General features: G+C 60.6%; 219 protein-coding genes, 1 tRNA gene, 1 pseudogene and 3 riboswitches (1 of these 224 cut by a window edge). Of the genes and pseudogenes, 108 read left to right on the top strand and 113 right to left on the bottom strand.

Annotated elements, in window-relative coordinates:
* The 3 genes in view from sdhA to sdhC are tightly spaced (at most 13 nt apart) and all read right to left on the bottom strand, a layout consistent with a single transcriptional unit that may run on beyond the window.
* Positions 1 to 148 carry the start of a succinate dehydrogenase flavoprotein subunit gene (gene sdhA, locus E8M77_RS04390; protein ID WP_137129397.1) on the bottom strand. It extends 1,694 nt beyond the left edge of the window, so the window shows 148 of its 1,842 coding nt (coding positions 1-148); its start codon is at positions 146 to 148; its stop codon lies off the left edge, out of view.
* Between the two features lie 13 nt (positions 149 to 161).
* Entirely contained in the window at positions 162 to 536 is a 375-nt protein-coding gene (sdhD, locus tag E8M77_RS04385) for a succinate dehydrogenase, hydrophobic membrane anchor protein (protein WP_137129396.1), read from the bottom strand.
* Positions 537 to 548: 12 nt separating this feature from the next.
* Positions 549 to 941, bottom strand: a complete 393-nt coding sequence (sdhC, locus tag E8M77_RS04380; protein WP_137129395.1) for a succinate dehydrogenase, cytochrome b556 subunit — start codon at positions 939 to 941, stop codon at positions 549 to 551.
* Between the two features lie 300 nt (positions 942 to 1,241).
* Here sdhC and E8M77_RS04375 point away from each other — a divergent pair, with 300 nt between their 5' ends.
* Positions 1,242 to 1,727 (top strand): hypothetical protein, encoded by a 486-nt coding sequence (locus tag E8M77_RS04375; RefSeq protein ID WP_137129394.1) that lies wholly within the window; start codon positions 1,242 to 1,244, stop codon positions 1,725 to 1,727.
* A 4-nt stretch (positions 1,728 to 1,731) separates the two neighbouring features.
* On the opposite strand, the gene E8M77_RS04370 is transcribed toward E8M77_RS04375, so the two are convergent.
* The 5 genes from E8M77_RS04370 to tsaD are packed head-to-tail and all read right to left on the bottom strand — an operon-like array spanning position 1,732 to position 5,237.
* On the bottom strand, positions 1,732 to 2,376 hold the full coding sequence (locus E8M77_RS04370; RefSeq protein WP_137129393.1) for a methyltransferase: 645 nt from the start codon (positions 2,374 to 2,376) through the stop codon (positions 1,732 to 1,734).
* 9 nt (positions 2,377 to 2,385) lie between these two features.
* Positions 2,386 to 2,829, bottom strand: coding sequence for an EVE domain-containing protein (locus tag E8M77_RS04365; RefSeq protein ID WP_137129392.1), 444 nt, complete (start codon positions 2,827 to 2,829; stop codon positions 2,386 to 2,388).
* Between the two features lie 7 nt (positions 2,830 to 2,836).
* On the bottom strand, positions 2,837 to 3,133 hold the full coding sequence (locus E8M77_RS04360; RefSeq protein WP_137129391.1) for a YciI-like protein: 297 nt from the start codon (positions 3,131 to 3,133) through the stop codon (positions 2,837 to 2,839).
* Between the two features lie 23 nt (positions 3,134 to 3,156).
* Positions 3,157 to 4,146, bottom strand: a complete 990-nt coding sequence (locus E8M77_RS04355; protein WP_137129390.1) for an NAD(P)H-dependent glycerol-3-phosphate dehydrogenase — start codon at positions 4,144 to 4,146, stop codon at positions 3,157 to 3,159.
* Positions 4,143 to 5,237, bottom strand: coding sequence for a tRNA (adenosine(37)-N6)-threonylcarbamoyltransferase complex transferase subunit TsaD (tsaD, locus tag E8M77_RS04350; RefSeq protein WP_137129501.1), 1,095 nt, complete (start codon positions 5,235 to 5,237; stop codon positions 4,143 to 4,145). Before tsaD ends, E8M77_RS04355 begins: the two co-directional genes overlap by 4 nt.
* Positions 5,238 to 5,310: 73 nt before the next feature.
* Between tsaD and hemC the strand changes: the two genes are divergently transcribed.
* From hemC to E8M77_RS04320, 6 genes are all read left to right on the top strand, one after another.
* Positions 5,311 to 6,240 (top strand): hydroxymethylbilane synthase, encoded by a 930-nt coding sequence (gene hemC, locus E8M77_RS04345; RefSeq protein WP_137129389.1) that lies wholly within the window; start codon positions 5,311 to 5,313, stop codon positions 6,238 to 6,240.
* A gap of 17 nt (positions 6,241 to 6,257) precedes the next feature.
* Positions 6,258 to 6,968, top strand: coding sequence for a uroporphyrinogen-III synthase (locus E8M77_RS04340; RefSeq protein WP_170975740.1), 711 nt, complete (start codon positions 6,258 to 6,260; stop codon positions 6,966 to 6,968).
* A 110-nt stretch (positions 6,969 to 7,078) separates the two neighbouring features.
* Positions 7,079 to 8,299 carry a mitofilin family membrane protein gene (locus tag E8M77_RS04335; protein WP_246659118.1) on the top strand — a complete coding sequence of 407 codons (1,221 nt, stop codon included), beginning with the start codon at positions 7,079 to 7,081 and terminating at the stop codon, positions 8,297 to 8,299.
* 10 nt (positions 8,300 to 8,309) lie between these two features.
* Positions 8,310 to 9,935, top strand: a complete 1,626-nt coding sequence (locus E8M77_RS04330) for a heme biosynthesis protein HemY (protein WP_137129386.1) — start codon at positions 8,310 to 8,312, stop codon at positions 9,933 to 9,935.
* Positions 9,936 to 9,943: 8 nt separating this feature from the next.
* The gene (locus E8M77_RS04325; protein ID WP_137129385.1) at positions 9,944 to 10,420 is read left to right on the top strand and encodes a TerB family tellurite resistance protein; all 477 of its coding nucleotides are present in this window, start codon (positions 9,944 to 9,946) and stop codon (positions 10,418 to 10,420) included.
* Between the two features lie 10 nt (positions 10,421 to 10,430).
* Positions 10,431 to 11,195: a glutamine amidotransferase gene (locus tag E8M77_RS04320; protein ID WP_137129384.1), complete on the top strand. Its 765-nt coding sequence runs from the start codon at positions 10,431 to 10,433 to the stop codon at positions 11,193 to 11,195.
* A gap of 6 nt (positions 11,196 to 11,201) precedes the next feature.
* On the opposite strand, the gene E8M77_RS04315 is transcribed toward E8M77_RS04320, so the two are convergent.
* Positions 11,202 to 12,443 (bottom strand): MFS transporter, encoded by a 1,242-nt coding sequence (locus tag E8M77_RS04315; RefSeq protein WP_170975739.1) that lies wholly within the window; start codon positions 12,441 to 12,443, stop codon positions 11,202 to 11,204.
* 135 nt (positions 12,444 to 12,578) lie between these two features.
* Here E8M77_RS04315 and E8M77_RS04310 point away from each other — a divergent pair, with 135 nt between their 5' ends.
* Both E8M77_RS04310 and E8M77_RS04305 read left to right on the top strand, forming a co-directional pair.
* Complete coding sequence (locus tag E8M77_RS04310) at positions 12,579 to 12,869, top strand: YggT family protein (protein ID WP_137129382.1); 291 nt, start codon at positions 12,579 to 12,581, stop codon at positions 12,867 to 12,869.
* Between the two features lie 18 nt (positions 12,870 to 12,887).
* Positions 12,888 to 13,181, top strand: a pseudogene (locus E8M77_RS04305) (DUF167 domain-containing protein); the annotation flags it as partial.
* On the opposite strand, the gene ppa reads toward E8M77_RS04305, so the two are convergent.
* The 7 genes from ppa to E8M77_RS04270 all read right to left on the bottom strand — a co-directional run bounded on the left by ppa (position 13,182) and on the right by E8M77_RS04270 (position 21,324).
* Entirely contained in the window at positions 13,182 to 13,715 is a 534-nt protein-coding gene (ppa, locus tag E8M77_RS04300; protein WP_137129380.1) for an inorganic diphosphatase, read from the bottom strand.
* A gap of 125 nt (positions 13,716 to 13,840) precedes the next feature.
* Positions 13,841 to 14,347 carry a GNAT family N-acetyltransferase gene (locus tag E8M77_RS04295; RefSeq protein WP_137129379.1) on the bottom strand — a complete coding sequence of 169 codons (507 nt, stop codon included), beginning with the start codon at positions 14,345 to 14,347 and terminating at the stop codon, positions 13,841 to 13,843.
* A 197-nt stretch (positions 14,348 to 14,544) separates the two neighbouring features.
* Positions 14,545 to 16,368 (bottom strand): translational GTPase TypA, encoded by a 1,824-nt coding sequence (typA, locus tag E8M77_RS04290; protein WP_137129378.1) that lies wholly within the window; start codon positions 16,366 to 16,368, stop codon positions 14,545 to 14,547.
* Between the two features lie 133 nt (positions 16,369 to 16,501).
* Positions 16,502 to 17,302 carry an ABC-2 family transporter protein gene (locus E8M77_RS04285; protein WP_137129377.1) on the bottom strand — a complete coding sequence of 267 codons (801 nt, stop codon included), beginning with the start codon at positions 17,300 to 17,302 and terminating at the stop codon, positions 16,502 to 16,504.
* Positions 17,303 to 17,305: 3 nt separating this feature from the next.
* The gene (locus tag E8M77_RS04280) at positions 17,306 to 18,100 is read right to left on the bottom strand and encodes an ABC-2 family transporter protein (protein ID WP_137129376.1); all 795 of its coding nucleotides are present in this window, start codon (positions 18,098 to 18,100) and stop codon (positions 17,306 to 17,308) included.
* Complete coding sequence (locus E8M77_RS04275) at positions 18,097 to 19,086, bottom strand: ATP-binding cassette domain-containing protein (RefSeq protein ID WP_137129375.1); 990 nt, start codon at positions 19,084 to 19,086, stop codon at positions 18,097 to 18,099. Before E8M77_RS04275 ends, E8M77_RS04280 begins: the two co-directional genes overlap by 4 nt.
* A 141-nt stretch (positions 19,087 to 19,227) precedes the next feature.
* Positions 19,228 to 21,324 (bottom strand): M3 family metallopeptidase, encoded by a 2,097-nt coding sequence (locus tag E8M77_RS04270; protein ID WP_137129374.1) that lies wholly within the window; start codon positions 21,322 to 21,324, stop codon positions 19,228 to 19,230.
* A gap of 171 nt (positions 21,325 to 21,495) precedes the next feature.
* On the opposite strand from E8M77_RS04270, the gene E8M77_RS04265 reads away from it, so the two are divergent.
* The 3 genes from E8M77_RS04265 (at position 21,496) to E8M77_RS04255 (ending at position 23,717) form a co-directional block, all read left to right on the top strand.
* Positions 21,496 to 21,918, top strand: coding sequence for a hypothetical protein (locus E8M77_RS04265; RefSeq protein WP_137129373.1), 423 nt, complete (start codon positions 21,496 to 21,498; stop codon positions 21,916 to 21,918).
* A gap of 120 nt (positions 21,919 to 22,038) precedes the next feature.
* Positions 22,039 to 22,512 carry a MarR family winged helix-turn-helix transcriptional regulator gene (locus E8M77_RS04260; RefSeq protein ID WP_137129372.1) on the top strand — a complete coding sequence of 158 codons (474 nt, stop codon included), beginning with the start codon at positions 22,039 to 22,041 and terminating at the stop codon, positions 22,510 to 22,512.
* Between the two features lie 29 nt (positions 22,513 to 22,541).
* A complete protein-coding gene (locus E8M77_RS04255; RefSeq protein WP_137129500.1) occupies positions 22,542 to 23,717 on the top strand; it encodes a multidrug effflux MFS transporter in 1,176 nt (391 codons plus the stop codon).
* Between the two features lie 53 nt (positions 23,718 to 23,770).
* Here E8M77_RS04255 and E8M77_RS04250 read toward each other — a convergent pair whose 3' ends face one another.
* Positions 23,771 to 24,994: an argininosuccinate synthase gene (locus E8M77_RS04250; RefSeq protein WP_137129371.1), complete on the bottom strand. Its 1,224-nt coding sequence runs from the start codon at positions 24,992 to 24,994 to the stop codon at positions 23,771 to 23,773.
* Here E8M77_RS04250 and E8M77_RS04245 point away from each other — a divergent pair.
* The gene (locus E8M77_RS04245; RefSeq protein ID WP_137129370.1) at positions 24,993 to 25,214 is read left to right on the top strand and encodes a hypothetical protein; all 222 of its coding nucleotides are present in this window, start codon (positions 24,993 to 24,995) and stop codon (positions 25,212 to 25,214) included. The genes E8M77_RS04250 and E8M77_RS04245 overlap by 2 nt on opposite strands.
* On the opposite strand, the gene E8M77_RS04240 is transcribed toward E8M77_RS04245, so the two are convergent.
* Positions 25,177 to 25,512 (bottom strand): type II toxin-antitoxin system ParD family antitoxin, encoded by a 336-nt coding sequence (locus tag E8M77_RS04240; RefSeq protein ID WP_246659117.1) that lies wholly within the window; start codon positions 25,510 to 25,512, stop codon positions 25,177 to 25,179. The genes E8M77_RS04245 and E8M77_RS04240 overlap by 38 nt on opposite strands.
* Positions 25,513 to 25,523: 11 nt before the next feature.
* On the opposite strand from E8M77_RS04240, the gene E8M77_RS04235 reads away from it, so the two are divergent.
* From E8M77_RS04235 to E8M77_RS04225, 3 genes are all read left to right on the top strand, one after another.
* Positions 25,524 to 26,378: an SDR family NAD(P)-dependent oxidoreductase gene (locus tag E8M77_RS04235; RefSeq protein WP_137129369.1), complete on the top strand. Its 855-nt coding sequence runs from the start codon at positions 25,524 to 25,526 to the stop codon at positions 26,376 to 26,378.
* 58 nt (positions 26,379 to 26,436) lie between these two features.
* Positions 26,437 to 27,234, top strand: coding sequence for a hypothetical protein (locus E8M77_RS04230; protein WP_137129368.1), 798 nt, complete (start codon positions 26,437 to 26,439; stop codon positions 27,232 to 27,234).
* A gap of 84 nt (positions 27,235 to 27,318) precedes the next feature.
* Positions 27,319 to 27,960: a LysE family translocator gene (locus E8M77_RS04225; RefSeq protein WP_137129367.1), complete on the top strand. Its 642-nt coding sequence runs from the start codon at positions 27,319 to 27,321 to the stop codon at positions 27,958 to 27,960.
* 2 nt (positions 27,961 to 27,962) lie between these two features.
* Here E8M77_RS04225 and tenA read toward each other — a convergent pair whose 3' ends face one another.
* The 7 genes from tenA to E8M77_RS04190 form a co-directional block, all read right to left on the bottom strand.
* Positions 27,963 to 28,625 (bottom strand): thiaminase II, encoded by a 663-nt coding sequence (gene tenA, locus E8M77_RS04220; RefSeq protein WP_137129366.1) that lies wholly within the window; start codon positions 28,623 to 28,625, stop codon positions 27,963 to 27,965.
* 5 nt (positions 28,626 to 28,630) lie between these two features.
* Positions 28,631 to 29,878, bottom strand: coding sequence for a 23S rRNA (adenine(2503)-C(2))-methyltransferase RlmN (gene rlmN, locus E8M77_RS04215; RefSeq protein ID WP_137129365.1), 1,248 nt, complete (start codon positions 29,876 to 29,878; stop codon positions 28,631 to 28,633).
* A gap of 213 nt (positions 29,879 to 30,091) precedes the next feature.
* Positions 30,092 to 30,601, bottom strand: coding sequence for an invasion associated locus B family protein (locus tag E8M77_RS04210; protein WP_137129364.1), 510 nt, complete (start codon positions 30,599 to 30,601; stop codon positions 30,092 to 30,094).
* 255 nt (positions 30,602 to 30,856) lie between these two features.
* A complete protein-coding gene (locus E8M77_RS04205; protein WP_137129363.1) occupies positions 30,857 to 31,249 on the bottom strand; it encodes a YkvA family protein in 393 nt (130 codons plus the stop codon).
* An 80-nt stretch (positions 31,250 to 31,329) separates the two neighbouring features.
* On the bottom strand, positions 31,330 to 31,632 hold the full coding sequence (locus E8M77_RS04200) for a 4a-hydroxytetrahydrobiopterin dehydratase (RefSeq protein WP_137129362.1): 303 nt from the start codon (positions 31,630 to 31,632) through the stop codon (positions 31,330 to 31,332).
* A 29-nt stretch (positions 31,633 to 31,661) separates the two neighbouring features.
* Positions 31,662 to 32,249 carry an RNA 2',3'-cyclic phosphodiesterase gene (gene thpR / locus E8M77_RS04195; RefSeq protein WP_137129361.1) on the bottom strand — a complete coding sequence of 196 codons (588 nt, stop codon included), beginning with the start codon at positions 32,247 to 32,249 and terminating at the stop codon, positions 31,662 to 31,664.
* A gap of 88 nt (positions 32,250 to 32,337) precedes the next feature.
* Complete coding sequence (locus E8M77_RS04190; RefSeq protein WP_137129360.1) at positions 32,338 to 32,982, bottom strand: arylesterase; 645 nt, start codon at positions 32,980 to 32,982, stop codon at positions 32,338 to 32,340.
* 107 nt (positions 32,983 to 33,089) lie between these two features.
* Here E8M77_RS04190 and E8M77_RS04185 point away from each other — a divergent pair, with 107 nt between their 5' ends.
* The 4 genes from E8M77_RS04185 to E8M77_RS04170 all read left to right on the top strand — a co-directional run bounded on the left by E8M77_RS04185 (position 33,090) and on the right by E8M77_RS04170 (position 37,981).
* On the top strand, positions 33,090 to 33,803 hold the full coding sequence (locus E8M77_RS04185) for an ABC transporter ATP-binding protein (protein WP_137129359.1): 714 nt from the start codon (positions 33,090 to 33,092) through the stop codon (positions 33,801 to 33,803).
* Complete coding sequence (locus tag E8M77_RS04180) at positions 33,800 to 36,346, top strand: ABC transporter permease (RefSeq protein WP_137129358.1); 2,547 nt, start codon at positions 33,800 to 33,802, stop codon at positions 36,344 to 36,346. Before E8M77_RS04185 ends, E8M77_RS04180 begins: the two co-directional genes overlap by 4 nt.
* A gap of 205 nt (positions 36,347 to 36,551) precedes the next feature.
* Entirely contained in the window at positions 36,552 to 37,298 is a 747-nt protein-coding gene (locus E8M77_RS04175) for a Bax inhibitor-1/YccA family protein (RefSeq protein ID WP_137129357.1), read from the top strand.
* A gap of 128 nt (positions 37,299 to 37,426) precedes the next feature.
* Positions 37,427 to 37,981, top strand: coding sequence for a GNAT family N-acetyltransferase (locus tag E8M77_RS04170; protein WP_137129356.1), 555 nt, complete (start codon positions 37,427 to 37,429; stop codon positions 37,979 to 37,981).
* Positions 37,982 to 37,992: 11 nt separating this feature from the next.
* Here E8M77_RS04170 and E8M77_RS04165 read toward each other — a convergent pair whose 3' ends face one another.
* The 3 genes from E8M77_RS04165 to acnA form a co-directional block, all read right to left on the bottom strand.
* Positions 37,993 to 38,379, bottom strand: a complete 387-nt coding sequence (locus E8M77_RS04165; protein WP_137129355.1) for a DUF2794 domain-containing protein — start codon at positions 38,377 to 38,379, stop codon at positions 37,993 to 37,995.
* 272 nt (positions 38,380 to 38,651) lie between these two features.
* Positions 38,652 to 39,407 carry a thioredoxin family protein gene (locus tag E8M77_RS04160; RefSeq protein WP_246659127.1) on the bottom strand — a complete coding sequence of 252 codons (756 nt, stop codon included), beginning with the start codon at positions 39,405 to 39,407 and terminating at the stop codon, positions 38,652 to 38,654.
* A 193-nt stretch (positions 39,408 to 39,600) separates the two neighbouring features.
* Complete coding sequence (gene acnA, locus E8M77_RS04155; RefSeq protein ID WP_137129353.1) at positions 39,601 to 42,294, bottom strand: aconitate hydratase AcnA; 2,694 nt, start codon at positions 42,292 to 42,294, stop codon at positions 39,601 to 39,603.
* Between the two features lie 265 nt (positions 42,295 to 42,559).
* Here acnA and ccmA point away from each other — a divergent pair, with 265 nt between their 5' ends.
* The 7 genes from ccmA (at position 42,560) to E8M77_RS04115 (ending at position 46,375) form a co-directional block, all read left to right on the top strand.
* Positions 42,560 to 43,207: a heme ABC exporter ATP-binding protein CcmA gene (gene ccmA / locus E8M77_RS04150; protein ID WP_137129352.1), complete on the top strand. Its 648-nt coding sequence runs from the start codon at positions 42,560 to 42,562 to the stop codon at positions 43,205 to 43,207.
* Between the two features lie 247 nt (positions 43,208 to 43,454).
* The gene (ccmB, locus tag E8M77_RS04140) at positions 43,455 to 44,114 is read left to right on the top strand and encodes a heme exporter protein CcmB (RefSeq protein WP_137129351.1); all 660 of its coding nucleotides are present in this window, start codon (positions 43,455 to 43,457) and stop codon (positions 44,112 to 44,114) included.
* A gap of 44 nt (positions 44,115 to 44,158) precedes the next feature.
* Entirely contained in the window at positions 44,159 to 44,917 is a 759-nt protein-coding gene (locus E8M77_RS04135; protein WP_137129350.1) for a heme ABC transporter permease, read from the top strand.
* 4 nt (positions 44,918 to 44,921) lie between these two features.
* Complete coding sequence (gene ccmD, locus E8M77_RS04130) at positions 44,922 to 45,098, top strand: heme exporter protein CcmD (RefSeq protein ID WP_137129349.1); 177 nt, start codon at positions 44,922 to 44,924, stop codon at positions 45,096 to 45,098.
* Positions 45,095 to 45,694 carry a DsbE family thiol:disulfide interchange protein gene (locus E8M77_RS04125; protein WP_137129348.1) on the top strand — a complete coding sequence of 200 codons (600 nt, stop codon included), beginning with the start codon at positions 45,095 to 45,097 and terminating at the stop codon, positions 45,692 to 45,694. The genes ccmD and E8M77_RS04125 overlap by 4 nt, the downstream gene beginning before the upstream one ends.
* Positions 45,695 to 45,769: 75 nt before the next feature.
* Positions 45,770 to 46,051 carry a type II toxin-antitoxin system RelE/ParE family toxin gene (locus E8M77_RS04120; RefSeq protein ID WP_137129347.1) on the top strand — a complete coding sequence of 94 codons (282 nt, stop codon included), beginning with the start codon at positions 45,770 to 45,772 and terminating at the stop codon, positions 46,049 to 46,051.
* Positions 46,052 to 46,072: 21 nt separating this feature from the next.
* Positions 46,073 to 46,375, top strand: coding sequence for a HigA family addiction module antitoxin (locus E8M77_RS04115; RefSeq protein ID WP_137129346.1), 303 nt, complete (start codon positions 46,073 to 46,075; stop codon positions 46,373 to 46,375).
* A 7-nt stretch (positions 46,376 to 46,382) separates the two neighbouring features.
* Here the strand turns inward: E8M77_RS04115 and E8M77_RS04110 are convergent, their stop codons facing one another.
* The 7 genes from E8M77_RS04110 to E8M77_RS04080 form a co-directional block, all read right to left on the bottom strand.
* Entirely contained in the window at positions 46,383 to 46,970 is a 588-nt protein-coding gene (locus E8M77_RS04110; protein WP_137129345.1) for a DUF2585 domain-containing protein, read from the bottom strand.
* The gene (locus tag E8M77_RS04105) at positions 46,967 to 47,614 is read right to left on the bottom strand and encodes a septation protein A (RefSeq protein ID WP_137129497.1); all 648 of its coding nucleotides are present in this window, start codon (positions 47,612 to 47,614) and stop codon (positions 46,967 to 46,969) included. Before E8M77_RS04105 ends, E8M77_RS04110 begins: the two co-directional genes overlap by 4 nt.
* 56 nt (positions 47,615 to 47,670) lie before the next feature.
* Entirely contained in the window at positions 47,671 to 49,074 is a 1,404-nt protein-coding gene (gene ftsY, locus E8M77_RS04100; protein ID WP_137129344.1) for a signal recognition particle-docking protein FtsY, read from the bottom strand.
* A 15-nt stretch (positions 49,075 to 49,089) separates the two neighbouring features.
* The gene (mtaB, locus tag E8M77_RS04095; RefSeq protein WP_137129343.1) at positions 49,090 to 50,364 is read right to left on the bottom strand and encodes a tRNA (N(6)-L-threonylcarbamoyladenosine(37)-C(2))-methylthiotransferase MtaB; all 1,275 of its coding nucleotides are present in this window, start codon (positions 50,362 to 50,364) and stop codon (positions 49,090 to 49,092) included.
* Positions 50,361 to 51,263, bottom strand: coding sequence for a diaminopimelate epimerase (gene dapF / locus E8M77_RS04090; protein ID WP_137129342.1), 903 nt, complete (start codon positions 51,261 to 51,263; stop codon positions 50,361 to 50,363). The genes mtaB and dapF overlap by 4 nt, the downstream gene beginning before the upstream one ends.
* An 89-nt stretch (positions 51,264 to 51,352) precedes the next feature.
* Positions 51,353 to 52,315, bottom strand: coding sequence for an agmatinase (gene speB / locus E8M77_RS04085; RefSeq protein ID WP_137129341.1), 963 nt, complete (start codon positions 52,313 to 52,315; stop codon positions 51,353 to 51,355).
* A gap of 114 nt (positions 52,316 to 52,429) precedes the next feature.
* Entirely contained in the window at positions 52,430 to 53,506 is a 1,077-nt protein-coding gene (locus tag E8M77_RS04080; protein WP_137129340.1) for an MBL fold metallo-hydrolase, read from the bottom strand.
* Positions 53,507 to 53,875: 369 nt separating this feature from the next.
* Between E8M77_RS04080 and ffh the strand changes: the two genes are divergently transcribed.
* The 5 genes from ffh to trmD all read left to right on the top strand — a co-directional run bounded on the left by ffh (position 53,876) and on the right by trmD (position 57,586).
* Complete coding sequence (gene ffh, locus E8M77_RS04075) at positions 53,876 to 55,453, top strand: signal recognition particle protein (protein WP_137129339.1); 1,578 nt, start codon at positions 53,876 to 53,878, stop codon at positions 55,451 to 55,453.
* A gap of 11 nt (positions 55,454 to 55,464) precedes the next feature.
* Positions 55,465 to 55,782: a chorismate mutase gene (locus E8M77_RS04070; protein ID WP_137129338.1), complete on the top strand. Its 318-nt coding sequence runs from the start codon at positions 55,465 to 55,467 to the stop codon at positions 55,780 to 55,782.
* Positions 55,783 to 55,818: 36 nt separating this feature from the next.
* Complete coding sequence (gene rpsP, locus E8M77_RS04065) at positions 55,819 to 56,181, top strand: 30S ribosomal protein S16 (RefSeq protein WP_137129337.1); 363 nt, start codon at positions 55,819 to 55,821, stop codon at positions 56,179 to 56,181.
* 116 nt (positions 56,182 to 56,297) lie between these two features.
* Complete coding sequence (rimM, locus tag E8M77_RS04060) at positions 56,298 to 56,882, top strand: ribosome maturation factor RimM (protein ID WP_137129336.1); 585 nt, start codon at positions 56,298 to 56,300, stop codon at positions 56,880 to 56,882.
* Between the two features lie 5 nt (positions 56,883 to 56,887).
* The gene (gene trmD / locus E8M77_RS04055; RefSeq protein ID WP_137129335.1) at positions 56,888 to 57,586 is read left to right on the top strand and encodes a tRNA (guanosine(37)-N1)-methyltransferase TrmD; all 699 of its coding nucleotides are present in this window, start codon (positions 56,888 to 56,890) and stop codon (positions 57,584 to 57,586) included.
* On the opposite strand, the gene E8M77_RS04050 is transcribed toward trmD, so the two are convergent.
* A complete protein-coding gene (locus E8M77_RS04050; RefSeq protein ID WP_137129334.1) occupies positions 57,568 to 58,314 on the bottom strand; it encodes a sulfite exporter TauE/SafE family protein in 747 nt (248 codons plus the stop codon). The two genes, trmD and E8M77_RS04050, sit on opposite strands and share 19 nt — an antisense overlap.
* A gap of 280 nt (positions 58,315 to 58,594) precedes the next feature.
* On the opposite strand from E8M77_RS04050, the gene rplS reads away from it, so the two are divergent.
* Positions 58,595 to 59,152 carry a 50S ribosomal protein L19 gene (gene rplS, locus E8M77_RS04045; RefSeq protein WP_137129333.1) on the top strand — a complete coding sequence of 186 codons (558 nt, stop codon included), beginning with the start codon at positions 58,595 to 58,597 and terminating at the stop codon, positions 59,150 to 59,152.
* Positions 59,153 to 59,245: 93 nt separating this feature from the next.
* Here the strand turns inward: rplS and blaOXA are convergent, their stop codons facing one another.
* From blaOXA to ppk2, 3 genes are all read right to left on the bottom strand, one after another.
* Positions 59,246 to 59,965 (bottom strand): class D beta-lactamase, encoded by a 720-nt coding sequence (gene blaOXA, locus E8M77_RS04040; RefSeq protein ID WP_246659116.1) that lies wholly within the window; start codon positions 59,963 to 59,965, stop codon positions 59,246 to 59,248.
* A 154-nt stretch (positions 59,966 to 60,119) separates the two neighbouring features.
* Positions 60,120 to 60,629, bottom strand: coding sequence for a nuclear transport factor 2 family protein (locus E8M77_RS04035; protein WP_137129332.1), 510 nt, complete (start codon positions 60,627 to 60,629; stop codon positions 60,120 to 60,122).
* A 249-nt stretch (positions 60,630 to 60,878) separates the two neighbouring features.
* Positions 60,879 to 61,793 carry a polyphosphate kinase 2 gene (gene ppk2, locus E8M77_RS04030; protein ID WP_137129331.1) on the bottom strand — a complete coding sequence of 305 codons (915 nt, stop codon included), beginning with the start codon at positions 61,791 to 61,793 and terminating at the stop codon, positions 60,879 to 60,881.
* A gap of 225 nt (positions 61,794 to 62,018) precedes the next feature.
* Here ppk2 and E8M77_RS04025 point away from each other — a divergent pair, with 225 nt between their 5' ends.
* A complete protein-coding gene (locus E8M77_RS04025; RefSeq protein ID WP_137129330.1) occupies positions 62,019 to 62,825 on the top strand; it encodes a transporter substrate-binding domain-containing protein in 807 nt (268 codons plus the stop codon).
* Between the two features lie 6 nt (positions 62,826 to 62,831).
* Positions 62,832 to 63,644 carry an amino acid ABC transporter permease gene (locus E8M77_RS04020; protein ID WP_137129329.1) on the top strand — a complete coding sequence of 271 codons (813 nt, stop codon included), beginning with the start codon at positions 62,832 to 62,834 and terminating at the stop codon, positions 63,642 to 63,644.
* Between the two features lie 59 nt (positions 63,645 to 63,703).
* On the opposite strand, the gene E8M77_RS24015 is transcribed toward E8M77_RS04020, so the two are convergent.
* A complete protein-coding gene (locus E8M77_RS24015; RefSeq protein WP_205910455.1) occupies positions 63,704 to 63,895 on the bottom strand; it encodes a hypothetical protein in 192 nt (63 codons plus the stop codon).
* Between E8M77_RS24015 and leuC the strand changes: the two genes are divergently transcribed.
* The gene (leuC, locus tag E8M77_RS04010; RefSeq protein WP_137129327.1) at positions 63,894 to 65,303 is read left to right on the top strand and encodes a 3-isopropylmalate dehydratase large subunit; all 1,410 of its coding nucleotides are present in this window, start codon (positions 63,894 to 63,896) and stop codon (positions 65,301 to 65,303) included. The genes E8M77_RS24015 and leuC overlap by 2 nt on opposite strands.
* A gap of 213 nt (positions 65,304 to 65,516) precedes the next feature.
* Positions 65,517 to 66,347, top strand: a complete 831-nt coding sequence (locus E8M77_RS04005; protein ID WP_137129326.1) for a DMT family transporter — start codon at positions 65,517 to 65,519, stop codon at positions 66,345 to 66,347.
* Between the two features lie 5 nt (positions 66,348 to 66,352).
* Here the strand turns inward: E8M77_RS04005 and E8M77_RS04000 are convergent, their stop codons facing one another.
* Positions 66,353 to 66,895 carry a L,D-transpeptidase family protein gene (locus E8M77_RS04000; protein WP_170975738.1) on the bottom strand — a complete coding sequence of 181 codons (543 nt, stop codon included), beginning with the start codon at positions 66,893 to 66,895 and terminating at the stop codon, positions 66,353 to 66,355.
* A 116-nt stretch (positions 66,896 to 67,011) separates the two neighbouring features.
* Here E8M77_RS04000 and E8M77_RS03995 point away from each other — a divergent pair, with 116 nt between their 5' ends.
* Positions 67,012 to 67,695: a response regulator transcription factor gene (locus E8M77_RS03995; RefSeq protein ID WP_137129324.1), complete on the top strand. Its 684-nt coding sequence runs from the start codon at positions 67,012 to 67,014 to the stop codon at positions 67,693 to 67,695.
* Positions 67,696 to 67,766: 71 nt separating this feature from the next.
* Positions 67,767 to 68,222, top strand: a complete 456-nt coding sequence (locus E8M77_RS03990; protein WP_137129323.1) for a cyclic nucleotide-binding domain-containing protein — start codon at positions 67,767 to 67,769, stop codon at positions 68,220 to 68,222.
* A 46-nt stretch (positions 68,223 to 68,268) separates the two neighbouring features.
* Here E8M77_RS03990 and E8M77_RS03985 read toward each other — a convergent pair whose 3' ends face one another.
* The 6 genes from E8M77_RS03985 to tesB form a co-directional block, all read right to left on the bottom strand.
* Positions 68,269 to 69,069 carry an exodeoxyribonuclease III gene (locus tag E8M77_RS03985; RefSeq protein ID WP_137129322.1) on the bottom strand — a complete coding sequence of 267 codons (801 nt, stop codon included), beginning with the start codon at positions 69,067 to 69,069 and terminating at the stop codon, positions 68,269 to 68,271.
* A 266-nt stretch (positions 69,070 to 69,335) separates the two neighbouring features.
* Positions 69,336 to 69,932 (bottom strand): outer membrane lipoprotein carrier protein LolA, encoded by a 597-nt coding sequence (locus E8M77_RS03980; protein WP_246659126.1) that lies wholly within the window; start codon positions 69,930 to 69,932, stop codon positions 69,336 to 69,338.
* Positions 69,933 to 70,062: 130 nt separating this feature from the next.
* Positions 70,063 to 72,711, bottom strand: a complete 2,649-nt coding sequence (locus E8M77_RS03975) for a DNA translocase FtsK (protein WP_137129320.1) — start codon at positions 72,709 to 72,711, stop codon at positions 70,063 to 70,065.
* A 250-nt stretch (positions 72,712 to 72,961) separates the two neighbouring features.
* Positions 72,962 to 74,374, bottom strand: a complete 1,413-nt coding sequence (locus E8M77_RS03970) for an ammonium transporter (RefSeq protein ID WP_137129319.1) — start codon at positions 74,372 to 74,374, stop codon at positions 72,962 to 72,964.
* Positions 74,375 to 74,402: 28 nt separating this feature from the next.
* The gene (locus tag E8M77_RS03965) at positions 74,403 to 74,753 is read right to left on the bottom strand and encodes a P-II family nitrogen regulator (RefSeq protein WP_170975737.1); all 351 of its coding nucleotides are present in this window, start codon (positions 74,751 to 74,753) and stop codon (positions 74,403 to 74,405) included.
* 210 nt (positions 74,754 to 74,963) lie between these two features.
* On the bottom strand, positions 74,964 to 75,848 hold the full coding sequence (gene tesB, locus E8M77_RS03960) for an acyl-CoA thioesterase II (protein ID WP_246659115.1): 885 nt from the start codon (positions 75,846 to 75,848) through the stop codon (positions 74,964 to 74,966).
* An 86-nt stretch (positions 75,849 to 75,934) separates the two neighbouring features.
* Between tesB and E8M77_RS03955 the strand changes: the two genes are divergently transcribed.
* A complete protein-coding gene (locus tag E8M77_RS03955) occupies positions 75,935 to 77,149 on the top strand; it encodes a ubiquinone biosynthesis hydroxylase (RefSeq protein ID WP_137129317.1) in 1,215 nt (404 codons plus the stop codon).
* Between the two features lie 39 nt (positions 77,150 to 77,188).
* Here E8M77_RS03955 and E8M77_RS03950 read toward each other — a convergent pair whose 3' ends face one another.
* From E8M77_RS03950 to E8M77_RS03935, 4 genes are all read right to left on the bottom strand, one after another.
* Entirely contained in the window at positions 77,189 to 77,377 is a 189-nt protein-coding gene (locus E8M77_RS03950) for a Trm112 family protein (RefSeq protein ID WP_137129316.1), read from the bottom strand.
* A gap of 9 nt (positions 77,378 to 77,386) precedes the next feature.
* The gene (locus tag E8M77_RS03945) at positions 77,387 to 78,052 is read right to left on the bottom strand and encodes an LON peptidase substrate-binding domain-containing protein (protein WP_137129315.1); all 666 of its coding nucleotides are present in this window, start codon (positions 78,050 to 78,052) and stop codon (positions 77,387 to 77,389) included.
* 106 nt (positions 78,053 to 78,158) lie between these two features.
* The gene (trxA, locus tag E8M77_RS03940; RefSeq protein ID WP_137129314.1) at positions 78,159 to 79,151 is read right to left on the bottom strand and encodes a thioredoxin; all 993 of its coding nucleotides are present in this window, start codon (positions 79,149 to 79,151) and stop codon (positions 78,159 to 78,161) included.
* A 59-nt stretch (positions 79,152 to 79,210) separates the two neighbouring features.
* Positions 79,211 to 79,729 (bottom strand): prolyl-tRNA synthetase associated domain-containing protein, encoded by a 519-nt coding sequence (locus tag E8M77_RS03935; RefSeq protein WP_137129313.1) that lies wholly within the window; start codon positions 79,727 to 79,729, stop codon positions 79,211 to 79,213.
* Positions 79,730 to 80,098: 369 nt separating this feature from the next.
* Between E8M77_RS03935 and E8M77_RS03930 the strand changes: the two genes are divergently transcribed.
* Positions 80,099 to 80,173 (top strand) — tRNA-Gly (locus E8M77_RS03930).
* A 130-nt stretch (positions 80,174 to 80,303) separates the two neighbouring features.
* On the opposite strand, the gene E8M77_RS03925 is transcribed toward E8M77_RS03930, so the two are convergent.
* Positions 80,304 to 81,440, bottom strand: coding sequence for a citrate synthase/methylcitrate synthase (locus tag E8M77_RS03925; protein WP_137129312.1), 1,137 nt, complete (start codon positions 81,438 to 81,440; stop codon positions 80,304 to 80,306).
* 95 nt (positions 81,441 to 81,535) lie between these two features.
* On the opposite strand from E8M77_RS03925, the gene E8M77_RS03920 reads away from it, so the two are divergent.
* From E8M77_RS03920 to E8M77_RS03895, 6 genes are all read left to right on the top strand, one after another.
* Positions 81,536 to 82,726, top strand: a complete 1,191-nt coding sequence (locus E8M77_RS03920; protein ID WP_170975736.1) for a citrate/2-methylcitrate synthase — start codon at positions 81,536 to 81,538, stop codon at positions 82,724 to 82,726.
* Positions 82,727 to 82,794: 68 nt separating this feature from the next.
* Positions 82,795 to 83,352 carry a sigma-70 family RNA polymerase sigma factor gene (locus E8M77_RS03915; RefSeq protein ID WP_137129311.1) on the top strand — a complete coding sequence of 186 codons (558 nt, stop codon included), beginning with the start codon at positions 82,795 to 82,797 and terminating at the stop codon, positions 83,350 to 83,352.
* Positions 83,339 to 84,112 carry an anti-sigma factor gene (locus E8M77_RS03910; RefSeq protein WP_137129310.1) on the top strand — a complete coding sequence of 258 codons (774 nt, stop codon included), beginning with the start codon at positions 83,339 to 83,341 and terminating at the stop codon, positions 84,110 to 84,112. The genes E8M77_RS03915 and E8M77_RS03910 overlap by 14 nt, the downstream gene beginning before the upstream one ends.
* Positions 84,113 to 84,132: 20 nt before the next feature.
* Entirely contained in the window at positions 84,133 to 84,843 is a 711-nt protein-coding gene (locus tag E8M77_RS03905) for a Bax inhibitor-1/YccA family protein (RefSeq protein WP_137129309.1), read from the top strand.
* 31 nt (positions 84,844 to 84,874) lie between these two features.
* Positions 84,875 to 85,471, top strand: a complete 597-nt coding sequence (locus tag E8M77_RS03900; protein WP_137129308.1) for a DUF2076 domain-containing protein — start codon at positions 84,875 to 84,877, stop codon at positions 85,469 to 85,471.
* Between the two features lie 93 nt (positions 85,472 to 85,564).
* Positions 85,565 to 86,242 carry an exopolysaccharide biosynthesis protein gene (locus tag E8M77_RS03895; RefSeq protein WP_137129307.1) on the top strand — a complete coding sequence of 226 codons (678 nt, stop codon included), beginning with the start codon at positions 85,565 to 85,567 and terminating at the stop codon, positions 86,240 to 86,242.
* A gap of 21 nt (positions 86,243 to 86,263) precedes the next feature.
* On the opposite strand, the gene E8M77_RS03890 is transcribed toward E8M77_RS03895, so the two are convergent.
* On the bottom strand, positions 86,264 to 87,445 hold the full coding sequence (locus E8M77_RS03890; RefSeq protein WP_137129306.1) for an aminotransferase: 1,182 nt from the start codon (positions 87,443 to 87,445) through the stop codon (positions 86,264 to 86,266).
* A 167-nt stretch (positions 87,446 to 87,612) separates the two neighbouring features.
* Here E8M77_RS03890 and speB (E8M77_RS03885) point away from each other — a divergent pair, with 167 nt between their 5' ends.
* Positions 87,613 to 88,668, top strand: a complete 1,056-nt coding sequence (gene speB / locus E8M77_RS03885; RefSeq protein ID WP_137129305.1) for an agmatinase — start codon at positions 87,613 to 87,615, stop codon at positions 88,666 to 88,668.
* Between the two features lie 9 nt (positions 88,669 to 88,677).
* On the opposite strand, the gene E8M77_RS03880 is transcribed toward speB (E8M77_RS03885), so the two are convergent.
* Entirely contained in the window at positions 88,678 to 89,697 is a 1,020-nt protein-coding gene (locus tag E8M77_RS03880; RefSeq protein WP_137129304.1) for an aldose epimerase family protein, read from the bottom strand.
* 223 nt (positions 89,698 to 89,920) lie between these two features.
* Here E8M77_RS03880 and E8M77_RS03875 point away from each other — a divergent pair, with 223 nt between their 5' ends.
* Entirely contained in the window at positions 89,921 to 90,163 is a 243-nt protein-coding gene (locus E8M77_RS03875) for a hypothetical protein (RefSeq protein ID WP_137129303.1), read from the top strand.
* A gap of 33 nt (positions 90,164 to 90,196) precedes the next feature.
* On the opposite strand, the gene metA is transcribed toward E8M77_RS03875, so the two are convergent.
* The gene (gene metA, locus E8M77_RS03870) at positions 90,197 to 91,117 is read right to left on the bottom strand and encodes a homoserine O-succinyltransferase (protein WP_137129302.1); all 921 of its coding nucleotides are present in this window, start codon (positions 91,115 to 91,117) and stop codon (positions 90,197 to 90,199) included.
* A gap of 64 nt (positions 91,118 to 91,181) precedes the next feature.
* Positions 91,182 to 91,259, bottom strand: a riboswitch (SAM riboswitch).
* Positions 91,260 to 91,497: 238 nt separating this feature from the next.
* Between metA and E8M77_RS23815 the strand changes: the two genes are divergently transcribed.
* The 8 genes from E8M77_RS23815 (at position 91,498) to E8M77_RS03835 (ending at position 100,139) form a co-directional block, all read left to right on the top strand.
* Positions 91,498 to 91,635: a hypothetical protein gene (locus tag E8M77_RS23815; RefSeq protein WP_170975735.1), complete on the top strand. Its 138-nt coding sequence runs from the start codon at positions 91,498 to 91,500 to the stop codon at positions 91,633 to 91,635.
* Between the two features lie 122 nt (positions 91,636 to 91,757).
* On the top strand, positions 91,758 to 92,411 hold the full coding sequence (locus E8M77_RS03865) for a thiamine diphosphokinase (RefSeq protein WP_137129301.1): 654 nt from the start codon (positions 91,758 to 91,760) through the stop codon (positions 92,409 to 92,411).
* Between the two features lie 7 nt (positions 92,412 to 92,418).
* Positions 92,419 to 94,242 (top strand): ABC-F family ATP-binding cassette domain-containing protein, encoded by a 1,824-nt coding sequence (locus tag E8M77_RS03860; protein ID WP_137129300.1) that lies wholly within the window; start codon positions 92,419 to 92,421, stop codon positions 94,240 to 94,242.
* Between the two features lie 150 nt (positions 94,243 to 94,392).
* Entirely contained in the window at positions 94,393 to 94,845 is a 453-nt protein-coding gene (locus E8M77_RS03855; RefSeq protein ID WP_137129299.1) for a response regulator, read from the top strand.
* A gap of 54 nt (positions 94,846 to 94,899) precedes the next feature.
* Positions 94,900 to 95,002: riboswitch (TPP riboswitch) on the top strand.
* Positions 95,003 to 95,043: 41 nt separating this feature from the next.
* Entirely contained in the window at positions 95,044 to 96,057 is a 1,014-nt protein-coding gene (thiB, locus tag E8M77_RS03850) for a thiamine ABC transporter substrate binding subunit (RefSeq protein WP_137129298.1), read from the top strand.
* A gap of 6 nt (positions 96,058 to 96,063) precedes the next feature.
* Positions 96,064 to 97,680 carry a thiamine/thiamine pyrophosphate ABC transporter permease gene (gene thiP / locus E8M77_RS03845; RefSeq protein WP_137129297.1) on the top strand — a complete coding sequence of 539 codons (1,617 nt, stop codon included), beginning with the start codon at positions 96,064 to 96,066 and terminating at the stop codon, positions 97,678 to 97,680.
* Complete coding sequence (locus tag E8M77_RS03840; RefSeq protein ID WP_137129296.1) at positions 97,677 to 98,366, top strand: ATP-binding cassette domain-containing protein; 690 nt, start codon at positions 97,677 to 97,679, stop codon at positions 98,364 to 98,366. The genes thiP and E8M77_RS03840 overlap by 4 nt, the downstream gene beginning before the upstream one ends.
* A 324-nt stretch (positions 98,367 to 98,690) precedes the next feature.
* A complete protein-coding gene (locus E8M77_RS03835; RefSeq protein ID WP_246659125.1) occupies positions 98,691 to 100,139 on the top strand; it encodes a M48 family metalloprotease in 1,449 nt (482 codons plus the stop codon).
* Between the two features lie 24 nt (positions 100,140 to 100,163).
* Here the strand turns inward: E8M77_RS03835 and E8M77_RS03830 are convergent, their stop codons facing one another.
* From E8M77_RS03830 to E8M77_RS03810, 5 genes are all read right to left on the bottom strand, one after another.
* Positions 100,164 to 101,027 carry an RNA polymerase factor sigma-32 gene (locus tag E8M77_RS03830; protein WP_137129295.1) on the bottom strand — a complete coding sequence of 288 codons (864 nt, stop codon included), beginning with the start codon at positions 101,025 to 101,027 and terminating at the stop codon, positions 100,164 to 100,166.
* Between the two features lie 271 nt (positions 101,028 to 101,298).
* Entirely contained in the window at positions 101,299 to 101,868 is a 570-nt protein-coding gene (locus E8M77_RS03825; protein WP_137129294.1) for a CarD family transcriptional regulator, read from the bottom strand.
* 365 nt (positions 101,869 to 102,233) lie between these two features.
* A complete protein-coding gene (fdxA, locus tag E8M77_RS03820) occupies positions 102,234 to 102,572 on the bottom strand; it encodes a ferredoxin FdxA (RefSeq protein WP_137129293.1) in 339 nt (112 codons plus the stop codon).
* Positions 102,573 to 102,783: 211 nt separating this feature from the next.
* On the bottom strand, positions 102,784 to 103,122 hold the full coding sequence (locus E8M77_RS03815; RefSeq protein WP_137129292.1) for an RNA-binding S4 domain-containing protein: 339 nt from the start codon (positions 103,120 to 103,122) through the stop codon (positions 102,784 to 102,786).
* A 2-nt stretch (positions 103,123 to 103,124) separates the two neighbouring features.
* On the bottom strand, positions 103,125 to 106,226 hold the full coding sequence (locus E8M77_RS03810; protein WP_137129493.1) for a helicase-related protein: 3,102 nt from the start codon (positions 106,224 to 106,226) through the stop codon (positions 103,125 to 103,127).
* A 354-nt stretch (positions 106,227 to 106,580) separates the two neighbouring features.
* On the opposite strand from E8M77_RS03810, the gene E8M77_RS03805 reads away from it, so the two are divergent.
* Together E8M77_RS03805 and E8M77_RS03800 are read left to right on the top strand one after the other, a co-directional pair.
* The gene (locus E8M77_RS03805; RefSeq protein ID WP_137129291.1) at positions 106,581 to 106,733 is read left to right on the top strand and encodes a DUF3309 family protein; all 153 of its coding nucleotides are present in this window, start codon (positions 106,581 to 106,583) and stop codon (positions 106,731 to 106,733) included.
* Positions 106,734 to 106,767: 34 nt separating this feature from the next.
* A complete protein-coding gene (locus E8M77_RS03800) occupies positions 106,768 to 107,022 on the top strand; it encodes a YMGG-like glycine zipper-containing protein (protein WP_137129290.1) in 255 nt (84 codons plus the stop codon).
* Between the two features lie 98 nt (positions 107,023 to 107,120).
* Here the strand turns inward: E8M77_RS03800 and E8M77_RS03795 are convergent, their stop codons facing one another.
* Both E8M77_RS03795 and E8M77_RS03790 read right to left on the bottom strand, forming a co-directional pair.
* Entirely contained in the window at positions 107,121 to 107,846 is a 726-nt protein-coding gene (locus tag E8M77_RS03795) for a beta-ketoacyl-ACP reductase (protein ID WP_137129289.1), read from the bottom strand.
* A gap of 92 nt (positions 107,847 to 107,938) precedes the next feature.
* Positions 107,939 to 109,120: an acetyl-CoA C-acetyltransferase gene (locus E8M77_RS03790; RefSeq protein WP_137129288.1), complete on the bottom strand. Its 1,182-nt coding sequence runs from the start codon at positions 109,118 to 109,120 to the stop codon at positions 107,939 to 107,941.
* Positions 109,121 to 109,357: 237 nt separating this feature from the next.
* Here E8M77_RS03790 and phaR point away from each other — a divergent pair, with 237 nt between their 5' ends.
* A complete protein-coding gene (phaR, locus tag E8M77_RS03785) occupies positions 109,358 to 109,954 on the top strand; it encodes a polyhydroxyalkanoate synthesis repressor PhaR (RefSeq protein WP_137129287.1) in 597 nt (198 codons plus the stop codon).
* Between the two features lie 153 nt (positions 109,955 to 110,107).
* Here phaR and rpmF read toward each other — a convergent pair whose 3' ends face one another.
* The 3 genes from rpmF to mtgA all read right to left on the bottom strand — a co-directional run bounded on the left by rpmF (position 110,108) and on the right by mtgA (position 111,886).
* Positions 110,108 to 110,293: a 50S ribosomal protein L32 gene (gene rpmF / locus E8M77_RS03780; RefSeq protein ID WP_137129286.1), complete on the bottom strand. Its 186-nt coding sequence runs from the start codon at positions 110,291 to 110,293 to the stop codon at positions 110,108 to 110,110.
* Between the two features lie 152 nt (positions 110,294 to 110,445).
* Positions 110,446 to 111,093: a glutathione S-transferase family protein gene (locus tag E8M77_RS03775; protein ID WP_137129285.1), complete on the bottom strand. Its 648-nt coding sequence runs from the start codon at positions 111,091 to 111,093 to the stop codon at positions 110,446 to 110,448.
* An 82-nt stretch (positions 111,094 to 111,175) separates the two neighbouring features.
* Positions 111,176 to 111,886 (bottom strand): monofunctional biosynthetic peptidoglycan transglycosylase, encoded by a 711-nt coding sequence (gene mtgA / locus E8M77_RS03770; protein ID WP_246659124.1) that lies wholly within the window; start codon positions 111,884 to 111,886, stop codon positions 111,176 to 111,178.
* 212 nt (positions 111,887 to 112,098) lie between these two features.
* Here mtgA and E8M77_RS03765 point away from each other — a divergent pair, with 212 nt between their 5' ends.
* Positions 112,099 to 113,007 carry a polyprenyl synthetase family protein gene (locus E8M77_RS03765; RefSeq protein ID WP_137129492.1) on the top strand — a complete coding sequence of 303 codons (909 nt, stop codon included), beginning with the start codon at positions 112,099 to 112,101 and terminating at the stop codon, positions 113,005 to 113,007.
* A gap of 110 nt (positions 113,008 to 113,117) precedes the next feature.
* Positions 113,118 to 113,759, top strand: a complete 642-nt coding sequence (locus E8M77_RS03760; RefSeq protein ID WP_137129283.1) for a LysE family translocator — start codon at positions 113,118 to 113,120, stop codon at positions 113,757 to 113,759.
* Between the two features lie 60 nt (positions 113,760 to 113,819).
* On the opposite strand, the gene E8M77_RS03755 is transcribed toward E8M77_RS03760, so the two are convergent.
* The 6 genes from E8M77_RS03755 to E8M77_RS03730 form a co-directional block, all read right to left on the bottom strand.
* Positions 113,820 to 114,485, bottom strand: a complete 666-nt coding sequence (locus E8M77_RS03755; protein WP_137129282.1) for an OmpA family protein — start codon at positions 114,483 to 114,485, stop codon at positions 113,820 to 113,822.
* A gap of 84 nt (positions 114,486 to 114,569) precedes the next feature.
* Positions 114,570 to 115,814 carry a flavodoxin-dependent (E)-4-hydroxy-3-methylbut-2-enyl-diphosphate synthase gene (ispG, locus tag E8M77_RS03750; RefSeq protein WP_137129281.1) on the bottom strand — a complete coding sequence of 415 codons (1,245 nt, stop codon included), beginning with the start codon at positions 115,812 to 115,814 and terminating at the stop codon, positions 114,570 to 114,572.
* Positions 115,815 to 115,895: 81 nt separating this feature from the next.
* Positions 115,896 to 117,089 carry an MFS transporter gene (locus E8M77_RS03745; RefSeq protein ID WP_246659114.1) on the bottom strand — a complete coding sequence of 398 codons (1,194 nt, stop codon included), beginning with the start codon at positions 117,087 to 117,089 and terminating at the stop codon, positions 115,896 to 115,898.
* Positions 117,082 to 117,891, bottom strand: coding sequence for a DeoR/GlpR family DNA-binding transcription regulator (locus E8M77_RS03740; protein WP_246659113.1), 810 nt, complete (start codon positions 117,889 to 117,891; stop codon positions 117,082 to 117,084). The genes E8M77_RS03745 and E8M77_RS03740 overlap by 8 nt, the downstream gene beginning before the upstream one ends.
* 266 nt (positions 117,892 to 118,157) lie before the next feature.
* Positions 118,158 to 121,619 (bottom strand): pyruvate carboxylase, encoded by a 3,462-nt coding sequence (pyc, locus tag E8M77_RS03735; RefSeq protein ID WP_137129279.1) that lies wholly within the window; start codon positions 121,617 to 121,619, stop codon positions 118,158 to 118,160.
* Positions 121,620 to 121,736: 117 nt separating this feature from the next.
* Positions 121,737 to 122,477: a LuxR family transcriptional regulator gene (locus tag E8M77_RS03730; protein ID WP_137129278.1), complete on the bottom strand. Its 741-nt coding sequence runs from the start codon at positions 122,475 to 122,477 to the stop codon at positions 121,737 to 121,739.
* Positions 122,478 to 122,889: 412 nt separating this feature from the next.
* Here E8M77_RS03730 and E8M77_RS03725 point away from each other — a divergent pair, with 412 nt between their 5' ends.
* Positions 122,890 to 124,656: a glucan ABC transporter ATP-binding protein/ permease gene (locus E8M77_RS03725; protein ID WP_137129277.1), complete on the top strand. Its 1,767-nt coding sequence runs from the start codon at positions 122,890 to 122,892 to the stop codon at positions 124,654 to 124,656.
* Positions 124,657 to 124,714: 58 nt separating this feature from the next.
* Here the strand turns inward: E8M77_RS03725 and E8M77_RS03720 are convergent, their stop codons facing one another.
* Both E8M77_RS03720 and E8M77_RS03715 read right to left on the bottom strand, forming a co-directional pair.
* Complete coding sequence (locus tag E8M77_RS03720; protein ID WP_137129276.1) at positions 124,715 to 125,560, bottom strand: sterol desaturase family protein; 846 nt, start codon at positions 125,558 to 125,560, stop codon at positions 124,715 to 124,717.
* A 153-nt stretch (positions 125,561 to 125,713) separates the two neighbouring features.
* Positions 125,714 to 134,197 carry a glucoamylase family protein gene (locus E8M77_RS03715; protein WP_137129275.1) on the bottom strand — a complete coding sequence of 2,828 codons (8,484 nt, stop codon included), beginning with the start codon at positions 134,195 to 134,197 and terminating at the stop codon, positions 125,714 to 125,716.
* A gap of 503 nt (positions 134,198 to 134,700) precedes the next feature.
* Between E8M77_RS03715 and E8M77_RS03710 the strand changes: the two genes are divergently transcribed.
* A complete protein-coding gene (locus E8M77_RS03710) occupies positions 134,701 to 135,864 on the top strand; it encodes a M20 aminoacylase family protein (protein WP_246659112.1) in 1,164 nt (387 codons plus the stop codon).
* 11 nt (positions 135,865 to 135,875) lie between these two features.
* Here the strand turns inward: E8M77_RS03710 and E8M77_RS23810 are convergent, their stop codons facing one another.
* Positions 135,876 to 136,031 (bottom strand): hypothetical protein, encoded by a 156-nt coding sequence (locus tag E8M77_RS23810; RefSeq protein WP_170975734.1) that lies wholly within the window; start codon positions 136,029 to 136,031, stop codon positions 135,876 to 135,878.
* A 188-nt stretch (positions 136,032 to 136,219) separates the two neighbouring features.
* On the opposite strand from E8M77_RS23810, the gene E8M77_RS03705 reads away from it, so the two are divergent.
* Positions 136,220 to 137,329 (top strand): NAD(P)/FAD-dependent oxidoreductase, encoded by a 1,110-nt coding sequence (locus E8M77_RS03705; RefSeq protein WP_137129274.1) that lies wholly within the window; start codon positions 136,220 to 136,222, stop codon positions 137,327 to 137,329.
* Positions 137,330 to 137,331: 2 nt separating this feature from the next.
* Here the strand turns inward: E8M77_RS03705 and E8M77_RS03700 are convergent, their stop codons facing one another.
* The 5 genes from E8M77_RS03700 to cobD form a co-directional block, all read right to left on the bottom strand.
* Complete coding sequence (locus tag E8M77_RS03700) at positions 137,332 to 138,141, bottom strand: endonuclease/exonuclease/phosphatase family protein (RefSeq protein ID WP_137129273.1); 810 nt, start codon at positions 138,139 to 138,141, stop codon at positions 137,332 to 137,334.
* Positions 138,142 to 138,211: 70 nt separating this feature from the next.
* Positions 138,212 to 139,672: a phospholipase D-like domain-containing protein gene (locus E8M77_RS03695; RefSeq protein ID WP_137129272.1), complete on the bottom strand. Its 1,461-nt coding sequence runs from the start codon at positions 139,670 to 139,672 to the stop codon at positions 138,212 to 138,214.
* A gap of 63 nt (positions 139,673 to 139,735) precedes the next feature.
* A complete protein-coding gene (locus E8M77_RS03690) occupies positions 139,736 to 141,094 on the bottom strand; it encodes an aspartate aminotransferase family protein (RefSeq protein ID WP_137129271.1) in 1,359 nt (452 codons plus the stop codon).
* Between the two features lie 37 nt (positions 141,095 to 141,131).
* Positions 141,132 to 142,556 (bottom strand): M20 family metallopeptidase, encoded by a 1,425-nt coding sequence (locus E8M77_RS03685; RefSeq protein ID WP_170975733.1) that lies wholly within the window; start codon positions 142,554 to 142,556, stop codon positions 141,132 to 141,134.
* Between the two features lie 86 nt (positions 142,557 to 142,642).
* Positions 142,643 to 143,698, bottom strand: a complete 1,056-nt coding sequence (gene cobD, locus E8M77_RS03680; RefSeq protein ID WP_137129269.1) for a threonine-phosphate decarboxylase CobD — start codon at positions 143,696 to 143,698, stop codon at positions 142,643 to 142,645.
* Here cobD and cbiB point away from each other — a divergent pair.
* Positions 143,697 to 144,668, top strand: a complete 972-nt coding sequence (cbiB, locus tag E8M77_RS03675) for an adenosylcobinamide-phosphate synthase CbiB (protein WP_137129268.1) — start codon at positions 143,697 to 143,699, stop codon at positions 144,666 to 144,668. The two genes, cobD and cbiB, sit on opposite strands and share 2 nt — an antisense overlap.
* On the opposite strand, the gene E8M77_RS03670 is transcribed toward cbiB, so the two are convergent.
* Together E8M77_RS03670 and cobO are read right to left on the bottom strand one after the other, a co-directional pair.
* On the bottom strand, positions 144,652 to 146,124 hold the full coding sequence (locus E8M77_RS03670; RefSeq protein WP_137129267.1) for a cobyric acid synthase: 1,473 nt from the start codon (positions 146,122 to 146,124) through the stop codon (positions 144,652 to 144,654). The genes cbiB and E8M77_RS03670 overlap by 17 nt on opposite strands.
* Entirely contained in the window at positions 146,124 to 146,738 is a 615-nt protein-coding gene (gene cobO / locus E8M77_RS03665) for a cob(I)yrinic acid a,c-diamide adenosyltransferase (RefSeq protein ID WP_137129266.1), read from the bottom strand. The genes E8M77_RS03670 and cobO overlap by 1 nt, the downstream gene beginning before the upstream one ends.
* A gap of 108 nt (positions 146,739 to 146,846) precedes the next feature.
* Positions 146,847 to 147,068: riboswitch (cobalamin riboswitch) on the top strand.
* A gap of 138 nt (positions 147,069 to 147,206) precedes the next feature.
* Here cobO and E8M77_RS03660 point away from each other — a divergent pair.
* The 7 genes from E8M77_RS03660 to E8M77_RS03630 are packed head-to-tail and all read left to right on the top strand — an operon-like array spanning position 147,207 to position 155,489.
* Positions 147,207 to 147,596: a DUF1636 family protein gene (locus E8M77_RS03660; protein WP_137129265.1), complete on the top strand. Its 390-nt coding sequence runs from the start codon at positions 147,207 to 147,209 to the stop codon at positions 147,594 to 147,596.
* 16 nt (positions 147,597 to 147,612) lie between these two features.
* Positions 147,613 to 148,650, top strand: a complete 1,038-nt coding sequence (cobW, locus tag E8M77_RS03655) for a cobalamin biosynthesis protein CobW (RefSeq protein ID WP_137129264.1) — start codon at positions 147,613 to 147,615, stop codon at positions 148,648 to 148,650.
* On the top strand, positions 148,650 to 152,009 hold the full coding sequence (gene cobN, locus E8M77_RS03650; RefSeq protein ID WP_137129263.1) for a cobaltochelatase subunit CobN: 3,360 nt from the start codon (positions 148,650 to 148,652) through the stop codon (positions 152,007 to 152,009). The genes cobW and cobN overlap by 1 nt, the downstream gene beginning before the upstream one ends.
* On the top strand, positions 152,006 to 153,352 hold the full coding sequence (cobG, locus tag E8M77_RS03645; RefSeq protein ID WP_170975732.1) for a precorrin-3B synthase: 1,347 nt from the start codon (positions 152,006 to 152,008) through the stop codon (positions 153,350 to 153,352). Before cobN ends, cobG begins: the two co-directional genes overlap by 4 nt.
* 9 nt (positions 153,353 to 153,361) lie before the next feature.
* On the top strand, positions 153,362 to 153,994 hold the full coding sequence (locus E8M77_RS03640) for a precorrin-8X methylmutase (protein ID WP_137129261.1): 633 nt from the start codon (positions 153,362 to 153,364) through the stop codon (positions 153,992 to 153,994).
* Positions 153,991 to 154,728 (top strand): precorrin-2 C(20)-methyltransferase, encoded by a 738-nt coding sequence (locus tag E8M77_RS03635; RefSeq protein ID WP_137129260.1) that lies wholly within the window; start codon positions 153,991 to 153,993, stop codon positions 154,726 to 154,728. The genes E8M77_RS03640 and E8M77_RS03635 overlap by 4 nt, the downstream gene beginning before the upstream one ends.
* A complete protein-coding gene (locus tag E8M77_RS03630) occupies positions 154,725 to 155,489 on the top strand; it encodes a precorrin-3B C(17)-methyltransferase (protein WP_137129259.1) in 765 nt (254 codons plus the stop codon). Before E8M77_RS03635 ends, E8M77_RS03630 begins: the two co-directional genes overlap by 4 nt.
* On the opposite strand, the gene E8M77_RS03625 is transcribed toward E8M77_RS03630, so the two are convergent.
* The gene (locus E8M77_RS03625) at positions 155,453 to 156,220 is read right to left on the bottom strand and encodes a cobalt-precorrin-6A reductase (protein WP_137129258.1); all 768 of its coding nucleotides are present in this window, start codon (positions 156,218 to 156,220) and stop codon (positions 155,453 to 155,455) included. The genes E8M77_RS03630 and E8M77_RS03625 overlap by 37 nt on opposite strands.
* Before the next feature lies 1 nt (position 156,221).
* Here E8M77_RS03625 and cbiE point away from each other — a divergent pair, with 1 nt between their 5' ends.
* Genes cbiE through cobM form a run of 3 tightly spaced genes read left to right on the top strand, consistent with a single transcriptional unit; the run spans position 156,222 to position 158,640 of the window.
* A complete protein-coding gene (gene cbiE, locus E8M77_RS03620; protein WP_170975731.1) occupies positions 156,222 to 157,466 on the top strand; it encodes a precorrin-6y C5,15-methyltransferase (decarboxylating) subunit CbiE in 1,245 nt (414 codons plus the stop codon).
* A 5-nt stretch (positions 157,467 to 157,471) separates the two neighbouring features.
* Positions 157,472 to 157,858 (top strand): cobalamin biosynthesis protein, encoded by a 387-nt coding sequence (locus E8M77_RS03615; protein ID WP_137129256.1) that lies wholly within the window; start codon positions 157,472 to 157,474, stop codon positions 157,856 to 157,858.
* Complete coding sequence (gene cobM / locus E8M77_RS03610) at positions 157,855 to 158,640, top strand: precorrin-4 C(11)-methyltransferase (protein ID WP_137129255.1); 786 nt, start codon at positions 157,855 to 157,857, stop codon at positions 158,638 to 158,640. The genes E8M77_RS03615 and cobM overlap by 4 nt, the downstream gene beginning before the upstream one ends.
* Here cobM and E8M77_RS03605 read toward each other — a convergent pair.
* Complete coding sequence (locus E8M77_RS03605; RefSeq protein ID WP_137129254.1) at positions 158,583 to 159,740, bottom strand: cobalt-precorrin-5B (C(1))-methyltransferase; 1,158 nt, start codon at positions 159,738 to 159,740, stop codon at positions 158,583 to 158,585. The genes cobM and E8M77_RS03605 overlap by 58 nt on opposite strands.
* A 53-nt stretch (positions 159,741 to 159,793) precedes the next feature.
* On the opposite strand from E8M77_RS03605, the gene cobA reads away from it, so the two are divergent.
* Both cobA and E8M77_RS03595 read left to right on the top strand, forming a co-directional pair.
* The gene (cobA, locus tag E8M77_RS03600) at positions 159,794 to 160,591 is read left to right on the top strand and encodes a uroporphyrinogen-III C-methyltransferase (protein WP_137129253.1); all 798 of its coding nucleotides are present in this window, start codon (positions 159,794 to 159,796) and stop codon (positions 160,589 to 160,591) included.
* Positions 160,588 to 161,904 carry a cobyrinate a,c-diamide synthase gene (locus E8M77_RS03595; protein ID WP_137129252.1) on the top strand — a complete coding sequence of 439 codons (1,317 nt, stop codon included), beginning with the start codon at positions 160,588 to 160,590 and terminating at the stop codon, positions 161,902 to 161,904. The genes cobA and E8M77_RS03595 overlap by 4 nt, the downstream gene beginning before the upstream one ends.
* A gap of 3 nt (positions 161,905 to 161,907) precedes the next feature.
* On the opposite strand, the gene pbpC is transcribed toward E8M77_RS03595, so the two are convergent.
* Together pbpC and E8M77_RS03585 are read right to left on the bottom strand one after the other, a co-directional pair.
* Positions 161,908 to 163,995 carry a penicillin-binding protein 1C gene (gene pbpC, locus E8M77_RS03590; RefSeq protein ID WP_137129251.1) on the bottom strand — a complete coding sequence of 696 codons (2,088 nt, stop codon included), beginning with the start codon at positions 163,993 to 163,995 and terminating at the stop codon, positions 161,908 to 161,910.
* 5 nt (positions 163,996 to 164,000) lie between these two features.
* Positions 164,001 to 169,454: an alpha-2-macroglobulin family protein gene (locus E8M77_RS03585; protein WP_137129250.1), complete on the bottom strand. Its 5,454-nt coding sequence runs from the start codon at positions 169,452 to 169,454 to the stop codon at positions 164,001 to 164,003.
* A 158-nt stretch (positions 169,455 to 169,612) separates the two neighbouring features.
* Between E8M77_RS03585 and E8M77_RS03580 the strand changes: the two genes are divergently transcribed.
* Positions 169,613 to 170,002: a winged helix-turn-helix domain-containing protein gene (locus E8M77_RS03580; RefSeq protein ID WP_137129249.1), complete on the top strand. Its 390-nt coding sequence runs from the start codon at positions 169,613 to 169,615 to the stop codon at positions 170,000 to 170,002.
* Between the two features lie 18 nt (positions 170,003 to 170,020).
* On the opposite strand, the gene E8M77_RS03575 is transcribed toward E8M77_RS03580, so the two are convergent.
* From E8M77_RS03575 to modA, 4 genes are all read right to left on the bottom strand, one after another.
* Positions 170,021 to 170,503 (bottom strand): DUF1003 domain-containing protein, encoded by a 483-nt coding sequence (locus tag E8M77_RS03575; protein ID WP_137129248.1) that lies wholly within the window; start codon positions 170,501 to 170,503, stop codon positions 170,021 to 170,023.
* A 258-nt stretch (positions 170,504 to 170,761) separates the two neighbouring features.
* Positions 170,762 to 171,832 (bottom strand): molybdenum ABC transporter ATP-binding protein, encoded by a 1,071-nt coding sequence (modC, locus tag E8M77_RS03570; RefSeq protein ID WP_137129247.1) that lies wholly within the window; start codon positions 171,830 to 171,832, stop codon positions 170,762 to 170,764.
* Positions 171,829 to 172,530: a molybdate ABC transporter permease subunit gene (gene modB, locus E8M77_RS03565; RefSeq protein ID WP_137129246.1), complete on the bottom strand. Its 702-nt coding sequence runs from the start codon at positions 172,528 to 172,530 to the stop codon at positions 171,829 to 171,831. The genes modC and modB overlap by 4 nt, the downstream gene beginning before the upstream one ends.
* A gap of 57 nt (positions 172,531 to 172,587) precedes the next feature.
* Positions 172,588 to 173,379, bottom strand: coding sequence for a molybdate ABC transporter substrate-binding protein (gene modA, locus E8M77_RS03560; protein WP_137129245.1), 792 nt, complete (start codon positions 173,377 to 173,379; stop codon positions 172,588 to 172,590).
* Positions 173,380 to 173,581: 202 nt separating this feature from the next.
* Here modA and E8M77_RS03555 point away from each other — a divergent pair, with 202 nt between their 5' ends.
* Complete coding sequence (locus tag E8M77_RS03555; protein WP_137129244.1) at positions 173,582 to 174,247, top strand: sulfite oxidase-like oxidoreductase; 666 nt, start codon at positions 173,582 to 173,584, stop codon at positions 174,245 to 174,247.
* A 61-nt stretch (positions 174,248 to 174,308) separates the two neighbouring features.
* Here E8M77_RS03555 and E8M77_RS03550 read toward each other — a convergent pair whose 3' ends face one another.
* Positions 174,309 to 175,106, bottom strand: a complete 798-nt coding sequence (locus tag E8M77_RS03550; RefSeq protein ID WP_137129243.1) for an NAD(P)-dependent oxidoreductase — start codon at positions 175,104 to 175,106, stop codon at positions 174,309 to 174,311.
* A 170-nt stretch (positions 175,107 to 175,276) separates the two neighbouring features.
* Here E8M77_RS03550 and E8M77_RS03545 point away from each other — a divergent pair, with 170 nt between their 5' ends.
* The 7 genes from E8M77_RS03545 to E8M77_RS03515 all read left to right on the top strand — a co-directional run bounded on the left by E8M77_RS03545 (position 175,277) and on the right by E8M77_RS03515 (position 181,963).
* Complete coding sequence (locus E8M77_RS03545) at positions 175,277 to 176,023, top strand: FadR/GntR family transcriptional regulator (RefSeq protein ID WP_137129490.1); 747 nt, start codon at positions 175,277 to 175,279, stop codon at positions 176,021 to 176,023.
* A gap of 72 nt (positions 176,024 to 176,095) precedes the next feature.
* Complete coding sequence (gene kdgD / locus E8M77_RS03540; protein ID WP_137129242.1) at positions 176,096 to 177,001, top strand: 5-dehydro-4-deoxyglucarate dehydratase; 906 nt, start codon at positions 176,096 to 176,098, stop codon at positions 176,999 to 177,001.
* A 14-nt stretch (positions 177,002 to 177,015) separates the two neighbouring features.
* Positions 177,016 to 178,152 (top strand): mandelate racemase/muconate lactonizing enzyme family protein, encoded by a 1,137-nt coding sequence (locus E8M77_RS03535; protein WP_137129241.1) that lies wholly within the window; start codon positions 177,016 to 177,018, stop codon positions 178,150 to 178,152.
* Positions 178,152 to 179,033 (top strand): amidohydrolase family protein, encoded by an 882-nt coding sequence (locus E8M77_RS03530; RefSeq protein ID WP_137129240.1) that lies wholly within the window; start codon positions 178,152 to 178,154, stop codon positions 179,031 to 179,033. Before E8M77_RS03535 ends, E8M77_RS03530 begins: the two co-directional genes overlap by 1 nt.
* A gap of 52 nt (positions 179,034 to 179,085) precedes the next feature.
* Positions 179,086 to 180,063 carry a TRAP transporter substrate-binding protein gene (locus E8M77_RS03525; protein WP_137129239.1) on the top strand — a complete coding sequence of 326 codons (978 nt, stop codon included), beginning with the start codon at positions 179,086 to 179,088 and terminating at the stop codon, positions 180,061 to 180,063.
* 98 nt (positions 180,064 to 180,161) lie between these two features.
* Positions 180,162 to 180,683, top strand: a complete 522-nt coding sequence (locus E8M77_RS03520; RefSeq protein WP_137129238.1) for a TRAP transporter small permease — start codon at positions 180,162 to 180,164, stop codon at positions 180,681 to 180,683.
* Positions 180,683 to 181,963 (top strand): TRAP transporter large permease, encoded by a 1,281-nt coding sequence (locus E8M77_RS03515; protein ID WP_137129237.1) that lies wholly within the window; start codon positions 180,683 to 180,685, stop codon positions 181,961 to 181,963. The genes E8M77_RS03520 and E8M77_RS03515 overlap by 1 nt, the downstream gene beginning before the upstream one ends.
* A gap of 120 nt (positions 181,964 to 182,083) precedes the next feature.
* Here the strand turns inward: E8M77_RS03515 and E8M77_RS03510 are convergent, their stop codons facing one another.
* Together E8M77_RS03510 and E8M77_RS03505 are read right to left on the bottom strand one after the other, a co-directional pair.
* The gene (locus E8M77_RS03510; RefSeq protein WP_137129236.1) at positions 182,084 to 182,512 is read right to left on the bottom strand and encodes an RbsD/FucU domain-containing protein; all 429 of its coding nucleotides are present in this window, start codon (positions 182,510 to 182,512) and stop codon (positions 182,084 to 182,086) included.
* Entirely contained in the window at positions 182,513 to 183,742 is a 1,230-nt protein-coding gene (locus E8M77_RS03505) for an ROK family transcriptional regulator (RefSeq protein WP_137129235.1), read from the bottom strand.
* Positions 183,743 to 183,947: 205 nt separating this feature from the next.
* On the opposite strand from E8M77_RS03505, the gene E8M77_RS03500 reads away from it, so the two are divergent.
* The 9 genes from E8M77_RS03500 (at position 183,948) to E8M77_RS03460 (ending at position 193,376) form a co-directional block, all read left to right on the top strand.
* On the top strand, positions 183,948 to 184,973 hold the full coding sequence (locus E8M77_RS03500) for a sugar ABC transporter substrate-binding protein (RefSeq protein ID WP_137129234.1): 1,026 nt from the start codon (positions 183,948 to 183,950) through the stop codon (positions 184,971 to 184,973).
* Between the two features lie 194 nt (positions 184,974 to 185,167).
* Positions 185,168 to 186,250, top strand: coding sequence for an ABC transporter permease (locus tag E8M77_RS03495; protein WP_137129233.1), 1,083 nt, complete (start codon positions 185,168 to 185,170; stop codon positions 186,248 to 186,250).
* Positions 186,250 to 187,026 carry an ATP-binding cassette domain-containing protein gene (locus E8M77_RS03490; protein ID WP_137129232.1) on the top strand — a complete coding sequence of 259 codons (777 nt, stop codon included), beginning with the start codon at positions 186,250 to 186,252 and terminating at the stop codon, positions 187,024 to 187,026. The genes E8M77_RS03495 and E8M77_RS03490 overlap by 1 nt, the downstream gene beginning before the upstream one ends.
* A gap of 260 nt (positions 187,027 to 187,286) precedes the next feature.
* Positions 187,287 to 189,140: an ABC transporter ATP-binding protein gene (locus E8M77_RS03485; RefSeq protein ID WP_137129231.1), complete on the top strand. Its 1,854-nt coding sequence runs from the start codon at positions 187,287 to 187,289 to the stop codon at positions 189,138 to 189,140.
* Positions 189,141 to 189,158: 18 nt separating this feature from the next.
* Positions 189,159 to 191,054, top strand: coding sequence for an ABC transporter ATP-binding protein (locus E8M77_RS03480; RefSeq protein WP_137129230.1), 1,896 nt, complete (start codon positions 189,159 to 189,161; stop codon positions 191,052 to 191,054).
* A 70-nt stretch (positions 191,055 to 191,124) separates the two neighbouring features.
* Positions 191,125 to 191,409, top strand: a complete 285-nt coding sequence (locus tag E8M77_RS03475; RefSeq protein WP_137129229.1) for a hypothetical protein — start codon at positions 191,125 to 191,127, stop codon at positions 191,407 to 191,409.
* Between the two features lie 86 nt (positions 191,410 to 191,495).
* Positions 191,496 to 191,888 (top strand): group II truncated hemoglobin, encoded by a 393-nt coding sequence (locus E8M77_RS03470; protein ID WP_137129228.1) that lies wholly within the window; start codon positions 191,496 to 191,498, stop codon positions 191,886 to 191,888.
* 37 nt (positions 191,889 to 191,925) lie between these two features.
* Positions 191,926 to 192,261 carry a DUF423 domain-containing protein gene (locus E8M77_RS03465; RefSeq protein WP_137129489.1) on the top strand — a complete coding sequence of 112 codons (336 nt, stop codon included), beginning with the start codon at positions 191,926 to 191,928 and terminating at the stop codon, positions 192,259 to 192,261.
* A gap of 119 nt (positions 192,262 to 192,380) precedes the next feature.
* Positions 192,381 to 193,376 (top strand): sensor histidine kinase, encoded by a 996-nt coding sequence (locus tag E8M77_RS03460; protein ID WP_137129227.1) that lies wholly within the window; start codon positions 192,381 to 192,383, stop codon positions 193,374 to 193,376.
* Positions 193,377 to 193,383: 7 nt separating this feature from the next.
* On the opposite strand, the gene E8M77_RS03455 is transcribed toward E8M77_RS03460, so the two are convergent.
* Together E8M77_RS03455 and E8M77_RS03450 are read right to left on the bottom strand one after the other, a co-directional pair.
* Positions 193,384 to 194,025: a TetR/AcrR family transcriptional regulator gene (locus E8M77_RS03455; protein ID WP_137129488.1), complete on the bottom strand. Its 642-nt coding sequence runs from the start codon at positions 194,023 to 194,025 to the stop codon at positions 193,384 to 193,386.
* A 223-nt stretch (positions 194,026 to 194,248) separates the two neighbouring features.
* A complete protein-coding gene (locus E8M77_RS03450; RefSeq protein WP_137129226.1) occupies positions 194,249 to 194,476 on the bottom strand; it encodes a YdcH family protein in 228 nt (75 codons plus the stop codon).
* A 95-nt stretch (positions 194,477 to 194,571) separates the two neighbouring features.
* On the opposite strand from E8M77_RS03450, the gene E8M77_RS03445 reads away from it, so the two are divergent.
* From E8M77_RS03445 to kduD, 5 genes are all read left to right on the top strand, one after another.
* Entirely contained in the window at positions 194,572 to 195,501 is a 930-nt protein-coding gene (locus E8M77_RS03445; protein WP_137129225.1) for a hydrogen peroxide-inducible genes activator, read from the top strand.
* A gap of 105 nt (positions 195,502 to 195,606) precedes the next feature.
* Positions 195,607 to 196,572, top strand: a complete 966-nt coding sequence (locus E8M77_RS03440; RefSeq protein ID WP_137129224.1) for an alpha/beta fold hydrolase — start codon at positions 195,607 to 195,609, stop codon at positions 196,570 to 196,572.
* 102 nt (positions 196,573 to 196,674) lie between these two features.
* On the top strand, positions 196,675 to 197,346 hold the full coding sequence (locus tag E8M77_RS03435) for a GntR family transcriptional regulator (RefSeq protein WP_137129223.1): 672 nt from the start codon (positions 196,675 to 196,677) through the stop codon (positions 197,344 to 197,346).
* Between the two features lie 26 nt (positions 197,347 to 197,372).
* Positions 197,373 to 198,221 carry a 5-dehydro-4-deoxy-D-glucuronate isomerase gene (kduI, locus tag E8M77_RS03430; RefSeq protein ID WP_137129222.1) on the top strand — a complete coding sequence of 283 codons (849 nt, stop codon included), beginning with the start codon at positions 197,373 to 197,375 and terminating at the stop codon, positions 198,219 to 198,221.
* Positions 198,222 to 198,232: 11 nt separating this feature from the next.
* A complete protein-coding gene (kduD, locus tag E8M77_RS03425; protein ID WP_170975730.1) occupies positions 198,233 to 198,985 on the top strand; it encodes a 2-dehydro-3-deoxy-D-gluconate 5-dehydrogenase KduD in 753 nt (250 codons plus the stop codon).
* A 60-nt stretch (positions 198,986 to 199,045) separates the two neighbouring features.
* Here kduD and E8M77_RS03420 read toward each other — a convergent pair whose 3' ends face one another.
* The 15 genes from E8M77_RS03420 to E8M77_RS03350 form a co-directional block, all read right to left on the bottom strand.
* Entirely contained in the window at positions 199,046 to 200,143 is a 1,098-nt protein-coding gene (locus E8M77_RS03420; RefSeq protein WP_137129221.1) for an ABC transporter ATP-binding protein, read from the bottom strand.
* Positions 200,140 to 200,940, bottom strand: a complete 801-nt coding sequence (locus E8M77_RS03415; RefSeq protein ID WP_137129220.1) for an ABC transporter permease — start codon at positions 200,938 to 200,940, stop codon at positions 200,140 to 200,142. Before E8M77_RS03415 ends, E8M77_RS03420 begins: the two co-directional genes overlap by 4 nt.
* Before the next feature lies 1 nt (position 200,941).
* Positions 200,942 to 201,817, bottom strand: coding sequence for an ABC transporter permease (locus E8M77_RS03410; RefSeq protein ID WP_137129486.1), 876 nt, complete (start codon positions 201,815 to 201,817; stop codon positions 200,942 to 200,944).
* 120 nt (positions 201,818 to 201,937) lie between these two features.
* Positions 201,938 to 202,948, bottom strand: coding sequence for an ABC transporter substrate-binding protein (locus tag E8M77_RS03405; RefSeq protein WP_137129219.1), 1,011 nt, complete (start codon positions 202,946 to 202,948; stop codon positions 201,938 to 201,940).
* Between the two features lie 111 nt (positions 202,949 to 203,059).
* Positions 203,060 to 203,380: an NIPSNAP family protein gene (locus tag E8M77_RS03400; RefSeq protein ID WP_137129218.1), complete on the bottom strand. Its 321-nt coding sequence runs from the start codon at positions 203,378 to 203,380 to the stop codon at positions 203,060 to 203,062.
* Between the two features lie 4 nt (positions 203,381 to 203,384).
* Positions 203,385 to 204,848: an aldehyde dehydrogenase gene (locus E8M77_RS03395; RefSeq protein ID WP_137129217.1), complete on the bottom strand. Its 1,464-nt coding sequence runs from the start codon at positions 204,846 to 204,848 to the stop codon at positions 203,385 to 203,387.
* 4 nt (positions 204,849 to 204,852) lie between these two features.
* Complete coding sequence (locus tag E8M77_RS03390) at positions 204,853 to 205,890, bottom strand: LLM class flavin-dependent oxidoreductase (RefSeq protein ID WP_137129216.1); 1,038 nt, start codon at positions 205,888 to 205,890, stop codon at positions 204,853 to 204,855.
* Positions 205,891 to 205,892: 2 nt separating this feature from the next.
* Positions 205,893 to 206,819, bottom strand: a complete 927-nt coding sequence (locus tag E8M77_RS03385; protein ID WP_205910454.1) for a flavin reductase — start codon at positions 206,817 to 206,819, stop codon at positions 205,893 to 205,895.
* Positions 206,816 to 207,649: an alpha/beta fold hydrolase gene (locus E8M77_RS03380; RefSeq protein WP_246659111.1), complete on the bottom strand. Its 834-nt coding sequence runs from the start codon at positions 207,647 to 207,649 to the stop codon at positions 206,816 to 206,818. The genes E8M77_RS03385 and E8M77_RS03380 overlap by 4 nt, the downstream gene beginning before the upstream one ends.
* A gap of 11 nt (positions 207,650 to 207,660) precedes the next feature.
* Entirely contained in the window at positions 207,661 to 208,263 is a 603-nt protein-coding gene (locus E8M77_RS03375) for an amino acid synthesis family protein (RefSeq protein WP_137129214.1), read from the bottom strand.
* A 189-nt stretch (positions 208,264 to 208,452) separates the two neighbouring features.
* Positions 208,453 to 209,151: a GntR family transcriptional regulator gene (locus E8M77_RS03370; protein WP_137129485.1), complete on the bottom strand. Its 699-nt coding sequence runs from the start codon at positions 209,149 to 209,151 to the stop codon at positions 208,453 to 208,455.
* 106 nt (positions 209,152 to 209,257) lie between these two features.
* On the bottom strand, positions 209,258 to 209,824 hold the full coding sequence (locus E8M77_RS03365; protein WP_170975729.1) for a sarcosine oxidase subunit gamma family protein: 567 nt from the start codon (positions 209,822 to 209,824) through the stop codon (positions 209,258 to 209,260).
* Positions 209,817 to 212,780, bottom strand: a complete 2,964-nt coding sequence (locus tag E8M77_RS03360; RefSeq protein ID WP_137129212.1) for a sarcosine oxidase subunit alpha — start codon at positions 212,778 to 212,780, stop codon at positions 209,817 to 209,819. The genes E8M77_RS03365 and E8M77_RS03360 overlap by 8 nt, the downstream gene beginning before the upstream one ends.
* Complete coding sequence (locus tag E8M77_RS03355; protein WP_137129211.1) at positions 212,777 to 213,049, bottom strand: sarcosine oxidase subunit delta; 273 nt, start codon at positions 213,047 to 213,049, stop codon at positions 212,777 to 212,779. The genes E8M77_RS03360 and E8M77_RS03355 overlap by 4 nt, the downstream gene beginning before the upstream one ends.
* Positions 213,050 to 213,068: 19 nt before the next feature.
* Entirely contained in the window at positions 213,069 to 214,319 is a 1,251-nt protein-coding gene (locus tag E8M77_RS03350) for a sarcosine oxidase subunit beta family protein (protein WP_137129210.1), read from the bottom strand.
* 95 nt (positions 214,320 to 214,414) lie between these two features.
* On the opposite strand from E8M77_RS03350, the gene E8M77_RS03345 reads away from it, so the two are divergent.
* From E8M77_RS03345 to purU, 7 genes are all read left to right on the top strand, one after another.
* Complete coding sequence (locus tag E8M77_RS03345) at positions 214,415 to 215,389, top strand: GlxA family transcriptional regulator (protein WP_137129209.1); 975 nt, start codon at positions 214,415 to 214,417, stop codon at positions 215,387 to 215,389.
* Positions 215,390 to 215,423: 34 nt separating this feature from the next.
* Complete coding sequence (locus tag E8M77_RS03340; protein WP_137129208.1) at positions 215,424 to 216,083, top strand: XRE family transcriptional regulator; 660 nt, start codon at positions 215,424 to 215,426, stop codon at positions 216,081 to 216,083.
* 90 nt (positions 216,084 to 216,173) lie between these two features.
* Positions 216,174 to 217,079 carry a glutamine amidotransferase family protein gene (locus E8M77_RS03335; protein ID WP_137129207.1) on the top strand — a complete coding sequence of 302 codons (906 nt, stop codon included), beginning with the start codon at positions 216,174 to 216,176 and terminating at the stop codon, positions 217,077 to 217,079.
* 55 nt (positions 217,080 to 217,134) lie between these two features.
* On the top strand, positions 217,135 to 217,821 hold the full coding sequence (locus tag E8M77_RS03330) for a GXGXG domain-containing protein (RefSeq protein ID WP_137129206.1): 687 nt from the start codon (positions 217,135 to 217,137) through the stop codon (positions 217,819 to 217,821).
* Between the two features lie 14 nt (positions 217,822 to 217,835).
* Positions 217,836 to 219,164, top strand: coding sequence for an FMN-binding glutamate synthase family protein (locus E8M77_RS03325; protein WP_137129205.1), 1,329 nt, complete (start codon positions 217,836 to 217,838; stop codon positions 219,162 to 219,164).
* Positions 219,165 to 219,250: 86 nt separating this feature from the next.
* Positions 219,251 to 220,558, top strand: a complete 1,308-nt coding sequence (gene glnT / locus E8M77_RS03320) for a type III glutamate--ammonia ligase (protein ID WP_137129204.1) — start codon at positions 219,251 to 219,253, stop codon at positions 220,556 to 220,558.
* 91 nt (positions 220,559 to 220,649) lie between these two features.
* The gene (purU, locus tag E8M77_RS03315; RefSeq protein WP_137129203.1) at positions 220,650 to 221,531 is read left to right on the top strand and encodes a formyltetrahydrofolate deformylase; all 882 of its coding nucleotides are present in this window, start codon (positions 220,650 to 220,652) and stop codon (positions 221,529 to 221,531) included.
* A 79-nt stretch (positions 221,532 to 221,610) separates the two neighbouring features.
* Here the strand turns inward: purU and E8M77_RS03310 are convergent, their stop codons facing one another.
* The 4 genes from E8M77_RS03310 to E8M77_RS03295 form a co-directional block, all read right to left on the bottom strand.
* Positions 221,611 to 222,570, bottom strand: coding sequence for a DUF808 domain-containing protein (locus E8M77_RS03310; protein WP_137129202.1), 960 nt, complete (start codon positions 222,568 to 222,570; stop codon positions 221,611 to 221,613).
* An 88-nt stretch (positions 222,571 to 222,658) separates the two neighbouring features.
* Entirely contained in the window at positions 222,659 to 223,816 is a 1,158-nt protein-coding gene (locus E8M77_RS03305; protein WP_137129484.1) for a glutathionylspermidine synthase family protein, read from the bottom strand.
* Position 223,817: 1 nt separating this feature from the next.
* Positions 223,818 to 224,402 carry a DUF1190 domain-containing protein gene (locus E8M77_RS03300; protein ID WP_137129201.1) on the bottom strand — a complete coding sequence of 195 codons (585 nt, stop codon included), beginning with the start codon at positions 224,400 to 224,402 and terminating at the stop codon, positions 223,818 to 223,820.
* A 9-nt stretch (positions 224,403 to 224,411) separates the two neighbouring features.
* A complete protein-coding gene (locus tag E8M77_RS03295; protein WP_137129200.1) occupies positions 224,412 to 224,813 on the bottom strand; it encodes a DUF350 domain-containing protein in 402 nt (133 codons plus the stop codon).
* Positions 224,814 to 225,214 lie beyond the last annotated feature (401 nt).

The raw sequence follows: 225,214 nt of genomic DNA, 5'->3' as shown, positions 1-225,214 counted from the left end.
TGATGCAGGCCGTCTTGAAGCCCTGCTCGGCCATGCCAAGCGTCGCGCGAAGGCCAGCGCCGCCAGCGCCCACGACAATCACGTCATAGGAATGGTCGACATAGGTATAGGCCTTGCCGGTCTGCGAAAGGGGAGTGATCGATGCCATGACGAGATGAACCTCAGAATGCGATCTTCAAGGCGGCGAAAAGACAGAGACCGCCGACCAGAAGCGAGAAGAACGAGTTGAGCACCAGGAGTGCAAGCTTCATCACTTCCGAATGAATGTAATCCTGGATGATCTCTTCCATGCCCAGCTTCATGTGCACGATGCTGGCAATAATCGTCAGCGCATTGATGGTCGCGACGAAGGGATTGGAAAGAGCAGAGACGACATCAGCATAGGGCTTGCCTGCATACATGATCAGGAAAACCACATAGAACAGCATGAGCGGAACAAGCGCCACCGAAGTGGTGCGTATCTTCCAGAAGTGATCGGTGCCGCTCTTTGCTGAGCCAAGGCCCCGAACCTTCCCGAGGGGAGTGCGCATATCCATAAAGTCAGCTCCTCAGCGAACGATCAGCACAACCGCCCAGACAAGGACGGTCAGAGCAATGGAGGCCACCAGATTGGCCTTGGCGAGCAGCGTCGCGAAATCCTTGTCAAAGCCGTAGCCAAGGTCCCACATCAGGTGACGCAGACCACCGATCAGGTGGTGCAGCATTGCCCAGGTGTAACCGAACAGAATAAGCTGACCTACGATGGAACCGAAGAACCAGTTCACATAGGCGAAGTATTCTTCGCCCGATGCGGCGGCAATCAACCAGGCCGCGACCAGAACCGTGCCAAAATACAGTGCGCCGCCGGTAATGCGGTGCATGATCGACATGGCCATGGTGGGTACAAAACGATAAATTTGCAAATGCGGCGACAGCGGCCGGTTTTTTGTCATATTCGCCATCATATCCTCGCGGCGTTCGGTGCGCATTCACGCGGGAGCGCGTCCGGCAATGCACCATGCCGAAGATATGTGCATTGCATCATCGGGTGATTTATCCATCGAACTGGCAGATCACAAGCCAAATTCAGAAGGATTTTAAATTTAATCGATTGGGGTCTCCAGCACCCCGCAGACTTCAGTCTTATCACGGCGGCCATTAACTGATGACGCAGAAAATCTTTCACTTTTTCACCAAGTTAGGATCCATTGAATACGGTTTGTGTTAACGTTGCGTTAACCACACGAACCGGAGCTCGCACCATGCTGGCGAAGTCTTTGAAAGTCGGCCTGTTTGTCGCCCTCGTTGTTCTGGCTGCGACCAGTTTCTCCAAGGCCGGCGAACGTGTTTCCGCTCGCCATGAATACACGGGCAGCAGAAGCGATAGCACTTCTCGGTCGGATATGCATCGACAGACAGCGGACAACCGCGACAGATTCGCGCAGGATCGGCAAAGAACCCGCCATGACGGCCAGAACCGTCAACGCGACGTGGTGGGAGGCGATGGCCTGCCTTCGGTGGTTGGCGGGCTCGGCACGTTTTCGGGCGGCATTTCCGCTGTGCGGCTGAAGGGCAATGGCATCTATATAGCCAGCGACGTCGATATCACCCGCGATCCGCGCCTGCCCTTTGGGGCGCCCAGCGTGAAGATCATCACCGTGGCCGAGGATTTTGCCGACACGCAGTTTGACGCCTCGAATGCCTGCGCCTATGAGAACGGCATCTGCATTATCCGCGGCAGCAACTGACCGGTCAGGTGAACCGCCAGACGGTGGTCTTCTTGACTTCGCTGTCTTCCAAGGCTCGCGTGACGGGCACCTGATAGGTGGCGAGCGGCTCCAGCCGCTCCTTCGGCAGATAGGCACGACCGGGATCACCGACGATCACCTGCCCTCCCCGATCCGCAATCCCGGTAAACCAGGGCAGAAGCTCTGCGGCAAAAGCACGGTCATAGAAGACATCGCCGGCCAGCACGACATCCTGCTCTATCGGCAGGCCGATGAGGTTGTGTGAGGTGAAATCGACGGAAACGCCATTCGCCTGGCTGTTCAGCGCAACAGCAGCCTGCGCCCATGGGTCGATATCGGCGGCCAGCACGTGGGCGGCACCGGCCATGCGGGCGCAGATCCCCACAAGACCAGAGCCTGCGGCGAAATCCAGAACCGACCTGCCAAGCACGATATGCGGATGATCGAGCACGTAACGCGCCAACCCCTGACCACCCGCCCAGGCAAAGGCCCAGAAGGGCGGCGGAAGACCGATCTGTTCCAGATCCTCTTCCGTTTTCAGCCAGAGATCATGCGCCTCGTCAGCCAGATGCAGCCGGATCTCCGGCACATGCGGCGGAGATCCGAGGCTGGTATTGGCCAGAATGAAGGCGCGCGGCTCGGTCTTCAGGCCGACCTCCTATTCGGCAGGAGATAGAGGCGGGTTGTCGAGCCCGCCCATGCGGCAGACCTCGAAATACTCCTCTTCCGTCACCGGCTGAACCGAAAGCCGCATGGAGGTGACCAGCGCCATCTTTTCAAGGCGCGGATTGGCCTTCACATCCTTGAGCGACACGGGCCTCGGCATATCGCAGACCGCACGGATATCCACGCAGTCCCAGCGCAGATCGCCTTCCGCCGTGGAATCGGGATGCGAGAGCGCGCAGACCTCGACCACGCCAACGACCTCCAACCCCTCATTGGAGTGGTAGAAGAAGCCCTTGTCGCCAATCTTCATGCTGCGCATGTTGTTGCGCGCCAGATAGTTGCGTACGCCTGTCCATTCCTCGCCAACCGCGCCCTTGGCCTTCTGCATTTCCCAGGACCATTTGAAGGGTTCGGACTTGTAGAGCCAGTATGCCATGCGCGCTTCAAGCCTCCGGCTTGTTGAAGACCCAGTTGAAGGCCCTGACCTCGACGGACTGGAAAAGACCGGCCTTCGTATAGGGATCGGCATCAGCGATGGAACGCGCCTCTTCGATGGTCTCGGCCTCGACGATCACCAGGCTGCCATTCGGCTTGCCGTCGCTATCGAGAAAGGGGCCGGCCATTTTCAGCACGCCGGATGCGTTCAGCGCGTTCAGATGCTCGACATGCGCGGGGCGGGTATCCATGCGGACGTTGAGGTGGCCGGGCTTGTCGGCGCATACGAAGGCGAAGAGGGCCATGGGTTCGTTCTCCTGTCTCTCGGTTATTCCGTGGTGATCGGTCGTGACATCAGCTGGTCCATCGCTTCTCGAACGCCAAGCTGGCCCTCGATGATGGCCGCCACCGCATCGGTAATCGGCAATTCCACCTGATGCCGTTCGGCAAGGCGCGCGGCAATGGCCGCCGTATAGGCACCTTCGATCAGCGCGCCGCCGGACATATCTGCCGGCTGCCCTTGCCCAAGCCCAATGCCGAAGCGCAGATTGCGCGACTGGTGGCTGGTGGCCGTCAGAACCAGATCGCCAAGACCGGAAAGGCCGCGCACGGTTTCCGCCTGTCCACCCATGGCGGTCACGAGGCGCGACATTTCGGCAAGCCCGCGGGCAATCAGTGCTGCACGGGCTGAATCGCCCAGACCCGCGCCCTCCACGACACCGCAGGCAATAGCCAGGACATTTTTCAAGGCGCCACCCAGCTGCACGCCGGCGCGATCCGTCGAGGCATAGAGCCTAAAGGTACGACCAGACAGACTATGCGCCAGACGCTCGGCGGTTGCCGTATCTTCGGCAGCCACTGCCATCGCCGTCGGCAGGCCACGGGCAATATCGGCGGCAAAGCCGGGACCGGAAAGAACCGCGATCGGGTGATGCGGCAGGTCCTGTTCCAGCACTTGCGTCAACAGGCGCCCGCTTGATCGCTCAATGCCCTTGGCACAGCTGACGATGACGGCATCAGCCGCCAAATAGGGGCCGTAATGGCGTGCGGCATCGCCATGCGCCTGGGATGGCATGGCAAACAGCACGATGCCAGCTGCCTGCAGGGCCTCCGGCTCGGCTGAGAATTGCAACATATCCGGCAAGGTGACGCCCGGAAGGGCTGCGTGATGCGCCCGATCATTACGCAGATCCGCCATCAGCGAGGCATCGCGGCCAATCAGCGTCACATCCGCTTTGCCTTCCAGCGCAATGACGGTGGCCAGCGCCGTGCCGAAGGCGCCGGCCCCGATAACAGCAATCGTGTCACGTCCGCTCATGCCTTGGCTCCACGTTTTCCAAATCCGATCAGGGTCTTGGCATCCTGGTCCAGCGGCCAGCGCGACCGGGGCGCAACAGAAATCTCATCGGCAGGAAGGCCCGCCGCCATGCGCTCAAGCCCCGCCCAGGCAATCATCGCCGCATTATCGGTGCAAAGGCTGATGGGCGGCGCGACGAAGCGGAAATGCTGCGTGTCGCACAGGTCCTGCAGCGTGGTGCGGATCACCTGATTTGCGGCAACCCCACCGGCCACCACCAATGCGGGCTGCGGCATCTGGGGAAAGCGCTCGCGAAAACGGGCAAGACCGCGACCGATACGGTCCTTCAGGGTGCGCGATATCGCATGCTGGAAGGAGGCACAGATATCGGCAATATCCTGTTCGGTCAGCGGCTGGATGGCGGTTGCTGCCTGGCGCACGGCCGTCTTCAGGCCGGAAAAGGAAAAATCAAGCCGGGCTTCGCCGACCAGCGGCCGCGGCAGGGAAAAGCGCAAGGGATCACCGGCACGAGCGGCCTTTTCCACCGCGGGACCACCCGGATAGGGCAGGCCCAGAAGCTTTGCCGTCTTGTCGAAGGCCTCGCCCAGCGCATCATCGATCGTGGTGCCCCATCGCTCGTATTCGCCGACGCCCTTCACCAGCACAAGCTGGGTATGGCCGCCCGACACCAGCAGCATCAGATAGGGAAAATCAATGCCATCGGTCAGCCGCGCCGTCAGCGCATGGCCTTCCAGATGATTGATGGCATAGAGCGGCTTGTCAGCGGCGCGGGCAATCGCCTTGCCGGTCATCAGCCCGACCAGCAAACCGCCGATGAGACCGGGGCCGGCAGTTGCCGCCACCGCGTCGATATCGGCAAGCGTCACGCCAGCGCGGGCAAGCGCCTCTTCGACCAGCCCGTCCAGCGCTTCCACATGGGCGCGCGCGGCAATTTCCGGCACCACCCCGCCAAAGGCGCTATGCTCTTCGAGCTGCGACAAAACGACGTCGGAGACGATTTCGCCCTCGCCGTTTGCGTGGCGAACCACGACGGATGCTGCGGTTTCGTCGCAGCTGGTTTCGATGCCGAGGATGCGCAGGAAGCGGGTCATGAAGCGTTCGGATGAATTGCGATGCCAGCCAAAGCCGGTTACGAAGCTATCGCGTAACAACGGATGACTTCAGATGCAAACAAAACCTTTCCGGATCGGCACGCGCGGCAGCCCGCTGGCGCTTGCCCAGGCCTCAGAAACCCGTGCCCGGCTGATGACGGCGCATGGCCTGCCGGAAGAGATGTTCGAGATCATCGTTCTGTCCACCAAGGGTGACCGCATCACCGACCGGCCGCTTTCGGAAGTCGGCGGCAAGGGCCTATTTACCGAGGAGCTGGAAGCCCAGCTTCTGACGGGAGAGCTGGATTTTGCCGTGCATTCGTCCAAGGACATGCCGACCATGCTGCCGGCGGGACTTGAACTTTCCGCCTATCTGCCGCGCGAGGATTTCCGCGACGCCTTTATCGGGCGCAGCGCACCGACGCTGATGGCGCTGCCGGATGGCGCCGTCATCGGCTCCTCCTCGCTGCGCCGCCAGGCGCTGATCCGCAGGCGCCGGCCGGATATTTCCGTGATCACCTTCCGGGGGCTGGTGGAAACGCGGCTGCGCAAGCTGGAGGAAGGCCAGGTGGATGCCACGCTTCTGGCGCTGGCCGGCCTCAACCGCCTGTCGCTGTCAGATGTCGCGACACAGCTGATGGACCCGCAGGATTTTCCGCCGGCACCGGCGCAAGGGGCGATCTGCATCGAAAGCCGGATCGGCGACCGCCGCGTTCTGGAACTGCTGGAGGCGATCAATGACCGCGATACCTGGGATGCCGTCTCCTGCGAGCGGGCATTTCTCGCCGCCCTCGATGGCTCCTGCCGCACACCGATTGCCGGCTATGCGATCTGCGAGGGCGCGCACCTGAAATTTTCCGGTCTGATCCTGACACCGGACGGCGCGCAGGAACATGGCGTCGAGCTGGACGGCCTGCGCGACGAGGCCGGCAAGATCGGCGCCAAGGCCGGCACAATGGTGCGCGCGGCCGCCGGCTCAGGCTTCTTCAGCGATTGGACCTGACGGCCATGCGGGTGATCGTGACCCGTCCTTTAGACAGCGGGCGCCGCACGGCCGAAAAGCTGCGGCAGCTCGGTCACGAACCTGTTCTGCTGCCGCTCACCCAACCGCGCCACCACCGCGAGGCAGTGGCAGAGGCTTTGGCGACAAAGCCAGCTGCGATTGCCTTTACCAGCGCCGAAGCCATCCGTGCCGTGTCGCCGGCCGATATCGAGGCGCACGCAAAAACACCGGTCTTCACCGTGGGCGAGGCCAGCGCAGAGGCCGCCCGCAAAGCAGGCTTTCTGTCCGTCACCGCCGGCCCCGGCACCGGGGAACTGCTGGCGCAGCAACTGGCCGAAAGAGGTATCGGCGCGCTGCTTTACCTGGCCGGCTCTCCCCGTTCACCGGCATTTGAAGAGGGGCTGGTGAAGGCCGGCATACGCTTTCAAACGGTCACAGCCTATGACATGCAGGAGACGGAATGGTCTTCGGCCGAGCTTGAAAGCCTTTCCCCCCGCCCCGATGCCGTGCTGTTTTATTCAAGGCACGCCGCAAGGCTATTCTTGAGCCACAAGGACGTCAGCCAGAGGTTGGGGCATCTGTCCGGTATCCGTGCACTGTGCCTCAGCGCGCAGGTGGCCGAAGCCATTCCGGCAGGGACTGGCCTTGATGTGGCGGTTGCCGCAAACCCCACCGAAGACGACCTTCTGCTTCTTCTTTCGTCGCGTCTGGAACCAAAATCCCTCTAGCCTCTTTCCATCCACCGTCTGGCTGACTAGGTTTACAGCAGACAGTCCAGAATGAGGTTGCCATGGTTTCCGATAAGCCGCCCCGCCGTTCCCGATCGGAGAAGACACCGGTGACGATCGATCTGGCAGCCGATCAGGCAAAGCCGATCGCAGGTCCGATCAGCAGCAATGGCACAGATCCGGTGGAAACACCGCCGGTCGAGAGCGTGACTGATACACCGGCAGCAGACCGGGTTGCCGATGAGCAGACGCCGGAGCCGGCCTTTGTATCGCCCTTCGCCACTGCCAGTGCTGCAAACGAAAGTGCCAAGGAAGACACGCCGGAGACCATAGCATCGACAGCGTCTGAACCGCCCTCGCCGCCGATGGATGAGCCAATGCGCGAAATGGCGACACCGGCGCCCCAGCCGCAGCCCAAGGGCACATCGGCCTCAGCACTGGCCGCCAGCGGCATTCTGGGCGGTCTGGTTGCCCTGCTGCTGGCCGGCAGCATGCAATATGCCGGATACCTGCCCGGCCTCAACAATCAAGCGCCTGCCACCAGTTCCGCCGCGCTGGACGAATTGCGCCAGGAGGTGGCGCAATTGCGCAATGCGCCCAAGACCGCTGCAAACCCGGATCTCACCGCCCGCATCGAAGCGCTGGAAGCCAAGGCCGGCAATGGCGTGTCAAGCGATCTGGAACAACGGCTGGTCGCACTCCAGGCAGAACTTGCCAGCCTCAAATCATCGACGGAGGGGACAGCCGCCGGCACGTCTCAACTGACCGAGCGTCTCGGCGCGCTGGAAACCGAGGTCAACCAGCCGGGTGCCGAACAGGCCGTGGCCCGCGCACTGGCCGCAGCCGCCCTGAAGGCTGCAACAGAACGCGGCGGCTCCTTTGCCGCCGAACTCCAGACATTCGCACAGGTCGCGCCGGATGATCCGGCCGTTGAAGCGCTGAAGGCCTATGCCGATCAGGGCGTGCCGACCCGCGCGGACCTTGCTCGCCGGCTTCCTGCCGCCACCAATGCGATTTTCGATACGCTGAACAGACCGGACCCCAACCAGGGTATTGCCGCACGGCTAATGGCGAGTGCGCTCAGCGTCGTGAAGGTAAGGCCCGTCGGCGACGTGGCCGGCGACACACCGGAAGCCGTGGTGGCCCGCTTCGAGGAGCGGGTGAAGAATGGCGACCTGAAGGCTGCGATTGGCGAATGGAATGCGCTGCCCGAGGCCGCAAGACAGGCTTCCGCCGATTTCCGTCAGGCGCTGGATGCGCGCATCGAGGTGGAAGACCTGATGAACGGCACCCTGACGCGGGCCATGACCAGTGCCGGTTCGAACGGCTGAGGAGACCTGAATGATCCGTCTGTTTATCTTCGCGATCGTGACACTGGCGCTTGGCTGGAGCTTTTCCTGGCTGGCCGACAGGCCAGGCCTCATTTCGATCACCTGGCAGAACCAGTTGATCGAGACGAGCCTGATGGTGGCCGCCACCGTCATCGTCGCGCTGATCTTTGCCGTGATGTTCGTCTGGTGGGTGATACAGACCATCTGGACCTCGCCGCATTCCATGCGCCGCTTCTTTCGTGCGCGAAAACGTGACCGTGGCTACCAGGCCCTGTCGACGGGTCTGATCGCCGCCGGTTCCGGCAATGCGCTGCTGGCGCGCAAGATGACAGCCCGCGCCCGTGGACTGCTGCGCGCCGACCAGGAGCCATTGATCCATCTTCTGGAAGCGCAGACGGCCCTCATCGAAGGGCGCTACGAGGAAGCACGCGAAAAATTCGAAAAGATGGCCGATGATCCGGAAACCCGCGAGCTTGGCCTTCGCGGTCTCTACATGGAGGCCCGGCGCCTGGGCGCCAATGATGCCGCCCGGCAATATGCCGAGGCTGCGGTGGAAACCGCGCCCTACCTGCCCTGGGCTGCGCAAGCCACGCTCGAATATCGCTGTCAGGCCGGCCGCTGGGAGGATGCCATCCGCCTTCTCGACCAGCAGAAAATCGCCAATGTCATTGACAGGAAGCAGGGCGATCGCTGGAAGGCCGTGCTTTTGACGGCGCGTGCCACCGAGCGTCTGGAAGGCGACCCGAAAGGTGCCCGCGACGATGCCCATGCAGCACTGAAGCTGGCTAAGGATCTGGTGCCTGCCGGCATCATTGCCGCAAAAGCCTACCTTCGCGAAGATAATCTGCGCAAGGCAGCCTCGGTGCTCGAAGGCCTCTGGAAGATCAAGCCGCATCCGGATGTGGCCGCCGCCTATGTGCGGGCGCGCAGCGGCGACAGTGCCGCAGACCGTCTGAAGCGTGCCGAGAAGCTCGAAGCACTGAAGCCGAACAACCCGGAATCCCTGCTGGCAGTTGCCTCAGCGGCGCTCGACACGAAGGATTTCACCAAAGCGCGGGAAAAGGCGCAAGCCTCCCTGCGCATGGATGCGCGTGAAGCGACCTATCTTCTGCTGGCCGATATCGAGGAAAACGAAACGGGCGATCAGGGCCGCGTACGCCACTGGCTGAACCAGGCGCTTCGCGCGCCGCGCGATCCGTCCTGGGTGGCCGATGGCGTCGTCTCCGAACACTGGCTGCCGCTCTCTCCGGTAACCGGTCGTCTCGATGCCTTCGAATGGAAGCGTCCGTTCGGCCAGCTGGAAGGCCCGATCGAGGAAGGCACGCTGGCGGCGGATACCGCCATTGCCAGCCTGCCGCCAGTCAAGGAGGCCCCCATTGATCCGGTTCTGGAGCCAGTCATTTCGGCCGAGCCCGCGCCTTCGCGCAGCCAGCCCTTAACCGTCGTAGCAGGCCGGGAGGAACCAAAGGCAAAGGATGTGAAGCCTGTTGCGGCTGCCGTGGCCGTCGCAACGCCAGTCGCAAAGCCGCTACCGATCAATGGTGCCGATCCCTTCAATGGCCGTCCGCCGGATGATCCGGGTGTCAAGGACACGACAGCCATCACCGAGGCGCCAACCCGGCTCAAACTGTTTTAAGGCTGCCGATGTTCGATCGTATTCTCGATTTCTTCCAGGATCTGGCCGCAGATCGGCCGCATGACACATTTGCGCCCGATGATCCGCGTGTCGCCTTTGCCGGGCTCTGCTTCCAAGTGATGGAAGCGGATGGCCGCGTCTCGGACACGGAACGGCAGCGTCTGGAGGCGCTTTTGCGCGAGCGCTACCAGCTGGACAAGAACCAGCTTCAAGCACTGATCGAGGCGGGGCAGGAAGCAGGCTCCGAGGCAGTTGACTATTATCGGTTTACCTCCGATCTTAAACGGCATCTTGGTCCGGATGAATGCGTCGCGCTGGTGGGAGCCCTCTGGGATCTGGTCTATGCCGATGGCGAACGCAGCGAGATGGAAGATCATGTGATTTGGAGGATCGCGGATCTTCTGGGCGTGTCATCCCGTGACCGGGTCGTGGAAAGACAGAAGGTTGCTGAAAGGACCGTGGGAGGCGATACGGGAGGCGACTGAGGATAGACGAATGCTGATGACCCCTCCCCGCCGGACGGACAAGGCTCCGATCCTGATCGTTCTTCACCAGGAACGTTCCTCACCCGGAAGGGTGGGACAGATGCTGGTGGACAAGGGCTATCCGCTCGATATTCGCCGCCCGGTGCTGGGTGATCCGCTGCCCGCCACACTGGCCGACCATGCAGGCGCCGTGATCTTCGGCGGTCCGATGAGCGCCAATGATCCCGAACCCTATGTCAAAACCGAGATCGACTGGATCTCCGTGCCCCTCCGCGAAAACAAGCCCTATCTCGGCATCTGTCTCGGCGCCCAGATGCTGGTGCGCAATCTGGGCGGCAAGGTCGGTCCTGACCACGAAGGCATGACCGAGATTGGCTGGTATCCGCTACGCCCCACCGAGCATGGCAGGCTTCTGATGCACTGGCCGAAAATGGTCTATCATTTCCACCGCGAAGGCTTTGATGTGCCGCGCGGCGTGAAGCTGCTGGCCGAAGGCGATACCTATCCGCACCAGGCCATCCGCTATGGCGAGAATGCCTGGGGCGTGCAGTTCCATGCAGAGCTGACCCGCGCCATGATGCATAGCTGGGTGGTGCGCGGCGCTTCCCGCTTCGTGCTTCCCAATGCCCAGCAGGGCCGCGAACACCTGGAAGGCCGGATGTTCTTTGATGCGCCGCTGAAGGCCTGGCTTTCGGAGTTTCTCGACCTTGTCTTTCGTCGTAAAGAAGCAGAGGCCGAACGACCGGCCCTGTCGAAGCTGAGCGCGGCGGAATAAACCCGATCAGGGATTGGACGGCGCGTCGAGATTGTCAATCTTGCGCAGCTTGGGAAAGCCCAGAGCCCAGATGACGGCCACGGCCAGGGTGCCGAAACCGCCGATGACGACCGCAGGCACGGCCCCCACGACATGTGCCATCGTGCCGGCGCGAAATTCACCGAGTTCATTGGATGCGCCGACAAACACCATGTTGACCGCATTGACGCGGCCCCGAACCTCGTCCGGCGTCCACAGCATGATCAGGCTTTCGCGCACATAGACGGAAATCATGTCGGAGGCACCCATCAGCATCAGTGCCGCGATGGACAGCCACACCGTCTGCGACAATCCGAAGATGACCGTTGCAATGCCGAAGAGGGCAACGCCGCCAAACATCGCAAGGCCTGCATGCTTGCGGATCGGATAGGCTGCCAGCAGCACGGCGACAACGATGGCACCAATACCGGGAGCGGCCCGCAGGAGGCCAAGGCCCCAGGGGCCAAGGTCCAGAACATCACGGGCAAAGATCGGCATCAGCGCCACCGCACCGCCAAGCAGCACGGCAAACAAATCAAGCGAGATAGCGCCGAGCACCACTTTTTCAGAGGAGATGAAACGGAAGCCGGCAAGGATCGTCGTCCAGCTGACGGCCTTGGAGGCGGCGGTGCGCTGAGCGGGCTTTGGAATGCTGATGATCAGCACCATGGCGCCCAGCATGAACACCAGAGCCGTGGAATAGGCCGCAACCGCACTTGCACCATAAAGCAGGCCACCTGCCACCGGGCCAAGGATCGAGGCCGTCTGCCAAGAGGACGAATTCCACGCGATGGCATTCGGCAGATCCTTTTCCGGCACCAGATTGGGTGCGAGCGACTGCACCGCCGGCCCCATGAAGGCACGCTCGACGCCGAAGACGACGAGGATGGCAAAGACCGGCCAAGGCGAGAAACTGTGGGTTACCGTCAGGAAGAGAAGGGCTGCCGTGCACAGGGCTGCGAGCAGCAGGCAGGTTGCCACGATCGCACGGCGATTGTACCTGTCTGCGACAGAGCCGGTAACAAGGATCAGCAGCAGTGAGGGCAGGAACTGGAAGAGCCCGATCAGCCCGAGATAAAGCGCATTGCCAGTGACATCATACATCTGCCATCCGACCGAAACGCTGACGATCTGGGTCGCGAAGGCCGCCAAGAACCGGCAGAAGAAGAAGCGGGTGTAGGAGCTGGAACGGAACGCGGCGAAGCGATCATCGGCGGCGGTCATCGACATAGTTTCGCTTTCGGCGTCGCACGATTTGAGGAGGCGGCGCCTGTTAAACATGATTCGCCATAGGCCACGCCTCGGCTCTTGCCGCTTAAGTCACCAATGTCTACATGTCTGTCAACTAGAGATATGGAGATATGAATGCTCGCGCTGTTTCAGACTATCGACCTGGCCCTGAACCTTTACACCTGGGTCCTTATTGCCAGCGCGATCTTTTCCTGGCTCTACGCCTTCAACGTGATCAATTCCAGCAACCAGTTCGTCGGTTCGATCGGCACCATGCTGTACAATCTGACGGAACCGGCTCTGCGTCCAATCCGCCGCTTCATGCCCAATCTGGGCGGTATCGACATCTCGCCGATCATCCTTCTGCTGCTGATCTTCTTCATCCGCTCGCTGATGTGGACGACGATCGTGCCGGCGGTGATGTGACGTCCCGCCTATAGCCGCCTTGCAGACCATGTGCGCCTGACAGTACGCCTGACACCCAATGCTTCCCGCGACGCGGTGGAAGGCGTGGAACCGTCGGGCGATGGCGATATGTGGCTAAAGGCACGCGTCACGTCTGTGCCGGAGGACGGCAAGGCCAACAAGGCGCTGATCCAGCTGCTTTCCAAGTGGCTAAAAGTTCCGAAATCCTCGATTTCCATCCTGTCCGGCGAAACAGCGCGCAAAAAAATCCTCCGGATCGATGGCGACCCGGAGGATGTGATCAACAGACTGGATAGACTGACGGCGCGCTGATTACTTCTGTGCGTTGTAGCGGTCGATCGCCTCGACGATCAGGCGCTTGGCAACAGTCACATCCTGCCAGCCGCCGATCTTCACCCATTTGCCGGGTTCCAGATCCTTATAGTGCTCAAAGAAGTGCTCGATCTGCTTCAGCGTGATGTCCGGCAGGTCGGTGTAATTGTTGATCTTGTCATAGCGCTGGGTCAGCTTCGGAGCCGGAACAGCCAGGATCTTCTCGTCCTTGCCGCCATCGTCTTCCATGATCATGACGCCGATCGGGCGAACATTGATGACGCAGCCCGGCACAAGCGGACGGGTATTGCAGATGAGAACGTCCACCGGATCGCCATCTTCCGACAGGGTATGCGGAACGAAGCCGTAATTGCCCGGATAGGTCATCGGCGTGTAGAGGAAGCGGTCGACGATCAGTGCGCCGGCATCCTTGTCCATCTCATACTTGATCGGATGGCCACCGACCGGCACTTCAACGATGACGTTTACGTCGTCCGGCGGGTTCTTGCCGATCTTGATCGCATCAATACGCATGTTTCTCCCCGAGAGCGTTTCATGGTGCAGCCTCGATACTGGGAAAACTGATGCATTGCAACACAGGCTTTAACAGCTGTAGCGAAGCTTAGCCGGCGACAGCCCGAGGCTGGAGAGGGAAACGGTCAGGGCCAGATGAAACCAATCTTGCGCAAGTGCACGCCGGCGAAATCCTCCATGCCCTCGGCAAGATCAAGACCGCCATGCCGGCGGAAGAACCGCGTTGCATGTTCGCTGTCTTCCAGGCACCAGACGACAAGCCCGTTGCAGCCGAGCGACTTCAACAGGCGCCGTGTCTCACCAAATAGCCGCCGCCCAAGGCCGATACCCTGGAATTCCGGACGCAGATAGATCTCGTAGATCTCGCCATCCTGCGGCAGCGCACGGGCGCGGTTGAGACCGATCGTGGCATAGCCGGCAATCGTGCCTGCCACATCCAGCACCAGCAGCGTGGAAGGGCCACGGGCGGCACGGCGCCACCAGGCCTCGTCCCGCCGCTCCAGCATTTCGGTGAGCGGCTTGTGGGGAATAATCCCGGCATATGCCTGATTCCAGGCCAACCGGTGAACCTCGGATACATCCCGAGCATCCTGCGGCTCTGCGCGCCGCACGTCGATGGATAATGTCTTCATGACAATACTCTGGTCTCGCCGCTGCCGGTGCGTTGCGGCCAGACCCGGAACAACCATCATGGTCGGCAGTATCTGGACAACGAACCAACATCCCAAGTTAATCTCTTTTTAACCCTGGGAACAAGACGGGAAGCCCATCGCAAGACACAAAAACCCCGGTTTGCACCGGGGTTTTTCGAAAATCGAGGCTGGCTGGCTTAAGCAACGCGTGCCTTGCCGAAGCGCTTGCGATCGTTCGGATCAAGATACATCTTGCGCAGACGGATGGACTTCGGCGTCACTTCCATCAATTCGTCGTCCTGGATCCAGGACAGCGCACGGTCAAGCGTCATGCGGATCGGCGGGGTCAGGCGAACAGCTTCGTCCTTGCCGGCCGAGCGGATGTTGGTGAGCTGCTTGCCCTTCAGAACGTTGACTTCCAGATCGTTGTCACGGGTGTGGATGCCGACGATCATGCCCATATAGACCTTTTCGCCCGGCTCGATGATCATCGGGCCGCGATCTTCCAGGTTGAACATGGCATAGGCCACGGCTTCGCCGGACTGGTTGGACAGAAGCACGCCGTTGGAACGGCCACCGATTTCACCCTTGAACGGCTGATAATCATGGAACAGACGGTTCATGATGGCCGTGCCGCGCGTGTCGGTAAGCAGTTCGGACTGGTAGCCGATCAGACCACGGGTCGGTGCAAAGAACACCAGACGCACGCGATTGCCGCCGGAAGGACGCAGTTCGGTCATTTCGGCCTTGCGCTCGGACATTTTCTGGACGACCACGCCGGAATGTTCTTCATCCACGTCGATGACGACTTCCTCGATCGGCTCCATCAGGGTGCCGTTCTCGTCCTTGTGCATGACGACGCGCGGACGCGATACGGCAAGCTCGAAGCCTTCGCGGCGCATGGTTTCGATGAGAACCGCCAGCTGCAATTCGCCACGACCGGAGACGAAGAACGAATCCTTGCCCTCCGATTCTTCAATCTTCAGCGCCACATTGCCTTCGGCTTCCTTGAACAGACGGTCGCGGATGACGCGGCTCGTCACCTTGTCGCCTTCGGTGCCGGCCAGGGGGCTATCGTTGACGAGGAAGGACATGGTAACCGTCGGCGGATCGATCGGCTGGGCTTCCAGCGCTTCCATTACGGACGGATCGCAGAACGTATCAGCAACCGTGCCCTTGGAAAGGCCGGCAATTGCCACGATGTCGCCGGCATGGGCTTCATCGATCGCCGTGCGCTCGATGCCGCGGAAGGCGAGGATCTTGGAGATACGGCCGCTTTCGATCTGCTTGCCATCCTGTCCCAGAACCTTGACGGACTGGTTCGGCTTGATCGAGCCGGAATGGATGCGGCCAGTGATGACGCGGCCGAGGAAGGGGTTGGCTTCCAGAAGCGTACCGATCATGCGGAAGGCGCCGTCTTCGTCGCCGACGCTCGGCTCCGGAACATGTTCCAGCACGAGGTCCAGCAGGGGGGCCAGGCCCTTGTCCTTCGGGCCTTCCGGCGCCACGTTCATCCAGCCATCGCGACCGGAACCGTAAAGGATCGGGAAGTCGAGCTGCTCGTCGGTCGCATCAAGGCTGGCGAAGAGGTCGAAGACTTCGTTGATGACTTCTTCATGGCGGCCATCGGGACGGTCGATCTTGTTGATCGCCACGATCGGGCGAAGACCAACCTTCAGCGCCTTGCCGACCACGAACTTGGTCTGCGGCATCGGGCCTTCAGAGCTGTCAACCAGAACGATTGCGCCATCCACCATCGACAGAATACGCTCGACTTCGCCGCCGAAATCGGCGTGGCCGGGAGTATCGACGATATTGACGCGCACACCCTTCCACTCCACCGAGGTGGCCTTGGCGAGAATGGTGATGCCACGCTCCTTTTCCAGATCGTTCGAATCCATCACGCGTTCTGCAACGCGCTGGTTTTCACGGAACGAACCGGACTGCTTCAGGAGTTCGTCAACAAGGGTCGTTTTCCCATGGTCAACGTGCGCAATGATCGCGATATTGCGAATTTTCATATTGAGGATCTCTGATGGCTCTGGCGCAAATGCCGCTGGCACGCCTGTTACTTTGAGGGGCTCTTACCCTGTTTTTCGCAAATGCGAAAGGGGGCGGGTGAATCATGGGTTAAGGGATGGGTTGCGGGAGGCCTCAGCCGCCACGGCCCTGATAGCGTGAAAGGCAGAAACGCCAGAAGGCAATGGCCGCAAGCACTGAAAGCGGGCCGGCGGCAAGCGTGGCGAAGGGCGCCAGGGACCCAAGATAGGCGACCGGCCGGCCAAGAAGAACAGAAACCGGCACATAGGCCATGTAACCAAGCGGAATGACGGTCAGCAGTGCCATCTGGAAGATGGGCGCGAAAATAGACGCCGGGTAACGCGACAATTCCCAGAAATCAAAGAAAATGCCGAAGAGATAGCGGGCGCGTCCGAGGAGTAGTGCGCAGGCACCGATCATGGTCAGCATGGAGGCCGTGATCAAAGCCGAACTGATCAGGCCGCCGACAATGAGGGTGAAGGTTGCCATGTTCCAATCAATGGAAAGCTGCGGCAGGGACCAGGCGATGATGCCAATGCCGAGAAGGACATGCCCGCCATATTCAATGTTGAAGCCGGAAAACACCAGATAGGCCCAGGGGTTGATCGGACGCACCAGAAGCGTATCGAATTCGCCGCCCAGCACGATTTCTTCCATGCGGCGCAACTGGACCAGCGTGAAGCAGGCGCCCAGCGCATAGCCCAGCGTGTGAAACCCAAGCAGCAAGGCCATCTGCGGCCAGGTCCAGCCCCCAAGCGTCTCGAAGCGGGTGAGGATAATCCAGATCGAGGCAAAAACACCAATATAGCCGAAGGCCTGAGCGATCCAGGAAATGATCAGGCTGGCACGGAATTCCAGCCGGGTGCGCACCCGTAGCCGCATGAGATAGAGGCACAGCGATAGAGTTTCACGCATGGCTCAGCCTCCCTGAACGACCACTTGCCGGCAGGCAAGCGACCAGACAAAGGCAACGAGCCCGCCCAGAACCACAGACCAGCCCATTCCGGCAGCGAGGTATATGATACCGGTCACGACATCACGCTCCCCCAGATAGATTGCCATGGGATGATAGGTGATCCACGAAAACGGCAGGACATGCGCCACTTTTGCCAGGCCTGACGGGAAAAACCAGATCGGCACCAGCCCACCGGACAGGACGGTGAGCAGGCCACGCAAGAACCATTCCAGCGAATGTGCATCAAACACCCAGAAGGAAAACAGGCCGATCAGGATGGCGCTGAGCATCAGGATCGCCAGGGACACGGCCAGAAAGCCAAGAAACAGGATGGCATGGCCAAGGCTGGCCGGCGGCTGAACACCATAAATCAAACCCATGATGGCAATGACCGGCAGCGATGTCATGACCCAGTCGAAAAGCCGCGAGCCAAGCTGTTCGGCCAGCAGCATTACGGGATAGTTGACCGGCCGCAGCAGCGTTGCACCAATGGCACCCGTGCGGATCGTCGTGCCGACATCACGCACGATCATCGTTGCATCCCAGCTCGACAGGATGGTACCGCCGATCAGCGCATAGGTAATCATCTGCGGCAACGATATGCCGTTCATTGTGCCATGCCCGGCAAAAACGGCCTGCCAGATGGAAATGCGGGCGAGGATCTCGATCAGCCCACCCAGAATGCGGACAAGCATTTTCGACCTATGCTCGACCTCCCGCTGAAATGAGGCCCGGATCAGCGCAAGAAAGGCGCTCATATCGCCGGCCTCGACTGATAATGCGTGCGGATGATCTCCTCGATGCCCGGCTCATGCAGACGTATATCGCGCAGATCCGCATCCGCCTTGAGTGCGGCCAGGAGCTGCACCAGCGAGCGGCCATCGTCCGGCAGGAGGAATTCGCGTACCAGGCCCTCACCGCCGCACAACTCGGCGCCTTCGACATGCACCGTCTCCGGTTCGCTGGAAAATTCCAGCGTCAGCCGGCGGCGCGCCCCGAAACGGGCCCGCATTTCGGGGATTGCACCGTCGAACAGAAGCCGCCCGTCATCGACCATGATCAGTCGCGGGCAAATCTCCTCGATATCCTGCAGGTCATGGGTGGTGAGAATGATGGTCGTGCCGCGTTCGCGGTTGATGCGTGACAGGAACTTGCGCACCACATCCTTGGCAACCACATCAAGCCCAATTGTCGGCTCATCGAGAAACAGGATTTTCGGTTCGTGCATCAGCGCCATGGCGATTTCAGCCCGCATGCGCTGACCAAGGCTCAAGTGACGGACCGGGCGCTGCAGAAAGGACGTCAGCCCCATCATCTGCGTCAGCTCGGATCGGTTGCGCTCGAAGACCTCCACCGGCATGCGGTAGAGGCGCCGGTGCAGTTCGAAACTTTCAAACAGCGGCAGTTCCCACCACAACTGGGTACGCTGGCCAAACACAGCGCCGATCTGCCTCGCATTGGCCATCCGCTTGGCCTGCGGATGGCGCCCAAGCACGGACACCTCACCGGACGAGGGCGACAGGATGCCTGTCAGCATCTTGATCATGGTGGACTTGCCGGCACCGTTTGGCCCGAGATAGCCGACCGCCTCGCCAGCCGCGATCGAGAAGGAAATGTCTTCTACCGCATGCACCGGCCGGGTGACCGGCGACAGAAAGCCGCGCAGGGCACCGATCACGCCCGGCTGCGGCACGCGCTGGACGAAAGTCTTGCGGACATTTTCGGCGCGGATGATCGGAGCCATGACGGGGAACCCTGATGAAAGGAGCTCCCCGATAGGAGAGTCGCATGAATTCTATGCGACAGTTTGGCGATTTTCTCGACAGCAATTTTGATGGGAACCATTCCCATCGAATATGGTCGAAATCCCTAGATCAGCAACACCTTAAGCGTCGCTACCGGAAAGCTCGCCCACCATGGCAAGACCTTTCTTGCGCAGCATGGCGTCTGGATCCGGAAGCTTGCCGCGAAAGGCCTTGTAGGCTTCTTCCGGATCGATGGAGCCGCCGACCGAATAGATGTTGTTCTTCAGCTTGCGCGCCATGACCGGATCAAACGCATTTCCGCTTTCCTCGAAGGCGGCAAAGGCATCCGCATCCAGCACTTCCGACCACATGTAGGAATAATAGCCGGCCGAATAGCCATCGCCGGAAAACACATGCTGGAAATGCGGGGTGGCATGGCGCATGACGATGGAGGATGGCATGCCGATGTCGGCTAGCACCTGCGCCTGCACGGCCATCGGATCGTCCACGGCCTCCGAACGAGTGTGGAACGCCATATCGACCAGAGCCGAAGAGGTGAACTCCACCGTGTTGAAGCCAGAATTGAAGGTGCGGGCGGCAAGAACCTTGTCGAGCAGCGCCTTGGGCATCGGTTCGCCGGTCTCGTAGTGCACGGCATATTGCGTCAGGATTTCCGGCACGGTCAGCCAGTGTTCGTAAAGCTGCGAGGGCAGTTCGACGAAATCGCGCGAGACGCCGGTGCCGGAGACGGACGGATAGGTGACATTCGACAGAATGCCGTGCAGACCGTGGCCGAATTCGTGAAACAGCGTGCGCGCATCATCCAGCGATAGAAGTGCGGGCTTGCCCGGTGCCGGCTTGGCGAAATTGCAGACATTATAGATGATCGGCAGCTCGCCCATGCTGCCATTCTTCAGCTGCAGCTTGTGCTGGCTCTGAAACGCGCTCATCCAGGCGCCGGACCGCTTGGAAGAACGGGCAAAATAATCGCCGAGGAACATGGCAATCAGCACGCCTTCCTCGTTGCGAACCTCAAAGACCCGCACATCCGGATGATAGGCGGGAACATCCTTCACTTCGGTCAGCGTGATGCCGAACAGACGATGCGCGACATCGAATGAGGCCTCGATCATCTTTTCCAGCTGCAGATAGGGTTTCAGTTCCGATTCGGAAAAATCAAACAGGCGCTCGCGCAGCTTTTCCGAATAATAACGCCAGTCATAGGGCTGCACCGCGCCATTGATGCCATCCTCGGCCATCAGGCCTGCGAGATCCGATGCTTCTTCCAGCGCCTTGGCGCGGGCCTTCGCCCAGACCTTCATCAAAAGAGCGTTCACATTGTCGGGCGTCTTTGCCATCGTGTCGTCAAGCTTGTAGGCGGCAAAATTCGCATAGCCCAGCAGCTTTGCCTTTTCGGCCCGCAGCGCCAGGATCTGACGCACGATTGCGACATTGTCGCGCTCGCCGCCATTTTCACCGCGCTTCACCCAGGCGCCGAACGCCTGTTCGCGCAGGTCCCTTCGGGATGAGAAGGTGAGGAAAGGCTCGATGATCGAGCGCGACAGCGTGACGGCATGCGCACCTTCCGGCGCTTCCCGTTCGCGCGCAGCCCCTGCCATGGCATCGAGCAGAAAGCCCGGCAGGCCGGCAAGCTCGTCGTCTGCGGTGAGGATCAGCGACCAGCCCTTCTCATCGCCCAGAACATTCTGGCCAAACTGCGCACCAAGCCCGGCAAGCGTCTCATTGATAGTGGCCAGTCGCTCCTGCTCATCCTTGGACAGCTTGGCGCCGGCCCGCACGAAACCCTTCCAGTGACGCTCCAGAACCCGCCTCTCCTCAAGCGTCAGATCCAGCGTTTCCTGCTGCGCATAGAGCGCATCGACGCGGGCAAAAAGCGCCACATTCATGGCGATCTTCGAATAGTGGCGCGACATTTTCGGGGCGATCTCACGCTCCAGCCCCTGGATGAGTTCATTGGTATGAGCGCCTGCCCTGTTCCAGAACAGAGCAGAGACACGCGAAAGATCGTCTCCGGCCAATTCCAGCGCAATCACCGTATTGGCAAATGTCGGCGCCTCGGAACTTCCGGCAATCGCATCGATCTCGGCCGAATGAACCTCAAGCGCCGCCGAAAAGGCGGCAGCGAAATCCTCGTCCTTCACTTTGTCGAACAGAGGAAGCCCATGGTGGCCGCTCCAGTCGATGAGGGCAGGATTAATCTGCGTGTGAATGGTCATAGGTGTCATCCTCTGCAAGCTGATGCGATGTGTATGAGCGAAAACGGCAAATCTGGAAAGGGAATGCAACTTACAGGCCTATAAGAAATGTTAACTCAATATTAGCAATTGACGGTTTTGCAACCTGTGACTACACCCACAACCATATCCGATGAATATGGATATAGTCCGGTGGAAATCACTTCCCTACACTGGTCCGGCAGCCAGCTCCCACAGGAGCATGCGCAAACGGCCAGAACAGAAAAGCAGAAGTTTGTCCTGCCTTCTGAAACCCGTGCGGTTTTCGAAGTGCCTGATGCTGCCGTGCCGGAACTGGATTATTCCGCCATATCCCCGCGCCTACTTCGCGAAGTTGCACTTCAGAAATATGTCACCGGCAAGATCGAGCAAGATGTCTATATCGCGCTGGCGCAGGAATTGCCGATGGAAGCCGTCGATTCAACCGGTCAAGTGCTGGATCTTTCGACCGTGACCGATGATACCGAATTCAATTTCGAGGAATATTACCGCGAACAGCGGGACCTTGCCGCAGCACTGGGCGACGAAGACAAAGCCAGCACGCTGAATTCCGTTCTGGGCTTCCTCAACGCCTGACGCCCTCGCAATCACCGAGACCAGGGTGCTGCCGATGATTTATCGCGCCGCACTGGCATTTTAGGCAGTTGCCTCTCTCCCAAAAAATAGTAAGGGTGCCTTAACAACCGGCGGACACGCATGGGCACTGCATCTGACATCCATATTCTAGGGTTTCTGCTGACGGATGGCGCGCGCCTGATGCGCAGCGCGTTCGAGCGGCGTATTGCAGGTGCAGGGCTTGGCATTACGCCCGGCGAGGCACGCACGCTTCTCAATATCCATGCGCTGAAAGACTGTCGCCAACTTGAACTTGCCGCACGCATGGGCATAGAGCCGATGACCGTCTGCTCCTTTCTCGACAAGCTGCAGGGCATGGATCTCATCTCACGCCAGCCGGACCCCAATGATCGGCGCGCCAAGCGTGTGACGCTGACCCCCGCAAGCGAACCGATGATCGAAGCGCTCAAGACCGAAATCAACGCCGTGCTTGCCACGGCTATGATGGGACTTGCACCGGAGGACGTCGAAGGCCTGCGACATGCGCTCACGACACTTTCCGCCAATCTCCAGGCGGATGCCGCGCCTGCCAGCGAACAGACAGACAATTCGTGACACAGACCAACCCTTCCGAGCGGCCACGCATGAGCGAGCGGCGCACGACATTTCTCGGCGCGCTTCTAACAACGCTCGGGCCTATTTCCATGGCCGTCTATACGCCCGCCATGCCGCAGCTTGTCACGGCCTTTGGCACGACGGAAGCCGCCATCAAGCTCAGTCTTTCGGTGTTCTTCGGCGGCTTTGCGCTGGCACAGCTGGTGGCGGGGCCACTCTCGGATGCGCTGGGCCGCAAGGCCGCGACGCTGATCTTCCTTACTATCTATCTCGTCGGCTCGCTGCTGGCAGCCTTTGCACCCAGCGTGGAGTTCATGCTGGCTGCCCGCCTGATCCAGGGCATCGGCGCCTCCGTCGGCGTGGTCGTCGGACGCGCCATTGTGCGCGATCTCTATACCGGCGCGCATGCGGCCCGGATCCTCAATATGATCGGCATTTTTCTGGCCGTTGGACCGGGCCTTGGCCCAACGCTCGGCGGCCTGACGCTGGCCGCCTTCAGCTGGCATGCCGTGTTTCTGCTGATGATCGGCTTCGGCCTTCTGGCCGGGCTCTGCACGATTTTCCTCCTGCGGGAAACCGTGGTGCCGGATCTGGGCCGGCTGCATCCGCTGCGGCTGGCGCGCAGCTATCTGGAGGTCGGCAGCAATCTGCAGTTTCTGACCGCATCGCTGGTACTGAGCGGCACTGTCGGCGCACTTTACGCGCAATCCACCATGCTGCCCTTCGTGCTGATCAACCGCGTGAGCCTGACGCCGACACAGTTTGGCGTCGGCATGCTGATGCAATCGGGCTTTTATCTTCTGGGCTCACTTGCCCTGAAACTTGTTGCCCCGCGGCTTGGCGGCGCGCGCTCTGCAGCTTTCGGCGTCACCCTCTGTGGCATCGGCGCCACCATCATGGCCCTGTCGATTGCCTTCGTGCCGCCCTTCTTCCTGTCGGTCATGGCGCCGGTTGCCATCTGCACCTTCGGCCTTGCCTTCCTGACACCCTATGTGCTGACGGTCAGCATGGCGCCCTTTGCCCATATTGCCGGATCGGCCTCGGCACTGACCGGATTTTTGCAGATGTCGGCCGGCTTTCTAGCCGGGATCGCGGCCGCTTGGGTGGGAGACCCGCTCACGGCCTTCGGCATCATCATTCCCGCCATGCAGCTCTGCGCGGTGGCCGGCTTCATCTGGCTGCGCGTTCTCATCCGGCGGACATGAAAAAGGCCCGCTTCCCTTTCGGGACGCGGGCCTCTTGATCACTCTGCGATCGATTACCGGCCGAGATTGCGCTTTGCGAGCGTGCGCAGGCGAAGGGCATTCAGCTTGATGAAGCCGGCGGCATCCTTCTGGTCATAGGCACCCTGGTCATCCTCGAAGGTGACGAGCTGGTCGGAATAGAGCGATTTCGGCGACGAGCGACCGATGACCATGACATTGCCCTTGTAGAGCTTCAGCGTCACTTCGCCTTCCACATGCTCCTGGCTCTTGTCGATCATGGCCTGCAGCATTTCACGCTCCGGCGAGAACCAGAAGCCGTAATAGATAAGCTCCGCATAACGCGGCATCAGCTCATCCTTGAGATGGGCAGCACCTCGGTCGAGCGTGATGCTCTCGATGGCGCGATGCGCAGAAAGCAGGATCGTGCCGCCGGGGGTTTCATAGACGCCGCGCGACTTCATGCCGACAAAGCGGTTTTCCACGAGATCCAGACGGCCGATACCGTTGTCACGGCCATAATTGTTCAGCTCGGCGAGAAGCGTGGCCGGGCTCATGCGAACACCGTTGATCGAAACCGCATCGCCCTTTTCAAAGCCCACCGTGATCACGGTTGCCTTGTCGGGCGCAGCTTCCGGCGAAATGGTGCGCATATGCACATATTCGGGGGCTTCAACCGAGGGATCTTCCAGAACCTTGCCTTCAGACGAGGAATGCAAAAGGTTTGCATCGACCGAGAAGGGTGCTTCGCCTTGTTTGTCCTTGGCAACCGGGATCTGGTGCTCTTCGGCAAACTTCAGGAGATCGGTGCGGCTCTTGAAGGCCCAGTCGCGCCAGGGCGCGATGATCTTGATATCCGGGTTCAGCGCATAGGCGGAAAGCTCGAAGCGAACCTGGTCATTGCCCTTGCCGGTCGCACCATGGGCGATGGCATCGGCGCCGGTCCGCTTGGCAATCTCGATCAGATGCTTGGAAATCAGCGGGCGGGCAATCGAGGTGCCCAGCAGATAGACGCCTTCATAAACGGCATTGGCGCGGAACATCGGGAAGACGAAATCGCGCACGAATTCTTCGCGAACATCCTCGATGAAGATCTCCTTGATCCCCATCATCTCGGCCTTCTTGCGCGCCGGCTCAAGCTCTTCGCCCTGGCCGAGATCGGCGGTGAAGGTGACGACTTCGGCGCCAAGTTCGGTCTGGAGCCATTTCAGGATGATCGAGGTGTCGAGACCGCCGGAATAGGCGAGAACGACTTTCTTCACGTCTTTGGGGAGTGCCATGTCGATGAGTTCCGTCTGGAGGGGCGGATCGCGAAACCCGCCGGATATCTTGATGAATGGCGGCACTTTTAGCGAGTTTACCGCGTGGCGCAAGGGCAGCGACGGCGCGAAGCCATCAGAGATGCCGACCGATGTTCATGCGCTGGTGGAGGATGCGGAAGTGAACAATCCTCTGGCGGGCTTCAGCCGGCAGGATAGCGACGGCGCATGTCTTGAATGAAGGCGTCGAAGTCAAAAGGCTCGGGCTCGCCCGATGCTTCCCCCTCGTCGATGGCCGCCCGGATGGCCAGCAAGCCATCATCCTGGTCGCGCAGCAATTCGAGTGCGGCCTGGATAACCTCGGATTCCGAGGCATAGTCTCCGGCACTGACCTTGTGATCGATGAATTCCGCAAGCGCGTCTTCAACAGTAATCGTTGCCATCCTGCCCATGCCCGATCCTTTGGCCGCAAGCCCGTCATGTTGACGATAGGTCGCAAGGATACCATATCCGGCAAGAGTGAGAACCAGGACAAGCACGGAGCCGCCCCATGACAATCCAGCACCCAGCCCTCGCAAAGGGCCATGTCGCCGTCGTCACCGGCGCAGCATCCGGGATTGGTCTTGCTGCGGCCAAGGCCTTTGCCCGCATGGGTCTCTGCGTGGTGCTCGCCGATCTGGAGGGCGACAGACTGGCAGAGGCGGCCATCTCAGTTGCCGCTCTTTCCGAAAACGGCGAGACGGATGTGGTGGCCATCGGCACCGATGTCTCCAGGCCGGACGAGCTGGAAGCGCTGGAGCGCGCCGTCATCCAGCGCTTCGGCCGTGTTCATGTGCTGATGAACAATGCCGGCATCCAGCCCGGCAGCGCGCTGTTTGGCCCGCAGGCCAATTGGGAAAACGCGCTGGCCGTCAATCTGATGGGCGTCGTCAATGGCAGCCGGATTTTCGGCCCCGGCATGGTGGCGCACAGGGATGCAGCACTGATCATCAATACCGGTTCCAAGCAGGGCATTACCACGCCGCCGGGAGACCCGGCCTATAATGTCTCCAAGGCCGGCGTAAAGGCCTTCACCGAGGCGCTAGAACATGAGTTGCGCAATACGGAAGGCTGCATGGTTTCTGCCCATCTGCTCATCCCCGGTTTCGTCTATACGGGACTGACGGCAAACGGGCGCAGCGAAAAGCCGGCGGCGGCCTGGACCGCGGAGCAGACAGTGGATTTCATGCTGGAAAGCATCGTGCGCGGCGATTTCTACATTCTCTGCCCCGACAATGACGTGGACCGGGCACTGGATGAAAAGCGTATCGCCTGGGCAGCAGGCGATATTATCGAAAACCGCCCGCCGCTGTCACGCTGGCACAAGGACTATGCAGCCGCATTTACGAGTTACCTTAAGACGTAGAATATTGACTTATCCCCCGATGGTTGTATAACCGACATTACAATCAGGAGGAGCTGAGATGTCAAAATTCTATGCCTGGGTGGTCCCTGCCTATATCAGCGGGTCACCCGTCGATCACACATGGGTGACAAGCTATGACAACCGCATCAATCCCTATCCGGATATTGCGGCGGTGATACAGGCTGGCCAATCGAACTGGTTTTGCTGGGGATCGTTTCATCCGAAGGGCGGCGCACCAACCCATCCGGATGGTTTCATCGGTAGCCAAGCGGGCAATGGCAGTCTCGCATCCTGCCTGGTGGAAGCAAACCAGCCATCCAATGGCAACCCTCCGGCGCAGGGCACGATCTTCACCTATGGCGTCGATGGGGTCTGCCACCAACTGGCAAACCAGGTGCTCTATGCCACCGGCGGACCGGGCATTGCACCGCTGACTGTCAAGGCAGCACGTGGTTACGCTCTATCCTCGTTCATTTATGGCACCTATGGCTTGCAACACGCCGCGTGGCAGCAGAAGATCGCCGCATGCACCGGCGTCAAACAACTGATGTCCGTCGCGAGAGGAGCAGAAGCAATGGCTGATCTGCCGGACGATTTCGAACAACAGGCCAGAGAGGCACTGGGTGACAAGCCAGAGGTTCTCAGCAAGCTCATGAACCTGCGTGGGCAGGTCCAGGCTTTCTCCATGCAGAGGACGCCGGGCTTCCTGCCGCCGGAGCCTGACTATCTGAATGCCCGCAATCAGCACCTGATCGACCAGGCGGCAGCCCTTCTGGGCCCGGACGATTTCCGAAAGCTCTTCGGCATCGAACCCGGCGAGAAGGTCAATCTCGTCGATCCGAACGTCGAACGCTAAGCGCTCACACCAAGACTGGCAGCGCAGCCAAAGACCATATAGAGCTTCGGGGATTGCATCATTGCGCGCGCCCCGAGGCCTTCCATGGATTTCCTGCCGAGCCTGCCCACTCTTGTCACCTTTACCGGCATGTGCCTGCTCCTGGCCATAACGCCTGGGCCAGACATGACTCTGTCGATCAGCCGGGCCCTGTCGCAAGGCAGCAAGCGTGCGCTTTACGTTGTCATCGGCACCACAACCGGCATCATGACCCACACCCTGCTGGTCGCCTTTGGCGTATCGGCGCTGATCACCGCCTCGCCGACCGCATTTTTCCTGCTGAAAACCGGAGGTGCGGCCTATCTTCTGTGGCTTGCCGTCCAGGCCGTGCGCTACGGCTCCAATCTGCGGGTGGAAGCGGTGGACGGGCCGCAGGTATCGGCCTGGAGCAATGTCTCGATGGGGCTCTGGGTGAACCTACTCAACCCTAAGGTCATCATCTTCTTCATGACTTTCCTGCCGCAATTTGTCACGGCGGAAGATCCAAACGTCACCCAGAAGCTGATTTTCCTCGGATTCTTCTTCATCTTCGTTGGCAGCCCGGTCAACGTCATCGTCATCCTGGCGGCCGATCGGCTGGCCAAATGGCTACAGGCCAATCCGAAGATCCTGCGCGGCATCGATTATACATTTGCCGGCGTGTTTTCTATCTTTGCCGTGAAAATCTTCATGACACAGGCGCGCTGAACTCAGCTCAGATCAAGACCCATTTGCCAGAAATCGGCCTCGAGCCGCGTTGCATCACGCAAGACAACCGAAAGACGCTGCATCCGCCCGGCATCCAACCCAGCCAGTCTGGCGTTCAACCAGTCCAGTTCCGAGCTTACCAACGCCTGATATTCATCGCCGGCATACATGTCGATCCAATCCGCATAGGGATTACCCTGACGCAGAGTGAATGGCTGTTGCCGAATCCAGCTGGCGATTTCACCATAGCCGATGATGCAGGGCGCAAGCGCCACATGCAGGTCGAGAAGATCACCGCTCATGCCGACGTCGAGCACATAGCGCGTATAGGCAAGCGTCGCCTTCGATTCCGCAAGCTGGGCCAGATCCGCCTCCGAAATCCCCCATTGAGCACAATAGCCGATGTGAAGGCCAAGCTCGACATCGACAATCGCCTTCAGGCTTTCAAGACCCTGGCGGATTTCCGAAAGGTCGCGGCTTTTGTAAACGGCCAGACCCCAAGCCCGCGCGAACTGGATGAGGAACAGGTAATCCTGCTTGAGATAGTGCTGGAACGCCGCTTCCGGCAGCGTGCCGGTGGCCAGGTCCCGGACAAAACGGTGCTCGATATAGGCCTGCCAGTCCGCCGCGTTCTGCTGCTTCAGGATCTCGAAGGATGCGGCCATGTCGATCAGTCGTCCTCGCCATGGCCGGCGATCATCATCGCCTCGAAGGCAAGGCGCTCGGTCTTGCGCATGCGCTCGGAATCCGATTTCAGCTGGCCGCAGGCAGCCAGAATATCGCGACCGCGTGGGGTGCGGATCGGCGAGGCATAGCCCGCCTGGTTGATGAAATCGGCAAACTTCTCGATCGTTGCCCAGTCCGAACACTGGTAATTGGTGCCCGGCCACGGGTTGAAGGGAATGAGGTTGATCTTGGCCGGCACGCCTTTCAAGAGCTTGATCAGTTCCTTGGCATCTTCCAGGCTGTCATTGACGTCCTTCAGCATCACATATTCGAATGTGATGCGACGGGCATTCGACACGCCGGGATAATTGCGGCAGGCCTCGATCAATTCCTTCAGCGGATATTTCTTGTTGATCGGCACCAGCATGTCGCGCAGCTCGTCGCGCACCGCATGCAGGGAAATGGCCAGCATGACGCCGATCTCGTCGCCGGTGCGGAAGATCTCCGGCACGACGCCGGAGGTAGAAAGCGTGACGCGCCGCTTCGACAGAGACAGCCCGTCACCATCCGTTGCAATCAGCAGGGCATTCTTGACGCTTTCGAAATTATAAAGCGGCTCGCCCATGCCCATCATCACGACATTGGTGACCTTGCGATCACCGGTCGGCACAAAGGCGCCGGGCGGTGTATCCGTGCCCGGAAAATCGCCCAGCCGGTCGCGCGCCAGAAGCAACTGCGACAGGATTTCCTCAGCGGTCAGGTTGCGCACCAGGCGCTGCGTACCCGTGTGGCAGAAGGAACAGGTGAGCGAACAGCCGACCTGGCTGGAAATGCACAGCGTTCCGCGCCCGTCTTCGGGAATATAGACCGTCTCGACCTCGACAGGCCGCCCGGCACCGCGCGGCGGAAACCGCAACAGCCATTTGCGCGTGCCGTCATTGGAAACCTGCTCTTCGACGACTTCCGGGCGCGCAATGGTGAAATGCGTCTTCAGCATCTCGCGCATGTCCTTGGCCACATTGGTCATGGCATCGAAATCGGACACGCCGCGAATATAAAGCCAATGCCAGAGCTGGCTGACGCGCATGCGCACCTGCTTATCCGTCACGCCCTTTTCGCGCAGCGCCGCAGCCATTTCCTCGCGCGTCAGGCCAATCAGCGTCGGCTTGCCCGATATCAGGTCCGGCTGCGCCACCAGAGGTTTTTTCACCGTGTCCGCCAATACCATGGCTTCGGAAACAGACATGCTCATGATCCCATTCGAACGGCTGCGCATCACGGCGCCTAAGCGCCGGGGCAGTCCATGATCTCGTCGTGTGAAATGCGTCTGCGGTTCATGATGTACAAGACATCGACCGCCTGTTGTGGCGCCCTTTATCACCAAATCGGCGGCACGTCACCCTCAGACGCAAAAAGGCCGGCCCTGCGGCCAGCCTCTATCTTGGCGTCGCTTGAAACGACGATTTTACTTGCAGGTCTCGATGCGCTTCAGCGCCTGGGAAAGACCAGCCAGCGAATAGGAATAATTGGTGGCCGTGCCGCGCAGCGACGTCGCCTTCACGGTCATGCTGGAGCCGGTCTTCATCGCCGCCACAAGGGCTGGCTCTTCGGCGGCATTTTCCACCCAGGCTGCCTTGTCCTTGACGAACATGACGAAGCTGCGCTTGTCGATGGTGACATTGACCTTCGAGTCAGCCTTCAGGGTATAACCCATCATCGACTGCGGCTCGTAGGAAATGTTCTGGCCGGGGCGCTGCGACACGATGAAGAACACATCGCCGTGATCGACGCTTGCGGGCTCTTTGGTGGTCGGAACGGACAACACATAGCAGACAGTGCTGTTGCCGGACTTGTAGGAATAAGCGCCCCAGTTCTTGAACTGCTCAAGACGGGTCGGCGCCGGAGACTGGGCCGAAGCCAACACGGTGCTGGCGAGCAAAAGGGTCGACGCGATGGCGATCTGTCTTACAAACATTGTGTCCTGCCAGTTTTCTCATTCAACGGCCGACCGGGCGGCGAGGGGCCGGGCTTGGTCGCTAATCCGTTAGACTTTGACTTAATTTCGGTTACCAAACCGTCAACGACAACCATCCGATGGGCTGAAGCATCGCCGGACCTGTGAAAAACAGTGACAGGATGGGTTGAAGCGGCACATAGCCCACTATTCCCGGATCTTGCCTCCGAGGCTCCAATGAAACGAGGATTTGGGCAAGAGTTGGGCCGCTGGGCGTTAACCGGCTGCCGGCTCAAGATCCGGGTCGTCCGCCAGCACCCGATCGGCAGCCTCATAGTGGCTGTCATTGATATGCGACTGGATCATTCTGAGTGCTGCGGCCAGCACGGCGATATCATCGGTAAAGCCAACCATGACGAACATGTCGGGCAGGAAATCCAGCGGCAGGACGAAATAGGCAAGCGCTGCAAGCAGTATGCCGCGCACCCGGCGCGGCGTGTTCGGATCCATCGCACAGTAATAGGCTGCTGCAACATCGCGGCTGAACGGCACGACCCTGACGGCGCGCTTCAGCGTCGGCCAGAATTTCGCCTGCACCCTGCGTTCCTGACGGGTCTGGGTATCCTCGTCGCCGGGAAGAAGAATTTCTCCGATCTTCACGTCATCCATGGTTGCCCTCCGATCTATTCGTCCTCAGACGCTGCCGGATTTATATGGCGCTTTGCGGGCACCACTTCAATCATGCCATATCACTCATGGCGCCGGGCGGACCTGTCGATCGCACGGGCAAGCTTGATGTCACGCTCCGTCACGCCACCCGAATCATGCGTCGTCAGCGTGATCTCCACCCGCGCATAGACATTGCTCCATTCCGGATGATGATCGAGCTTTTCAGCCGAAAGCGCCACTTCCGTCATGAAGCCGAAGGCCTCGCGGAAGCTTGCAAATCGCAGGCTTCTGGTGATCGAGAGACCATCCTGCGCCAACGTCCAGTCATTCAGGGTGGAGAGAGCCGCATGGATCGCCTCCAGCACCAGCTTTTCATCGCGCATGATGTTTTCTCACACTCTGCTCAAGACTGTCAGTAAAGGCTTTCTTCGAGATGGTGATCGGCACCGGCATAGCGCACATGGCTTTCCTGCAGCGGAAACACTTCTTCGGTGAGATAGGGCCCACCACCAACCGATTCCTTCGATGACATCAGCACGAACCGGCCAACAGTGAAGGGAAGCGTGTGGAAATTGCCGCGTCCGGCCAAGTAATGCACCACATCATCGACGCGGGAGGCGCGCAGCCGCGCAAGCGTCACATGCGGCATGAACTTTCGCGGATCGGGGGGAAGACCGACGCGCTGGCAGATCCGCTCAATCTCGCCTTGCAGGGCACTCAGTTCCGGCGAAGGAGAAACGCCGGCCCAGACGGAGTGCGGTTTTTTCGATCCGAACGAACCGGTTCCACTCAGGCTGATCTGGAATTCCTCGCGATCAACGCGGTCGAGACGGTTGACGATCTCATCGGCAGTGCGCCCATCCACATCGCCAATGAAGCGCAATGTGATGTGATAGCTTTCGACATCGATCCAGCGTGCACCAGGCAGACCACCCCGCAACAGGGACAGACTCATGGCGGCATTGCGCGGGACTTCGAGGGCGGTGAAAAGTCTCGGCATAGCGAACCTCCTCGAATCTCTTGCGTATATCTGACAGCGGAACACGCAACGGCGTTCCGCGCAAGCTATGATTTTTGCCCTGCAACAATCAATTGGCCGGCGTGATCGATTTGACGAAACGTTCCACGACCGGCAAGGACAGCTCCACCATGACACCGACGCCCTTGGCATTGGGGTGCATGCCATCTTCCAGCTGCAGACCGGGTTGCGTCACAACGCCGTCCAGAAAGAAGGGGTAGAGCGCCAGCCCGTGCTTTTCAGCCAGACGGCTGTAGATGCTGTTGTACCGTTCACCGTAATCGCCGCCCATATTGGGAGGTGCGATCATGCCGGCCAGAAGCACCGGAATATTGCGCTCCTTGAGCCGCACAATGATAGCTTCGAGGTTCTTTTCCGTCTGCTCCGGCGAGACGCCACGCAGTGCATCATTGGCGCCAAGCTCGAGGATAACCCCATGCGTGCCGTCTGGCACCGACCAATCGACGCGCGACAGGCCGGCCGCCGTCGTATCGCCTGAAACCCCGGCATTGGTCACCACAATATCATAGCCTTTGTCCTTCAGCGCCTTTTCAAGCTGTGCCGTATAGGATTCGGATGACGGCAACAGATAGCCGGCCATCAGGCTATCGCCAAAGCCGACTAGCTGGAGCGTTTTTGCCGTGGCCGCGGCGGCGGAACCGAGGGCGAGCCCGGCAATGACAATCACGTGAAGCAGGGCTGCTTTGAATTTCATGGAACTCTTCCCTAGATTGGACTGGTCTGTCGCGCTGCGGCATACGTATGTCGAGACATGCATTTCCGCAAAATATCGGCCTTTCCATGAATATAGGACGCTTTGACGTGACCAAAACCATCATTCAGCTGAAGAAGGCGGATTTGACGCTGGGCAGCGCCGCAGCCTCCGTCCATGTGCTGAAGGGAATTGATCTGGCGATCGCTCAGGGCGAGGCTGTCGGTATTGTTGGCCCCTCGGGTTCCGGCAAGTCGACCTTGCTGATGGTGCTGGCCGGTCTGGAGCGGCTGGACAGCGGTGAAATCCATATTCTCGACAAGGCCCTGCATGATCTGGGCGAAGATGCGCTGGCGGATTTTCGTGGCCGCAATATCGGCATCGTCTTCCAGTCCTTCCACCTCATCGCCAATATGACGGCGCTGGAGAATGTGGCCGTGCCGCTGGAACTGGCCAATGTGAAAAACGCCTTCGACATTGCCCGCAAGGAATTGACTGCAGTTGGCCTTGGCGAGCGGCTGAGCCATTATCCGGGCCAGCTTTCCGGTGGCGAACAGCAGCGCGTGGCGATTGCCCGCGCCCTTGCCCCCTCGCCGGCCGTGCTGATTGCCGATGAGCCGACCGGCAACCTGGACACTGAAACCGGACGGCAGATTGCCGATCTTCTGTTTGCCAAACAGGCCGAGCGCGGCACAACGCTGCTGCTCGTCACGCATGACAATGCGCTGGCGGCGCGCTGCACAAGACAGATCCGCGTGCGCTCCGGAGAAATCGCAGCCGACAGCGCAGTAACATCCTCCAGCGCGACCGCGGCCTTCGCATGAAAGCGCCAGCCCTGCCCCGCTTTTCCATTGCCATGAAGCTTGCTTTGCGCGAGCTGCGCGGCGGTCTCGCCGGCTTCTACATTTTTCTCGCCTGTATTGCGCTCGGTACCGGGGCCATTGCCGCCGTCATCTCCGTATCGCGGGCGATCACAGGAGCGATTGCCACGCAAGGCCAGACGCTGCTGGCCGGCGATATCCGCTTTGAACTCAACAACCGCGAGGCAACGCCGCAGGAGCGCGCCTTCCTCGACGGGCTTGGGCCGGTTGCCGTCTCCACCGGCTTGCGTTCCATGGCACGGCTGCCCGACGGATCGCAGCAGGCCCTGGTGGAAGCCAAAGCCGTGGACGGCGCCTATCCGCTCTATGGCTCGCTGGAAGCCGATCCCAACCTGCCGCTGTCGGAGCTGATCGGGCAGACAAACGGCGTCTATGGCGCGCTGGCAGCACCCCTTCTGCTGGAACGGCTGGGCATCAAGACCGGCGACGAAATCCTGCTGGGCAATGCCCGCATCCGCATCAGCGGCATTCTGGTGAAGGAACCGGATGCCCTGTCTGAAGGCTTCGGCTTTGCGCCGCGCCTTCTGCTCAGCCGCGACGGCCTGATCGCGTCCGGCCTCATCCAGACCGGCAGCCTTGTCGAACATGCCTACAAGATCAAGCTTTCCGAACCGCAACCGCGCGCTGTTTTGACCGAGCGGGCAAACCGGGAATTCCCGTCTGCCGGCTGGTCGATCCGCACCGCAGACCGCGCCGCCCCTTCGCTGACCGAAAACGTCGATCGCTTCTCGCAATTCCTGACACTGGTTGGACTGACCGCGCTCATTGTCGGCGGTGTCGGAGTGGCCAATGCGGTGCGCGCCTTTCTCGACGCCAAGCGCACGACGATTGCCACGTTCAAATGCCTTGGGGCGCCGGCCTCGGTGGTCACGCTGATCTATCTCTTCCAGATCCTGCTGCTCGGCGCGGTCGGCATCGTCATCGGCCTTGCGATTGGCGCGGCTGCCCCCTTCGTGGCACTTGGCTTCCTGCGCGATCTTCTGCCGGTTCCGGCGGAAGCGACCTTCTACCCATCCGCGCTGGGGCTTGCGGCACTCTTTGGCCTCCTCACCACCTTTGCCTTTGCCATCCTGCCGCTGGGCCATGCCCGCGAAGTGCCGGCAACGGCGCTGTTTCGCGAACAGAGTTTCGACCAGACCCGCCTTCCCTCCTGGCCCTATCTTCTGGCGGCCGGCATTTCGCTCGGCGCGCTGGCCGGACTGGCAATCTATGCCGCCGAGGAGCGCTATATCGCCGTGGTCTTCCTCGGTGCCGTAGCTGCCGCTTTCGTGCTGCTGCGCCTAGTCGCTGCCGGCATTGCAGCCCTTGCCCGCCGCAGCCCGCGTGTCAATTCCCCGGCCCTTCGCCTCGCCATCGGCAATATCCACCGGCCCGGCGCGCTGACACCTTCCGTAGTACTGTCACTTGGCCTGGGTCTCGCCCTCCTCGTGACGCTCGCGCTGATCGACGGCAACCTGCGCCGACAATTGACCGGCAGCATGATGCAGCAAGCCCCGAATTTCTTCTTTGTCGATATCCAGGGCAGCGAACGCGAAGGCTTCGTCAATGTTCTGAAGCAGCAAGCACCGCAGGGCACGATCACCGAGGTTCCCATGCTGCGCGGACGTATCCTGTCCTTCAATGGCCAAGATGTGGCGCAGATGAACGTGCCGCCCGGCGGGCGCTGGGTTCTGCGCGGTGACCGCGGCATTACCTATGAGGAAAACCTGCCGGAAAACGCCCGAATCACGCAAGGCGAATGGTGGCCGCAGAACTATACCGGCGAACCGCTGGTCTCCTTCTCCGCCGAAGAGGCCGGAGAACTGGGCCTGAAGATCGGCGATACCGTGACGATCAACGTGCTGGGCCGCAACATCACGGCTCGCATTGCCAATTTCCGCGAGATCCAGTGGGAATCCCTGTCGATCAATTTCGTCATGGTGTTTTCGCCCAACACATTCCGTGGCGCGCCGCATGCCTGGCTTGCCACGCTGACGGATGCCTCGGCAACAGCTGCCAAGGAGGGCGAAATCCTGCGCGCCGTCACCAATGCCTATCCGACCATCACCAGCGTGCGGGTGAAGGATGCACTGGATATTGCCGAACAACTGGTCGGGCAGCTGGCAACCGCCATTCGTGCCTCCGCCGCCGTGGCGCTGATTGCCTCCGTCCTCGTGCTGGCCGGAGCCCTTGCCTCCGGCAACCGGGCACGCACCCATGATGCCGTCATCCTGAAGACCCTGGGTGGCACGCGCAGCATGCTGATGCGCGCCTTTAGCTACGAATACATGATCCTGGGCTTTGCCACGGCCGTCTTCGCGCTGTTTGCCGGAGGGATTTCTGCCTGGTTCGTCGTCAGCCGCATCATGAAACTGCCGGCAAGCTTCCTGCCGGATGTGGCTGTGATGACGGTTGTCGGCGCGCTGGTGCTGACGGTCGGCATCGGACTTGCCGGCACCTGGCGTATTCTCGGACAGAAGGCCGCACCGGTTTTACGCGAGCTCTGAAGCCCTGTTTCGGCCCGGCGCAGATTAAATTTCAGTCACCTTGGCAAATAGAGCCCGATTCGCGTTCGATTCGGACCAAGCCCACTTGAAGCGGAAAGTGCCGGGCCGCATATTGAATGCAAGCTTGCTGAGGCTCCGCAGCGGCGCCGGGTATCGCGGACGTGAAACCCACCCGTCGAAACATCGGAGCTTTGAGAGGACAACAATGTCTGAACGTTACAATTTCCAGAACCGTGCGGCACAGACCGGTGCACAAGCGGGCGCGATGATCGACCAAGGTCTGCGTACATATATGCTGAAGGTCTACAACCTGATGGCGCTCGGTCTCGTCATCACGGGTCTTGCCTCGTTCACGACGTGGCAGCTTGCAGTCGAAGGCGGCCAGTTGACCGCTTTCGGTACGGCACTCTATGCCAGCCCGCTGCGCTGGGTGGTCATGCTGGCGCCGCTCGGCCTCGTCTTCTTCCTCAGCTTTCGCATCAACAAGATGAGCGTGGCCGCCGCCCAGACGACGTTCTGGATCTACGCCGCGCTGATGGGCCTGTCGCTGTCCTCGATCTTCCTGGTGTTTACCGGCCAGAGCATCGTGCAGACCTTCTTCGTCACCGCAGCCTCGTTCGGCGCGCTGTCGCTCTACGGCTACACGACCAAGCGTGACATGACGGCCATGGGCTCGTTCCTGATCATGGGTCTGTTCGGCCTGATCATCGCCTCTGTCGTCAACATCTTCCTGGCATCCTCTGCCATGGCCTTTGCGATCTCCGTGATCGGCGTGCTGATCTTTGCAGGTCTCACCGCCTATGACACGCAGAAGATCAAGGAAATGTATTACGATGGCGATGACACAGCCGTGATGGGCCACAAGGCGATCATGGGCGCACTGACGCTCTATCTCGACTTCATCAACCTGTTCATGTTCATGCTGCAGTTCCTGGGCAACCGGAACAACTAATCCATCGGCATGACGGATCTTCAAAGGGCGGCTCCAGGTGGGTCGCCCTTTTTCTATGGGCTCTGCTTGCGCGACACGCGAGGCACTTTTAATGTCGTGTCATCATCGAATGGAATTTTCGCACTCCCATGACTTTTCGCCTGCGCGACGCTTCAGCCTCCGACATTCCCGCCATTACCGACATTTATGCACAGAGCGTGCTGCACGGCACGGCAAGCTATGAACTGACGCCGCCTGATGCGCAGGAGATGCTGGCGCGCTTCAATGCCATTCGCACCAAGAACTATCCCTATATCCTGGCGGAAGATGCCGATGGCGCCGTGCTCGGCTATGCCTATGCATCCGCCTTCCGCACGCGGCCGGCCTATCGCTGGCTGGTGGAGGATTCCATCTATCTGGCACCGCAGGCGCAGGGACGCGGCATTGGCAAGGCTTTGCTGGGCGACCTGATTTCCCGCTGCACGGCGCTTGGCTTCAGGCAGATGGCAGCCGTTGTCGGCGGAGCAAGCCCGGCATCCGTCAAGGTGCATGCTGCGCTTGGCTTCGAAGTGGTGGGAAGGATGAAGGGCACCGGCTTCAAGCACGGCCAGTGGCTGGATACGATCTTCATGCAGAAAAGCCTGGGCGACGGCACGACGACATTTCCCGATGAAGCGCAATATCCCGGCACGCTGGGTCCGTAATTGCGGGACGCCTATTCGATCAGCTTCAGAACCTTGTCGAAGACCTTCAGCACCTGCGGCAATTCCTGGCCCCGCTTGAGGATCATGCCATGGGTGTTGACGACGCTATAGGCGCCCTGTTTGCCGGCAAGTTTCGGGTTTTTCTCGATACGAAACAGCGGCATTTCACCCGAACGCTTGAAGATGGAAAACACTGCCTTCTCCCGCAAATGGTCGATGGCATAGTCCTTCCACTCCCCCTCGCCCACCATGCGCCCATAGATGCGCAGAATGGCATCGAGTTCGCGCCTGTGAAAGGTCACGGGCACCGGGTCCCGATCCTGACGGTACTGGTTGAGTTCGACCACGACAGCACCGTCTGAACGGTCGCGTCCCGATATATCCGGCTGATCGGTCATCAATGCTCCAAGGCAATGCAACACATCCATGACAGTGTGCCTCAGCGGGGGCAAATTGCAAGCCATGCCACAAAACCAAGACAGGCTCACAGAAACCACTTTCCGCCCGATTTTGGCCAAAAGAGTGCCGGATTCGGCAGTCACATTGCAGCCTTCCCGTTGGCGCCCTGCGCCAAACCGGGTCCCGGTCTCCGGTGCTGACCTTACCCCCAAGCCCCTCAGCGCCAGAGGCCGGGCCTGTATCTCAGTAATTCCAGAAGAATGTCAGGATATTACGGTTCACGTTTCGGCCCTGCCATGACAATGGCCGCTCCGATAATAGCCGATGGCGCACCGCCGGGGCGGGATGTCTGCAACAGGATGGCGCACCCATCCTTCTTGGATTGCCCCATTGTGCGCACCGGCAGCGTGATCTTCAGCGCCTTGCCATCCCACATTCCAACTGTCTGCACATCATAGACGCTGTGCCAGTATTCCATCTGGCGGCCGCTATTTTCACCGCGCACTACATCCACCATTTCCCTCTTGGTGAAGTAGGCAACGACAATATCGGCCTGTCCCTGGCCGGGAGGCAGGGAAATCTCCATTTCGTCGCCCTTGACTTCAGCCGCGATCGGTACGGAAAGACCCATACCGCCGGTCTTCAACTGGTCCATGCGTCCATTGATGGCGGCAAGATCTGCACCCTTCACATGCTCGCGACCATTGATGATGGCCTGGGGTGTATAGACGCCGCTGCGACCCAGCGAATGGGCATAGCCATACTGGCGCTCGGTGTTTTCCTTGGAACTCAGCGTATCGGCCCAGCCGAGATAGTTCCAATAATCCACGTGATAGGACAGCGCCACGACATCGCCCTGCATCACAAGCTTCTTCAGGGCCGCATCCGCCGGCGGACAGGATGCGCAACCCTGCGAAGTAAACAGTTCGACGACGCCCTTCGGCGCCAGCACATCGCCGGCAAGGGCCGTACCGCAGGTGAGCAATCCGGCAAGCAGAATACCAACCCGTTTTGCGAGCGGCAGCATTGGCATTGGGGTGTTGAAGGTCATCGCGTGTCTTCGTTGCACAGTGGCATGGATCAGCATTTTGGCAAACCTAACCCGCGACCTCCATCAATCGGAAGTCACAAGGGGGTGAGACAGGGAGAAGTGCGAATCTTGCTCATGAAAATGCCGCCGGACAAGATGTCCGGCGGCATTTTTTGACAATTGCTAAAGATCAGGCTGCCAGATCGCGCAGAACCGTCTGCAGGATACCGCCATTGTTCATGTAGATCACCTCATCGAGCGTATCGATGCGGCAGAGGATCTTCACGTCCTTCACCGTACCATCGGCATAGGTGATCTTGGCGATCTTCCACTCGCGCGGCTTGATCTCACCGTCGAGACCTTCGATCGTAACGGTTTCATCACCCTTCAAGTCGAGGCTCTGCCAGTTCATGCCTTCCTCGAAGACGAAGGGAACGATACCCATGCCGACAAGGTTGGAGCGGTGGATACGCTCGAACGACTGGGCGATGACGGCGCGCACACCCAAGAGATTCGTGCCCTTTGCAGCCCAGTCACGCGAGGAACCGTTGCCGTATTCGACGCCGGCGAAGATGACCAGCGGCGTGCCTTCGGCCTTGTACTTCATGGCAGCATCGTAGATCGACATTTCTTCCTTGGACGGATAGTGGACCGTGTAGCCGCCCTCCTTGCCATTGGCGCCGAGCATGAAGTTGCGGATGCGGATATTGGCAAACGTGCCGCGCATCATCACTTCATGGTTGCCGCGGCGCGTGCCGTACTGGTTGAAGTCAGCAACACCCACGCCGTTTTCCATCAGGTAGGCGCCAGCAGGCGATGCTGCCTTGATGGAGCCGGCCGGAGAGATGTGGTCGGTGGTGATCTTGTCGCCGAACAGGCCGAGAACGCGCGCACCTTCGATATTGGAGATGCCCGAACCGGTCTTGCCCATGCCGACAAAGTAAGGCGGGTTCTGCACATAGGTCGACTTGTCGTCCCAGGCATAGGTCTGGCCATCCGGCACCTGCACGGCCTGCCAGTTGACGTCGCCCTTGAACACGTCGGCATACTTGCTTTCGTAGAGTTCGCGCGTGACGTATTTCAGGATGAATTCCTGGATCTCGTGCGAGGTCGGCCAGATATCCTTGAGGAATACCGGATTGCCATCTTGGTCTTCGCCGAGCGGCTCGGTCGTCAGGTCTTTCTGCACCGTGCCGGCCAGCGCGTAAGCAACGACGAGCGGCGGGGAAGCAAGATAGTTCGCCTGAACGTCCGGCGAGATACGGCCTTCGAAGTTGCGGTTGCCGGACAGGACACCAGCCGTGATCAGGCCCTTGTCATTGATGGTCTTGGAAATCGGCGCCGGCAGCGGGCCGGAATTGCCGATGCAGGTGGTGCAGCCAAAACCGACGAGGTTGAAGCCGAGCGCATCCAGCGAGGTCTGCAGGCCGGACTTTTCCAGATATTCGCCAACCACCTGCGATCCCGGTGCAAGCGAGGTCTTGACCCAGGGAGCCGACTTCAGGCCCTTGGCAACGGCGTTGCGGGCCAGAAGGCCAGCGGCAATCAGAACGCTGGGGTTCGACGTGTTGGTGCAAGACGTGATGGCGGCAATCGCCACATCGCCATGGCCAAGATCGTAGTCCGTGCCGTCAACCGCATAGCGATTGGCCAGCTGGCCCGGCTTCTTGTAGTCGTTTTCCAGAGCCGTTGCGAAGTTCGGGGCAATGGTTTCGAGCGCCAGGCGGCCTTCCGGACGCTTGGGGCCGGCCATCGACGGCACGACGTCGCCGAGATCGAGTTCCAGCGTATCGGTGAAGACGAGGTTTGCGCCATCGCCATCACGCCACATGCCCTGCGCCTTGGAATAGGCTTCGACCAGTGCAATCCGGTCCGTAGTGCGGCCCGACATGGTGAGGTAGTTGATGGTTTCGCCATCAACGGGGAAGAAGCCGCAGGTGGCGCCGTATTCCGGGCCCATATTGCCGATGGTGGCGCGGTCGGCAAGCGACATCGAATCCAGGCCGGGGCCGAAGAATTCGACGAACTTGGACACGACGCCCTTCTTGCGCAGCATCTGCACGACGGTGAGCACGAGGTCGGTCGCGGTAACGCCTTCCTTCACCTTGCCTGTCAGCTTGAAGCCGATGACTTCCGGCAGGAGCATGGAAACCGGCTGGCCGAGCATGGCAGCTTCAGCTTCGATGCCGCCCACGCCCCAGCCCAGAACGCCCAGACCATTGATCATGGTCGTGTGGCTGTCGGTGCCGACGCAAGTATCCGGATAAGCGATGGTTTCCCCGTCTTCTTCCTTGGTCCAGACCGTCTGGCCGAGATATTCCAGATTGACCTGGTGACAGATGCCAGTGCCGGGCGGCACGACGCGGAAGTTCTTGAAGGCCTGCTGGCCCCATTTCAGGAAGCGGTAACGCTCGCCATTGCGCTGATATTCCAGCTCGACATTCTTGGCAAACGCTGTCGGCGTGCCGAATTCGTCAACGATGACCGAGTGGTCGATGACGAGATCGACAGGAACGAGCGGGTTGATCTTTTCCGGATCACCACCGAGCGCCACCATGGCATCGCGCATGGCGGCCAGATCGACGACGGCCGGAACGCCGGTGAAGTCCTGCATCAGAACGCGGGCCGGGCGATAGGCGATTTCGTTTTCGACCTTGCCCTTGTTGCTCAGCCATTCGGCAACCGCCAGGATGTGCTCCTTGGTGACCGACTGGCCATCTTCGAAGCGCAGCAGGTTTTCCAGAAGAACCTTCATCGAGAACGGAAGGTTCGACACGCCGGCCAAGCCATTGGCTTCTGCCTTCGGCAGGCTGAAATAGACATAGTCCTTGCCATCGACGGTAAGCACCGATCGGCAGTTAAAGCTGTCGAGAGATTTGGTCACGGAAAAAACCCCGCTGATTATAGAGCCAACACGCGCGTGCGGACGCCTATGCACTTCATGCACATCAGGATGCGGGTACGACCATTTCCGCTGTCCGCACGAGAAGATGAAATCCTCAGGTCCGGCGCAAAGTGAAAATCACGCCGGCCGCTGGCGTGGTTGCGAAGCTTATAGATAATTTCTAAGAAGTGTTCCAGACGGTGAGAGGCCCGATGACCAGATTTTTTTCAACGCCGTCACCAAACCGGAAACGAAGGCAAACCTCATGCGGCTGATTGCCGACACGCTCTCGGCGCATCGCGGCGAGGACCTCATTTTCTCGAATATTTCCTTCAACTTAAGGAAAAGCGAGGCTTTGCTGCTGACCGGTCGCAACGGATCTGGAAAATCCACGCTTTTGCGGGTGGTGGCGGGCCTTATCCGCCCAGCCGGAGGCCGCGTGGAATGGGTCGGCAGCGAGGCCGAAACAGCTGTTCGGGCAGCCGAAGTTTGCCATTACCTCGGACATCGCAATGCAATGAAGCCGGAACTCACGGTTGCGGAAAATCTTGGCTTCTGGCGCGATTTTCTGGGAGACATGTCCGGCGGCACCGGCGCACCGATTGAGGAAGCGGCAGAGGCCGTCGAGCTTGGCTCCATCCTCCACCTGCCCTTCGGCTATCTGTCTGCCGGCCAGCAGCGGCGCATGGCCTTTGCCAAGCTTCTCGTGGCGCATCGCCCGGTCTGGATCCTCGACGAACCGACGGCCGCGCTCGACACCTCTGCCGAAGCGCTGTTTGCCCGTCTCATCCGAAATCATATGGCCAATGGCGGCATCGTTCTGGCCGCCACGCATCAGCCGCTGGATTTCGACGCCACGTATCGCCTGGAGATGACGGGTTTTGACTATAGGGATATGGGGGTCGGGATATGACGATGGTTCTGACGATGTCCACCCCCCTCTGCCCTGCCGGGCATCTCCCCCTCAAGGGGGGAGATGGGCTGGAGAACCGGAGCCGCCTGGCACTTCAGCCCATCGCGACAACAAGAATCAGTGTGTACCAACCAGCCTTTGGCGCAGACCAGTCTCTGAGCAAGGCGCCAACTTCCGTGATCTCCCCCCTTGAGGGGGAGATGGTCGGCAGACCAGAGGGGGGTCAGTCCAACAAAGGCATGCCCATATGACCGCCCTTTTGCTGCGCGACCTGAAACTCTCCGTGCGTGCTGGCGGTGGCGCGCTGATCGGCGTGCTGTTCTTCATGACGGTGGTGGCCGTCATGCCCTTCGGCGTTGGCCCGGACCTCAATCTTCTGGCCCGCATCGGACCTGCCATCGTCTGGATCGGGGCACTTTTGTCTGCGCTGCTTGGCCTCGACCGGATGTTCCAGACAGAACGTGAGGACGGCTCGCTTGATCTTCTGCTCATGCAGGAACATCCGCTGGTCGTGACGGTGCTGGTCAAATGCATCGCCCACTGGCTGGCCAATGTTCTGCCGCTGGTGATTGCCTCGCCGCTGCTCGGTCTCTTCATGAACATGAGCGAAGTGGCCATCGGCGCTGTCATGCTGACGCTGCTGGTAGGCTCGCCGGCACTGACACTGATCGGTTCGGTCGGGGCAGCCGTTGCCGTGACATTGCCGCGCGGCGGCCTGCTGGTGTCGATCCTCGTTCTGCCGCTCTGCATTCCCGTGTTGATCTTCGGCGTCAGCGCAAGTTACGCAGCCGTGGAAGATCCAGCACCCTTCCTGCCGCCATTTCTGATCCTTGCCGCCATCACGATGTTTTTTGCCGTGCTGGGGCCAGTGGGTGCAGCCTTGGCGTTGCGCAATGCAGGGGATTGACTAGAATCAAGTTCGGGCCGCCGGCTCTGCTTTAGAAGGACGCCATGACCGAAAGCCTTGCCATCACCAAGTTCAGCGATCTTGCCAACCCGACTCGGTTCCTGGCGCTGGCGCAGCGTATACTGCCCTATATGGCCGGCGTGACAGCCCTGCTGTTTGCCATCGGTCTCACCATGTCCTTCACCACCGAGGGTGATTACCAGCAGGGCGATACGGTGCGCATCATGTATATTCATGTGCCCGCCGCCTGGTTGTCGATGATGTGTTATTCGGTCATGGCCCTGTCGGCGATCGGCACATTGGTCTGGCGCCATCCGCTGGCCGATGTCAGCCACAAGGCAGCAGCCCCGCTGGGCGCCGCCTTCACGCTGGTGGCGCTGGTGACAGGCTCGCTGTGGGGCAAGCCCATGTGGGGCACATGGTGGGTCTGGGATGCGCGACTCACCTCCGTTTTCATCCTGTTTCTGATGTATCTCGGGCTGATTGCGCTCAACCGCGCCATGGATGATCCCTCGCGCGCGGCGCGCGTCAGCGCAGTTCTCATCCTTGTCGGCTTCGTCAATATTCCGATCATCAAGTTTTCCGTCGACTGGTGGAATACGCTGCACCAGCCGGCAAGCGTGATGCGCATGGATGGCCCGACCATTGACGGCGAGTTCCTGCGCCCGCTGCTGGTGATGGCGCTTGCCTTCACCATGCTGTTCTTCACGCTGCATATTGCCGCGATCCGCAACGAAATCTGGCGCAGACGCATTGCCACGCAGCGCCGCATGGCCGCACGCCTTGCCGGACGTGGAGACTGACACGATGAGCCATGCCTTTTACATTTTCACCTCCTATGGCGTGACGGCGCTTGTCTGTCTCATGCTGATTGCCTGGGTGTTTCTCGACGGACGCAGCCGCCGCCGCGAACTGGCCGAACTGGAAGCCTCCGGCATTCGCCGCCGCTCGGCGAGCACCGGGCAGGAGACGCGCAAGGCATGAGTGAAGAAATTGAAAGCCCGCGCCGCGGGATCATGCGCTATGCGCTGGCAGCCATTCCGCTTGCCGTCTTCGTGGGCTTTGCCGCTATCGCCGGCAAGATGCTCTATGATCAGGATGTCAACGGTCTTGATGTCTCGGCCATTCCCTCTGCGCTGATCGGCAAGCAGGCTCCGAGCCTCACGCTTCCAGCGCTCGAAGGATCGAATAGGCCAGCACTGACCGCCGGTGCCATTCAGGGCAAACTGACCCTCGTCAACGTGTTTGCTTCCTGGTGCGTGCCCTGCCGGCAGGAGCATCCGTTTCTGAAGGAACTGGCGAAAGATCAGCGCCTGACGATTGTCGGCATCAACTACAAGGACCGCAATGACAACGCCCTGCGGTTTCTTGGCGAACTCGGCAATCCCTATGACGCGATCGGCGTGGATCCGAATGGCAAGGCGGCGATCGACTGGGGCGTCTACGGCATTCCCGAAAGCTATCTCGTCGGTCCAGACGGTACGATCCTCTACAAGAAGGTCGGCCCTTTCGACGAGCGCAGCGTGATGCAGGACCTGCTTCCGGCCATCGAGAAAGCCTCTGGCAAGCCGCAGGTGTAATTTACGTATCACGTAGAGATACCAACTTGCCATTTTTAACGTATCAGTGCATGATACCAATCATGGTGGCGTCGCATGATAAAATCCTTCCGGGACAAGCAAACCGCTGCAATCGATGCAGGCACCTTGAAGAAGGGTTTCCCGCCAGAACTCATTCGGCGCGCCCAGCAATTGCTCACTGTGCTGGATGCGGCCAAGTCTCTGGATGACCTGCGGTCTCCTCCTGGCAACAGGCTTGAAAAACTGGCCGGCAACCGGGAGGGCCAGTACTCGATACGGATCAATGCCCAATGGAGGATATGCTTCATCTGGCAGAATGGCGATGCAGACAGTGTCGAGATCGTCGATTACCATTGAAATCACGCCTGGAGACGGACCATGTCGATCAGCAAAGCGCCTCCCATCCATCCCGGTGAAATCCTGCGGGATCTCTATCTCGAGCCGCTTGAGATGAGCCCTTACGCGCTGGCCAAGACATTGCGCGTACCGCGCACGCGCATCGAGAGGATCGTGGGCGAAAAGATCGGCATCAGCGCCGATACGGCCCTACGGCTGGCGAAGTTCTTCAAGACATCACCCGAACTGTGGCTCAATCTTCAGGCCGCCTATGACCTGAAGAAACAGCGGGACGCACTGGCCGAAGAACTCGCGCAGATCCCGGAACTGGAACAGGCGGCCTGAGCGCGCCTCAGAGCCCGCCCTGCCAGACCTTGATCGCATCGACCGGCCAGACCAGCATCAGCACATTCAGGGTCAGGTTGTCGCGGATGATATATCCGGTTGCCAGTTCGAAGAGGATCGCCAGAGTAACCGTCAGCCAGATCGGCGCACGGGCGGCAAACAGGAAGCCAAGCCCCATGAACAGCGTATCCATCGCCGAATTGAGGATGCTGTCGCCCTCATAGCCCACGGCCATGGTGGCGTTGCGGTAGCGGTCGATGATGATCGGCGAGTTTTCCAGAAGCTCCCAAGCCGCCTCGATGAGGGTTGCGAGCGCCAGTCTCTTGCCAAAGGATGCCTTGCGCAGCACACCCGTCGCCAGCCAATAGAACAGGAAGCCGTGGATGATATGCGACGGCGTGTACCAGTCCGACAGGTGCTGCGAATTGCCCGCCGTGTTCACGCCTGGCTCAAACAGTTTCACAGAGCCGCAGGCGCAGATCCATAGCCGCCCCATGCCATACTCGGCCAGCACCTGCGCGGCCAGAATGGCAAGCGCGACGAAAAACCAGTAATGCTGCGACCGCTGGGCGCCTGTCTGCGCCGCAAGGCTCACTTGCCGTCCTCGGGGCGCGGCTCCAGCGAATGCTTCATGATCAGCGGCATCTGGGCAAGCGTAAAGGCAATCGTGATCGGCATCGTGCCCCAGACCTTGAAATTGACCCAGGTGGCATCAGAGAAATTGCGCCAGACGACTTCATTGAGGATGGCGAGGAACAGAAAGAAGATGCCCCAGCGCAGCGTGAGCTTCTTCCAACCCTCGTCCGTCAGCTGGAAGGCGGCGTTGAACACATAGCCCAGGAGCGATTTGCCGAACATCAGCCCGACGAGAAGTGTCACGCCAAACAGCGTGTTGACGATGGTCGGCTTCATCTTGATGAAGATCTCGTCCTGAAGCCAGATGGACAGGCCGCCGAACACCATGACCACGATGCCGGACACGAAAGGCATGACCGGCAGATGCTTGAAGACGATCTTCGAGACCACGAGCGAAATGACGGTTGCGGCCATGAACAGGCCCGTGGCCACCAGCAAGGGCCCGCCCAGCGCCGAGAGGGCGGGGAACTTCCCAATCAGCCATTCGCCGCGCAGGTTGGCAAAGAAGAAGACGAGCAGAGGCCCGATCTCCAGCGCCAGTTTCAGGCCCGGATTCTGCTTTTCCTGGCGTGTCGGGGTCGTATCGCTTTCAAAGCTCTGCATCGGGTTCATCTTCATCTTGTCTGGGGTTTTCGGATGCAAACCCGGCTTCTGTGGCATCAATGCGTCACGCCGGCGATGGCAGAGGCGAAATCTTCTGCTTCGAAGGGTTCGAGATCATCAATCCCTTCGCCAACGCCGATGAAATAGACCGGCAACTTGTGCTTGGCGGCGATGGCGACGAGAATGCCGCCGCGCGCCGTGCCATCGAGCTTGGTCATGATCAGACCGCTGACGCCCGCCACATTGCGGAAGATTTCCACCTGGTTCAAGGCGTTCTGACCGGTCGTGGCATCCAGTGTCTGCAGCACTGTATGCGGCGCATCCGGATCAAGCTTGCCCAGAACCCGCACGATCTTTTCCAGCTCCGCCATCAGTTCGGCCTTGTTCTGCAACCGGCCGGCCGTATCGATGATCAGAACGTCGCATTTCTTCTGGCGCGCCTGCTCGAAGGCGTCATAGGCAAGGCCCGCCGCATCGGCGCCAAGCTTGGTGCCGATAAATTCGGATTGCGTGCGATCAGCCCAGATCTTCAACTGTTCGATGGCAGCAGCGCGAAACGTATCGCCGGCTGCCAGCATGACCTTGAGCCCGGAACCCGAGAGCTTGGCCGCCAGCTTGCCGATGGTCGTCGTCTTGCCGGTGCCATTGACGCCAACCACGAGAATGACATGCGGCTTGTGATTGAGATCGAGCGCCAAGGGCTTGGCCACCGGCTTCAGCACCTTGGTGATCTCGCCGGCCATGATGCGCGATACATCCTCGCCGCTCACATCCTTGCCATAGCGTTCCGATGACAGCGTATCGGCAATGCGCATGGCGGTCTCGACGCCAAGATCGGCCTGGATCAGCAGGTCTTCCAGCTCTTCCAGCGTCGCTTCGTCCAGCTTGCGCTTGGTAAACAGCGCGGTGATCTGGCCCGTCAGCTGCGAGGAGGTGCGCGACAGGCCTTCTTTCAGCCGCTGGAACCAGGTGAGCTTGGGTTGCGCGACGATTTCGACCGGCGCTTCTTCCACGCAGGTGGCAAAGCCCTTGGGCAGGGTGATTTCGGCAGGTGTGGTGTCAGCAGGCTCAGGAGGGTTGGCGTAACTGGCACCCCCCTCTGTCCTGCCGGACATCTCCCCCTCAAGGGGGGAGATCGATTCGGAGTTGCCGCTTTGCTCAACACTATCGAAAGACGAAAGTTTTCTCTCTTCCAGCAGATCAACCTTCGCAACGTCCATGATGGAATGGTTGTCTTGCCGCGGATCGATCTCCCCCCTTGAGGGGGAGATGTCCGGCAGGACAGAGGGGGGTGTCCCGGCATCACCCGCCGGGCCGCCGGCAGTTTCCATCTCCACCTCGGCCACCGGATCGATCGGTGACACGGGCAGATCTTCAGGCGTCAGGACAGAAGCTGGCTTTTCCTCGGCCACCTTGTCCTTGCCGAAGGTAAAAACCTTTTTGATGAAGCCGAGCGCCATGAAAAATCCGTTTCCTCACGCCGCGCAGGCGGCGGCAAGCTGCATGTTCAGATGTTTGCCGGTGTGGCCGGTAATCTCCACATCGACCAGATCGCGCGGGGCAAGACCCGGAGCGGCAACGACCGAGAAGTTCTCCGTATGGGCGAAACCACTCATCTCCACAAGGATGCGCTGGCGCGTACCGATCATTCTCTCCAGATGGGCATGCTGCAACGCCTCTCCCGCAACGCGAAGGCGTGACGCCCGTTCCTTGACCAGCGCCCGGTCAAGTTGCGGCATACGCGCCGCCGGCGTTCCCGGACGCGGACTATAGGGAAACACGTGCAGGAAAGAGAGGTCGCACTGTTCGGCATGCCGCATGGCATTGGCAAACATCTCTTCAGTTTCCGTCGGGAAACCGGCGATCATGTCGGCGCCGAAGCTAACCTCGGGCCGAAGTCGGCGAACCTGGCTGACGAAGGCGAGCGCATCCGCACTCGTGTGGCGCCGCTTCATGCGCTTCAGGATCATGTCATCGCCATGCTGCAGCGATAGATGCAGATGTGGCATGAAACGGGGCTCATCGGCCAGAAGATCCAGTAAATCTCTGTCGGCTTCAATACTGTCGATGGAAGAGAGCCGCAGGCGCGCAATGTCCGGCACCTGTTTCAGAAGCGTCTTGGCCAGAAGCCCAAGCGTTGGCGTGCCCGGCAGGTCGGCGCCATAGCTGGTGGCATCCACGCCGGTCAACACGATTTCGCAGTAACCGCCATCCACCAATTTTCGAGCCTGATCAACGACGGCACCCATGGGCACCGAGCGCGAATTGCCGCGACCATAAGGGATGATGCAGAAGGTACAGCGATGATCGCAGCCGTTCTGCACCTGGATGAAGGCGCGCACATGGCCATCGATGTGCTTCACCATCTGCGGCGCAGTGGCCTTCACGCTCATGATATCGTTGACGCGCAGCTTTTCTTCCGCCGAAACGCCGAAATCCGGCAGGGCGCGGTAGGAGGCGCTTGTCAGTTTCTCCTCATTGCCGAGCACCGCATCGACTTCCGGCATTGCGCTGAAGGTCTGTGCTTCGGTCTGGGCCGCGCAACCGGTGACGATGATGCGGGCATGCGGATTGTCCCGCCGCACCCTACGGATCGCCTGGCGCGCCTGGCGCACGGCCTCTCCCGTCACGGCACAGGTATTGACCAGCACGGCATTGTTGAGCCCCGCTTTCTCGGCCTCGGCACGCATGACTTCGGATTCGTAGGTGTTCAGTCGACAGCCGAAGGTAATGACCTCGACGCCGCTCACGAAACGCCGGCCTCGGGCATGGCGTCACGCTCGAAACCACCCGTCAGCGGATCAACCCGGCCGGACCATTCCCATTCGGCAGGGCCGGACATCAGGACATGGTCATCCTCGCGCCATTCGATGGAAAGCCTGCCACGCTGGGGGCTGGACGCCACGATGATATCGACCTTGCGTTCGGTGCGGCCGGTGCGGGCACCCGAAACGCCAGCGGCACAGGCGGCCGATCCACAGGCAAGCGTCAGGCCGGCGCCGCGCTCCCAGGTCCGCGTTACCATCTCAATCGGTGAAATTACCTGCGCCAGCGTGATATTGGCCTTTTCCGGAAACATCGGGTGGTTTTCGAGAAGCGGCCCGAAGCGTTCGAGGTCGAATGTCATCGGATCGCGATCGACCCAGAACACCGCATGCGGATTGCCCATAGACATGGCGGCGGGCGAATGCAGAACCGGCGCATCGATCGGGCCGATCTGCAACTCGATGCGGCTGGTATCGTAGAATTCTTCCGAGAGCGGGATCTTGTCCCAGGCAAAGACCGGATTGCCCATATCGACGGAAATCGTGCCGTCCTGATGCTCCTGCGCATTCAAAATGCCGGCCACGGTCTGGAAGGTGAAGGCCTTGCGGCCCGTTTCAGCAGCCAGCGCCTGCACCACGCAGCGGGTGCCATTGCCGCAGGCCTGCGCCTTCGTGCCATCGCAATTCAAAATGTCGATATAGGCATCGGTTCCGGCAAGCTTGGCATCATGGATGGCCATGATCTGGTCAAACACGGTCGCCGGATCGGCGGCCAGTGCAATGGCCGCCTGCGGCGTGACGCGGTCGCTGCGGCCACGCATATCGATAACCAGGATCTTGTTGCCAAGCCCGTTCATCTTTGCGAATTCGACCATCTGCGCCATGAAAAAATCACCTGTAGTGCGGGCGCGCCCGCGATTTACAGCCTATATGGCCGAAATCCGGCTGAATTTCCAGTGGCGCGACCGAACAGCTATTTTCCCCTGCGGCGCTCCACACAGGGCGCCATGACGCAGAGCAGTTCAAACATGATATTGGCGCCAGCAAGGGCAGTCATGCCAGCCAGATCAAACGGAGGTGCCACCTCCACCACATCGGCGCCCACGATATCCACACCAGCCAGCAGGCGCACCAGTTGCTGCGCCTCGCGGGTGGAAAAGCCACCGATTTCCGGCGTGCCGGTGCCCGGCGCCATGGAGGGATCGATGCTGTCGATATCAAAGGTAACATAGGTTGGCCCAGACCCTGCAATGGCGCGCGCTTCTGCCATCACGTCCACCGCACCGCGCTCAACAAATTCTTCCATATAGATGATGCGGATACCCTGGCTTTTCGCCCAGTCATGATCGGTCGTATCGTAGATCGAGCCGCGAATGCCGATCTGCACCATGCGCTTCGGGTCCAGCAGGCCTTCCTCGATGGCGCGGCGAAATGGCGTGCCATGCGTGTATTTGTTGCCGCCGAAATAGCTGTCATTGGTATCGGTATGCGCATCGAAATGGATAAGGCCAACCGGGCGGTCTTTCGCCACGGCGCGCAGCACCGGCAGCGTCGTCAGGTGATCACCACCCACGGCAAGCGGCATGGCACCGGCGGCGAGAATGGCGGTAATGCCGTCTTCGATCCGCTTCAGCCCATCCATCAGATCGATAGGATTGACCGACACATCGCCCACATCGGCGATATTGGCGATGGAAAAGGGCTCGACGCCCGAGACATGATGCACGCGGCGGATCAGGCTCGACTGGTTGCGCACTTCGCGCGGGCCGTGGCGGGCACCGGCCCTGTTCGTGGTGCCGCCATCCCAGGGAATGCCAACCAGCGCGATATCCAGACCTTGCGCCGAGGATACGGCCGGCAGGCGCATGAAGGTGGAATGCCCGGCAAAACGGGGCACTTCGGCGGCATCGACGGGCTGGTGAAATTCGGCACTCACGGCAGGCTCCCAAAATGGCATTGGCGATGGGCGTGGATGCGCCCGCCGCCAATGGAGCAGAGCCACTGACAGCTGTAAATGCTGCAACGCGAAAAACCCGGCGCTATGCCGGTATCAAACGTCGGGAACGTCGAAGACCTCGCCGGGCCGCAACGGGAGGAACCGCTCCGGTTTGATATTGGCGGCGGTCAGCGCATTGCGAAGTGCCGCGAGCGGCTCTTCGATGCCTTCATCCGTCAGCTTGACCGTGCCCCAATGATGACCCAGGGCATAGGAAGCCTTGGCAAGCTGCATGCCGGCCACCGCCTCTTCCGGGTTCTGGTGCTGCCCCTTCATGAACCAACGCGGCTCATAGGCGCCGATAGGCAGGATAGCGAGCCGGAAGGCCCCGTGCTTTTCCGCAGCCGCTTTGTAGTTGATGCCCTGGTGAAAGCCCGTATCGCCGATATGGTAGATCTTGCCGGCCGGCGTTTCGATGACAAAGGCCGCCCAGAGCGCCATGCGCCGATCGCCCAGCCCGCGTGCCGACCAGTGATGGCAGGGCTCGCAATGAATGGTGACGTTCTTGCCGACATAATCGCTGCTCCCCCAATCCATCACCGTGATGCGCGGATCATCCAGTGCCGGGCCGAAAATGGCATCATTGCCCAGCGGCGTGATGAAATGCGGGCGATGCATCTCCTGCAGTCTTTTCAGCGTCTCGATATCGAGATGGTCATAGTGATTGTGCGTGATGATGACGATATCGATGGCAGGCAGGTCTTCCAGCCGGATGCCCGGCCTGTTGACGCGCTTCGGCCCGGCAAAGGAGACGGGACTGGTACGCTCCGACCAGACGGGATCGGTCAGGATATTGAGACCGGCCACCTGGATCAGCATGGAAGCATGACCGACCATGGTGACGACGACACGGTTGCCGGTGACCCGCTTTTCCGGCACCGCTGGCGCAAACGGGCTCGGATAGGCGTCCGGCCAGGCAATGCTCTTGCCGTTGAAGCGCCAGCGCAACAGGCTGCCTATGCCCTTCTGCACCTCGCCACCCGGATTGAAGAATGTCGTTCCGTCGAAATGATCGGAAACCGGTCCCGTATAATAGCGGTTGGCAGCCATGGCTCTCCCAGTGGCAAGGCCTCCCGCCAGAAGTGCGAGACTGCCAATGCCGGTCCATTTCAGGAAATGTCGTCTTTTCATGCACTTTCTATAGGAAGCGATCAAACGCCGGACAAGCACGCAGCCATTGGATATGGCCGCAGCAATGCAGGGATCACGCAGGCTTGATATCTGTCAAGGTAAAGTCATTGCCGACAAACAGCAGCGACGCATCCAGCGCAAAGTCTTGACTCAAAGGGCCTCGTGCTGCTAATGCCGCGCCATCTGCTGAAAGTTGAGATGACTTTAGCCGCCGACCGGGACCCGTAAAGGTATAAAGAGATCCCGGAGGCAAACACCCGACAGCGCGATGCGCCCTCGGGTGCTTTTTGGCTATGCGTCTTGTTTTCAAGCGGGTGAAGCACGACGTTTCGGATCAGAAAATCCGGCAACGTTCAAAAGGATGAAACGATGTTCGAAAACCTCCAGGACCGTCTTGGCTCCATCTTGAGTGGACTGACCGGCCGTGGCGCATTGAGCGAAGCGGATGTGTCCGCCGCCCTGCGCGAGGTTCGCCGTGCGCTGCTGGAAGCAGACGTGGCGCTGGAAGTCGTGCGCTCCTTTACCGACCGCGTGCGCGAAAAGGCCGTCGGCGCCGAAGTTCTGAAATCCATCAAGCCCGGCCAGATGGTCGTCAAGATCGTTCATGACGAGCTGGTGGAAATGCTGGGCGCCGAAGGCGTCTCGATCGACCTTCATGCACCGGCTCCTGTCGTCATCATGATGGTCGGCCTTCAGGGCTCGGGCAAGACCACGACGACCGGCAAGATTGCCAAGCGACTGACCGACCGGGACCGCAAGAAGGTCCTGATGGCGTCTCTCGACACGCGCCGACCGGCTGCCCAGGAACAGCTGCGCCAGCTGGGCGTACAGACCGGCGTGGATACGCTGCCGATCATTGCCGGCCAGTCGCCGACCGATATTGCCAGCCGCGCCGTACAGGCAGCAAAGCTTGGCGGCCATGATGTCGTCATTCTCGACACTGCCGGCCGCACGCATATCGACGAGCCGCTGATGGCCGAGATGGCCGAGATCAAGGCCCGCTCCAAGCCGCATGAAATCCTGCTGGTGGCCGACAGCCTGACCGGCCAGGACGCCGTCAACCTGGCGCGCAATTTCGACGAGCGCGTCGGGATTACCGGCCTGGTGCTGACCCGCATGGACGGCGATGGACGCGGTGGTGCTGCCCTCTCCATGCGAGCCGTCACCGGCAAGCCGATCAAGCTGATCGGTGTCGGCGAAAAGATGTCGGAGCTCGAAGAGTTCCATCCGCGCCGCATTGCAGATCGTATCCTCGGCATGGGCGACATTGTTTCGCTGGTCGAGAAGGCTGCCGAAAACATCGACGCCGACAAGGCGCGCGCCATGGCCGAAAAGATGGCCAAGGGCAAGTTCGACCTGAACGACCTTGCCGACCAGCTGCGCCAGATGCAGTCGATGGGCGGTATGGGCGGTATCATGGGAATGATGCCCGGCATGGGCGGCATGAAAGACAAGCTGGCCGCTGCTGGCCTGAACGACAAGATGTTTGCCCGCCAGATCGCCATCATCCAGTCGATGACCAAGGCCGAGCGCGCCAACCCCGATATTCTCAAGCATTCCCGCAAGAAGCGTATCGCAGCCGGCGCCGGCACCGATGCCGCTGAAATCAACAAGCTTTTGAAGATGCACCGCCAGATGGCCGACATGATGAAAGCCATGGGCGGCAAAGGCAAAGGCGGCATGATGAAGCAGATGATGGGCGGCCTTGCCGGAAAGATGGGGCTTGGTGGCATGGGCGGCGGAATGGGAGGCATGGGGGGCATGCCTGATCTTTCCAAGCTCGATCCCAAGCAGCTTGAGGCGCTGGCCAAGCAGGCCGAAGCTGCCGGCATCAAGCCTGGCTCCATGCCGGGTCTTCCCGGCGGCGGGCTTCCAGGCCTTGGCGCACCCAGACTTCCAGGCCTCGGCGGCATGCCGGGCCTTCCCGGTTTTCCGAAGAAGAAGTGAGACGGAGCGCCATGACCGACAAGAAGGTGAAGGAACAGCTCGGCCAATATCGGCAGTCGATCGACAATATCGACGCAGCTTTGGTCCATATGCTGGCAGAACGTTTCCGCTGCACCAAGGAAGTGGGCATCCTCAAAGCCCAATATGATTTGCCGCCGGCAGACCCGGCGCGCGAGGAATACCAGATCGAACGCCTGCGCAGACTTGCCAAGGATGCTCATCTGGACCCGGATTTCGCCGAGAAGTTTTTAAACTTCGTTATCACGGAAGTCATCCGGCACCATGAAGCCATTGCCGCTGAACACGGCGAACCGAAAAAGACCGTCTGACGACGGCCCGTCACAAAGACCCAAGGAGTTAAACACATGTCCCTGAAAATCCGTCTCGCCCGTGGTGGTTCCAAGAAGCGCCCTTACTACCAGATCGTTATTGCTGATGCCCGCGCACCGCGTGATGGCCGCTTCCTGGAGAAGGTCGGTTCGTGGAACCCGATGCTGGGCAAGGACAATGAAAAGCGCATCGAGCTGAACGCCGAGCGCCTGAAGCATTGGATCGACAACGGCGCACAGCCGACAGACCGCGTTCTGCGCTTCATGGCAGAAGCAGGCCTGGCCGAGCGCCCTGCCCGCAGCAACCCGGAAAAGGCAAAGCCGGGCAAGCGCGCTGTCGAGCGTGCAGCCGAACGCAAGCAGAAGGCTGATGCCGCTGCTGCTGCCGCTGCAGAATAATTTACGTTAGCCTGCGTTTCGACGGGTGGCATGGCGACATGCCGCCCGTCTTTTTGTTTCCAAGGTGGAGAAGTCCTTCTAAAGAGGGACGGCAAGGCACCGGCAAGGAGAGACCCATGGGCAAGCTCGAAAACCCCATCCTGATGGCAACCATCGGCGCGGCCCAAGGTCTGCGCGGCGAAGTGCGGGTGCGCAGTTTCACGGCCGATCCGCTGGCGCTGAGCGACTACGGCCACCTGCACGCCATGGACGGCCGCGTCTTCGAGATCCTCGACATGCGCGAGGCAAAGACCGTGGTGATCGTACGCTTTCGCGGCATCAACGACCGTAACGCCGCCGAGGCGCTGAACGGGCTGGAACTGTTCATCGACCGCGATAACCTGCCGGACGAGGAACTGGAAGACGACGAATTCTACTATGCCGACCTGGAAGGGCTGGCTGCCGTGGACACCGACGGCAAGAGCTATGGCACGGTGAGCGGCGTCTTCGATTTCGGCGCCGGCGATCTTCTGGAAATCAAGGGGCCGGGCCGCCGGCCAACGCTCATTCCGTTTTCGGAAGCAGCGGTTCTGGAGATCGATCTGGAAGCCGGCCGCATCGTCATTGACCCCATGGCCGCCGGCCTGATCGACACGCCAGAAGACACCGATCCCTCCGCCAGAGGCCCGTCCGATGAAGGCAGCACAGGCGGCGAGGACTGAGCTTCATGACGTTCCGCGCCACCATATTGACGCTCTACCCGGAAATGTTTCCCGGCCATCTCGGCCATTCGCTGGCCGGCAAGGCGATGGAGCGCGGGCAATGGTCGCTTGAGACCGTGCAGATCCGCGATTTTGCCGAGGACAAGCATCGCTCGGTGGACGATACGCCGGCGGGCGGTGGTGCGGGCATGGTGCTGAAGCCGGATGTCCTGGCGTGTGCCATCGATTCGGTGGCCGATGATACGCGCCCCCGTCTGCTGATGAGCCCGCGCGGCCGCCCATTGACCCAGGAACGCGTGCGTGAACTTGGCCTGGGTGACGGTGTCGTCGTGGTCTGCGGTCGGTTTGAAGGTGTCGATCAGCGGGTGATCGAAGCCCGTGGGCTCGAGGAAGTCTCGATCGGCGATTACATCCTGTCCGGCGGCGAACCGGCAGCCCTGACGCTTCTGGATGCGGTAGTTCGCATCCTGCCCGGCGTCATGGGCAATGCCGCTTCAGGCACGCATGAAAGTTTCGAGACCGGGCTTCTGGAGCACCCGCACTATACCCGCCCGCAGGAGTTCGAGGGGCGTGCCATTCCCCCGGTTCTCACCTCCGGCAACCACGCCGCGATCGAAAAGTGGCGCCAGGCGCAGGCGCTTGCGCTGACGAAAGAACGGCGTCCGGATCTTCTTGTACCAAAAGCTCAGCCTGTCACAAAGTAATAGACCGTCAGCGCCGTTCCGACCGCAACCACGATCAGGCGCATGATCGTTTGCGGCACGCGCCGGGCAAGCCAGACGCCGGTATAGCCGCCAGCCGCACCGGCCGGCAGCATGATGAGCGCCTGCGGCCAAGCGACCACGCCGCCGCCGACGAAAATGACGATGGCAACGGCGGCAATCACCATGGCGAGAAGGTTCTTCAGCGCATTGAGGTTATGATAGGTGCCGCCGGCCGTCAGGCCCAGAACGGCCAGCATCATGATACCCATGCCGGCACCGAAGAAACCGCCATAGACGGAGGTGACCAGCTGGGCGACGATGCTGGCGGGCGTGTTGACCGGATGCTCGCCGGACAGTTTCGGCTTCAGCCAGGGGCCAGCAGCAAACATGGCCGTGGCGGCTGCAAGAAGCCATGGCACGATGGCGCGAAAGGACGGATTGTCGAGCGACAGAAGGATGAGCGCGCCCGCCGCCCCGCCGATGACCGAGACGACAGACAGGATCAGCGCACCGCGCCAGTTGCGGACAATCTCGCGCCGATAGGCGAGCGTGGAGGTGACATAGCCCGGAAACTGCACAATGGACGAGGTGGCATTGGCAGAGATGGGTGCAATGCCGGCAAGGGTCAGCGCGCCGAAGGTCAAAAACGTGCCACCGCCGGCAATCGCATTGACCGCACCGGATAAAAACCCGGACAGAAACAGCAGCCCTATCATGGCCAGACTCATGCGGCGACCTCCCAAACAGCATCGGGACGTGAGATATCCGCACGGTCGCTGCCCGGCAAGGCAGGGCAGAGCTTATCTTTTCGCGCGATTTCACCGGTCGACAGGGTGACAAGCGCACTGTTTTGCTGTAATGGCCCACGCGGAAATGGGATCAACTCCCGTCTACCACCAAGCAATGAATGGTGAATTCGCTCCCGCCCTTGTGGCAGGATCCTGCGGCAAGTCCTGGGGATCCGTGTTGAGCGCTCTGGCTGTTTGAGAAAAAGAGAAGGTTAGACCGATGAACATCATCCAGCAGCTGGAAGCCGAACAGGCTGCCAAGATCGAAGCCAAGCGCAAGCTTCCGGAATTTTCGCCGGGCGACACGCTGCGCGTCAACGTAACGGTTCGCGAAGGCAACCGTACCCGCGTGCAGGCCTATGAAGGCGTTTGCATTGCCCGCTCCGGCGGCAGCATCAACGAAAGCTTCACCGTTCGCAAGATCTCCTACGGCGAAGGCGTCGAGCGCGTATTCCCGGTTTACTCGCCGATGATCGACAGCGTTGAAGTCGTTCGCCGCGGTAAGGTCCGTCGCGCCAAGCTCTACTACCTGCGCGATCGTCGCGGCAAGTCGGCTCGTATCGTTGAAAACAACAACACGCGCACCCGCAAGCTGAACGAAGCCGAGCGCACCGCCGCTGCCGAGGAAAAGGCACGTCTGGAAGCTGAAAAGATTGCAGCAGCACAGGCACTGGCCGCCGAAAAGGCAGCCGCTGAAGCTGCCGCCAAGGCTGAAGCCGATGCAAAGGCAGCAGAAGCTGCTGAAGCTGCAAAGGCTGCCGAAGCTTCTGCAGAATAAGGCTTTCATAGCCTCACACTTGAAAGGGCGGTCCTTGCGGGCCGCCCTTTCTCGTTGTTGCTAGAGTATCAAGGGGAACCTTGCACCACGCCCTTATCGCGTTGCGGCAAGCCGCGGCAGATCTTCCAGCACGGCATCGCGGGCCCGAAGGCTGGCAGAGCCGACAAGTTTGCGCTCGTCCTGAACGAGTTTTGCAAAGACCAAGGTTCGTTTATCTTTTTGGGCCCAGCCGACAAACCAGCCCCAGGGTCGCGCCCGATCGAAGCTGCCATCAGCTTGGCGCGGATAGGCCATGCCGGTCTTTCCCCGCACCACCCAGCCGTCTGCAATCGGTATTTCCTCCATCGACCGGATCGTCATATCTATAGCATGAGCGCTGACCGGCAACTCTCGCCGCACCAGCTTGCGCAGAAAGGCCACCTGCTCGACAGGAGAAATCATCAGCGAAGAGCTAATCCAGGCGCGTTCCAGGCCATTGTTCTTACCAGGATCGCCGGATACATCGGCATTGCCATAGCCGAAACGCTCGGCATAATCATGCAACCGTTGCGCGCCGAGCGATCTGGCAATCTCCTGCGAGAACCAGACAACCGAATATTTGAGCCAGCGCGTCGTATCGGTCGGCTGCTTCCACGCCTCGCCTCCCCAATCCGGATAGCCTTGCTTAAAGGCGAGCACCGGATGATGCTCGTCTTTCAGGAAACCGGCATCAAAGGCCATGACGCTGAGCGGTAACTTGAATGTCGATGCGGGCGTGACGCGATCACCGCATCGCCCCTCTTCGAGCAGAACGCTGCTACTGCTTGCGTCCATGACCAGAGTACAAAGTACCTTGGCCTCAGCCTGAGAAACGCTGCAAGTGAGGACTAAAAGCCCCATAAAGTAAAATTGGCGCAACGAAAAATTCCTGTCATTGATGGGGCAATGACGATTATCCGCCCCATCATGACCACAAGAAGGCTAGCCCTCACATCTTCACAGCGGAATCCCAATGCTCGTCGGCCTTGCCGTCAACGATGCGCCAGGTGTCGTACCAGGTCGTCGTGTAGGTCTTGGACGAATCCTTCGGATCCTTTTCCGTGCGCACGAAGCCGACCGTGACCAGATCGCCTTCCGCAGTCACGAAAGCGACCGGCGATTTGATCTTGTCGGGCAGCGGCGTCTTTTCCTTCTTCAACACCTTGGTGAAGAAATCGATGACCGGGGCGCGCCCGGAAGCCACATTGGGATTGTGCTGCAGGTAACGTTCGGTCAGCAGTTCATCGGCCTTATCCCAGTGATTGGCCTCCAGCAGGTCGCGGATGATGTGGTAGACCACTTGCTTGTTGGCGTTCAACTTGGGGTCCGGGCTGGTGAACAGCACTTCGGCATTGGGCGCTGCAACAACTGCTTCCTGGGCATGGCTTGCAGCGCCGAAGGCCAGAAAGCTTGCAAGCGATGCGGCGAAAAGGGTTCCGCGCAGGGCATTCGATGTCATGACTAATCCTTGCCGTGGGTTTGATCTGCGCCACAGAATAGGCACTGCAACAGCGGCGCAAAAGAAGGCAGGTTTGCCACCCATAGTATGGGAAAGGGAACCAGCAGCCAGGGCAAACAGGTTTTTACAAGCAAAAATGCAGAAAAGCCCGGAAAACCGGGCTTTTGGATTCGCAGATGCCTTGCAACACAATCCGGTGAACGCCAAGCGCGCAAGCGCAAATGACGGTCGCTGCGGTCGATATTGGGGTCAGTACACTTCCGGCACATACATTTCCGGTGGCACCGGATGGCGGATATAGTCCGAATTGCGTATACGGCCTGGCAAATCGATCTGCTGCTTGGGTACATCCTCATAGGCCAGTTGCGACAGAAGATGCGCAATCATGTTCAACCGCGCCTTCTTCTTGTCGACGGCCTGAACCACCCACCATGGCGCTTCAGGGATATGCGTGCGCTCCAGCATTTCTTCCTTGGCCTTGGTATATTCCTCCCAATGAACGCGGCTCTCCAGATCCATCGGCGAGAGTTTCCACTGCTTCAACGGATCATGAATGCGCATCTTGAAGCGAAATTCCTGTTCCTCATCGGTGATGGAGAACCAATATTTGACCAGGATGATGCCGGACCGCACCAGCATGCGCTCAAATTCAGGAACGGAGCGGAAGAACTCTTCCAACTCATCCTTGGTGCAGAACCCCATCACGCGCTCGACGCCGGCCCTGTTATACCAGGAGCGATCGAACAGGACGATCTCGCCGGCTGTCGGCAAATGCGGCGTGTAGCGCTGGAAATACCACTGGTTTTTCTCCCGCTCGGTCGGCGCGGGAAGTGCAACGACCCGGCAGACACGCGGGTTGAGACGCTGGGTCACGCGCTTAATTGCGCCGCCCTTGCCGGCCGAATCACGGCCTTCGAACAGCACCACCATCTTCAACTGTTTGTACTGAACCCAGTCCTGCAGGCGAACGAGCTCGTGCTGGAGGCGGAAAAGCTCGCGGAAATAGACCCGACGATCAATGGACGGATCGTCGAGGCCGGACATGCCCTCGGCAACCAGATCATCCAGCCGGTCCTCTTCCAGCTGCATTTCCAGCTCTTCGTCGAAACTGTCGGCAATCTCATCCTTGATGCGGCTCAGCTGGTCTTTGATGGGGTCGGACACTGCACATCTCTCCGTTCTTCTGAAAACAGATCAATCATGTTTCAACGAAGGCTTCATGACAGATATGCAACGCGGATTGTCGATCTCCCGGCAGACCCGGATCGCAGACCGGGGCGGGCGACATCCCAAGGAAAACCGGCGCAATCGGCCAGACCAGCAGCCTGCCCCTTGCCAATCGCGTCATTTCCATGACAATCGGTCCTGTCACATGATCAGGAGCCGATGATGATTTCCCGTCGCACCACCCTTGCCGGGCTCTGCGCCCTTGCTCTTCTGCCGCTCGTTTCGACCTCCGCCCAGGCGGCCGGCCTGCCGGATCTGAAAGGTCGCCAGATCACTGTCGTCACGGAAAATGCCTATCCGCCCTTGCAGTTTGTCGATCCGAAGTCCGGCACGCAGATCGGCTGGGAATATGATGCGATGAACGAAATCGCCAAGCGCCTGAATGCCAAGCTAGGTTACCAGAACACCTCCTGGGATGCGATGATCCAGGCCGTATCGGACGGGCAATATGATATCGGCATGACCGGCATCACCATCAAGGAAGAGCGCAAGGACAAGGTGGATTTCTCCGATCCCTATATGCGCTCGCAGCAGTTCATGCTGGTGCGTGCCGACGAGACCCGCTTTACCGATGCCAAGAGCTTTGCCGCCTTGGAAAGCGCACTGATTGCCGCCCAACCGGGCACCACACCCTTTTACACAGCCGTCTATGAGGTTCTGGACGGCAATGAGCAGAATGCCCGCATCAAACTGTTCGAAACTTTCGGCGCAACCGTGCAGGCGCTGCGCGCCGGCGACGTGGACATGGTGCTGACCGATGGCACGGCTGGACAAGGCTATGTGGATGCCTCCGGCGGGGCGCTGAAGCTTATCGGCGGGCCGCTCGGCACGGAAGACTTCGGCTTCATCTTCAAGAAGGGCTCCGACCTTGTTGCCCCCGTCAATGCCGCCATTGCCGCATTGAAGGCGGATGGCACACTGGATGCGCTGAACAAGAAGTGGTTCATCGATTATAAGATGGGCCAGTAACCGCGCATGCAGCCCGCCCAGCGCGCAGCAGACAAGGCTGAGGAATTTCCCTGGTGGCTGGCAGCCTTCGCCGTGATGGCGGTGGCAATCGCCGTGGTGATTGCGTTCAGCGACATCTATGGCCAGGTCTTCCTCGTCGTGTCCAAGGGCATCGGCATCACCATCGGCGTGGCGCTCATTGCCTTTCTTCTGGCCACCCTGCTGGGGCTTGGCATTGCGCTGGCCGGTCTTTCCGATAGCAAGGCCCTGCGTCAGGCCTCGCGCTTCTATGTCGAGGTCATTCGCGGCATACCCATCCTGGTGCTGCTGTTCTACGTGGCCTTTGTCGGCGCGCCGGCTCTGGTTGCGCTTTATAATCTCATCGCAGCGCCGCTGGTCGAGCACGGCTTTCTCGATACGCTCCTGGTGCGCGACCTGTCGCTGCTCTGGCGGGCGGTCATCGCTCTCACCATCGGTTATAGCTCCTTCCTTGCCGAAATCTTCCGCGCCGGCATCCAGTCGATCGACAAGGGGCAGATCGAGGCCGCCAAGGCGCTCGGCCTGTCGCGCTTCCAGCGCTTCCGGCTCGTCGTGCTGCCGCAGGCGCTGAAGGTGATCTTCCCGCCGCTTTCGAATGATTTCGTCTCCATGGTCAAGGATTCATCGCTGGTTTCCGTGCTCGGTGTCTCCGACATTACCCAGATGGCCAAGGTCTATGCATCCGGCTCCTTCCGCTTCTTCGAGACCTATTCCATCCTCGCCTATATCTATCTTCTGCTCACCATCAGCCTGTCGCTGCTGCTGCGACGTGTTGAGCGACGGATGCGGGCAACCGGATAAGGCCATGTGCAGCGATATTGAACGGGGCGCAGAAAGCTGGTAAATCACCGGCCATGGGATCAAAATTCGGATGCCTTGCGAACCAGTTTATCGTGCTGCAGGACCATAAGCGTCTGCCGGCACGCTTTTTCGCGCGCATTTCCGGCGCTCTGAACAGCCGACTTCGTCGCGCCTGATCCGTGACGAACCGGCAGCGCTGCTGCCGACCAGACAATCCCGTTTACTTTCGACATCAGATGGATGGCAGCCATGAGCGCACCTCGTACTCTCTACGATAAAATCTGGGACGATCACGTCGTTTCGACCGATGAGACCGGCACCTGTCTTCTCTACATCGATCGTCATCTCGTGCATGAGGTGACGAGCCCGCAGGCCTTTGAAGGCCTGCGTCTGGCTGGCCGCCAGGTGCGCGCCCCGGAAAAGACACTGGCCGTTGTCGACCACAATGTACCGACGACGCCGGACCGCCATATCGGCATCAAGAACGAGGAAAGCCGTATCCAGGTTGAGGCCTTGGCTCAGAACGCCAAGGATTTCGGCGTCGAGTATTACTCGGAAAAGGACAAGCGCCAGGGCATCGTCCACATTGTCGGCCCCGAACAGGGCTTCACCCTGCCGGGCATGACGATCGTCTGCGGTGACAGCCACACGTCCACGCATGGCGCATTCGGTGCCTTGGCGCATGGTATCGGCACGTCCGAGGTCGAGCATGTGCTGGCCACCCAGACGCTGGTGCAGAAGAAGGCGAAGAACATGCTGGTGCGCGTCGACGGCCAGCTGCCGCCGGGCGTTACCGCCAAGGACATCATTCTCGCCATCATCGGCGAAATCGGCACGGCCGGCGGCACCGGCCACGTTATCGAATTTGCGGGCGAAGCGATCCGCGCGCTGTCGATGGAAGGCCGCATGACCGTCTGCAACATGACGATCGAGGGCGGCGCCCGCGCTGGCCTGATCGCACCAGACGAAAAGACTTTCGAATATATCAAGGACAAGCCCCGCGCGCCGAAAGGCAAGGCCTGGGACATGGCCGTGGAATACTGGAAGACCCTGCAGACCGACGAAGGCGCCCATTATGACCGCGTCGTGGTGCTGGATGCCGCCGCCCTGCCACCGATCGTTTCCTGGGGTTCTTCTCCGGAAGACGTGATTTCCGTTCAGGGCATTGTGCCCAACCCGGATGACATTGCCGAAGAAACCAAGCGCGTTTCCAAGTGGCGTGCCCTGGACTATATGGGCCTGAAGCCGGGCACGAAGATCACCGACATCCCCGTCGATCGCGTCTTTATCGGTTCCTGCACCAATGGCCGTATCGAAGACCTGCGCGCCGCCGCAAAGGTCATCGAAGGCCGCAAGGTCGCCTCCACCGTGTCTGCCATGATCGTGCCGGGCTCCGGCATCGTCAAGGAACAGGCGGAAGCCGAAGGACTGCATACGATCTTCCTCGATGCCGGCTTCGAATGGCGTGAGCCGGGCTGCTCCATGTGCCTTGCCATGAACGACGACCGCCTGAAGCCAGGCGAGCGCTGCGCCTCCACCTCGAACCGTAACTTCGAAGGTCGTCAGGGCTTCAAGGGCCGCACGCATCTCGTCTCGCCGGCCATGGCAGCCGCAGCGGCGATTGCCGGCCATTTCGTCGATATCCGCGAGTGGAAGTAAGCCTCGGGCCTTCTGAGACCACATGACACAAGCCGCCGGATGGACATGCCTCCGGCGGCTTTTTTTCGTCACCATGACGGGCGCTGATCCACACATCAAAAATGCGCGATTGACGGGCAGAACCGGCGCATTACCCTATGGTTTTCAACCGGGTTTTCCGATGCAATTGCAATCTCAAGGCTTCGCCGGCGCCCTTCCCTTGCGGGGCATAGCGTGACCCCAACCGTCGTTGCCCTGGCGCTGACGGCTGCCATCCTTCACGCAAGCTGGAATGCCTTTCTGCGCTCCGGTGCCGATCGGCTTTGGTCGATCACGGTCATGGGCATCACCGGCATCATCGTCGCCTTGCCCATCATGCTCTGGCTGCCCTGGCCAACCCCCACGGGCTTTGCCTTCGTGCTGGCCTCAGCCGTGCTGCAGGTGGCCTATAGCGTCTTCCTTGTCTTTGCCTATCGGCTGGGGGATCTCAGCCAAGTCTATCCCGTCGTGCGCGGTTCGGTGCCGCTTCTCGTTACGCTGGGCGGGTTTCTGCTGACCGACCAGACGATCGGGGAAACACAAATGCTCGGCGTGGCGCTGGTCGCGATCGGCATCATGAGCCTGTCCCTGGGCAAAAGCCGGGCACCGACCACGTCCATTCTCTGGGCGCTGCTGACCGGGCTGATCATCGCCAGCTATGCAACGCTTGATTCCACCGGCGTCCGGCATTTTGCAGATCCGCAGGCCTATGCAGCCTGGGTTCTGTTCACCTATGGCGTGCTTCTCATCCTTGCCTATGTCGTCATGCGCGGCCGGCTGGTGATCGACATCCGGCACTTTGAGACCTGGAAGGCACTGGGCGGCGGCATCTTCGTGCTGATCGCCTATGGAGTCGTCATCATCGCCTATTCCATGGGACCGGCGGGCCCGATTACCGCCATCCGTGAAACGAGCGTGGTGTTTGCCATGTTGATCGGTCGACTGTTTCTTGGAGAGGTCCTGACGCCCCGGCGCATTCTCGCCTGCCTGGTAGTGGCAGCCGGCGCCATTCTGATTGGCCGCTGACCGCTCTAAATAACCTGCACTTTCGTGCCCTTGCGCAGATAGGGCAGGAGCCGTTTCATATCGCGCAGGCTGATTGCCACGCAGCCGGCAGTGGGCTGATAACCCGGCTTGATAAGGTGGAAGAAGATCGCCGAACCGCGATGGCGCGCCCGCGCGGTGATGTTCCAATCGAGCACAAGGCAGATATCGTAGAGACCATCGGCACGCGCCATGTCTTCATGGCTGGGCTGGAAGGGTGCGCGCACCAGCCGGTTATACGAGGCATGGTCCGGATCGTCGCACCACAGCATGGAGGGGGCGATGCGGCGCAGGGCAAGCGGCGTCTTTAAACAGCGCACACGCTCGCCGCGCACGAAGCCGTAAAGCAGCGCCATGCGGGCAATCGGCGTTGCGCCATCGCCCTCGCGCTTGAAGGCGCTGCGGCCTGCCCGGCCGATGGCAGCTGGCACGGTCAGCGGCCCCAACTTCACGAAAGCGCGAGAAGGATTTGATGGCGCGGCCCGAACTGTGAGCGTATTGCCCTTGCGCACCCTGTTTTTCCCACCCATTTGTCTCACGCACAGTTGCCCTGGATATGATTTCGTTTGAATTCATAGCACAATGGCACTTACATCGAAGCTCCTCGCTGACAAGACAGGCGAGAAAAGGGAAAGGCGAAGACGGCATGGCAGCGCGCACCGTACTGCTGGTGGATGACGACGAGGACCTGCGCCAGACGCTGGTCGAGCAGCTTTCGCTTTATGAAGAATTCGCCCTGGTTCAGGAAGCCAATGCCACCAAGGCCATGGCCACCGCGAAATCGCGCCAGATCGATCTGTTGATCATGGATGTCGGCCTGCCGGACATGGATGGACGCGAAGCCGTCAAGCTGATGCGCAAGGGCGGCTTTAAGGCCCCTATCATCATGCTGACCGGCCACGACACCGACAGTGACACGATTCTGGGCCTGGAAGCCGGTGCAAACGATTACATCACCAAGCCCTTCCGGTTTGCCGTGCTGCTGGCCCGCATCCGCGCGCAGCTGCGCCAATATGAACAGAGCGAGGACGCCACCTTTACCGTTGGCCCATACCTGTTCAAGCCGAGCCAGAAACTGCTGACCACCGATGACGGCAAGAAGATCCGGCTCACCGAAAAGGAAGCGGCCATCATCCGCTATCTCTATCGGGCCGGCCAGAAGGTGGTGACGCGCGATATCCTGCTGGAAGAGGTCTGGGGTTATAATTCCGGCGTCACCACGCATACGCTGGAAACCCATGTCTATCGCCTGCGCCAGAAGATCGAGCGCGATCCCTCCAATGCCGAGATCCTGGTCACCGAAAACGGCGGCTACAAGATCGTTCCCTGACCGGATGGGCCGGGTTGGCGCTTGGAGAATAGCCCCGCCCGGCACTTCGACTTTGAAAGCAAGACGACACCATGGCGCTTAGCGACGATATCGGCCTTTTGTCCCAGGTGCCCCTCTTCCAGGGACTGGATGCAGACCAGCTGCGCCTGATTGCCTTTGGCGCAGAGCGCCGCAGCATAGGCAAGGGCCAGGCGCTGTTTCGCGAGCATTCGCCGGCCGAATGCGCCTTTGTCGTCGCCCGCGGCCGTTTTGATCTCTACACGGAGGGCCGTGACGGCATTGCCGAGCTGAACAGCTCCGTCGGCCCCGGCACGCTTTTGTCGGAACTGGCGCTGGTCACCATGGTGGAACGCAAGTTCACAGCCGTTGCCGCGCAGGATGGCGAGGTCGTGCGCATTCCCCGCACGCTGTTCCACCGCCTGCTGGAGGAATATCCAGCTGTGGCCGGCATTCTGGAAACCCGCATCCGCGAAAACCTCATGGCGCTGGCAAAAGCTGCCGCCGCCATGCAGGGGCGGTTTGCGTGAGGAACGCATAGGCGAGACCGAAAAGACAGGCAGAAGACGGCCCTATTCACATCCGAAACGTCGCTGTCACCGGCACGTGGTCGGACGGACGATCCCAGCCGCGGGCTTCCTTCAGCACCTCGATCTTTTCCAGAAACGGCCCGAGATCTGGCGATGACCAGATATGATCAAGGCGGCGGCCCTTGTTGGCGGCTTCCCAGTCCTTGGCGCGGTAGCTCCACCAGGTATAGAGCTTTTCCGAGGCCGGCACATGCTGACGCATCAGGTCCAGCCAGCCGCCCTTTTGCATCACCTCGTTGAGGCCTTCGGTCTCCACCGGCGTATGGCTGACGATCTTCAGCATCTGCTTGTGCGACCAGACATCATGTTCCAGCGGCGCAATATTGAGATCGCCGACGAGGATGGACGAGACGTCAGGGCTGGAGGCCTGCAAAACCTTCATCTGCTCAACGAAATCCAGCTTGTGGCCGAATTTCGGATTGATGTTGCGATCCGGCTCGTCACCGCCGGCCGGCACATAGAAATTGTGCAACCGGATGCGCCGGCCACCACGCTCGAAGATTGCCGAGATGTGGCGGGCATCGCCCACGCCGCAATAATCCTGCCGGTGGTCTTCGGTGAGCGGCACCTTGGAGAGGATGGCCACGCCATGATAGCCCTTCTGGCCATGCAGCACGATATGCTCGTATCCCAGGGCCTTCAGCGGCTCGAGCGGAAATTCCGCTTCCTGGCACTTGATTTCCTGCAGGCAGAGAATGTCCGGCTGCTGACGCGCAATGAACTGCTCGACGATGGGCAGGCGCAGCCGAACGCTGTTGATATTCCAGGTGGTGAGCGAAAAGTTCATATGAAAACCCCGACGTGATGGTCGAAGGTTTAGGCCGTTTTGCGGGTCAAGAGCAAGGGCAACGGTCAATTCCCCCTCTGGCTGCCGCCATCTCCCCCACAAGGGGGGAGAGCGCAGGAGGCGCTATTCTCACTCAATCAAAAAGGAATCGATGTGCCTGATGCACGAACCGAAAAGGCCTGGAGCAAGCGTTTGCCAAACGGTTCTCACCCCTTGTGGGGGAGATGGCGGCAGCCAGAGGGGGAAAGCCGCAAACAAGGGCCCTCTTACAGCTTGTGGACTTCGTTATAGGGAATGGTGAACACCTTCTCATCAAAGCGCACGCCGTTCTGCACATTGTAGATCATCACCGAAGTATCCTTGCCCTGCAGGTCGGTGATCGTCCATTGGCGAAGGTCATAGGTCTTCGGATCAAACATCATGGTGATGGTGCTGTCACCAAACACGGTCTTGTTGCCAAGCACGATGGTGGTGAGATCGCTCTCCTCCTTCACATCGCGCACCATTTCATTGGATAGATCGATACGATCGCCCAGAAGCAGGCTGAGCGGTGTCTTGGAAAGCGGATAGAGATCCCAGGTCTTCAGTTTCAGATTGCCGACAACGACATTATTTCCGTCGGCAATCACCCGGATTGGCGACGGATCTTCGAAATTGAAGCGCAGCTTGCCGGGACGCTCGATAAAGAACTTGCCACCCGTCTGGTCGCCGCGCGGGCTGAACTGCACGAATTCGCCCATCATGGTTCTGACGCCGGAGAAATGATCGGCGATCTTCTGGGCGGCAACGGACTTGCTGGTGGCTTGCGCCAATGCGGGAAGGCCTGGCAAGGCACCGGCGGCCAGACCGGCAAGGCCAAGCATGACATGGCGACGGTTGAGCAAGGCGGATGGCAACTGGGGCGCACGGGTGGTCATGTCTGGTATCTCCTTCATGCGTCTTATGTCGGCCAAAGGCGGCGGCTTCGTGACCGAAGAGGCGGCCATGGCACTGCTATCGGTCGATGATATCGGTCTCGGTCGGCACCAGGATCTCGCGCTTGCCTGCATGGTTGGCCGGGCCGATCAACCCTTCCTGCTCCATGCGCTCAATCAGCGAGGCGGCCCGGTTGTAACCGATACCCAGCCTGCGCTGGATATAAGAGGTCGAGGCCTTTCCGTCGCGCAGGACAATGGCCACCGCCTGATCGTAAGGATCATCGGAATCCGACAGGTTGCCCGTACCGGAGGGTCCGCCACCGCCTTCGCCGTCCTCATCGTCATCGACGGTGATCGCGTCGAGATATTGCGGCGCGCCTTGCGTCTTCAGATAGGCAACGATCTCCTCGACCTCCGTATCCGAGACAAACGGCCCGTGAACGCGCTGAATGCGCCCGCCGCCGGCCATATAGAGCATGTCGCCCATACCCAGCAGCTGTTCGGCACCCTGCTCGCCCAAAATGGTGCGGCTGTCGATCTTGGACGTCACCTGGAAGGATATGCGCGTCGGGAAATTGGCCTTGATCGTGCCGGTAATGACATCGACGGAGGGGCGCTGGGTGGCCATGATGACATGAATGCCGGCGGCACGCGCCATCTGCGCCAGCCGCTGCACGGCACCTTCGATATCCTTGCCGGCGACCATCATCAGGTCGGCCATTTCGTCGATAATGACGACGATATAGGGGATCGGCTTCAGATCGAATTCTTCCGTCTCGTACATGGCCTCGCCGGTCTGGCGGTCAAAGCCGGTCTGCACGGTGCGGGTCAGCACCTCGCCCTTGGCCTGCGCCTGCTCGACGCGGCTGTTGAAACCATCAATGTTGCGAACGCCGATCTTCGACATCTTCTTGTAGCGTTCCTCCATCTCGCGCACGGTCCATTTCAGCGCCACCACCGCCTTTTTCGGATCGGTGACGACAGGCGACAGCAGATGGGGAATGCCGTCATAGACGGAGAGTTCCAGCATTTTCGGATCGATCATGATCAGCCGGCATTTTTCCGGCGACAGACGATAGAGAAGCGACAGGATCATGGTGTTGATGGCCACGGACTTGCCGGAACCGGTGGTGCCGGCCACCAGCAGATGCGGCATCTTGGCAAGGTCAGCAATCACCGGCTCGCCGCCAATCGTCTTGCCCAGCGCCATAGCAAGCTTTGCCTTGCTGGCCTCAAAATCGCGGCTGCCGATCATTTCGCGCAGATAGACCGTCTCGCGGCTCTGGTTGGGCAGTTCGATGCCGATGGCGTTGCGACCGGGCACCACGGCGACGCGGGCGGCAATGGCGCTCATCGAGCGGGCGATATCATCAGCCAGACCGATGACACGCGAGGATTTGATGCCGGGTGCCGGCTCCAGTTCGTACAGCGTGACGACCGGGCCGGGCCGCACATGGATGATCTCGCCCTTGACGCCAAAATCTTCCAGCACGCCTTCCAGCATGCGGGCATTCTGTTCCAGCGCATCGGCAGAGAGCGTTGCATCGCGCGCGGCATGCCGCGGTTCGGCCAGCAGATGCACGGATGGCAGTTGAAAGCCCTCCGGATCGATAAACGATGTCTGCGCTTCGCGGGCAAGACGCGGGCCGGGCTTCGGCGGCGCGGCCGCCGCAACAACGCGGCCGGAGGTGCGCGCCGGCACTGAACGGCCAGCCAGTGGTGCGGCATCGAAAGCCGGCTCGTCGTCATCCTGATCTTCGTCATCGTCATCGAGCGAGAGCGACGGCGGCGAAATGCGCCGGCGGGCCGCCATCAGGTCGGACATGCCGCTATCGAGCGAGGGCTCCAGCCGATCGGCCAGCGGGCGGGCCTTGGCACGCACCGGCTCGTTCATCGTGCCGAATTCGTCCTCGTTGAAATCATAGGGCTGCTCACGGGCGGCGTTCGAGCGCGGCTTGATGCGCAGGACGCGGCGCACCAGCGCCTGCGCCATATACCAGTGATGCGCCAGCGCGCCGAGCGGCAGGAAGTTTGCGAAGCGGCCTTCGTCATCCTCGTCATCATCCTCCAGCGGCCGGGCGGCGGAGGCCTTGCGACGCGTCTGCACCGGAAGATCCTCGTCATCATCCTCGTTTTCCTCCGGCAGATCTTCCTGGCCCACAAGCCCACCGGCAAACAGCAGCAGGCCGATGGTAGGAACGGCGAATACAAAGCCAAGGACCATGGCCAGGACGCCAGTCGGATAGGTGCCGACAAACAGCGCTGGAAAACGCAGGATCATATCGCCGATGACGCCACCAATACCGTTTGGAATGGGCCAGGTGAGTGGTGCGGGGAAACAACCAAGCGTGGCCGAGGCCAGAAGCGTGCCCGCCACCCAGGCACCGAGGCGCGCAGGGAGCCGGTTGACGGAACGCCCGACAATGAGCGACAGCGACCAGGACAGGACCGGCAGAAGCATGAAAATGCTGGCAAGGCCGAGGAACTGCATCATCAGGTCGGCAAAGGTTGCACCGGAAAGCCCGAGGATATTGGTGGGGGCATTGTCCGTGGCGTAGGAGAAGCTCGGATCCTGAACGTTCCAGGTGGCAAGCGCTGCCACCGCAAGCGCCAGCGCCAGGAAGAGGGCAAAGCCGAGAAGTGCCAGCACCTGCCGCAGGATGAAGGTGATCAGCGCATGGCGGGTCGAATGCTGCGCCATTGCTGCCGAAGTGCTTCTGCCCATGATTGATCCAGCCCGACTTTCCGTTGATGCCGGGGCGCAAAACGCGGCCGCAGAGTGCTGCCGGAATGCGCCCATATACAAAAAGCCTAACCAATGTGGGTTAACGTGGCTTTAACCACGTGACGAAGGAAACTGTTTACCGACAACAAAAAGGCCCGGCGAAGAGCCGGGCCAGGAAGCGGCAAAAGCGCCGCGCGTATTTTTTTGAACGAAAGAAGGCGGGCGCCGGAGCGACCGCCTTGCCTTAAGATCAGGAGTGGTAGGCTGCTTCGCCATGCGAGGCAAGATCAAGACCTTCGCGCTCGGCTTCGACCGGAACACGCAAGCCGATGACGACATCAACCACCTTGTAGAGGATGGCGGAGATGATACCGCACCACAGGACGGTGACGATGACGCCCTTCAACTGATTGAACACTTGGGCTGCCGTGCCGGCATAGGTGGCGGCGAAATCTGCCGTCGAGTAGTCGACAATGCCTGCACCGCCCAGTGCCGGGTTGACGAAGACACCGGTGAGGAGCGCGCCCATGATGCCGCCAACGCCGTGGATGCCGAACACGTCAGCGGTGTCGTCGTAGCCGAACTTGTTCTTCACGGTCGAGCAGAAGAAGTAGCAGACCGGCGATACGATGAGACCCATGATGATGGCGCCCATCGGACCTGCAAAACCGGCAGCCGGCGTGATGACGACGAGGCCGGCAATGGCACCGGAAACCGCACCGAGCATGGAAGCCTTGCCACGCGAGAAGGTTTCAACCAGCGACCAGGAGAGAAGGGCCGCGGCAGTTGCGAGGAAAGTGTTGATCATGGCGAGCGCGGCATAGCCATTGGCTTCGAGGTTGGAGCCGGCATTGAAGCCGAACCAGCCAACCCAGAGAAGGCCAGCGCCGATCAGCGTCATGGTCATGGAATGCGGAGCCATCATGTCCTTGCCGTAGCCGGTACGCTTGCCGATCATGATCGCACCGATGAGACCTGCCACACCGGCATTGATGTGAACGACCGTGCCGCCGGCAAAATCGATGGCGCCGAAGCCGAAGATCATGCCCGACGGATCAGCGTACGCGCTCGGGCCGCCCCAGAACCAGACCATGTGGGCAATCGGGAAGTAGACGAAGGTGAGCCACAGGATGGAGAAGAGGATCACAGCGGAGAACTTCACGCGCTCTGCAAAAGCACCGATGATGAGGCCGGGGGTGATGGCGGCAAAGGTCATCTGGAAGCAGACGAAGACCAGTTCCGGGATCGCCACGCCCTTGGAGAAGCTTTCAGACATCGTGGTGACGTCGACGCCCGACAGGAACATTTTGGAGAGGCCGCCGACGAAGGAGTTGAGGCCACCGCCATTGGTGAAGGCGAGCGAGTAACCGTAGATCACCCAGATGATCATGGCGACGGCTGCAATCGTGGTAACCTGCATGAGGACCGACAGCATGTTCTTGGCGCGCACGAGACCGCCGTAGAACAGGCCGAGACCCGGCACCGTCATCAGAAGAACCAGAAGGCTCGAAACGAGCATCCAGGTCGTATCGCCCTTTTCAATGGTCATGGCAGGCGCCGCAGCAGGCGCTGCGTCCTGTGCAAAGGCGATGACCGGCATCATCAGGGCTGCCGAAGCGGCACCCAGACGTCCGGCCATGGACGAAAACTTGGAAAACGACATTAACTTAAACTCCCCTGATCAGCCGTTCTTAGAGCGCTTCGGTATTGGTTTCGCCGGTACGGATGCGCACGGCCTGCTCGATCGAATAGACGAAGATCTTGCCGTCGCCGATCTGACCAGTCTTGGCTGACGACGCGATGGCTTCGACGGCCTTTTCCACCATGTCGGTGGCAACCGCGATCTCGATCTTCAGTTTGGGCAGGAAGCTGACGGCATATTCCGTGCCACGGTAGATTTCGGTATGTCCCTTCTGGCGCCCGTAACCTTTAACTTCGGTAACGGTCAGGCCTTGAATGCCGACAGCCGTGAGAGCTTCGCGCACCTCATCGAGCTTAAATGGCTTGATAATGGCCATCACGATTTTCATCTGGTTTCCCATCCTTTGTTGTCTCGGCTGACGCCGACTCTCCTGGCCGCTGGTAGATCCGTGAGCAGCGACTAACGCCTTACATTCAAGGGCCGTGCCAGATTCCCGCCACAAATTAAGTTATTGAATTGTAAGGATGAATAAAAACGGGACAGGGTCAAATGCAATTGAGCGCCAATTAGGCGCTCAATTTAAGGGCAATTTTTCAATTTTGAACATTATTTAGTCATTTGCCCGTTTGCGAATCAATCCCTCCTGCGCCACCGACGCAACCAACTCACCGGAGCGGGTATAGAGGGCGCCACGCGTCATACCACGCGCACCGGATGCGCTGGGGCTGTCCTGAGCATAGAGCAACCAGTCGTCCAGCGCGCAAGGGCGGTGGAACCACATGGCGTGATCGATGCTTGCCGCCTGGACATGGGGATCAAAGATCGTCGTGCCATGCGGATAGAGCGAGGTATCGAGCAGCGTCATGTCGGACAGATAGGCCAGCACTGCTGCCTGATAATGCCGATCCTTCGGCACCTCTCCGGTTGTGCGCACCCAAATCTGCTGCTCCGGTTGCAGCTTTTCCTTGGAGACGAAGTGAACGAGACTGACGGGACGGATCTCGACCGGGCGCTTCTGCCCCCAATAGCGTTTCACCATTTCCGGCGCATGGGCGAGAAACATCTGCTGAAACTGCTCTTCCGTCATCAGGTGCTCGGGCTGCTTGACGGGCGGCATTGTTCCTTGGTGCTCGAAACCGGGCTCCTCGATCTGGAACGAGGCCGACATGGCAAAGATCGCCCGTCCATGCTGGATGGCCGTAACCCGGCGCGTGGTGAAACTGCCACCATCGCGCAACCGCTCCACCTGATAGATGATCGGCACCTTGGGATCGCCCGGCAATAGGAAATAGCCATGCAGGGAATGCACGAAGCGATCATCCGTTGTGGTGCGCTGCGCAGCCATCAGCGCCTGGGCAATCACCTGACCGCCGAAAACGCGCTGCCACCCCACCTGCGGGCTGACACCCCGGAACAGGTTGTCTTCCAGGCGCTCCAGATTGAGGGTTTCGATCAATTGCACCATCGGCGTCACGGTTTCGCAGCACTGCGGCATTTTAAACGGTCTCCGGCGGTAGGAAGCGGGTGACCGATGATCTATATGTCCACCAGACCATTCTCAAGTGCGGCAGGAGGAAAGCGATGTTGGATATGCTGATCGTAGGCGGCGGTTATGTCGGGCTTTCGGTTGCCGTGGCGACGAAACAGGCCGCACCCCACCTGTCCATCGAAGTTATCGAGGCAGCACCCGAACATGTCTGGGAGAAGGACGAGCGGGCGTCCGCCATCATCGCAGCGGCCACCAGCATGCTGGATGTTCTGGGTCTCTGGGATGAGATCCTGCCTGATTCGCAGCCGATCACCCGGATGATCGTGACGGATTCGCGCACTGCCGATCCCGTGCGCCCGGTTTTCCTCACATTCGATGGTGATGTGGAGGAAGGGCGTCCCTTTGCCCATATGGTGCCGAATGTCTCCATGGTGCGCGCCCTGCGCGGCGCCTGTGACAGACTGGGCATTGCCATTCGCCATGGCGTTTCCGCCACAGGCTTCAGCGCCGGCCCGCATTGCGCGACCGTCACGCTGTCAAGCGGCGAGACATTGGACAGCAAGCTGGTCGTGGCCTGTGATGGCGTGCGCTCCAAGCTGCGCGATCTGGCCGGTATCAAGACGGTGCGCTGGGATTATGGCCAGTCCGGCATCGTCACGACCGTCGAGCATGAGCGCCCGCATGAAGGCTGCGCCGAAGAACACTTCCTGCCGTCCGGCCCCTTTGCCATCCTGCCGCTCCCCGGCAATCGCTCTTCGCTGGTGTGGACGGAAAGCACTGCCGATGCCGACCGGCTAGTGGCCTCCGACGACCTGATCTTCGAGGAAGAACTGCAGCGCCGTTTTGGCTACAAGCTTGGCGCCCTAACCGTGGTCGGCTCCAAGAAGGCCTTTCCGCTTGGCCTGACCTTGTCGCGCGCTTTCGTGGCGCCTCGGCTGGCACTGGCGGGCGACGCAGCCCATGGCATCCATCCGATATCCGGCCAGGGCCTCAATCTCGGCTTCAAGGATGTGGCAGCACTGGCCGAAACCGTGGTGGAAGCAGATCGGCTGGGGCTCGATATCGGCGCGCTCAACATTCTGGAACGTTACCAGACCTGGCGCCGCTTCGACACATTCCGCATGGGCGTGACGACGGACGTGCTGAACCGGCTGTTTTCCAACGACATCACGCCAATCCGCATCGCACGCGATTTCGGGCTCGGCGTGGTCGAGCGCCTGCCGAAACTCAAATCCTTCTTCATCAGCGAAGCCGCCGGCACCAAGACGCCAAACGCGCCGCGCCTGCTGGAAGGTCAGGCCATCTGACATGGATTTAAGGATAGCAGAGGCTGGCGGCGGACGCCGTCAGTCCTCGATCTTGCGCGCCTCGGACATCAGCATGATCGGAATGCCGTCGCGGATCGGATAGGCAAGCCGCGCACCCTCCGAAATCAGCTCATTGGTTTCGCGACTGAATTTCAGCCGGCCTTTGCTGAGCGGGCAAACCAGCAGTTCCAGCAGCTTGGGATCAACCTTGGAAAGCTTCTCGTCCATCACTTAAGCCTATTGCAGAATGCTGTCAGAATCGCCGAAGCCACGCGCCAGGAAGATTTCGGTGATGGCAATCAGCGTATCGGCGCGGGTTTTCAGATCCGGCGCCTCCAGCAGCGCCTGCTTTTCCGCCGGCCCGAAGGGCGACATCATCGACAGCGAATTCACAAGTGTCCGGTTGCCGGCAAGCTCCACGCTTGCCCAGTCCGCTTCCAGCTTGTTGGCATCGAGATAGGCGCGAAACACCCGCAGCAATTCCTGCCGGTTCACCTGGCCTTCATCGTCATCCGCGGAAAGATCGCTCATGAAGGGCATCAGACGCACAGTGCGGAACGGATGGCCCTCGCCCACTTCCTCCATCACCCGGAAACGGCAGATGCCGCTGATCGAGGTGATGTAGCGGCCATCGCCGGTTTCGGCAAAGGAGGTGATACGGCCGATGCAACCGACGGGGCTCAGCGCCGGCTTGAAACCTTCCGGCTCACCGAGCGCCGGCTGCAACACGCCGATCAGACGATTGCCCGCAAGTGCTGCATCGAACATCGCAAGATAGCGCGGTTCAAACACATTCAGCGGCAATTGGCCGCCGGGCAGGAGAAGCGCTCCCGCCAGCGGAAACACCGGCACGGTTTCCGGCAGATCTTCACGCTTTACATATCGCGCATTGCCGACTTGCATGGGACATCTCCATCCGCTCGGTGCTTGACGCAAGCATTGCACCACTATGTGGTGCAATGCCCATATATCACAAGAGGCTTATAGTCGCTTGTGGCCATAGGATGCATCAGGAAAACAGGATGGACGACAGGCGCCGACGCGCCGAGATCGTCGCCGGTTCCTTCGGGCCCCAGATCTCAAAGAACTGCACGAGCTGACGGCGCGCGCCGTCATCGTCATAGCTGCGATCCTTGCGCATGATCAGCAGCAGATGATCAGCAGCCTCATCGCGCTTGCCCTGGACATTGAGGATCTTGGCAAGCTTGATGCGCGCTTCATGATCATCCGGGTTGAGCGCCAGCTGGTGCTCCAGTGCCACCGGATCACCCAGTTTGCGTGCCTCTTCGATCTGCTGGAGCTTCAGCGCCACGGCCTGGATCGGCGCCTGCGATGCGATATCCTCGGGAAGCGAATCCAGCATCTGCTGGGCGCGTTCCGTCTGGCCAAGCGCGATCAGGCATTCCATCATGCCGGCGGCAGCCTTGGCATTGTCCGGATCGGCCTGGAGGATGGCTGCATAAAGCTGGGCCGAGCCGTCAATATCCTGCGCCAGGAGTAGACCATGCGCCTCTTCCAGCGCCGCTTCGATTTCAGCCGCCTGGTCGGCGCCGGCCGGACCGGCGATCTTGTCGATGAACTGGCGAATCTGGCTTTCCGGCACCGCACCCATGAAGCCATCAGCCGGGCGGCCATTGACGAAGGCAATCACCGCCGGAATGGACTGGATACCGAGCTGGCCGGGAATGGAAGGATGGTCATCAATGTTGAGCTTGACCAGCTTGACGCGGCCCTGCCCCTCGTTGACGACCTTTTCCAGCGCCGGCGCAAGCTGCTTGCACGGGCCGCACCAGGGCGCCCAGAAATCCACCAGAACCGGCTGGCGGCGCGATTCTTCCAGTACATCCTTGGTGAAGGCAGCGGTCGTTGTATCCTTGATATAGCTCGCTGCCGGGCCAGCGGCCGATACAGGCGCAGCAGACGGTGAAGCACCGTAAGTCATCGTGCTGCTCATCTGGCCGCCATAGGAGGCGCCGTAAGGATTGTTCGTGCCGCTGCTCATGGAGATCTCCCGGAGATGGACGTCTTTTATTGAAGCCATATGCTGGCAAAGATCGTATGTCAGCCCGTGACTTTCAAGACAAGCGGATCGTGTCCGGTGGCTTTGAGAAAGCGCAGAAGATCATCGCGCCCGATCGAGGTTGTCGCATCGTTCGACAGCGGATGAGCATTGATGATGTCATGGCGCATGAGGTCTTCATCCAGCACGAAGGTGACGGCCCTGCCCGTATCGTTGATGGCGCCAAAGACAGTGACCGAGCCCGGCACGACGCCGAGGTATTCCAGCATCTTTTCCGGGCTGCCGAAGGAAACACGGCTTGAGGCGCCGATCAGCTTGTGGACGCTCTTTAAGTCTACCACCGCGTTTTCCTCAACAGTCAGCACGAAGAACTGGTCCTTCTTGTCTTTGACGAACAGGTTCTTGGTGTGCCCGCCGGGGATCTCGTCGCGCAGACTTTCCGATTCGGCGACCGTAAAGACGGGCGGATGGCTTTTCGTCTTATGGGCAATGCCCAAAGCATCCAGGAACAGGAAAAGATCATTCGCGGTCTTCGGCGCGGGCGCGGCAGTGGCTGTCATGTCTGGTGTCATGGTTGTTTTCGGGGCTTTCGCAAAGGCTTGAGGCGCATCGGATCGGGTGATGTGAGACGCGATTATAGAGAGGAGAATGCCTGTGCCACAAGCCGATCCGCGGCAAATCCCGGTCCCGTTCAAGACAGTCACGGATGCAAGCAGTTGCAGCGCAAGCTGGCACGGCAATCGCGCTCACATTCGAAAGCCTTGGAATAGATCGTTTAAAATCATAGACTTAACGGAAAAATTCGGGAAATTTTCAAATCGTGTCATTTCCCTGTTGCATTCAAAAACCAGTTGGGCCATATAGCCCCCGTCGCCGCAAGCGAGCGACACGCCGGCCCAGCGAACTACCCCGGGTCGAGCGATTGATGAGCGGGCGTAGCTCAGGGGTAGAGCACAACCTTGCCAAGGTTGGGGTCGAGGGTTCGAATCCCTTCGCCCGCTCCAGTTTTTCAAAAAACTGACGAAACAAGCAAAACAGCGCTCCGGCGCTGTTGTTTGCGTTTTTGTGCTTTGATTTCCCTTGATGCGATGCGCGGGCGCTTTGTCGCGCCCGCTGTAAAGCTTGCTTTCTCGGTCAGACGGGCATCGGCCCGATATAGGCCGATTGCGGGCGGATGAGCCGGCCCGTGGCCTCCTGCTCCAGCACATGCGCCGTCCAGCCCGCCATGCGGCCGGCCGCAAACACATTGGTGAAACTGTCGCGCGGGAAGCCAACCGCTTCCAGAACCAAAGCGGTGTAGAACTCGACATTGGTCTGCAGCGGCCGTAGCGGCTTCTTTTCCTTCAACTGTTGCAGCGCTGCCGCCTCCACCTTTTCGGCAAAGGCAATTCGTCCGCTCCCGTCACGCAGGGCACCCACAGCCCCCTTCAGTACGTCGGCACGCGGATCGCGCACCCGGTAGATGCGATGACCAAAACCCATCAGCCGTTCGCCCCGATCCAGCGCCTCGGCAAGCCAGGCCTTGATCTGCGCCTCCTCGCCAATCGCATCCAGCATATCGAGTACCGGTCCGGGCGCACCGCCATGCAAAGGCCCCTTCAGCGCACAGAGCGCGCCAACTACCGAGGAGAACAGGCCGGCCTTGGTGGAGGCGATGACGCGCGCGGCAAAGGTGGAGGCGTTGAGGCCGTGATCGGCCACCGTCACCAGATAGGTATCAAGTGCCCTAACCTGATCGGCCGCGGCTGGAGCACCATGCAGCATCTGCAGGAAATCTGCCGCATGGCCCGCCTGCGGATCCGGCAAAACGGGCCCCATCCCCTTTTGCCGGCGGGCAATGGCCGCGGCAAAGACGGGAACCGCCGCCACAGCCATGATGTGATGCGCGAACGTTTCGGCATCCGGCAGCGCCGAAAGAAGAAGCCGCAAGGCTTCCACGGAGGTAAGGCCATCAATACCGGGCAGCAGCGGCTGCATGATCTCGAAGGCCCGGATGCGGGCGCGACCCAAGCGCGCACTGATCTCCCCGGCGCTCGTTACTTCGGGCGCAAGATCCCGCCACAGAAGCTCCAGCACCTGCTCGAAGCGCCAGTCTGACATTTGGTGCAGATGATGGCCGCGCACGATGAGAATACCGGCTGCCCCGTCCACGTGGCTGAGACGGGTCTCGGCCGCCACCACATCATCAAGGCCCGGCGCGCCGGTGGCAACGAGGGTCTTGGCCGAGTTCTGCGTGGCCAGCACAGGAACGGATGGGGCGGGTCGGTTCATGATCGTCTCCTTGGGCAGATTGATTTCCGCTTGAGGATGGGCAGGAGTAAATATATCGTCAATCTTGATTCATATAATCAATGCCAAGAGCTGCCATGCACCAGACCGAGAAATTCATCACGGCCGAAGCCGCCTCCGCCGAACTCGGCATTTCCAAAGCAACGCTCTATGCCTATGTCAGCCGCGGCCTGGTCCACACCGGCGGCACCGAGGCTGACCCGCGCCGGCGGCTTTACAGCGTGCATGACGTCGAGGAGCTGAAGAAGCGCAAATCCACCGGCCGCAAACCGAAGGAGGCCGCAGCCGCAGCACTCGATTGGGGCCTGCCGGTGCTCTCCTCCGCCATCACGCTGATCGAAAACGGCAGGCTTTATTATCGCGGGCAGGATGCGCTTCACCTCTCGGATCAGGCAACGCTGGAAGATATTGCCCGCCTGCTTTGGGATTGCGGCAATACGGACCCCTTCGAAGACCCCAAGGCTGCTGCAGAGCCGTTTCAAGCACAGCTTCTCGCTGCAACCGCAGACCTGCCCCTGACTGAGCGGTGCCAGGCGCTTCTGCCCTTCGTAACAGCCGGGCGAGCAACCGCCTGGAAGCGTGACAATCGCCGTCTCTGGCCAGGAGCAAGCGTCCTGGTGCGCAGCATGGCAGGTGCTGCCCTTGGCCGCCAGCCGGGCATGGCAGCCACACACCTCTTCCTGGCGGATGCCTGGGGCCTCGATAGCCACGGCGCCGATCTCATCCGTCGCGCGCTGGTGCTGCAGGCCGATCATGAACTCAATGCCTCGGCCTTCGCCGTGCGGGTTGCCGCCTCCACCGGAGCATCGCTGGGTGCCTGCCTGAATGCCGGCCTATCCGCCTTGAGCGGCCCGCGCCATGGCGGCATGACGAGCCTGGTCGAACTGCTGTTTGATGAACTGGAAACCGTGGGCGATGCCGCCGATCTGGTGGAAAGCCGGCTGCGGCGTGGCGATGGCATTCCCGGCTTCGACCATCCGCTTTATCCGCAGGGTGATCCGCGCGCCAATGGCATTCTGCCGCATCTGCCGCCAGACAGGCTGCGCGGCGATCTTCTGGCGGTGATGGAAGAGACGACCGGCCAGCTTCCCACCTGTGATGTGGCGCTGGTTTCCCTTCGCCGCAGCCTTGGCCTGCCGAAAGGTGCAGCGCTTGCCCTGTTTGCCATTGCCCGCACCGTTGGCTGGATTGCCCATGCGCTGGAACAGAAGGACGATGCGCGGCTGATCCGTCCCCGCGCCCGCTATGTCGGCCCGAAAGCCGGCTGAGCAGACAAAATCAAAAAAAATCGACAGGGGCCGGGAATAAGTTCGCACCGGCGCGCGTATATAGGGGCATGAGCGACAAGAGACACCCTTTCGATGTCCTGAACCAGCTGGCGGCGCTTCGCCGCTATGCCCGCTCGCTCGTGCGCAATCCGGACGATGCGGAAGACCTGGTGCATGATGCACTGGTGAAAGCCTATGAACGCAAGAGCACGTTTCACAGCGATGGCAACCTGCGCAACTGGCTGCTCTCCATCGTTCACAACACGCATGTGGATCGCCTGCGCCGGTTCCGCTCGACAAAGGAACGCCATGAGGCGGCAGCCCATGTCAGCGAAACCGTGCATCAGGTCGATCCCGACCAGTCGATCCGCCTGAAGCAATTGCGTGAAGCCTTCTTTGCCCTGCCCGCCGAACAGCGCGATGCGCTGCATCTGGTGGCCATCGAAGGCCTCTCCTACCAGGACGCCGCCGATGCGCTGTCGATCCCGGTCGGCACGCTGATGTCGCGCGTTTCAAGGGCGCGGGCGCGATTGCGCGAATTCGAGGAAAACGGTCGGCGCCTGCCGGAAGGCGGCGTCGCCGGCCATCTGAAACTGATTGAAGGGGGGCGCGATGAAACCCGTTGACCCGATACAGCCCGGCGATGTGGAAGCCTATGTGGATGACCAGCTGGATGCTGGCCGCCGCATCGATGTGGAAGCCTATCTGTCGGGCAATCCGGAGATCGCTGCCCGCGTCATGGCGGATCTGGCGATCAAGGGCGAGCTGCGCCTGGCGCTGGCAGACGGCCATTCCCATGGCCGGCCACAGACCCGCGAGGCAGCCCGGCATCTGCAGGCAGCCCTGTCGCGTGGCCGCATGCTGAGCTCGCTGCAGCGGTTTGCCGCAACGGTGGCACTGGTGGCCATCGGCTGGGGCCTCAGCCACCAGTATGGCCCGCTGTCAGTGTCGGAAGTCGTGGCCTCGGTTCCGGCGCCCGCCTTCGTCGAGGAAGCCATACGCGCCCATGGCACTACCATGCTGCGCGAAACCATGGCCTCACAGACGGAAGCGCCGCGCTATGACCCGACCGAGATCCGTTCGGCAACGGCCATCGTGATGCCGGAAATCCCCAAGGACTGGACGGTCAGCGACGTGCAGATCTTCCCGTCCGCCTTCGGGCCAAGCGTCGAAATGGCAATCTCGCGCGGCAAGGATAGCCGCCTGTCGCTGTTTGCCGTGCGCCCCGGAAGCTTCAACGTGCAGCCGGTTTCCCTGCTGAAAGCAGGCGCCGTTCAGGCCTCCTACTGGCAGATCGGCGACGTCGCCTATGCTCTCGTCTCCAGCAGCGAGAGCCCATCCAAACTCAAGGACGAGGCCGAAGGCCTCGCCCGGTCCCTTTACTGATACAACCACAGGAGCACGCCATGAATCCGCGTTTCGGATACAATCCGGCCATCCAATCCCAGGCCGTTTTCGATGAAAGCCTGCGCAAGCACATGCTGCGCGTCTACAACTATATGGGCCTTGGCCTTGTCATCACCGGCCTTGTCGCCTTCTTCGTCTCCTCGACGCCGGCGCTCTACGTGCCGATCTTTTCGAGCCCGCTGAAATGGGTGGTGATGCTTGCCCCGCTCGCCTTCGTCTTCTTCTTCTCGTTCAAGATCCAGACAATGTCGGCCTCGACCGCACAAATGGCCTTCTGGGCCTTCTGCGCCGTGATGGGCCTGTCGCTCGCCTCCGTGTTCCTTGTGTTCACCGGCGCAAGCATTGCCCGCACCTTCTTCATCACCGCCACCATGTTCGGTGCCACCAGCCTTTATGGCTATGTCACCAAGCGTGACCTGTCGAAGTTCGGCTCGTTCCTGATGATGGGCCTGATCGGCGTGGTGATTGCCTCGGTCGTCAACATCTTCCTCGGCTCCAGCGCCCTGCAATTCGCCATCTCGATCATCGGCGTCGTGGTCTTCATCGGCCTCACCGCCTGGGACACGCAGAACATCAAGGAACAGTTTGCCGACAACTTTGACCAGGAGAGCCAGCAGAAGCTTGCTGTCTTCGGTGCGCTGTCGCTCTACCTCAACTTCGTCAACATCTTCCAGCTTCTGCTGAGCCTGACCGGCCAGCGCGAAGAATAACCCCAGTCCCTATAGAAGGAGGACATCATCCATGGACCACAACGACCGCCAAGCGATCGAAGGTCTGTTCGGCAAACTCTCCCATGTCGAGAGCCAATCGGGGCCACGCGACCCGGAAGCGGATCACTTCATCCGCGACCGGATCGCCTCCCAACCGGGCGCACCCTATTTCATGGCGCAGACGATCGTTGTTCAGGAGCAGGCGCTGGATGAGGCACAGCGTCGGATCGACGAGCTGGAATACCAGCTCTCGGCCCGGCCGGCCTCCGGCGGCGGCTTCTTTTCCAGCCTGTTCGGCAGCAGCGCCCATACCCCGCGCCCTGTCGCACGCGGCATGTCGGCACCGGGCGCAATGGCCGGTGGAATGGGTGGCCAGCCGCAGGCTGGTCCGCGCAACCCCTGGGCTGGCCAGCAGGCCCAAGGCATGGGTCAGGGCTATGGCCAGCCATCACGCGGCGGCGGCTTCCTCGCCGGTGCGGCACAGACGGCAATGGGCGTGGCCGGCGGCGTGCTGCTCGGCAGCGCGATTGCCGGCATGATGGGCGGCGACGAGGCCCAGGCGGCCGAAACGCCAGCTGAAGACGATACCGGCATGGATGACGCCGGAATGGACGAAATGCAGTTCTAAAAGCTGCTTGCGTAACGAAATGGCCATGTTTCTATGGCATGGCCATTTCATGAACACATCCTGTCGCAACTCCCGCTGTCCCTTGAGTGCTTGATGGCCCTACCCATAGAACCGTCGGCACATCTCGATCATCACCATGAACCGTCTCCGGGCGATGATCACGAAACAGCCCCGACGAGCTTTTCCAGTATTCTGAAATCCCTGGCCGGCGATGAAACGCGCGAGCGTATCTCTGTTGCCGATCTGCTGGCGACCATGCAGGACCGCGTCTTTGGCGCCCTGCTGTTCATCTTTGCCATGCCGAACATTCTGCCGACACCGCCCGGCACATCCGCCGTGCTCGGCATCCCCCTGGTGTTCCTGTCGGCGCAGATGGCGCTCGGCCAGAGCCCATGGCTGCCGAAGCTGATTGCCAACCGCTCCATGCTGCGCACTGACTTTGCCGGGATGATCGACAAGGCAAACCCCTGGATTGCCCGCGCCGAGCGCATGCTGCGACCGCGCTGGCCGGCTCTGTCGTCGCAGGCAGCGGAGCGGATTCTGGGCTGCTTCTGCCTTGTCCTGGCGCTCATCCTGGCGCTGCCCATCCCGCTTGGCAATATGCTGCCGGCGCTCGCCATCTGCATGATTGCCTTCGGCATTCTCGAACGGGATGGCCTATGGATCGCCCTCGGCACGGCTCTCGGCGTCGTTTCGCTGTTTCTCGTCGCCGGCGTCATCTATGCGATCGTCAAGAGCCTGATCTTTCTGCTCGCACATGCCTTGATGTGACGAGCCAGGCGCCCGATCGCATCAGAGGCTGAAGCCGGCAAGCCGCGCTTCCAGCCGGCCAATGCCCTCCACATCCGCATTGGCAAAAGCAAATCGCAGATAATCGTCCTGACCCGCGCCGAAATAACCGCCAGGAATACAGGATACGCCGCAGGTCTTTGCCAGCGCCTCCGCCACGATTGCGGAAGGCGTGCCGGCCAACGGATGGCGCACAAATGCGAAATAGGCCCCGACGGCTGCAAGCTGCCATTGCGGCAGCTTCGCCATCACGGCTTTCAGCGCATCACCGCGACGCAGGATTTCCACACGGTTCGCCTCGCGCCAGTCGGCAAGCAGAGGAAGGGCTTTCGCTACGGCCGCCTGAGCGGAACGCGGTGCACAGATCTGCAGATTGTCCATGATCTTTGCCACCTGGGCAATGAAAGCGGGTCCTGCGGAAATCGCCCCCAGCCGATGGCCGGGAATGCAGAAGCTCTTGGAGAAACTATAGAGCGAGACGAACCCGTCTTCCCAACCGGATTGCCGAAACAGGCCATGCGGCGCTTCGCCGGCCACAGGCAGGAAATCGCGGTAGGTTTCATCGAGAATGAGCCAGACGCCACGCGCCTTGCAGAGCGTGAAGATCTCCTCCAAGAGATCTGCCGGATAGACGGCACCGGTCGGATTGTTGGGCGAAACAAGCGCCAGCGCCTTCACCTGCGGCGTCAGTGCTGCGGCAATATCCTCGACCCGTGGCAGGAAGCCACGCTCCGGTGCGCAAGCCACGAAGCGGGTGCGGATACCCAGCATGGCAAGCGTCGTTTCGTGGTTGAAATAGAAGGGCTCCGTCATCAGCACCGTATCGCCGGCGCCGGCAACGGTCATGGCCGCGCAGATGAAGGCCTGATTGCAGCCGGATGTGACATGGATATTTTCCGGCAAAAGCGGGGCATCGTAAACCTGCGATACATGCGCCGCATAGGTCTTGCGCAGCACCGGATCGCCCTCGATCGGTCCATAGCCGGTATAGGCAAGCGACGAGGCCATCTCCCCCAGAAGCTCCAGCATATGCGGATGCGCCGGATAGCCGGGCACTGCCTGCGACAGGTCGATCAACGGCCCCTTGTCGCCCGCATAGGCACGCCCCCAGGCCTGCACGGCAGGCACCGGCGGCGGCGAGATCTGTTCGACATAGGGATTGAAGCGCGGTGGAGAGAGGGTCATGGTTCGGACTGCCTGAGACGAAAACTCTCCCGACTAACGGTGGAGGCACACCGATTGTCAATTGATTTCAGCCGCAACTTCAACCGATACTGCCGAAAGACAAGGCAATCGGCGCCAGCGCACAGAATGCGTGCAGATCAGCCGACAGGCATGGGTGGGAAGACAGAATGGGTTTCGACGCAGACAAACTGGCGGCTCTCAAAGCCAAATACGAAGACAGCGCCGGCGGCGAGATATTCGATCCGGCCTTTGCCAAAGTGGGTGAAAAGATCATCAAGAACGGCACCCGCGCCGCACCCTATGCGGGCGTACCGACCTTTCTTTCGGCCCCTTACCTACCTGTCGAGGCCGAAAACCCGGAGTTTGGCGACCTTCAGGTGGCCATTACCGGCGTGCCGATGGATCTCGGCGTCACCAATCGGCCAGGCTCGCGTTTCGGGCCAAGGGCGTTGCGGTCCATCGATCGCATCGGCCCCTATAACCATGTGCTGGGCTGCGCGCCCGTGCATGACCTGCGGGTGGCCGATATCGGCGATGTCCCGCTGCGCAGCCGCTACCGGCTGGAAATGAGCCATGAGGACATCGAAAAGCGCTTCAACCAGATTGTCGATGCGGGCGTCATTCCGCTGGCTGTCGGCGGCGACCACTCGATCACCCATCCGATCATGAAGGCCGTGGGCAAGAAAACACCGCTCGGCATGATCCACATCGATGCCCATTGCGATACCAGCGGCGCCTTCGACCAGACGAAGTTCCACCACGGCGGCCCGTTCCGCAATGCCGTGCTGGACGGCGTGCTGGACCCGACACGCACGATCCAGATCGGCATTCGCGGCTCGGCCGAATATCTCTGGGAGTTTTCCTATGAAAGCGGCATGACGGTGATCCATGCCGAGGAGGTAACAGGCCTCGGCATTCCGGCCATCATCGAAAAGGCGAAAGCCATTGTCGGCCACGGCCCGACCTATCTCTCCTTCGACATCGATAGCCTCGATCCGGCCTTTGCACCCGGCACCGGCACGCCGGAAGTGGGCGGGCTGACCACCCGCGAAGTGCTGGAACTGATCCGTGGCCTGAAGGGTATCAATCTGGTGGGCGCCGATGTGGTGGAAGTCGCACCACAATATGACGCGACCCACAATACGGCGCATGCTGGCGCGCAGGTTCTGTTCGAACTCTTGAGCCTGATGGTGTTCAGCCCTGCTCTAACAACCAAGGGCTGATAGACGTCCTCAGCTGCGGGAAAACACGTAATCGGTTTCCTGGCACAGCACTTCGCCGGGACGCAAGACCGCCTTGGGAAAGCCCGGATGGTTGATGGCATCCGGCCAGATCTGCGTTTCCAGGCAAAGACCGGCATAAGGTCCATAGAGCGTACCGGACAGGCCCGGCACCGTCGGCTTCAGCTTGAAGGCGCAGTAGAGCTGAACGCCGGGCTCGGTGGTGCGCACTTCCAGCGCTACGCCCGAATTGATGCTGCGCACCAGCGCCACCGAGCGCTTTTCGGTACGCTCCGGCGAGAGGCAGTAATTGTGGTCGAAATCCACCTGCGCACCAGCCGCGTCGGTGCGGCGCATTGGCCCAAGCTGGCGCAGATCCATCGGCGAGCCTTCGACCGGCACGAGCGTACCCGTCGGCACCTGGTTCTCATCCAGCTCCAGATAATGGTCGGCGGCGATCATGATGTCGTGGCCGAGGATGTCCTCGCGACCATCCAGATTGAAATAGGTGTGCTGGCAGATATTGGCGAGCGTCGGCTGGTCGGTGACGCTTTCGTAGATGACGCTCAACACGCCGTCATCCTTCAGCTCATAGGTGGCCGTTACCGTGCAATTGCCGGGATAGCCGCCACGACCATCCGCATCGGTCACCTGCAGGATCACCTTGTTTTCCGCATGCGCGATGATCGTCCAGTTCGTCTTGCCAAGACCATCGCTGCCGCCATGCAGATGGGCAACGCCGCTCTGGTTCAACTCCAGCTGATAATCCTTGCCGTCCAGCGTGAACTTGCCCTTGCCGATGCGGTTGGCGACACGGCCGGGCGTTGCGCCGAAGTAGGAGGAATATTTCGGATAGTCGTCAAAATTGTCGAAACCCAGCACCAGCGGCGCATCATGACCCTCCAGACGCAGATCCTGGATGACGGCGCCCCAGGTCATCACATGGGCGGTCAGCCCGCCGCCTGAAATCTTCACCCGGTAGACTGTTTCGCCCTTCGCGGTGGTGCCGAAGATTTCGCCCTGCGTCGTCATATCATGCGTCCTGTGGTCTGTCTGTTGAGGCTGCAACCTGCTTTATTTCCAGCCGGACCGCAATCTGGAAACGGTACAAGTAGCTACAGAAGACAAGCGCAAATATTTATTCAAAAAATCATCCTTCCGGTGTCACCAGCAAGAAGGGATTGCACCACACCTACTGGAAACGGAGAAAGAAGCATCCCAAATGAAAGGCACAACCAAAAGGAAGCCCCCGGAAATGACTGAAAAAATTTACATTGCTACCGTAACCATCTTGATGCGGGAAGAAGATGGGAGAGATCGCGAGAACGGAGATGCAATCCAGCGCGTATTTACAAAATCAAAGACGTACGACTTAAAATCTTCCGATACAGTTGAAGATTTATTTTCAAGAATACAAAAAGATAACAGCCCTCGGAACCCACGTGGCCCAAGTCAAATTGAAATCATCAACATCACGTTAAATGAAACTAGGCGCTAAGCCGTCCAAAAACCGTCCCAACGCTTGCACCTCTCAACGATGGCCGATATCCTTGGGATCATAAGGCGTCGTCTGGTACATCTCGTTGATCCAATTGCCGAATAGCAGATGCGCATGGCTGCGCCAGCGGTTCTGCGGCGCAAGCGACACATCATTATGCGGGAAGTAGTTATAGGGCATCTTGATGGGAATTCCGGCATTCACGTCGCGGAAATACTCGTCCGAAAGCGAGGTCGAATCATATTCGACATGGTTGAACATGTAGAGCCGGTTGCCCTTCTTCTCATGCACAAGGCAGACGCCCATTTCCTCCGATTCCATCAGGATCTCAAGCCCCGGCACCGTCTCGATGTCGGCGCGGCGCACCTCTGTCCAACGCGACACCGGCACCTGGAAATCATCGGAAAAGCCGCTGAGATAGATCGAGGACGGGCAGAGATTGCGGTGACGATAGATACCGAAAGCCTTTTCCCGCAGCGCGTGCTTGGGCACCTTGTGGAAGTGGTAGATGGCCGCCATCGCCCCCCAGCAGACATTCAACGTCGAATGGACATTGGTCTGCGTCCAGTCAAAGATCTGCTGCATCTCGTTCCAATAGGTGACGTCCTCATAGGCAAGCGTTTCCACCGGCGCACCGGTGATGATGAAGCCATCGAACTTGCGATGCTTGACCTCGTCCCAGGTCTCGTAGAACGACAGGAGATGCTCTTCCGAGGTGTTCTTGGCCTTATGGCCACCGATGCGCACCAGCGTGAACTCCACCTGCAGCGGCGAGGCGCCGACAAGGCGTGCCATCTGCACTTCGGTCTTGATCTTGTTCGGCATCAGGTTCAACAGCCCGATCTGCAGCGGACGGATATCCTGCCGCACGGCTGCGGTCTCGGTCATCACCCGCACCCCCTCGTTGACGAGGGCATCGAAGGCAGGCAGCGTATCGGGTATTTTGATCGGCATTTGCGAACTCGACAAAAACAAAAAAGCCGGCGGCGAAAAATCGCAACCGGCCCGTGGAAGGTTTTTATCTCTTCTCGCGGCCCTTTAGCGACTTGTTTAACGTGGCTGCAAGCCGGCCGGCCAAATCACCACGAAGTACCGCCTCAATAAGCCTTTCTGCCGCGCACGTCAATGTCTCGACAGGCGCGTCAGTCGCCGGCCATGCCTCAACCACATTGGTCAAAGATAAGGCTTGTGTTCGCCAACAGTTGTGACAGGCTCAAACACATAATTAACGATGCGCCATGCCGGACCGGTCACACGATCAAACCGCTTGGCCATCACCAGAACACGTCGCTTGTGCGGCTCCCATCGGAGCCCGAATCCCAGGAGGAAATCCCATGGCCAAAGGTCAGGTCCGCTCGAACCGCGAAGCCCGCAAACCGAAGAAGGACAAGGAAAAGCCTTCGACAGCGCCGGCATCCAGCTTCACTACCCAGTTGAAGGGCGCGGAAGCCTCGGCTCCCAAGAAGCGCTAGGTCTGTTCCATCAGACGCGCCATGGCGCGGCGGATTGTCTCCGGCGCGTTTCTTCGCATGTTCGCCTACCTGTTGCGCGATCGGCCTTTTGCATTTGGGGCAAGATGCGCTAAGGGCAGCGCATGACTGTTTCCACTTTCACCATTCTTCTCGGCGGCCATGTGGTGCGCACGGATCGGCTTTCGGCGCTCGTCGAAGGCACGCGCGCGATTGCCGCCGATAGTGGCATGCGCCATGCAGCCACGCTCGGCCTGACGCCCGAACTCTGGGTCGGCGATTTCGATTCAACCGATCAGGCGCTTGCCAATCGCTGGCCGCACGTCAAGCGACGGACCTATCCCGCCGCCAAGGCCGCAACCGATGGCGAAATTGCCATTGCCGAAGCCATTGCGCTGGGGGCCGAGCGGTTGATCCTGGTCGGTGCGCTGGGCGGCGAACGCTCAGATCACGCTCTACAGCACACGCTGCACGGTCTGGGCCTTGTCGAAGACGGGTTTGAAGTGATGCTGACCTCTGGCGAGGAGGAGGCATTTCCCTTTGCCAAGGACAGCGAGCTGGAACTGGACCTGCCGAAGGGCGCGCTGTTTTCCGTGCTTGGCTTTACCGCATTGTCCGGCCTGACAATCCGCAATGCCCGCTATCCGGTCCACAATTTTGCCCTCACCTTCGGCTCCTCGCGCACCATATCCAATGTCGCGGAAGGACCCATCGCCGTGTCGCTGAAAAGCGGCCGCGCGCTTCTGCTTGCCCGTCCCTATGACCTGACCGGAGCCTGAACCCAACATGGCACCTCCCATCCTGAAGCTCGATAACATTTACCTGAGCTTTGGCGGCGCGCCGCTGCTCAATGGCACCAATTTCCAGGTGGAGCCCGGAGATCGCATCTGCCTTGTCGGGCGCAACGGGTCCGGCAAATCGACGCTGATGAAGATCGCTGCCGGAATGGTGGAGGCCCAGTCGGGCGAGGTCTTCCGGCACCCCTCCTCAACCATCCGCTATCTGGAACAGGCACCGGATTTTGCCGGCTACAGCACGGTGCAGGCCTATGCGGAAGCCGGCCTTGGGCCGAGCGACGATCCCTACCGCGTTGCCTATCTGCTGGACCATCTGGGTCTGTCGGGCCAGGAAGATCCGGCCCAGCTTTCCGGCGGTGAATCCCGTCGTGCAGCGCTTGCGCGCGTCATGGCGCCGGAACCCGACATCCTGATGCTTGATGAGCCGACCAACCATCTGGATCTTCCCACCATCGAATGGCTGGAAGGTGAGCTGCAGAAAAGCCGCAGCGCCCTCGTGCTGATTTCCCATGACCGGCGTTTCCTCGAAAGGGTCTCGACGGCCACCGTCTGGCTTGATCGCGGCCTGTCGCGCCGTCTCGACCGTGGCTTTGCCTATTTCGAGGAATGGCGTGACAAGGTGCTGGAAGAGGAAGAACTCGAGCAGCACAAGCTTGGCAAGCAGATCGAGCGCGAGGAACATTGGCTGCGCTATGGCGTCACCGCGCGGCGCAAGCGCAACATGCGCCGTCTGGGCAATCTGCAGAGCCTGCGCGCCGATTATCGTGGCCATAAGGGACCACAGGGAACGATCCAGGCCAATGTCACCGAGGGACGCGAAAGCGGCAAGCTGGTGATCGAGGCCGAAGGCATTACCAAGCAGTATGGCGAGCGCCAGATCGTCACGCCGTTTTCCATTCGCGTGCATCGCGGCGATTGCATCGGCCTTGTCGGCCCGAACGGCGCGGGCAAGACGACGCTTCTGAAAATGCTGACGGGCCAGCTGCAGCCCGATAGCGGAACAATCAAGCTTGGTACCAATCTGGAAATCGCAACGCTTGACCAGAAGCGCGAGGACCTAAACCCCGAAGATACGCTGGCCCATTACCTGACGGATGGGCGCGGCGAAAGCCTGCTGGTCAATGGCGAGCAGCGCCATGTGGCGGGCTATATGAAGGATTTCCTGTTCCAGCCGGAACAGATGCGCACGCCGATCAAGAACCTGTCGGGTGGCGAACGTGCCCGCCTGATGCTGGCGCGCATCATGGCAAAGCCCTCCAACCTGCTGATCCTCGATGAACCGACCAACGATCTCGATATCGAGACGCTGGATCTCTTGCAGGAAATCGTCGCCGGCTACACCGGCACCGTCATTCTGGTCAGCCACGATCGTGACTTCCTCGACCGCACCGTAACCTCGACGCTGGCGCCCGCCAATCCCGATGCGCCGGATGGACGCTGGATCGAATATGCCGGCGGCTATACCGACATGATGGCGCAGCGCAAAGGCGCGCAGGATGAAAAACGCAAGGCCGATAAGGCCAAGGCCGAGGCCTCGGCACCCGCAAAGGGCACAAGTGATGCCCCGAAGGGCAAGGTGAAGCTGTCCTTCAAGCAGAAGTTTGCGCTGGAAAACCTGCCCAAGGAAATGGAAAAACTGCAGGCCGAGATGGCTGCGCGCGAAGCGAAAATGGCCGATGCCAACCTGTTTTCCAAGGACCCGGCCAGCTTCAACCGCATTGCCGGCGAGCTTGAAAAACTGCGTGAAAAGCTTGTGCAGATGGAAGAGGAATGGCTTGAACTGGAAATGCTGCGCGAGGAGCTGCAAGGCTAGCGCAACCTAATGTTAACTTTAACAAAGAGTTAACCCGATACCTATCTCGAAAGATCCAGGAACAATTCCCGAAATGGCACGTTCGATCGACAGCCCGGACAATTTTAGCGTCTGCTGAACCGGGAAACCGGTCAAGCAAAGGATTGTCCCATGTCGGCTCCCATGTCGCGTCGTCGGCTGGAAAGCACAGCCAAGGATCAACGGGTCTTGATTGTCGAGGACGAGTTCATCATCGCCCTCGACATGGCAGATACGATTGAAGACATGGGACTGACCGTCAGCGGCATTGCCGGCGGACGCGATCATGCGCTGAAGCTTGCTCATCACGCCGACATCGCACTCGTTGATGTCAACCTGTCTGACGGCGCGACCGGTCCGAGAATCGGTCGAGAGCTGGCGGCGCGCTTCGGCATCACTGTCATTTTTATGACCGCCAATCCTGAGCAACTGATTGGCAAGGCGCAGGGGGCACTCGGCGTGGTGGCCAAACCTGTCCTGCCGCGTGTCCTCGAACAGTGCATCGACTATGCGTTGGCAAGCCGGCTCGGTGGCATTGCCGTCATGCCACGCGAATTGCAGCTTTTTCCCGACACGCATCACTGAAAACGACGAAGCTGCGGGCGCTTGCCAAAGGCCCGGATGGCGATTACATCTCCGTCTGCTCTAACGGGGTGCCACACTGGTGGCTGAGAGACGGAAACGTCAACCCGCGGAACCTGATCCGGTTAACACCGGCGGAGGGATTAGACGGCTCGCACCCAGCGCCTATTCCCCGTTTTGACATAAAAAATGGAGGCGCGGATGCGTAAAACCCTGTCACTTACTATTGCGGCACTGGCCGCCATCGTCAGCACTTCGCCAGCCACTGCGCAGGAAAAGAAGGTGCTGACCGTCTATACCTATGAAAGCTTTATCGCCGATTGGGGTCCCGGCCCCAAGGTGAAGGCTGCTTTCGAAGAGACCTGCGCCTGCACGCTGAATTTCGTCGGCGTGGCCGATGGCGTGGCGCTTCTGACGCGCCTGAAGCTTGAGGGCGTCTCTACCGATGCCGATATTGCACTCGGGCTCGACACGAACCTCGTGCAGGAAGCCAAGGATACCGGTCTTTTCGAAGCGGCTGGCATCGATACATCCGCTGTCACGGTTCCGGGCGGCTTCAAGGAGGAGATCTTCCTGCCCTATGATTACGGCCATTTCGCCGTGATCTATGACAGCGAAACGATCAAGAACCCGCCGAAAAGCCTGAAGGACCTGGTGGAGGGCGATCCGGCGCAAAAGATCGCCATTCAGGATCCGCGCACATCGACACCGGGTCTTGGCCTGCTTCTGTGGGTCAAATCCGTTTATGGTGACAAGGCGCCGGAAGCCTGGGCCAAGCTGAAGACCCGTATTCTCACCGTCACGCCCGGCTGGTCGGAAGCCTATGGCCTATTCACCAAGGGCGAAGTGCCGATGGTGTTTTCCTATGTCACCTCGCCAGCCTATCACATGATCGAGGAGAACACGCAGCGCTATCAGGCCGCCCGCTTCGAGGAAGGCCATTACATCCAGATCGAAGTGTCCGGCATGCTGAAATCGGCCAAGGACAAGGATCTGGCGCGCCAGTTCCTTGCCTTCACGCTGTCGCCGCAGTTCCAGTCGATCATTCCGACCACCAACTGGATGATGCCCGCCGCAGCAACAGCTGCGCCCCTGCCGGCAGCTTTCGCCACACTGGTGCAGCCGGGCAAGACCTTCCTGATGAGCCCGCAGGATGTGGCGAAGAACCGGCAGGCCTGGATCGGCGAATGGCTTTCGGCCATGAGCATGAACTAAGAATCGATGCTGACGCGGGGCGAGAGACGGCGCGGACTAGCGGCAGGCATGGTGAGCCTTGCCGTCGTTTCCCTGCTCGTTGCCTTGCCAACGGTAGCCCTTCTGTCGGCGGCGCCGGCCACGCAGGGCCTGTCTTCTGTGTTTGACAGCTACACACTCAGCCTGCTGCGCTTCACGGTGCTGCAGGCGGTGCTCTCAACGCTCTTTTCCACGGCTCTGGCCGTGCCCGTCGCATTGGCGCTGGCCCGCCGCCCGCAGTTTTTCGGCCGGATCTGGATCCTGCGGCTGATGGCACTGCCGATGGGCCTGCCGGTTCTTATCGGCGCCCTGGGATTGATCGGCATTTTCGGCCGCCAGGGCCTGATGAACCAGATGCTGCTGACGCTTGGCCTGCAACAGCCCATCAGCATTTATGGCCTTTCCGGCATCCTGCTGGCGCATGTCTTCTTCAACCTGCCGCTGGCATGCCGCCTGATGCTGGCCGGGTTGGAACGGCTGCCAGCGGAATATTGGCGCCTTTCGGCAAGCCTTGGCATGCGCCCGCTTTGCGTGCTGCGCTTCATCGAGGCCCCGGCGCTGGCGCGCATCCTACCGGGTGCCGCCGGCCTGATCTTCATGCTCTGTGCCACCAGTTTCACGCTGGTGCTGGTGCTGGGTGGCGGGCCGGCCGCGACAACGCTGGAGGTCGCCATCTACCAGGCACTGCGGTTCGATTTCGATCCGGCGCGCGCCGTCTCACTTGCGCTGCTGCAGATGGGGCTGACGGCCTGCATTCTCTATGCCATCAGCCGCCTGCCGCCGGCAGATATAACAGGCGCCGGTGAGGGCCGCGCCAGCCGACGTTTTGATGGCCGAGGTCCCGGTGCCCGGTTCTGGGATATGGCCGTGATTGTCACGGCGACCCTGTTCCTTGCTCTACCGCTCGCAGCAATTGTCACAGCCGGGCTGAAAGCAGATCTCTGGCGGCTTGTGCACCTGCCCGCTTTTCATCAGGCAACCCTCACCAGTCTCAGCATTGCCCTGATGGCCGGCCTCTCCGCCATACTGGTCTCTATCGGCATGATTGCCGCAAAGGCTGCCGTCGCAGACCTGCGCAATCCACCAAGCGCGCTCACCCTTTTGTCCGGGCTTCTGTCTGCGCAATCATCGCTGGTGCTGCTCGTGCCACCAGTGGTGCTCGGTACCGGCTGGTTTCTATTGGTGCGACCAGTCTTCGAGGTCAGCCGTGCCGCACCTTTACTGGTCGCGGCCATCAACATGCTGATGGCGCTGCCATTCGTCATCCGCGTGCTGGCGCCAGCTTTCGAGACCCATGCGAGGCGCACGGACCGATTGGCGGCAAGCCTCAACATCAGCGGTCTTGCGCGCCTTCGCCTGATCGACTGGCCGATCCTGCGCCGGCCGCTTGCCATGGCGCTGTCCTTTGCCATGGCGCTATCGCTTGGCGATCTTGGTGCCGTTGCCCTGTTCGGCTCGCAGGATCTCGTCACTCTGCCCTGGCTGGTCTATAGCCGGCTTGGCAGCTACCGTACCAATGATGCCGACGGGCTGGCACTGATCCTCGGTCTCATTTGCCTGATCCTGACGGCGATCGGGACGGCTGGCCACAGGGAAGCGAAATGAGCGAAAATACGGCCGTGCGACTGGAAGAGGTAAGGCTTGGCCTTGGCGAGGCACGCTTTGCCTTTGATTGCACCTTTGCGCAAGGCCGGATCACCGCCATTACCGGCCCGTCCGGCTCGGGAAAATCGACGCTGCTCAATCTGGTCGCCGGTTTCGAACAGCCGGATCATGGTCGCATCCTGATTGCGGGCAACGACGTCACAGGTCAGCATCCAGGCGCGCGGCCGCTGTCGCTCGTCTTTCAGGACAATAATCTCTTCGGACATCTCGATCTTTTCACCAATGTCGGGCTCGGCATCCATCCCGGTTTGCGCCTGTCCAAGGATGAGAGACAGGCGGTCTCGGTCGCTCTCAAACGGGTGGGGCTTCAAGGCTTTGAGAAGCGCATGCCGGGCACCCTGTCTGGTGGCGAAAGACAAAGAGCAGCCTTTGCCAGAGCCCTTGTGCGCAAGCGCCCGCTGCTGCTGCTGGATGAGCCCTTTGCAGCGCTGGATGCTGATCTTCGCGAGGCGATGGCCGAACTTCTGCTTGATCTTCATCGGGAAAGCGGCAACACGATCCTTCTCGTCACCCATGATCGCGCAGAAGTGGAACGGCTGGCCGATGATGTCGTGTCTATCGATCAGGGCCGGGTTTTGGATGAGGCCGGCAAGATGCCATTTCCGCACAAAAACATGCCTGGGTGATCAGCAAATTTGACCGCCCTTCATAAAGCGTCAACCAGTCCGCCACATTTTGGACGTGGGGCGATGCGATGCCGCAATGCAAAATGGGTAAGGATGATTGCTTGCGCGCGCCACTGTTCTACTTAAATGAAGAACGGAGCGACACGCGAGCGACAGGCCATCCGCAGGACAGCGGCGGAAGGGCAGACGCCGTGGGATGCGCCGGATGGCGGGCTTGAAAGAATGACGGTTCCAGGTGAACGGACGACTATGGATACCAGCGGCACGGACCGCGTGATGGGAGCCTCCCGCAGGGGATGGCAAGGCCGTCGCGGTGCGCGCGCCATGCTGACGCTTCTGGCCGCCGCCACCATCCTTTCGGGCTGCCAAACTATTCTCGACCAGAGCTATCAGGCAGACGTCAAACCCTCCGCCAGTCCGCAGATCGTCGATGAGGTGCAGAAGAACGATCCACGCGCCCAGATGGGTGCGCGCGAGCACCCACGCATCGTTGCAAGCTATGGCGGCGAATATCATGATGCGAAAACCGAACGGCTGGTGGCCCGCATCACCGGTGCCCTGACAGCGGTTTCGGAAAACCCCAACCAGTCCTACCGCATCACCATTTTGAATTCTCCAGCCATCAATGCCTTCGCGCTGCCCGGCGGCTATCTCTATGTCACGCGCGGACTGCTCGCCCTGGCAAACGACGCGGCAGAAGTGGCCGCCGTGCTCAGCCATGAAATGGCGCATGTGACCGCCAATCACGGCATAGAGCGCCAGAAGCGCGAAGAAGCCGAAGTGATTGCCAGCCGCGTCGTGGCCGAAGTCCTGTCGAGCGATCTGGCCGGCAAGCAGGCGTTGGCGCGCGGCAAGTTGCGGCTGGCGGCCTTCTCGCGTCAGCAGGAATTGCAGGCCGATGTGATCGGCGTACGCATGTTGGGAGAAGCCGGCTACGACCCCTATGCCGCGGCACGGTTCCTGGATTCGATGGCAGCCTATGCGCGCTACTCTTCCGTGGACCCGGAAACCGACCAAAGCCTCGACTTTCTCTCCAGCCATCCCAATGCGCCGCAGCGCGTGGAGCTTGCCCGCCAGCATGCCCGCGCTTTTGGCCAGGAGGGCACGGTGGGAGACCGGGGACGCGACTACTATCTGACCGGCATCGACGGGCTTCTCTACGGCGACAGCCCGGATGAAGGCTATGTGCGCAACGATACATTCCTTCATGCCGGGCTCGGGATCCGCTTCGATGTGCCGGAGGGCTTTCGCATCGACAACAAGGTAGAAGCGGTCCTCGCCACCGGCCCCGACGAGACCGCCATACGCTTTGATGGCGTCGAGGCCGATGAGGCCCAGGACCTGAAGAACTATCTGACAAGTGGATGGGTCGCCGGCCTTTTGCCGGAAACGGTGCGCGACACCACAGTCAATGGTTTGTCTGCGGCCACGGCCCGCGCCACAGCCGAGCGCTGGGATTTCGACGTGACAGTGGTGCGGGACGGCAAGAAGATTTTCCGCTTCCTGACGGCCGTGCCGAAGGGCAGCACATCGCTGCAATCCACGGCTGATACGCTGCGCAACAGTTTTCGTCGCATGACGCCGCAGGAAATTACGCAGTTGAAGCCGCTACGCGTGCGGGTCGTCACTGTCGGATCGGTCGACAACATGACAACGCTTGCCGCCCGCATGATGGGCACGGATCGCAAACTCGACCTGTTCAAGCTCATCAACGCTTTGCCGGCGGGCGCCACGCTCTCTGCCGGCCAGAGGGTCAAGATTATTTCCGAATAGAAAAATCCGGGGCGGGCAGGCCGATCAGCCCACGGCCGCCATCTGCGGATTGATGGTCACAAGCGCCGACTTCAACTTCTCAATGGCACGGCTTTCGATCTGGCGCACACGTTCCTTGGAAATGCCCAGTTCAGCACCAAGCGCTTCCAGCGTCGCGCCCTCATCCGTCAGGCGACGGGCCCGAATGATCTTTTTTTCCCGATCATTGAGCTTTGTCAGCGCGCCATTCAGCCACTTCATCCGGCGCTCACCGTCAATCATGCCAGACACCTGTTCATCGGGCAGCGGTTCCCCGCTTTCCAGCATATCGAGCCGCTCGACACTATCGGTATCGCCGGCAATCGACGGCGCCTGCAGCGAGGCATCATTGCCGGACAGCCTTGCATCCATGGTCTGGACATCCGAAACGCTGACGCCCAAGGCTGTTGCAATCTCTTCATGGATGGCACGGGCAGTCAGGTTACTGTCGCCGCGCGCCAGCTTGGCGCGCAGTCGGCGCAGATTGAAGAAGAGCGCCTTTTGTGCCGAACTGGTGCCACCGCGCACGATCGACCAATTGCGCAGGATATAATCCTGCATTGAGGCACGAATCCACCAGCTGGCATAGGTCGAAAATCGTACGTCCCGCGCTGGCTCAAACCTTGCCGCTGCCTCCAGCAGCCCTACATAGCCCTCCTGTACAAGATCACTCATCGGCAGACCGAAACCGCGAAACTTGGACGCCATGGCAATGACCAGACGCATATGGGCAAGTGCAATCTGGTTGCGCGCGCCCTGGTCGTGATCGTCTTTCCAGCGGATGGCCAGATCTCGTTCCTCTTCACGGGCGAGATAGGGCGCCGACATGGCAATCTTGATCATATTGCGGTCTGCGGTCATGGCATTCATCGCGCTCTCCATGGAACTGTGTGACCCGACAGCACCGGATACCCCCAAAGGCCCGCAGGATGCGGACGCGAAAGGACATGCCCTGCTGCTTCCCTGGTGATGCAGCCGGAAGATCGGGACCCTGCCGGTGCGCTACAGCGAATAAACATTGCAAAAAGAGCAGCACTTTTCGCCGTACCGGCGGGAAAACGTTCTGGATCGGCAAAAGTTCCAACAAAAAAACCCGGCTTTCGCCGGGTTCTTGGGTAGAAGCATGAGGCAGCAGAAAGCCTCAGGCGGCCTCTTCGTGCGACTCGTCTTCTTCAATGACCTTGCTGCGCTTTGGGCCCTTGGCAAGATTGACTTCGACGAGACGAACAGCTTCCGTATCCGACATCTTGTTCACGGCAGCGATTTCGCGCGCCATGCGGTCAAGAGCGGCTTCATACAGTTGACGTTCCGAGTAAGACTGCTCGGGCTGGTTTTCGGCACGATACAGGTCACGAACAACTTCGGCGATCGAGATCAGATCACCGGAATTGATCTTGGCATCGTATTCCTGGGCACGGCGTGACCACATGGTACGCTTGACCCGTGCCTTGCCCTGAACGACCTTCAATGCACGCTCGACAAAATCCGTCTCGGACAATTTGCGCATGCCAATGCTGACGGCCTTTGCGACCGGCACCTTGAGGCGCATTTTGTCCTTTTCAAAATCGATTACGAACAGTTCGAGCTTCATACCAGCTACTTCCTGCTCCTCGATCGCCGTGATAGTTCCCACTCCGTGCGCCGGATACACGATCGATTCGCCGGTCTTGAAGCCGTGGCGCGCTGAAGATTTTTTCTGCTGGGTCGTCATACGTTTAACAAACTCCCTGTTACGCACCCGGTCGTCGTGGCCGGGGCCGGGTCAGTCAGGCCCGGATGAGACGGGGGAACCGTCGGGTGACTCCATACTGGTCCGACCAAACGCGCGCGAAAACAACATCCATACCGAGGTCGAGGACAAGATCCAAAAAGGGCTATGTCACGGAAACCGCGCCGGATGCTCTATTGCTTTCGTGATGTTTTTGGGCACGCGAATGCCGCTTTGTGGAACAGTTTTTGTTGTCTACCACAAAAATGGGAGGAAATCAATGATTTGCTTTCGCAGATGCACAGACGCAACTCCCGATTCCCTGCACAATCCTTAAGCAGGGTTAAAGGTAACCGTGCCAAGGGCCATCAATCGCCCTTGCCCGGTTCCGCCGAGAAATACTGCTCGAACTTGTTGGCGACGCCATCCATTTCCTTGGCTTCCGGCATGGCATCGCGCTTGACGGTGATGTTCGGCCATATTGCGGCATATTCCGCATTCACCTTGAGCCATTTGTCGAGGCCCGGTTCCGTATCCGGCTTGATGGCCTCGGCCGGACATTCCGGTTCACAGACTCCGCAATCGATGCACTCATCCGGATTGATAGCCAGAAAGTTCTCACCCTCGTAAAAGCAATCCACGGGGCAGACTTCAACACAGTCGGTATACTTGCAGCGGATACAATTGTCGGTCACGACATACGTCATGATTCACTCCAGTCACATCACGGTTGGCCTGCATCGACGACAGGAGTGCCTCGGCGGCCGGACAAGGCAAAACCAACGGACCTCTTGCGTTCAGCCCAGCTTTTCCTGTGTCCCTAATGGCTTTGAAAGCGCTTAGCAAGGGTAAACAATCCCGTCTGCAGCGACAAAAGAGAACGTTTGTTCTCAGCGCTTTGAGGGACAGCAGATCGCCTCAGCCATCAGGCCGCAACTTGCGCTGAGCCCGTTCAAAGGCCGAGAGCGGTGCCTGCTGTGGCGTCAGATCCTCGAAGAGAAGACGAGCCTCGGCGGGTGTTCCGCGCCTGGCGCCTGGCGCTTTGACAACGAGCACTACGTCTCGACGCTCCAGAACGAGTTCAAGCCGATCGCCGATCTTCAGCAACCGGCTTGGCTGGGTCACGGGCTGGCCGTTGACGCGCACGAAGCCTGCACCGATCAGGTCCTGCGCAAGCGCGCGGGACCTGACGAGACGCGAGAAGAAAAGCCACTTGTCGAGGCGCTGACGCTCATCTCCAAACGGCTTTTCCGACATCGCTACTTCTTCATCTGCTCCTTCAGGGCAGCGAGCTTGGCGAAAGGCGAATCCGGATCTACCGGCTTTTCCTTGCGCGGCGGCTTTGCCTCGAAGCGCTGCGGTTGAACCGGCTTGCCGCGGTCACTGCGGTCCTGCCGATCGGGACGATCTGCACGGGGAGGACGATCACCCTTGCCTTCCGGGCGGCGATCGCCACGCGGCTTGCCGCCATCCCGGTTTGCGCCGTCACGATTGCCACCTTCGCGGTTTGCACCGTCGCGGTTGCCACGGGCAGCCTGGTCAGGACGGTCCTCGCCACGGCGCGGATTGTCGCGGCGACCTTCGCCAGGCGCACGGTTTGCCGGCGCGCGACGCTCGCCCTGCGGGCGACCCGAACGCTGGTTATCGCTGCGCCCGCCACCGGGGCGCCACAGAAGAACGGGCTTCGGCTCTTCGGAGGCCGTAGCGTCAGACGCAGTGCTTGCCTCCGAACCAGCGACAGCATCCTGCGGGCTTGCGTCAACGGCATCAGCGGACGGCTGGCTCGCCGTCTCGGCATCCGCCGGAACGGAAGCCTCTTCACCTGCGGCATCGGCATCATCACCGTCCTGCGCCGGAACTTCATCAGCCACAGCCGGCGCGGCAGCGGATGTGCTCCCCTTCTGGCTGGCAAGGAAGGTCTGCGCTTCCTCGGCACTGACGCTGTCGGCGCGGTAGCCGAGACCCTTCAGGATTTCTTCCATATCGTCCGGCGTTGCACCCAGGATCGACAGCATAGCGGTGGTCGTCGTGAAGCGACGACCGTCATAGGCGCCTTCAGGACGCGCGGCAGGACCCGGCTTCCATTGCAGGAGCGGACGGATGAGATCTGCCAGACGCTCCAGAATATCGACACGCACGGCGCGCTTTCCAAGGAAGCGGAAACCGGCCAGCTTGTAGAATGTGCGCTCGAAGCTTGGATCGGTGACCACCGAGGTGCGGCCAGCGGCCAGCGCCGGGATCAGATCGCCATAGCCTGGCTTGTCGAGACCGTCATTCTTCAGCGCCCAGAGCAGCGTAATCAGTTCGGCCGGGGCAGGCTTGAGCAGGGCGGGCATAAAAATGTGATAGGCGCCGAAGCGGATGCCGTAGCGACGCATCGAAGCGCGCGCATCCTGGTCCAGCGTCTTGACATCATCGGCCACGTCGCGGCGAAACAATACGCCCAGGTTTTCGACCAGCTGGAAGGCCAGCCCCTTGGCCAGACCCTGCAGGTCTTCAGCGCGCGACAGATCGTCAAGCGGCTTCAGGACCGTGGAAATGTGATGGTTGACGAAGCGCTCGATACGCGCCGCCACATGATCGCGCGCATTGCCGGTCAATTGCTCGTCAGCCAGCACGATCAGCCGCGGATGCATGATGTGATCGCTGGCCGTCAGCTTTGCCACCGGCTCGCCGAGCCAGCGCACATAACCATCCGAGCCCACGGCCAGATCATTGTTGCCACAGGCATAGAGCCTGGCCGCCCGCGCTTCGAACTCCAGCGACAGAGCCTTCTGCGCAGCTGTCTGGACAGCCTTTGCATCCGGACCTTCCGTACCGGAAACCGGCGTAAACCGGAAACCGGCGAGTTGGCCGACGTGATGTCCTTCGACGAAGACATCGCCATTTACACTAATTTCAGCTTCCAGCATCGCATTCTCTCTCAGGCGCTTCATGAGCACAGATGTCCTGCGATCAACAAAGCGTTTCGTCAACCTTTCATGTAGCGCGTCGGACAACCTGTCCTCTATTTCCCGCGTCTTTTCTTGCCAGTGTGTCGGATGGGCAAGCCAACCGGGCCGGTTCGATACATAGGTCCAGGTGCGAATCTGCGCGATTCGCGCAGACAGCGTGTCTATTTCGCCGTCCATCCGGTTGGCGCGCTCTACCTGTTCAGCCATGAAATTTTCGTTCACGGCACCAAAGCGCACCAGATCGGAAAAAATCGTCGAAATCAGGTCGGCATGCTGCGCCGGCGTAATACGGCGGTAATCGGGAAGCGCACAGGCCTCCCAGAGGGTTTCCACCCGCCGGGGCGAGGTGGCGAGATCAACAATCTCGGGATAGCGCGAAAGGTAATCCAGCGCCTGGCTATCGGTGGCGGGAAGTGCGCGTGTCAGCCCCGGCACAACGGGCGCGACATCAAGGCTTGCCCGCAGATCGCGCAGCGAGGAATAATCCACCGCCTTGGAGCGCCACTGCAGCACTTTCACCTGGTCGAAATGATGGCCCTCAATGCGCTGCACAAGCTCATCATCAAAAGGCTGTACATGACCGGTCACACCAAATGTGCCGTCCTTCAGATGACGCCCGGCACGCCCGGCAATCTGGCCAAGCTCGCCGGGATTGAGATCACGGAACTGATAGCCGTCGAATTTGCGATCCTGGGCAAAGGCAACATGATCGACATCAAGGTTGAGCCCCATGCCAATGGCATCGGTCGCCACCAGATATTCCACATCGCCGTTCTGATAGAGCCCCACCTGGGCATTGCGGGTGCGCGGGCTGAGCGCGCCCAGCACCACCGCTGCGCCACCGCGCTGGCGGCGGATAAGCTCGGCAATCGCATAGACTTCCTCTGCCGAAAAGGCGACGATGGCCGAGCGCTGCGGCAGGCGGGTGATCTTCTTCTGGCCGGCATAAAACAGCGTCGAGAGGCGCGGGCGCTCGACAATGGTGATGCCCGGCAGCAGCTTTTCCAGGATGGGCCGCATGGTGCCGGCACCCAGAAGCAGCGTCTCCTCGCGGCCGCGCAAATGCAGAATGCGGTCGGTAAAGATATGGCCTCGCTCCAGGTCACCAGCCAGCTGCACTTCATCGATGGCAACAAAAGCGGATTTTGTCTCGCGCGGCATGGCCTCGACAGTGCAGACGGAAAAGCGCGCATTGGGCGGCGAGATCTTTTCCTCACCGGTCACCAGCGCCACATGCGCCACGCCCACTTTCTCGACCACGCGGGTGTAAACCTCGCGCGCCAGAAGCCGCAACGGCAATCCGATCACGCCAGAACCATGGGCAACCATGCGCTCGATGGCGTAATGCGTCTTGCCGGTATTGGTCGGGCCGAGGACCGCGGTGACGCCGCGACCGCTCAAGATCATGGGTTGGGAATTCAAAGACTATATCCGCACTGTGTGTTTGGCCGCCCGGTTCGTGACGCAACCGCCCCACACATGGCGTCGCCTCACCCAGAAGGCAAGCCACAACTCGCCATATGCCGGTCAAAGCGCTGAAAATCCTCCAAACAGCGGCTTTGCGACAAACCGCGGATGGCCTGGAACAGGCAACGAACGAATAGGCGACGAATCGCTGACTCCGAATGATTCAGCTTTTGTTCCTCCGATCGGCGTCACCCAGGGGCAACGCGGCAATGACTATGGAACAATAGGCGCGCCACAACGTTTTCGCCGCACATGACGACAGTCGTCGTTTGAATATGTATCGGAGACCACCCCATGAGCACCATCCTGCTCGTCATCCTTATTCTTCTCGTAGTCGGAGCGCTTCCGAACTGGGGTCATAGCCGCAACTGGGGTTATGGCCCTTCGGGCGGTCTTGGACTGGTGGTCCTCATCCTGATCATCCTGCTCGTGATGGGCCGGATATAAAACTGCATTTCGTGAACATAGAAGGAAACAGGATATGAAGAAGATTTTGGGCATTATGGCCATGGTTGGCATGCTGGCATCATGCACGGCGACGGAAAAAGGCACGGCGATTGGTGCGGGATCCGGCGCGATCATCGGTGGTGCCGTATCGAACAGCTGGGGCGGTGCAGCCGTTGGCGCGGTGGCCGGTGGCGTGGTCGGCGCAGCGATCGGTCAGTCGCAAGAGCGTCGCGGCTATTGCGTCTATCGCAATCGCAATGGCGGCACCTACGAAGCACGCTGCCGCTAAATACTTCTAAAACCATAAAAAACCGGCGCAGGCCTCTGCGCCGGTTTTTCTGTGTCATGCGTTTTCGAGTTGCCTAAGACGCAACAGCGCCTGTGCGATCAGACGAAATACTGACCACCATTGGCCGAAATCGTCGATCCGGTGATAAAGCCGGCCTCGTCTGCGGCAAGGAAGACGACGCAGCGGGCGATTTCTTCCGGTTGCCCCAGGCGCCCCACCGGAATCTGCGGCAGGATGCGCTCGTTCATCACCTTTTCCGGCACGGCCATCACCATTTCCGTACCGATATAACCGGGGCAAATGACATTGACGGTGACGTTTTTGGCGGCACCCTCCTGCGCCAGTGCCTTGGTGAAACCAATATCGCCGGCCTTGGCCGCCGAATAGTTCGCCTGGCCCATCTGGCCCTTCTGGCCATTGATCGAGGAAATATTGATGACGCGGCCAAAGCCACGGTCACGCATGCCCGACCAGACCGGGTGGGTCATGTTGAACAGGCCGGTGAGATTGGTGTTGATCACCTCGCTCCATTGCGCTGGCGTCATCTTGTGGAACATCGCATCACGGGTAATGCCGGCATTGTTGACCAGCACATCAACGGGACCGAGCGCCGCTTCCACCTTGGCAATGCCTTCCAAGCATGCCTCATAAGAGGATACATCCCATTTGAACACCGGAATACCGGTTTCGGCTTCGAAGGCCTTGGCCCTCTCGTCATTGCCGGCATAATTGGCCGCGACCTTGTATCCGGCCGCCTTCAAAGCGGTGGCGATGGCTGCGCCAATGCCGCGCGTGCCACCGGAAACCAATGCAACTCTCGTCATGCAAAAACTCCCCCCTACTGGACATTTTCCGGCCCTTCTGCGTGGTTGGGCCGGTTTGTTCTAAACCCCTGTACCGCTATTGGCTCAAGCCCTCACATGGCTTCAAAGCACATGGCAACGCCCATCCCGCCGCCGATGCACAGTGTCGCCAGGCCCTTCTTGGCGCCGCGACGCTTCATTTCAAAAACAAGCGTGTTGAGAACGCGAGCACCCGATGCGCCGATCGGATGGCCAATGGCAATGGCACCGCCATTGACGTTGACGATCGACGGATCCCAGCCCATGTCCTTGTTGACAGCGCAGGCCTGCGCGGCAAATGCCTCGTTCGCCTCGACCAGATCGAGATCACCGACAGACCAGCCGGCTTTTTCCAGCGCCTTGCGCGATGCCGGGATCGGCCCGGTACCCATGATCTGCGGATCAACGCCTGCCGTTGCCCAGGACACGATGCGCACCAGTGGCGTGATGCCGCGACGCACGGCTTCCTCTTCGCTCATCAGAAGGGCTGCGGCCGCACCATCATTGAGACCCGAGGCATTGCCGGCGGTGACCGTGCCTTCTTTGTCGAAAGCCGGGCGCAGCTTGGTCATGCTCTCCAGCGTTGCGCCGGCACGGATATACTCGTCTGCATCCACAGTCACGTCGCCCTTGCGGCCCTTGATGACGAAGGGGATAATTTCATCGGCAAAGCGCCCGGCCGTCTGCGCAGCCTCGGCCTTGTTCTGCGAACCAACGGCGAACTGGTCCTGTTCGTCGCGCGACAGCTGCCACTGGCGGGCTATGTTTTCCGCCGTCGTGCCCATGTGATAGCCATAGAAGGCATCTGTCAGGCCGTCCTTGATCATGGTGTCGACCATCTTCATGTCGCCCATCTTGGTGCCGCTGCGCAGATGCGCGCAATGCGGTGCCATGGACATGGATTCCTGGCCGCCGGCCACAATGATCTTGGCATCGCCCAGCGCAATCTGCTGCATGCCGAGTGCCACGGCGCGAAGGCCAGAGCCGCACAACTGGTTGATGCCCCAGGCGGTGGTTTCCTGCGGAGTGCCGGCCTTCATCGCAGCCTGGCGGGCCGGGTTCTGCCCCTCGCCTGCGGGAAGCACCTGGCCGAGGATCACTTCATCCACTTCCGCTGCACTGACGCCTGCGCGCTCCAGTACACCTCTGATTGCAGCAGCGCCGAGTTCGTGGGCAGGCACGTTTGCGAAAGAACCGTTGAACGATCCCACAGCTGTACGACCGGCAGATGCAATCACGATGGATGGCTGGCTCATGAAAATCTCCTCCAAATCTCTTTTTGGTTGAACATGAGACTGTCAAAGCTTTGCGCGCAAGTCAAAGGGGTCGAAGGGATGAATTTGATGTGTTTCGTTAAGTTTGCACGCAACCCTGCCTGACGCATCCTCTGTCTCGCATTGCACAAATCGATTGTCAGCTCCGATTGTTTGAGCGTAGAGTTGGTGCGGGAGAGAAATATCCAAAAACCATATTGACGGGATCAGGAGGCAATTATGGCAAAAACGGATGGTGAGGTTGTCATTAAAAAGTATGCCAATCGCCGCCTCTACAATACAGGCACCAGCACCTATGTGACGCTGGAAGACCTGGCGCAGATGGTGAAAAAGGGTGACGACTTTACCGTGCAGGACGCCAAGAGCGGTGACGACATCACCCACTCGGTCCTGACGCAAATCATCTTCGAGCAGGAATCCAAGACCGGCAATACGCTGCTGCCGATCTCCTTCCTGCGCCAGTTGATTTCCTATTACGGTGACCAGATGCAGATGGTGGTGCCGACCTTCCTCGAGCATTCGATGAAGACCTTTGCCGACCAGCAAACGCAGATGCGCGAGCAGATGACCCGCGCCTTTGGCGAAACACCGCTGACCAAGAACCTGCAGATGCCGATCCAGATGATGGAAGAGCAGGTCCGCCGCAATACGGACGTGTTCCGTCAGGCCATGCAGATGTTCTCGCCTTTCACCGCCCCCGGTGGCGCGGCTCCCGGAGCGGCGGATGCAAAGAAGGCACCGGATGCACGCGATCTCGACGATCTGAAGGAGCAGTTGCGCACGCTGCAAACGCGGCTGGACAACCTCGGCTCCTAAAGCCTTTTAACTTTGCCGATATGGAAGGGCTGCGGGCAACCGCGGCCCTCTTTTATGCGCGCCTCACCGATCAGATCCAGATAGAATCCAAACGGCAGGCAACAAAAAAGGCCGGGCAAAGCCGGCCTTCCGTTTACGCAATCTCAGGTGAGATTATGCGCTTTCCTTCGGCGTCAGAACCTGGCGACCGCGATACATGCCCGTCTTCAGGTCGATGTGGTGCGGACGGCGCAGTTCGCCGGAGTTCTTGTCTTCGACATAGGTCGGGGTCTGCAGCGCGTCAGCGGAGCGGCGCATACCGCGCTTCGACGGGCTCGTTTTTCTCTTCGGTACAGCCATTTTCGTTACTCCAAATTGTCGTGCAAAACATGCTCCGCAGCCCGAATTGGGCCGAACCCGACACGTCTCGATCTCGGAAATTTGCCGGGCTTATACATGGCAATCCGGGGCTTGACCAGTCCCTGCCGGGATTTTTTCCAGATCGGGTCGAATCAGGCTTCGTCGGCCGGCACGATCCAGGTTTCGGCAAGCGCTGCTTCGCGCCAGGCAATCCAGGCCGGATGCGCCTGCATGATGGCCATGTAATCCACCGTCGCGGCATCGACGTCAAGGTCGTAGACATCCAACCGGTTCACAACCGGCGCAAACATGGCATCAGCTGCCGAGAATTCGCCAAACAGGAAAGGTCCACCAGACCGTGCACGCATGGTCTTCCAGATCTGGGTGATCCGCGCCACATCATCCATCACACCGTCCGGCAAGTCGATCCTGCGCTTCGGCCGGCGGAAGTTCATTGGGCAGGCACCGCGCAGCGCGCGGAACCCCGACAGCATTTCCATCGAAATCGACCGCGCCATGGCGCGATCCGCCGGGTCGAGCGGCCAGATCCCGGCATCCGGATAAAGCTCGGCCACATATTCGATGATCGACAGCGATTCCCAGACATGCAGGCTGCCATGCTTGAGAACCGGCACTTTGCCGGTGGGCGAAAACTCGCGGAACAGCGGATTGCCACCATGGTCATCAAAGGGGATCAGCACCTCCTCGAAGGCAATGCCGGCAGCCTTGAGCGCTATCCATGGCCGAAACGACCAGGAGGAATAATTCTTGTTGGCAATGTAGAGAACCAGTCCATCCATGATCGTGCAACCTTACAGCCTATCGAGGGTGGGCAGAGGTTACACCGGCAGTTACAGCGGGCACCAACCAAAAATTCTGTCCTTAGTCATAAAGACATCTGATGTATTCGCCCGAACCATTGGCGCGTCGTTCGACCACCGTGGCAAGCCGCTGCATGCCGCGACCAGGCTTGGAGGCGACGCGGGTAATGGGATTGGGCAGCGAGACGGCGAGCAGCGCGGCCTGCCTGCGGCTGAGCTTTGCCGCCGGCACCTTGAAGTGATGGCGCGCCGCCGCCTCGATGCCATAGATGCCAGGACCCCATTCCGCGACATTCAGATAGATTTCCATGATCCGCTCCTTGGACCAGAAGAAATCCGCCCATAGCGCCAGCGGCACTTCCATGGCCTTGCGCACAAAGGAACGGCTGTTCCAGAGAAAGAGGTTCTTGACCGTCTGCATGGGAATGGTGCTGGCGCCACGGGTTGCCTCGCCCTCCAGCGCATCCTCCACGACGCCGCGCATCTGCACCCAATCGACACCGCCATGAGCACAGAACTGGCCATCCTCGGACATCATGACGGATTGCACCAGGACCGGCGCGATCTCGTCCAGCGACACCCAGCGCCGGTCATAGCCGCGCAGTAAGGCGGCATCCGCCAGCATAAGGGTGGAAATCGGATGCAGAAAGGGCAAAGCATAAAGAAGCACAAGCGCATAGGGTAGGATAAAGATTGCAGCGAGCGCCAGTGCCACGCGCCGCACCCAGAGCGAAACACTGCGGCCCGGTCTCGGCACGGTCTCTTCCTCCAAGGGCTGTTGTGGCTCCTCGTCGAGCCGGTCGGGCTCTTCGGGCTGCCGCTCGGGTGAGACGTCCAACTTTTTCCACTCGTTCTCTTCGATACTTGCCGTACATAGCTGCAGACGGGTTACAAGACCAGTGCAGCCGGCCTGTCCTTCCGGCTTTTCGGCAAATCTCCGTTGCAAGCCTCGTTTCGCCATGCCAATGAACCGCAATGACGCTCATGGATCACGATCACTTCGACCGCTATCTGCACGAATGCGCCGCAGAAACACAGGACCTGCTGTCCAGTCTTCTGGCCGAGGCGACGCTGGATGACGAGATCGCCCGCCCCGCCGGGCTTCTGGCTGCCATGCGCCACGGCACGCTGAATGGCGGCAAGCGGTTGCGGCCTTTCCTGGTATCGCAAACCACGGCACTGTTTGCCGGCAATGCATCGGCGGCGGCCCGCGTCGGCGCGGCGCTTGAATGCCTGCACAGCTATTCGCTGATCCATGACGACCTGCCGGCCATGGACGACGACGATACGCGCCGCGGCCAGCCGACAGTGCACAAGGCCTTTGACGAAGCAACCGCCATCCTGGCCGGCGACAGCCTGTTGACCTTCGCCTTCGATGTGATCGCCGCACCCGAAACCGATCTGCCGGACGACCGCAAGGTTCAATTGGTTCTGGCGCTTTCACGGGCTGCCGGCATTGGCGGCATGGCCGGCGGACAGGCGCTGGATCTGGCGGCAGAGACGAAGGCGCCTGATGAAGATGGCATCATCACTCTGCAGGCGATGAAAACCGGCGCGCTTTTGCGCTTTGCCTGCGAGGCAGGCCCGATGATTGCTGGCGCAAGTGCGGCTGACCGCGCACGCCTACGCCAGTTCGGTGAACAGATCGGCCTGGCCTTCCAACTTGCCGACGACGTGCTGGACGTGACCTCAGATGCCAAGACCATGGGCAAGGCGACCGGCAAGGATGCAGACCGCGGCAAGGCAACGCTGGTGGGCCGTCACGGGCTGGCCTGGGCTGAAACCCGTCTCGATCAACTGGTCACCAATGCCATCAACATCCTGGCATCCTATGGGGAAAAGGCTGATATTCTTGCGGCCACTGCGCGCTTCGTTGCCAACCGCAGCAGCTGATCACCACCCGATCCATTCGAAAATGTGACGCTTTCCATCAAAACTCGGCGCGTGTTGATGGCGCCTGCTTCCCCTATGGTGCGGGCATTGTCCACAGATCGAGTTTTCCAATGTCCGAATTGATGCACAACCTGCCGCAGCTTCTGGCCGCCTACACAGTTTACCTTGTTGCGGTGATAACGCCTGGCCCGGCCAATCTCGCCATCATGGGGACAGCGATGAATGAAGGCCGAAAGCGGGGCATTGTCATCGCACTTGGCATATTTACTGGCTCCTTTACATGGGCCATGGCAGCGGCACTCGGCCTCTCGGCCATTTTGACCCGCTATGGAGAGATTCTGCAGATCCTGAAGGTTCTGGGTGGCATCTACATGCTCTACCTGGCTTTCAAGGCAGCAAGAGGTCTTGTCCGGCCCGCATCGACCACGGATCTGGAGCGACCAACGGTAGAGACACGTCTCTGGCGCACGTTTCTCACCGGCTACGCCATTCATATGACCAATCCGAAGGCTATTTTCGGCTGGCTCGCCACCATTTCGCTGGGGCTTCCACCGGGGGCTTCGGCCGGTTCGGTCATGCTGGTGGTCTGCGGATGCCTGCTGACTGGCTTTACCGTCTTCATGACCTATGCGCTGCTGTTTTCGACAACCAGAGCCGTCCATCTGTACAAAAGCGCACGGCGTCCGCTGGATGCCCTGATGGCGCTTTTCTTCGGCGCAGCCGGTGCCAAAATGATTTCAAGCGCTTTGTGAGCATCAACGAAAAAGGCGCCGCTTGCGCGACGCCTTTTGCAATATCTGAAACCCGGCCGATCAACCTTGTGTGATCGGTGCGATCTGGATTTCCACGCGGCGGTTCTGCGCCCGGCCAGCAGGCGTTGCATTCGAGGCGACCGGCTGCGATGGGCCAAAGCCGAGCGTCGACATGCGGCGCTGATCGACGCCACGACCGCCGAGATAGTTGGCAACCGAAGCCGCACGACGCTCCGACAGTTCCTGGTTATGCGCAAGACTGCCGGTCGAATCCGTATGGCCGTTCACATCCACCAGCGTGCGGTTGAACTTGTTGAGCACCAGCGCCACCGAATCCAGCGTCGGGTAGAAGCCCGCCAGGACCTGATCCTGATCCGTCGGGAAGGTGATGTTGGACGGCATGTTCAAAATGATGCGATCGCCAACGCGGGTCACGGAAATGCCCGTGCCCTGCAGTTGTGCACGCAGTTCGGCTTCCTGCTGGTCCATGTAATTGCCGATGGCGCCACCGGCGAGCGCACCGACGCCGGCACCGATCAGTGCGGCATTGCGCCGGCCGACAGGCGAACCGCCGACGGCAAGGCCGGCAAGCGCGCCTAGACCCGCGCCGATGGCAGCACCACCGGCCGTGTTGGAAACCTTTTGCTGGCCCGTATAGGGGTCAGTTGTCGTGCAGGCAGAAAGATAGGTCGCGCAGAGAGCAACCAATGCAAGCTTCTTCATCATGGAATCACCGTCCCTGTCGTCGTCTCACTCGTCCATTACCATGAATTGCGGCAATACCGAGGAGGCCACCGCCATCGAATGACGCTATTCGGCTGCCGTCTTCCGGCCAAAGCGCTTTTCGATATAATCTGCCACCAGCACCTCGAAATCGGCAGCGATATTGGGGCCGCGCAAAGTCAGCGCTTTCTCGCCATCGATGAAGACCGGAGCAGCCGGCGTCTCGCCGGTTCCGGGCAGAGAAATGCCGATATCGGCATGCTTGCTTTCACCCGGTCCGTTGACGATGCAGCCCATCACCGCGACGTTCAGCGCCTCGACGCCCGGATATTTCTCGCGCCAGACAGGCATGTTCTTGCGGATATCGTTCTGGATATTCTGCGCCAGTTCCTGGAAGACCGTCGAGGTGGTGCGCCCGCAACCCGGACAGGCAGCGACCACCGGAATGAACTGGCGAAAACCCATGACCTGCAAAAGCTCCTGGGCGACCTGCACTTCACGGGTGCGGTCACCATTCGGCTCAGGCGTCAATGACACGCGGATGGTGTCGCCGATCCCGTGCTGCAGCACATAGCCCATGGAAGCGGCCGAAGCGACAATGCCCTTCGATCCCATGCCGGCTTCCGTCAATCCCAGATGCAGCGCATGGTCGGAGCGTTCCGACAGCATGGAATAGACCGCGATCAGGTCCTGCACCTGGCTGACCTTGGCCGACAGGATGATACGGTTGCGCGGCAGGCCGATCTGCTCGGCCAGTTCCGCCGAAATCAGCGCTGATTGCACGATGGCCTCGTGCATGACCTGACGGGCAGACAAAGGCGAACCGGCTTCTGCATTGCGGTCCATGAGCGTGGTCAAGAGATCCTGGTCGAGCGAACCCCAGTTGACGCCGATGCGCACCGGTTTGTCATAGCGGATCGCCATTTCGACGATATCGGCGAACTGCTTGTCCTTCTTGTCTTTGAAGCCGACATTGCCCGGATTGATGCGGTATTTGGCCAACGCTTCGGCACAGTCCGGATGATCGGCCAGCAACCGGTGGCCGATATAGTGGAAATCGCCCACAAGCGGCACATCGAGCCCCAGCCGTAGCAGCCGGTCGCGGATTTTCGGCACGGCGGCTGCACTCTCATCGCGGTCCACCGTGATGCGCACGATTTCCGAACCCGCCTTGTGCAGCGCCGCCACCTGGGCAACGGTGCCGTCAATATCGGCCGTATCGGTATTGGTCATCGATTGAACGACGACGGGCGCGCCGCCGCCGACAATCACGCCGCCGACATCGACGGCAACTGAGGCACGACGCGGTTTCGGATCATAATCGGCAGGCATCAGCGTCTCACGGTTTGTGGGAGAAAGTGCTTCTCAGGTGGATCAACCGACCCGCCTTGTCAACACCCGCGTGACATCACATTAGGACGCAGGGGCTGGACGATCCGCATGGCGGGCAAGACCGGAGAGACCCAGGACCACCAGATGCAGGAGCGCCAGACCGGCAAAGATGGCTGCAAGGCTCATATGTTCGGCAATGAAACCGATCAGCGATGGGGCGACCAGAATGCCGGAATAGCCCATAGTGGTGACCACCGACAGGCCGATGCCCTGCGCCATGCCCGGCAGATTGCCGGCGGCCGAAAAGGCAATCGGCACCATGTTGGAAATGCCGATACCGGCAATGGCAAAGCCGATGATGGCCATGGCGGGTCCGCTGGCAAAGCCTGCCGTCACAAGGCCGATGATGGAGGCAAGCGTGCAGAACCGCAGCGTATTGACCGCGCCGAACCTGTCTCGCACCAGATCGCCGGCAAAGCGCATGATCGCCATGGTGAACGAAAAAGCGCCGAAGGCAAGGCCCGACAGTTCCACCGAGGCACCCAGTTCTTTGCGCAGATAGAGCGCGCCCCAATCTATTATAGCACCCTCCGGAACCATCGAAAACAGCGCCACAAAGCCGATCAGCCAGGGAAGCGGGGAGCGAGGCAGCCGGAGTTTCTGCCTTGCGTCTTCAGGATGCGGCGTGTCGATGAGCAGCATCGGCCAGGCGATGGCCACCAGAAGGACAGCAAATCCGGTAACAAGCAGCGAATGCCCCACGACGCCAAACGTGGCGATCAGATAGCCGCCGCTTGCTGAACCGATAAGTCCCCCCAGGCTCCAGAAGGCATGGCAGGAGGACATGATGGAGCGACGCATGTGCTTTTCGGTCGCCACCGCATTGGCATTCATCGCCACGTCCATGGCACCGATAAGCCCACCGAAGAGAAAGATTGCGAGCGCCCCGGTAAAAACAGTGCTGACAAGGCTCAGGAGAATCAGCGTCGGCAGGCCAAGAACAGCCGCAATACGAGTAACCCAGGTTGAACCAAAGCGGGCAATCTGCATGCCGGCCAGCGGCATCATGACGATGGAGCCCAGCCCGAAGACCAGGATCATCAGGCCGAGCGCACCCTCGCCAAGCCCAAGCCGGCCTGCAAATTCCGGGATCTTCGGGGCCCAGGCTCCGACCATGAAGCCGTTCATCAGGAACATCAGAGCCACGGCCGCACGCTCGCGTGTGACGATGGGCGCGCGGTCAAAAGCACCCGTCTCGACAGTATTTTCAGTCATTGTTCTGGTCTCTCCCGGTCTTTCGACCCTCTGACAGTCCGGCCTCGATGATCTCGCACCCCGCCTCCCGCAGCGGCACGAACCGATCCGGGTCAACACCTGATTCGGTGACGAGGCAGTGATATTGGCCAGCAGCGGCCACCGCATAGGGTGCTGCTGCATCAAATTTTTCGCGCGTGGCTGCGACGATGACCTTGCGGCTGCGACCACAGACAAATCGCTTGAAGGCGGCATCCTCCAGGCGGAAGGCCGAGAGGCCGCCCTCGGCATCAATGCCGCAGGTCCCGACGAAGCAGATGTCCGGCCGGATAACGGACATGGCCTCGATCGCCCGCGCGCCAACGACACCACCAACAATGCGATCCAGGATACCGCCGATCAGGATCACCTCCACCAACGGCTTTTCGGCGAGCACGAGCGAAATGGCAGGGGAATTGGTTATCGCCGTCACCACACGGTCTTCGTGCAACGTCTCTGCGATTGCAAGATTGGTGCTTCCTGCGTCGAAATACACGGTGGAGCGCTGTGGGATGAGCGTGCTAGCCGTTTCAGCCAAGGCCTTCTTTCGCTCTGAAGCCACACCCATGCGCTGGGAAAGCGTCGTGACGCCGCGTGAGACCGGCAGGGCGCCGCCATAGACGCGTTCGCACAGACCGGCATTGGCCATGTCCCGCAGGTCACGACGAATCGTGTCTTCGGAAATGCGAAATTCCGCCGCCAGAGACGCCGCCAGTACCCGCCCGTCCTGTTTCAGACGCCGCAAGATTTCGGCCTGCCTTTCCTGCACCATCAAATCCGTCATGCACATCCATCCTAAATAACGCACAAACACGGATAAACGTGCACCACCGTGCGCGCAAGACACTAAGAACCCGGCACCCGTCACAACACGTGATCGTTGCATAGGCGGCGGCCCGCGCGGGCGATGCAGGGTAGGATTGAGGAAATGACAGCGCCACCCTCAGGAAATATCCGGGCGGGGTCAACGGGTACGGGAGGCGCACCCGTTTGGAATTGAAAATGGCCCCGGACGGTCAAAAATCCGCCCGCGGCCATCCAGATCAATTTTCAGCCTTCGTAGACGATCAGCAGGTCCTTGGCGTCGATCTGATCGCCCGGCTTGACGAGCACTTCGGCAAGCGTGCCATCCTTTTCGGCATGGAGCGCCGTTTCCATCTTCATCGCTTCGATGGAGAGCAGCACATCGCCGGCCTTCACCTTCTGGCCAGTGGAAACGAAGACGCGGGAAATGACACCGGGCATCGGCGCGCCCAGATGCGTCGCATTGCCAATCTCCGCCTTGCGGCGTGCGACTGCCCCTGTCGCGCCTTGTGCCCGGTCCGGCACTTTGATGCGGCGCGGCTGGCCATTCAGCTCGAAGAACATCGTGACGAGTCCCTGCGCATCCGCAGCGCTCGCCGCCTGATTGACGATCACCAGCGTCTTGCCCTTCTCGATATCGGCAAACAGTTCCTCGCCATCGGCCATGCCGTAGAAGTAGGCCGGCGTCGGCAGAACAGAAACCGGTCCATAGGTATCGGAAGCCAGCGCAAAATCTGTGAAGACCTTGGGATACATCAGGTAGGAGGCAAATTCGAAATCATCCACGGCACGCTCGAGCTTGCCCTCGATCACCTTGCGCTCGGCATCGAGATCGGCATCAACCAGCAGCGAGCCGGGACGTTCCGTATAGGGCTTGTCGCCCTTCAGCGCCTTCTTCTGCAAGGCCTGCGGCCATCCGCCGGGCGGCTGGCCCAGATCGCCCTTCAGCATGGAGACAACGGAATCCGGAAAGGCAATGTCGCGCTCGGGATTTTCGACATCCTCAACCGTCAGGTCCTGGCTCACCATCATCAGCGCCATGTCGCCGACGACCTTGGAGGACGGCGTGACCTTGACGATATCGCCGAACATCTGGTTCACGTCCGCATAGGTCTGCGCCACCTCGTGCCAGCGGCTGTCGAGTCCAAGCGAGCGGGCCTGCTCCTTGAGATTGGTGAACTGGCCGCCCGGCATTTCATGCAGATAGACTTCCGAGGCCGGCCCCTTGAGATCGCTTTCGAAGGCCGCATACTGGTTGCGCACCGCCTCCCAGTAAAACGAGATGCGGCGGATCCATTCCGGATCAAGGCCCGAATCGCGCTCGGTGCCGGAAAGTGCCTCAACGATCGAACCCAGGCAGGGCTGCGAAGTATTGCCGGAAAAGGCGTCCATGGCCGCATCGACCGCATCGACGCCGGCATCGATAGCGGCCAACACGGTTGCCGCCGAAATGCCGGATGTATCATGCGTATGGAAATGGATCGGCAGGCCGGTTTCTTCCCGCAATGCCTTGAACAGCACGCGCGCCGCCGCCGGCTTCAAAAGCCCCGCCATGTCCTTGACGGCAATGATATGCGCGCCGGCCTTTTCCAGTTCCTGTGCCAGGTTGGTGTAATATTTCAGATCATATTTCGGCCGCGCGCTGTTCAGCATGTCGCCGGTATAGCAGATGACCGCCTCGCAGAGCCTGTTCTCCTCCTGGATGGCATCCATGGAAACACGCATGTTTTCCACCCAATTCAGGCAGTCGAAGACGCGGAACAGATCGATGCCGCCTTTGGCCGCCTGACGGACGAAATATTTGACGACATTGTCCGGATAGTTGGTGTAGCCGACGCCATTTGCGCCACGCAGCAGCATCTGCAGCAGAAGGTTCGGCGCGCCTTCGCGCACCAGCGCCAGCCGCTCCCATGGATCTTCGGTGAGGAAACGCATGGACACGTCGAAAGTGGCACCACCCCAGCATTCGAGCGAGAAGAGATTGGGCAGCGCCCGCGCATAGATCGGCGCAATGCGAGCAATATCATAGGTGCGCATGCGGGTGGCGAGTAGCGACTGATGGCCATCGCGCATGGTCGTATCGGTCATCAGCACGCGCGTCTCGTTGCGCATCCATTCGGAAAAGCCCTTCGGTCCCAGTTCGTCTAGCTTCTGCTTGGTACCTGCCGGCACATCAGCCTCGATATAGGGCACGATCGGCTTTGCAGCCTTGTCGGAGGGCTTTGGCCTTCCCTTGGTTTCGGGATGACCGTTCACCGTCACGTCGGCAAGATAGGTCAGCAGTTTCGTCGCACGGTCCTGGCGCTTGACCTGCTGGAACAGTTCCGGCGTCGTATCGATAAAGCGCGTCGTATAGGAATTGTCGCGGAAGCTCGGATGGCCGATAATCGCTTCGAGGAATGTCAGGTTGGTTGCCACGCCGCGGATACGGAATTCACGCAGCGCCCGGTCCATGCGGCTGATGGCTTCCTGCGGCGTACCGCCCGAGGCTGTCACCTTGACCAGCAGCGGATCATAGTAACGGGTGATGATGGCGCCCGTATAGGCCGTACCGCCATCCAGACGGATGCCAAAGCCTGCCGCCGAACGGTAGGCGGTGATGCGACCGTAATCGGGGATGAAATTCTGCTCGGGATCTTCCGTCGTGATGCGGCACTGCAACGCATGACCGTTAAGGCGGATATCGGCTTGAGCCGGCACGCCCGATTCCGGCGTGCCAATGGCAAAGCCTTCGAGAATATGGATCTGTGCCTTGACGATATCGATGCCGGTGACGACTTCGGTGACCGTATGCTCCACCTGGATACGCGGATTGACTTCGATAAAGTAGAATTTGCCGGTATCGGCATCCATCAGATATTCGACCGTGCCGGCACCGACATAGTTGGTGGCAGCGGCAATCTTTAGCGAATAGCCGGCGAGTTCATCGCGCTGCGCCTGCGAAAGATAGGGGGCCGGAGCGCGCTCCACGACCTTCTGGTTGCGGCGCTGGATAGAGCAGTCACGCTCGAAGAGATGCACGACATTGCCATGCGTATCGCCAAGAACCTGGCTTTCCACATGGCGGGCACGTTCCACCAGCTTTTCGAGATAGACCTCATCCTTGCCAAACGCGGCCATGGCCTCGCGCTTGGCCTCCACCACTTCCTTTGCGAGATCCTTGGGATCGCGGATGGCGCGCATGCCGCGCCCGCCGCCGCCCCAGGAGGCCTTCAGCATCACCGGATAGCCAACCTCTTCGGCCATCCGCGCCACTTCCGCCATATCGTCCGGCAGCGGCAGCGTTGCCGGCACGACCGGCACGCCGACGGAGATTGCCAGATCGCGGGCGGCGACCTTGTTACCCAGCTGGCGCATGGTATCGGGCCGCGGCCCGATGAAAATGATACCTGCATCGTTGCAGGCCTCGACGAATTCGGGACTTTCCGACAGGAGTCCGTAGCCCGGATGAATGGCATCGGCGCCGGAGAGCTTTGCGACGCGGATCACCTCGGGAATGGACAGATAGCTTTCGATGGGACCCAGATCGCGCGCCAGATGCGGGCCGCGCCCGACCTGATAGCTCTCATCAGCCTTGAACCGATGCAGCGAGAGCTTGTCTTCCTCGGCCCAGATTGCGACGGTCTTGATGCCAAGTTCATTGGCAGCGCGAAACACGCGGATAGCAATTTCCGAACGATTGGCGACAAGGATTTTCGATATCTTCAAGACAGTCTCCCCTCACATTTACGGATAATGCTGCATCCGCGAAGAGAGACCTTAGCGGCTTTTCTGGGAAGTTCAATTTCCCGTGTTGTCCGCCGGTCGATTTATGTCAGCAAAATGTCAGGTAACCAATCCGACGCGGAAAGCTGTGGCAATCACATGCTGCCGGTTCTTGGCGTTGAACTTTTCCTGAATGATATTGATGTACCAATCCACCGTATGGCTTGAGATCTGTAGCTTCTTGGCAATCTCATTGGATGTCATGCCATCGGCCAGCAAGGTCAGAACCTCCATCTGGCGGCGCGTCAGTTCCGTGTCGATCACCACCTGCTTCTCCAGCTCAGCTGCATCTCCACGCAGCTCCAGCAGACGCCAGAAGCTCTTTCGGCCAGCAGCCTCGAACAAAGCCAGTTCCACCGGGGATAGATCGACAGGAAAACCACCAATACTGAACTGACCGATCAGGCCCGTCCTGCCATGGATTGGGAAAGCATAGCCATCAAACAGATCATGCTTGGCGGCATCCTGAAGAAGCCGCAGCACGCGCTTGCGATAAGGGTCATCCCGATAGCTGTGTATAGCATCGCGCCAGCGGAACGGCCGCTGGGCAATGGTCAACATGCGACGCACCGGGTCAATCATTCCGTATTTCTTGGAAAGATAGAGCTTGCGCCAACCCTCGGGCCAACGCCCTGCCAGCATCAGGTTATTGGGTTCCGAATTGGCGCGTTGGTAAAACCAGAGACCATAATAAGCGAAGCCGTATCCTGAAATAAGCGCATCTAATTCCGTGGTTAGTTCTGCCTGCGTCTTCGTCTCGTTGACTAATACCAAGAGCTGCAGAATAGAGTGAATGTTCACTCATACCCCCTGCCACTAAGAGGTGTGGCCGTTCATCGTTGAAACCATCGTCTTCACTGAATACGCCACACCTTCCCCCATGCTTGGTTAGCATTGACTGAAGACACATGGCGACATTTCATAGTGGGCTCTATTCTCGCAGAGATTGCAAGCGGCTTCTAGTCTCCTCGGCGTTGTGTCCAATGTTATGCGGTCTGTCATTCCCCAACGCCTCGGGCACGCGCAACACGTCCTTGATGCAACAGCAAGCCATTCCAATCATTGATCTTCCGCATTCCACCGTGAAAGATGGCCAATCGTCTCGATCACCGCTATGACGCACCCAGCGCGCAGGCGTGTGCCACGCGTTCACGCTACATACAGGTCAGATCCGCTAGAGATGCGCGATTGATCAAATCTCGAGGTAATGTCGTTGAGCTTGTTTCAGGTCTATGCGCGGGCGCTACAATATCTCGGATCGAGCAAGATCCGCGTATCCATGGTGGTCGTCGCCAATATCGTCCTTGCCGTCATCACGATTGCCGAACCGATTCTGTTCGGACGTATAATTGATGCGATTTCCGGCAATGGCGAGGTGACCCCCATCCTTCTGATGTGGGGCGGTTTCGGCGTGTTCAACACTATAGCTTACGTTCTTGTAGCGCGCGAAGCCGATCGGCTGGCACATGGGCGGCGCGCAACATTGCTGACGGAAGCCTTCGGGCGCATTATTTCCATGCCGCTGTCATGGCACCACCAGCGCGGTACATCGAATGCTCTGCATACGCTGCTGCGGGCCAGCGAAACACTGTTTGGCCTCTGGCTGGAATTCATGCGCACGCATCTTGCCACCATCGTGGCGCTGGTCCTGCTGGTGCCGACGGCATTTTCGATGGATTGGCGACTGAGCTGCGTTCTCGTCGTGCTCAGCATTCTCTACTGGTTCATCGGCCGCATGGTGATGAACCGCACGAAGGAGGGCCAAGCCTCCGTCGAAGGACATTATCACACGGTCTTCTCGCATGTTAGCGACAGCATCAGCAATGTCACCGTGCTGCATAGCTACAATCGCATCGATGCGGAAACCAAGGCGCTGAAAAGCTACACGGAAAAGCTTCTATCGGCACAATATCCGGTTCTCGACTGGTGGGCGCTGGCCAGTGCGCTGAACCGCATGGCCTCCACCGTCTCCATGCTGATCATCCTGATCATCGGCGTCGTTCTCGTTCGCGCCGGCGAAATCCGCGTCGGTGATGTGATTGCCTTCATCGGCTTTGCCAACTTGCTGATCGGCCGCCTTGACCTGTTGCGCCAGTTCGCCACGCAGATCTTCGAAGCGCGTTCCAAGCTTGAGGATTTCTTCCGTCTGGAAGATTCAGTGAAGGAGCGCGAGGAACCGGCCGGCGCCGGCGAACTCGGTGCGGTGCGCGGCGAGGTGGAGTTCCGCGATATTTCCTTCGATTTTGCCAGCACGACGCAGGGTGTCAAAAACGTCTCATTCATTGCCAAAGCGGGCCAGACCGTTGCCATTGTCGGGCCGACAGGTGCCGGCAAGACGACACTCGTCAACCTGCTTCAGCGGGTCTATGATCCGCAACAGGGCAGTATCCTGATCGATGGCACGGATATCGCAACCGTTACCCGCAAGTCGCTGCGCCACTCAATTGCCACGGTCTTCCAGGATGCGGGCCTTCTCAATCGCTCGATCACTGAAAACATCCGGCTTGGCCGCGAGGGCGCAACCGATGCCGAAGTGATTGCAGCGGCTGAAGCCGCTGCCGCGACCGATTTCATCGAAAGCCGGCTTGCCGGTTACGACACGCATGTGGGCGAGCGCGGCAACCGCCTGTCGGGTGGCGAGCGCCAGCGTATCGCCATTGCCCGCGCGATCCTGAAGAACGCCCCCATCCTGGTGCTCGACGAAGCCACCAGCGCGCTGGACGTAGAGACGGAACAGCGGGTCAAGGAAGCAATCGACCGGTTGCGCCAGAACCGCACGACCTTCATCATCGCGCACCGCCTCTCCACTATCCGCGACGCCGATGTGGTGATCTTCCTCGACCATGGCCGGATCATCGAGCAGGGCACCTATGATGAACTGAATGCCCTCGGCGGCCGCTTCGCCGCGCTGTTGAAGACAAGTGGCATTGTGACGGATGATGCAAAGACCATTCCGCAGGTGGTTCCCCAGCGAGCCTGATCCTGATTGACGGATGGTTGGATACCGGGAGTAAAATGGCGAGGCTGACCCGCCATTTTCATGTCTGGTCCGGCTTGCTGCCTGGCTCGACCGTAGCGCTGGAATCGGGCTTCTTTGGCTCGAAACTCTCCAAGGTCGCATCATAGCGTGGGTGCAAGGTCCCCATCATACGGTCCCACCAGGAAAAGGTGTGACCATAGTTGTACTTGAAGTACCCGTGGTGCTGGTCGTGAAACACCGTAGAGGCGAATGGAAAGGGGGTTCGGCCCGCCGGCGAGGCAAAGTGTTCGAAGCCCGCATGGCCCAGCATACCACTTACCTGATCGTAGAGCTTCTGTAGTACAAGCAGCTGCCAGGGGATCGGCAGAATGAACGGAATAAGAAGGTAGAAGGCCTGATTGAGGAAGCCTTCGACAAGCGTTTCGTGGTGGTTGGTCCACACGGTCGGCGCGACGCTTTTGTGGTGGAGGGCGTGGAAGCGATAGAATGGCTTCCAGTGCAGTAGACGATGGACCCAGTAAAACCAGGCATCATACAGCACCACCGAGAGACCAAGCATCAGCGGTCCCGTCCACCAGGAGAGCGCAAGTGGCGCTATCGTCCACCCCTGGGCTTGCGCGAATAATCCACCGGAAAAACAGAGTGCAATGATGGCGACCGAACCGGGCGCATGCGCCAGTTCCTGCCATTTACGCCGGTTGACGCGATGTTTCTGGATACGTCGTTCCGGATGCCGCGCGTTCATGACTTCGAAGAAGCCGCCGACTGCCGCCAGAACGATGAGAATGGCTGCAACGGTCAGACCAAACAGCACGGCGAAATCCAGGGCGAGCCCACGCCAACCCAGTTCGGGCACCGTGGCCGAAAGGGGTGCGAGCAGGGAATATTGGGCAAAAAAGCTCATCGGGGACCCGTCTTGACCGCGTCGATGTGTGTGAACCTAACCGAATGCACGAAAAGGAGCAATCATCGGCAGCCAGGGCAGTTTCCTATAAGCAAGGACCCGGACTTGCATGCGCAATCCGGGTCCCTGTTCATCAATCATGTCCCATACTGGTCAGTTGAGGAGGAATCCGTCCGCCTCTGAGACCGACGTACCATTGACCGTGACCTGCGCCTTGCCGTCTGCCATCGTCACAACCACGGCATAGGTCTTGCCCGATAGCGTCAGTTCGGCTGTAAAGCCCGTCCAGTCGCTTGGCAGAACCGGCGCAACAAACAGCCGGTCGCCTTCGCGGCGAATGCCGAGAATGCCCTCGACCGCCGCACGGTAGAGCCAGCCGGCAGAGCCGGTGTACCAGGTCCAGCCACCGCGACCCGTCAGATCGCTGACACCGTAGACATCGGCAGCCACGACATAAGGCTCGACGCGATACTTGTCGGCGGAGGTCTGATCCAGCGCGTGATTGACCGGGTTCAACAGCTTGAAGGCCTTCCAGGCATCGTCGCCTCGCTTCAGACCGGCCAGTGCCAGCACGACCCAGATGGCCGCATGGGTATACTGGCCACCGTTTTCACGCACACCCGGCGGATAGGCCTTGATATAGCCTGGATCCTTCGGGGTAGATGCAAAGGCCGGCGTGAAGAGGCGGATAAGCCCTTCCTTATCGTCCACCAGCTTGTCCATTACGGCATTCATGGCCTGTTCCTGGCGGGCGGGATCACCCTCGCCCGACAGAACGCTCCAGGACTGACCCAGCGAATCGATGGCGCATTCCAGATTGCCATTGGCGCCGAGCGGCCCGCCATCGTCGAAATAGCCGCGACGATAATAGGTGCCGTCCCAGCCAGCCGTTTCCAGCGCATGTTTCAGCGAGGTCAGGTGACGCGACCAGCGTTCGGTACGGACCGTATCGCCACGCTCTTCTGCATAGACCATGAAGCGACGAAGGGCAGCCGCCAGGAACCAGCCAAGCCAGACGCTGGTGCCGCGCCCACCAATGCCGACACGGTTCATGCCGTCATTCCAGTCGCCGCCCAGGATCAGCGGCAAGCCGTTCGAGCCGGTGCGGACAATGGCCAGATCAAGCGCCAGCGCCGCATGCTCATAGAGCGAGGCGGTGTCGGAAGAGATTTCCGGCTTGTAGAAGGCATCGTGCTGGCCAGGCGTCAGCGTGGCACCCTGCAGGAAGGGCAGTTCCTCGTTCAGGATCGCCTTGTCCCCGGTTGCCTGGATATACTGGTGTGCCGCATAGGCGAGCCAGACCACGTCATCGGAGATCGAGGTGCGAACGCCGGCACCCGTGCCCGGCAGCCACCAATGCTGCACGTCGCCTTCCTTGAACTGACGGCTGGCGGCATTGACGATCTGGCGACGCGCCAGATCCGGTTCGTGTAGCAGGAAGGCAAGCGTATCCTGCAACTGGTCACGGAAGCCATAGGCGCCGGACGACTGATAGAAGGCGGTGCGCGACATGATGCGGCAACCAAGCGCCTGATAGGGCAGCCAGGTATTGACCATGTTGTCGAGCGCCTTGTCGGGCGTCGAGATCTTCAACCGGCCGGTAAATTCCTGCCAGAAGTCATTGGTGGTCTGCAAAACTGCGCCGAAAGACGAGGCCTTGATGTCGGCGGCAAGGGCTGCCGCTTCCTCGCGTGTGCCGCAATCACCGAGATAGAAGGTGACGACCTTTTCTTCACCGGCTGCAAGCTCGATATCGCAGGCAAGTGCTGCGCATGGCGCGCCGTCCGGCTCCAGCGATCCGTTGAGCGCCGAACCGCTGGTCACGGCCACCGGGGCTGCAACCGTACCGAACCGGCCAATGAATTCGCGGCGGCTGGTGGTAAAGCCCGAAGCTGCAACATCGCTGCCGAAGAAGGCGGTGCGATGGAAATCGATGCTGTAGGGATTGGTCGCAAACAGGGCACCCGTTGCTTCGTCCCGACCGCTCAGAATGAACGGTTGCGTGCGCTGCGGGTTGTTGCCCAAGATCCATTCCGCATAACCATAGACACGCAGGCGACGCGCTTCACCGCTGGTATTGCGCAGCGTGATCTTCGACAGCTTGACCGGGCGGGTGCGATCTACGGTCTGCGTCAGGGTCAGGGTCAGGCCATCTTCCAGCGACTGGAACGTGGAATAGCCAAGACCGTGACGCGTCTCAAACGTCACCGATGGGCGGCGCGACAGCGCGGCAAAGGGTGTAGACACCGTGCCGCTTTGCAGATCCGCCACATAGAAGGCTTCGCCGGGCCGGTTGATGACCGTGTCATTCGACCACGGTGTCAGCTGGTAGTCGCGCGAGTTCTGGCTCCAGGTGAAGCCTGCACCTTCGGCAGAAATATGGAAGCCGAAGCTCTCGTTGGAAATGACGTTGATCCACGGATGCGGGGTCGTGCCACCACCCGACACACGAACGACATATTCCTGGCCGTCGGTGGCAAAGCCGCCATAACCGTTCCAGAAATCGAGATCCTTACCGGCATCATCACCATTGCCCAGCACGCTGCCGAAGTGATCGGCCGACAGAAGCTCGCGGCGATCCGTCTCGATTTCGGCACCACGCGGGGCCGAAAACAGCGAAACCGCACGGTTGACCTGATCCTCGATCTTGCCGTTACGGGCATGAAGAACGACACGCGAGGCGGCAATCAGGGCCGCCCAGGTTTCCTCGTCCATCAGGTCGCGGCGCAGCGCAAACACCTGCTGGCGGCCTTCGGACTGGCCAAGGCGACGAATGCTTTCGCTGATCTGGTCGATCGCGTGCTGCATGTCCTGCGCATAAGAGGCCGGCTTTTCATTGACGACGGCAAGATCGGCCAAGACGCCACGCGAACGCAGATATTCCTGCGCCGACAGGGCTTCCTTGACGACATCCATATCCATTTCGTCATTAATGCGCAGCGTGAAGATCGGCAGGTCGCCGGAGATGGAGAGACCCCAGAGCTGGCGTTGCGAGGCAAGGCCCGCTTCAACCGTTGCTGAATCGGCGCGCAGATACATGTCTGGATAGACCAGATAGCGGCCAAGATGCTGGAAGGCTGCGGCCTGCTGCGAACTGATGCCGATATGGCGCATCTGCACCTGCACGCGGGTCCAGGCCTGCGTCAGTTCAGAACCAAAGGCATCCGGGTGACGATAGCGCTCGATGGCGCCATCGAGATCCTCACGGCTCGGTGCAGCGATCGTCCAGAAAATGACGCTGACCTTCTTGCCGGCCGGTACGCGCACGACGCGGCGCAGCGACAGGATCGGGTCAAGCGTGAACCCATCGGTGCCCGACAGTGTTGCATCCGGATCAAAGGCTGCAGCTTCTGCCAGAGTTCTGCCACGGCCGATGAAGCGACGGCGATCGGTCTCGAATTCGGTCGGACGCGAGGAGCCGGCATTGTCAGCCGCCAGATGCGCAATGTGCATCGAGGCTTCGTTCGGGTTGCGCTTGTTGCGCCAGGCGCGGATCACATCGCCGCGACGACCGATCTCGGTGCGGATGAACATGCGCGAGAAGACCGGATGGGCGTTGTCGTCATCCTCGTTGGCAATCACCGGTTCCAGATAGGAGGTCACTTCGATGAAGCGGTCCTCGGTGCCGGTATTGAGCAGCGTCAGGCGGCGACCTTCCGCATCATGTTCGGTTGCCACGATACATTCGACAGTGCTGACAAGCGTGCCGACGGTCTTAACGAATTCGGCCTTCTCATCGCCGAATACGGTCTTCGTCTTTTCTCCCTCGGCGCGGCGCGGCTCGGCGGTCGTCGACCACCACTGGCCAGTCGTCGTGTCGCGCAGGAAGAGGAAATTGCCCCAGCGATCCTCGACCGGGTCCGGCTTCCAGCGGGTCACGGCAAGGCCGTTCCAGCGTGAATAGCCGGTGCCGGTCGCCGTCAGCATGGTCGAATAATGACCATTCGACAGGAAGACCATTTCGCGGTCGCGGCTTGCCGGGTCCTGTATGGTGCGGATTTCGGGACGCAGCAGATCGGCCTGGCCCTTGCCGGGCGTTTCAGGCTCATACTTGGAGCCCATGACAGGCACTTCGCGCGGCGCCTTTTCCTGCAGCAGCAGTTCGGCAGCTTCCACCACCGGATCGGCGTGGAAAAGCTCGCGCAGCTTGCCATTGTTGACGACATTGGCAATGGCTGCAATCGACATGCCATGGTGGTGGGCATAGTAGTTGAACACAACGGCGCATTTCTTGCCTTCCGGCACGCGGGTCGGGGTGTAGTCCACCGCATCATGGAAGCCATATTTGCCAAGCGCACCAACTGCCCGCAGCTTCTGCAGGTTTTCCAGCGCCTCAAGCGGGCGGTACTGGCTGGCAAGGATGGATGCGTAGGGTGCGATGACGGCATTCTGGCCAAGACCGCGCTTCAGACCAAGCGTCGGCACGCCGAAGTTCGTGTACTGGTAGTTCAGGTTATGGTCGCGCGCATTGAAGGCGGCTTCCGAAATCCCCCAGGGAATATTCAGACGACGGCCATGGTTCATCTGCTCTTCGACGATCAGATTGTTCGTCTGGTTCAGAATGCCACCCTGGCGCTCCTGCATGACGAGCGGCGGCATCAGATATTCGAACATCGAGCCCGACCAGGAAATCAGCGCACCGCGCGCACCGATCGGCACGACCTGACGGCCCAAGCGATACCAATGTTCGGTCGGAAGATCGCCCTTGGCAATGGCAAACAGGCTGGTCAGACGGCATTCCGACGCCAGAAGGTCGTAGCAGGCCTCGTCAAGGTCATTGCTTTCGACGCGGTAACCGATCGACAGCAGGCGACGATCCTTCCGGTAGAGGAAGGTGAAATCCATCGAGAAGGCGAGATTGCGGGCACGGTCGCGCAGCTGCGTCAGGCGCTGGCGCAGCGGTTCGATATTGGTCATGTCGAACGTGCTGTCGGCAATATGCGCTTCGCAGGCAGCCACGAGTGATTCCGACCAGCGAGTGACTTCAGTGCTCTGGGCAGAGCTAACCTCGTGATCGAGATTGGAGGCCAGCTTCTGGATGTCGCGGGCGAGAACCGCAAGGTTGATGATTCGGATCGAGGCAAACTCGTGCTCGCGCTTGACGGCTGCCAGCGCATTGCCAAAGCCGATGATGCGTTCTTCCAGGCGCCGGCGCAGCGGGCGAACCGTCTTACGGTCATCCGGCAGTTCCTTCAGCACTTCCGACAGGATGCCGGCGACATCGCCAATGCCATCGAGCGAAGCTTGAAGATGGGCCGATGGCGCTTCCGCCCATTCCCGGCAGGCCGAGGAAACCGCGATCAGGTGGCCGGCCAGGTTGCCGCTGTCAACGGTCGAGACATAGCGGGGTCCGAGCGTCTGAAGCGTATCGGTATGGTACCAGTTGAACAAATGGCCACGGAATTTCCCCATGCCTTCCACGGTGGACACGGTGTTTTCCATCCGCTCCAGCGTTTCCTGGAAGCTGATCCAGCCAAAATGGCGGGCGGAGATGACCGACAGAAGATAGACGCCGATATTGGTGGGCGAGGTTCGCTTGGCGACAATCGGTTCCGGCTTTTCCTGAAAATTGTCCGGCGGCAGGAAGTGCTGATCTTCGGTGACGAAGGCCTCATAATAGCGCCAGGTGCGGCGCGAGAACTTGCGCAACTCTATGGATACGGCTTCCGGCACAAAGAGGCGGTCTTCGGTTTCAGCCGACTGGCTGACATACCAGGCCACAAGTGGCGAAAGTACCCAAAGCAGCACGAAAGGCAGGCCGACGAGGAAGGCATTGTCGGCCGGCAGGGCTGCCAGCAACAGGGCGAGAACGGCTGCAACCGGCGCATGCCACATGGAGCGATAATAATCGAGCGGGCTGCCCTGCGCAGAGGACTGGATGCTGGCGGCGGTGCGCCATTCCAGCATCTGCTTGCGGCTGACAAAGAGACGGTAGATCGAACGCACGATGGCATCGATCATCCGGAAGGCGGAATCAGCGATGAAGACGATCCGCAGCGCGACCTGCGCATTGGCGGAGCGCACATCCGACCATACGGAATAGAAATGCGCGCTGGGCACGATATCGGTCGAGCGCGGCACGATACCGGTGATCAGCGACAGTGTCGGCGCGACAAACAGCGAGAAGATCAACAGGATCTGCCAGATAAGCGCGCCGAGCGGGTCCATGAAGTACCAGCCGAGAACCGAGGCGAAGAACCAGGCGATCGGGGTCAGCGAGCGGCGCAGGTTATCGATCATCTTCCAGCGACCAAGCGCAGTCACGCCGCGCATCGGATCGAGAATATACGAGAGAAGCTGCCAGTCGCCACGCGCCCAGCGATGCTGGCGTGACACTTCCACCTCGTAGCGGGTGGGGAAATCTTCCACCAGTTCCACGTCGGTCACAAGCGCGCAGCGGGCAAACGAACCTTCCAGAAGGTCGTGGCTGAGGACGGAGTTTTCCTCGATACGGCCACGCAAAGCCGTCTCGAAGGCATCGACGTGATAAAGGCCCTTGCCGGTGAACGAACCTTCGCCGGTCAGGTCCTGATAGACGTCCGAGACGGTAAATACGTAAGGATCGATGCCACGGCTGATGGAATAGACGCGCTGGAAGACCGAGGCATCCTTGCCCGTCGTCAAGGACGGGGTGACGCGCGGCTGCAGCAGGCCATAGCCATGGATGACGCGGCCGGAATGGGGGTCATGCACCGGACGGTTGATCGGGTGGTGCAGCTTGCCGACGAGCTTGGTCACCGCATCGCGCATCAGGCGCGTATCGGCATCCAGCGTCATGACATACTGGACGTTTTCCGGCACGGTATTGGCACCCTGCAGGTAACTCGTGTCCTTGTCGCCGCGCAAGAGAAGGTTCAGCTCGTGCAGCTTGCCGCGCTTGCGCTCCCAACCCATCCACACACCTTCGGACGGGTTGAACAGACGACGGCGATGCAGCAGGTAAAAACGCGTCTTGCCATCGAAAGCGTAACGATTGCTGAGCGTGGTGATCTCACGGCGGGCATATTCGAGAACTTCGAGATCGGCGTCGGTCTGCTCGACCGTTGCGTCCTTCCAGTCGCTGAGCAGCGCAAAATAGATGTCGCCTCGCGGGTTGGCGAGATAGTGGACCTCGAGATTGCGGATCAGTTCATCCACGGTATCGCGGTTGGTAATGAGGCAGGGCACGGCCACCAGCGTGCGCGCATCTTCCGGAATGCCGTTCTTGAATTCATAGCCGACAAGGCGGGCAGGCTTCACCACATAGGTAACCAGCGTATTGAAGAGGCCTGTTGCCCCTTCCGATGCCGGCAGGGAGAACATCAGCAGGAAGAGAAGGATGAGCGGAAGGGACATGCCCATGCTGGACAGGAACATGCCCACCAGCGCCAGCGCCAGGAAGGTCAGGAGCAGAACGGGAACGGCAACCGCCATCCAGTTCATCTTCTGCACCGTGCGGACGATGCGCTGGGCAAATGTCGGTGTATAGCCCACGGCAGCTTCCAGCTGCGGACGGTACATGCCGGTCAGGAAAGCGCCGACATTGGCCTTGTGCGGATCGGGCACTGGTGCGCTCTTGGCTTCTTCAGCCAGCGCAATGGCCGCACGCGCCACGTCGATTTCCGTCTTGCCGCAGAAACGGGCAAGCTTTTCGATCCGATTGCGATAGGAATTGCGCGATCCAAAGTCGAGCTCGTTATAATCGCTCTGCTCGCGCAGAACCTGATCGACAAGGCAGACCTCTTCGAACCAGACGCTCCATTCGGTATCGTCGATCTCACGCAGGCTCTTGATGATATTGCCCATCGTGACATTGCCGGAGGAGAGGCGGTTGTGTTCCGCCATCATCACTTCTTCGGTGTCCGTGCCGGCCTGCTCGAGACGCGCTTCCAGCCAGGCAATGGCAAAGCTCGGCGACTGCGACGCATTGCGCAGGCGATAGAGGAACTGCGTGGAAAAGGTGTTGTCCTCGGTCAGCTGCTCGATCTTCTTCAGAAGATCGGCGCAGGCCGCCTCGTCATTCAGCTTGATGATCTCGTCAGCGGCATCGTTCGCCTGCTGGCGCATACGGCGCGAGCGTTCGACGCGGATCGAGATACGGCGCAGGTTTTCGATCAGAACGAAACGCAGGAAGGATGGCAACGCCCAGAGCTCGCCGATCTCCAGCGACTGGTGCACCTGGAAGCCCTCGGCCATCGCCGTCAGGTTTTCGCGCGACACCGTGGAATGGGTATGGGCGACATAGAGCCAGGCCAGCGCCAGAACGCGCGGGATCTCGACACTGCCGATCGCCATGGTCGGCAGCTGCTTGTAGAACTTGCGCGGAAAATCGCGGCGGACTTCCTGGATCGCCTCTTCAACGATGTAATGGTTGTCGAGCAGCCACTCGGCGGCCGGCGTAATCGTCGCACCCGCTTCCACATCCCTGGCGGTGGAACGATAGACCCGCAGGATCTCCTTTTCGTTCTCCTTGTGCCGCTCCCGGAAATCAAACGTCATGAAGCCCGGCAGCGTCTGGGCACCGTCGCGCGCCAGCGCATCGCCGCAACTGCGCAAGGCCTCCGCATTGAAATAGGTCGCGCGGATCGCCTCGTTATGGTCGATCTGCTTGCCTTCAGTTTCACGCGTAGTCTGAGCGGGCGTAGTATGAAATGACATTGTGTCGGCTTCTAAGAATGAGGACGCTGGCGTGGCGGAAAAAGAGCGGGTCAGGCGCTGATGTGGCCGAGGAATGGCGCATCAGGCATGGAGAATGCCGGCGACAGCCTGAAATAGGCGCCGTCAAACGGGCGAACGGAGTGACAAAACCTGTTCACATGCTTCTCCAAATCTATGACCGTCTGCCTCTATTCCCTCAGGGATGAATGAAACCTGAACATAATCAGCCGGTTGGAATATAGGATACGATGCTTTTTTCGCGTGACGCTGCTCCGGACAAACGAAGCCGCAGACGGAAAGCACCACTGTTCATTTGGTTCCATGACATCAAGATCATCCGCATTCAAGCGGGATTCGGCGTAAGGTTTAGAGCGCGACCGGCACTATCGCCGGCATGTGCGAACGGGTAGCCAGGTATTACCCATGCCGACGCTTCCTGTTATGGTTCGGCATGAATACCTAAGCCCAGCCATAGACCAGAGCCTACCGCGGAGACCTGTTTCATGACGATACACCTAACCAATGACATGCCGGAGCTTGTGGCCATCAGACACTATCTTCACCAGCATCCGGAGCTTGGTCTCTCCGAGTTCAAGACTTCCGATTTCCTGGCGCAACAGCTTGCAGGCCTCGGCTATGAGGTCACGCGCGGGCTGGCAACCACAGGACTGGTCGCCACATTGAAGAACGGCACGAGCAACCGGTCGATCGGCATCCGCGCCGATATCGACGCCCTGCCGATCGACGAGGAAACCGGGCTTGAGCATGCAAGCCTTCATCCCGGCCTGATGCATGCCTGCGGCCATGACGGCCACACAACGATGCTGCTGGGGGCGGCAAAATTACTGGCTGAACGGCGCAATTTCGACGGCACAATCCATCTCATCTTCCAGCCGGCCGAGGAGAACTTCGCCGGCGCCAAGCTGATGATCGATGACGGGCTGTTTAAGCGCTTTGCCTGCGATGCCGTATTTGGTCTGCACAACGACCCCGCCATTCCCTTTGGCCGCATCGCAGTCAAGGAAGGACCGATGATGGCGGCAGCCGACGAGTGCATCATCACCGTCAACGGTCGTGGCGGCCACGGCGCCGAACCGCAGGAGGCCTTGGACCCCATCGTCTGCGGCGCCAGCATCATCATGGCTCTGCAAAGCATCGTCTCGCGCAATCTGCATGCGATGGATCAGGCCGTGATCACGGTGGGCGCCTTCAATGCCGGCAAGGCAAGCAATGTCATTCCCGAGCGGGCGCAGATGGCTATCACCGTCCGCTCCTTCGATGCCAAGGTGCGCGACATGCTGGAACGGCGGATCCGCGAAATTGCCGAGGGACAGGCTGCCAGCTACGGTATGAGCGTGACGATTGCCTATGAACGCGGCTACGAGCCGACCATCAACCACAAGGCCGAAACCGATTTCGTCCGGGATATTGCCCGCCGGGTGGTGGGGAATGACAATGTCATGGACCTGCCGCGACCATCGATGGGAAGCGAGGATTTCGCCTTCATGCTGGCGGAAAGACCCGGCAGCTATTTCCTGCTGGGCACCGCCCGCACGGACAATGACCCGCCGCTGCACCATCCGCGCTTTGACTTCAACGACGACGCGCTGCCGATTGGTGTGGCGATGTGGGTGGAAATTGCCGAAACCTGGCTGAAGCCCGCCTGACAATCACACGATCAGGCAATCAGACCCAGAACAAGACCTGCGACGAAGAGGAAGGCAAGACCGGCAGTGGCTGCGTGCAGGAACCGAGTGCGCCAGCCCGCCACAGAGGGGAGCCTGCGCGGCAGGATCTTGATGTCGGACGCAAGCTGCTGCTGCAATTCATGCATTCATATCTCTCCCTAGCAACGGCATATCTGCCGTTTTGCCGACATTAGCGTAACCCGACCGGATTGACAGGCATATTGTTCCACGCATCTGCGACTTTGGTGGAATATCATTGCAACCCTCTTGATCTCTGGTGCAGATGCGCAAGATTGGCGCGTGCTGCGGCGAATGGGCCGTATAGGGATTCTGGATGTCTGATATCGATGCGATCATCGTCGGCGCAGGCGTGATCGGCCTTGCATGCGCGCGTGAACTTGCAGGGCGCCAACTGTCGGTGCTCGTGCTGGAAACCGACAGCGCGATCGGCACCGGAACCTCATCGCGCAATAGCGAAGTCATCCATTCCGGGCTCTACTATCCGCCGGGAAGCCTCAAGGCGCGGCTCTGCGTGGAAGGCCGCCAGAAGCTCTATGAATTCTGCGCTTCCCATGGGGTGCAGTACCGTCAATGCGGCAAGCTGATCGTTGCCACGCAGGATTCCGAACTGCTCCTGCTGCACGACCTGTTGCGTAAAGGCGTGGCAAATGGTGTCCCCGACCTCGCCATGCTCTCGCAGGAGGAGGCGCAGGAACTGGAACCTTCGCTCTCCTGCATCGCCGGCCTGTTGTCTCCTTCCACCGGCATCATCGATAGCCATGGCTATATGCTGGCGCTGCAGGGCGATGCGGAAAATGCCGGCGCGACCATAGCGCTCAAAGCACCGTTTGTCGGCGCGCGTCGAGAGGGGAGCGGCTTTGTGGTCAGCGCCGGTGGCTCTGAGCCTCTCGATCTGTCCTGCGATATTCTCGTCAATACAGCCGGCCTGCATGCATCCGTCGTGGCTGGCGCCATAGAAGGCCAAGCTTCTCACACCATACCGCAGACGCGCTATGCCAAGGGCAGCTATTTCATGCTGCCGGGCCGCGCACCCTTCCGGCATCTCATCTACCCGGCACCGCATGCGCATGGGCTCGGCGTACATCTGACCATGGATCTTTCCGGACAGGTTCGCTTTGGCCCGGATGTCGAATGGGTGGACGCGATCGACTACACCGTCGATCTGTCGCGGGTGGCAGGCTTTGACGAAGCCATCCGCCGCTACTGGCCAGATATGCCGCAGCAAGCGCTGATCCCCGGCTACTCAGGTATGCGCCCGAAAATCTGCGGGCCTTCCGATCCAGCTGCCGATTTCCGCATCGACGGACCGGAGTTCCATGGCACTCCCGGCCTCGTCAATCTGTTTGGCATCGAAAGTCCGGGCTTGACGGCCTCACTGGCAATCGCACGTGAAGTGGCAGACCGGGTATCACCGGCCGCATAGGTTCAAATCGGCGCATGGGCCCTGATGACCGCCTTGATCGGCAGGTGATCCGAGGCAAGCCGTGCCAGCGCCGTATCATGCACATGCACCTGTTCGATCAACCCTGGCCGGTTCGACATGATGCGGTCGAGCGCCAGCACCGGCAGGCGCGATGGAAAGCTTGGCACGGCCGCCGGCATGCCGCGAAACGTTGCCGACAGAGAATTCAGCGAGGAGCGAACGCCCAGCCGCCATTCGTTGAGATCGCCCATCAGGATGGTTGGCTGGTCCTCGCGGGCATCAAGAATATCGAGGATCATGCGCGCCTGCTGCTGGCGCGAACGATTGAGCAGGCCCAGATGCGCGGCGATGACCCGCAGGACAGCGCCATCCTTCAGCTCCAGTTCGGTCAACAGCGCACCGCGAGGCTCCAGCCCCGGCAGCTTAACCTGATGCACGTCACGCACCACGCCATGGCGAAAGAACAGCACATTGCCATGCCAGCCATGCGCCTTGGCAAAGCCCGAAACCGGCACCGGCACAAGCCCCGTCTCGCGCTCCACCCAGTTGAGATCGAGAAGCCCACGGCGCTCACCAAAGCGGGTATCCGCCTCCTGCAGCGCCAACACGTCCGGCCCGATCTCGCGGATGACATGGGCAATGCGTGCCGGATCGAACCGCCCGTCCACGCCAACGCATTTGTGGACATTGTAGGAGGCAACCAGAAGATCTGACGGGTCGCGCCGGCCCGTCTCATCCTCGCGGACAAGCGCGCGTTGCTTGCGATTGCGAATGGAGGACAGGATGCTGGCGGGGAGATTGCTGCTGTTCATGCGGTGTTGCGGATCGGTTCAAAGGCCATCAGGCGAGTATAGCGCGCGCGGGCCATGCTTCCAGCCCCGATCACAGATAGGGTGAGCCAAGCCATAACACACGCTCAAAAAGACGCACGGCAAACGGACGTGCCTTCAATGCCTCCAGTGAAACCGGCTCGGCATTGGCAAGCGTGGCATCGATCTCTGCCTCGAGCGCCTGGGCGAAGGCTTCATCAAACACTTCCAGATCGACCTCGAAATTCAGCCGCAGCGAACGCGGATCCATATTGGACGAACCGATATAGGCCCAGCGTCCGTCCACCACCAACAGCTTGGAATGGTTGAAGGGGCCGCCCGCGCGCCAGATACGGCAATCGCCATCGAGAATCTGGTCGAACTGCGCGGTCATGGCCCGATCAACGAGCGTCAGATTATTGGCGGCCGGCACGACGATATCCACCTCAACGCCCCGCCGCGCCGCCGTGGACAAGGCACTGATCAGCTCCCGGTCCGGCAGGAAATAGGGGGAGACGATGCGGATGGTTGAGCGGGCAACGGAAAAGGCACCCATCAGCATCTTGTGATTGGTCTCGACGCTGCGGTCAGGTCCCGAACCGACGGCGCGGATCAGAACCGGCGACCCCGGTATTCCGCCCGGAGGCTCGATCCGCCAGCTCTCATCCGTCAGCACCTCGCCGCTGGCAAAGCGCCAATCGTCGGCGGCAAGCTCAAACAGATCCGCCACCACCGGCCCGGAGAGGCGGAAATGCGTATCGATGGCAAAGTCCTTGCCGCTGACGGCGCGTGAAAAGGCCTCGCGGATGTTCATGCCGCCGGTAAAGGCCAGTTCTCCATCCACCACCATGATCTTGCGGTGGGTGCGCAGATTGGCATAGGGCAGGCGCAGACCCATGATGACATTGCCGTTGAACACATCCACCGTCACCCCGCCATCGCGCAGCATGCCTAGCACACTCGGCACGGAATAACGGGCGCCGACTGCATCGATCAGCACGCGCACATCAACGCCACGCGCCACGGCCTGCGTCAGCGCCGTGACAAACTGGCGCCCGACCCGGTCCCGATCGAAAATATAGGTCTCCAGGATAATGCTGCGTCGAGCCTTGCCAATAGCATCCAGCATGGCACCATAGGCCGCGTCCCCACCTTCCAGCCTGGTGATCGCATTGCCGGTGGTGAGATAGTTGCGCGTTACGCGGTCGCCCAGCGTCTTCATGGCCTGAAATCTTCGGCCGAACTGCGTGGCCACCATGGTATCCGTCGCGTCGAAGGACACCATGTGCTCGAGGAAATTGCCTTTCAGCAATTCGCGCCGATTGCCCAAGACAGTGCGGCGGACCCTGTTGATGCCGGCGATCAGGTAGAGCAGGGCACCGATGATCGGCGACAGGAGGATGACGCCCACCCAGCCAATGGCCGAGCGCACCTCATCCTTGGTCATGGCCACGTGAATAGCCGCAGTCGCGCCCATGAAGACCGACAGGACAAATACGATATGCGGCCAATAGGGCGATAGAAAATCCAGCATCGCGCTAGATATAGGCGCCCTGCCGCAGGGTGCAATAATCCCGCTATCGCAAAGCCTTCTGGCTCAGGCTGCAGACAGCTGCGTCTGGAACACGTCGAGCGAGCGCTCAAAGATATCGAAGATCGTGCCGACCTGTTCCTCGGTGATGATCATCGGCGGGCAAAGCGCCATGGAATCGCCGACCGCGCGCGAAAACAGACCGTTCTCCTGCAGGATTGCAGCCAGTTTCGGTCCCAGCTGCCCAGTCGCAAATCCTTCGCGTGGCGCCAGCTCCAGCGCCCCGATAAGACCTATTCCCCGCGCTTCAATGGCCAGAGGATGCGCCTCGAGCGCCTTCAGGCGCTTGAGGAAAAACGGGCTGAGCGCCTGCACATTGCCGACCAGATCGCGTTCCTCAATGATCGCGAGATTTTCCAGTGCGACGGCAGCGGCCACCGGATGACCGGAGCCTGTATAGCCGTGGCCAAAAGTGCCGATGCGACCGGATTCCTCGGCAATCGGCTGATAGACACGATCATTGATCAGAAGCGCCGAAATCGGCTGATAGGAGGAGGAGAGCTGCTTCGACAGGGTGATGATATCCGGCTCCAGCGCAAAGGTGGTGGTGCCGAACATCTGGCCGGTGCGACCAAAGCCGCAGATCACTTCGTCTGCAATGAAGAGGATGTCGTGCTTCTTCAGGATAGGCTGGATGGCCTCCCAATAGCCCGCCGGCGGCACGATGACACCGCCGGCCCCCATGACCGGCTCGCCGATGAAGGCTGCAATCGTATCGGCACCTTCCCGCGCGATGAGTGCTTCGAGATCGGCTGCACACCTTGCGACAAAACCGGCCTCATCCTCGCCCTCCTGCGCAAACAGGCGAAAATGCGGACAGGTGGTGTGGAAAATACCGGGCAGCGGCAGATCAAACGAGCGGTGATTGTTGGGAAGGCCCGTCAGGCTGGCACTGGCCACCGTCACGCCGTGATATCCCTTGATGCGCGAGATGATCTTCTTCTTTTCCGGCCGGCCCAGAGCATTGGAGCGGTACCAGATCATCTTCATCGCCGTATCATTGGCTTCCGATCCGGAATTGGTGAAATACACCTTCGACATCGGCACCGGCGCCATCTGGATCAGCTTTTCCGCCAGATCGACGGAAGGACCATGGGTCTTGGCCGCGAATGTGTGATAATAGGGAAGCTTCGCCATCTGCCGGGCGGCGGCATCCACCAGGCGCTGTTCCCCGAATCCGACAGCCACGCTCCACAAGCCGGCCATGCCCTCGATATAGCGCTTTCCATTGCTGTCGAAGACATAGATCCCTTCACCGCTTTCGATCACCAGCGCGCCATCGCGCTCCAATGCCTTGGCATTGGTATAGGAATGCAGCTGGTAGGCCTTGTCGCGGGCCTCGATGGAATTGGGCTGGATCGTCATGGATGTCTGCTCCAAAAATCTGTGATGGGGTGGCGGCTCAGCGACCGCCCATGGCGGCCACCGGCGGCTCGGCTTCCGGCGGGATGGGGCTGCGATAGGCCTGCCCCTTCAGCCGGCGCTTGAGATCGGCCCAGGCGGCCTCGCGCAACTGGTCGCTTTGCAGCGCGGCGAGGCCGGTTGCGGCCATGGCTTTGGCCGTGTCGATCATCGCCTTGTGCGCATGGCTGCTCTTGCCCTGCGCCACCACCTGCCAGGTGTGCAGCTGGGTACCGATGGCAAGCGTCGGACCATAGGCCTGCACGGTTGGCACGACCCAGCTGACATCGGCGACATCCGTGGAGCCGCCCATCTGGCGCACCTCACTATGGGCGGGCAGGATGAAATCGGCGAGCGGAATATCGCGCTCTTCCAGGCGTTCCTGCGCCCAGCTTGCGGCAATATCTTCCGGCGTCAGCGTGGAACGGATTTCCTCGGCAAACCGGCGGTCCGCATCGTCGAAATCGGGCGCGCCCATGCTCTGCCAGACATCCTGCATGACATCCATCAGCGGCGTGTTGACGATGAGGTTGGAAACGCCCGACAGGATGATGTTTTCCATCTTCGTCTCAGTCATCAGCGCCGCCCCTTCAGCAACCTTCTTCACCCGCTCGATAAGCGGAAAGAGACCGGACAGTTCCGGCGCGCGCACCACGTAGCGCACCTTGGCATGTGCCTGCACGACATTGGGCGAAATGCCTCCGGCATCGAGCAGCGCATAGTGGATGCGACAATCCTGCTGCATATGTTCGCGCAGATAATTAACGCCGACGCTCATCAGTTCCACGGCATCAAGCGCGCTGCGGCCAAGCTCGGGGCTTGCCGCCGCATGCGAGGAACGGCCGGTAAAGGTGAAATCGATGCGGCAATTGGCAAGCGAGGTTTCGCGCTGCACGCCGGCAAAGGCGCTTGGGTGCCAGCAGATGGCGATATCGACATCCTGAAAGGCGCCTGCACGCACCATGAAGGCCTTGGCCGCTCCGCCTTCTTCCGCCGGGCAGCCGTAATAGCGCACGCGGCCGGGCGTGCCGGTGGCTTCCAGCCAGTCTTTCAAGGCGGTTGCCGCCAGAAGCGAGGCCGAACCGAGCAGATTGTGGCCACAGCCATGGCCGTTGGCGCCTGCCGTCAATGGCTCGTGATGGGAAACGCCGGCCTTTTGGCTCAGCCCAGCCAGCGCATCATATTCACCGAGAAAGGCGATGACCGGCCCGCCCTCGCCTGCCTCGCCGATCAGAGCTGTCGGGATACCCGCCACGTTCTCCGTGATACGGAAGCCTTGTGTCTCCAGCATTTCGCGATGGGCGGCAGTGGAAACCACTTCCATATAGCAGGTTTCCGGCGTTGCCCAGACACGATCCGAAAGCTCCTTGAACACCTCCCTGTGCCGATCGACGGCCTGGAAGATCTGGGGGAGATTACTGCTCATGGACATGGAATTCACCTGCATGCGACGATCAAGGAAGGCCAGACCCTAGCGCAGCATGGACAGAATGCAAACCTTTCCTGCAGGCTTCAACTTTGCCAATTTTCTGTGCAAAGGGCCGTTTCCAACCGTTTCCACTCGTCCACCTGTGGCAGGCCAATGCGCAAACAATCCGGCCGCTCGGAAAATCGGCGCACAAGAATGCCTGCTTCGCCCAGATGCTGGAACAGCGCCGGCGCCCGAGGGTCCACTAGATAGCGAAACAGCGAGGTACCACCTGACACCTGCAGCCCGGCACCCGCCAGCAAGCTGTCCAGCCGCCCTGCCTCCTGCTTCAGCTGACCGCGCATGGCGTCCTGCCACTTGCGATCGACCAGCGCTTCGAGCCCGGCATGTAGGGTCGGTCCCGGAATGGCCCAGGGGCCGAGCCGCACCGACAATTGCTCGGCAATCGCGGGTGGCGCAACGGCAAAGCCCAGCCGCAAGCCGGCAAGGCCATAGAATTTGCCAAACGAGCGCAGAACCGCAAGTCCCGGATGCACGGCAACGGCAACGGATGCATCCGGCTCCGCGACCTCCATGAACGCTTCATCGACCACCAGAAGCCCGCCCTTGGCAGCCAGCCGGCGCGAAAGATCGAAAATGTCCTGCGGCGCGATGAGCCGTCCATCTGGATTGTTGGGGTTGACCACAATCGCAAGATCCGCGCTTGCCAGCGCGCCGAAATCCGCCGTCTCCGTGACATCGAAACCGGCATGCCGGGCAAGCCTTGCGTGCTCGGCATAGGTGGGCGACAGCACTGCCGCCCGACGACCCGCAACCGAAAGACGGCCAAAGACGGCCTCGATCAGCAGCGGCAAAAGGATATGCGTGCCCGGTGCCGGCGCCAGATGAGCGGGTGATGGCGCATCATAAGCATTTGCCGCCACAGCCCTCAGGTGTTCAAGCGCTGCCGGCTCCGGCAGGCGGGAAAAAGCGGTGGTCGGAATGGGCGAATGGGGATAGGAGTGAGGATTGATACCGGTGGAAAGATCAATCCACGGCTGGAGCGCCTGCGGAAAAAGTGCCGCCGCCCGCGCCAGATTGCCACCGTGATCGATCGCCTGCCCGCTTTTGCCCTCTGTCGCGTCCCGTTGCTGATCCATGGCCTTCTCTCTCGCCTTTATCGCTCTGCTTATTGAACGGCTTGTCGGTTATCCGCAATGGCTTGTGGATCGCATCGGCCATCCGGTGATCTGGATCGGCAAGCTGATCGAACGGCTGGAAAGGCGCTTCAACCGGCTTGATCTGCCGTTTGACATACGCCGCCGCCATGGGGTGATCGCATTTCTCATCCTGCTCGGCGTCACGTTCGTCGTATCGCTGCTCATCGAGCGCTCGCTGCTCTGGCTGCCCTTCGGGTTTTTCGTGCTCGCCGTCATCGCCTCCAGCCTGATTGCGCAAAAGAGCCTCGAAGATCATGTACGCGCCGTGGCCGACGCACTGGAGAATGGCGGTCTGCCGGCAGGTCGCAAAGCCGTCTCGATGATTGTCGGGCGCGATCCGGACCAGTTGGACGAGGCAGGTGTCAGCCGTGCGGCCATCGAGAGCCTTGCTGAGAACTTTTCCGATGGCATCACCGCCCCCGCCCTCTGGCTTGGTCTCGGCGGCTTGCCGGGCGCCGCCCTCTACAAGGCCACGAACACGGCTGACAGCATGATCGGCCACCGCAATGCCCGCTACGGCGCCTATGGCTGGGCGGCCGCCCGCTTCGATGACCTCGTCAACTTGCCCGCCTCGCGGCTGACAGCACTGCTGTTCATTGCTGCGGCCGCGCTGGTGCCCGGCGCCTCGCCGCGTGCCGCCTGGAATGCCCTGCGCCGCGATGCCTCACGCCATAAATCCCCGAATGCCGGTTGGCCGGAAGCGGCCATGGCCGGCGCGCTCGGTCTGGCCCTGGCCGGTCCACGCATCTATGGCGGCGTGCTGGTGGATGATCACGTTATGGGAGAAGGCGGCAGGCGCGAGGCAACGGCACAGGATATCCGCCGGGCGCTCACCCTGTCGCGGGTTGCCGATCTCCTGCTCATCATCCTGTTCGGCATTCTGGCCGATGGCTTCAGCGCGCTAATCTGAGAAGCAGATCCAGATCGAGATGGCGCTCCATATGGGCGGCCAGACGATCGAGCACCTCTTCGACACCCTGTTCGTAATCCAGCCGCGTGGCCTGCCCACCCAGCCGCGTCAGCCAGGCGGAGCGCTGGCCATCATCGGCAAACAGCCCATGCACATAGGTGCCGCAGACAAACCCGGACCGCGAGACAGCGCCCTCGCCCTCGCCCCCGATACGGGCGAAGGGCCGAAGACGATCCGACCCCAGCGTTTCACCCACATGCATTTCATAGCCGGCAAATGATTGTCCATCCGTGGTCTGCCCGGTCACCGCCACCAGATGTTTCTGCCCGGTCAGCCGGGTCTCCACATCCAGATGCCCAAGCCCCGGCTCAATAACACCCGCCGGCCCTTCGATACCGTCAGGATCGGCCACGCTTTTCCCCAGCATCTGGTAGCCGCCGCAAAGACCAAGCACCGGCTTTCCCCGCCGCAAATGGGCGGCGATATCCACATCGAAGCCGGCGGCTTTCAGCGCCTGCAGATCGGCAATCGTTGCCTTGGAGCCTAAGAGCAGCACAAGGTCGGCATCGGCCGGCAGCACGCCACCGGGACGCACCCGCACAAGCTCCACCTGCGGCTCGGCATCCAGCGGATCGAGATCGTCGAAATTGGAGACATGCGGCAGGATCGGCACGGCGATGCGGATCGTCGCGCCGGCCTTTGCGGCAGGTGCCGAATTCAGCGCCAGCGCATCTTCAGCCGGCAGGCGCACCGCTTCAGCAAAATGCGGCAAAAGACCAACCGGGCTCCAGCCGGTAAAGCCCTCGATCATCCGCATGCCGTCGTCAAACAGCGACGGATCGCCGCGAAACCGGTTGACGATGAAGCCATGGATCATTGCCGCATCTGCCGCGTCCAGCACCAGTTTCGTGCCGGCAATGCTGGCGATCACGCCACCGCGATCGATATCGCCGATCAGTACCACAGGCACATCTGCGGCGCGGGCAAAACCCATATTGGCAATGTCATTGCGGCGCAGGTTCACCTCGGATGCGCTGCCCGCCCCTTCCACCAGCACCAGATCGGCATGCGATTTCAGTTTTCCAAAGCTTTCCAGCACGCGTGGCATCAGCCCCGCCTTCAAATGCTGATATTCGGCGGCCTTGGCATTGCCCTCAACGCGACCCTGAACAACAAGCTGGGCGCCGACCTCGCTCTGCGGCTTCAAAAGCACCGGGTTCATATGCACGGACAATGGCGCCCGTGCCGCGCGCGCCTGCAGCGCCTGCGCCCGGCCAATCTCGCCGCCATCCGCCGTCACGGCAGCATTGTTCGACATGTTCTGCGGCTTGAACGGCAGAACCTTCAGGCCCCGAAAGGTAAAGGCGCGCGCCAGCCCCGCCACCAGCAGCGACTTGCCGACATCCGAACCGGTGCCCTGGAACATCAGGGCCTTGGCGCTCTTTGTGCCCGTCATCAGAATTCTATCCCGACTTGCGCCTTCACGCCGGCCTTGAAGTGATGCTTCACCAGCGTCATTTCCGTCACCATATCGGCCGCCTCGATCAGCGCAGGCTTGGCATTGCGACCGGTGACAATGACATGCAGACCCTCCCGGCGTGCGGCCAGATCGGCAATCACCGTCTCCAGATCGAGATAATCATAGCGCAGCGCAATGTTCATCTCATCGAGAATGACGAGGCCAACCTCCGGCATCGCCATCACTTCCTTGGCCTTTTCCCAGGCGCGCCCGGCCGCTTCCACATCCCGCTTCAGGTCCTGCGTATCCCAGGTAAATCCCTCGCCCATTGTATGCCAGATCACCTTTTCGCCAAAGGTTTCCAGCGCCGCCCGCTCGCCGGTCTCCCAGGCGCCCTTGATGAACTGTACTACGGCGACCTTTCGGCCATGCCCCAGCATGCGCAGCGCCAGGCCGAAGGCGGCCGTCGATTTGCCCTTGCCCGGCCCGGTATTGACGATCAGCAGACCCTTTTCGATGGTCTTGGAAGCCACTTCCGCATCCTGCACCGCCTTGCGGTTTTCCATCTTGCGCTTGTGGCGTTCTGCCTGTTCCCCGTCGATATCCGCCATGGGCCTCTCCTCTTGAACGTCTGCGGTTGAAGTCGGAGGCGGGACTATAGTCGAAGCACCTCCTCCGGCAATGGCCGTTCGCCGGCATTGACACATCCGCGCCTAAGCGCATAGTGAACCAGCAACGGTCTTTTCCCGGCAACGGGGAAAGCTAAGAGGGAACGCGGTGCGGCCAGAATTGGCCTAAACCACGGCTGCCCCCGCAACTGTAAGCGGCCCCCGCCTGAAGCGGGAACCCGGCGCCGAAAGCCACTGAAGTTTTCTTCGGGAAGGCAGCGCATGGGCGATGAGCCGCGAGCCAGGAGACCTGCCGTTGACGATGAGGAAAATCCAGCCGGGCGGGGTGCTCCGGCAGGGATGAGTTTTTGAGCATGCCGGCAATCCGCCGTGCAGGCTTGCGCCCCGTTATGATTTGAAGACACGGGGCTCCAGGTGGATTTATCAGCACAGACAGATAGTGGAACGGTGATGGCACTAGAGGCCGCACGCGTCGTCGTCTTCGTATGCGAGACCTGCCGCAGCACCGGCCAGGCGCCGGATGCGCCGCGCGAGGGCGCGATGCTGGCCGAAAAGGTTAAAAACCTGGGCGAGACCGGGATCGAAATGCGCGCAGTCGCCTGCCTTGCCAATTGCAAGCGCGGCCTGAATGCCAGCATCCAGAGCGCTGACGGCTGGTCCTATATCTTCGGTGACCTGACCTTGGACAGTGCCGAGGACCTGGTGACCGGCGCCCGCCTTCTGGCTCAATCCACCGACGGGTTGATGCCCTGGAAGGGCCGGCCCGACAGCCTGAAGCGCGGCATGATTGCCCGCATTCCACCGCTTGATCTGCATTCCACACACATCCAGAAGCCGTAAGAAGGACCTCCATTCCATGAGCACATCGCTTGCCCGCATTCCCTGCACGGTCGTCACCGGTTTTCTCGGCGCCGGCAAAACCACGCTGCTGCGCCATGCACTGGAAAACATCAAGGGCAAGCGGCTTGCCATCATCGTCAACGAATTCGGCGATGTGGGCATCGATGGCGAAATCCTGAAAAGCTGCGGCGTCGAAAACTGCCCGGAAGACAATATCATCGAGCTTGCCAATGGCTGCATCTGCTGCACCGTGGCCGATGATTTCGTGCCGGCCATCGACAAGATCCTCGCTTTGCATCCAAAGGTCGATCATATCCTGATCGAGACCTCTGGCCTTGCGCTGCCCAAACCGCTGGTGCAGGCCTTCCAATGGCCAAGCGTGAAAAGCCGCGTCACCGTCGATGGCGTGATTGCCGTGGTGGATGGGCAGGCTTTGGCAGATGGCCGCGTGGCCGATGACATGGAAGCACTTGCCGCCCAGCGCACGCAAGATCAGTCGCTCGATCATGACAATCCGGTCGAGGAAGTCTTTGAAGACCAGATCGCCTGCGCAGACCTCGTCATTCTGACCAAGGCCGATCTGTTGTCGCCCGCCGAGCTTGAAAAGGCCCATGCCCATGTGAAGGCCCATTTGCCGCGCGCCGTGCGCATCGTCCATTCGGAATACGGCCAGATCGACCCTGCCGTGTTCATCGGCCTTGGCCTTGCCGTGGAAGATGACATCGAAAACCGCAAGACCCATCACGACGGCGAACTGGACCACGAGCACGATGATTTCGACAGCTTCGTGCTCGACATTCCGGCGATTGCCAGCCCGGAAGACCTCAGCGCCCGCATTGCAAGCGTCACCGAGGCGGAAAAGGTTCTGCGCATCAAAGGCTATGTGGAAGTCTCCGGCAAGCCGATGCGGCTTCTGGTGCAGGCGGTCGGCCCGCGTGTGAACCACTATTTCGACCGCGCCTGGACGGCCGGTGAAGACCGCCGCTCGCGCCTCGTCATCATCGGCGAAAAGGGCATCGATGCGCAAAAGATCGGGAAGCTGCTGGCCGCCTGATGCACATTCTTGCCACCACGTCCTCGTCGCTTGACGACCTGATCGAACCGGTTGATCTCAACCAGTCGCCGGGTGACGTGGTGGTGCTGTCCTTTACCGATAGCGACCTGAACGGCGTGGCCGCCGCCTGGGATCGGCTGGCTGATGGCAGGTTCTCCCTGCGGCTGGCCCAGCTGTCCGATCTTCGCCACCCGATGTCGGTGGATCTCTGGATCGACAAGGTGGCGCGTCATGCCAAGGTCATTCTGGTGCGGGTGCTGGGCGGCTATGACCGCTGGCGCTATGGCGTGGAAGAACTGTCGCATCTGGCGCGCGGAAAAGGCCTGCCGCTGGTGCTTTTGCCTGGCGAATGCAGCGAGAAGGACGATCGGCTGTCTGCCGCCTCGAGCCTCCCCCAGTCGCAGATCGATCATTTCCTCTCCTTCTTTCGCGAAGGCGGGCCGGACAACCTGAACCGGCTGGCTGAGGCGCTGCGGGATCTGGCCGATGGTACCAAGCCGCAGGCTGAAAAGGCCGTAACCGTTCCAAAACTCGGCTTCTACCGGCCCGGCAAAGGTGTCATTTCGCAAGCCGACGCAGTGGAGGGTATCGCCGGTCAAAAGATCCTGCCGCTTCTCTTCTATCGGTCCATGCTGCTGGCGGGCGATGTGGCGCCGATCGAGACGCTGGCCACGGCGCTCAAGGAAAAGGGCTTTGCACCGCTGCCGATCTTCGTGCCGGGCCTGAAGGACAAAGCAACGCTTTCCACCCTGTTTGATCTTTTCCAGACCCTGAAACCAGCTGCGATTATCGCGACGACCGCCTTTGCCAGCAATGCCGAACTGGATGGCAAAACCCTGTTCGATCGCTCAGGCGTGCCCGTCTTTCAGGCGGTGATTGCCACCACCAAGCGACAGGCCTGGGTGGAAAGCCAGCGCGGGCTCGGGCCGTCGGATCTGGCCATGCATGTGGTGCTGCCGGAACTTGACGGACGCATTCTGGCCGGCGTGATCTCCTTCAAGGATGAGCGCGATGCCGGCGGCGCCTATGGTTTTGCCGGCTTTGCCAATCGGCCGGAGCCGGACCGCGTGGCCGCCGTTGCCGAGCGCATCGCAAAGCATCTCGATCTCTATGCCGCGCCGAAAGCCGAGCGCCGGCTCACCATTCTGATGCCCGATTATCCGGGTGCAGCCGGTCGCACCGGCTATGCGGTGGGTCTCGATGTGCCGGAAAGCGTGCTGGACATGCTGCGCAGCCTTTTGAGCGACGGTTATGGCGTGGGTGATATTCCAGCCACGGCCAAGGACCTGATGGATCTTGTCCTGTGCGGGCAGGAAACCCTGCCTCTCCCAGCTTACGAGGAGTATCTTGGCCTGCTGCCTGCCGACGCCCGAGAGGCGGTGATAGCCACCTGGGGCGATCCCTTAGCCGACGAAGCATGCAGGGATGGAGCCTTCCGGTTCCGGGCCGTGCGTTTCGGCAATGTTACCGTAGCACTGGCACCGGATCGCGGCCGCGAGGCCGACCGGCGCACGGATTATCACGATCCCGCCCGCCCGCCGCGCCATGCGCTGATCGGTTTCGGCTGCTGGATGCAGCGGGAACTGCAAAGCCAGGCCATCATCCATGTGGGTGCGCATGGCACGCTGGAATGGCTGCCGGGCAAGACTGTTGCGCTGACAGGTGCCTGTTTCCCGGAACTCGTGACCGGCAATCTGCCGGTACTCTATCCCTTTATCGTCTCCAATCCCGGCGAGGCCGCCGTCGCCAAACGCCGCATTGCCGCCATCACTATCGGCCACATGCCGCCAATGCTGGCAGAGGCCGGCCTTTCGCCGCCACAGCAGGCGCTGGAACTGCTGGTGGATGAATATGCGCAGGCCGACGGGCTGGATCGCAAGCGGCGTGACAGGCTGGCGAAACTCATCGTCGAAAAGGCCGAGGAAAGCGGGCTGGCGCAGGAAATCGGCGTGAGCGGCCAAGAGGATGCCGATACGGCGCTGTCGCGCATCGATGCCTTTCTCTGCGATCTCAAGGATTTCGCCATCAAGGACGGCCAGCATGTGTTTGGCCGCGCCGATCCGCTCGATACGGACCCGCTCAGGATCGACAGCGCCGGGGCCGAGCGTGCCGCACTTCTCGGCGCGCTTGATGGCCGGTTCCTAAGCCCCGGCCCTGCAGGCGCACCGGCGCGCGGGCGTCGCGACGTGCTTCCCACGGGCCGCAATCTCTATGCGTCCGATCCGCGCACCATGCCGACACCGACGGCCTTTGAGCTTGGCAGGCTTGCCGCCGAAGAGGTGATCCGCCGCTATCTGCAGGACCATGGCGACTGGCCGAAAAGCCTTGTCTTTGATCTCTGGGGCAGCGCCACACTGCGCAGCGGCGGCGAGGAAGTGGCGCAAGGTCTGGCGCTGATGGGAGCAAGACCGATCCAGGACCCGGCGACCGGCCGTGTGACCGGTATCGAAGTTCTGGCGCCGGCCCAGCTTGGTCGACCCCGCGTCGATGTGACTTTCCGCATTTCCGGCCTGTTTCGCGACATGTTCCCCTCGCTGATTGCGCTTCTGGATGCCGCGGCCCGCACCATTGCATCACGCACCGACGAGGCCGAGGGCGATAATCCACTGGCAGAGACCGCCCGGCTTCACGGTATAATGCCGCACCGCATCTTCGGCTCGGCGCCCGGCACCTATGGGTCTGGCGTCGAAGAAAAGCTTGCCGATGGAGACTGGCAGGCGCGCGAAGAGCTTGGCCGCGCCTATCTTGCCATGACCAGCCATGCCTTTGGCGGCCCAGACGGCGAAGAACAGCCGGCAGGAGACGCCTTTGCCGAGCGCGTGCGGATAGCCGATCTTCTGGTCCATACGGGCGATGATCCCGGTCGTGACCTGCTCGACGGTTCCGGCGATGTCGCCTTTATCGGCGGTTTTGCCGCAGCCGTGGCAGCGCTTGGCGGCAAGGCGGACCTGATCGCGCTCGACACCACCGATCCGCAGCGACCACGCGCCCGTTCGATTTCTGAAGCCGTCACCCGCGTCGTGCGCGCCCGCGCTATCAACCCTCGCTTCATCGAGGGCCAGATGCGCCACGGGCCGCGCGGAGCCGCCGAACTGGCCGAAACCGTGGACCGGCTGGTGGGTTTTGCCGAAACCACGCAGGCCATTCCGCAAAGCCTAATCGAAGCGGTTTACGACGCATATGTCGCGGATGAGCGCGTGCGCGATTTCGTGCTCGACCAGAATCCGGAAGCAGCGGGCGCGATTGCCGAACGCCTTCTGTCGGCCCGCCGGCGTGGCCTCTGGCAGCCGCGCCGCAATTCGGTGGACCGCGAACTGGAAGTACTGCGCGGATGGGCACGCGAGAGGGAACGCGCATGACTGCATTGGCCGCTGCCCTGCCTCCCTCTTCTGCCCTTTCCATGGCGCGCGGTGCCTGCCCGGCACTTTCCGCCCCGATGCTGACCGGCGATGGTTATCTGTCGCGCGTGGCGCTGACGGACGGGGTGACGCCCGCGCAGCTTTCAGCACTCTGCACCCTGTCGAAGGCGCACGGTAACGGCATTCTGGATATCACGGCCCGAGGCAACCTTCAGGTCCGTGGCCTGACAGTCGCCTCTGCCGAATTGCTGGAACAGGCGGTGCGCAGCCTTGCTCTTCCCTTGCGTGAAGGTCTGGCGGTGGAATGGTCGCCGCTTGCCGGGCTTGATCCGGCAGAAACCACCGATCCGCGAACGCTTGGAGAGGCGATTATCGCATCGGCACGCGTATTCGAGGGGCAACTGGCGCCGAAACTCTCGGTTGTTCTGGAAAGCGGCGGGCAGATCCGGCTCGATCATCTGCTGGCCGATATCCGTCTGTCGGCTCTTTCTATCAAAGGCGACACCTTCTGGCGGCTGACGCTGGGCGGCACCGCCGCAACCGGCCGAACGCTCGGCGTGGTCAGCGACAGGGATGCGGCAGAGGTCACGCAAGCCCTCCTTTCGCATTTGGCAGAACTCGGACCGAGAGCACGGGCGCGCGATATTGAGCCGGCTCACCTTCCAGCAAGCCTGTTGGAGAAGGTGACACCCGTCGAACCAAGTGTGACAGCTATTAGCCCCGCTCCATTCGGACTGTTTGCCCTTGAAAGGGAACACCATGCGCTGCGCCTTGCGCTGGCCTTTGGCCAGGTGACGGCAGAAACACTCCATCGTCTCGTAGATAAGGCCGGGGCACTGGGGGTGACGCATCTGCGCCCCGCCCCCAACCATGCGCTGATCGCCTTTGCGCCGGAACCTGTGTGCCGCGAACTTCTGGCCATGGCCGAGGATGAGGGCTTCATCACCAGCACTGGCGATCCTCTCGCCGATATGTCCGCCTGCCCCGGCGCGCCCGCCTGCCAGTCCGGCCGGATCGAAACGCACGCGCTTGGCCGCTTTGCCGCCGATCAGGCGAGTGGCTTATTCGACGGGTCGCTCCACCTGCATATCTCCGGCTGCGCCAAGGGCTGCGCGCATCCGACGCCAGCCAGCCTGACCTTTGCCGCAATGGAGGATGCAACACATCTTGTCTTTGCCGGCAAAACCACCGATACCCCGCTGAAAAGGCTTGCCCCCCGAACGGAAGCTGCGGCACTGACCGCTCTTTCCGCGCTGCTGCGTCTGGAACGCCAGCCCGGCGAGACGAGCCGCGACTGTCTTCAACGCCTTGGTCCCGAGCGGATCGCGGCGGCGCTCGTCTGAAGGACCATGATGACCGAATATGACTATATCCGCGATGGCGATGCGATCTACGCCAAGTCCTTCGCGATTATCCGTGCCGAGGCCGATCTCTCGCCCTTCTCGGAGGAAGAGGCAGAAGTTGCAATCCGCATGATCCATGCCTGCGGGCTGGTGGAAGCGGCCGCGCATTTTCAGTTTTCGAACGATTTCGTCACTGCCGCCCGAACAGCCCTTCTCACCGGAAAGCCGGTGCTCTGCGATGCGCAGATGGTCGCGCATGGCGTGACACGCGCAAGACTGCCCGCCAGCAATGAGGTGATTTGCACGCTACGCGATCCACAAGTGCCGGAGCTTGCCAAGCGCGTCGGCAATACCCGCTCTGCCGCAGCCCTTGAACTCTGGGTCGAGCACATGGAAGGTGCGGTGATTGCCATCGGCAATGCGCCGACCGCACTTTTCTACCTGCTTGAAATGCTGGATCGCGGTTGCCCGAAGCCGGCGGCCATCATCGGCATGCCGGTCGGTTTCGTGGGCGCCGCCGAGAGCAAGGACGCATTGGCGGAAAACCTGCACGGCATTCCCTTTGCCATCGTCAAGGGCCGCATGGGCGGATCTGCGATGACGGCAGCTGCCGTCAATGCGCTGGCGAGGGCTGGCCTGTGAGCGAGATTGCCCCTGGAAAAGTGTTTGGCGTTGGCACCGGCCCCGGTGATCCGGAGCTTTTGACCCTGAAAGCGGTCAAGGCGCTGAATGGCGCCGATGTGCTGGCCTTCTTTGCCAAACGCGGTGCGCGAGGCAATGGGCGCACCATCGTGGACGGCCATATGCGCGCCGATGTGATCGAATTGCCGCTCATCTATCCGGTGACGGTGGAAGAGGACAAGGATACCGACAGCTACAAGCGCGCCATAGACGGATTCTTCGACCAGTCGGCGGACGCCATCGCCACACACCTGAAGGCCGGGCGCAATGTCGCGGTGCTGAGCGAAGGTGATCCGCTGTTTTACGGCTCCTATATGCACCTGCATTTGCGGCTTGCCCCACATTTTCCGGCCGAAGTCATTCCCGGCGTCACGGCCATGTCGGGCTGCTGGTCCATGGCCAATATGCCGCTGGTACAGGGCGATGATATCCTGAGCGTGCTGCCCGGAACCCTGCCGGAAGATGTGCTGGCCACGCGGCTGGCCGGCACGGATGGCGCCGTCATTATGAAGGTCGGCCGCAACCTGCCGAAGATCCGCCGCGCACTGGCCGCCGTCGGCAAGCTCGATGGCGCGATCTATGTGGAGCGCGGCACGATGGCCAATGGCGCCGCCATGCCGCTTGCGGACCGCGACGAGACGCCGGCACCCTATTTTTCGCTGGTGCTGGTGCCCGGCTGGAAACATCGGCCATGACAGGAAAGCTGACCGTCATTGGGCTTGGCCCCGGCAGCCCTCTCCAGGTGACACCGGAAGCACTGGCCGCCGTGGATGCTGCCTCCGATTTCTTCGGTTATGGCCCCTATGTGGAGCGCCTTGAGCTCCGCCCAGACCAGCGCGCCCATGCCTCCGACAATCGCGAGGAAATCTCCCGTGCCGCCCAAGCGCTGACGCTTGCCGCCTCGGGCGCAGATGTTTGCGTCGTTTCGGGTGGCGATCCGGGCGTATTTGCCATGGCCGCTGCCGTCTGCGAAGCGATGGAAGCCGGCCCGCCGGAATGGGCAAACGTGGATTTTGCTGTCGTTCCAGGCGTTACCGCCATGCTGGCCGTGGCCGCCAAGGCCGGCGCGCCGCTTGGCCATGATTTCTGCACCATTTCGCTGTCGGACAATCTGAAGCCCTGGAGCGTCATCGAAAAACGGCTGATTGCGGCAGCCGATGCCGGCTTCGTCATGGCCTTCTACAATCCGGTCAGCAAGGCGCGTCCGCACCAGCTGACGCAGGCCTTTGATATCCTGCGCGCCCATCTGCCGGGCAACGTTCCCGTCATCTTCGGGCGTGCTGCCGGCCGCCCGGACGAGAAGATCCGCATCGAAAGCCTGGACAGCGCCCGCTCCGACATGGCCGACATGTCGACCTGCATCATCATCGGTTCAGTGGAGACGCGGCTGATCCACCGCGACGGCGGCCAGCCGCTTGTCTATTCGCCGCGCAGCTGGTCAGCGGGAAAGGCCTGAGCGATATGGTCGGCAAGCGCATCCACCGTCTGGAACGCGGGCACGTCTGGCAGGACCGGACGACGGATCATGATGACCGGAAGTCTCAGACTGCGGGCAGCGACAATTTTGCCGTAGCTGGCAGAACCGCCGGAATTCTTCGACACGATCACCTCGATACGATTTTCCGTGAGGAGTGCACGTTCGTCCGCCTCGCGAAACGGTCCACGCGCCGTCAGATAAGTCACCTGCGGCAGGGCAAGCGGCGGCTCCACCGGATCGACGCTGCGCACCAGATAGATATGCTGGGGCGCCGTCTCGAAGGGAAGCAGCTCCTGCCGGCCAAGCGCCAGGAGGGCCCGGCGCGGCACTTCTCCCAAGGCATCAACGGCGGCCTCCACGCTATCCACCTCGTGCCATCGGTCGCCCTCCTGCTTCGTCCAGCCGGTGCGGTGCAAGGCAATCAGCGGAACGCCGGAGAGTTCGCCAGCCTTTGCGGCATTGGCGGAAATGCGGGCCGCATAGGGATGCGTGGCATCCACCAGCAGATCGAAGTTTTGCGCCTTCAGATAGTGTCCGAGACCCTCGGCACCGCCAAAGCCGCCGATACGCACCGGCACCGGCTGGGCGACCGGCACCTTCGTGCGTCCGGCAAGCGACAGTTCCAGCCGGAAGCGCTGCATATCCTTGAGGCGCTCGGCCAGTTGGCGCGCTTCGGTCGTGCCGCCGAGAATGAGAATGGAGTGCAGCATCATGGCTCCTGAGACATTACCCTCTCTTCTAGCCGCCCGGCCCTGGTTGTCCATCGTCGGCATTGGCGAAGATGGGCTTGCCGGTCTTGGTGAGGCGGCAAGACAGGCGATTTCGCAAGCGCAGACCGTGTTTGGCGGCAAACGCCATCTGGAGCTTGCCGGCGCGGCAATCACCGGACGGGCCCGCGCCTGGCCGCAGCCGTTTGATGCGAGCATGACGGATGTTTTGGCGCTTCGCGGAGAGAAGGTCTGCGTGCTCGCCTCCGGCGATCCCTTTTTCTTCGGCGTTGGCGTCACCCTTGCCCGGCATGTCGAGACGTCCGAATTGATCACCTATCCGGCGCCATCGGCCTTTTCGCTCGCCGCCTCAAGGCTCGGCTGGGCGCTGCAGGATATCGACACCGTATCGCTGCATGGCCGCGCGCTCGACCTCATCCGTCCGCTTCTGCATCCGGGCCGAAAGGTTCTGGCGCTGACCTCGGATGCGCAGAGCCCCGCAGCACTGGCGCAGCTGTTGACTGAGCTCGGCTTCGGCCTTAGCCGGCTCATGATCCTCGAGGCGCTGGGCGGTCAGAGCCAGAAGATCCGCAGCACGCTGGCAAGCGATTTCACACTGACGGATATCGACCCGCTCAATCTGGTGGCGCTGGAAGTGGAGGCCGAACCACAGGCACGCATCCTGCCGCTCGGCTGCGGGCTTACCGATGATCTTTTCGAGCATGACGGGCAGATCACCAAGCGCGAGATCCGCGCCATGACGCTCTCGGCCCTTTCCCCGCGTCGCGGCGAACTGCTCTGGGATATCGGTGCAGGCTCGGGCTCCATCGGTATTGAATGGATGCTTGCCCACCCTTCGCTGCAAGCCATCGGCATCGAGCAGCATGGCGAACGGGCGGAGCGCGCGCGCCGCAATGCGGCAGGCTTTGGCGTGCCGGGGCTGCAAGTCATCGAGGGCCAGGCGCCGCAGGCTCTTGCCGGCCTGCCGGCACCCGATGCCATATTCATCGGTGGCGGCGGCAGCGGCGATGGCGTTCTGGACGCGGCGCTTCTTGGCCTGAAGACGGGCGGGCGACTGGTGGCCAATGCCGTGACGCTGGAAATGGAGCAGGTGCTTCTGGATGCGCACGCCCGCCTGGGCGGAACGCTCACACGGATTTCGGTCGATCGGGCAGAGCCTGTCGGCCGCATGACAGGCTGGCGACCAGCCATGCCGGTCACCCAATGGATTTTTAACAAGAAAGGATAGAGACAATGATTGCCGCAGGAATTGGATGCCGCAAAGGCACGAGCGCTGAAACGGTTCTGGCCGTGATCGATGAGGCCCTGGCGGCTTGCGGACATGCCGGCAGCCGTCCGCAGATCCTTGCCACTGGCGAGTTGAAGGCTGAGGAAGATGGCCTTCTGGAAGCCGCAAAACGCCTGGGCGTCGATCTGATCGTCGTTTCCGACATGGACATGGAAGACGTATCGCCGCGCACGCTGACGCTTTCGCCGCACAGCATGGCGCATGTAGGAATTCCAAGCTTCTGCGAAGCCGCCGTGCTGGCCGCTGCCGGCACAAATGCGCGGCTGGTTGGCCCGCGTCACGTGGCACAGGGCGTCACCTGCGCCATTGCCATCAGCGGGGAAGCGGCATGACGGTTCATTTCATCGGCGCCGGCCCCGGCGCTGCCGATCTGATTACCGTGCGCGGGCGAGATATCATCGCCCGCTGCCCCGTCTGCCTGTTTGCCGGCTCCATCGTGCCGCGCGAACTGCTGGACTATTGCCCTGAAGGCGCCCGTATCGTCGATACGGCCTCGCTGTCACTGGACGAGATCGAAGCGGAATATCTGCGCGCAGCAGAGGCCGGCGAGGATATTGCCCGCCTGCATTCCGGCGATCTTTCCGTCTGGAGCGCGGTGGCCGAACAGATGCGCCGTCTCGACCGGCTGGGCATTGATTATACGCTGACGCCGGGCGTGCCTTCCTTTGCCGCAGCCGCTGCCGCATTGCAACGGGAACTCACCATTCCGGAAGTCGTCCAAAGCCTGATCCTCACCCGCATTTCCGGCAGGGCCTCCAAGATGCCGGAAAAGGAAACGCTCGCCAATTTTGCTGCAAGCGGCGCAACGCTTGCCATTCATCTGGCCATCCACGCCATTGCGCGCATTGTTGACGAGCTGACACCCTTCTACGGTGCCAATTGCCCGGTCGCCATCGTGGTGAAGGCCAGCTGGCCGGACGAGAAGATCCTGCGCGGCACGCTGGCCGATATCGCCGCCAAGGTGGCCGAAGACCCGATCGAGCGCACAGCGCTGATCTTTGTCGGGCCGGGCCTTTCGGCGGAGAATTTTCGCGAGAGCGCGCTTTATAGCACCGATTACGTGCGCCGATTCCGCTCGCCCAAGGATGCCCCCAAAGGAAATGACGAGGCATGATCGGACGGCGTAAACGGTGCCTGCCCAACCAGTTGTCCGTCGCGATCGAACACCAGGATTTCGAGCGCGATCTGTGGGCTGCGCAAGGCGCCGGCGGCCGTTTGCCAGGCCAAGGCTGCAATCCTCTCGCCAAGCGGCAGTCCATCGCGCGCCGCCAACTGAAAGGCGAGCGCCACCGTATTGGCACTGCGGATCTCGCCCTTCAGCGTTTCGCTGGCACCCAGATCTGCGGCCAACATGGCCAGCGCCTCCAGATCCGCCAGTCCGCGCTTGGAATGCACGTCGAGCATGCCCTGGGCGAGCTTGGTCATCTTGGCAACACCGCCGGCGACCGTGACCCGCTCCACCGGATGCCGGCGCAGATATTTGAGCATGCCGCCGACGAAATCGCCCATATCGAGAAGCGCGGTTTCCGGCAGCTGGTGATGCGCCTGCGCAGCTTTTTCCGAGGTCATGCCGGTGGCGCCCACCACATGGGTCAGACCTTCCGCCCGCGCCACATCGATGCCGCGCCAGATGGAATGGATCCAGGCCGAACAGGAAAACGGAATGACGATGCCGGTCGTGCCCAGCACGGACAGGCCGCCGACAATGCCAAGCCGTCCGTTCAGCGTCCTTTGCGCCAGTTCCGCGCCGCCCGGAATGGAAATCTCGACATCGAAATCAGCAAACTCGCCGGCAATTTCGGCAATGGATGCCGCAATCATCTGGCGGGGAACCGGGTTGATCGCCGGCTCTCCCGGTGGAATGGGAAGCCCTGCCCGGGTGACGGTGCCGACACCTTCACCGGCCAGAAAACGCAGGCCGGCGCCCCTTTCGCCATGCCGCAGCGTAGCGATGATCAGCGCGCCATGCGTGACATCCGGGTCGTCACCCGCATCCTTCAGAATACCGGCGCGGGCAAAGCCGTTGCCCAGTTCTTCCAGCGCAAGCGCAAAGCCGGGGCGCTGGCCACCGGGCAGCGTGACCTCCACCGGATCCGGAAAGCCGTGACCGAGCAGCGCAGAGCATGCGGCCTTCGCCGCCGCCGCCGCACAAGTGCCCGTGGTCCAGCCACGACGCAAATCACTGGCTCTTGCTTCTTCGCTTTCCGCTTCCATACCCGTTTCTATAGCGGTGACCGCACTCCGCGTCACCGGCAAAAGGTTTGCGCATGATTGTCGCCTCAGCCCTTGAGCATCTGGCGCACCGCCTGCCCGTGTTTTTTCCCGGTCATGTCTGGCTGGCGGGGGCGGGTCCGGGCGATCCGCGCTATCTGACGCTGGAAGTCATCGACGCGCTGTCCAAGGCCGATATCATCGTGCACGACGCTCTTGTATCCGATGACGTACTGGCCTTTGCTCCGCAGGCAGAGGTGCTTTATGCCGGCAAGCGCGGCGGCAAGCCATCGACAGCGCAGGAAGATATCACCCTGTCGCTGATCCGGCTGGCGCGCGAAGGCAAGCGCGTTTTGCGCCTGAAAGGCGGCGACCCCTTCATCTTTGGGCGCGGCGGCGAAGAGGCTGAAGCGCTGGTGAAGGCCGGCATTTCCTTCCGCGTGCTGCCGGGCATGACCTCGGCGCTGGCAGCGCTTGCCTGCGTGCGCATTCCCGCCACCATGCGCGGCATGAGCAAGGCGATCACGCTGGCGACCGGCCATGCGGCCGGCACCGAAGACGATCTCGACTGGCATGCATTGGCGCGCACGAAGGAACCGATCGTCGTCTATATGGGCTTGAAGACCCTGCCGACAATCAGCCGGCTTCTGATGGAGGGCGGACGCGCTCCGGAAACGCCGGCCGCCGTCATCATGTCGGCCACGACCGGCGAGGAGCGATTGTTGACGGCAACACTTGCCACAGTGGCCGCCGAAGTGGAGCATCAGGGCTTTGCTGCACCGGCCCTGATTGTCATCGGCGATATCGTCACCATGCGCGAACTTCTGGTGCCATCGACAGGAAACACGCCATGACCCGTGCGCTCATCATCGGCGCTCCGCGCTCCGGCTCTGGCAAGACCAGCGTTACCATCGGCCTGCTGCGCGCCTTTGCCCGTCGCGGCATCCGTGTGCGCGGCGTAAAATCCGGGCCGGACTATATCGATCCGGGCTTTCACCAGGCCGCCACCGGCCTTCCCGGCCTCAACCTCGACAGCTGGGCCATGGAGCCGGACCTGGTCGCCCATCTTTTACGCCAGGCGGCCAAAGACACCGACCTGCTGCTGATCGAAAGCGCCATGGGCCTGTTTGACGGTATAGATGGCGGCCAGGGGCGCACCGGTGCTGCCGCAGACCTTTCCCGCCTGCTCGGTATTCCGGTTCTGCTGGTGCTGGATGTCTCCGGCCAGAGCCAGACGGCGGCTGCCGTCGCCATCGGTTTCCGCCATTACGATCCGGCGGTGCGGATGGCAGGCGTTGTGCTGAACCGGGCCGGCAGCGAGCGGCATGTGCGCCTGTCAAAGGCTGCCATCGAACAGGCCGGCATGGATGTCGTCGGCGCCGTCATGCGCAATGGCGAACTTTCGCTGCCCGAACGGCATCTGGGGCTCGTGCAGGCAAGCGAGCAGCCGGCCATCCAAAGCCATATCGATCGGCTGGCGGACGTGATGGAGACCTCGCTTGATCTGGATGCGATCCTGTCTCTCGCCATCGAAATCGCGCCGGATCGCGGCGCAACCGGGGCTCATCTGCCGCCACCCGGGCAGCGCGTGGCGATTGCCTCGGATGCCGCCTTCACCTTCCTTTATCCGCACCTGGGCGCCCATTGGCGCGCAGCTGGCGCCGAACTCGTGCCCTTCTCGCCGCTTGCCGATGAAGCGCCGGAAAAAGATTGCGATGCATGCTGGCTGCCGGGCGGTTATCCGGAACTGCATGCCCCTCAGCTGGCAGCGGCTGCAGTCTTTCGCACCGGCCTTGCCCGGTTTGCCGAGACAAGGCCGGTGCATGGCGAATGCGGCGGCTACATGGTTCTCGGCGAAGGGCTGGAGGATGCAAACGGAGCGACGCATGCCATGACCGGGCTTCTGTCGCATTCCACCAGTTTCGCAACCCGCAAGATGAACCTTGGATACCGACAGGCGACGCTTCTGGCTGACGGACCACTGGGGGAAACCGGCCAGGTGATCCGCGGCCATGAATTCCACTATGCCAAGGTGACCGATCCCGGCACAGATGAGGCCTTTGCGACGATAGCCGATGGCACCGGCCAGCCGATCGGCCGTTCCGGTGGCAGGCGCGCTCATGTGACCGGCACTTTCTTTCACGCCATTGCCCGCGTGACGATCTGAATCTCACTCGATAAAGACGCGAACCGTTGCCGCCCGCCCCATGGCATCGATCACCGTCAGCGTCGAATAGCCGGCACCATCCGGCAGCCATTCGGATGTGCGCTTGCGCGACATCTCCTCGAGCGGCTTGCCATTGGCCAGCCAGCGGAAGGGCGCCCGTCCGCCCTGCAGCTTCAGCACCAATGGCGACAGATCACCACCGGATCTTGCCCCAAGATCGACGCGCGCGCCTTCCGGCGGATAGACGATCTGCGGCGCAGGTTCGCGCGAGGAAGCCCGGATAAGGCCGTTGGAAAGGGTCGAAAAGCGGCGCTGGCCAAGCGGCAGATCGGTGAGCGCCAGCCGCTGCGCACCGGGTGGGGCCGAGGGATGGGCGGTAATCGCAACGCCTGATCGCGCAAAGGCTTCAAACAAAAGCGGCGCCGCAGTGCCATAACCGGTAATGCCCGGCACGGCGCCATTGTCTGGACGGCCCACCCAGACACCCAGCACATAGCGCCCGTCATAGCCGACGGACCAGGCATCGCGGTAGCCATAGCTCGTGCCGGTCTTGTAGGCGAGGCCGAGCTTGCGGGCACCCTGAGGCGGCAGCACGTCCGACAGAATATCCGTGACGGTCCAGACGGCGACCGGATCAAGCAGCGGTTGGCCGCCCTCCCGTTTCGGCTCATCGCGCACGCCATCGCCTAGAATGACCGGCCAACCCTGGTTGGCCAGACCCGCATAGAGCTGCACGAGATCTTTCAGCGTCATGCCGACGCCACCAAGCCCGATGGCAAGCCCCGGCGCCTCATTGGCCGGCAGGACTGGTCGCACATCGGCACGGCGAAAGCGCACCATCAGCTTCGACGGGCCGACACCTTCCAGAAGCCTGACCGCCGGCACGTTGAGCGACAATTGCAGCGCCTGGCGAATGCTGACATCGCCCTGATAGCTCATGTCGAAATTGCGCGGCCGGTAGCCGGAAAAATCCGACGGCCTGTCCTCGATAATGGTTTCCTGCGCCACCAGCCCGTCTTCGAAGGCAAGGCCATAGATGAAGGGCTTCAGCGTCGAGCCGGGCGAGCGCGTCACCCGCGTCATATCGATCCAGCCGGAGCGCGACACATCGAAATAATCGGCAGAACCGACTTCCGCGACAATCTCGCCAGTCACCGAATCCGCCATCAGCATGGCAAGCGAGGTCTTCGGCGGCAGGTCGGATGCGGCCGCATTGGCCACCGCCTCCAGCCCTTCCTGAATGGATTTGCGCAGCGTCGTTACATGCCGCTGTTCACCGGGCGCCTTGCGCAGCGCCGCTTCCGCCAGATGGGCGGCCAGTGCCGGCAATTGCCGGCGCGTGTCCGGCACAGGCACCAGTGCTGCCCGTTCGGCCTCACTTTCACCGCCCAGAACGAGGGCGACATTGTCGCGCGCCAGAACGCCCTGGCGAGCGGCACGCGCAGCCTCCGGAAAGCGATCCGGCCGGCGTGCTTCGGGTGATTGTGGCAGGGCAACGAGAAGCGCTGCCTCCGCCGGCGACAACCGACGCGGCTCCTTGCCGAAATAGGCAAGGCTTGCCGCCCTGACCCCTTCCAGATTGCCGCCATAGGGGGCGCGCGTCAGGTAGAGATCGAGAATATCAGCCTTAGAGAGCCGGCGTTCGATTTGTACGGCTCGCACCATCTGCTTCAGCTTGGCAAGCAGCGAACGGTTCTCGCGTGGCTCGATCAGCCGTGCCACCTGCATGGAAAGCGTCGAGGCGCCGGAGACAATGCGGCCATGGCTGGCAAACTGCCAGACGGCCCGGCCCATGGCGTAAAGGTCGATGCCGGAATGATCGTGAAAACGTCGATCCTCATAGGCGACCAGCATGCGCAGGAACTGCGGATCGACATCGGCAGCCAGTGTCTTCAGCCGCCAGAACCCATCCTTGGTGGCAAAGGCACGCAGCAGATTGCCATCCGCATCCAGCACTTCGGCCGAGACGGCCCTTGCTGCCTCCAGTGGTGGCGGAAAGGCGCGATCGGCAGCGGCAAGGCAAAAAACAGCGGATACGCCGAGCGTAAAAACGCCCGCCGCACCCAATGTCCATTTTACCGCTCGCCGCATCGGCTTTACTGCGCTTCCTGCACCTGCATGCGGCCACTGGCCGTGCGGGCCGAAAGCTGCGGCCGGTACATATCTTCCACGCTGGCTGCCGGATGATCATAGGTGCCGGGGGTGACCGCACGCACCACATAGGCCAGCATGAATTCGCGATTGTCGCCCTCGCTGCGATCGAAGGCTGCCACAAAGCGGTCGTTGCGGAATTCCGTATGGGCCGCCTGCACCTCACCCACCCATTCGAAATTGGCAAGCTGGGCGCTGTCGACCAGGCTTGGATTGTCGATCTCGAACCCGGCGGGCAACAGGTCCTGAACTAGGATGCGCGAGGCCCAGGCATTGCTCTCGTTCACCGTCAGCACCACCACATAACGCTGGTTCTGCTCAACCTCGCTGACGCTCACCTCCTCGCCCTCCATCGTGTAATAGGCGCGGGAGATCCCGAATCCATCACCGCCCGCCGGCAGCGGCTGGCTGGGTGTTGCTATCGTCGTGACCACGGCAGACACCGGATCGGTTGACCGATTGGTGAGCGTGACCGGGCTTGCCAGCAGATCGTCACCGCTCAGCCGCTGGTCATAACGACCGGTCGTCACCTGACCGCCCACCTCCACCTTCAGCCCATCGTCACCCTTTTGCAGGGCACGGGCGGCCAGCAGCATCCAGACTTGTTCCTGCGTGCTGGTGTGGCGCTTGGCGCGCCACTCCTTGGCCACAACAGAGGCCAGTTGCGGAACGACTGCCGGCACAGGGCGGCTTTCGGCAGCAAGCGCCAGAACCGCTGCGCCATCGCGCAATTGCGAGCCATAATCGGAACGAGACAGGCTGACCGGCGTGACGACCGACTGTTCGGTCATCTGCAGCGCCGAGGCAAACACCGTTTTCGACCGCTGCGCATCACCATAGAGCGAAAGAGCAGCGGCCAGATGCGCCTTGGACAGCGGCGTTGGGAAATCATTCAGCATCGTATCGGCATAATAGCGCAGGTCACTGATCGAAGCCTTGCGATTGCGGGCCAGCACATAGAGCGTATAGGCGACCGAACTGCCCTGATCGCGGATATTGACGTCATAGGCGAGCGCGTTCTGCAGGTTCTCAAGCGCCTGCACCAGCGCCTGTTCTGGCACGTCATATCCCTGTTCGCGTGACCGGGTGAGGAAGTCCGTTACATAGGCATCGAGCCAGCGATCGCCGGAGCCTGGCCCCCAAAGGCCAAAACTTCCCGCCGATGACTGGTAGGACAACACGCGATGGATCGCCTCCTGTATGCGGGTCTTGACCGCCGGATCATCCGCCACGCCATTCTGTTTCGACAGTTCCGACAGATAGAGAAGTGGCAGGGCCCGGCTTGTTGTCTGCTCGGCGCAGCCATAAGGGTAGCGGTCGAGCGACATCAGAAGCGCCGGAATGTCGAAATCGGCAGAGCGCGTCACGCTGAGCGCCACGGATGCGCCGGCAAGCTGCGCATCGGCCAGCAGATTGCCATCCACGGTCAGGCTCTGTCCGGGAGCGAGCGCCAGAACACGCCGTTCCGTCACCGGCAGAACCGCCGGGCGCACCGGAAGATCAAGACGCTGCTGCAGCGACCCGATGCCATTGCCCGATAGCGTCAGCGTCACGGAGCCATCGCCCGGACGGATGCCGCGGATCGGCAGGCGAACCGTATGCTTTGCCCCGGCCTCCAGCCGAATGCTGCGGGTCGCGCGCGCCTCTTCGGTGCCGACAAAAGCATTCGTCGTCACCGCCAGCTGGTAGTCGCCGGCAGGCGCATCGGTATTGGCAATGTCGAGGCGCAGGCTTGCCTCATCACCCGGTGCGAGGAAGCGCGGCAAGCTTGCCGTCAGCACCACCGGATCGCGGATCACCACATCCTTCGTGCCATGACCCACGCCGCTTTTCGTCCAGACAACCGCCATGACGCGCACAGTGCCGTTAAACTGCGGAATATCGAAGGAGACGCGGGCCTTGCCCTCGCCGTCCAGCTTTACCGGGCCGGTGAAGAAGGCCACCAGCTTTTCCTTGGGCGGGCTTCCCTGCAGGGCAGTGCTTCCGCCATCACCGCCGGTGCGCAGCCGACCGGTCGCGCCGAGCGACCCATCGATCAGGCGTCCGTAAAGATCACGGATCTCAAGCCCCAGGCGCCGCTGGCCAAAATACCAGTTGTCCGGTGCCGGCGGCTCGTAGCGGGTCAGGTTGAGGATGCCGACATCCACAGCGGCCACCGTCACATAGGCCTCTTCATTGGCACCCGCCCCTTGAACGGCAAGGGCAATCTCCAGCGGCTGGCGCGGCAGCGTCTTTTCCGGCGCCGTCAGGTTCACCACCAGGTCCCGGCTTTCCGGATCGACCTTCAACCAGGTAATGCCGATGGCGCGCATCGGCATGCGGCTCTCTTGTGCATTGCCGGGCCGGTAGAGCGTTGCCGTCACATAGGCACCGGCGCCGAAGTCTTCCGTGACGGGAATGGCCACTTCGCCGCCCGTCTCACTGAGGGCAATGTTTTGCACGGCAATCACCCGCTCGGCGCCGCTCATCACCATCAGCTGGCCGGCATAGCGCGAGGAGACCTTCAACTTGGCCGTTTCTCCGATCTTGTAGCTTTGTTTGTCAAGCGCCACTTCCAGCGCATCCGGCGTTTCGGTGGAACTTGCGGTGACGAACCAGCCGGCGTCAAATTCCACGCTGCTGGCTGGGCCATCCGGATCAGGACTTGTCACCTCCAGCCGGTAGCGCCCCCATTGGACGGGCACGGCCAGTTTGCCGCCGTCGGCGGCGACCACATTCAGCGTGCCATTGGCCACCTGCTTGGTGCGATTGACCGCCTCATAGCGCCAGGAACTGCCCTCGCGATACCATTGATAGTCCCGCTCGATCTTCACCAGTTTCCAGGTCAGACCCTTGGCCGGCTGGCGCTGGGCATTTTCGCCAATCATGATGACATTGAAATTGCCGATGGAATTTTCAGCCAGTTCGCCGGAAAATTCCGGCTTGATACCGATGCGGGGACCATCGGCGCGCACTGGAAGCTTCAGGATGCGCTCCACGGCCCGGCCGCCGCCTTCCTTCAGACGCACGACGATCTCGGCATCGGTCAGCTGTGTCGTATAGGCAAGCTCGGTTAGCCCACCATCAAAGCTGGTCTTGCCATCTGCGTCCAGCACGTCCAGCCCTTCGAGCGGCAGACGCTCGGCCTCGGAGGCCTCTTCGTCGGCCAGACCGAAGACATAGCCCTGGAAGGCCTCGCGGGTGCGGGTGCGCTTCAACACGATCTCGCCCTCAAGGCTCAAGCCCGCGGCCGGCGCGCCATAGAGATAGCGACCATCCACCGTCACCGGCACATCGTCGCCAACGACAATCTCCGTATTTTCGCTTGCAAGATCAAACTCGATACGGTCCGGCACGAAATCATCGATCAGGAAGCGCTTCTCGGCAATCGGCGATCCCTTGGGATCGGTAAACACCTGCATGGTCCAGGTACCGCGCATGGCGCTGTCCTGCACCGGCAGATCGACCGTATAGCCGCCAAGCGTGCCACTGCCCGACATCCACCGGTCCTCCACGCCATCCGGACGCAGGAAAACGAAGGTGAGCGGCAGGTTGTCGATGGCACCGGCCTCGCTATTGCGGGCGAGCAGCGCCGCATGCACCGTTTCGCCGGGCCGGTAGATGCCACGCTCGGTCCAGGCATAGATATCGATGGCACCGGGGGCCGGCCTGCCGGTCACGCCGCGATCCGACAGATCGAAACCGGCGCGCGTCATATCGAGGAAAACATAATCCTCCTCGCCCTTGGCAGCCGTCAGCACAGCCGGCACCATGGACGCCGTTCCGCGGATCAGGCCGGCGCTGAAGGTGGCGCGACCGGATGCATCCGTAACTGCCTGCCCCAGAACCTCGTTGTTCTTGGCCAGAAGCTGCAGCGTAATACCGGAGGCCGGTTCGGCGCTTGCCAGCGACCGCACGAAGACGTTCAAACCATCCGTGCCGGCATAGGTGGAAAGACCAAGATCGGAAACCACGAACCACTGGGTGGCGCGGTTATCCCATTCATTGACATTGCCGGTGCCAGACGTTGCCGTCAGCACATAGACGCCGGGCTTGCGCTTGGGCAGCACCTCATCGACCGGGAAGCTCGTCACCACATCCTTATTGACGTCCTGGGCAATGTCGATCGACCCCTGCCAGACAAGCTCGCCATTGGTTTCCTCGATCTGGTCGGCCGAATAGCCGTCCATCTGGGTGAGAAATTGCGAATTGGTCATCAGCGGCGCGATATTGCGGTCACCAATGCGGAAAAGCTTGAGATTGGCACTGGTGGTATTCACCGAAACAAGCGGAATGCCGCGCCGTGCCGTCGAAGGCAGAACGAAACTGTCACCGGTAAAGCGCACGGCGGGCGAGCGATCCTTGATATAGATGTCGAGATCGACAGTGGCCTGCAGCACTTCATCGACAGACGAGGGAAGGCCACGCCGCAGCGTCAGCCGGTAGCGCTCGCCATGCGTCAGGCCCTCGACGCAGATCTGCTTGTCCTTGGCTTCCAGCGCCTTGGGCGCGGCACCGTTCAACGTCACGAAAGGCGTATAATCCGTGCCCTTCACCAGCGTTTCGGAAAACTGCACGCAGGCGCGCGGGTTGATGCTGTCGGCATCGACGCTATGTTCCAGCACCCGGAAGCCCCAGCGCTCGCGAAGGCTGTTCAGCCGCGCCTGCACCGTCTTTGACGCCACAAAATCAAGGCTTGCCGAGAAAGCGTTGATGGCACCGCGATGATTCTCCTGGGCCTCCAGCGCCTCGCCGATCTGCGCCAAGGCATCGGCGCGCAGTGGCGCGGTGCGAGAAACATCATAGCCATTGATGGCAGCCAACAGGGATTTCGTCACATAGTCCGCATCACCGCGGATGGTGCCGGCGGCGCGAGCCATCTCGATCCACAGCGTCGCATCATCCGGTTCGACAAAGAGCGCACCGGTCAAGGCATTGAGCGCACCGGGAATATCGCCATTGATGATATCAAGCTGTGCCGAGGCCTTCAGGCTCTCCAGCCCCTGGCCCTCGAAACCCGCCGGCATGTCCAACCCGTCATAGAGCGCATCCGCCTGCGTTTTCACCTCGGGGGCAAGGAAGGCCAGCCGTTCGGCCGCGCCAATATCCGGATCGGCTGCGGATGTGACAATCTTGCCGGCCACGGCGCCGGGAAAATCATTCAGCTGACTATAGTCGGATTTGAGGAAACACCATTTCGCCTTTACGTTGAAGGTAAAGGCCCGGCAGGAACGGTCACCGATGCAGGCGGTTTCGCACTGAGCCTGGGTCACGTTCTTCACCGTGCGCAGGTCAAAGCCGAGATAGTCGCTATCCTCGACAGTCTCGATCTGGCGGTCGGATTGCTGCGCCTGGAGGGGCTGCCCCAGAACAAGACCGGCCAGTAAAACGGATAAACCGAACCACGCACGCTTAGACATCATGTCCTCCCGAAGCTTGCGGCTAATATACGCGAGTCTTGTGACGATCACATGAGGTTGTCAATTGAAAGCATTGCAGCATTTTTGGTTCTATGGATTTGCCGGCGGTCTTGGTAGATGCTGAAGGTGAATGCAACGGCACGGAGACAGGCCACACCATGCCAACCTGCGAGAAAGACCCGATCCGGATCGTGCTGCGGATCGATTTTGCGCCCGGAAGCCGGCTCGGTCGCGGCAAGATCGAGCTGATGGAGCACATCCGCGATACCGGCTCAATATCTGCCGCCGGCCGGGCCATGGATATGTCCTATCGTCGCGCCTGGCTGTTGGTCGATCAGCTGAACCATATGTTCACTGAACCTGCGGTTGATAGCCAGCGCGGCGGAAAACAGGGCGGCGGGGCGCAGTTGACCCCGTTTGGCCAAGAACTGCTTGTCCGGTTTCGGGCCATGGAAAAGGCGGCCGAAACCGCCATGGCCGGCGAACTGGAATGGCTTCGGCTTCAGCAAAGCCATTCCGCCCCAGGGCAGGAGAAAGAGCCGGACTGATCACCGGCTCCGTCACCCTCAGTTCGATACGGGCTCAACGCCCGTTTCATCACTCTGTTCCGAGACCTGCATGCGGATCAGGAGGGCAATATCCCCCGTCAGCGCATCGACCTTGGCGTGCAGCGTGGCGATTTCTGCTTCGGCACGCAGGTTGGTTTCATAATCCAGCCGGGCGGCCAGACGATCCTTGGCTGCCTGGCGGTTCTGGCTCATCATGATCACCGGCGCCTGAAGGGCGGCCACCATCGACAGCATCAGGTTGAGGAAGATGTAGGGAAACGGATCGAAGGCGTTGGCAGCCAGCACCACCGTATTCAGGATTGCCCAGGCAACCAGGAACAGGGTGAAGCCGATGATAAAGTTCCACGAACCGCCAATGGCGGCAACGCGGTCAGCCAGGCGATCGCCAAAGGTCGAGCGTTCGGCAAAAATTTCGTTCGGGTCCTTGCTACCGCCCGGACGGCGCAGTTGTTCAGCGAAAAAACGGATGGTTGCATTCATGGCTCACCTCCAGATCGACCGGCCGCCTGCAGCGGGTCGCGGAGAAAGCCGATCAGGATCAGCTCTGCGCGGCCGCCACAGGTGGCGCGGTCAATCGACTATGATCGTTGTCTGGCATGATCCCCTCGGGGGTCGGTTTGAATAGGAAGACGCACGATGCGTGCGCCAGACCGCCGTATGCCTGTAAGGGACATGCGTCAAATGGAAAAGTCATCGAATGCTGCACTGAGGCAGGCGCTTGATGTCACGTTTTCGCGATCAGCGAACACCCAGCGCCACGGTCTTGATGATGGCATGCACAGGCATTCCCACCACCATGTGCAAACGCTGCACCGAAAGCGCGGTCAGGCGGGCCTGAACATATTCGCCGCCACAGGCCAGCTGGATATCCGCCGCCCCGTCACCGGTCAGACTGATCGACTGGATCGTCCCTTCCAACACATTGAGCGCGCTGATACCTTGCGGCCGCACAGTTGCCAGAAGCACTTCGCGGGCCGGAATGTGAACCCGAAGCGCGCGGCCCATTTCAAGCGCGCCTTTCGGCACAACCAATTGCGTGCCCGACAGGCCGATGGTGGCAAGGCCTGATGCGGCATCCACCGCGGTGACGCGGCCCGAGAGAACGCTGCCGGCTTCGCGACCGGTGGCTGGCGACACGGCACCGAGAATTTTGCTTGCATTGCCGGTCGCTTCCACCCGGCCATCGGCCAGCACCACGACACGATCCGCCAGCCGCGCCACTTCCGATACCGAATGGCTGACATAGAGGATCGGCAGGTCCAGTTCGTCACGCAAACGTTCGAGATAAGGCAGGATCTCGGCCTTGCGCGCCTCATCCAGCGCCGACAGGGGCTCGTCCATCAACAGCATGCGCGGCGCCGACAAAAGCGCGCGACCGATCGATACGCGCTGCTGCTCGCCGCCGGACAGATTGCCGGGACGCCGCTCAGCCAGATGGGCAATGCCCAGCATGTCGAGTATGCGCGAGGGTTCCTTGGCACCGGTGCGGGCGCGCCCGGCAAACCAGTGGCCGTAAAACAGGTTCTGGCGCACGGTCAGATGCGGAAAAAGGCGTGGCTCCTGGAAGACATAGCCAAAGCGGCGGCGATGAGGCGGAATGCTCACGCCCCGCGCACTGTCAAACAGCACCTCGCCATCCAGCACCAGCCGCCCCTCATTTGGCCTGGTCAGGCCGCCGAGCATACGCAGGACCGACGTCTTGCCCGAGCCGGAACGGCCGAACAGCGCCGTCACCCCACCTTCCGACTGAAAGACGACATCAAGCGTAAAATCACCCTGCCGATGACGGATTTCGACGGTCAGCGTCATTGCGGCTTGATCCTTTTCGACACCACATGTGCCAGCGCTTCGGAGGCCAGAAGTGCGGCCATGGAAATCGCGATAGCAATGAGGGTGAGGCGCAGCGCCCCCGCATCGCCACCGGGCACCTGGGTAAAGGTGTAGATGGCCGCAGACAGGGTCTGCGTTTCACCGGGAATATTGGAGACGAAGGTGATGGTGGCGCCAAACTCGCCCATGGCCTTGGCAAAGGAAAGGATCATGCCGGCCAGCACGCCGGGCAGGATCAGCGGCAGGGTGATGGTGAGGAACACCAAAGCCCGCGAGGCACCAAGCGTGCCGGCGGCCTCCTCGAGTTTCAGATCCACCGCCTCGATCGACAGCCGGATGGAGCGCACCAGAAGCGGGAAACCCATGACGGCGCAGGCAAGGGCTGCCCCGGTCCAGCGGAAGGACAAGACGATGCCGAAATTATCAGCGAGGAAAGCGCCGATCGGTCCACGCCGACCAAACAGGATCAGCAGCACATAGCCCGTCACCACCGGCGGCAGGATGAGCGGCAGATGCACCACGCCATTCAGCAGCGACTTTCCCCAGAAACGCCCGCGCGCCAGCACATAGGCAACCACGATGCCAAACGGCAGGCTGGCCAGCATCGCAACCAGCGACACCTTGAGGCTGAGCGAAATCGCGGCCCATTCCTGCGCACTGAGAGACAGATCACCCACAAGACACCAATCCGTTCAAACGACCAAACCGAACGCGGCCCCAGCCAAGGAATGACCCTATTTCAGAACCGTAAAGCCCTGCTGCCGGAAAAGATCGGCAGCCTTGTCAGACGATAGAAACTGCAGATAGGCGGCGACACCGGAATTCTGCGAGGCGGTCAACTGCGCCAATGGATAGATGATCGGCGGATGGCTGTCTTGCGGAAAGAGACCGACCACCGCCACGCCCAGATCGGCCTTCGCGTCGGTTTCATAAACAATGCCATAGGGCGCTTCGCCGCGCGAGACGAGCGCCAGCGCCGCGCGGACATTTTCGGCACCGGCGACCCTTGCCGAAACACGGTCCCAGACGCCAAGCTTTTCCAGTGCCGCCTTGCCATATTTTCCGGCCGGCACGCTCTCGACAGAGCCCATGGCAAGACGGCCATCGCCCAGCAGGCCTGAGAGATCAAAGCCCGGTGCGATCGCGACCGGCCGGGCATTGTCCTTCGGCGCGATCAGCACAATCCGATTGGAGAGGAGGTTGCGGCGGGTCTCCGGCTTTATGAGATGTTTTTCCGCCAGATAGTCCATCCAGTCGAGATCGGCAGACAGGAAGACATCCGCCGGCGCACCGGCTTCCACCTGCCGCGCCAGCGCTGAACTTGCCGCATAGGAAGCGGCAACCTCCTGCCCCGTGTCCTGCATATAGGCTGCATTAGCGGCATCGAGTGCCGTCTTCATGCTGGCCGCGGCAAACACCGTGATCTTCTCCGCAGCCAAAGCCGGCTCCGATGCAAGACCGAGTGCGACGGCGAGCACTGCTAGTCCTCGAATAGCCCAGTTGGCCACAGTCTTTCCACTCGACATTGCCGTTCTCCTTGATCGAAATATTTCGTGAAACATAACGCCTCACACGCAAATGAAAAGCGTTATGTTTATTCAGATATTTCGATTGTCGCCGATCTCTCCTCCATTGGTGAGCCGCCCCCGCCAGAGACTTGACGGATGACGACCATTTCCCACCTAATCCATGCGGTGGCGACACCGTCGCGAAACACGAGGACAGACCATGGTCGATACGCCTTCGCAACCGCAGGATAGCAAGCTGACGACCACCAAGCGGAAATGGGCTGCGCAGGGGAAGTTCCTGACCGGCCGCATCACCCGGCCAGAAACCGATCGGCTGCCACCCGGCCAGCACCTGGTGAAAAACTGGCCGGTACTGGATCTGGGCCAGCAGCCGCAGATTTCAGAAATGCAATGGCGGCTGGATGTGCGCGGCGCGGTGGAAAATGACCTAACGCTCGATTGGCAAGGGTTTTGCGCCCTACCCCAGACGCAGACCGTCTCCGACATTCATTGCGTTACCACCTGGTCGCGTTACGACAATGCCTGGCAGGGCGTGATGGTGCGCGAACTGCTCGATCTGGTGCATCCGAAACCGGACGCCGATGCGGTGATGCTGACCAGCTTTGATGGCTACACCACCAACCTTGCCCTATCGGACTTCGCCGCCGAGGATGCGGTACTTGCCACCCACTGGGAAGGCCAGCCGATTACCACGGAACATGGCGGGCCGATGCGCCTCGTTCTGCCACATCTTTACTTCTGGAAAAGCGCCAAGTGGCTGACACGCATCGAGTTTACCCGCAAGGATGCACCGGGCTTCTGGGAGAAGAACGGCTATCACATGCGCGGCGACCCCTGGGCAGAAGAACGCTATTCCGACGACTGACCACGGTAAAGGCAAACGGCCGCCCATGGGCGGCCGCTGAAAGTCCCGAGCAGGAAGGCTCTCACTTTTCCGGAAAGATCGGGTCCATGATGAAATTGCCGCCCTGATAGAGGGAAAGCGGCGCCGTCGGGTCGGGGCGACCGAGCGTCGCATCAAGTTCAGCGCGGTAGCTTTCGGCATTGTCCTGCGGCTTCCAGCCCAGATAGGTGGCGTGGGAATTGTCCCACCACCGGGCATCATTGTTGGAAACGCCCCAGATGATCGGGCAACCGAGCATCGGTGCCCGAAAGACGCAATCGATCAACAGCTTGAAATCGCTATAGGACATCCAGCTGGATAGCATGCGGTGGTTGCTGGGCTTTTCCATGCAGCTGCCGATGCGTACCAGCGCGGTTTCCTGGCCGAACTTTTCGAAATACATGCGGGCGAGCGCCTCGCCGAAGCACTTGGAAACGCCGTAGAGGCCGTCCGGACGCATCGGCGCCGTCACGTCGATATGCTGGTCCTGGCGATAGAAGCCGACCGTGTGATTGGAGCTGGCAAACAGAATGCGCGGATGGCCATGGGCCCGCGCCGCCTCATAAAGATTGTAGAGGCCAAGCAGGTTTGCATTGAGGATCTTGGAAAACTTGTCCTCCACCGAAATGCCGCCGAGATGCAGAATACCATCGCATCCTTCGACCAGCCGGTGAACGGCATCGGCATCACCCAGATCGCATTGCATCAGTTCTTCGTTAGGGCCGGCTGCCCCCAGGTCACTGATATCGGACAGGCGAAGCGTTTCGGCAGAAGAAGCAAGGCGCACACGCATGGCACGACCCAGCGCGCCGGCCGCGCCGGTAATCAACAGTCTTTTCACGAGATCCTCCTTGGACAGCGGTAGTCGAGACAAGACTTGTCTCGCCGCCAGATGGATTTATCATACATGTTGGCAGGAGAGCGTCAACACGATACAGCTATGTCAATCGGTTGACGAATCCTTGCCGCCAACCGCCAAGGGCAACGGAAAAAGGGATTTGCAGCATGAACATGGCCACGAAAAGCAGACCCGCAGGCGGCGCGGGCACGCTGGCGTCCCGGCTGGGCGATGTTCTGCGCCAGGCCATTCTGGCCGGTCAGTTCACGCCGGGCAGCAAACTGCCAAGCGAAGCGCAACTGGGCGAAACCCATGGTGTGAGCCGAACTGTGGTGCGCGAGGCGATCGCTGCGCTGCGCGCCGACCGGCTGGTGGAAGCGCGCCAGGGCGCCGGCGTCTTCGTGCTCGATCCGCCCAGCCCGGCATCGCCGGCCCCCATGTCGATTGAAAACATCGATTATGCGCGCGTTTCGTCGGTGATCGAATTTCTCGAATTGCGCACCGCCGTGGAGGTGGAGGCCGCAGGCCTTGCCGCCATTCGCCGCTCACCCGCCCAGGAAGAAGTCATCATCGACTGTCACTATGCGGTGCAGAGTTGCGTTGAACAGGGTAAGCCCAGCAGCGAGGCGGATTTCGCCCTGCATCTGGCCATTGCCGAAGCCACCAACAATCCACGCTTCCGCGACTTCCTGTCGATGATCGGCAAAAGCGTCATTCCGCGCGCAGCCCTGCGCAATGAGGAGACCGAAGAGGATCAGGCGGCCTATATCAAACTGCTCGCCGAGGAGCACAGCGCCATCGTCACCGCCATTTCGGCCGGCGATGAAGAGGGTGCGCGCGAGGCCATGCGCAAACATTTGCGTGGCAGCCAGGCCCGCTATCGGGCGCTTTTGCGCGAGCAAAGGCAATTTGTAAGATAACTTATTGACACTTGTATGGCGAATATATACGACCGGTAACGGAGGAGACACCTACAGAGGAAATTTGCAATTATGACGCCACAAGAGATCAAGGCGGCGCTCGGCGCTGGCCTTCTGTCCTTTCCCGTGACCCATTTCGATGGCGAAGGCCAGTTCCAGCCGGAAAGCTATCGCCGCCACATTGAGTGGCTGTCGGGCTATGACGCGCCGGTTCTGTTTGCCGCCGGCGGCACGGGCGAGTTCTTCTCGCTCTCCCCTGATGAAATTCCCGGCATCGTCAAGGCGGCCAAGGAAGCCTCCGGCGATACCGCCATTGTGTCCGGCTGCGGCTTTGGCAATTATGTTGGCGTCGAGCTGGCGAAATCGGTCGAAAAGGCCGGCGCCGATGGCATCCTGCTTCTGCCGCATTACCTGATCGATGCGCCGCAGGAAGGCCTCTACCAGCACGTCAAGAAAATCTGCCAATCCGTCGGCATCGGCGTGATGGTCTACAATCGCGACAATTCGGTTCTCACCGTCGATACGCTGCAGCGCCTGTGCGACGAGTGCCCGAACCTGGTCGGCTTCAAGGACGGCACCGGCGATATCGGCCTCGTGCGCCAGATCACCGCGACCATGGGCGACCGGCTGACCTATCTCGGCGGCATGCCGACGGCCGAACTGTTTGCCGAAGCCTATCTCGGCGCCGGCTTCACCACCTATTCCTCGGCTGTGTTCAACTTCGTGCCGGGTCTGGCTGTCGAATTCTACAAGGCGTTGCGCGCTGGAAACCGCGAACGCTGCGAAGAAATCCTGCGTGACTTCTTCTATCCGTTCATGGCGATCCGCAATCGCCGCAAGGGTTATGCGGTTGCCGCCATCAAGGCCGGCGTGCGCCTGCAGGGCTTTGATGCCGGCAAGGTTCGCCCGCCGCTCGACGACCTGACCAAGGAAGAAGAGGGCATGATGCTCGAACTCATCGGTTCCTGGAAGCGTTGAGGAAAGTACAGAACATGAAGATCGTCGCGGTCCGCACCCATCTTCTCGAACACAAGCTCGACGTGGCGTTCGAAAGCGCCTCCATGCGCTTTGATCGCCGGGCCCATGTTCTGGTGGAAATCGAGTGCGATGACGGCACGACGGGCTGGGGCGAATGCCTCGGCCCGGCTCGTCCCAATGCAGCCGTCGTTGCAGCCTATGCCAATTGGCTAATCGGCGAAAATCCGCTGGAAAACGAGAAGATCTGGGCAAGGCTCTACAATGCCCTGCGTGACCAGGGCCAGCGTGGTCTGACCATCACCGCCCTGTCAGGCATTGATATCGCGCTCTGGGATATCAAGGGCAAGCGTTTCGGCGTACCGATTTCCACGCTGTTGGGCGGGCGTTTTCGGGAAAGCGTCAAGGCCTATGCGACCGGCAGCTTCAAGCGCGATGGCGTCGACCGCGTCGAAGACAATGCCACAGACGTGGCCCGCTACTGGGCCGAAGGCTTTCACGCCACCAAGCTCAAGATCGGCTTTGGTGTCGAGGAAGATCTGCGTGTGGTGCGTGCCGCCCGCGAAGCCGTCGGCTCCGACATGCGCATCATGGTCGATGCCAATCACGGCTATGATGCGGTGGAAGCCATTCGCTTCGGCCAGGCGGCAGCCGAACTCAACATCGACTGGTTCGAGGAACCGGTGGTTCCCGAGCAGTTGGCCGCCTATCGCGAAGTGCGCGCCCGTCAGCCGATCCCGGTTGCAGGCGGCGAAACCTGGCATACGCGCTGGGGCATGAAGGAACCGGTCGAAACGCGCTGCGTGGATATTTTGCAGCCGGATCTGGCCGGCGTGGGTGGCTTTACCGAAGCCAAGCGGGTGGCGGATATGGCGGCGCTGCATGGCGTGCGCGTCGTGCCGCATGTCTGGGGTACGGCCGTTCATATTGCCGCTGCCCTGCAATTCATGGCTTCCATGGTGCCAAGCCCGGTGCGGCTCAACCCCATCGAGCCGATCCTGGAATTTGACCGCACGCACAATCCCTTCCGCCAGGCGATCATCAAGACGCCGATCGAGCATGTGAACGGTGTGGTCGTGATCCCGAACGGCCCCGGCCTCGGCATCGAGATCAACCGCGATGCGCTTGTCGAATTTCGCATGGGAGACGCATGATGCTGGTTCGCACCCTTTCGGGCAAGAAGCCGAAGATCGCGCTGCCGAAAGGCAGCGTCGATACGCAGATGCACATGTACCTGCCCGGCTTTCCAGCCCTTCCCGGCGGCCCCGGCCTGCCGGCCGGCGATCTGCCGACACCTCAGCAGTATCGTCAGTTGATGGACTGGCTCGGCATCGGCCGGGTCATCATCACGCAGGGCAATGCCCAGCAGCGCGACAATGGCAATATCATCGCCTGCCTGAAGGAAATGGGCGATGTGGCACGCGGCGTGGCCGCCGTCGGCGCCGATGTCAGCGACGCGGAACTCGACGCATTGGGGGAAGCGGGCGTCGTTGGTCTGCGCATCATGGACCTACCCGGCGGCGCCACCGATCTTTCGGCACTGGAAACCCTTGATGCGAAAGCTGCTGCACGCGGCTTGATGCTCGCCATCCAGTTCGACGGCAGCCATATTCTCGACCATGAGACGCGCCTTGCTGCGCTGAAATCCCGCTGGGTTTTCGATCACCACGGCAAGTTCTTCAGCGGCGTGACGGTTGAGAGCCCACAGATTGCCGCGACACGGCGCCTGATCGATGCAGGCAAATGCTGGTTCAAGTTTGCCGGCGTCTACGAAAGTTCCAAGAGCGGCGGCCCTGCCTATGAGGACGTGGCAGACATCGCCCGCATGCTTGCCAGCCATGCCCCCGAACGCATCGTCTGGGGCACCAACTGGCCGCACAATCTCGCCCGTGAACAGAAGGACTATCCCGACGACGCAAGCCTCACGGATACCGTGCTTGGCTGGCTGCCCGACGAGACGAGCCTTCACCGGGCGCTGATCGACAATCCGGAAGAGCTGTTCGGCTTGCCGGCTTGGACGGAGGCTAAAGCATAACAGACCAATGCCTGAGCAGGAGGCTCAGGCATTTCACCACGTGGAGGATAAGATGAAACTAACGAAGATTCTGGGACTTGCTCTTGGCGTCGCCATGGGCACGGCCATCACCGCGCATGCGCAGGAAATCACACTTCGCTCGGCTGACATCCATCCGGACGGCTATCCGACGGTTGAAGCGGTCAAGTTCATGGGCCAGCTGATTTCCGAGCGCACCAATGGCCGCATCAAGGTGCAGGTCATGCCGAGCGCCGTGCTCGGCTCCGAAAAGGACACGATCGAGCAGACACGTTTCGGCGTCATCGATCTCAACCGCGTCAACGCAGCGCCCTTCAACAATCTCGTCAAGGAAACGGTCGTATTCGGCATGCCGTTCCTGTTCCGCTCGACGGAACATATGCACAAGACGGTCGATGGCCCGATCGGCGACGAAGTGCTGGCTGCATTCCAGCCGCATGGCATGATCGGCCTCACCTATTATGATTCCGGCGCGCGTTCGTTCTACACCACGAAGAAGCCCATCGAAAAACTGGCCGATCTGAAGGGCATGAAGATCCGCGTGCAGCAATCGGATCTGTGGATTTCCATGATGCAGGCCTTCGGCGCCAACCCGACGCCGATGCCGATGGGCGAAGTCTACTCCTCGCTGGAAACCGGCGTGGTCGATGGTGCCGAAAACAACTGGCCGTCCTATGAATCAGCCCGCCATTTCGAAGTGGCGAAGAACTACACCCTGACAGAACATTCGCTGAACCCGGAAATCCTGGTGATGTCCAAGATCAGCTGGGACAAGCTGAAGCCGGAAGACCAGAAGATCATCAAGCAGGCCGCCAAGGAATCGACCGTCAAGATGCGTGAGCTCTGGGTTGCCCGCGAAAAGACCTCCGAGCAGAAGGTCCGTGCCGCTGGCGTCAATGTCATCAAGGTCGACAAGGCTGAATTCTCGGCTGCCATGAAGCCGGTCTATGACAAGTTCGTTACGGATCCGAAGCTGAAGGATCTTCTCGAGCGCGTTCAAGCCGTCAAGTAAATCGATGACGAGAAGGGCCGGCCCAGGCAACAAGGGGCCGGCCCTTTCTATTCGCAGACATGCGCGTCGGACGATTTGCGTAAAAAGGAACAGGGGAAATGATCAATTTCATGCGGACAATAAGGCCGGGCCTTTCCGCGCTCAGCCGTGCTTCACTCTATCTTGCAGGCCTCGGCATCATCGCCATGACGCTGATTGTCGGCTGGCAGGTATTTGCCCGCTATGTGCTCAACGATTCACCCAGCTGGTCTGAGCCTTTGTCGCTCTACCTCATGTCCTGGTTCATCATGCTGGGAGCAGCCGTCGGCGTGCGCGAAAGCGTACATCTGGGCCTCGATATCCTGCGCTATGCCATGCCACCCGGTATACAGAAGGCTATGGATTTCATCAGCCTTGGGCTTGTCGCATTCTTCGGCCTTGCCATGGCCTATTATGGCGTGTTGCTGGCTGAAGGCACCTGGACCGCGACCATTCCCGTGCTCGGCTGGCCGGGCGGCGTGGATTTCTTTCCCCTCGTCGTGGGAGGCGTCATGATCGCGCTCTTTGCGCTGGAACGTCTGGTCGATGTGATGATCGGCGAGAAAACCGCAGCCCATACCGAAGTGGCGGAGGTCGTCTGATGGCTTATACTATTCTCTTTGGCTCCTTCACCATCTTCATGCTGATCGGCATGCCGATCGCCTTCTGCCTGGGCATAGCCTCGCTGGCGACGATCCTCTATATGGGCCTGCCGCCGATCGTGATCTTCCAGCAGCTGAATTCCGGCATGAACGTGTTTGCCATGATGGCGATCCCCTTCTTCATCTTCGCCGGTGACCTGATGGTGCGTGGCGGCATTGCCGCTCGGCTGATCCGCTTTGCAGCCGGCATTGTCGGGCATTTGCGCGGTGGGCTTGGTCAGGTCAACATCGTTGCCTGTACCCTGTTCGGCGGCATTTCCGGCTCGGCCGTAGCCGATGCGTCAGCTGTCGGCGGCCTGATGATTCCTCAGATGGCAGCCCGTGGTTATGACCGCAGCTATGCGGTGAACGTTACCGTCAATGCAGCCATCATTGCCCTGATGATCCCGCCCTCGCACAATATGATCCTGTACTCGATCGCGGCCGGCGGCAATGTTTCGGTCGCCGATCTGTTCACCGCAGGCATCATTCCCGGCATCCTGCTGGCCGCAGCTCTGATGGTGACGGCCTATATCGTGGCACGCCGCCGCGGCTATCCTTCGGAACCCTTTCCGGGCTTTAGCAAGGTTCTCTACTACTTCCTGTCTGCCTTTCCGGGCATCCTCCTCATCGGCATCATCTTCGGCGGTGTGCGCTCCGGCGTGTTCACGGCCACGGAAAGCTCCTGCATTGCCGTACTTTACGCCTTCCTGGTTGCCATGCTCGTCTATCGTGAGCTGAACTGGGATGGTTTCGTCGAAGCCGTTATGGGCGCCGTGCGGACCACAGCCATGGTTCTGCTCGTCATCGGCACGGCGGCATCCTTTGCCTGGCTGATGGCCTTCCTGCAGGTGCAATCATTGATGATCGACGCCATCGGCGCGATTTCGGACAACCCTCTCATCGTACTTCTGGTCATCAACATCATCCTGCTGCTGCTCGGGACCTTTATGGACATGGCGCCGCTGGTCATCATTTCCACGCCGGTTCTTCTGCCGGTCGTCAAAGCATTCGGTGTCGATCCGGTGCATTTCGGCGTGGTGATGATCCTCAATGCCGGCATCGGGCTCAATACGCCGCCAGTCGGCACGGTGCTCTTCGTCGGTTGCGCGGTGGGCGGAATTTCCATCCGCGAGGCGATGAGAACGATCTGGCCTTTCTTCGGCGCAAGCGTCGCGGTGCTGATGCTGGTCACCTACATTCCGGCGCTGTCGCTCTGGCTTCCAAGCCTCTTCAAGTAAAGAAGACAAGCTCCTCCCACGAAACGAAGAAGGCCGGCGGATCGCTCCACCGGCCTTCTGTCTTGGGAGAAGACCCAAATCGCCGCCGCAGGTCCGCCAGTGCAGCAGCGCCTCCTCCTCTCAAGGATAGATGACACCCTTTCTCAGGATGATATTGGCGTAAAGCCGAGGCTCGCCGGTCTGCACGACCGTATGGGCGGCCTGCACCCTCGGATAGAAATCCGGCCCGAGCAAGGGATGCACAGCCTGCTTTGGTTCATGACGGGCGCAGCACTCGATCATTTCGGCATGCACAGGATCCAGCGCGTCGCGATCCTTGCCAACCGTCGAGCGGAAGATGGCTTCCGGGACGAAATCATCGATCGGCATAACCGACAGGATGGCATCCAGCACGGAGATCACGCCATGCCCATCCAGGCGCACCAGGCGCCGGCCATGTTCGAGACCCGGATAATTGCCATCAACGATGGCGATTTCGTCGCCATGGCCCATGGCCCTCAGCGTGGCCAGAAGATCAGGACTGAGAATGGGGTTGATACCCTTCAACATTTACGCAAGCTCCTTGAATAAAACACTTTGATCGGTGAGATAGCGCGCAAAGATGGGCAGGCTTGCGCCGCCAATGGCTCGTGCCTGCGCACCCACCGCACCTTCGATGATATCGGGAATGATGACGCCCTGCAGGTCGAGTCGCTCCACGGCGCTGACTGTGGCCGCCACGATGCGCGCCCGCACCCAGGCCGGAAAACCGCCATCGATGACGGCAGCGCCAAAATCGATCACCGAGGCGGCGGCCACGATCGCCTGCGCCAATGCTGCGCCGGTATCCTTGATCCAGATATCCATCGGCTCGCCGAAATCGACCCATTCATCGGCCGAATACCATAGCGGTTCCGGATCGATGCCGCGCTCCAGCAGCAGCTTCTCCAAAACAAAGATCGAGGCAATGTCGAGCAGCTGGCGGTTCTCGCCATTGGGACCGCGCACCGGCAGAGGACCGAGCGCGCCGGCGGTACCGGTGCGACCGGAAAACACAGCGGAGTTGAGCACGATGCCACCGCCGATAAAGGAGCCGATGAAAAAATAGACGAAATCCGGATAGGAAGGCCCCACCCCGAAAACAAGTTCGGCGCCGCAGGCGCTGGTCGCATCATTTTGCAGATAGACCGGATGACGGACCCGCTCCGACACCTGGGCATGCAGATCGAAATCGCGCCAGGCATCCATGGCGCCCGGCGGCGCGCCCACTTCATCGGCCCAGTTCCAAAGCTCGAAAGGTGCGGCAATGCCGACGCCGGCAATGCGCGTGCACTCATCGGCGCTCATCTGGCCCTCAAGCCGTTCCATGCCCGACATGATGATCGAGATGATTTCGTCCGGCTTCGGATAGGCATAGGTCTTGCGCACGCGGTGGCGGATGCCGCCGATAAAGTCCATCAGCACAACATCGGCACTGCGACGGCCAATCTTGACGCCGAAGGAATAGACAGCTTCCGGATTGAGGCTCATCGGCACCGAGGGCTGGCCAACCTTTCCGCGCACGGGTTCGCCGCGCAGCAGCAGCCCATCCTTTTCCAGCGCGCGCATGATGACCGAAACGGTCTGGGCCGAAAGCCCGCTTGCGCGTGTAATATCCGCCTTCGACAGCGACCCGTGCTGACGCACGAGCGACAGAACGAGCCGCTCATTATAGGCTCGCACACGCACCTGGTTGGACCCGCCGGCAAGACTGACGGCCGGTGACGACATTGCTGGCGGCTGGTTTCCATGCATGTTCATGGCTACCCCTCCCTAGGCACCCAATCTCCTCGACAGCGAGACTAGCCTTCGAGAATTAATAAATCAATCGGAATTAATTATTGACAGGTGCCGGAATTTTGATCTTAATGCACTCGTGAAGGCACGGACGACTTGGAGGGGGCGTCTGATATCTCGATCCGGTCCGCTGCCTGGCCATTAGCGCTTACACTCTGGGAGGAGCCCTATGAAAAAGTCCATTCTCACCGCCGCCTTCGCAACGCTTGCCATGGGCGTCGTATTCGCCGCACCGGCATCTGCCGCCGGCGTTTCGGCCTGCCTCATCACCAAGACCGACACCAACCCCTTCTTCGTCAAGATGAAGGAAGGCGCGACGGCCAAGGCCAAGGAACTCGGCGTGACGCTGAAGTCCTATGCCGGCAAGATCGACGGCGATTCCGAAAGCCAGGTTGCCGCTATCGAAACCTGCATTGCCGACGGCGCCAAGGGTATCCTGCTGACCGCATCCGATACCGCCGGTATCGTACCGGCCGTCAAGCAGGCCCGTGATGCCGGCCTTCTCGTGATCGCTCTCGACACGCCTCTCGACCCGATCAATGCCGCCGACGCAACCTTTGCAACCGACAACCTTCTGGCCGGCGAACTGATCGGCAAGTGGGCTGCTGCAACGCTGGGCGACAAGGCGAAAAGCGCCAAGATCGCCTTCCTCAACCTGACGCCGGCCCAGCCGTCGGTTGACGTCATGCGCAACCAGGGCTTCATGAAGGGCTTCGGCATCGACGTGGGCGACATCACCAAGATCGGTGATGAGAAGGATCCGCGCATCGTTGGCCACGACATCACCAACGGCAATGAAGAAGGCGGCCGCACCGCCATGGAAAACCTTCTGCAGAAGGATCCGGGCGTCAACGTCGTGCACACCATCAACGAACCGGCTGCGGCTGGCGCCTATGAAGCGCTGAAGGCTGTTGGCAAGCAGAAGGACGTGCTGATCGTATCGGTTGACGGCGGTTGCCCCGGCATCAAGAACGTCAAGGAAGGCATTATCGGCGCCACCTCGCAGCAGTATCCGCTGCTGATGGCATCGCTCGGCATCGAAGCGATCAAGAAATTCGCCGACACCGGTGAAAAGCCGAAGCCGACTGCTGGCAAGAATTTCTTCGACACCGGCGTTTCGCTCGTGACCGACAAGCCGGCCCCCGGCGTTCCCTCCATCGACACCAAGGAAGGCACTGCCAAGTGCTGGGGCTGATGCCCAGTTCCTTAAAGACTTGACTTGGAAGGGCGGCTACGGCCGCCCTTCTGCCTCATCCGCCGCACCTTCTGACAGGAGGCGGATAGACCCCTGCTCAATGAAATAATGATTCTTTCATCGCCGACCACACGAGGCGTTTCGCCTGGCGTCGGCCCTCACATCCTCGGGAGAGGCATAAGGGAGGAAAGCCAATGAGCGAGCCGCAAGCCGCCAGTAAGCCCCACATGGAATACGAAAAAGTTCTGTCCGGCAGTTCGACCCAGGTCGCCCAGTTCGATACGAACGACAAGACGCTCTTGCAGAAATTCCAGCACTTCCTGCATTCGAGCCCGGCTGCCGTCCCCTTGATCGTCCTTTTGCTGTCGGTCGCGATCTTCGGCACCATTCTCGGCTCGAAGTTCTTCTCGGCCTTCACGCTGACGCTCATTCTGCAACAGGTCGCCATTACCGGCATCATCGGCGCGGCCCAGACGCTGATCATCCTGACGGCCGGTATCGACCTTTCGGTCGGCGCCATCATGGTCCTGTCTTCGGTGGTCATGGGTCAGTTTGCCGTCAATTACGGCGTGCCGGCACCGCTTGCCATTCTGGCGGGCTTTGCCACCGGCGCAATCTGCGGCTTCATCAACGGCTATCTGGTCGCCCGCGTCAAGCTTCCGCCCTTCATCGTGACGCTCGGCATGTGGCAGATCGTCCTGGCGACGAATTTCCTCTATTCGGCCAATGAAACGATCCGCTCGCAGGATCTCGAAGCCAAGGCACCACTTCTGCAGTTCTTCGGCGAAAACTTTCGCTTCGGCGGCGCAGTCTTCACCTATGGTGTCCTGGCGCTCATCATCCTGGTCGCCATTCTCTGGTATGTGCTCAACCGCACGGCCTGGGGTCGCCACCTCTATGCGGTCGGCGACGATCCGGATGCCGCAGAGCTTGCCGGCGTCAACGTCAAGAAAATGCTGATCTCCGTCTACACAATGTCCGGCATCATCTGTGCGCTGGGTGGCTGGGCACTGATCGGCCGTATCGGCTCCGTATCGCCAACCGCCGGCCAGTTCGCCAACATCGAATCCATCACCGCCGTGGTGATCGGTGGCCTGTCGCTGTTTGGCGGCCGCGGCTCCATCATGGGCATGCTGTTCGGTGCCCTCATCGTCGGCGTCTTTGCGCTGGGACTTCGCCTCATCGGCACCGATCCGCAATGGACCTATCTGATGATCGGCGTCCTCATCATCGCAGCGGTCGCCATCGACCAGTGGATCAGAAAGGTAGCAGGCTAATGGCTCAGGAACCCATTCTCGCCGCCCGTGGCCTCATCAAGCGCTACGGCAAGGTTACAGCCCTCGACAATGCCGATTTCGACCTCTATCCCGGCGAAATCCTTGCCGTGATCGGCGATAACGGTGCCGGCAAGTCATCACTGATCAAGGCTCTGTCCGGCGCCGTACATCCCGATGAAGGCGAAATCACGCTGGAAGGCAAGAAGATCAGCTTCCGCTCCCCCATCGAGGCGCGCAAGGCCGGCATCGAAACGGTCTACCAGAACCTCGCTCTGTCGCCGGCGCTTTCGATTGCCGACAACATGTTCCTCGGCCGCGAGATCCGCATGCCGGGCGTCATGGGTAGCGTGTTTCGGGCGCTCGACCGCCCGGCCATGGAAAAATTCGCCCGCGAAAAGCTGTCGGAACTCGGCCTGATGACCATCCAGAACATCAACCAGGCCGTGGAAACACTGTCGGGCGGCCAGCGTCAGGGCGTGGCGGTTGCGCGCGCCGCGGCCTTCGGCTCCAAGGTGATCATTCTGGACGAACCGACGGCAGCGCTTGGGGTCAAAGAAAGCCGGCGCGTGCTGGAACTCATCCTCGACGTGCGCTCACGCGGTATTCCGATCGTGCTCATTTCGCACAACATGCCGCATGTCTTCGAAGTGGCGGACCGGATTCATATCCACCGGCTTGGCAAGCGCCTGACGGTGATCAATCCGAAGGACTACAGCATGTCCGACGCCGTTGCCTTCATGACTGGGGCGAAGTCCCCGGAACCGCTGGCCGCCTGACCTCCCGGTTGCCAGTTCCTGGGCTGCGCCGCTCGACAGAGCCAGCGCAGCCCTTTTCGGTTTCGGCCAGGCCCGCCCCCTCTGAGCTCACCTGTCATACGAGTTGTTGCGGCTTATTTTTGCATATGTCATATTTTTGCTTTTGATTTCGGCAGAATCGGGTTTCTATGGGCCTTCCCACTGGAAAGCCTGAAACCAGAGCCCTGATGCCATGCGCGCCGGACCTTGCTCCAGGCGGCTGAAGTAATTGGAATGACATTGTGACGACCGACACTGTAACGGGCGACGGAAAGCTCTCGGCTTCCCGCGCGCATGTAAGGGCTGCGGGCTGGGGCAAGGGACTTTCGATCCTGACGCGCATCACGGTAATGGCCTTGCGGCATCCCTGGCAGACAGGTCTTGCCATTGGTGCAACCTTCATCGCATCCGGCTTTCAATTGATGATCCCGCTTCTCTTGGGACGCGCGATCGATGAGGCGCAGGGCATTGGCGCTGGTGGTTCGGCTGCAAGCGTGGCGCAGGATGCGCTACTGGTCACCGCACTTCTGCTACTTGCCGTCAGCGTGCTGCGCGGGTTCTTCACAATGGTGCAGAACTATTACAGCGAAGCTGTCGGCCACCATATCGGCTACGAATTGCGGCTGGCCTGCTATGAAAAGATCCAGCGGCTTTCCTTCAGCTTTCACGACAGCATGCATTCCGGCGACCTGATCACCATCGGCCTTCTCGATCTGGAAGGTGTCAGGATGTACTTCTCCACCGCCCTGGTGCGAATGATCTTCCTGTCGGTGCTCATCGGCATCGGCGCCTATCTGCTGCTCTCGACAGATGTGGTGCTGGGCCTGCTTGCCTTGAGTTTCGTGCCCTTCGTCGGCTGGCGTTCCTCTGTCACGCAATTGAAGCTGCGGGCCACATGGCTTGATCTGCAGGAGCGGCTGGCCGTGCTGACACGGGTGATGGAAGAAAACCTTGGCGGCATCCGGGTCGTGCGGGCATTTTCGGCCCAGGACCATGAAATGTCGAAATTCGAAACCGCCTCGCGCAGCGCCTTGTCGCTGGCGCACCAGCGGGTTGGCATTCGCGTGGCCAATACCAGCGCCATGACCTTTTCCTTCTTCGGCGCCATGGGCCTTGTGCTATGGGTCGGCGGCACGAAAGTCATGGCCGGTGAAATCACCGTGGGCACGCTCGCCTCCTTCCTCACCTTCATGACCATTCTGCAGATGCCGGTGCGCCAGCTTGGTCTGATGGTGAATGCCTTTGCCCGCGCCTCCACCTGCGGCGCCCGGCTGTTTGGCCTTCTCGATCTCGACATTGCCGTCAAGGACGCGCCGCAAGCGCCGGACCTTACCCTGAGGGATGGCACGCTGCGGTTCGAGAATGTTGGATTTTCCTATCCGGCAGCCCCCGACAATGCCGTGCTGACAGATCTCAGCTTCGAAGTGCGGCGCGGCGAGACCATCGGTATTGTCGGGCCGCCAGGCAGCGGCAAATCGACGATCGCCCATCTCATTCCCCGCTTCTATGATACGACCGCGGGCCGCATCACCCTGGATGGTAAGGACATTCGCGACGTAACATTGCGCTCGCTGCGCCGTGCCGTCGTCGTCGTGCAGCAGGATAGCTTCCTCTTCACCACGACCATCGAGAACAACATTGCCTATGGCGACCCCTGGGCCAAGGAAACCCAGATTGCGCGCGCCAGCGAAAGCGCGCAGCTGCACAATTATGTGCTCGGCCTGCCGGCAAGCTATGGCACTGTGGTGGGCGAACGCGGCGTCTCGCTGTCGGGCGGGCAGAAGCAGCGCCTGTCGATTGCGCGCGCCGTGATGCTGAAGCCGGCCGTCATGGTGTTTGATGATTCAACCGCCGCCATCGATGCGGCAACGGAACAGCGCATTCGCAGCGCCATGCGCCTGAATGCCGGCGAACGCGTCACCATCATCGTGGCGCATCGGCTGGGCTCGCTGATGCATGCCGATCGCATTCTCTTCGTCGAGGAAGGCCGCATCGTCGAACAGGGAACCCATGCCGAGCTGTTGGCGCGGAACGGGCGCTACCGCGCACTCTATGATCTGCAGATCCGTCCCGGCGACGATGCGCTGACCGGCTGAGCCGGAGAGGAGATGACCATGGCCGAGGAACTGGAAACCGAGCGCGCCGATGTGCGCGACGATGGACGCCGCCCGCCCCGCGCGGTTGTCGGCTCGCACCGTATCGAAGAGGAAATCTTCGGCAAGGTGTTCGACAAGAACATCGTCAAACGCATCTGGGCCTTCGTGCGGCCCTATCGCGCCAAGGTGGCACTTGCCGTCGTCGCCGTTCTCGTCTTTACCGCCATGCAGCTCGCCATCCCGCTGATCATTCGCTACGCCATCGACCATGGCATGCAGCCGGGCGGCGATCGCAGTGCGCTCCTGGCCGCACTCATTGCCTTCGGCGTGGCCATCATCATCAATTACGGCGCAAGCTATGCGCAGGAAACACTGGTCGGCAATGTGGCCGAAGACGTGCTCTTCGATATTCGCCGCGCCATGTTTTCTCACCTGCAGCGGGTCTCCCTGTCCTTCATGGACAAGACGGAAGTCGGTCGATTGATGTCGCGCCTGCAGGGCGACGTGAATTCCATGCAGGAATTTCTGGAAACCTCAGTTCTATCGGTCGGCGATATCACGCTTCTGCTCGGCATCGTCGTGGTCATGCTCTACCTCGATTTCGGGCTTGGACTTCTGACGCTCTCTGCTTTGCCGGTTCTGTTCATCGTGCGTATCTTCTGGCTGCCGCGGGCGCGCAAATCTTTCATGGCCGCGCATGAGACGAATTCCGTGGCAAGCGGCGCGCTGGCCGAAGCCATTCATGGGGTGCGCGCCGTGCAGGGCATGGATCGCCAGTCGGTGAATTTCACGCTGTTTGATGACAAGGCATCCGCAAACCTGCGCACGCATCTCACCGCCGCACGCTTTGCCCAGGTCATGGTACCGATCGTCGACAGCCTGACGGGTGTGGCCATGGCGCTGGTTATCGTGGTTGGCGGTGCACGCGTTCTCGGCCAGGCGCTGGATGTCGGCGTGATGGTTGCCTTCCTCTTCTATATTCAGCGCTTCTTTGACCCGATCCGCTCGCTCACCTTGCAATATTCGGTCATGCAGCGCGCCATGGCATCCGGCCAGCGGCTGACGGATGTGCTCGATGTGCGCGTCGACATTCAGGACAAGCCGGACGCCAGGGCATTGTCAGCCGATATGGATGGATCGGTGGAATTCCGCGATGTCGTCTTTGGCTACAACCCCAAACATCCGGTGCTGAAGAATGTCAGTTTCAAAGTCAATCCCGGCGAAACCGTCGCCCTTGTCGGCCCGACCGGGTCAGGCAAATCCAGCTGCATGTCGCTGATCCATCGTTTCTACGAAGTGCAGCAGGGCGCCGTCCTCGTCGGCGGCCACGACGTACGGGATCTGACGCAGGACTCGCTTGGCCGGCAGATCGCCATGGTGCTGCAGGAACCCTTTCTGTTCACCGGAACGGTTCTGGAAAACATCCGCTACCACCGGACGGAGGCCACGCGCGAACAGGCAATCGAGGCGGCAAAGGCGGTCGGCGCGCATGATTTCATCATGCGCATGCCGGATGGCTATGACAGTATTCTTGGCCAGCGCGGCGGAAATCTTTCGCTCGGCCAACGCCAGCTGATCAGTTTTGCCCGCGCGCTGGTGGCCGATGCCAAGATCCTCGTACTTGATGAAGCAACCGCCAATATCGACAGCTATACGGAAATGCTGATCCAGAAGGCACTGGTGAAATTGCTGGAGGGTCGCACCGGCCTGGTCATCGCCCATAGGCTTGCAACGATCCGCGAAGCTGACCGCATCATCGTGCTGCAGAACGGCGAGCTGATCGAAAGCGGCAACCATGCAGAGCTGATGCGCAATGGCAAGCTTTATTCCCGGCTCTACAACTTAAACTATGCATCCTTTGATGACATTCCCGAACAGATCATTGAACAGGCCGCCGCAGAAGGTGCTACATAGCGGCAGCGCTGCCCCAGGCGGAACCTCTTGCCTGGCCTAACGTTGTGCTACCACAACCAAGGAGACGATCATGATCGAGTATAAAGAGGTGCAGGTTCCCGCAGACGGCAAGCCGAAGCCGGACGCACAAAAGCGCGCAACCCTTCCTGCCGGTCCACATGCACGCTCCAAGGCCGAAGGAAGCCTGGATGCGCCCGACACCTTAGAGAGCGCCGACACTCCGGAAAAGCACAAAAGCGCCACGCTTCCTGCCGGCCCGCATGCCCGCTCCAAGGTGAAGGCCAAGGATAAATCTTCCGGGACAGGCACTCTGCCCTTTGGCACTGAGGACGACCCTGAGACCCGCTCGGAGTGAGGAGAACGGCTGCGGCGCCTTGACCGCTTGCCGTCCCGGTCCCGCCGGTCTACACCCGCGATGTTTCATCGACGGACGGCGGGATCATGAGCAGCGAAACAATCACGCTTTACGAAGCCATTGGCGGGGACAAAACTGTCCGCGCCCTGGCCAGCCGTTTCTATGAGCTGATGGATGAATTGCCGGAAGCTGCGCGCTGCCGCGCCATCCATCCGCCGGATCTCTCCCAAAGCGAAGCCAAGCTCTATGATTATCTGACCGGCTATCTTGGCGGACCACCGGTCTATGTCGAGAAATACGGCCACCCGCGGCTGCGCTCGCGCCATTTCGGCGCTGCAATCGGTGTCGCTGAGCGGGATGAATGGTTGCTCTGCTTCTCTCGCGCCATGCAGGACGTGATCGAAAACCCGAAGCTGCGCGACATTATCTGGCCACCCATTGAGCGGCTGGCCCATCACATGCAAAATCGCGAGGAATAGACCGTTGACGCTTCAAGGCTTTCGTCCATTGATCCTGATGCTGTCCGGCTTTCTGGGTGCCTGCGGCGTGATGCTGGCCGCAGGCGCAAGCCATGGCGAGGATGCCCGTCTGCTCGGCGCGGCCTCCACCATGTGCCTTGCCCATGCCCCGGTTCTTCTGGCTCTCTATATTGCCAATCACCGGATCAAGACCGCCAATTCGGCTGCCCTCGTGCTTGGTTTGGGAACGCTCATGTTTTGCGGCGATCTGCTGTCGCGGCATTTCGGCCATGGCAGCCTGTTTCCCATGGCCGCTCCCGTCGGAGGCCTTGCCATGATCGCCGGCTGGGTCGTCCTGGGTGCCGGCGCCGTCTTGAAGGCACCGGAACAGTGACCTTTCCATCCGCCCTGACCACCCACCCCTTTCTTTCGTAAAGCCACACTGACGATTTTTTCTCCATCTCGATATCAATTCCCCTGCGTTCGAATATTCTTGCGCAATTCGGAGGATGGATGTCGAAGAGTAAAATCTTTTCGGAGGGCCCCTGGTGGATGTACCTCGTGCCGCGCAAGCGACCGACGTTTCTCGTCGGGCAGCTGGTGGCGTTCGGCTGCGCGCTGGTCGCCGGCCTGATCTGGTTTCAGGTGCGCGACATGCTGTTCGGTGCACCGTTCAACACCTTCTTCCCCTTTATCGCCATAGCAACCGTCTGGGGCGGGCGCAGTGGCGGTATCACCCTAATGCTGGCCGGCCTTGCCTTTGCAATCATGGTCTGGCTGAACATCCGCCCGATCGCGCTGACCGGTGCCTTCATCGCATCCTTTATCTTCGTCCTGCTCGGAGGACTGACTGTCGCCTTCATCCACGCCCTGCAGACCCTGGTCGTCGCCCTTGAGAAAGCGGAGGAACAGTCCGAGGTGATGGCAAGCGAAATGCGCCACCGCGTCGGCAATATCATGCAACTGGTGCAGGCCATCGCCCAGATGACGGCACGCTCCAGCAATGATCTGGGTGAATTCATGCCGCGTTTCGAGGGCCGGATGCGGGCGCTTTCGGAGGCCCATCATCTGTCCTCCGGGAACCGGCAAATGCCGAGCGACGTGGAAACCCTGCTGCGCACGCTTCTGTCTGCCTATGATCCGGAGCGGCTGCTTCTGTCTGGCCCGGCCATCAATCTCGATGGTGAATCGGCCCCGCGGCTGGCGCTGGTCATCCACGAACTGGCCACCAATGCCGCCAAATACGGCGCCCTCAGCGTCGCTCATGGTGTCGTCAAGATCGAATGGCACCTGACGCCTGGACTCCTCGAACTGTTCTGGAAGGAAGAGGGAGGGCCGGCCGTTTCGCCCCCGAGCCGCAAGGGGTTTGGCACGCGCCTGATTGCCGCCACGCTATCGCCTGGCGGCGCAGCCGATCTGACCTATCCGCCAGAAGGTCTTCAATGTCATATAAGTCTGTCACTACGGGTGCGAAACAGCCGTTCTGCCAACAGTCGTCCGTCCAGCTGAAGACCGCTCAGCGGATCTCGATGGCGGCCACCAGACGGTCAATCGCGCCGGAAAAGATCGACACGATATCAACCCTTTGCCGGTCACGCAGCCAGAGCATCTGCAGGCCATCCATGAGAGCAATCAGTTCGGCTGCGATATCGTCGGGCCTCACCTCTGGCCGGATCTCACCTGCGGCAATGCCATCGGCAACCACGTCACCGAATATGGCCATCAGGACTGCCGAGCGATCGCGAAACCAGACCTCGGCCGGATGATCGCGTGTCAGGCTTTCGGCATTCAAAATGGCAAAGGCACGCACGACACCGGCACTCTCGGTATTGCGCCGGACCTGCTCGACAAGCCCCACCAGAAGGGGCCTCCAGGGAAGCCTCAGATTATCCAGAGCCTTGGCGCTTTCCAGATCCCGCCGCGCCAGGATCGCTAAAAGCAAATGCACCTTGGTGGGGAAGTAATGCAGCAGGCCTGGCAAGGACAGACCGACATCCTCGGCAATCGCTGCAAAGGATGCATTCTGATAACCGTCCGCTGCAAAACGCGCCATGGCGGCCGTCAGGATGGCCTGCCGGCGCTCCTCGCCCTTCAGCGAGCGTCGATGACGCGGGTGTGCAGAACCGCGCGTCAGGTCCTCACTGCCATTGCCACTCATGCCGGTCTGTCTTTCGCGTGCCATTCGCGCTCCATCATCCCGTTCTATTGGGATTACGCAAAACAGCAACCGGCCACAGCATGCCGCACGGTCACAGTCATGGGAACGCGCACCGAAGGGACCTCGTTACAGGCCGGCCAAGACATGAAAAAGGCGAGACGCCAGGCGCCTCGCCTTCTCTGACAGGGGAGCGGTTACGGCGCCACACCCCGCCGAAGACTGTTCATGCCATGGAAAAGCCGGGATCGACACGACGGCGGCGCACCACGATCAGAGGCTTGGTCGGATTGCCGGCCCGCTCGAGGAATTCGATCTGTTCGCGCATGCGTAGCCTGATCTTCTTCAGGGACATGATGCGCAGGCTATCCGGCTGTGGCACTTTCTGCTCCTGCTCGATCCGCTTCTGTAAAAGCGTGTGCCGGAATTTGAGTGCCTTGAGCAGAGGGTTCATCGCTACATCTCCTTGGTTGCGCAGGAAACATGCCAAGCTCAGTCCCATAGTTCCAATTCATTGACAGAATAATATTGATAGGTATTCTCTATCACATGCCATTTCGCCCCAGCCACCGACAGCTCGAATATCTGGTCGCTCTCGATGCCACCCGGCATTTCGGGCGCGCAGCAGAGCAGTGTCACGTGTCGCAACCGACCCTTTCCGTGCAGATCGCGCTACTGGAGAAGCAGCTTGGTGTGAGCCTTGTGGAGCGTACGCCCGGCGCCATCGCGATGTCGGCTGTCGGCGCGGATGTCGTGGCCGCCGCACGAGAGGTGCTGGCCACGCTGGACGATATCGTCACGCTTGCCTCTGCCGGGCGCGACAATCTCGGCTCGCTGATGCGGCTGGGCGTCGTCCCCACCTTCGGCCCCTATTTTCTGCCCTTCTTCCTGCCGGAACTGCATAGACGCTATCCGGCCCTTCGGGTGCATGTGCGGGAAGATCGGCCGGCTCTGCTGGAGGAACAGGTGCGCAATGGCACAATCGACTGCGCGCTCGGCCAGCGCCCGCAAGAGGAAGACGCATTCACCTTCCAGTCCGTCTGCGTCGAACAGATCTTCCTCGGCGTCGCCGGCAATCACCGGCTGGCGCATCGCGGATCCGTCATGCTCAAGGAGTTGAAGGGCGAGCCATTGCTGACACTCGGGCGCGGCCACCGGCTTCTGGAAAATGTCCGCGAACTGGCGGCTCTGTCGGGCGCGCTGATGGCCGATGACTACGAGGGAACAAGCCTCGATGCGATCCGCCAGATGGTTTCGATTGAGATGGGCCTTTCGCTGTTTCCCGAGCTTTACGTGAAAAGCGAATTCATGCGCGAGGGCAATGTTGCGCTTCTGACCATCAGCGACTGGCCGGCGCATCGTGAAATCGGTTTTTTCTGGCGCAGGACCAGTGCCCGAGCCACGCATTTCCGCCAGCTTACAACTCTGGCCAAACAGGCCATGCAGGAAAAACAGGCCATGGTTCTGTCTCAAGCCTGACGCAATTGCACAATTCACTCCCTGCACGCGAGATTAGCACATTTGTCGTATTGCGCGAACACAGCGCAAGATGGCAACCTTGCATTTCACAGGTGAGGATGAACCATGTCAGACGCTGCAACTTCGGCTTCATCTCAGGTTGCCAAACCGGTCCGTTTCCCGGCCACTGACGGCTATTCCCTGGGTGGCTTCCTGTGGAGCGGCAACGGATGTGCCGACACGCCACGCCCGGTCGTCATCATCACCTCGGCGACCTCGGTTCGCTGTCGCTACTATGGCCGGTTTGCCGCCTATCTGCATGCCCATGGCTATGATGTACTGACCTATGATTATCGCGGTATCGGCGAATCGCGTCCAGCCCGCATGCGGGGGTTCAATGCCGATTGGGCCGATTGGGGCGAAAAGGATTTTGAAGGCGCGCTGCGATTTGCCGCCGACCGGTTTGGCGATCGGCCAACCCATATCGTTGCCCATTCGATCGGCGGCTTTGCGCTGGGTCTCGCACCCTCGGCAAGACGCATTCGCCGCGTGGTGTCGGTCGGGGCGCAATATGCCTATTGGCGCGATTATGCCCTGCGCGAACGCCTGCTCATGCTGTGGAAATGGCACATCGTTATGCCGATCCTTACCCGCATCTTCGGCTATTTCCCTGCCAAGCGGTTGGGCTGGATGGAAGATACACCCGCCGGCATTGCCACCGACTGGAGCCGGATGGGCGCCCGCTTCGAAGAGACCATCCGTCCGGGTCGCATGATCAATGGACGCACCGAAGCCACTCTTCTGCGCGAACGCTTCTTGCAGGTGACGGCGGCCATCCTGGCTGTCAGCCTGTCGGACGATCCGCACGGCACGGTGGGGGCCGTCAATCGGCTTCTCGCCTATTTCACCTCGGCCAACCGGCTGCACCTGCATGTAAGGCCGAAGGATATCGGCCATGATAGCATCGGCCACTTCGCTTTCTTCCATGATCGCTTTCGCGATACGCTCTGGCCACTGGCTCTCTACTGGCTGCGCCATGGCAAGGTGCCGGACGGGCTTTCAAAGTCGCTGATCGACCTCAACCGTCGCTGACGCTGCACGTTTCCTGACATAGCTGGCCCTGTTTGCCGGAGGTTGCGCACTATCGTATGACATTGTATGGAAGTGTACGCAAAGCACGAATGAGGCTTCTCCATGAGTGTCAAAACCCTGTCGGAAAGCATGGCCCACAAAGTAGAGCGGCAGTTGCGCGGCGATATCCTGACGCTCACGCTTTCGCCCGGCGCGCGCATTTCGGAACAGGAAATCGGCGAGCGCTATGGTTCATCGCGCCAGCCCGGCCGCGAGGCGCTGATCGCGCTGGCCAAGAGCCGGCTTGTCGAGATCCTGCCGCAGCGCGGTGCGGTCATTGCCAAAATTTCCGTCTCCAAGCTGATGCAGGCCGCCTTCATTCGGGAAACGATCGAGACCGCCGTCGTCAAGGCCGCCTGCAATGCCTTTCACTTCCACGCACGCACGCGGCTGGAGGATTGCCTGAAGGAACAGGAGCGTGCCGCTCAAGCCGGCTATCGCGCCGAGTTTCGCCGGTATGACGATCTTTTCCACAAGACGTTGGCCGAAGGTGCAGGCCTGCCGATGGCCTGGCAGGTCGTGGAGGACCTGAAGGCCCATATCGATCGCGCCTGTTGCCTGTCGCTGCATGCCGGCGACCGTCTGACCCAGCTGACGGAAGAACACCGCGCCATTATGCGGGCCATTGATGCCCGCGACGAGACGGCGGCCAGCGCCGCCATGACCAGCCATCTGTCGGAATTGCTGCATGACCTGCCAAGGCTTGAGGCGCAGCATCCGGATCTGTTCGAATAACCATCCACGGGAGAAGGAGACACCCCATGACCACCCGGATCGAAACCCGCCACGCCGTGCATTACAGCCAGTCGGAAGCCATGACGAGCGCCGAACTGCGCCAGAACTTCATGATCGAGACCCTGTTTGCAGCCGGCGAGATCAATGCCGCCTATACGCATTACGACCGCATGCTGGTTGCCGGCGCCATGCCGACGACAGCACCGCTTGTCATCGGAGCGGAATTCGCCAAGACCGTCGGTACGGATTACCTGCTGGAGCGCCGTGAACTGGGCCTCATCAATATCGGCGGCAAGGGCCGCGTCATCGCCGATGGCACGACCTATGAGCTGGACTCCCAGGACGGGCTTTACCTTGGCATGGGCGTGCGCGAAATTTCCTTCGAAAGCGCAGATGCCACCACGCCGGCGAAATTCTACATCAACAGCGCGCCGGCCCATGCAAGCTTTCCGTCGCGCATTGTCGCCAAGGCGGATGCGATTGAAAACCATCTCGGCGACCAGGCCACCTGCAACAAGCGCAAGCTCTACCAGTATATCCATCCGAAGGTTCTGCCGACCTGCCAACTGCTGATGGGCCTGACCCGGCTTGAACCGGGCAGCGTGTGGAACACCATGCCGGCGCATCTGCATGACCGGCGCATGGAAGCCTACGTCTATTTCGAGATCCCGGACGATGCCTTCGTCGTACACCTGATGGGACGCCCGCAGGCCACAGACCACCTCATCATACGCAGCGAACAGGCCGTTCTGTCGCCACCCTGGTCCATTCATTGCGGCTCGGGCACGACATCCTATGCCTTCATCTGGAGCATGGCCGGCGACAACCAGTCCTTCACGGACATGGATTTCGTGCCCATGAAGGACCTGAAGTAAGGATTTCCCCCATGAACCTGTTTGATCTTTCCGGAAAGCGCGCCCTGGTGACGGGCGCGCGCACCGGCCTTGGCCAGGGACTGGCGCTGGCGCTGGCGGGCGCTGGCGCCGACATCATCGCCCTTGGCTCTCGTCCCATGCCGGATACGCGCCAGAAGGTAGAGGCGCTTGGCCGACGCTTCGAGGAAGTGGTCTATGATCTTGCCGATCCTTCCGGCCTAAGCGCGGTCGTCGAAGGCCTCACCCAGGACGGCAATATCGACATCCTCGTCAACAATGCCGGCCAGATCCGTCGCGCCGACTTCACGGATTTCTCCGAGAAGGACTGGGACGACATCATGAACATCAACCTGAAGAGCACATTCATGCTGTCTCAGGCGGTGGTGCGCCACATGCGCGACAAGGGTCTTGCCGGCCGCATCGTCAACATCGCCTCGCTTCTGTCGTTCCAGGGCGGCATTCGCGTCGCCTCCTACACATCGAGCAAGCATGCGGTGGCGGGCCTGACCAAGCTGATGGCCAATGAGCTTGCCCCCAACGGCATTACTGTCAACGCCATCGCGCCCGGCTATATGGACACCGACAATACCGAAGCGCTGCGCAATGATGCCAATCGCAGCCGCTCGATCTTCGAGCGCATTCCCGCCGGCCGCTGGGGCGAACCCTCAGACCTTGATACGGCCGTGCTGTTCTTCTGCGCTCCTGCCAGTGGTTACGTCACCGGCCAGGTGCTTGCCGTCGATGGCGGCTGGCTCGCCCGCTGAGCCAAGCCTTTCTGTAAAGTGACCCGGCCGCAAAGATATTGTGGCCGGGTCAGCGGAAAATCAGGAGGCAGGTACCCTGTCTTCCAACTGGAAGGCGTGGGTTTCGGCAATCTTGAAGTCGAGGGACACGTCAAGGCCGGGCGCCAGGCCACCGAGCGCCGCATGTCCAAAGGGCAGGCGCACATCAACAGGTGCTGCAAGCTGTGTATCGACGCTCACCTGCACATGATTGCCAAGGAAGGTGATCTCGCGAACCGCGCCTGGCAGCACGCCCTCACTCTTGCCAAGGCGAAGGTCTATCCGTTCCGGTCGCAGGAGTAGCGAGGCCCGGCCTTGGCGAAAATCCGTTCCATGCGTCGGCACCCCGTCGATCACCGCACCATTGGCAAGTGCCAGCCTTGCAAACCGTCCGTTGACGGACACCACATCCGTATCGATGAAATTGCTGTCGCCAATGAACTCGGCGACGAAACGCGTCGAAGGATCGTTGTACAATTGCTGGCCGGTGCCGATCTGGTCGATGACGCCCTTTGAAAACACAGCGATTCGATCCGACAGACGAAGCGCCTCCTCCTGGTCGTGGGTGACATAGAGAATGGTCACTTCCGTCTGCTGGTGGATGCGGCGGATCTCATGCTGGATTTCCTCACGCAGTTTCTTGTCGAGCGCAGACAGTGGCTCGTCCATCAACAGAACCGGTGGATCATAGGCAAGCGCCCGTGCCAGCGCCACGCGCTGCTGCTGACCGCCGGACATGGCAACCGGCTTGCGATCCTCGAAACCTTCGAGCCTGACCAGAGACAGCATCTGGCGCACCCGCTCGGTGATTGCAGCCTTCGACCAGCCGCGCACTTTCAGCGGAAAGGCGATGTTTTCGCCGACGCTCAGGTGCGGAAACAGCGTGTAGCGCTGGAAGACCATGCCAATATTGCGCTTATGCGACGGCGTATCGAGGATCGTCTTGCCGTTCAGCAGGATATCCCCGCGCGTTGGCTGCTCGAAACCCGCCAGAATATACAGCGTGGTGCTCTTGCCCGAGCCGGAGGGGCCGAGAAAAGTCATGAACTCGCCGTGGTCGACGGTGAGATTGACATCCTTCACCGCCATCACAGGCCCGTATTGCTTGGCGATGCCAGTGATCTGCAGGAAGGGCGTCATGCTTTCAGTCCTTTTTTCACCGCCGCTGCAATCAGCATCAACAGCACGGTGACAATGATGAGAAGGGTCGAGGCCGCGGCAATCACCGGCGTCAGATCCTGCCGCAGCGTCGCCCAGATCTTGACCGGCAGCGTCTGCAGCGTCGGGCTCGCCATGAAGATGGCCAGCACCACCTCATCCCAAGAGGTGAGGAAGGAGAAGATGGCCGCCGAAAACAGGCCGTGGCTGATACAGGGCAGCGTGATCTGCAGCTTGGCGCGAAGCGGTGATGCACCGCAAAGCACGGCCGCATCCTCGATGGATTTGTCAAAGCCTTCCAGCGCACCGGTCAGCGCCAGAATGGAAAACGGCAGCGCCACAATCAGATGCGCGATGACAAAGCCCGTCGTCGTGCCATTCAGCCCGATCCTCAGGAAGAAGGCATAGAGCGCCACCGCCAGCACCACGACCGGCAGGATCATCGGTGTCATGAACAGGGCGCGCAGAGTGCTGCGTCCCATGAAGCGCCCGCGCACAAGCCCGAAGGAGGCAACAAGGCCGATTAGCACCGAAAAGAAGGTGACGATCAGGGCGATCCGAAAACTGGTCCAGGCCGCCTCAAGCCAGCGCGGATCGGACAACAGCGCGCCATACCACTTCAGTGTCCAGGAGGGTGGCGGGAAGATCAGCCATTGGGATGAGCCGAAGGACAACGCAGCGATGAACAGGATTGGCATCAGCAGGAAGGCGGCAGTCAGAACCGTGATGGTCAAAAGCGCCCACTTCCAAATCCCCAGGCTGTTGAAATTAAGCAGCATTTCAGGTCCTTTCCCCGCCGGCCAGGCCAAACAGCCGAAGCTGCAGTGCATAAAGGCTCAAGGTCACCACCAGAAGCACAAGCGCTGCAGCTCCCCCCATGCCCCAGTTGACCAGCGACTGGACGAATTGCGCAATCAGTTCGGCAAGCATCATATTGGCCGTGCCGCCGAGCAGCGAGGGCGTGACGAAATAGCCAAGCGACATGACGAAGACCATCAGCGCCCCGGCTATCATGCCCGGTGCCGCCAGCGGCAAAAGCACGAGCCTCAGCGACTGGAAGCGCGTGGCGCCGCAGAGGGCTGCGGCCTGCAGAATGGCCGGATCGATCTTGCGGATGACGCCATAGAGCGGAATGACGATGAAAGGCAGCATGATATAGGTCATGCCGATCGTCACCCCGATGAGATTGTTGACCATAGTCAGCGGCTGGTCGATGACGCCCATGCCCATCAGCGTCTTGTTGATGACGCCGGTTCTTTGCAGAAGAACCATCCAGGCATAGGTGCGCGCCAGAAGATTGGTCCACATCGACAAGAGAACGATGGCAAACACCACCATGGCCCAGCGCTGCGGCATGATGGCCAGCGTCCAAGCCACCGGAAAGCCGATGACGAGTGAGATGACAGTGACCAGCACGGACACGAAGAACGTGTTGAAAAAGATCTTCAGATAGGTGGAGCTGCCGAGCAGTGCGATATAATTCTGCAGCCCGAAAACCGGCTCGGTGACACTGCGTGACAGAAGCGCCAGCACAGGTGCGACGAAAAACACGAGAACCAGCAAGAGCGCCGGAAGTATCGACACGAAATCGCGCGACAAGACAGGCCTGCGACGCGCATTGCGCTTCTCATTGTCCGGTTTGGCAAGACTAACCATGGCCATCACGTCACGCTCCGTCTCGATTGCAGGGAACCGTAAGGCTGCCGCAGCAGCATGGCGATCTCGCGTTCCGCCCTGGCGAAGGAGCCCAGAGCGGAACGCTGAAACAGTGCAGTGTTACTTCGACTGCCAGGCGTACCAGCGCTCGCCGATCGCATCGCGATTCTTTGCCCAATAGGCCATGTCCGCATTGATCTGCGAGGCAGTCTGCTGGTCAGGCAGCGTCTTGGCAATGGCCGGGTCCATCAGCGCCGGAGACTTGACGTTGACAGGCGCATAGCCGGTGCCGGCTGCCATGTCCGCCTGCCCCTGTGCAGACGTGGCAAAGGCGATGAACTTCATCGCGGCTTCCTTGTTCTTCGTGCCTTTCGGAACAACAAGCGCGTCGGCTGCCGTGATATTCTGCGCCCAGGAGGTCTCGACATTGACGCCCGTGGCGGAAAGCGCCGTCAGGCGGCCGTTCCAAAAGGAGCCGAAGGGCGCTTCGGCAGAGGCCAGCAATTGCTGCGACTGAGCGCCGCCGGACCACCAGATGATATCGGCCTTGATCGTATCGAGCTTCTTGAAGGCGCGGTCGAGATCAAGCGGATAGAGCTTGTCAGCGGCAACGCCATCGGCCAGAAGCGCGGCCTCGATCACACCCGGCGCCGACCACTTGTAGAAGGTGCGCTTGCCGGGGAATTTCTTCGTGTCGAACAGGTCCGCCCAGCTTTTAGGGCAGGCAGTGGTCGCATCCTTGTTGCAGCCGATGACGAAGGAATAATAGAAGCTGCCAACCGAGTAATCGGTGACGAAACGCGGATCGAGCGACGACTTGTCGATCACCGAGAAGTCGAGTTTTTCCAGAAGTCCCTGGCTGCCGGCCTGGATGGCATAGTCGCCTTCCACATCAACCACGTCCCAGTTCACGCCATTGGCCTCGACCATGGCTTTGATCTTGCCGTAATCGGTGGGGCCGTCCTGAAGCACCTTGATGCCTTCCTTGGCGGTGAATTTATCGGCCCAGGCCGCCTTCTGCACGTCCTGCGTGGTGCCACCCCAACTGGTGAACACCATGTCGGCAGCAAAGCTCTGGCCGGCTACTCCCAGCAATACGGCCAGTGATGCGATGATGGTCTTGCTCGTCATGTTCCCTTATCCTTGTTTTAATCGCTGTTCGTGACTGCGCATGAAGGATTTCGGCCGCCGTGATGCTTCTTCTGGTCGTTCCGGCCGGAACCTGGTTTTCATCGAAAAAGGTCAGTGTTCTCCTGGCAAAAAGAAGGGTGCTGCCTTCATGATCTTGTTGTCGGCAACCTCGATCAGGTCGCGGATCTTCGGCAAAAAGGCCTGCCAGTCGGGATCGGCGGCCAGCCGGGCGCGCCGCGCCTCACGATCGTCGAGGCTCGAATAGGCCCAGATATGCACGATCTCGTTGATCGGGCCGATTTCCGAGAAAAAGTAGCCAAGCAGGTCGCCCAGATGCTTTTTCTGGATGGCGATGCCCTCGTCTCCCACCACCTTCAGATAGCCGGGAATGGCGCCGTTCTTCAGTCGATAGGTGCGGATCTCGTAAAACATCGGCTCACCGCATCACGAAGGGATCGGGGAACGGCATGTCGGATATGTTCAGCCAGACGGTCTTGGTGCGCGTATAATCAAGCACCGCCGCCATGCCGCCCTCGCGCCCGTGGCCAGACAGGCCATGGCCGCCAAAGGGCGCGATGGGAGACACCGCCCGATAGGTGTTGATCCACACAACGCCCGCATGAATGCCGCGGCTCATCCGGTGAGCGCGGGCAAGGTTCTGGGTAAACACGCCAGAGGCAAGGCCGTAGCGCGTGTCATTAGCCAGTGACAGCGCCTCCTCTTCCGTCTCGAAGGAGACGACGGAAAGAACCGGGCCGAAAAACTCCTCGACCATCGATGGCGAGGAAATACCGTCGCAATCGAGAATCGTCGGCGGGTAGAAATTGCCCGGTCCTGCCGGGCGCGTGCCGCCCGTCACCAGCCGGGCACCGGCGGCAAGTGAAGCGGCAACCAGGGCATCGACGTGATCCTGCTGGCGCTTTGTTGCCAAGGGGCCGACTTCGGTTGCCATGTCGAGCGGGCTGCCGATGCGGATCGCTTGCGCCTTCGCCGTCAGGCGCTCGAGAAACACGTCCTTGACCTTAGCCTCGATGATCAGGCGCGAGCCGGCAACGCAGGACTGCCCGGTGGCGGCAAAAATTCCGGCCACCTGCGCATTCACGGCACTGTCGAGATCGGCATCGGCAAAGACGATGAAGGGCGACTTGCCGCCAAGCTCCAGCGATGTGGAGGCAAGGTTCTCCGCCGAATTGCGTACCACATGGCGGGCTGCTTCCGGCCCGCCGGTAAAGGCCACATGGGCGACCTTGGCGTGACGAGTGAGTGCTGCCCCGCAGGAGGGACCAAAACCGGTGATGATATTGACGACACCCGGCGGAAAGCCCGCCTCATACACCAGCCGGGCAAACTCCAGAAGCGGTGCCGGGCCATCCTCGGAAGCCTTGACCACCATGGTGCAGCCGGCCGCCAGCGCCGGACCGATCTTCACCGCCGAGAGAAACAGCTGGCTGTTCCACGGCACGACCATGGCCACCACGCCGACAGGCTCGCGGCGCAGATAGACCTCCATATCCGGCTTGTCGATGGGCAGGACTGCACCTTCGATCTTGTCGGCAAGGCCTGCATAATAGCGATAATAATCCGCAACATAAGCAATCTGGGACGAAGTTTCGCGGATGATCTTGCCGGTATCGCGCGTTTCCAGTTCCGCCAGACGCGCGGCATTCGCCGAGATAAGATCGGCAAGCCTGTAGAGCAGCTTGCCGCGTTGCGTTGCCGTCATCTTCGGCCAGGCCCCCTCGTGAAGGGCGCGCTCCGCAGCTCTGACCGCACGGTCCACATCCATTTCGCGCGCTTCCGGCATATCCGCCCAGACGTCTCCGGTTGCCGGATCAAGACTGTCGAAGCGGGCCTGCCCGTCTTCGAATGTGCCATCGATGTAAAGCTGGAAGCGCTGCATCGCTCTACTCCGCAAAAGCCGGCATGACATCGGCAATGAAGCGCTCAAGCGAGGCTTTCTTGCGCTCAAACGGCATGCCAGTGTCGATCCAGAACGAATATTCGTCATAGCCCAGCGCCTCGTAGCGCTTCAGCTGGGCAATCATTTCTTCGGCCGTGCCGATTGCGAGATTGGCCTTCATCACCTCGGGCGAAACCACGGTATTGGCCGCCATATCCTCTTCGCTCAGGCGCTCGATCAGGCCCTGGTGGATCGGCCGCTCGTTCTTGAACCAGGCAAAGAAGTAGTTGTAGTAGACGCTGAGTTCCTGGGCTGCCGTTTCGATATCCGCCTGGTCGGCAGCGACGTAACTGTGCAGAAGCAACATGATCTTCGGACGCTCAACATCCGGCGACTTTTCGCAGGCCGCGTTGAAGCGATCCATCAGGCTGTTGATTTCCGTGTCTCCGCTCCAAAGCGGCGTCACCTGCACATTGCAGCCGTTGGCCACGGCAAAATCGTGGCTGTTGGGATCGCGCGCCGCGACCCAGATCGGGATGGGCGCCTGCAGCGGCTTCGGGGCAGACGTGGTGGAGGGAAATTTCCAGAACTCGCCATCATGGGCATAGTCGCCCTGCCAGATACCCTTGACCGCCGGGATCAGCTCGCGCATGCGCTGGCCGGCACCCCAGGCATCCAGCCCCGGCATCAGCCGCTCATATTCAAACGAATAGGCGCCGCGGGCAATGCCGATATCGAGACGGCCATCGCTGATGAGATCGGTCATGGCCGCTTCGCCGGCAAGCTTGATCGGGTGCCAGAAGGGCGCGATCACGGTGCCGGTGCCAAGCCGGACATTCGAGGTGCGGCGGGCAAGATCGGCAATCGTCACGAATGGGTTCGGCGCAATGGTGAAATCCATACCATGGTGTTCGCCGGTCCAGATCGCGTGCATGCCGCCCTTGTCGGCAATCTCGCACAGCTTCACAAACTCCTCGTAAAGGCTCTTGTGGCTCTGGCCTGCATCCAGCCGTTCCATATGGACGAAGAGAGAGAACTTCATTGTCAGGCCTTCCTGGCGATGGAATGAACGCGTCCGGCAATCTCATTGCCGAAATAGACGCCGAAATTGCCGATCGAACTTTCCATGGCAAAGCGCTTCAGAACATCGGCCGTGGCTGGGGTCTCGAAAGCCGCCTGCGCCAGCGTATCGATGGGTACAAAGCGCCCAGTGGAGACCGGGCCCTCGCCGGCAAAGGCACGATAGACGAGATGCTGGCGCCCGTCGGTGAGGCCCTCATAGACCGAATAAAGAAAGCCGATCGTCATCGGCAGGCCGGTCACCGCCTCCAGATGCGCTTTCAGTGCCTCGAGCGGATCGCCCTGATCGATATCGCAGCCGGGCAGGCCATAGGCCTCTTCGCCAATCACAAGCACCTCGCCCTGCCGCTCGACGACGGCGCTGAGACGCAGATGCCCGACAGCTGCAGAGGAAACTGCCTTGCCCGCCAGCAAGGGCGTGAAATAGCCGCCGCGCGCATAGCCAAGGCCGTTTCGGCCACTATTGTCGAAAGCCTCGACACGACCGAGAAGGATGACGTGATCGCCGGCATCGATGACCTGAGACAGGCTGCAATCGAACCAGGCTGCCACATCGGAGAGGATCGGCGCGCCATGCGGGCCCGGCGCCCAGTCGACAGTGGCAAAGCGATCCTCGACGGGCCGCGCAAACGTGTTCGACACATCCTTCTGCGCATCGGACAGAATGTTGACGCCAAATCCCTGTCCCGTCGTCATGGCGGAAAAATTGCGGGAGGTCTTGGCAAGACAGACCAAAAGAAGCGGCGGATCGAGCGAAACAGAGCTGAAGGAATTGGCGGTAAAGCCGATCGGCTTTGCGTCAGGGCCGATGGTAGTCACCACCGTCACACCCGTTGCAAAGGCCCCGAAGGCATCGCGCAGCGCCCGCGGATCATCAAGCGACATCGTCATCCTGTCACCTCCGGTGTAGCCAGCCATTCACGGAGCAGGCGGTTGACGTCATCCGGTGCCGTCAGATTGACCATATGGCGATGGCCCTCGATGATGCGCGCATAGCCATGCGGCGCAAGCTTTGCCATGGCGTCTGCCATGGCAGGCGTCGAATTGGGATCGTCCGACCCGGTCAGAAACAAAGCCGGGCACTGAACGTGCCGCCAGGCATCCGCATAGACGGCATCGCCTGCCGCAAAGGCACTGTAAGCCGTCGCATAGGCATCGTGATCCATCTGCGTCAGCCAGCTGCGCGTCAGGGCGCCAGCCCGATGGCTGATCTCGTCATCGCAAAACCAGCGCTTGACGGGGCCATCGACATCAATACCCGACACGGGAATGGCAGCGGCCCGCGCCAGAACGGCAGACTTTGCTTCGGCATCCCGCCTGTGCACGCCGTTCAGCAATGCGACGCGGCGGATGCGCTTGGGGAATGTTGCAGCAGCGCCGCCAGCAATCAAGGCCCCCATGGAATGACCGGCGAGATTGACGCGACCAAGCGACAGGCTTTCCTGAAACCGGCCGAACCAGGCAACAAATGCGGCAAGATCGCTACCTTTCGGCAAGGGCACGCTCTCGCCATGGCCCGGCATGTCCACGGCAATGATGCGGTGCGTCTGGCTGAGAGCGCCAAGCTGCGGACCCCACGCCTCCAGCCGCATGCCGACGCCATGAATGAGCACGACGGGTTCGCCCCGGCCCAGATCGACATAGGCTGTCCCATCGGCAGTGACCCGGCGCAGAAAGGGCTGCGGATCAAAACGCGCGGCAGAGGGTTCCATCGCAGCCATCGCCATCAACCCTAGACGCCGGCCGGATTGGCGAGATCCTGCTCAAGATCGCGCAGATCCTGATAGCGATCGCCAATGCGATGATGCGGACGACCGCCGACAGAGGCGCCAAGACCCACGACGATTTCGTCGGCGGCCGGTGCATCGGGAATGGAGGTCTGGATGGTGAGATAGTGCGAACGGCGGCCCTCGTCATTCTTGTCCATCAGCGGGATCATGATCGGCGCATTGGCCGGCCCGCGCGTATTGCAAAAGGCAAGATAGGATTTTGCGCCGACAGCCGTGCGGTAGTGATTGCCGAAACGCAGCGTATGGATGAGCGCCGAAGCATGTTCCAGCTCACCATCAAGACCGACCAGCGCCGTCTTGCCATAGGCCTCGACGGCAGCACCCGAGCCGACCGCATCGATGATCATGCCCGTCAAAAGCGCGCCGAGAATGGGCGCAGCCGCATGGATTTCCGGCTTCAGATCTTCGATATAGCCGCGCCCGGCCCAAGGGTTTTTCACAACGGCAAAGGCTGAAAACAGTTTCAGCGGTATTGGCGCCTCCTTGCCGCCCTCGATCAGGGTCGTTTCGATCTGCAGCAGGGTTTTCCGGATCTGGATGGTCATTGGCACACCACATTTTGACTGTTGATATTATGGTATGCCAAAGAATTTACGAGTCAAGCAACTTGTCTAAAGAGAATGTTTTTTTCTTTTTAGGAAATTACCGCGTGCATCTGCTTCTGCCCTGCCGCCGGAGCCCGACAGATGGGCAGGTGAAATTAGGCGGCTAAGAATCTCGCGGAATGGGGGTCGTTAGCTTTCCGCCGCCGGCACCTGCGCTGAAAGAACGGCGTCGGCAATAGCCGCAGCGGCCCGCACATGGTCTATGGCAGCCCGTTCCGCTGCCGCACCATTGCCGGCGCGGATCGCGTCGACGATCAATTGCATCTGTTTTGGTCCATCGACAGAACGCCCCTCGGTCTTGATCGTCATAGACCGCAAATGGTTGATCCGCACGGTCATCAGCTTCACGACGCCCCAGGCAATCTGCCGTTCCACGCGGGTAAACAGCGCTTCATAAAAGCCCGTGGTTTCCTCCAGAACGCTCCGCATGTCATTCAGCGCATAGGCTTTGCGAATGCTGGCAAGCGCTGCATCCAGTTGCGCGACGAGGTCAGGATCGCCTTTTTCAGCGCAGAGCTTGGCGGCCATGCCTTCCAGCGCACCACGGATCTCGTAGATCTGCCGGGCCTCGCCGATATCCAGCAGAGCCACCATCGGGCCCTTATTGGTCGGGTTGGTGACAAGACCTTCCGATTCCAGATGGCGCAGAACCTCGCGCACGATCGTGCGGCTGACCCCGAGCTGGGCGCAGAGATCGCGCTCGACAAGCCGCTCACCCGGCTTGAAATGGCCGCTGATGATGGCGTCGCGAACCTTTTCCAGCGCAAGCTCACGCAAAGTCTTGGTGGGGCGTTCAACGCGAATGGCCCCCTCGCCGGAAGAAATCATCATACCGAATACCCATGCAATCGTTTCGGGTATTATGGTCTACCAAAAACCGTCGAGCTGCAAGGGATTTACCGCTGCGGGTGTGACACATGCCCGGTGGAAAAGATCAGGCCTGTCCACCTGCATATTCAGCCGCCATCACCTGAAGCTCACCCCAGAGACTTTCTGCAAAGCCACGCAGCACCAGCAGCTCGTAAATATTGTCGCCGGTGCGGGCCAGATTGGCACCGATATGGCCAAGCAGGGTCATGACCGCATGACCGACAGGAAATTCGGCCGGGTGCAGATCCACCCCGGTTGCCTTGGCCAGAACCTGACGCACGTTCTGCCCGGATAGCTGGATGCGGCTGCGGCCATGCGTCTGGTCAACCACATGCATTCGTGCCCCGAACTGCCGCTCCAGCATGGCAATGGCAGAAGGACTATCGCACACCAGAAGCCATTGTCCCGGACCGGCCGGGCGAAGATCGGCGGCCTCACCGCCCTCCAGCGCCGTCAGGATATCGCTCTTTGTCACCGTGCCCGGTCGCGCCATGAGTTGCAGAACCTGGCCGGAAGAAGGCGCGGTGAGCGCGAGCCCGCCCAGCTGCAAGACACCCTCACGGACAATCGGCGGGCGGCGAACAAGCGGAAATTCGGTCATGCGGACCGGCGATTCAATGGGTTCAGACATGGAGCTTCTCATGGGCCGGATCGACAAACACAGGGCTGACGAGGCGCCCTATGGCAAACTCATTGCGCAGACCGTTCCAGATCTGCACCTCCTCGCCATGGCGGGATGCACCGCCCTTGACGAGGGCAAGGCCGATGGTGGAGCCGACATGCGGAGAAAAGCAGCTGGACGTCACATAGCCTTCGTCGTTTTCAAGCGTCGCTGCGGCATCCTTCTTCAGGATATGCGCGCCGCTGCGAAAACTGACGGTCGGATCGAGCGGCACGACGCCCACCAGTTGCGGTCGCATCGCATCGACAAGCCCTTCACGCCCGACCATCTGCCTGCCGATGAAATCCGGCTTGGCTGTCGAGACCATCTTTCCAAAGCCGAGATCGGCCGGCACCACCGTGCCATTGATCTCGTTATGGGTAACATGACCCTTTTCGATGCGCAGCACCGACAAAGCCTCCACGCCATAGGCGCAGATGCCGTGCGCCTTGCCAGCCAACATCACCGCATCGGCAATGCTTTCGCCGAAATCAGCCGGCACGGCGAGCTCAAAGGCCAGTTCACCGGAAAACGAGATGCGAAACAGGCGGCCCCTCAGGCGTCCGCCAAGCAGCGACACGTCTTTAGCGCCGAGATAGGGAAAGGCATCGTTGGAGATATCGTCGTCGACAAGCTGCTCAAGCACTGCGCGAGATTTCGGCCCTGCCACCGCCATCTGCGCCCATTGGTCGGTGACGGAGGCCAGCCGCACATCCAGCTCCGGCCACAGCGCCTGCGCACAAAACTCCAGATGGTTCATCACGCCAGCCGCATAGGCTGTCGTTGTCGTCATGAAATAGCGATCTTCAGTCATCCGGCTGTTGGTGCCGTCGTCATAGATGAAGCCATCCTCGCGCAGCATCAAGCCATAGCGCGCCTTGCCGACCGGCAGTTTCAGGAAGGCGTTGCAATAGATGCGGTTGAGAAACTCCGCTGCATCCGGCCCGCAGATCTCGATCTTGCCGAGCATAGAAACATCGCAAAGCCCGACCGCTGAGCGGACCGTCTTCACTTCGCGGTCAACGCTTGCACGCCAGCCGGTTTCGCCGGCCCTTGGAAACCAGGCGGAGCGATACCAAAGACCGGTTTCGACGAATGTCGCCCCATTCTTCTCAGCCCAGCCATGCAGCGGTGATCTGCGCACCGGCTGGAAGTGCTTGCCATGCGATGCGCCGGCCAGCGCGCCGAAGGACACAGGCGTGTAGAAGGGCCGAAACGTCGTGGTGCCAACCTCTGCCGGTGAAATGCGCCGCGCTTCCGCCAGCAGGCCGATGGCATTCACATTGGAAAGCTTGCCCTGATCGGTCGCCATGCCGTTCGTCGTATAGCGCTTGGCAAGCTCCACATGGCCATAGCCTTCCTGTACGGCGAGCCCCAGATCCTTCAGATGCACATCATTCTGATAGTCGACAAAGGCCTTTGCCTTGATGCCGGGGATCGACCAGAGCGGCTTGGCAGGTTCCGGGACGATCTCCCCCTCGACAAGAGGCATAGCGACGCCTGCATGGGCGACACCAAGATCGGCAAGAGCCGCCTCGGCAGCTTTTGCTCCAGACATCATGGCTGCCTGAAGGCCGAAGACACCGGCAGCCGATCCCGCAAGCGTGAGGTCCGAAAGACCGTCGGGCGCGAGAAAGGCTGAATGCTCGTCCGACCAGCGGGGTTTTCCGCCGCGATGGCAGGCCAGATGAATGACCGGCGAAAACCCGCCGGACATGGCGAGACTATCGATATCGAGCGTCTCCCGCTGGCCTTCGCGCCAGATCTCGATGCCTTCGACGGCTTTGCTTCCCTGCACATTCGACACAAAGCCACCGTGCACCAGCCGCGCCTTGCCGGAGTAAGCGATGGCCGCATCACGCCGGCTGTCGATGAGGGCCGCGACGTTTACGCCGGAGACCTCAAGGTCATTCGCCAGCGCATAGCCGCTGTCATTGGTGGTGAAGACCGCGACCCTCTTGCCAGGCGCCACCGCATAGCGATTGAGATAGCTGCGCATGGCGCCGGCCATCATCACGCCCGGAACATCATTGCCGCCAAACACCAGCGGGCGTTCTTCGGCGCCGGTGGCCAGAATGGCTTTCTTCGCCGCAATACGCCACAGGCGCTCCACCGGACGCATAGCATCCGGCACCGCCACATGCTTTTGCACCCGCTCGACCGCGCCGAACACCTGACCGTCATACCACCCAAAGGCAGTGATGCGCGCCATCACCTGGACATTGGCAAGGCTTTCAAGCTCGTCCACGGCCGAGCGCACGAAGGCAGATGCAGGGCGCCCATCAATCAGCGCGGTTTCTGAGAGAAGATAACCGCCAAGGTCTGCATTCTCGTCAATCAGGATCACCCGAAGCCCGGACCGTCCGGCGGCAAGGGCTGCCATCAGGCCCGTCGCCCCGGCACCGATGACCAGCAGATCGCAATGCGCCCAGCATTTCTCATAGGTGTCCGGATCCGCCTCATAGGAGGCGCGGCCAAGACCGGCTGCCCGGCGGATCACCGGCTCATAGAGCTTTTCCCAGAATCTTGCCGGCCACATGAAGGTCTTGTAGTAGAAGCCAGCCGACAGGAAGGGCGACAAAAGCCCGTTGACCGCGCCGATATCATGCTCGAGCGTGGGCCAGCGGTTCTGGCTTTGCGCTTCGAGCCCTTCATAGAGCTCGACCATGGTTGCACGTGTATTCGGCTCCGTGCGCCCACCCCGGCCAATCGTCATCAGCGCATTGGGCTCTGCCGATCCAGCCGTCAGCACGCCGCGCGGCCGGTGATACTTGAAACTGCGCCCAACCAGTTGCCGGCCATTGGCAAGAAGGGCAGACGCCAGCGTGTCGCCGGCAAAACCGGTCATCACCCGGCCGTCAAAGGTAAAATTCTGCGGCATCTGCCGGTTGATCAGGCCGCCGCCTGCAAGGCGATAGGAGGTCATGCGCGCACCGCCTTTGCATCGGCTGCATCCTGGCAGGCATAGACCTCATGCGTTGCCGTATCGCGCGACACCACCAGCCAGCGACGGCAACCGGATGTATGGTGCCAATATTCTTCATAGGCGCCGCGTGGATTGTCGCGCAGATAGACATAATCATGCCAGGCATCCGCACCCGCATCGGCTGCCGGACGCGGCAGAACTGCCCCTTTCACGGTGAACTCTTCCTTGGGTCGAAGCCCGCAATGCGGGCAAGGGATACGGCTGGCCATCGGTTGCGCTTTCGAAAAATCAGTGAAGGTTCGGCTGGGCGCCCTGGCCCTTTTCATCGATCACATAGCCGCGCCGGAAACGATCCAACCGGAAAGCGCGCGCCGTCTCATGCGGCTCATCACGGGCAATCAGATGGGCAAAGCAATAGCCGGAGGCAGGCGTTGCCTTGAAGCCGCCGTAGCACCAGCCGGAATTCAGATAGAGATTGTCGAGATGCACCCGGTCGATGATCGGCGATCCATCCATCGACATGTCCATAATGCCGCCCCAGGACCTGAGAACCCGAATGCGCGACAGCGCCGGGATCATCGCCTTGCCGGCCTCCGTCACATGTTCGACGGTCGCAAGATTGCCGCGCTGGGCATAGGAATTATAGCCGTCAATATCACCGCCGAACACGAGCCCGCCCTTGTCCGATTGCGAGACGTAGAAATGGCCGGCACCGAAGGTCACGACGCCATCGATAAAGGGCTTTAAACCCTCCGAAACAAAGGCCTGCAAGACATGGCTTTCCATCGGCAGCTTCAGATCGGCCATCTGCGCCACACGCGAGGAATTGCCGGCGGCTGCCAGCGCAAGCTTGCCGCAACCGATAAAGCCGCGCGTGGTCTCGACACCGACCGCTTTGCCGCCTTCACGGCGAATGCCGGTCACTTCGCAATTCTGGATAATATCGACGCCATGGGCATCGGCACCTCGGGCGTAACCCCAGGCCACCGCATCATGGCGCACCGTGCCGCCGCGTCTTTGCAACAACCCGCCCTGGATCGGGAAACGGGCATTGTCGTAATCGAAGAAGGGCAGCATGGAACGCACGGCGGCGCGGTCAAGCAGGTCCGCATCCACACCATGCAGGCGCATGGCATTGCCGCGCCGCGTATAGGCATCGCGCTGCGCATCGGAATGAAAGAGATTGAGCACGCCGCGCTGCGAAACCATGGCGTTGAAATTGAAATCCTGCTCCAGCCCTTCCCAGAGCTTCATCGAAAACTCGTAGAAAGGATTGTTGCCGGGCAGCAGATAGTTGGAACGGATGATCGTCGTATTGCGCCCGACATTGCCCGAGCCGAGATAGCCCTTTTCCAGAACGGCAATGTTGCGGATACCAAAGGTCTTCGACAGGTAATAGGCGGTTGCCAGTCCATGACCGCCACCGCCGACAATGATGACATCGTAATGCGGCTTCGGTTCCGGCTGGCGCCAGTGAGCTGCCCAGTTGCGGTTGCCGAAAAGACCATTGAGGAAGATCGAAAGTGCCGAATATCGCATCCGCGTCCGCCAGGTTTCAGGGATTGGCCTTGAAGCTAGGCGAGTGATCGGCAGTTGAATTGCAAAATAGAGACTTTTTAGTATAGAAAAAAGACATGCGTGATGATGTCTCCTCCTCGACGCAGCGCTATGGCTTCGCGCTGGTTCAGAACTTCGCCCTGATGTCCTATGCTTCGGCAACCGAACCGCTGCGCGCTGCAAACCTGATTGCCCAGACTGCCCTCTATGAAACCGTGCCGCTCTCCATCAGCGGCAAGGCCATTGCCTCCTCCTCCGGCTTGGCCATTCCCTGCCAGGACATCGCGCTTGTTGGGGGCCATTGCCACACGATTTTTGTCGTGGCCGGCGGCAATCCGGACGACTGGACCAAGGCGGCAGACCTGCATCCGATGCTGCGTCGGCTGGCGCGGCAGGGCGTGCGCATCGGCGGCATTTCCAGCGGCTCCTATCTGCTCGCGCAGGCAGGCCTGCTGGACGGGCGCGACTTCACCATCCACTGGGAACATGCGCCGGCTATGCGCGAGGCCTTTCCGCATCTGTTGCCCCGCCAGGCGCGCTATGTGCTGGATGGCGATCGCCTGACCTGCGGCGGCGGTGTCGCCCCTCTCGACATGATGCATGCGCTGATTGAGTCGCGGCTGGGTTCGGCCTTTGCCCGGCGCGTCAGCGATTGGTATTTGCACACCGCCGTGGCGGAACCAACGGCACCGCAGCGTGCCTCGTCGACTGAGCGCTTCGGAACCCATCATCCGGGCCTGATCACTATTCTGGAGACCATGGAAACGACGATCGAGCAACCGCTTGACCGGAGGGCCATGGCACGTCTGGTGGGGATGAGCCCACGCCATCTTGACCGGCTGTTTGCAGCAAAGCTCGGCATCAGCTTTCATGACAGTTACCACCGCATCCGGCTGGAACATGCCCGCCGGCTGCTGGAACAAAGCCCGCTCTCCCTGTCCGAACTGGCCTTCGCCACAGGCTTTTCCAGCGCCTCGCATTTTTCGCGGGCCTTCAAAGACCATTTTGGGCTGACGCCAAAATCCGCTAGAGCAATGCGGCGGGCGACATAGACGAAAGCCGCCGCGTGGACAGCAAAGAGGACCAATGGCCAAGACCCCGAAACCAATATCAGCATCCGGCAAGACGCCGCTGGGACAGGACCCGCATGCGGTCCGCGAGCCGCGCGCCAACAATCTGGAGCTGGCGATCGGCCATGAGGTACGCACCTATCGCAAGAAGCTCGGCATCACCGTTGCCGATATGGCGGTGGCAACCGGCATGTCCGTCGGCATGCTGTCCAAGATCGAAAACGGCAATATCTCGCCATCGCTCACAACGCTGCAGGCGCTGTCCAAGGCGCTGGGCGTGCCTCTCACCGCCTTCTTTCGCGGCTTTGAAGAACCGCGCAGCGCAAGCTTCGTGAAGGCCGGAGAGGGCGTCAACCTGGAGCGACGCGGCACCCGTGCCGGCCATCATTACAGCCTGCTCGGTCATATCGAGAACAACACATCCGGCGTCATCGTCGAGCCCTATCTCATCACGCTGAACGCCTCCTCGGATATCTTTCCGACCTTCCAGCACGAGGGCATGGAGTTTCTCTATATGCTGGAGGGCGAAGTGGTCTACCGGCACGGCGATAGCCTCTACCGGATGGAGGAAGGCGACAGCCTGTTCTTCGATGCCGATGCGCCGCATGGCCCGGAAGAACTGGTGAAGCTTCCGGCCCGCTACCTGTCGATCATCTCCTATCCGCAGCGGCAATAGTTGCCTTAAAAGAAAAATTTATTCTCAAGGATTGATTTCTCTCCGAGGCGCTGTTAGGCCTGTCTTCATCGAGAAATGGAGATCGCGGCCATGTGCGGCATTGTTGGTTTGTTCCTCAAGGACAAGACACTGGAACCCCGGCTCGGGGACCTGCTTTCGGATATGCTGATCATCATGACCGACCGGGGCCCGGATTCGGCGGGGATTGCGATCTATGGCGGGGCAGCCGGCGGCAAGGCGAAAGTCACCATCCAATCGGCCAATCCGGGCACGGATTTCGTCGGCCTGGCCGATGATCTGGAGAAAGCCGGCATTGCGGCCTCCGTTGTCGTGAAAAGCACCCATGCCGTCATTTCCATCGACGCGGCTCAACTGCCGGATATCCGCGCCGCGCTGTCGTCCATCCGCCCCAACACCCGCATCATGGGTTCGGGCGAAAGCGTCGAGATTTTCAAGGAGATCGGCCTGCCGAAGGATGTGGTAGCCCGCTTCGACGTGCGCGCCATGGGCGGCACACATGGCATTGGCCATACCCGCATGGCCACCGAAAGCGCTGTGACCACGCTGGGTGCCCATCCCTTTTCCACTGGCGCCGACCAGTGCCTGGTGCACAATGGCTCGCTGTCCAACCACAACAACCTGCGCCGCGAACTGGTGCGCGAAGGCATGACGTTCGAGACGCAGAACGACAGTGAAGTCGCCGCCGCCTATCTGACGGCCGAAATGGCCAAGGGCAAGGATCTGGGCCAGGCGCTCACCGGTGCGCTGGATGATCTCGACGGTTTCTTCACCTTTGTCGTCGGCACCAAGTCAGGCTTCGGCGTGGTGCGTGATCCCATCGCCTGCAAGCCGGCCGTCATGGCCGAGACCGACCAATATGTCGCCTTTGGTTCGGAATACCGCGCGCTGGTCAACCTGCCGGGTATCGAGACGGCGCGCGTCTGGGAGCCGGAGCCGGCAACCGTCTATTTCTGGGATCACGACAAGGCCGCCTGATCCTTCCCGCCGTCTGCCATCCGAGCCGCTGTAGTTTTCCCGAGAAAGTCCGACCATGCCCGTCTTCGATCTGTCTCAAACGCCTTTGCGCGAACTGAATAGCGCCCTGCACACGCTCGGCGCCGGCGCCAATGATACCGAATTCGAGGTCATCAATCCGCGCGGCCATCATGCGGTGGCCGTCGGCATCGATGCGCCCGTCACCGTCGAGATCAAGGGTTCAGTCGGCTATTACTGCGCCGGCATGAACGATGGCGGCACGGTAACCGTGCATGGTTCGGCAGGGCCGGGCGTTGCCGAAAACATGATGTCCGGCACGGTCGTCATCGAAGGCGATGCCTCGCAATATGCCGGCGCCACGGGTCGTGGTGGCCTCCTCGTCATCAAGGGCAATGCCGCCTCACGCTGCGGCATTTCGATGAAGGGTATCGATATCGTCGTGCAGGGCTCGATTGGCCATATGTCGGCCTTCATGGGCCAGTCCGGCCATCTCGTCGTCTGCGGCGATGCCGGCGAAGCGCTCGGCGATAGCCTTTATGAGGCAAAGCTCTTCGTGCGCGGCACGGTGAAAAGCCTTGGCGCCGATTGCATTGAAAAGCAGATGAAGCCCAAGCATCTGGCAAAGCTTGCCGAACTGCTGGAGCAGGCCGGCATCACCGATGTGAAGCCGGAAGAGTTCAAGCGCTACGGTTCTGCCCGCAAGCTCTACAATTTCAATATCGATAACGCTGACGCGTACTGAGGCGAGGAAAAGCCATGAGCTATCACAACCCGTTCACCCCGCCGCGCAAGTCCGCCACCTTCGATGACTATACGCTGGCCGAAATCCGTCGCGCCGCAGCCACCGGCATCTATGACATCCGTGGCGCCGGCACCAAGCGCAAGGTGCCGCATTTCGATGACCTTCTGTTTCTTGGCGCCTCCATCTCACGCTATCCGCTCGAAGGCTACCGCGAGAAATGCGACACATCCGTGGTGCTCGGCACGCGCTTTGCCAAGAAGCCCATCCATCTCAAGACTCCAATCACCATTGCCGGCATGTCGTTTGGCGCGCTGTCCGGCAATGCCAAGGAAGCGCTCGGTCGTGGTGCCACACTTGCCGGCACGTCCACCACCACCGGCGATGGCGGCATGACCGACGAGGAACGCGGCCATTCACAGACACTGGTCTACCAGTATCTACCATCGCGTTACGGCATGAACCCCAAGGATCTGCGCCGGGCCGATGCCATCGAAGTAGTTGTCGGCCAAGGCGCCAAGCCCGGCGGCGGCGGCATGCTGCTTGGCCAGAAGATTTCCGATCGCGTTGCTCATATGCGCAACCTGCCCAAGGGCATAGACCAGCGCTCTGCCTGCCGCCATCCGGACTGGACAGGCCCCGATGATCTGGAGATCAAGATCCTGGAACTTAGGGAAATCACCGACTGGGAAAAGCCGATCTACATCAAGGTCGGCGGTGCACGCCCCTATTATGACACGGCCCTTGCCGTGAAGGCCGGCGCCGATGTCGTGGTGCTGGATGGCATGCAGGGCGGCACGGCGGCAACCCAGGATGTGTTCATCGAAAATGTCGGCATGCCGACGCTTGCCTGCATTCGCCCCGCCGTCCAGGCGCTGCAGGATCTGGGCATGCACCGCAAGGTTCAGCTGATCGTTTCGGGCGGCATCCGCTCCGGCGCCGATGTGGCCAAAGCCTTGGCACTCGGTGCCGATGCGGTTGCCATCGGCACGGCGGCACTGGTTGCCATCGGCGACAATGATCCGAAATGGGAAGAGGAATACCAGAAGCTCGGCACCACCGCCGGCGCCTATGACGACTGGCACGAGGGCAAGGATCCGGCTGGCATCACCACGCAGGATCCCGAGCTTGCCGCCCGTCTCGATCCGGTGGCTGCCGGTCGCAGGCTTGCCAATTATCTAAAGGTCATGACGCTGGAAGCCCAGACGATTGCGCGGGCCTGCGGCAAGAACAAGCTGACCAATCTTGAGCCGGAAGATCTCTGCGCGCTCACCATGGAAGCCGCTGCCATGGCCCAGATCCCACTGGCCGGCACCAGCTGGTATCCCGGCAAAGGCAGTTTTTAAATCACGAATGGCCGCATCCGGCTCCCACGGATGCGGCCATTTTCAATTCCAACATGTGTCTCAATCCATAAAAACAGGGGAACGACGTGACACAGGACCTTTCGAGCTTCGCTGCAGAGCGCGGCATCAAATATTTCATGATCAGCTACACGGATCTGTTCGGTGCCCAGCGCGCCAAGCTGGTGCCGACCGAAGCGATCGCCGACATGCAGAAGGATGGTGCGGGTTTTGCGGGTTTTGCCACCTGGCTGGATCTGACGCCGGCCCATCCCGACCTCTTTGCCATTCCTGATCCCTCCTCCGTCATCCAGCTGCCATGGAAGAAGGATGTCGCCTGGGTCGCTGCCGATTGCGTCATGGAAGACAAGCCGGTCGAACAAGCACCACGCGTTGTGCTGAAACGGCTTGTGGCGGAAGCCGCGGCCATGGGTCTGCGGGTCAAGACCGGCGTCGAGCCGGAATTTTTCCTGATTTCTGCCGATGGCGAGAAGATTTCCGACGAATTCGATAATGCCGAAAAGCCCTGCTACGACCAGCAAGCGCTGATGCGCCGTTACGATGTGATTGCCGAAATCTGCGACTACATGCTGGAGCTTGGCTGGAAACCATACCAGAACGACCATGAAGACGCGAATGGCCAGTTCGAGATGAACTGGGAGTATGACGACGCGCTGAAGACAGCCGACAAGCATTCCTTCTTCAAGTTCATGGTGAAATCCGTGGCCGAAAAGCACGGACTTCGCGCCACTTTCATGCCAAAGCCCTTCAAGGGCCTGACCGGCAATGGCTGCCACGCGCATATCTCGGTCTGGGACAATGACGGCAAGATCAATGCCTTTGCCGACAAGGCCATGCCATTTGGTCTGTCAGCCAAGGGCAAGACATTTCTCGGTGGCATCATGAAACATGCCTCGGCACTCGCTGCCGTCACCAACCCGACGGTCAATTCCTACAAGCGCATCAATGCACCACGCACGATTTCCGGCGCTACCTGGGCTCCGAATACCGTGACATGGACCGGCAATAACCGCACCCATATGGTGCGCGTGCCGGGGCCCGGTCGTTTCGAACTCCGCCTGCCGGATGGCGCTGTGAACCCCTACCTCTTGCAGGCCATCATCATTGCTGCCGGCCTGAGTGGCCTGAAAAGCGATGCCGATCCGGGTCCGCACTACGATATCGACATGTATCGCGATGGGCATCTGGTGAAGGACGCACCAAAACTGCCCCTCAATCTGCTGGACGCGCTGCGCGCCTATGAGGAAGACAAGGGCCTGCAGGCAGCGCTTGGCACGGAATTTTCCGCAGCCTATCTCAAGCTGAAGCATGGCGAGTGGAACACCTACTGCTCGCAGTTCACTGCTTGGGAACACCAGACGACGCTCGATATCTGAGCAGTCGAAGCACTCTGCACCACCATCCGCGAGAGGCCCCGGCGAAAGCCGGGACCTGTTTTGTCATGCTTATTTTGAAGGACAAGCGCTTATGAACCTTGTGCTGACCGTTTCCTGCCCCACCGCGCGCGGCATTGTCGCGGCCATTTCCGGCTATCTGGCACAACAGGGCTGCAACATCATCGATTCCTCGCAGTTCGATGACCTCACCACGAAACAATTCTTCATGCGGGTGTCCTTTCTTTCCGAGGAAGGCGTAAGTGCTGCTGATCTCGAAAAAGGCTTTATCGCTGTGGCTGACCGTTTCGCCATGGTCTGGAACCTGCATGACGCCGAAAAGCGCGAAAAAGTGCTGTTGATGGTGTCGCGTTTCGGCCACTGCCTGAACGATCTCCTCTATCGCTGGAAGATCGGTGCCTTGCCGATCGATATCGTCGGCGTTGTCTCCAACCATTTCGATTACCAGAAGGTCATCGTCAATCACGACATCCCCTTCCACCACATCAAGGTAACGAAGGACAACAAGCCGGAAGCCGAGGCCCGGCTCCTGGACCTCGTCGAGCAGACGGGAACCGAACTCATTGTACTCGCCCGCTACATGCAGGTTCTGTCTGATCCGCTCTGCCAGAAAATGTCGGGCAAGATCATCAACATCCACCATTCCTTCCTGCCGAGCTTCAAGGGCGCCAACCCCTATAAACAGGCCTATGAGCGCGGTGTGAAACTGATTGGCGCCACGGCCCATTACGTGACTGCGGATCTGGATGAAGGCCCGATCATCGAACAGGATACGGTGCGCGTCACCCATGCGCAGTCGCCGGAAGACTATGTGTCCATGGGCCGCGATGTGGAAGCGCAGGTGCTGGCGCGTGCCGTCCACGCCCATATCCACCACCGCACCTTCATCAACGGCAACCGCACGATCGTCTTTCCGCCAAGCCCCGGCAGCTATGCATCCGAGCGGATGGGATGAAAAGCTACGGGCCGCCGCACACGTGCTCGTGGCGGCGGCAATCCTGAAGACGAAAAAACAGACCGGGAAGCACTTCCGATCAACGGCTTGGCTTAAATCTGCGGATCACAGGGGCAGCAATCTGCACCGCCACGATGGTCATAGCACCGATGACGATCCCGAGTACGGCCTGTGCTGCGGATGTCGCAATCCAGTGCAAGATACCGGACACATGGGTAGAGGCCGAGGCGACACCGGTTGCCAGCGCTTCGATCAGATGCTCGGGACCATGGTAGCCGATCTCAGCCATCCCATGCACTAGAATGCTTCCCCCCACCCAAAGCATGGCAGCGGTGCCAACCATGGCAAGAACCTTCAGGAAGACCGGAACACCAACCACCAGACCCTTACCGACCAGCTTCAGGATGCCGAGCGACGAACGGGCAAGGGCAAGGCCCACGTCGTCGGCCTTCACGATCAGGGCGACGACACCGTAAACCGCAATTGTGATCAGGATGCCGACAGATGCCAGGACTGCTGCCTGCGTGTAGATATTGGACAAGGCGACATTGGCGAGCGTCAAAGCCATGATCTCAGCCGAGAGGATGAAATCGGTCCTGATAGCGCCCGACACTTTCTGGTTCTCCAGGGCAACCGGATCGACCGAGCCCGAGACAGTTGCTTCATGTTCATGGGCGCCATGCGGCATCACGACTTCATAAAGCTTCTCTGCCCCTTCGTAGCAAAGATACAGACCACCAAGCATCAGAAGCGGCGTGATTGACCACGGCGCGAAATATCCGAGAAAAAGTCCCGCCGGCAGCAAAAACAGCAGCTTGTTTTTCAGCGATCCAAGCGCAATCTTGCCGATGATTGGCAGTTCCCGCGCAGGAGAAAGGCCAACCACATATCTCGGCGTGACGGCAGCGTCGTCGATGACCACGCCGGCGGCCTTCGCACCTGCCTTGGCAGTCTGCGCGGCGACATCTTCCAGCGAGGCGGCGGCAAGCTTGGCGATCGCTGCGACGTCATCGAGAAGTGCGAGAAGTCCGGTGGCCATGTGTTTCCCAATCTTTTCGGTCAGCGAATTTATGATACCAAGTGTCCGCTCGATCTTATCAACGGCGGACACAGTTCAGTCTGCGAGGTCATCCCACAATCACATGCGGAACATAGCGGGAGAGATTTGCCGTAATCGGCGATCTGTCCTCCCGAACGCCAAGTCCGCAAGCTTTATCCCCGACGATCCAGCTTCCCAACACGGCATAGCCGGCATCACTTTTAAACAGCGGAGCATGAGCCTGGATCACGAAACCTTCAGCGCCATAATCGCCTGGCGCCGACACAACTTCCTGCCCGGCGCGAAACAGCCGGACATTCTCCCCTTCGCGCGACAAGAGTGGCTTGATGACATAGTCGCTGAGATCGGCTGCCGCCGGATCATCGGCAAAAAAACTTGGCAGCAGATTGGGGTGGCCCGGATAACGCTGCCACAGCAGCGGCAACAGGCCTTTGTTCGACAACACTGCCTTCCAGGCTGGCTCGACGAAAACAGTACTCTGTTCGCGGAGCTGGGCCGCATAGGTTTCCTGAAACATGAACTCCCAGGGGTAGAGCTTGAAGCAGCGTTCGATGACGCGATTCTGCAGATCCGTATATTGCCCCCTGGCGTCGATGCCAATTTCGCGCATATCGAGAAACTGCACGCGATGGCCGGCCTGGACAGCACAATCCATCAGATAAACGGTGGTGCCCTGGTCTTCCGGGCTGTCGCTAATCGCTGCAAAATGGAAGATCCGGTCGCGCGAGAACTGACCGAACGCCTCGACCAGGCTTTCCTGCACGGAATTGAACTGATCCGTATCTGGGGCAAGATTGCCCGCTGCCATCTGGTCTGTCAGCCAATTGAACTGAAAATAGGCCGTCTCGAACACGGAGGTCGGTGTATCGGCATTGTACTCCAAAAGTTTCGCCGGCCCGTTTCCGTCATAGGCGAGGTCAAAGCGGCCATAGAGATGGCGATCATGCCGTTCCCAAGAACGGCGCACAATATCCTGGATTTCGCCAGAGATGGCCAGTCGATCGAGTGCCTCTTCGCTTCTGACAATGTCCCCGACGAGGTCAAGGCACATTTCGTGCAATTCCTGGCTCGGCCCCTCGATCTCATCCTCGACTTCCGCAAGTTCGAAGCAATAGGCAGCATCATCAACCCAATAGGGCTCGCCATACATTTCGTGAAAACTGAAGCCAACCGCATTGGCCTTCTCACGCCAATCCCGGCGCGGTGGTATGGAAATCCGCCGCATGTCACCCACCCGAGAAGAAGCGGCCACCAAAGCCACCTCGGCTTGCCGCATGTGTTTTCGCATTGAATGGCTTCATGCTCGTCGGCCCCGGCGCTTGCGTCAAACGTCCCGCGCCGGGCTTCTCCACAACCGGCGTGACCATCTCTACTTTCCGATTGTAGTAGATCGTCGTCGCGCCATTATAGGCACCTTCTTCCTCTTCTTCCTTCCGCCGGAACGTGAAGTAATCGTTGAGGTCCTTGATCCCGGACGACAGGACAAAGCCAGCCAATATCGGGATGAACACAGACTGGCCATCCAGATTGTTTGGCACCGTCATTCCACCCTGCTCAACACATTTGTAGAGGCCATAATCCATTTCGCATGCCGCCATGTTCGAAAATCGCGGCGCCGTTGCGAGATGAGCCTGCTTTGCATCCTCGGCCGCCGCCCCACAGACTTGCGGATCAATTTCTCCGGCTATGCACTGCTGGGCCGAAGCGAAGACCAAGGCCTCGTCCCTCGTGTAGAAGCTAAGCACAACGGCCGTCGCTGCGATCGTGCCGAATGCAAGGTCCGGAAAAGATCCGATCAGACGTCTGCGCATATCCGAACCTCAATAGGTCATGCAGGCGGCATTGAGGATGCCGATCACAACGGCAATCCCACCACCCCATAGGCCGGCCGCGACGTTGCCGTCGGTGATTTTCGAATGCAGATCCTTCATCGTGAAATTGGCGATGTAAAATGCCAGAATCTGGATCACGATGCCAATCACCGCCCAGACCACGTAGTCCACGAGGCTCACCGAATGGGCTGCGGCTGACGCAAGCGGCAAGCTGAAACCAATCAGCGCGCCAAGGAAAGCGACGATCGCGGCCAGGTTACCCTCCCGGATCAATTGGGCTTCCTTTTGCGGTGTCATGTGTGTGTAGAGTGCAGCAAAAGCCGCATAGCAGCCGAGACCAATGATAAAATAGGAAAGAAAGGCAGGCAAACCCGCCATGTAATTTGTCATTTAAAAAACCTCGTTGCAAACGCTGCAGCCGATGCATGGACTTGCCCCGGAAAAGGGGAGAGGCGATATCCGGTCATCGTGCCAATTATTTGAACTGTGCTGATTCACACAGTTAAGCGCCGAGTGCCGCCAGATAGGATTGTAAAAGGCATCCATGCGCTCTGCAATGGTTGTCTCTGTCTGGCATCGTGTTTGACAGGATGTTCTCCACCCCAACTCTGATTTCCACATCGTCAAGAAGGGTTGAATCCTTACACTGTCAACGAGCGGTCAATTCTGGAAGAGCTTATGGGCCGTTCTGATCAATCCGGCGCCCAGAAACGCAAAAATCCCGCAGCGTATTATGCTACGGGATCGGAGGGATTTTTGGTTGCGGGGGCAGGATTTGAACCTGCGGCCTT

The sequence above is a fragment of the Rhizobium sp. FY34 genome (assembly GCF_005222845.1).
Taxonomy (GTDB): Bacteria; Pseudomonadota; Alphaproteobacteria; order Rhizobiales; family Rhizobiaceae; genus Neorhizobium.
This window is presented reverse-complemented; position numbering and strand designations above follow the sequence as displayed.

What these genes read in the sequence shown, in the direction of transcription:
- sdhD (WP_137129396.1), bottom strand. Translation starts at nt 536, where the DNA reads ATGGATATGCGCACTCCCCTCGGGAAGGTTCGGGGCCTTGGCTCAGCA.
- sdhC (WP_137129395.1), bottom strand. Translation starts at nt 941, where the DNA reads ATGGCGAATATGACAAAAAACCGGCCGCTGTCGCCGCATTTGCAAATT.
- E8M77_RS04375 (WP_137129394.1), top strand. Translation starts at nt 1,242, where the DNA reads ATGCTGGCGAAGTCTTTGAAAGTCGGCCTGTTTGTCGCCCTCGTTGTT.
- E8M77_RS04365 (WP_137129392.1), bottom strand. Translation starts at nt 2,829, where the DNA reads ATGGCATACTGGCTCTACAAGTCCGAACCCTTCAAATGGTCCTGGGAA.
- E8M77_RS04360 (WP_137129391.1), bottom strand. Translation starts at nt 3,133, where the DNA reads ATGGCCCTCTTCGCCTTCGTATGCGCCGACAAGCCCGGCCACCTCAAC.
- E8M77_RS04355 (WP_137129390.1), bottom strand. Translation starts at nt 4,146, where the DNA reads ATGAGCGGACGTGACACGATTGCTGTTATCGGGGCCGGCGCCTTCGGC.
- tsaD (WP_137129501.1), bottom strand. Translation starts at nt 5,237, where the DNA reads ATGACCCGCTTCCTGCGCATCCTCGGCATCGAAACCAGCTGCGACGAA.
- hemC (WP_137129389.1), top strand. Translation starts at nt 5,311, where the DNA reads ATGCAAACAAAACCTTTCCGGATCGGCACGCGCGGCAGCCCGCTGGCG.
- E8M77_RS04330 (WP_137129386.1), top strand. Translation starts at nt 8,310, where the DNA reads ATGATCCGTCTGTTTATCTTCGCGATCGTGACACTGGCGCTTGGCTGG.
- E8M77_RS04325 (WP_137129385.1), top strand. Translation starts at nt 9,944, where the DNA reads ATGTTCGATCGTATTCTCGATTTCTTCCAGGATCTGGCCGCAGATCGG.
- E8M77_RS04320 (WP_137129384.1), top strand. Translation starts at nt 10,431, where the DNA reads ATGCTGATGACCCCTCCCCGCCGGACGGACAAGGCTCCGATCCTGATC.
- E8M77_RS04315 (WP_170975739.1), bottom strand. Translation starts at nt 12,443, where the DNA reads ATGTCGATGACCGCCGCCGATGATCGCTTCGCCGCGTTCCGTTCCAGC.
- E8M77_RS04310 (WP_137129382.1), top strand. Translation starts at nt 12,579, where the DNA reads ATGCTCGCGCTGTTTCAGACTATCGACCTGGCCCTGAACCTTTACACC.
- ppa (WP_137129380.1), bottom strand. Translation starts at nt 13,715, where the DNA reads ATGCGTATTGATGCGATCAAGATCGGCAAGAACCCGCCGGACGACGTA.
- E8M77_RS04295 (WP_137129379.1), bottom strand. Translation starts at nt 14,347, where the DNA reads ATGAAGACATTATCCATCGACGTGCGGCGCGCAGAGCCGCAGGATGCT.
- typA (WP_137129378.1), bottom strand. Translation starts at nt 16,368, where the DNA reads ATGAAAATTCGCAATATCGCGATCATTGCGCACGTTGACCATGGGAAA.
- E8M77_RS04285 (WP_137129377.1), bottom strand. Translation starts at nt 17,302, where the DNA reads ATGCGTGAAACTCTATCGCTGTGCCTCTATCTCATGCGGCTACGGGTG.
- E8M77_RS04280 (WP_137129376.1), bottom strand. Translation starts at nt 18,100, where the DNA reads ATGAGCGCCTTTCTTGCGCTGATCCGGGCCTCATTTCAGCGGGAGGTC.
- E8M77_RS04275 (WP_137129375.1), bottom strand. Translation starts at nt 19,086, where the DNA reads ATGGCTCCGATCATCCGCGCCGAAAATGTCCGCAAGACTTTCGTCCAG.
- E8M77_RS04270 (WP_137129374.1), bottom strand. Translation starts at nt 21,324, where the DNA reads ATGACCATTCACACGCAGATTAATCCTGCCCTCATCGACTGGAGCGGC.
- E8M77_RS04260 (WP_137129372.1), top strand. Translation starts at nt 22,039, where the DNA reads ATGGGCACTGCATCTGACATCCATATTCTAGGGTTTCTGCTGACGGAT.
- E8M77_RS04255 (WP_137129500.1), top strand. Translation starts at nt 22,542, where the DNA reads ATGAGCGAGCGGCGCACGACATTTCTCGGCGCGCTTCTAACAACGCTC.
- E8M77_RS04245 (WP_137129370.1), top strand. Translation starts at nt 24,993, where the DNA reads ATGTCGATGAGTTCCGTCTGGAGGGGCGGATCGCGAAACCCGCCGGAT.
- E8M77_RS04250 (WP_137129371.1), bottom strand. Translation starts at nt 24,994, where the DNA reads ATGGCACTCCCCAAAGACGTGAAGAAAGTCGTTCTCGCCTATTCCGGC.
- E8M77_RS04235 (WP_137129369.1), top strand. Translation starts at nt 25,524, where the DNA reads ATGACAATCCAGCACCCAGCCCTCGCAAAGGGCCATGTCGCCGTCGTC.
- E8M77_RS04230 (WP_137129368.1), top strand. Translation starts at nt 26,437, where the DNA reads ATGTCAAAATTCTATGCCTGGGTGGTCCCTGCCTATATCAGCGGGTCA.
- E8M77_RS04225 (WP_137129367.1), top strand. Translation starts at nt 27,319, where the DNA reads ATGGATTTCCTGCCGAGCCTGCCCACTCTTGTCACCTTTACCGGCATG.
- tenA (WP_137129366.1), bottom strand. Translation starts at nt 28,625, where the DNA reads ATGGCCGCATCCTTCGAGATCCTGAAGCAGCAGAACGCGGCGGACTGG.
- rlmN (WP_137129365.1), bottom strand. Translation starts at nt 29,878, where the DNA reads ATGAGCATGTCTGTTTCCGAAGCCATGGTATTGGCGGACACGGTGAAA.
- E8M77_RS04210 (WP_137129364.1), bottom strand. Translation starts at nt 30,601, where the DNA reads ATGTTTGTAAGACAGATCGCCATCGCGTCGACCCTTTTGCTCGCCAGC.
- E8M77_RS04205 (WP_137129363.1), bottom strand. Translation starts at nt 31,249, where the DNA reads ATGGATGACGTGAAGATCGGAGAAATTCTTCTTCCCGGCGACGAGGAT.
- E8M77_RS04200 (WP_137129362.1), bottom strand. Translation starts at nt 31,632, where the DNA reads ATGCGCGATGAAAAGCTGGTGCTGGAGGCGATCCATGCGGCTCTCTCC.
- thpR (WP_137129361.1), bottom strand. Translation starts at nt 32,249, where the DNA reads ATGCCGAGACTTTTCACCGCCCTCGAAGTCCCGCGCAATGCCGCCATG.
- E8M77_RS04190 (WP_137129360.1), bottom strand. Translation starts at nt 32,982, where the DNA reads ATGAAATTCAAAGCAGCCCTGCTTCACGTGATTGTCATTGCCGGGCTC.
- E8M77_RS04180 (WP_137129358.1), top strand. Translation starts at nt 33,800, where the DNA reads ATGAAAGCGCCAGCCCTGCCCCGCTTTTCCATTGCCATGAAGCTTGCT.
- E8M77_RS04175 (WP_137129357.1), top strand. Translation starts at nt 36,552, where the DNA reads ATGTCTGAACGTTACAATTTCCAGAACCGTGCGGCACAGACCGGTGCA.
- E8M77_RS04170 (WP_137129356.1), top strand. Translation starts at nt 37,427, where the DNA reads ATGACTTTTCGCCTGCGCGACGCTTCAGCCTCCGACATTCCCGCCATT.
- E8M77_RS04165 (WP_137129355.1), bottom strand. Translation starts at nt 38,379, where the DNA reads ATGACCGATCAGCCGGATATATCGGGACGCGACCGTTCAGACGGTGCT.
- E8M77_RS04160 (WP_246659127.1), bottom strand. Translation starts at nt 39,407, where the DNA reads ATGCTGCCGCTCGCAAAACGGGTTGGTATTCTGCTTGCCGGATTGCTC.
- ccmA (WP_137129352.1), top strand. Translation starts at nt 42,560, where the DNA reads ATGCGGCTGATTGCCGACACGCTCTCGGCGCATCGCGGCGAGGACCTC.
- ccmB (WP_137129351.1), top strand. Translation starts at nt 43,455, where the DNA reads ATGACCGCCCTTTTGCTGCGCGACCTGAAACTCTCCGTGCGTGCTGGC.
- E8M77_RS04135 (WP_137129350.1), top strand. Translation starts at nt 44,159, where the DNA reads ATGACCGAAAGCCTTGCCATCACCAAGTTCAGCGATCTTGCCAACCCG.
- ccmD (WP_137129349.1), top strand. Translation starts at nt 44,922, where the DNA reads ATGAGCCATGCCTTTTACATTTTCACCTCCTATGGCGTGACGGCGCTT.
- E8M77_RS04125 (WP_137129348.1), top strand. Translation starts at nt 45,095, where the DNA reads ATGAGTGAAGAAATTGAAAGCCCGCGCCGCGGGATCATGCGCTATGCG.
- E8M77_RS04120 (WP_137129347.1), top strand. Translation starts at nt 45,770, where the DNA reads ATGATAAAATCCTTCCGGGACAAGCAAACCGCTGCAATCGATGCAGGC.
- E8M77_RS04115 (WP_137129346.1), top strand. Translation starts at nt 46,073, where the DNA reads ATGTCGATCAGCAAAGCGCCTCCCATCCATCCCGGTGAAATCCTGCGG.
- E8M77_RS04105 (WP_137129497.1), bottom strand. Translation starts at nt 47,614, where the DNA reads ATGCAGAGCTTTGAAAGCGATACGACCCCGACACGCCAGGAAAAGCAG.
- ftsY (WP_137129344.1), bottom strand. Translation starts at nt 49,074, where the DNA reads ATGGCGCTCGGCTTCATCAAAAAGGTTTTTACCTTCGGCAAGGACAAG.
- dapF (WP_137129342.1), bottom strand. Translation starts at nt 51,263, where the DNA reads ATGGCGCAGATGGTCGAATTCGCAAAGATGAACGGGCTTGGCAACAAG.
- E8M77_RS04080 (WP_137129340.1), bottom strand. Translation starts at nt 53,506, where the DNA reads ATGAAAAGACGACATTTCCTGAAATGGACCGGCATTGGCAGTCTCGCA.
- ffh (WP_137129339.1), top strand. Translation starts at nt 53,876, where the DNA reads ATGTTCGAAAACCTCCAGGACCGTCTTGGCTCCATCTTGAGTGGACTG.
- E8M77_RS04070 (WP_137129338.1), top strand. Translation starts at nt 55,465, where the DNA reads ATGACCGACAAGAAGGTGAAGGAACAGCTCGGCCAATATCGGCAGTCG.
- rpsP (WP_137129337.1), top strand. Translation starts at nt 55,819, where the DNA reads ATGTCCCTGAAAATCCGTCTCGCCCGTGGTGGTTCCAAGAAGCGCCCT.
- rimM (WP_137129336.1), top strand. Translation starts at nt 56,298, where the DNA reads ATGGGCAAGCTCGAAAACCCCATCCTGATGGCAACCATCGGCGCGGCC.
- trmD (WP_137129335.1), top strand. Translation starts at nt 56,888, where the DNA reads ATGACGTTCCGCGCCACCATATTGACGCTCTACCCGGAAATGTTTCCC.
- E8M77_RS04050 (WP_137129334.1), bottom strand. Translation starts at nt 58,314, where the DNA reads ATGAGTCTGGCCATGATAGGGCTGCTGTTTCTGTCCGGGTTTTTATCC.
- rplS (WP_137129333.1), top strand. Translation starts at nt 58,595, where the DNA reads ATGAACATCATCCAGCAGCTGGAAGCCGAACAGGCTGCCAAGATCGAA.
- blaOXA (WP_246659116.1), bottom strand. Translation starts at nt 59,965, where the DNA reads ATGGACGCAAGCAGTAGCAGCGTTCTGCTCGAAGAGGGGCGATGCGGT.
- E8M77_RS04035 (WP_137129332.1), bottom strand. Translation starts at nt 60,629, where the DNA reads ATGACATCGAATGCCCTGCGCGGAACCCTTTTCGCCGCATCGCTTGCA.
- E8M77_RS04025 (WP_137129330.1), top strand. Translation starts at nt 62,019, where the DNA reads ATGATTTCCCGTCGCACCACCCTTGCCGGGCTCTGCGCCCTTGCTCTT.
- E8M77_RS04020 (WP_137129329.1), top strand. Translation starts at nt 62,832, where the DNA reads ATGCAGCCCGCCCAGCGCGCAGCAGACAAGGCTGAGGAATTTCCCTGG.
- leuC (WP_137129327.1), top strand. Translation starts at nt 63,894, where the DNA reads ATGAGCGCACCTCGTACTCTCTACGATAAAATCTGGGACGATCACGTC.
- E8M77_RS24015 (WP_205910455.1), bottom strand. Translation starts at nt 63,895, where the DNA reads ATGGCTGCCATCCATCTGATGTCGAAAGTAAACGGGATTGTCTGGTCG.
- E8M77_RS04000 (WP_170975738.1), bottom strand. Translation starts at nt 66,895, where the DNA reads ATGGGTGGGAAAAACAGGGTGCGCAAGGGCAATACGCTCACAGTTCGG.
- E8M77_RS03995 (WP_137129324.1), top strand. Translation starts at nt 67,012, where the DNA reads ATGGCAGCGCGCACCGTACTGCTGGTGGATGACGACGAGGACCTGCGC.
- E8M77_RS03990 (WP_137129323.1), top strand. Translation starts at nt 67,767, where the DNA reads ATGGCGCTTAGCGACGATATCGGCCTTTTGTCCCAGGTGCCCCTCTTC.
- E8M77_RS03985 (WP_137129322.1), bottom strand. Translation starts at nt 69,069, where the DNA reads ATGAACTTTTCGCTCACCACCTGGAATATCAACAGCGTTCGGCTGCGC.
- E8M77_RS03980 (WP_246659126.1), bottom strand. Translation starts at nt 69,932, where the DNA reads ATGCTTGGCCTTGCCGGTCTGGCCGCCGGTGCCTTGCCAGGCCTTCCC.
- E8M77_RS03975 (WP_137129320.1), bottom strand. Translation starts at nt 72,711, where the DNA reads ATGGGCAGAAGCACTTCGGCAGCAATGGCGCAGCATTCGACCCGCCAT.
- E8M77_RS03970 (WP_137129319.1), bottom strand. Translation starts at nt 74,374, where the DNA reads ATGTCGTTTTCCAAGTTTTCGTCCATGGCCGGACGTCTGGGTGCCGCT.
- E8M77_RS03965 (WP_170975737.1), bottom strand. Translation starts at nt 74,753, where the DNA reads ATGGGAAACCAGATGAAAATCGTGATGGCCATTATCAAGCCATTTAAG.
- tesB (WP_246659115.1), bottom strand. Translation starts at nt 75,848, where the DNA reads ATGCCGCAGTGCTGCGAAACCGTGACGCCGATGGTGCAATTGATCGAA.
- E8M77_RS03955 (WP_137129317.1), top strand. Translation starts at nt 75,935, where the DNA reads ATGTTGGATATGCTGATCGTAGGCGGCGGTTATGTCGGGCTTTCGGTT.
- E8M77_RS03950 (WP_137129316.1), bottom strand. Translation starts at nt 77,377, where the DNA reads ATGGACGAGAAGCTTTCCAAGGTTGATCCCAAGCTGCTGGAACTGCTG.
- E8M77_RS03945 (WP_137129315.1), bottom strand. Translation starts at nt 78,052, where the DNA reads ATGCAAGTCGGCAATGCGCGATATGTAAAGCGTGAAGATCTGCCGGAA.
- trxA (WP_137129314.1), bottom strand. Translation starts at nt 79,151, where the DNA reads ATGAGCAGCGGCACGAACAATCCTTACGGCGCCTCCTATGGCGGCCAG.
- E8M77_RS03935 (WP_137129313.1), bottom strand. Translation starts at nt 79,729, where the DNA reads ATGACAGCCACTGCCGCGCCCGCGCCGAAGACCGCGAATGATCTTTTC.
- E8M77_RS03925 (WP_137129312.1), bottom strand. Translation starts at nt 81,440, where the DNA reads ATGAACCGACCCGCCCCATCCGTTCCTGTGCTGGCCACGCAGAACTCG.
- E8M77_RS03920 (WP_170975736.1), top strand. Translation starts at nt 81,536, where the DNA reads ATGCACCAGACCGAGAAATTCATCACGGCCGAAGCCGCCTCCGCCGAA.
- E8M77_RS03915 (WP_137129311.1), top strand. Translation starts at nt 82,795, where the DNA reads ATGAGCGACAAGAGACACCCTTTCGATGTCCTGAACCAGCTGGCGGCG.
- E8M77_RS03910 (WP_137129310.1), top strand. Translation starts at nt 83,339, where the DNA reads ATGAAACCCGTTGACCCGATACAGCCCGGCGATGTGGAAGCCTATGTG.
- E8M77_RS03905 (WP_137129309.1), top strand. Translation starts at nt 84,133, where the DNA reads ATGAATCCGCGTTTCGGATACAATCCGGCCATCCAATCCCAGGCCGTT.
- E8M77_RS03900 (WP_137129308.1), top strand. Translation starts at nt 84,875, where the DNA reads ATGGACCACAACGACCGCCAAGCGATCGAAGGTCTGTTCGGCAAACTC.
- E8M77_RS03895 (WP_137129307.1), top strand. Translation starts at nt 85,565, where the DNA reads ATGGCCCTACCCATAGAACCGTCGGCACATCTCGATCATCACCATGAA.
- E8M77_RS03890 (WP_137129306.1), bottom strand. Translation starts at nt 87,445, where the DNA reads ATGACCCTCTCTCCACCGCGCTTCAATCCCTATGTCGAACAGATCTCG.
- speB (WP_137129305.1), top strand. Translation starts at nt 87,613, where the DNA reads ATGGGTTTCGACGCAGACAAACTGGCGGCTCTCAAAGCCAAATACGAA.
- E8M77_RS03880 (WP_137129304.1), bottom strand. Translation starts at nt 89,697, where the DNA reads ATGACGACGCAGGGCGAAATCTTCGGCACCACCGCGAAGGGCGAAACA.
- E8M77_RS03875 (WP_137129303.1), top strand. Translation starts at nt 89,921, where the DNA reads ATGACTGAAAAAATTTACATTGCTACCGTAACCATCTTGATGCGGGAA.
- metA (WP_137129302.1), bottom strand. Translation starts at nt 91,117, where the DNA reads ATGCCGATCAAAATACCCGATACGCTGCCTGCCTTCGATGCCCTCGTC.
- E8M77_RS23815 (WP_170975735.1), top strand. Translation starts at nt 91,498, where the DNA reads ATGGCCAAAGGTCAGGTCCGCTCGAACCGCGAAGCCCGCAAACCGAAG.
- E8M77_RS03865 (WP_137129301.1), top strand. Translation starts at nt 91,758, where the DNA reads ATGACTGTTTCCACTTTCACCATTCTTCTCGGCGGCCATGTGGTGCGC.
- E8M77_RS03860 (WP_137129300.1), top strand. Translation starts at nt 92,419, where the DNA reads ATGGCACCTCCCATCCTGAAGCTCGATAACATTTACCTGAGCTTTGGC.
- E8M77_RS03855 (WP_137129299.1), top strand. Translation starts at nt 94,393, where the DNA reads ATGTCGGCTCCCATGTCGCGTCGTCGGCTGGAAAGCACAGCCAAGGAT.
- thiB (WP_137129298.1), top strand. Translation starts at nt 95,044, where the DNA reads ATGCGTAAAACCCTGTCACTTACTATTGCGGCACTGGCCGCCATCGTC.
- thiP (WP_137129297.1), top strand. Translation starts at nt 96,064, where the DNA reads ATGCTGACGCGGGGCGAGAGACGGCGCGGACTAGCGGCAGGCATGGTG.
- E8M77_RS03840 (WP_137129296.1), top strand. Translation starts at nt 97,677, where the DNA reads ATGAGCGAAAATACGGCCGTGCGACTGGAAGAGGTAAGGCTTGGCCTT.
- E8M77_RS03835 (WP_246659125.1), top strand. Translation starts at nt 98,691, where the DNA reads ATGCTGACGCTTCTGGCCGCCGCCACCATCCTTTCGGGCTGCCAAACT.
- E8M77_RS03830 (WP_137129295.1), bottom strand. Translation starts at nt 101,027, where the DNA reads ATGAATGCCATGACCGCAGACCGCAATATGATCAAGATTGCCATGTCG.
- E8M77_RS03825 (WP_137129294.1), bottom strand. Translation starts at nt 101,868, where the DNA reads ATGACGACCCAGCAGAAAAAATCTTCAGCGCGCCACGGCTTCAAGACC.
- fdxA (WP_137129293.1), bottom strand. Translation starts at nt 102,572, where the DNA reads ATGACGTATGTCGTGACCGACAATTGTATCCGCTGCAAGTATACCGAC.
- E8M77_RS03815 (WP_137129292.1), bottom strand. Translation starts at nt 103,122, where the DNA reads ATGTCGGAAAAGCCGTTTGGAGATGAGCGTCAGCGCCTCGACAAGTGG.
- E8M77_RS03810 (WP_137129493.1), bottom strand. Translation starts at nt 106,226, where the DNA reads ATGATCTTGAGCGGTCGCGGCGTCACCGCGGTCCTCGGCCCGACCAAT.
- E8M77_RS03805 (WP_137129291.1), top strand. Translation starts at nt 106,581, where the DNA reads ATGAGCACCATCCTGCTCGTCATCCTTATTCTTCTCGTAGTCGGAGCG.
- E8M77_RS03800 (WP_137129290.1), top strand. Translation starts at nt 106,768, where the DNA reads ATGAAGAAGATTTTGGGCATTATGGCCATGGTTGGCATGCTGGCATCA.
- E8M77_RS03795 (WP_137129289.1), bottom strand. Translation starts at nt 107,846, where the DNA reads ATGACGAGAGTTGCATTGGTTTCCGGTGGCACGCGCGGCATTGGCGCA.
- E8M77_RS03790 (WP_137129288.1), bottom strand. Translation starts at nt 109,120, where the DNA reads ATGAGCCAGCCATCCATCGTGATTGCATCTGCCGGTCGTACAGCTGTG.
- phaR (WP_137129287.1), top strand. Translation starts at nt 109,358, where the DNA reads ATGGCAAAAACGGATGGTGAGGTTGTCATTAAAAAGTATGCCAATCGC.
- rpmF (WP_137129286.1), bottom strand. Translation starts at nt 110,293, where the DNA reads ATGGCTGTACCGAAGAGAAAAACGAGCCCGTCGAAGCGCGGTATGCGC.
- E8M77_RS03775 (WP_137129285.1), bottom strand. Translation starts at nt 111,093, where the DNA reads ATGGATGGACTGGTTCTCTACATTGCCAACAAGAATTATTCCTCCTGG.
- E8M77_RS03765 (WP_137129492.1), top strand. Translation starts at nt 112,099, where the DNA reads ATGGATCACGATCACTTCGACCGCTATCTGCACGAATGCGCCGCAGAA.
- E8M77_RS03760 (WP_137129283.1), top strand. Translation starts at nt 113,118, where the DNA reads ATGTCCGAATTGATGCACAACCTGCCGCAGCTTCTGGCCGCCTACACA.
- E8M77_RS03755 (WP_137129282.1), bottom strand. Translation starts at nt 114,485, where the DNA reads ATGATGAAGAAGCTTGCATTGGTTGCTCTCTGCGCGACCTATCTTTCT.
- ispG (WP_137129281.1), bottom strand. Translation starts at nt 115,814, where the DNA reads ATGCCTGCCGATTATGATCCGAAACCGCGTCGTGCCTCAGTTGCCGTC.
- E8M77_RS03745 (WP_246659114.1), bottom strand. Translation starts at nt 117,089, where the DNA reads ATGACTGAAAATACTGTCGAGACGGGTGCTTTTGACCGCGCGCCCATC.
- E8M77_RS03740 (WP_246659113.1), bottom strand. Translation starts at nt 117,891, where the DNA reads ATGACGGATTTGATGGTGCAGGAAAGGCAGGCCGAAATCTTGCGGCGT.
- E8M77_RS03720 (WP_137129276.1), bottom strand. Translation starts at nt 125,560, where the DNA reads ATGAGCTTTTTTGCCCAATATTCCCTGCTCGCACCCCTTTCGGCCACG.
- E8M77_RS03715 (WP_137129275.1), bottom strand. Translation starts at nt 134,197, where the DNA reads ATGTCATTTCATACTACGCCCGCTCAGACTACGCGTGAAACTGAAGGC.
- E8M77_RS03710 (WP_246659112.1), top strand. Translation starts at nt 134,701, where the DNA reads ATGACGATACACCTAACCAATGACATGCCGGAGCTTGTGGCCATCAGA.
- E8M77_RS23810 (WP_170975734.1), bottom strand. Translation starts at nt 136,031, where the DNA reads ATGCATGAATTGCAGCAGCAGCTTGCGTCCGACATCAAGATCCTGCCG.
- E8M77_RS03705 (WP_137129274.1), top strand. Translation starts at nt 136,220, where the DNA reads ATGTCTGATATCGATGCGATCATCGTCGGCGCAGGCGTGATCGGCCTT.
- E8M77_RS03700 (WP_137129273.1), bottom strand. Translation starts at nt 138,141, where the DNA reads ATGAACAGCAGCAATCTCCCCGCCAGCATCCTGTCCTCCATTCGCAAT.
- E8M77_RS03695 (WP_137129272.1), bottom strand. Translation starts at nt 139,672, where the DNA reads ATGCTGGATTTTCTATCGCCCTATTGGCCGCATATCGTATTTGTCCTG.
- E8M77_RS03690 (WP_137129271.1), bottom strand. Translation starts at nt 141,094, where the DNA reads ATGACGATCCAGCCCAATTCCATCGAGGCCCGCGACAAGGCCTACCAG.
- E8M77_RS03685 (WP_170975733.1), bottom strand. Translation starts at nt 142,556, where the DNA reads ATGAGCAGTAATCTCCCCCAGATCTTCCAGGCCGTCGATCGGCACAGG.
- cbiB (WP_137129268.1), top strand. Translation starts at nt 143,697, where the DNA reads ATGGCCTTCTCTCTCGCCTTTATCGCTCTGCTTATTGAACGGCTTGTC.
- cobD (WP_137129269.1), bottom strand. Translation starts at nt 143,698, where the DNA reads ATGGATCAGCAACGGGACGCGACAGAGGGCAAAAGCGGGCAGGCGATC.
- E8M77_RS03670 (WP_137129267.1), bottom strand. Translation starts at nt 146,124, where the DNA reads ATGACGGGCACAAAGAGCGCCAAGGCCCTGATGTTCCAGGGCACCGGT.
- cobO (WP_137129266.1), bottom strand. Translation starts at nt 146,738, where the DNA reads ATGGCGGATATCGACGGGGAACAGGCAGAACGCCACAAGCGCAAGATG.
- E8M77_RS03660 (WP_137129265.1), top strand. Translation starts at nt 147,207, where the DNA reads ATGGCACTAGAGGCCGCACGCGTCGTCGTCTTCGTATGCGAGACCTGC.
- cobW (WP_137129264.1), top strand. Translation starts at nt 147,613, where the DNA reads ATGAGCACATCGCTTGCCCGCATTCCCTGCACGGTCGTCACCGGTTTT.
- cobN (WP_137129263.1), top strand. Translation starts at nt 148,650, where the DNA reads ATGCACATTCTTGCCACCACGTCCTCGTCGCTTGACGACCTGATCGAA.
- cobG (WP_170975732.1), top strand. Translation starts at nt 152,006, where the DNA reads ATGACTGCATTGGCCGCTGCCCTGCCTCCCTCTTCTGCCCTTTCCATG.
- E8M77_RS03640 (WP_137129261.1), top strand. Translation starts at nt 153,362, where the DNA reads ATGACCGAATATGACTATATCCGCGATGGCGATGCGATCTACGCCAAG.
- E8M77_RS03630 (WP_137129259.1), top strand. Translation starts at nt 154,725, where the DNA reads ATGACAGGAAAGCTGACCGTCATTGGGCTTGGCCCCGGCAGCCCTCTC.
- E8M77_RS03625 (WP_137129258.1), bottom strand. Translation starts at nt 156,220, where the DNA reads ATGCTGCACTCCATTCTCATTCTCGGCGGCACGACCGAAGCGCGCCAA.
- cbiE (WP_170975731.1), top strand. Translation starts at nt 156,222, where the DNA reads ATGGCTCCTGAGACATTACCCTCTCTTCTAGCCGCCCGGCCCTGGTTG.
- E8M77_RS03615 (WP_137129256.1), top strand. Translation starts at nt 157,472, where the DNA reads ATGATTGCCGCAGGAATTGGATGCCGCAAAGGCACGAGCGCTGAAACG.
- cobM (WP_137129255.1), top strand. Translation starts at nt 157,855, where the DNA reads ATGACGGTTCATTTCATCGGCGCCGGCCCCGGCGCTGCCGATCTGATT.
- E8M77_RS03605 (WP_137129254.1), bottom strand. Translation starts at nt 159,740, where the DNA reads ATGGAAGCGGAAAGCGAAGAAGCAAGAGCCAGTGATTTGCGTCGTGGC.
- cobA (WP_137129253.1), top strand. Translation starts at nt 159,794, where the DNA reads ATGATTGTCGCCTCAGCCCTTGAGCATCTGGCGCACCGCCTGCCCGTG.
- E8M77_RS03595 (WP_137129252.1), top strand. Translation starts at nt 160,588, where the DNA reads ATGACCCGTGCGCTCATCATCGGCGCTCCGCGCTCCGGCTCTGGCAAG.
- pbpC (WP_137129251.1), bottom strand. Translation starts at nt 163,995, where the DNA reads ATGCGGCGAGCGGTAAAATGGACATTGGGTGCGGCGGGCGTTTTTACG.
- E8M77_RS03585 (WP_137129250.1), bottom strand. Translation starts at nt 169,454, where the DNA reads ATGTCTAAGCGTGCGTGGTTCGGTTTATCCGTTTTACTGGCCGGTCTT.
- E8M77_RS03580 (WP_137129249.1), top strand. Translation starts at nt 169,613, where the DNA reads ATGCCAACCTGCGAGAAAGACCCGATCCGGATCGTGCTGCGGATCGAT.
- E8M77_RS03575 (WP_137129248.1), bottom strand. Translation starts at nt 170,503, where the DNA reads ATGAATGCAACCATCCGTTTTTTCGCTGAACAACTGCGCCGTCCGGGC.
- modC (WP_137129247.1), bottom strand. Translation starts at nt 171,832, where the DNA reads ATGACGCTGACCGTCGAAATCCGTCATCGGCAGGGTGATTTTACGCTT.
- modA (WP_137129245.1), bottom strand. Translation starts at nt 173,379, where the DNA reads ATGTCGAGTGGAAAGACTGTGGCCAACTGGGCTATTCGAGGACTAGCA.
- E8M77_RS03555 (WP_137129244.1), top strand. Translation starts at nt 173,582, where the DNA reads ATGGTCGATACGCCTTCGCAACCGCAGGATAGCAAGCTGACGACCACC.
- E8M77_RS03545 (WP_137129490.1), top strand. Translation starts at nt 175,277, where the DNA reads ATGGCCACGAAAAGCAGACCCGCAGGCGGCGCGGGCACGCTGGCGTCC.
- kdgD (WP_137129242.1), top strand. Translation starts at nt 176,096, where the DNA reads ATGACGCCACAAGAGATCAAGGCGGCGCTCGGCGCTGGCCTTCTGTCC.
- E8M77_RS03535 (WP_137129241.1), top strand. Translation starts at nt 177,016, where the DNA reads ATGAAGATCGTCGCGGTCCGCACCCATCTTCTCGAACACAAGCTCGAC.
- E8M77_RS03530 (WP_137129240.1), top strand. Translation starts at nt 178,152, where the DNA reads ATGCTGGTTCGCACCCTTTCGGGCAAGAAGCCGAAGATCGCGCTGCCG.
- E8M77_RS03525 (WP_137129239.1), top strand. Translation starts at nt 179,086, where the DNA reads ATGAAACTAACGAAGATTCTGGGACTTGCTCTTGGCGTCGCCATGGGC.
- E8M77_RS03520 (WP_137129238.1), top strand. Translation starts at nt 180,162, where the DNA reads ATGATCAATTTCATGCGGACAATAAGGCCGGGCCTTTCCGCGCTCAGC.
- E8M77_RS03515 (WP_137129237.1), top strand. Translation starts at nt 180,683, where the DNA reads ATGGCTTATACTATTCTCTTTGGCTCCTTCACCATCTTCATGCTGATC.
- E8M77_RS03510 (WP_137129236.1), bottom strand. Translation starts at nt 182,512, where the DNA reads ATGTTGAAGGGTATCAACCCCATTCTCAGTCCTGATCTTCTGGCCACG.
- E8M77_RS03505 (WP_137129235.1), bottom strand. Translation starts at nt 183,742, where the DNA reads ATGAACATGCATGGAAACCAGCCGCCAGCAATGTCGTCACCGGCCGTC.
- E8M77_RS03500 (WP_137129234.1), top strand. Translation starts at nt 183,948, where the DNA reads ATGAAAAAGTCCATTCTCACCGCCGCCTTCGCAACGCTTGCCATGGGC.
- E8M77_RS03495 (WP_137129233.1), top strand. Translation starts at nt 185,168, where the DNA reads ATGAGCGAGCCGCAAGCCGCCAGTAAGCCCCACATGGAATACGAAAAA.
- E8M77_RS03490 (WP_137129232.1), top strand. Translation starts at nt 186,250, where the DNA reads ATGGCTCAGGAACCCATTCTCGCCGCCCGTGGCCTCATCAAGCGCTAC.
- E8M77_RS03480 (WP_137129230.1), top strand. Translation starts at nt 189,159, where the DNA reads ATGGCCGAGGAACTGGAAACCGAGCGCGCCGATGTGCGCGACGATGGA.
- E8M77_RS03475 (WP_137129229.1), top strand. Translation starts at nt 191,125, where the DNA reads ATGATCGAGTATAAAGAGGTGCAGGTTCCCGCAGACGGCAAGCCGAAG.
- E8M77_RS03470 (WP_137129228.1), top strand. Translation starts at nt 191,496, where the DNA reads ATGAGCAGCGAAACAATCACGCTTTACGAAGCCATTGGCGGGGACAAA.
- E8M77_RS03465 (WP_137129489.1), top strand. Translation starts at nt 191,926, where the DNA reads ATGCTGTCCGGCTTTCTGGGTGCCTGCGGCGTGATGCTGGCCGCAGGC.
- E8M77_RS03460 (WP_137129227.1), top strand. Translation starts at nt 192,381, where the DNA reads ATGTCGAAGAGTAAAATCTTTTCGGAGGGCCCCTGGTGGATGTACCTC.
- E8M77_RS03455 (WP_137129488.1), bottom strand. Translation starts at nt 194,025, where the DNA reads ATGAGTGGCAATGGCAGTGAGGACCTGACGCGCGGTTCTGCACACCCG.
- E8M77_RS03450 (WP_137129226.1), bottom strand. Translation starts at nt 194,476, where the DNA reads ATGAACCCTCTGCTCAAGGCACTCAAATTCCGGCACACGCTTTTACAG.
- E8M77_RS03445 (WP_137129225.1), top strand. Translation starts at nt 194,572, where the DNA reads ATGCCATTTCGCCCCAGCCACCGACAGCTCGAATATCTGGTCGCTCTC.
- E8M77_RS03440 (WP_137129224.1), top strand. Translation starts at nt 195,607, where the DNA reads ATGTCAGACGCTGCAACTTCGGCTTCATCTCAGGTTGCCAAACCGGTC.
- E8M77_RS03435 (WP_137129223.1), top strand. Translation starts at nt 196,675, where the DNA reads ATGAGTGTCAAAACCCTGTCGGAAAGCATGGCCCACAAAGTAGAGCGG.
- kduI (WP_137129222.1), top strand. Translation starts at nt 197,373, where the DNA reads ATGACCACCCGGATCGAAACCCGCCACGCCGTGCATTACAGCCAGTCG.
- kduD (WP_170975730.1), top strand. Translation starts at nt 198,233, where the DNA reads ATGAACCTGTTTGATCTTTCCGGAAAGCGCGCCCTGGTGACGGGCGCG.
- E8M77_RS03420 (WP_137129221.1), bottom strand. Translation starts at nt 200,143, where the DNA reads ATGACGCCCTTCCTGCAGATCACTGGCATCGCCAAGCAATACGGGCCT.
- E8M77_RS03415 (WP_137129220.1), bottom strand. Translation starts at nt 200,940, where the DNA reads ATGCTGCTTAATTTCAACAGCCTGGGGATTTGGAAGTGGGCGCTTTTG.
- E8M77_RS03410 (WP_137129486.1), bottom strand. Translation starts at nt 201,817, where the DNA reads ATGGTTAGTCTTGCCAAACCGGACAATGAGAAGCGCAATGCGCGTCGC.
- E8M77_RS03405 (WP_137129219.1), bottom strand. Translation starts at nt 202,948, where the DNA reads ATGACGAGCAAGACCATCATCGCATCACTGGCCGTATTGCTGGGAGTA.
- E8M77_RS03400 (WP_137129218.1), bottom strand. Translation starts at nt 203,380, where the DNA reads ATGTTTTACGAGATCCGCACCTATCGACTGAAGAACGGCGCCATTCCC.
- E8M77_RS03395 (WP_137129217.1), bottom strand. Translation starts at nt 204,848, where the DNA reads ATGCAGCGCTTCCAGCTTTACATCGATGGCACATTCGAAGACGGGCAG.
- E8M77_RS03390 (WP_137129216.1), bottom strand. Translation starts at nt 205,890, where the DNA reads ATGAAGTTCTCTCTCTTCGTCCATATGGAACGGCTGGATGCAGGCCAG.
- E8M77_RS03385 (WP_205910454.1), bottom strand. Translation starts at nt 206,819, where the DNA reads ATGACGATGTCGCTTGATGATCCGCGGGCGCTGCGCGATGCCTTCGGG.
- E8M77_RS03380 (WP_246659111.1), bottom strand. Translation starts at nt 207,649, where the DNA reads ATGGCTGCGATGGAACCCTCTGCCGCGCGTTTTGATCCGCAGCCCTTT.
- E8M77_RS03375 (WP_137129214.1), bottom strand. Translation starts at nt 208,263, where the DNA reads ATGACCATCCAGATCCGGAAAACCCTGCTGCAGATCGAAACGACCCTG.
- E8M77_RS03370 (WP_137129485.1), bottom strand. Translation starts at nt 209,151, where the DNA reads ATGATTTCTTCCGGCGAGGGGGCCATTCGCGTTGAACGCCCCACCAAG.
- E8M77_RS03365 (WP_170975729.1), bottom strand. Translation starts at nt 209,824, where the DNA reads ATGTCTGAACCCATTGAATCGCCGGTCCGCATGACCGAATTTCCGCTT.
- E8M77_RS03360 (WP_137129212.1), bottom strand. Translation starts at nt 212,780, where the DNA reads ATGACCTCCTATCGCCTTGCAGGCGGCGGCCTGATCAACCGGCAGATG.
- E8M77_RS03355 (WP_137129211.1), bottom strand. Translation starts at nt 213,049, where the DNA reads ATGGCCAGCCGTATCCCTTGCCCGCATTGCGGGCTTCGACCCAAGGAA.
- E8M77_RS03350 (WP_137129210.1), bottom strand. Translation starts at nt 214,319, where the DNA reads ATGCGATATTCGGCACTTTCGATCTTCCTCAATGGTCTTTTCGGCAAC.
- E8M77_RS03345 (WP_137129209.1), top strand. Translation starts at nt 214,415, where the DNA reads ATGCGTGATGATGTCTCCTCCTCGACGCAGCGCTATGGCTTCGCGCTG.
- E8M77_RS03340 (WP_137129208.1), top strand. Translation starts at nt 215,424, where the DNA reads ATGGCCAAGACCCCGAAACCAATATCAGCATCCGGCAAGACGCCGCTG.
- E8M77_RS03335 (WP_137129207.1), top strand. Translation starts at nt 216,174, where the DNA reads ATGTGCGGCATTGTTGGTTTGTTCCTCAAGGACAAGACACTGGAACCC.
- E8M77_RS03330 (WP_137129206.1), top strand. Translation starts at nt 217,135, where the DNA reads ATGCCCGTCTTCGATCTGTCTCAAACGCCTTTGCGCGAACTGAATAGC.
- E8M77_RS03325 (WP_137129205.1), top strand. Translation starts at nt 217,836, where the DNA reads ATGAGCTATCACAACCCGTTCACCCCGCCGCGCAAGTCCGCCACCTTC.
- purU (WP_137129203.1), top strand. Translation starts at nt 220,650, where the DNA reads ATGAACCTTGTGCTGACCGTTTCCTGCCCCACCGCGCGCGGCATTGTC.
- E8M77_RS03310 (WP_137129202.1), bottom strand. Translation starts at nt 222,570, where the DNA reads ATGGCCACCGGACTTCTCGCACTTCTCGATGACGTCGCAGCGATCGCC.
- E8M77_RS03305 (WP_137129484.1), bottom strand. Translation starts at nt 223,816, where the DNA reads ATGCGGCGGATTTCCATACCACCGCGCCGGGATTGGCGTGAGAAGGCC.
- E8M77_RS03300 (WP_137129201.1), bottom strand. Translation starts at nt 224,402, where the DNA reads ATGCGCAGACGTCTGATCGGATCTTTTCCGGACCTTGCATTCGGCACG.
- E8M77_RS03295 (WP_137129200.1), bottom strand. Translation starts at nt 224,813, where the DNA reads ATGACAAATTACATGGCGGGTTTGCCTGCCTTTCTTTCCTATTTTATC.